Origin of the sequence: Exiguobacterium sp. U13-1 (assembly GCF_001750115.1) — a bacterium.
Classification (GTDB): Bacteria; Bacillota; Bacilli; order Exiguobacteriales; family Exiguobacteriaceae; genus Exiguobacterium_A; species Exiguobacterium_A acetylicum.
The window spans coordinates 180,001-410,686 of record NZ_CP015731.1; the positions used below are offsets into that span (position 1 = coordinate 180,001).

The 230,686-nt window shown below is 46.9% G+C and carries 230 protein-coding genes, 1 pseudogene, 5 riboswitches and 1 other annotated feature (2 of these 237 running past the window's edge); of the genes and pseudogenes, 110 read left to right on the top strand and 121 right to left on the bottom strand.

Annotation, left to right across the window (positions count from 1 at the left end):
* The 9 genes from ESP131_RS00965 to acpS form a co-directional block, all read right to left on the bottom strand.
* Nucleotides 1–56, bottom strand: partial view of a SprT family protein gene (locus ESP131_RS00965; protein ID WP_069940066.1) — the start only. The gene continues 385 nt to the left of window position 1, outside the view; only the first 56 of its 441 coding nucleotides appear in the window; it begins with the start codon at nucleotides 54–56; its stop codon lies beyond the left edge, outside the window.
* Entirely contained in the window at nucleotides 53–2,173 is a 2,121-nt protein-coding gene (locus ESP131_RS00970) for a Tex family protein (protein ID WP_069940067.1), read from the bottom strand. The genes ESP131_RS00965 and ESP131_RS00970 overlap by 4 nt, the downstream gene beginning before the upstream one ends.
* Nucleotides 2,174–2,236: 63 nt before the next feature.
* A complete protein-coding gene (sigB, locus tag ESP131_RS00975) occupies nucleotides 2,237–3,034 on the bottom strand; it encodes an RNA polymerase sigma factor SigB (RefSeq protein WP_023469620.1) in 798 nt (265 codons plus the stop codon).
* Nucleotides 3,000–3,482, bottom strand: a complete 483-nt coding sequence (gene rsbW, locus ESP131_RS00980) for an anti-sigma B factor RsbW (RefSeq protein WP_029342840.1) — start codon at nucleotides 3,480–3,482, stop codon at nucleotides 3,000–3,002. The genes sigB and rsbW overlap by 35 nt, the downstream gene beginning before the upstream one ends.
* Nucleotides 3,479–3,805 carry an STAS domain-containing protein gene (locus ESP131_RS00985; RefSeq protein WP_029342841.1) on the bottom strand — a complete coding sequence of 109 codons (327 nt, stop codon included), beginning with the start codon at nucleotides 3,803–3,805 and terminating at the stop codon, nucleotides 3,479–3,481. The genes rsbW and ESP131_RS00985 overlap by 4 nt, the downstream gene beginning before the upstream one ends.
* Before the next feature lie 194 nt (nucleotides 3,806–3,999).
* A complete protein-coding gene (locus ESP131_RS00990; protein WP_023469623.1) occupies nucleotides 4,000–4,350 on the bottom strand; it encodes a type II toxin-antitoxin system PemK/MazF family toxin in 351 nt (116 codons plus the stop codon).
* Between the two features lie 3 nt (nucleotides 4,351–4,353).
* Nucleotides 4,354–4,578 (bottom strand): hypothetical protein, encoded by a 225-nt coding sequence (locus ESP131_RS00995; RefSeq protein WP_023469624.1) that lies wholly within the window; start codon nucleotides 4,576–4,578, stop codon nucleotides 4,354–4,356.
* A 139-nt stretch (nucleotides 4,579–4,717) separates the two neighbouring features.
* Nucleotides 4,718–5,791, bottom strand: coding sequence for an alanine racemase (gene alr, locus ESP131_RS01000; protein ID WP_029342842.1), 1,074 nt, complete (start codon nucleotides 5,789–5,791; stop codon nucleotides 4,718–4,720).
* Nucleotides 5,769–6,149: a holo-ACP synthase gene (acpS, locus tag ESP131_RS01005; RefSeq protein ID WP_029342843.1), complete on the bottom strand. Its 381-nt coding sequence runs from the start codon at nucleotides 6,147–6,149 to the stop codon at nucleotides 5,769–5,771. The genes alr and acpS overlap by 23 nt, the downstream gene beginning before the upstream one ends.
* A 68-nt stretch (nucleotides 6,150–6,217) precedes the next feature.
* Here acpS and ESP131_RS01010 point away from each other — a divergent pair, with 68 nt between their 5' ends.
* Nucleotides 6,218–6,958: a rhomboid family intramembrane serine protease gene (locus ESP131_RS01010; RefSeq protein WP_029342844.1), complete on the top strand. Its 741-nt coding sequence runs from the start codon at nucleotides 6,218–6,220 to the stop codon at nucleotides 6,956–6,958.
* A gap of 50 nt (nucleotides 6,959–7,008) precedes the next feature.
* On the opposite strand, the gene ESP131_RS01015 is transcribed toward ESP131_RS01010, so the two are convergent.
* The 3 genes from ESP131_RS01015 to ESP131_RS01025 are packed head-to-tail and all read right to left on the bottom strand — an operon-like array spanning nucleotide 7,009 to nucleotide 8,057.
* A complete protein-coding gene (locus ESP131_RS01015; protein WP_023469628.1) occupies nucleotides 7,009–7,272 on the bottom strand; it encodes a hypothetical protein in 264 nt (87 codons plus the stop codon).
* A gap of 19 nt (nucleotides 7,273–7,291) precedes the next feature.
* Entirely contained in the window at nucleotides 7,292–7,792 is a 501-nt protein-coding gene (locus tag ESP131_RS01020) for a hypothetical protein (protein ID WP_069940068.1), read from the bottom strand.
* Nucleotides 7,782–8,057, bottom strand: coding sequence for a 4a-hydroxytetrahydrobiopterin dehydratase (locus ESP131_RS01025; protein ID WP_023469630.1), 276 nt, complete (start codon nucleotides 8,055–8,057; stop codon nucleotides 7,782–7,784). The genes ESP131_RS01020 and ESP131_RS01025 overlap by 11 nt, the downstream gene beginning before the upstream one ends.
* Nucleotides 8,058–8,220: 163 nt before the next feature.
* Between ESP131_RS01025 and ESP131_RS01030 the strand changes: the two genes are divergently transcribed.
* Nucleotides 8,221–8,754, top strand: a complete 534-nt coding sequence (locus tag ESP131_RS01030; RefSeq protein ID WP_029342846.1) for a cysteine hydrolase family protein — start codon at nucleotides 8,221–8,223, stop codon at nucleotides 8,752–8,754.
* Nucleotides 8,755–8,771: 17 nt separating this feature from the next.
* Nucleotides 8,772–10,223 carry a nicotinate phosphoribosyltransferase gene (locus ESP131_RS01035; RefSeq protein ID WP_029342847.1) on the top strand — a complete coding sequence of 484 codons (1,452 nt, stop codon included), beginning with the start codon at nucleotides 8,772–8,774 and terminating at the stop codon, nucleotides 10,221–10,223.
* A 46-nt stretch (nucleotides 10,224–10,269) separates the two neighbouring features.
* Here the strand turns inward: ESP131_RS01035 and ESP131_RS01040 are convergent, their stop codons facing one another.
* Nucleotides 10,270–10,596 (bottom strand): hypothetical protein, encoded by a 327-nt coding sequence (locus ESP131_RS01040; protein ID WP_029342848.1) that lies wholly within the window; start codon nucleotides 10,594–10,596, stop codon nucleotides 10,270–10,272.
* Nucleotides 10,597–10,738: 142 nt separating this feature from the next.
* Between ESP131_RS01040 and ESP131_RS01045 the strand changes: the two genes are divergently transcribed.
* Nucleotides 10,739–11,230, top strand: coding sequence for a YwpF family protein (locus tag ESP131_RS01045; protein WP_029342849.1), 492 nt, complete (start codon nucleotides 10,739–10,741; stop codon nucleotides 11,228–11,230).
* Here ESP131_RS01045 and ESP131_RS01050 read toward each other — a convergent pair.
* Together ESP131_RS01050 and ESP131_RS01055 are read right to left on the bottom strand one after the other, a co-directional pair.
* Nucleotides 11,227–11,817, bottom strand: a complete 591-nt coding sequence (locus ESP131_RS01050; protein ID WP_047390754.1) for a histidine phosphatase family protein — start codon at nucleotides 11,815–11,817, stop codon at nucleotides 11,227–11,229. The genes ESP131_RS01045 and ESP131_RS01050 overlap by 4 nt on opposite strands.
* Before the next feature lie 17 nt (nucleotides 11,818–11,834).
* Entirely contained in the window at nucleotides 11,835–12,824 is a 990-nt protein-coding gene (locus ESP131_RS01055; RefSeq protein WP_051656363.1) for an alpha/beta hydrolase, read from the bottom strand.
* A 170-nt stretch (nucleotides 12,825–12,994) separates the two neighbouring features.
* On the opposite strand from ESP131_RS01055, the gene ESP131_RS01060 reads away from it, so the two are divergent.
* Both ESP131_RS01060 and ESP131_RS01065 read left to right on the top strand, forming a co-directional pair.
* Entirely contained in the window at nucleotides 12,995–14,008 is a 1,014-nt protein-coding gene (locus ESP131_RS01060) for a metal ABC transporter solute-binding protein, Zn/Mn family (RefSeq protein ID WP_069940069.1), read from the top strand.
* Nucleotides 14,009–14,076: 68 nt separating this feature from the next.
* A riboswitch (SAM riboswitch) is annotated at nucleotides 14,077–14,181 on the top strand.
* An 81-nt stretch (nucleotides 14,182–14,262) separates the two neighbouring features.
* A complete protein-coding gene (locus ESP131_RS01065; protein ID WP_029342853.1) occupies nucleotides 14,263–15,573 on the top strand; it encodes a Na+/H+ antiporter NhaC family protein in 1,311 nt (436 codons plus the stop codon).
* 43 nt (nucleotides 15,574–15,616) lie between these two features.
* Here the strand turns inward: ESP131_RS01065 and ESP131_RS01070 are convergent, their stop codons facing one another.
* Nucleotides 15,617–15,820, bottom strand: a complete 204-nt coding sequence (locus tag ESP131_RS01070; protein ID WP_029342854.1) for a hypothetical protein — start codon at nucleotides 15,818–15,820, stop codon at nucleotides 15,617–15,619.
* Nucleotides 15,821–15,977: 157 nt separating this feature from the next.
* Between ESP131_RS01070 and ESP131_RS01075 the strand changes: the two genes are divergently transcribed.
* Nucleotides 15,978–16,790: an aldo/keto reductase gene (locus ESP131_RS01075; protein WP_050678472.1), complete on the top strand. Its 813-nt coding sequence runs from the start codon at nucleotides 15,978–15,980 to the stop codon at nucleotides 16,788–16,790.
* 123 nt (nucleotides 16,791–16,913) lie between these two features.
* Here ESP131_RS01075 and ESP131_RS01080 read toward each other — a convergent pair whose 3' ends face one another.
* The 3 genes from ESP131_RS01080 to ESP131_RS01090 form a co-directional block, all read right to left on the bottom strand.
* Nucleotides 16,914–17,375: a hypothetical protein gene (locus ESP131_RS01080; protein ID WP_023469641.1), complete on the bottom strand. Its 462-nt coding sequence runs from the start codon at nucleotides 17,373–17,375 to the stop codon at nucleotides 16,914–16,916.
* Between the two features lie 85 nt (nucleotides 17,376–17,460).
* Entirely contained in the window at nucleotides 17,461–18,906 is a 1,446-nt protein-coding gene (locus ESP131_RS01085) for an alanine/glycine:cation symporter family protein (protein ID WP_069940070.1), read from the bottom strand.
* 181 nt (nucleotides 18,907–19,087) lie between these two features.
* A complete protein-coding gene (locus ESP131_RS01090; RefSeq protein WP_069940071.1) occupies nucleotides 19,088–21,541 on the bottom strand; it encodes a CoA-disulfide reductase in 2,454 nt (817 codons plus the stop codon).
* Between the two features lie 200 nt (nucleotides 21,542–21,741).
* Between ESP131_RS01090 and ESP131_RS01095 the strand changes: the two genes are divergently transcribed.
* From ESP131_RS01095 to ESP131_RS01135, 9 genes are all read left to right on the top strand, one after another.
* Nucleotides 21,742–22,269 (top strand): type III secretion system chaperone family protein, encoded by a 528-nt coding sequence (locus tag ESP131_RS01095; protein WP_023469644.1) that lies wholly within the window; start codon nucleotides 21,742–21,744, stop codon nucleotides 22,267–22,269.
* A 155-nt stretch (nucleotides 22,270–22,424) separates the two neighbouring features.
* A complete protein-coding gene (locus tag ESP131_RS01100) occupies nucleotides 22,425–23,609 on the top strand; it encodes a hypothetical protein (RefSeq protein ID WP_029342859.1) in 1,185 nt (394 codons plus the stop codon).
* 26 nt (nucleotides 23,610–23,635) lie between these two features.
* Nucleotides 23,636–24,547, top strand: coding sequence for an NAD-dependent epimerase/dehydratase family protein (locus ESP131_RS01105; RefSeq protein WP_069940072.1), 912 nt, complete (start codon nucleotides 23,636–23,638; stop codon nucleotides 24,545–24,547).
* Nucleotides 24,529–25,383 carry a lysylphosphatidylglycerol synthase domain-containing protein gene (locus tag ESP131_RS01110; protein WP_069940073.1) on the top strand — a complete coding sequence of 285 codons (855 nt, stop codon included), beginning with the start codon at nucleotides 24,529–24,531 and terminating at the stop codon, nucleotides 25,381–25,383. Before ESP131_RS01105 ends, ESP131_RS01110 begins: the two co-directional genes overlap by 19 nt.
* The gene (locus ESP131_RS01115) at nucleotides 25,380–26,816 is read left to right on the top strand and encodes an alkaline phosphatase family protein (RefSeq protein WP_069940074.1); all 1,437 of its coding nucleotides are present in this window, start codon (nucleotides 25,380–25,382) and stop codon (nucleotides 26,814–26,816) included. Before ESP131_RS01110 ends, ESP131_RS01115 begins: the two co-directional genes overlap by 4 nt.
* A complete protein-coding gene (locus ESP131_RS01120) occupies nucleotides 26,813–27,541 on the top strand; it encodes a glycosyltransferase family 2 protein (protein ID WP_029342863.1) in 729 nt (242 codons plus the stop codon). Before ESP131_RS01115 ends, ESP131_RS01120 begins: the two co-directional genes overlap by 4 nt.
* On the top strand, nucleotides 27,538–28,272 hold the full coding sequence (locus ESP131_RS01125) for a hypothetical protein (protein WP_231925665.1): 735 nt from the start codon (nucleotides 27,538–27,540) through the stop codon (nucleotides 28,270–28,272). Before ESP131_RS01120 ends, ESP131_RS01125 begins: the two co-directional genes overlap by 4 nt.
* Before the next feature lie 12 nt (nucleotides 28,273–28,284).
* On the top strand, nucleotides 28,285–29,202 hold the full coding sequence (locus ESP131_RS01130) for an FTR1 family iron permease (protein WP_029342865.1): 918 nt from the start codon (nucleotides 28,285–28,287) through the stop codon (nucleotides 29,200–29,202).
* Nucleotides 29,199–30,575: a glycosyltransferase family protein gene (locus ESP131_RS01135; protein WP_029342866.1), complete on the top strand. Its 1,377-nt coding sequence runs from the start codon at nucleotides 29,199–29,201 to the stop codon at nucleotides 30,573–30,575. Before ESP131_RS01130 ends, ESP131_RS01135 begins: the two co-directional genes overlap by 4 nt.
* A gap of 72 nt (nucleotides 30,576–30,647) precedes the next feature.
* Here the strand turns inward: ESP131_RS01135 and ESP131_RS01140 are convergent, their stop codons facing one another.
* Together ESP131_RS01140 and ESP131_RS01145 are read right to left on the bottom strand one after the other, a co-directional pair.
* Nucleotides 30,648–31,214 carry a GNAT family N-acetyltransferase gene (locus ESP131_RS01140; protein ID WP_029342867.1) on the bottom strand — a complete coding sequence of 189 codons (567 nt, stop codon included), beginning with the start codon at nucleotides 31,212–31,214 and terminating at the stop codon, nucleotides 30,648–30,650.
* Nucleotides 31,215–31,313: 99 nt separating this feature from the next.
* The gene (locus tag ESP131_RS01145; RefSeq protein WP_029342868.1) at nucleotides 31,314–31,931 is read right to left on the bottom strand and encodes a YitT family protein; all 618 of its coding nucleotides are present in this window, start codon (nucleotides 31,929–31,931) and stop codon (nucleotides 31,314–31,316) included.
* Nucleotides 31,932–32,341: 410 nt separating this feature from the next.
* Here ESP131_RS01145 and ESP131_RS01150 point away from each other — a divergent pair, with 410 nt between their 5' ends.
* Nucleotides 32,342–33,691 (top strand): FAD-dependent oxidoreductase, encoded by a 1,350-nt coding sequence (locus tag ESP131_RS01150; protein ID WP_029342869.1) that lies wholly within the window; start codon nucleotides 32,342–32,344, stop codon nucleotides 33,689–33,691.
* 63 nt (nucleotides 33,692–33,754) lie between these two features.
* On the opposite strand, the gene ESP131_RS01155 is transcribed toward ESP131_RS01150, so the two are convergent.
* On the bottom strand, nucleotides 33,755–34,216 hold the full coding sequence (locus ESP131_RS01155) for a VOC family protein (protein ID WP_069940075.1): 462 nt from the start codon (nucleotides 34,214–34,216) through the stop codon (nucleotides 33,755–33,757).
* 131 nt (nucleotides 34,217–34,347) lie between these two features.
* On the opposite strand from ESP131_RS01155, the gene ESP131_RS01160 reads away from it, so the two are divergent.
* The 8 genes from ESP131_RS01160 to ESP131_RS01195 all read left to right on the top strand — a co-directional run bounded on the left by ESP131_RS01160 (nucleotide 34,348) and on the right by ESP131_RS01195 (nucleotide 42,214).
* Nucleotides 34,348–35,232: an SDR family oxidoreductase gene (locus ESP131_RS01160; RefSeq protein ID WP_047390731.1), complete on the top strand. Its 885-nt coding sequence runs from the start codon at nucleotides 34,348–34,350 to the stop codon at nucleotides 35,230–35,232.
* A gap of 122 nt (nucleotides 35,233–35,354) precedes the next feature.
* The gene (locus ESP131_RS01165; RefSeq protein ID WP_047390725.1) at nucleotides 35,355–35,906 is read left to right on the top strand and encodes a maltose acetyltransferase domain-containing protein; all 552 of its coding nucleotides are present in this window, start codon (nucleotides 35,355–35,357) and stop codon (nucleotides 35,904–35,906) included.
* 97 nt (nucleotides 35,907–36,003) lie between these two features.
* The gene (locus tag ESP131_RS01170; RefSeq protein WP_029342873.1) at nucleotides 36,004–36,888 is read left to right on the top strand and encodes a hypothetical protein; all 885 of its coding nucleotides are present in this window, start codon (nucleotides 36,004–36,006) and stop codon (nucleotides 36,886–36,888) included.
* A gap of 19 nt (nucleotides 36,889–36,907) precedes the next feature.
* A complete protein-coding gene (locus tag ESP131_RS01175; RefSeq protein ID WP_029342874.1) occupies nucleotides 36,908–37,591 on the top strand; it encodes a response regulator transcription factor in 684 nt (227 codons plus the stop codon).
* On the top strand, nucleotides 37,588–38,859 hold the full coding sequence (locus ESP131_RS01180) for a sensor histidine kinase (RefSeq protein ID WP_029342875.1): 1,272 nt from the start codon (nucleotides 37,588–37,590) through the stop codon (nucleotides 38,857–38,859). Before ESP131_RS01175 ends, ESP131_RS01180 begins: the two co-directional genes overlap by 4 nt.
* A 67-nt stretch (nucleotides 38,860–38,926) precedes the next feature.
* Entirely contained in the window at nucleotides 38,927–40,000 is a 1,074-nt protein-coding gene (locus ESP131_RS01185) for a site-2 protease family protein (RefSeq protein WP_029342876.1), read from the top strand.
* A gap of 150 nt (nucleotides 40,001–40,150) precedes the next feature.
* Nucleotides 40,151–41,539 carry an MATE family efflux transporter gene (locus ESP131_RS01190; protein ID WP_029342877.1) on the top strand — a complete coding sequence of 463 codons (1,389 nt, stop codon included), beginning with the start codon at nucleotides 40,151–40,153 and terminating at the stop codon, nucleotides 41,537–41,539.
* Between the two features lie 108 nt (nucleotides 41,540–41,647).
* Nucleotides 41,648–42,214 carry a 3'-5' exonuclease gene (locus ESP131_RS01195; RefSeq protein ID WP_053452136.1) on the top strand — a complete coding sequence of 189 codons (567 nt, stop codon included), beginning with the start codon at nucleotides 41,648–41,650 and terminating at the stop codon, nucleotides 42,212–42,214.
* Between the two features lie 434 nt (nucleotides 42,215–42,648).
* Here ESP131_RS01195 and ESP131_RS01200 read toward each other — a convergent pair whose 3' ends face one another.
* The 3 genes from ESP131_RS01200 to ESP131_RS01210 all read right to left on the bottom strand — a co-directional run bounded on the left by ESP131_RS01200 (nucleotide 42,649) and on the right by ESP131_RS01210 (nucleotide 46,812).
* A complete protein-coding gene (locus ESP131_RS01200) occupies nucleotides 42,649–43,764 on the bottom strand; it encodes an NADH-dependent flavin oxidoreductase (RefSeq protein WP_069940076.1) in 1,116 nt (371 codons plus the stop codon).
* 92 nt (nucleotides 43,765–43,856) lie between these two features.
* The gene (locus ESP131_RS01205) at nucleotides 43,857–45,947 is read right to left on the bottom strand and encodes an MMPL family transporter (protein ID WP_047390715.1); all 2,091 of its coding nucleotides are present in this window, start codon (nucleotides 45,945–45,947) and stop codon (nucleotides 43,857–43,859) included.
* Nucleotides 45,948–46,017: 70 nt separating this feature from the next.
* Nucleotides 46,018–46,812, bottom strand: coding sequence for a hypothetical protein (locus ESP131_RS01210; protein ID WP_081834749.1), 795 nt, complete (start codon nucleotides 46,810–46,812; stop codon nucleotides 46,018–46,020).
* Between the two features lie 115 nt (nucleotides 46,813–46,927).
* Between ESP131_RS01210 and ESP131_RS01215 the strand changes: the two genes are divergently transcribed.
* Nucleotides 46,928–47,101 (top strand): YycC family protein, encoded by a 174-nt coding sequence (locus tag ESP131_RS01215; RefSeq protein ID WP_069940077.1) that lies wholly within the window; start codon nucleotides 46,928–46,930, stop codon nucleotides 47,099–47,101.
* A gap of 47 nt (nucleotides 47,102–47,148) precedes the next feature.
* On the opposite strand, the gene ESP131_RS01220 is transcribed toward ESP131_RS01215, so the two are convergent.
* Nucleotides 47,149–47,631, bottom strand: coding sequence for a site-2 protease family protein (locus ESP131_RS01220; protein ID WP_029342882.1), 483 nt, complete (start codon nucleotides 47,629–47,631; stop codon nucleotides 47,149–47,151).
* A 182-nt stretch (nucleotides 47,632–47,813) separates the two neighbouring features.
* Entirely contained in the window at nucleotides 47,814–49,820 is a 2,007-nt protein-coding gene (gene pulA / locus ESP131_RS01225; RefSeq protein WP_231925666.1) for a type I pullulanase, read from the bottom strand.
* A 111-nt stretch (nucleotides 49,821–49,931) separates the two neighbouring features.
* Between pulA and ESP131_RS01230 the strand changes: the two genes are divergently transcribed.
* Nucleotides 49,932–50,426, top strand: a complete 495-nt coding sequence (locus ESP131_RS01230) for a YajQ family cyclic di-GMP-binding protein (RefSeq protein ID WP_023469671.1) — start codon at nucleotides 49,932–49,934, stop codon at nucleotides 50,424–50,426.
* 113 nt (nucleotides 50,427–50,539) lie between these two features.
* On the opposite strand, the gene ESP131_RS01235 is transcribed toward ESP131_RS01230, so the two are convergent.
* Complete coding sequence (locus ESP131_RS01235) at nucleotides 50,540–51,325, bottom strand: 3-hydroxybutyrate dehydrogenase (RefSeq protein WP_029342884.1); 786 nt, start codon at nucleotides 51,323–51,325, stop codon at nucleotides 50,540–50,542.
* A gap of 121 nt (nucleotides 51,326–51,446) precedes the next feature.
* Between ESP131_RS01235 and ESP131_RS01240 the strand changes: the two genes are divergently transcribed.
* The 3 genes from ESP131_RS01240 to ESP131_RS01250 all read left to right on the top strand — a co-directional run bounded on the left by ESP131_RS01240 (nucleotide 51,447) and on the right by ESP131_RS01250 (nucleotide 53,500).
* Entirely contained in the window at nucleotides 51,447–52,325 is an 879-nt protein-coding gene (locus tag ESP131_RS01240) for a LysR family transcriptional regulator (protein WP_069940078.1), read from the top strand.
* A gap of 91 nt (nucleotides 52,326–52,416) precedes the next feature.
* On the top strand, nucleotides 52,417–52,830 hold the full coding sequence (locus ESP131_RS01245; RefSeq protein ID WP_023469674.1) for a carboxymuconolactone decarboxylase family protein: 414 nt from the start codon (nucleotides 52,417–52,419) through the stop codon (nucleotides 52,828–52,830).
* Nucleotides 52,831–52,906: 76 nt separating this feature from the next.
* A complete protein-coding gene (locus tag ESP131_RS01250) occupies nucleotides 52,907–53,500 on the top strand; it encodes a metallophosphoesterase family protein (protein WP_029342886.1) in 594 nt (197 codons plus the stop codon).
* A gap of 62 nt (nucleotides 53,501–53,562) precedes the next feature.
* On the opposite strand, the gene ESP131_RS01255 is transcribed toward ESP131_RS01250, so the two are convergent.
* Nucleotides 53,563–54,168: a hypothetical protein gene (locus ESP131_RS01255; protein WP_069940079.1), complete on the bottom strand. Its 606-nt coding sequence runs from the start codon at nucleotides 54,166–54,168 to the stop codon at nucleotides 53,563–53,565.
* Between the two features lie 30 nt (nucleotides 54,169–54,198).
* The gene (gene argS, locus ESP131_RS01260; protein WP_069940080.1) at nucleotides 54,199–55,881 is read right to left on the bottom strand and encodes an arginine--tRNA ligase; all 1,683 of its coding nucleotides are present in this window, start codon (nucleotides 55,879–55,881) and stop codon (nucleotides 54,199–54,201) included.
* Between the two features lie 60 nt (nucleotides 55,882–55,941).
* Nucleotides 55,942–56,160, bottom strand: a binding site (T-box leader).
* Between the two features lie 129 nt (nucleotides 56,161–56,289).
* Between argS and ESP131_RS01265 the strand changes: the two genes are divergently transcribed.
* Together ESP131_RS01265 and ESP131_RS01270 are read left to right on the top strand one after the other, a co-directional pair.
* Nucleotides 56,290–57,966, top strand: coding sequence for a GGDEF domain-containing protein (locus ESP131_RS01265; RefSeq protein WP_069940081.1), 1,677 nt, complete (start codon nucleotides 56,290–56,292; stop codon nucleotides 57,964–57,966).
* A 15-nt stretch (nucleotides 57,967–57,981) separates the two neighbouring features.
* Nucleotides 57,982–58,764 carry an alpha/beta hydrolase gene (locus tag ESP131_RS01270; protein WP_069940082.1) on the top strand — a complete coding sequence of 261 codons (783 nt, stop codon included), beginning with the start codon at nucleotides 57,982–57,984 and terminating at the stop codon, nucleotides 58,762–58,764.
* Between the two features lie 60 nt (nucleotides 58,765–58,824).
* Here the strand turns inward: ESP131_RS01270 and trhO are convergent, their stop codons facing one another.
* Nucleotides 58,825–59,739, bottom strand: coding sequence for an oxygen-dependent tRNA uridine(34) hydroxylase TrhO (gene trhO, locus ESP131_RS01275; RefSeq protein WP_083254757.1), 915 nt, complete (start codon nucleotides 59,737–59,739; stop codon nucleotides 58,825–58,827).
* Nucleotides 59,740–59,977: 238 nt separating this feature from the next.
* On the opposite strand from trhO, the gene ESP131_RS01280 reads away from it, so the two are divergent.
* The 4 genes from ESP131_RS01280 (at nucleotide 59,978) to ESP131_RS01295 (ending at nucleotide 63,743) form a co-directional block, all read left to right on the top strand.
* Nucleotides 59,978–60,625, top strand: a complete 648-nt coding sequence (locus ESP131_RS01280) for a TVP38/TMEM64 family protein (protein WP_029342892.1) — start codon at nucleotides 59,978–59,980, stop codon at nucleotides 60,623–60,625.
* A 265-nt stretch (nucleotides 60,626–60,890) separates the two neighbouring features.
* Nucleotides 60,891–61,217: a DUF485 domain-containing protein gene (locus ESP131_RS01285; protein ID WP_023469682.1), complete on the top strand. Its 327-nt coding sequence runs from the start codon at nucleotides 60,891–60,893 to the stop codon at nucleotides 61,215–61,217.
* Nucleotides 61,214–62,770, top strand: coding sequence for a solute symporter family protein (locus ESP131_RS01290; protein WP_029342893.1), 1,557 nt, complete (start codon nucleotides 61,214–61,216; stop codon nucleotides 62,768–62,770). The genes ESP131_RS01285 and ESP131_RS01290 overlap by 4 nt, the downstream gene beginning before the upstream one ends.
* 115 nt (nucleotides 62,771–62,885) lie before the next feature.
* A complete protein-coding gene (locus ESP131_RS01295) occupies nucleotides 62,886–63,743 on the top strand; it encodes a sulfite exporter TauE/SafE family protein (protein WP_029342894.1) in 858 nt (285 codons plus the stop codon).
* A 56-nt stretch (nucleotides 63,744–63,799) separates the two neighbouring features.
* On the opposite strand, the gene ESP131_RS01300 is transcribed toward ESP131_RS01295, so the two are convergent.
* On the bottom strand, nucleotides 63,800–65,176 hold the full coding sequence (locus ESP131_RS01300) for an alanine/glycine:cation symporter family protein (protein WP_069940084.1): 1,377 nt from the start codon (nucleotides 65,174–65,176) through the stop codon (nucleotides 63,800–63,802).
* A 144-nt stretch (nucleotides 65,177–65,320) separates the two neighbouring features.
* On the opposite strand from ESP131_RS01300, the gene ESP131_RS01305 reads away from it, so the two are divergent.
* From ESP131_RS01305 to ESP131_RS01315, 3 genes are all read left to right on the top strand, one after another.
* On the top strand, nucleotides 65,321–66,538 hold the full coding sequence (locus ESP131_RS01305) for a PucR family transcriptional regulator (protein ID WP_029342896.1): 1,218 nt from the start codon (nucleotides 65,321–65,323) through the stop codon (nucleotides 66,536–66,538).
* 121 nt (nucleotides 66,539–66,659) lie between these two features.
* Complete coding sequence (gene ald / locus ESP131_RS01310; RefSeq protein WP_029342897.1) at nucleotides 66,660–67,784, top strand: alanine dehydrogenase; 1,125 nt, start codon at nucleotides 66,660–66,662, stop codon at nucleotides 67,782–67,784.
* Between the two features lie 141 nt (nucleotides 67,785–67,925).
* Nucleotides 67,926–68,786, top strand: coding sequence for a tetratricopeptide repeat protein (locus ESP131_RS01315; protein ID WP_047390708.1), 861 nt, complete (start codon nucleotides 67,926–67,928; stop codon nucleotides 68,784–68,786).
* Between the two features lie 3 nt (nucleotides 68,787–68,789).
* Here ESP131_RS01315 and ESP131_RS01320 read toward each other — a convergent pair whose 3' ends face one another.
* A complete protein-coding gene (locus tag ESP131_RS01320) occupies nucleotides 68,790–69,437 on the bottom strand; it encodes a diacylglycerol/polyprenol kinase family protein (protein WP_047390706.1) in 648 nt (215 codons plus the stop codon).
* A 119-nt stretch (nucleotides 69,438–69,556) separates the two neighbouring features.
* On the opposite strand from ESP131_RS01320, the gene ESP131_RS01325 reads away from it, so the two are divergent.
* The gene (locus ESP131_RS01325) at nucleotides 69,557–70,180 is read left to right on the top strand and encodes a DUF1836 domain-containing protein (RefSeq protein WP_023469690.1); all 624 of its coding nucleotides are present in this window, start codon (nucleotides 69,557–69,559) and stop codon (nucleotides 70,178–70,180) included.
* 45 nt (nucleotides 70,181–70,225) lie between these two features.
* Here the strand turns inward: ESP131_RS01325 and ESP131_RS01330 are convergent, their stop codons facing one another.
* Nucleotides 70,226–70,702 carry an LURP-one-related family protein gene (locus tag ESP131_RS01330; protein WP_023469691.1) on the bottom strand — a complete coding sequence of 159 codons (477 nt, stop codon included), beginning with the start codon at nucleotides 70,700–70,702 and terminating at the stop codon, nucleotides 70,226–70,228.
* Nucleotides 70,703–70,873: 171 nt separating this feature from the next.
* Nucleotides 70,874–71,260: a restriction endonuclease gene (locus ESP131_RS01335; protein ID WP_230088865.1), complete on the bottom strand. Its 387-nt coding sequence runs from the start codon at nucleotides 71,258–71,260 to the stop codon at nucleotides 70,874–70,876.
* 303 nt (nucleotides 71,261–71,563) lie between these two features.
* Between ESP131_RS01335 and ESP131_RS01340 the strand changes: the two genes are divergently transcribed.
* Both ESP131_RS01340 and ESP131_RS01345 read left to right on the top strand, forming a co-directional pair.
* Nucleotides 71,564–73,699, top strand: coding sequence for an ATP-binding protein (locus tag ESP131_RS01340; protein ID WP_069940085.1), 2,136 nt, complete (start codon nucleotides 71,564–71,566; stop codon nucleotides 73,697–73,699).
* Entirely contained in the window at nucleotides 73,699–74,763 is a 1,065-nt protein-coding gene (locus ESP131_RS01345; RefSeq protein WP_047390702.1) for an SDR family oxidoreductase, read from the top strand. Before ESP131_RS01340 ends, ESP131_RS01345 begins: the two co-directional genes overlap by 1 nt.
* A 52-nt stretch (nucleotides 74,764–74,815) precedes the next feature.
* On the opposite strand, the gene ESP131_RS01350 is transcribed toward ESP131_RS01345, so the two are convergent.
* Nucleotides 74,816–76,207: a TrkH family potassium uptake protein gene (locus ESP131_RS01350; RefSeq protein WP_047390699.1), complete on the bottom strand. Its 1,392-nt coding sequence runs from the start codon at nucleotides 76,205–76,207 to the stop codon at nucleotides 74,816–74,818.
* 160 nt (nucleotides 76,208–76,367) lie between these two features.
* Here ESP131_RS01350 and ESP131_RS01355 point away from each other — a divergent pair, with 160 nt between their 5' ends.
* From ESP131_RS01355 to motB, 3 genes are all read left to right on the top strand, one after another.
* Nucleotides 76,368–76,607 carry a hypothetical protein gene (locus ESP131_RS01355; RefSeq protein ID WP_023469697.1) on the top strand — a complete coding sequence of 80 codons (240 nt, stop codon included), beginning with the start codon at nucleotides 76,368–76,370 and terminating at the stop codon, nucleotides 76,605–76,607.
* A gap of 98 nt (nucleotides 76,608–76,705) precedes the next feature.
* Entirely contained in the window at nucleotides 76,706–77,491 is a 786-nt protein-coding gene (gene motA / locus ESP131_RS01360; protein WP_029342903.1) for a flagellar motor stator protein MotA, read from the top strand.
* Entirely contained in the window at nucleotides 77,466–78,233 is a 768-nt protein-coding gene (motB, locus tag ESP131_RS01365; RefSeq protein WP_029342904.1) for a flagellar motor protein MotB, read from the top strand. The genes motA and motB overlap by 26 nt, the downstream gene beginning before the upstream one ends.
* 42 nt (nucleotides 78,234–78,275) lie before the next feature.
* Here motB and ESP131_RS01370 read toward each other — a convergent pair whose 3' ends face one another.
* The 6 genes from ESP131_RS01370 to ESP131_RS01395 all read right to left on the bottom strand — a co-directional run bounded on the left by ESP131_RS01370 (nucleotide 78,276) and on the right by ESP131_RS01395 (nucleotide 84,062).
* Nucleotides 78,276–78,809, bottom strand: coding sequence for a DUF420 domain-containing protein (locus ESP131_RS01370; protein WP_029342905.1), 534 nt, complete (start codon nucleotides 78,807–78,809; stop codon nucleotides 78,276–78,278).
* A 3-nt stretch (nucleotides 78,810–78,812) separates the two neighbouring features.
* Nucleotides 78,813–80,240, bottom strand: coding sequence for a dihydrolipoyl dehydrogenase family protein (locus tag ESP131_RS01375; RefSeq protein ID WP_029342906.1), 1,428 nt, complete (start codon nucleotides 80,238–80,240; stop codon nucleotides 78,813–78,815).
* Nucleotides 80,237–80,614, bottom strand: coding sequence for a DUF1499 domain-containing protein (locus ESP131_RS01380; protein WP_029342907.1), 378 nt, complete (start codon nucleotides 80,612–80,614; stop codon nucleotides 80,237–80,239). The genes ESP131_RS01375 and ESP131_RS01380 overlap by 4 nt, the downstream gene beginning before the upstream one ends.
* Nucleotides 80,615–80,707: 93 nt before the next feature.
* Nucleotides 80,708–82,066, bottom strand: a complete 1,359-nt coding sequence (locus ESP131_RS01385) for a sensor histidine kinase (RefSeq protein WP_231925667.1) — start codon at nucleotides 82,064–82,066, stop codon at nucleotides 80,708–80,710.
* Between the two features lie 23 nt (nucleotides 82,067–82,089).
* Complete coding sequence (locus ESP131_RS01390; protein ID WP_023469704.1) at nucleotides 82,090–82,782, bottom strand: response regulator transcription factor; 693 nt, start codon at nucleotides 82,780–82,782, stop codon at nucleotides 82,090–82,092.
* A 20-nt stretch (nucleotides 82,783–82,802) separates the two neighbouring features.
* The gene (locus tag ESP131_RS01395) at nucleotides 82,803–84,062 is read right to left on the bottom strand and encodes a hypothetical protein (protein ID WP_231925668.1); all 1,260 of its coding nucleotides are present in this window, start codon (nucleotides 84,060–84,062) and stop codon (nucleotides 82,803–82,805) included.
* Between the two features lie 124 nt (nucleotides 84,063–84,186).
* On the opposite strand from ESP131_RS01395, the gene ESP131_RS01400 reads away from it, so the two are divergent.
* Nucleotides 84,187–85,017, top strand: coding sequence for a Cof-type HAD-IIB family hydrolase (locus ESP131_RS01400; RefSeq protein WP_069940086.1), 831 nt, complete (start codon nucleotides 84,187–84,189; stop codon nucleotides 85,015–85,017).
* A 50-nt stretch (nucleotides 85,018–85,067) separates the two neighbouring features.
* On the opposite strand, the gene ESP131_RS01405 is transcribed toward ESP131_RS01400, so the two are convergent.
* The gene (locus ESP131_RS01405; protein WP_029342911.1) at nucleotides 85,068–85,727 is read right to left on the bottom strand and encodes a uracil-DNA glycosylase; all 660 of its coding nucleotides are present in this window, start codon (nucleotides 85,725–85,727) and stop codon (nucleotides 85,068–85,070) included.
* Between the two features lie 80 nt (nucleotides 85,728–85,807).
* Here ESP131_RS01405 and ESP131_RS01410 point away from each other — a divergent pair, with 80 nt between their 5' ends.
* A complete protein-coding gene (locus tag ESP131_RS01410) occupies nucleotides 85,808–86,533 on the top strand; it encodes a WecB/TagA/CpsF family glycosyltransferase (RefSeq protein ID WP_069940087.1) in 726 nt (241 codons plus the stop codon).
* A gap of 50 nt (nucleotides 86,534–86,583) precedes the next feature.
* Here the strand turns inward: ESP131_RS01410 and ESP131_RS01415 are convergent, their stop codons facing one another.
* Nucleotides 86,584–87,216 (bottom strand): NAD(P)H-dependent oxidoreductase, encoded by a 633-nt coding sequence (locus ESP131_RS01415; RefSeq protein ID WP_023469709.1) that lies wholly within the window; start codon nucleotides 87,214–87,216, stop codon nucleotides 86,584–86,586.
* Between the two features lie 146 nt (nucleotides 87,217–87,362).
* Nucleotides 87,363–87,821 carry a MarR family winged helix-turn-helix transcriptional regulator gene (locus tag ESP131_RS01420; RefSeq protein WP_029342913.1) on the bottom strand — a complete coding sequence of 153 codons (459 nt, stop codon included), beginning with the start codon at nucleotides 87,819–87,821 and terminating at the stop codon, nucleotides 87,363–87,365.
* Nucleotides 87,822–87,991: 170 nt separating this feature from the next.
* On the opposite strand from ESP131_RS01420, the gene ESP131_RS01425 reads away from it, so the two are divergent.
* Both ESP131_RS01425 and ESP131_RS01430 read left to right on the top strand, forming a co-directional pair.
* Nucleotides 87,992–88,252 carry a hypothetical protein gene (locus tag ESP131_RS01425; RefSeq protein ID WP_029342914.1) on the top strand — a complete coding sequence of 87 codons (261 nt, stop codon included), beginning with the start codon at nucleotides 87,992–87,994 and terminating at the stop codon, nucleotides 88,250–88,252.
* A gap of 17 nt (nucleotides 88,253–88,269) precedes the next feature.
* Entirely contained in the window at nucleotides 88,270–89,223 is a 954-nt protein-coding gene (locus tag ESP131_RS01430) for a LacI family DNA-binding transcriptional regulator (RefSeq protein ID WP_029342915.1), read from the top strand.
* 55 nt (nucleotides 89,224–89,278) lie between these two features.
* On the opposite strand, the gene ESP131_RS01435 is transcribed toward ESP131_RS01430, so the two are convergent.
* From ESP131_RS01435 to cbpA, 5 genes are all read right to left on the bottom strand, one after another.
* A complete protein-coding gene (locus ESP131_RS01435) occupies nucleotides 89,279–89,932 on the bottom strand; it encodes a C40 family peptidase (RefSeq protein WP_050678422.1) in 654 nt (217 codons plus the stop codon).
* Between the two features lie 219 nt (nucleotides 89,933–90,151).
* Complete coding sequence (locus ESP131_RS01440) at nucleotides 90,152–93,358, bottom strand: efflux RND transporter permease subunit (RefSeq protein ID WP_069940088.1); 3,207 nt, start codon at nucleotides 93,356–93,358, stop codon at nucleotides 90,152–90,154.
* Nucleotides 93,359–93,372: 14 nt separating this feature from the next.
* The gene (locus ESP131_RS01445) at nucleotides 93,373–93,930 is read right to left on the bottom strand and encodes a TetR/AcrR family transcriptional regulator (RefSeq protein ID WP_069940089.1); all 558 of its coding nucleotides are present in this window, start codon (nucleotides 93,928–93,930) and stop codon (nucleotides 93,373–93,375) included.
* Between the two features lie 165 nt (nucleotides 93,931–94,095).
* Nucleotides 94,096–94,866, bottom strand: a complete 771-nt coding sequence (locus ESP131_RS01450) for a pyrroline-5-carboxylate reductase family protein (protein ID WP_069940090.1) — start codon at nucleotides 94,864–94,866, stop codon at nucleotides 94,096–94,098.
* Nucleotides 94,867–94,925: 59 nt separating this feature from the next.
* Nucleotides 94,926–95,564, bottom strand: a complete 639-nt coding sequence (cbpA, locus tag ESP131_RS01455) for a cyclic di-AMP binding protein CbpA (protein ID WP_023469717.1) — start codon at nucleotides 95,562–95,564, stop codon at nucleotides 94,926–94,928.
* Between the two features lie 341 nt (nucleotides 95,565–95,905).
* Here cbpA and ESP131_RS01460 point away from each other — a divergent pair, with 341 nt between their 5' ends.
* The 9 genes from ESP131_RS01460 (at nucleotide 95,906) to queF (ending at nucleotide 102,063) form a co-directional block, all read left to right on the top strand.
* A complete protein-coding gene (locus ESP131_RS01460) occupies nucleotides 95,906–96,523 on the top strand; it encodes a DUF47 domain-containing protein (RefSeq protein ID WP_029342919.1) in 618 nt (205 codons plus the stop codon).
* 16 nt (nucleotides 96,524–96,539) lie between these two features.
* Nucleotides 96,540–97,544 (top strand): inorganic phosphate transporter, encoded by a 1,005-nt coding sequence (locus ESP131_RS01465; RefSeq protein WP_023469719.1) that lies wholly within the window; start codon nucleotides 96,540–96,542, stop codon nucleotides 97,542–97,544.
* Nucleotides 97,545–97,675: 131 nt separating this feature from the next.
* Nucleotides 97,676–98,491 (top strand): pyridoxine/pyridoxal/pyridoxamine kinase, encoded by an 816-nt coding sequence (gene pdxK, locus ESP131_RS01470; RefSeq protein WP_023469720.1) that lies wholly within the window; start codon nucleotides 97,676–97,678, stop codon nucleotides 98,489–98,491.
* 61 nt (nucleotides 98,492–98,552) lie between these two features.
* Nucleotides 98,553–98,921 (top strand): YojF family protein, encoded by a 369-nt coding sequence (locus ESP131_RS01475; RefSeq protein ID WP_029342921.1) that lies wholly within the window; start codon nucleotides 98,553–98,555, stop codon nucleotides 98,919–98,921.
* Nucleotides 98,918–99,568, top strand: a complete 651-nt coding sequence (bshB2, locus tag ESP131_RS01480; protein WP_023469722.1) for a bacillithiol biosynthesis deacetylase BshB2 — start codon at nucleotides 98,918–98,920, stop codon at nucleotides 99,566–99,568. Before ESP131_RS01475 ends, bshB2 begins: the two co-directional genes overlap by 4 nt.
* Nucleotides 99,569–99,739: 171 nt before the next feature.
* A complete protein-coding gene (queC, locus tag ESP131_RS01485; protein ID WP_023469723.1) occupies nucleotides 99,740–100,396 on the top strand; it encodes a 7-cyano-7-deazaguanine synthase QueC in 657 nt (218 codons plus the stop codon).
* Nucleotides 100,393–100,848 carry a 6-carboxytetrahydropterin synthase QueD gene (queD, locus tag ESP131_RS01490; RefSeq protein ID WP_023469724.1) on the top strand — a complete coding sequence of 152 codons (456 nt, stop codon included), beginning with the start codon at nucleotides 100,393–100,395 and terminating at the stop codon, nucleotides 100,846–100,848. The genes queC and queD overlap by 4 nt, the downstream gene beginning before the upstream one ends.
* Nucleotides 100,845–101,561 (top strand): 7-carboxy-7-deazaguanine synthase QueE, encoded by a 717-nt coding sequence (gene queE, locus ESP131_RS01495; protein ID WP_069940091.1) that lies wholly within the window; start codon nucleotides 100,845–100,847, stop codon nucleotides 101,559–101,561. Before queD ends, queE begins: the two co-directional genes overlap by 4 nt.
* A gap of 13 nt (nucleotides 101,562–101,574) precedes the next feature.
* Nucleotides 101,575–102,063: a preQ(1) synthase gene (gene queF, locus ESP131_RS01500; RefSeq protein WP_023469726.1), complete on the top strand. Its 489-nt coding sequence runs from the start codon at nucleotides 101,575–101,577 to the stop codon at nucleotides 102,061–102,063.
* 55 nt (nucleotides 102,064–102,118) lie between these two features.
* Here queF and ESP131_RS01505 read toward each other — a convergent pair whose 3' ends face one another.
* Nucleotides 102,119–102,400, bottom strand: a complete 282-nt coding sequence (locus ESP131_RS01505; RefSeq protein WP_029342924.1) for a helix-turn-helix domain-containing protein — start codon at nucleotides 102,398–102,400, stop codon at nucleotides 102,119–102,121.
* Nucleotides 102,401–102,655: 255 nt separating this feature from the next.
* On the opposite strand from ESP131_RS01505, the gene ESP131_RS01510 reads away from it, so the two are divergent.
* The 5 genes from ESP131_RS01510 (at nucleotide 102,656) to ESP131_RS01530 (ending at nucleotide 108,687) form a co-directional block, all read left to right on the top strand.
* Entirely contained in the window at nucleotides 102,656–104,323 is a 1,668-nt protein-coding gene (locus tag ESP131_RS01510) for a PTS transporter subunit IIBC (RefSeq protein ID WP_197499334.1), read from the top strand.
* Between the two features lie 86 nt (nucleotides 104,324–104,409).
* Nucleotides 104,410–105,213, top strand: a complete 804-nt coding sequence (locus tag ESP131_RS01515) for an endonuclease/exonuclease/phosphatase family protein (protein WP_029342925.1) — start codon at nucleotides 104,410–104,412, stop codon at nucleotides 105,211–105,213.
* A 169-nt stretch (nucleotides 105,214–105,382) separates the two neighbouring features.
* Complete coding sequence (locus tag ESP131_RS01520) at nucleotides 105,383–106,795, top strand: sucrose-specific PTS transporter subunit IIBC (protein WP_023469730.1); 1,413 nt, start codon at nucleotides 105,383–105,385, stop codon at nucleotides 106,793–106,795.
* 34 nt (nucleotides 106,796–106,829) lie between these two features.
* Nucleotides 106,830–107,765, top strand: coding sequence for a PRD domain-containing protein (locus ESP131_RS01525; protein ID WP_231925669.1), 936 nt, complete (start codon nucleotides 106,830–106,832; stop codon nucleotides 107,763–107,765).
* Nucleotides 107,752–108,687 carry a carbohydrate kinase family protein gene (locus ESP131_RS01530; protein ID WP_047390675.1) on the top strand — a complete coding sequence of 312 codons (936 nt, stop codon included), beginning with the start codon at nucleotides 107,752–107,754 and terminating at the stop codon, nucleotides 108,685–108,687. The genes ESP131_RS01525 and ESP131_RS01530 overlap by 14 nt, the downstream gene beginning before the upstream one ends.
* 107 nt (nucleotides 108,688–108,794) lie before the next feature.
* Here the strand turns inward: ESP131_RS01530 and ESP131_RS01535 are convergent, their stop codons facing one another.
* Nucleotides 108,795–109,490 (bottom strand): alpha/beta hydrolase, encoded by a 696-nt coding sequence (locus ESP131_RS01535; protein WP_069940092.1) that lies wholly within the window; start codon nucleotides 109,488–109,490, stop codon nucleotides 108,795–108,797.
* A gap of 173 nt (nucleotides 109,491–109,663) precedes the next feature.
* Here ESP131_RS01535 and ESP131_RS01540 point away from each other — a divergent pair, with 173 nt between their 5' ends.
* Nucleotides 109,664–110,920, top strand: a complete 1,257-nt coding sequence (locus tag ESP131_RS01540) for a purine/pyrimidine permease (RefSeq protein ID WP_231681714.1) — start codon at nucleotides 109,664–109,666, stop codon at nucleotides 110,918–110,920.
* Nucleotides 110,921–110,963: 43 nt separating this feature from the next.
* Here the strand turns inward: ESP131_RS01540 and ESP131_RS01545 are convergent, their stop codons facing one another.
* From ESP131_RS01545 to ESP131_RS01560, 4 genes are all read right to left on the bottom strand, one after another.
* Entirely contained in the window at nucleotides 110,964–112,457 is a 1,494-nt protein-coding gene (locus tag ESP131_RS01545) for a peptide MFS transporter (RefSeq protein WP_023469735.1), read from the bottom strand.
* Between the two features lie 239 nt (nucleotides 112,458–112,696).
* The gene (locus ESP131_RS01550; protein ID WP_029342929.1) at nucleotides 112,697–113,332 is read right to left on the bottom strand and encodes a Rossmann-fold NAD(P)-binding domain-containing protein; all 636 of its coding nucleotides are present in this window, start codon (nucleotides 113,330–113,332) and stop codon (nucleotides 112,697–112,699) included.
* Nucleotides 113,329–114,552 (bottom strand): glutathionylspermidine synthase family protein, encoded by a 1,224-nt coding sequence (locus ESP131_RS01555; RefSeq protein WP_069940093.1) that lies wholly within the window; start codon nucleotides 114,550–114,552, stop codon nucleotides 113,329–113,331. Before ESP131_RS01555 ends, ESP131_RS01550 begins: the two co-directional genes overlap by 4 nt.
* Entirely contained in the window at nucleotides 114,549–114,878 is a 330-nt protein-coding gene (locus ESP131_RS01560; protein WP_029342931.1) for a hypothetical protein, read from the bottom strand. The genes ESP131_RS01555 and ESP131_RS01560 overlap by 4 nt, the downstream gene beginning before the upstream one ends.
* Before the next feature lie 147 nt (nucleotides 114,879–115,025).
* On the opposite strand from ESP131_RS01560, the gene ESP131_RS01565 reads away from it, so the two are divergent.
* From ESP131_RS01565 to ESP131_RS01575, 4 genes are all read left to right on the top strand, one after another.
* Nucleotides 115,026–115,469, top strand: coding sequence for a hypothetical protein (locus tag ESP131_RS01565; protein WP_069940094.1), 444 nt, complete (start codon nucleotides 115,026–115,028; stop codon nucleotides 115,467–115,469).
* Between the two features lie 86 nt (nucleotides 115,470–115,555).
* Nucleotides 115,556–115,729 carry a hypothetical protein gene (locus tag ESP131_RS16730; protein WP_197499335.1) on the top strand — a complete coding sequence of 58 codons (174 nt, stop codon included), beginning with the start codon at nucleotides 115,556–115,558 and terminating at the stop codon, nucleotides 115,727–115,729.
* A 31-nt stretch (nucleotides 115,730–115,760) separates the two neighbouring features.
* Nucleotides 115,761–117,317 (top strand): ABC-F family ATP-binding cassette domain-containing protein, encoded by a 1,557-nt coding sequence (locus ESP131_RS01570; RefSeq protein ID WP_029342933.1) that lies wholly within the window; start codon nucleotides 115,761–115,763, stop codon nucleotides 117,315–117,317.
* 132 nt (nucleotides 117,318–117,449) lie between these two features.
* Nucleotides 117,450–118,235, top strand: coding sequence for an alpha/beta hydrolase family protein (locus ESP131_RS01575; protein ID WP_029342934.1), 786 nt, complete (start codon nucleotides 117,450–117,452; stop codon nucleotides 118,233–118,235).
* Between the two features lie 9 nt (nucleotides 118,236–118,244).
* Here the strand turns inward: ESP131_RS01575 and ESP131_RS01580 are convergent, their stop codons facing one another.
* The gene (locus tag ESP131_RS01580; protein WP_069940095.1) at nucleotides 118,245–118,823 is read right to left on the bottom strand and encodes a ferric reductase-like transmembrane domain-containing protein; all 579 of its coding nucleotides are present in this window, start codon (nucleotides 118,821–118,823) and stop codon (nucleotides 118,245–118,247) included.
* Nucleotides 118,811–119,125 (bottom strand): FAD:protein FMN transferase, encoded by a 315-nt coding sequence (locus tag ESP131_RS01585; protein WP_051656316.1) that lies wholly within the window; start codon nucleotides 119,123–119,125, stop codon nucleotides 118,811–118,813. The genes ESP131_RS01580 and ESP131_RS01585 overlap by 13 nt, the downstream gene beginning before the upstream one ends.
* Between ESP131_RS01585 and ESP131_RS01590 the strand changes: the two genes are divergently transcribed.
* Nucleotides 119,120–119,302: a hypothetical protein gene (locus ESP131_RS01590; RefSeq protein ID WP_051656317.1), complete on the top strand. Its 183-nt coding sequence runs from the start codon at nucleotides 119,120–119,122 to the stop codon at nucleotides 119,300–119,302. The two genes, ESP131_RS01585 and ESP131_RS01590, sit on opposite strands and share 6 nt — an antisense overlap.
* A gap of 67 nt (nucleotides 119,303–119,369) precedes the next feature.
* Here ESP131_RS01590 and ESP131_RS01595 read toward each other — a convergent pair whose 3' ends face one another.
* From ESP131_RS01595 to ESP131_RS01615, 5 genes are all read right to left on the bottom strand, one after another.
* Complete coding sequence (locus tag ESP131_RS01595; protein ID WP_029342937.1) at nucleotides 119,370–120,602, bottom strand: DEAD/DEAH box helicase; 1,233 nt, start codon at nucleotides 120,600–120,602, stop codon at nucleotides 119,370–119,372.
* Nucleotides 120,603–120,706: 104 nt separating this feature from the next.
* Nucleotides 120,707–121,006, bottom strand: coding sequence for a DUF3817 domain-containing protein (locus ESP131_RS01600; RefSeq protein ID WP_023469750.1), 300 nt, complete (start codon nucleotides 121,004–121,006; stop codon nucleotides 120,707–120,709).
* Between the two features lie 78 nt (nucleotides 121,007–121,084).
* Nucleotides 121,085–122,050 carry a ring-cleaving dioxygenase gene (locus ESP131_RS01605; RefSeq protein WP_029342938.1) on the bottom strand — a complete coding sequence of 322 codons (966 nt, stop codon included), beginning with the start codon at nucleotides 122,048–122,050 and terminating at the stop codon, nucleotides 121,085–121,087.
* Between the two features lie 119 nt (nucleotides 122,051–122,169).
* Nucleotides 122,170–122,370 carry a cold-shock protein gene (locus ESP131_RS01610; protein WP_023469752.1) on the bottom strand — a complete coding sequence of 67 codons (201 nt, stop codon included), beginning with the start codon at nucleotides 122,368–122,370 and terminating at the stop codon, nucleotides 122,170–122,172.
* Nucleotides 122,371–122,645: 275 nt separating this feature from the next.
* Nucleotides 122,646–125,036 carry an immune inhibitor A domain-containing protein gene (locus ESP131_RS01615; RefSeq protein ID WP_047390658.1) on the bottom strand — a complete coding sequence of 797 codons (2,391 nt, stop codon included), beginning with the start codon at nucleotides 125,034–125,036 and terminating at the stop codon, nucleotides 122,646–122,648.
* Nucleotides 125,037–125,290: 254 nt separating this feature from the next.
* Between ESP131_RS01615 and ESP131_RS01620 the strand changes: the two genes are divergently transcribed.
* The 3 genes from ESP131_RS01620 to ESP131_RS01630 all read left to right on the top strand — a co-directional run bounded on the left by ESP131_RS01620 (nucleotide 125,291) and on the right by ESP131_RS01630 (nucleotide 128,899).
* Nucleotides 125,291–126,778 carry an HD domain-containing phosphohydrolase gene (locus tag ESP131_RS01620; protein WP_029342940.1) on the top strand — a complete coding sequence of 496 codons (1,488 nt, stop codon included), beginning with the start codon at nucleotides 125,291–125,293 and terminating at the stop codon, nucleotides 126,776–126,778.
* Between the two features lie 19 nt (nucleotides 126,779–126,797).
* A complete protein-coding gene (locus tag ESP131_RS01625; protein ID WP_029342941.1) occupies nucleotides 126,798–127,229 on the top strand; it encodes a GyrI-like domain-containing protein in 432 nt (143 codons plus the stop codon).
* A gap of 173 nt (nucleotides 127,230–127,402) precedes the next feature.
* Nucleotides 127,403–128,899, top strand: a complete 1,497-nt coding sequence (locus ESP131_RS01630; protein WP_029342942.1) for a M4 family metallopeptidase — start codon at nucleotides 127,403–127,405, stop codon at nucleotides 128,897–128,899.
* Between the two features lie 106 nt (nucleotides 128,900–129,005).
* On the opposite strand, the gene ESP131_RS01635 is transcribed toward ESP131_RS01630, so the two are convergent.
* From ESP131_RS01635 to ESP131_RS01650, 4 genes are all read right to left on the bottom strand, one after another.
* Nucleotides 129,006–129,872, bottom strand: coding sequence for a hypothetical protein (locus ESP131_RS01635; protein ID WP_029342943.1), 867 nt, complete (start codon nucleotides 129,870–129,872; stop codon nucleotides 129,006–129,008).
* 68 nt (nucleotides 129,873–129,940) lie between these two features.
* On the bottom strand, nucleotides 129,941–130,924 hold the full coding sequence (locus ESP131_RS01640) for a YhdH/YhfP family quinone oxidoreductase (protein WP_069940096.1): 984 nt from the start codon (nucleotides 130,922–130,924) through the stop codon (nucleotides 129,941–129,943).
* A gap of 254 nt (nucleotides 130,925–131,178) precedes the next feature.
* On the bottom strand, nucleotides 131,179–131,685 hold the full coding sequence (locus ESP131_RS01645; RefSeq protein WP_069940097.1) for a hypothetical protein: 507 nt from the start codon (nucleotides 131,683–131,685) through the stop codon (nucleotides 131,179–131,181).
* A 49-nt stretch (nucleotides 131,686–131,734) separates the two neighbouring features.
* Entirely contained in the window at nucleotides 131,735–132,508 is a 774-nt protein-coding gene (locus tag ESP131_RS01650) for a hypothetical protein (RefSeq protein ID WP_069940098.1), read from the bottom strand.
* A gap of 139 nt (nucleotides 132,509–132,647) precedes the next feature.
* On the opposite strand from ESP131_RS01650, the gene ESP131_RS01655 reads away from it, so the two are divergent.
* Nucleotides 132,648–134,285, top strand: a complete 1,638-nt coding sequence (locus tag ESP131_RS01655) for a glycosyl hydrolase family 28-related protein (RefSeq protein ID WP_069940099.1) — start codon at nucleotides 132,648–132,650, stop codon at nucleotides 134,283–134,285.
* A 41-nt stretch (nucleotides 134,286–134,326) separates the two neighbouring features.
* Here ESP131_RS01655 and ESP131_RS01660 read toward each other — a convergent pair whose 3' ends face one another.
* From ESP131_RS01660 to ESP131_RS01670, 3 genes are all read right to left on the bottom strand, one after another.
* Nucleotides 134,327–135,148 carry a DUF1028 domain-containing protein gene (locus ESP131_RS01660; RefSeq protein WP_069940100.1) on the bottom strand — a complete coding sequence of 274 codons (822 nt, stop codon included), beginning with the start codon at nucleotides 135,146–135,148 and terminating at the stop codon, nucleotides 134,327–134,329.
* A 99-nt stretch (nucleotides 135,149–135,247) separates the two neighbouring features.
* Complete coding sequence (locus ESP131_RS01665) at nucleotides 135,248–136,651, bottom strand: YfcC family protein (protein WP_069940101.1); 1,404 nt, start codon at nucleotides 136,649–136,651, stop codon at nucleotides 135,248–135,250.
* Nucleotides 136,652–136,882: 231 nt separating this feature from the next.
* Entirely contained in the window at nucleotides 136,883–137,164 is a 282-nt protein-coding gene (locus ESP131_RS01670; RefSeq protein WP_029342949.1) for a putative quinol monooxygenase, read from the bottom strand.
* A gap of 156 nt (nucleotides 137,165–137,320) precedes the next feature.
* Here ESP131_RS01670 and ESP131_RS01675 point away from each other — a divergent pair, with 156 nt between their 5' ends.
* The 4 genes from ESP131_RS01675 to ESP131_RS01690 all read left to right on the top strand — a co-directional run bounded on the left by ESP131_RS01675 (nucleotide 137,321) and on the right by ESP131_RS01690 (nucleotide 140,256).
* A complete protein-coding gene (locus tag ESP131_RS01675) occupies nucleotides 137,321–137,806 on the top strand; it encodes a cupin domain-containing protein (RefSeq protein ID WP_029342950.1) in 486 nt (161 codons plus the stop codon).
* A gap of 86 nt (nucleotides 137,807–137,892) precedes the next feature.
* The gene (locus ESP131_RS01680; protein WP_047390645.1) at nucleotides 137,893–138,783 is read left to right on the top strand and encodes an aldo/keto reductase; all 891 of its coding nucleotides are present in this window, start codon (nucleotides 137,893–137,895) and stop codon (nucleotides 138,781–138,783) included.
* Nucleotides 138,784–138,796: 13 nt separating this feature from the next.
* Nucleotides 138,797–139,729: an aldo/keto reductase gene (locus tag ESP131_RS01685; RefSeq protein ID WP_029342952.1), complete on the top strand. Its 933-nt coding sequence runs from the start codon at nucleotides 138,797–138,799 to the stop codon at nucleotides 139,727–139,729.
* Nucleotides 139,730–139,809: 80 nt separating this feature from the next.
* Nucleotides 139,810–140,256, top strand: a complete 447-nt coding sequence (locus tag ESP131_RS01690) for an OsmC family protein (RefSeq protein ID WP_047390777.1) — start codon at nucleotides 139,810–139,812, stop codon at nucleotides 140,254–140,256.
* Nucleotides 140,257–140,337: 81 nt separating this feature from the next.
* Here the strand turns inward: ESP131_RS01690 and ESP131_RS01695 are convergent, their stop codons facing one another.
* The gene (locus ESP131_RS01695) at nucleotides 140,338–141,156 is read right to left on the bottom strand and encodes an HNH endonuclease (RefSeq protein WP_052169373.1); all 819 of its coding nucleotides are present in this window, start codon (nucleotides 141,154–141,156) and stop codon (nucleotides 140,338–140,340) included.
* Nucleotides 141,157–141,196: 40 nt separating this feature from the next.
* Between ESP131_RS01695 and ESP131_RS01700 the strand changes: the two genes are divergently transcribed.
* The gene (locus ESP131_RS01700; protein WP_047390642.1) at nucleotides 141,197–142,915 is read left to right on the top strand and encodes a hypothetical protein; all 1,719 of its coding nucleotides are present in this window, start codon (nucleotides 141,197–141,199) and stop codon (nucleotides 142,913–142,915) included.
* Between the two features lie 47 nt (nucleotides 142,916–142,962).
* Here the strand turns inward: ESP131_RS01700 and ESP131_RS01705 are convergent, their stop codons facing one another.
* Nucleotides 142,963–144,216, bottom strand: a complete 1,254-nt coding sequence (locus tag ESP131_RS01705; protein WP_047390639.1) for a DNA cytosine methyltransferase — start codon at nucleotides 144,214–144,216, stop codon at nucleotides 142,963–142,965.
* A 196-nt stretch (nucleotides 144,217–144,412) separates the two neighbouring features.
* Here ESP131_RS01705 and ESP131_RS01710 point away from each other — a divergent pair, with 196 nt between their 5' ends.
* Nucleotides 144,413–145,597 (top strand): class I SAM-dependent rRNA methyltransferase, encoded by a 1,185-nt coding sequence (locus ESP131_RS01710; RefSeq protein ID WP_047390637.1) that lies wholly within the window; start codon nucleotides 144,413–144,415, stop codon nucleotides 145,595–145,597.
* An 85-nt stretch (nucleotides 145,598–145,682) separates the two neighbouring features.
* Here ESP131_RS01710 and ESP131_RS01715 read toward each other — a convergent pair whose 3' ends face one another.
* Nucleotides 145,683–146,681: a zinc-binding dehydrogenase gene (locus tag ESP131_RS01715; RefSeq protein WP_029342956.1), complete on the bottom strand. Its 999-nt coding sequence runs from the start codon at nucleotides 146,679–146,681 to the stop codon at nucleotides 145,683–145,685.
* Nucleotides 146,682–146,790: 109 nt separating this feature from the next.
* Here ESP131_RS01715 and pepT point away from each other — a divergent pair, with 109 nt between their 5' ends.
* Nucleotides 146,791–148,026, top strand: a complete 1,236-nt coding sequence (gene pepT / locus ESP131_RS01720; protein WP_069940102.1) for a peptidase T — start codon at nucleotides 146,791–146,793, stop codon at nucleotides 148,024–148,026.
* 39 nt (nucleotides 148,027–148,065) lie between these two features.
* Here pepT and ESP131_RS01725 read toward each other — a convergent pair whose 3' ends face one another.
* The 4 genes from ESP131_RS01725 to ESP131_RS01740 form a co-directional block, all read right to left on the bottom strand.
* On the bottom strand, nucleotides 148,066–149,085 hold the full coding sequence (locus ESP131_RS01725) for a WxLIP family cell surface protein (RefSeq protein ID WP_047390631.1): 1,020 nt from the start codon (nucleotides 149,083–149,085) through the stop codon (nucleotides 148,066–148,068).
* Nucleotides 149,086–149,108: 23 nt separating this feature from the next.
* Nucleotides 149,109–149,801 (bottom strand): WxL domain-containing protein, encoded by a 693-nt coding sequence (locus ESP131_RS01730; RefSeq protein WP_029342959.1) that lies wholly within the window; start codon nucleotides 149,799–149,801, stop codon nucleotides 149,109–149,111.
* A gap of 16 nt (nucleotides 149,802–149,817) precedes the next feature.
* Nucleotides 149,818–151,419, bottom strand: a complete 1,602-nt coding sequence (locus ESP131_RS16735) for a hypothetical protein (protein ID WP_069940103.1) — start codon at nucleotides 151,417–151,419, stop codon at nucleotides 149,818–149,820.
* Nucleotides 151,420–151,632: 213 nt separating this feature from the next.
* Complete coding sequence (locus ESP131_RS01740) at nucleotides 151,633–152,502, bottom strand: prohibitin family protein (RefSeq protein ID WP_047394168.1); 870 nt, start codon at nucleotides 152,500–152,502, stop codon at nucleotides 151,633–151,635.
* A gap of 299 nt (nucleotides 152,503–152,801) precedes the next feature.
* Here ESP131_RS01740 and ESP131_RS01745 point away from each other — a divergent pair, with 299 nt between their 5' ends.
* A complete protein-coding gene (locus ESP131_RS01745; RefSeq protein ID WP_023469778.1) occupies nucleotides 152,802–154,424 on the top strand; it encodes an ABC-F family ATP-binding cassette domain-containing protein in 1,623 nt (540 codons plus the stop codon).
* A gap of 66 nt (nucleotides 154,425–154,490) precedes the next feature.
* Entirely contained in the window at nucleotides 154,491–154,871 is a 381-nt protein-coding gene (locus ESP131_RS01750) for an NUDIX domain-containing protein (RefSeq protein ID WP_051656320.1), read from the top strand.
* A gap of 222 nt (nucleotides 154,872–155,093) precedes the next feature.
* Here ESP131_RS01750 and ESP131_RS01755 read toward each other — a convergent pair whose 3' ends face one another.
* The 6 genes from ESP131_RS01755 to ESP131_RS01780 all read right to left on the bottom strand — a co-directional run bounded on the left by ESP131_RS01755 (nucleotide 155,094) and on the right by ESP131_RS01780 (nucleotide 160,772).
* Nucleotides 155,094–155,561, bottom strand: coding sequence for an SRPBCC family protein (locus ESP131_RS01755; protein WP_029342963.1), 468 nt, complete (start codon nucleotides 155,559–155,561; stop codon nucleotides 155,094–155,096).
* 76 nt (nucleotides 155,562–155,637) lie between these two features.
* On the bottom strand, nucleotides 155,638–156,585 hold the full coding sequence (locus ESP131_RS01760) for an ATP-grasp domain-containing protein (RefSeq protein WP_029342964.1): 948 nt from the start codon (nucleotides 156,583–156,585) through the stop codon (nucleotides 155,638–155,640).
* Nucleotides 156,582–157,640, bottom strand: a complete 1,059-nt coding sequence (locus ESP131_RS01765) for an LLM class flavin-dependent oxidoreductase (RefSeq protein ID WP_029342965.1) — start codon at nucleotides 157,638–157,640, stop codon at nucleotides 156,582–156,584. Before ESP131_RS01765 ends, ESP131_RS01760 begins: the two co-directional genes overlap by 4 nt.
* Before the next feature lie 75 nt (nucleotides 157,641–157,715).
* Nucleotides 157,716–157,818, bottom strand: a riboswitch (SAM riboswitch).
* 113 nt (nucleotides 157,819–157,931) lie between these two features.
* Entirely contained in the window at nucleotides 157,932–158,570 is a 639-nt protein-coding gene (locus ESP131_RS01770; RefSeq protein ID WP_047394162.1) for a DUF975 family protein, read from the bottom strand.
* Between the two features lie 63 nt (nucleotides 158,571–158,633).
* Nucleotides 158,634–159,899 (bottom strand): DUF2325 domain-containing protein, encoded by a 1,266-nt coding sequence (locus tag ESP131_RS01775; RefSeq protein WP_047394157.1) that lies wholly within the window; start codon nucleotides 159,897–159,899, stop codon nucleotides 158,634–158,636.
* Between the two features lie 87 nt (nucleotides 159,900–159,986).
* Entirely contained in the window at nucleotides 159,987–160,772 is a 786-nt protein-coding gene (locus ESP131_RS01780) for a DUF817 domain-containing protein (protein WP_047394154.1), read from the bottom strand.
* 151 nt (nucleotides 160,773–160,923) lie between these two features.
* On the opposite strand from ESP131_RS01780, the gene ESP131_RS01785 reads away from it, so the two are divergent.
* From ESP131_RS01785 to ESP131_RS01805, 5 genes are all read left to right on the top strand, one after another.
* Complete coding sequence (locus ESP131_RS01785; RefSeq protein WP_047394141.1) at nucleotides 160,924–161,589, top strand: YczE/YyaS/YitT family protein; 666 nt, start codon at nucleotides 160,924–160,926, stop codon at nucleotides 161,587–161,589.
* Between the two features lie 154 nt (nucleotides 161,590–161,743).
* Entirely contained in the window at nucleotides 161,744–162,199 is a 456-nt protein-coding gene (locus tag ESP131_RS01790) for a MarR family winged helix-turn-helix transcriptional regulator (RefSeq protein ID WP_029342970.1), read from the top strand.
* A 1-nt stretch (nucleotide 162,200) separates the two neighbouring features.
* Nucleotides 162,201–162,836, top strand: coding sequence for a nitroreductase family protein (locus tag ESP131_RS01795; RefSeq protein WP_029342971.1), 636 nt, complete (start codon nucleotides 162,201–162,203; stop codon nucleotides 162,834–162,836).
* Nucleotides 162,837–162,886: 50 nt separating this feature from the next.
* On the top strand, nucleotides 162,887–163,522 hold the full coding sequence (locus ESP131_RS01800) for a nitroreductase family protein (RefSeq protein WP_029342972.1): 636 nt from the start codon (nucleotides 162,887–162,889) through the stop codon (nucleotides 163,520–163,522).
* A gap of 76 nt (nucleotides 163,523–163,598) precedes the next feature.
* Nucleotides 163,599–164,915 carry an NAD(P)/FAD-dependent oxidoreductase gene (locus ESP131_RS01805; RefSeq protein WP_029342973.1) on the top strand — a complete coding sequence of 439 codons (1,317 nt, stop codon included), beginning with the start codon at nucleotides 163,599–163,601 and terminating at the stop codon, nucleotides 164,913–164,915.
* Between the two features lie 21 nt (nucleotides 164,916–164,936).
* On the opposite strand, the gene ESP131_RS01810 is transcribed toward ESP131_RS01805, so the two are convergent.
* The 5 genes from ESP131_RS01810 to ESP131_RS01830 all read right to left on the bottom strand — a co-directional run bounded on the left by ESP131_RS01810 (nucleotide 164,937) and on the right by ESP131_RS01830 (nucleotide 169,991).
* The gene (locus ESP131_RS01810; protein WP_047394137.1) at nucleotides 164,937–166,373 is read right to left on the bottom strand and encodes a DEAD/DEAH box helicase; all 1,437 of its coding nucleotides are present in this window, start codon (nucleotides 166,371–166,373) and stop codon (nucleotides 164,937–164,939) included.
* 63 nt (nucleotides 166,374–166,436) lie between these two features.
* Nucleotides 166,437–167,510 (bottom strand): dual-specificity RNA methyltransferase RlmN, encoded by a 1,074-nt coding sequence (gene rlmN, locus ESP131_RS01815; RefSeq protein ID WP_023469793.1) that lies wholly within the window; start codon nucleotides 167,508–167,510, stop codon nucleotides 166,437–166,439.
* 124 nt (nucleotides 167,511–167,634) lie between these two features.
* A complete protein-coding gene (locus ESP131_RS01820; RefSeq protein ID WP_029342975.1) occupies nucleotides 167,635–168,441 on the bottom strand; it encodes an ABC transporter permease subunit in 807 nt (268 codons plus the stop codon).
* Complete coding sequence (locus tag ESP131_RS01825) at nucleotides 168,438–169,322, bottom strand: ABC transporter ATP-binding protein (RefSeq protein ID WP_231925670.1); 885 nt, start codon at nucleotides 169,320–169,322, stop codon at nucleotides 168,438–168,440. Before ESP131_RS01825 ends, ESP131_RS01820 begins: the two co-directional genes overlap by 4 nt.
* Nucleotides 169,323–169,331: 9 nt before the next feature.
* Complete coding sequence (locus ESP131_RS01830) at nucleotides 169,332–169,991, bottom strand: methyltransferase (RefSeq protein ID WP_069940104.1); 660 nt, start codon at nucleotides 169,989–169,991, stop codon at nucleotides 169,332–169,334.
* Nucleotides 169,992–170,080: 89 nt separating this feature from the next.
* Here ESP131_RS01830 and ESP131_RS01835 point away from each other — a divergent pair, with 89 nt between their 5' ends.
* The 3 genes from ESP131_RS01835 to ESP131_RS01845 all read left to right on the top strand — a co-directional run bounded on the left by ESP131_RS01835 (nucleotide 170,081) and on the right by ESP131_RS01845 (nucleotide 173,229).
* A complete protein-coding gene (locus ESP131_RS01835; protein WP_023469797.1) occupies nucleotides 170,081–170,401 on the top strand; it encodes a heme oxygenase in 321 nt (106 codons plus the stop codon).
* A 124-nt stretch (nucleotides 170,402–170,525) separates the two neighbouring features.
* Nucleotides 170,526–171,263, top strand: a complete 738-nt coding sequence (locus tag ESP131_RS01840; protein WP_047394122.1) for a uracil-DNA glycosylase family protein — start codon at nucleotides 170,526–170,528, stop codon at nucleotides 171,261–171,263.
* 92 nt (nucleotides 171,264–171,355) lie between these two features.
* Nucleotides 171,356–171,534, top strand: a riboswitch (Lysine riboswitch).
* Nucleotides 171,535–171,645: 111 nt separating this feature from the next.
* Nucleotides 171,646–173,229, top strand: coding sequence for a Na+/H+ antiporter NhaC family protein (locus ESP131_RS01845; RefSeq protein ID WP_069940105.1), 1,584 nt, complete (start codon nucleotides 171,646–171,648; stop codon nucleotides 173,227–173,229).
* 65 nt (nucleotides 173,230–173,294) lie between these two features.
* On the opposite strand, the gene htpG is transcribed toward ESP131_RS01845, so the two are convergent.
* Nucleotides 173,295–175,157, bottom strand: coding sequence for a molecular chaperone HtpG (gene htpG / locus ESP131_RS01850; RefSeq protein WP_029342980.1), 1,863 nt, complete (start codon nucleotides 175,155–175,157; stop codon nucleotides 173,295–173,297).
* Between the two features lie 82 nt (nucleotides 175,158–175,239).
* Nucleotides 175,240–176,109 carry a hypothetical protein gene (locus tag ESP131_RS01855; protein ID WP_069940106.1) on the bottom strand — a complete coding sequence of 290 codons (870 nt, stop codon included), beginning with the start codon at nucleotides 176,107–176,109 and terminating at the stop codon, nucleotides 175,240–175,242.
* A 135-nt stretch (nucleotides 176,110–176,244) separates the two neighbouring features.
* Here ESP131_RS01855 and ESP131_RS01860 point away from each other — a divergent pair, with 135 nt between their 5' ends.
* Nucleotides 176,245–177,075, top strand: a complete 831-nt coding sequence (locus ESP131_RS01860) for an SDR family oxidoreductase (RefSeq protein ID WP_069940107.1) — start codon at nucleotides 176,245–176,247, stop codon at nucleotides 177,073–177,075.
* Nucleotides 177,076–177,214: 139 nt separating this feature from the next.
* Nucleotides 177,215–178,387, top strand: coding sequence for a M20 family metallopeptidase (locus ESP131_RS01865; RefSeq protein ID WP_069940108.1), 1,173 nt, complete (start codon nucleotides 177,215–177,217; stop codon nucleotides 178,385–178,387).
* A gap of 66 nt (nucleotides 178,388–178,453) precedes the next feature.
* Here the strand turns inward: ESP131_RS01865 and ESP131_RS01870 are convergent, their stop codons facing one another.
* The gene (locus ESP131_RS01870; RefSeq protein WP_047394116.1) at nucleotides 178,454–178,801 is read right to left on the bottom strand and encodes a WapI family immunity protein; all 348 of its coding nucleotides are present in this window, start codon (nucleotides 178,799–178,801) and stop codon (nucleotides 178,454–178,456) included.
* 91 nt (nucleotides 178,802–178,892) lie between these two features.
* Here ESP131_RS01870 and ESP131_RS01875 point away from each other — a divergent pair, with 91 nt between their 5' ends.
* The gene (locus tag ESP131_RS01875; protein WP_047394110.1) at nucleotides 178,893–179,318 is read left to right on the top strand and encodes a DUF1801 domain-containing protein; all 426 of its coding nucleotides are present in this window, start codon (nucleotides 178,893–178,895) and stop codon (nucleotides 179,316–179,318) included.
* Between the two features lie 50 nt (nucleotides 179,319–179,368).
* Here the strand turns inward: ESP131_RS01875 and ESP131_RS01880 are convergent, their stop codons facing one another.
* Both ESP131_RS01880 and ESP131_RS01885 read right to left on the bottom strand, forming a co-directional pair.
* Nucleotides 179,369–180,607 carry an MFS transporter gene (locus ESP131_RS01880; protein WP_069940109.1) on the bottom strand — a complete coding sequence of 413 codons (1,239 nt, stop codon included), beginning with the start codon at nucleotides 180,605–180,607 and terminating at the stop codon, nucleotides 179,369–179,371.
* Between the two features lie 26 nt (nucleotides 180,608–180,633).
* Nucleotides 180,634–181,089 (bottom strand): CBS domain-containing protein, encoded by a 456-nt coding sequence (locus ESP131_RS01885; RefSeq protein WP_047394102.1) that lies wholly within the window; start codon nucleotides 181,087–181,089, stop codon nucleotides 180,634–180,636.
* Nucleotides 181,090–181,270: 181 nt separating this feature from the next.
* Here ESP131_RS01885 and ESP131_RS01890 point away from each other — a divergent pair, with 181 nt between their 5' ends.
* Nucleotides 181,271–181,693, top strand: coding sequence for a MarR family winged helix-turn-helix transcriptional regulator (locus tag ESP131_RS01890; protein WP_029342988.1), 423 nt, complete (start codon nucleotides 181,271–181,273; stop codon nucleotides 181,691–181,693).
* Between the two features lie 67 nt (nucleotides 181,694–181,760).
* Here the strand turns inward: ESP131_RS01890 and mmuM are convergent, their stop codons facing one another.
* The 4 genes from mmuM to ESP131_RS01910 all read right to left on the bottom strand — a co-directional run bounded on the left by mmuM (nucleotide 181,761) and on the right by ESP131_RS01910 (nucleotide 186,950).
* On the bottom strand, nucleotides 181,761–182,696 hold the full coding sequence (gene mmuM / locus ESP131_RS01895; RefSeq protein ID WP_029342989.1) for a homocysteine S-methyltransferase: 936 nt from the start codon (nucleotides 182,694–182,696) through the stop codon (nucleotides 181,761–181,763).
* On the bottom strand, nucleotides 182,671–184,074 hold the full coding sequence (locus ESP131_RS01900; RefSeq protein WP_029342990.1) for an amino acid permease: 1,404 nt from the start codon (nucleotides 184,072–184,074) through the stop codon (nucleotides 182,671–182,673). Before ESP131_RS01900 ends, mmuM begins: the two co-directional genes overlap by 26 nt.
* 77 nt (nucleotides 184,075–184,151) lie before the next feature.
* Nucleotides 184,152–184,253: riboswitch (SAM riboswitch) on the bottom strand.
* Nucleotides 184,254–184,362: 109 nt separating this feature from the next.
* Complete coding sequence (locus tag ESP131_RS01905; RefSeq protein ID WP_029342991.1) at nucleotides 184,363–185,829, bottom strand: polysaccharide pyruvyl transferase family protein; 1,467 nt, start codon at nucleotides 185,827–185,829, stop codon at nucleotides 184,363–184,365.
* A gap of 206 nt (nucleotides 185,830–186,035) precedes the next feature.
* Entirely contained in the window at nucleotides 186,036–186,950 is a 915-nt protein-coding gene (locus tag ESP131_RS01910; RefSeq protein WP_069940110.1) for a ketopantoate reductase family protein, read from the bottom strand.
* 182 nt (nucleotides 186,951–187,132) lie between these two features.
* Between ESP131_RS01910 and ESP131_RS01915 the strand changes: the two genes are divergently transcribed.
* The 6 genes from ESP131_RS01915 to ahpF all read left to right on the top strand — a co-directional run bounded on the left by ESP131_RS01915 (nucleotide 187,133) and on the right by ahpF (nucleotide 194,505).
* Complete coding sequence (locus tag ESP131_RS01915; protein WP_029342993.1) at nucleotides 187,133–187,849, top strand: GntR family transcriptional regulator; 717 nt, start codon at nucleotides 187,133–187,135, stop codon at nucleotides 187,847–187,849.
* Entirely contained in the window at nucleotides 187,842–189,383 is a 1,542-nt protein-coding gene (gene gntK, locus ESP131_RS01920) for a gluconokinase (RefSeq protein WP_069940111.1), read from the top strand. The genes ESP131_RS01915 and gntK overlap by 8 nt, the downstream gene beginning before the upstream one ends.
* A gap of 24 nt (nucleotides 189,384–189,407) precedes the next feature.
* Nucleotides 189,408–190,754, top strand: a complete 1,347-nt coding sequence (locus ESP131_RS01925) for a GntP family permease (RefSeq protein WP_029342995.1) — start codon at nucleotides 189,408–189,410, stop codon at nucleotides 190,752–190,754.
* Between the two features lie 20 nt (nucleotides 190,755–190,774).
* Nucleotides 190,775–192,175 (top strand): decarboxylating NADP(+)-dependent phosphogluconate dehydrogenase, encoded by a 1,401-nt coding sequence (gene gnd / locus ESP131_RS01930; protein ID WP_069940112.1) that lies wholly within the window; start codon nucleotides 190,775–190,777, stop codon nucleotides 192,173–192,175.
* Nucleotides 192,176–192,397: 222 nt separating this feature from the next.
* A complete protein-coding gene (gene ahpC, locus ESP131_RS01935; RefSeq protein ID WP_012371860.1) occupies nucleotides 192,398–192,961 on the top strand; it encodes an alkyl hydroperoxide reductase subunit C in 564 nt (187 codons plus the stop codon).
* A gap of 14 nt (nucleotides 192,962–192,975) precedes the next feature.
* A complete protein-coding gene (gene ahpF / locus ESP131_RS01940) occupies nucleotides 192,976–194,505 on the top strand; it encodes an alkyl hydroperoxide reductase subunit F (protein ID WP_029342997.1) in 1,530 nt (509 codons plus the stop codon).
* Between the two features lie 43 nt (nucleotides 194,506–194,548).
* Here the strand turns inward: ahpF and ESP131_RS01945 are convergent, their stop codons facing one another.
* Nucleotides 194,549–195,118, bottom strand: coding sequence for a hypothetical protein (locus tag ESP131_RS01945; protein WP_047394071.1), 570 nt, complete (start codon nucleotides 195,116–195,118; stop codon nucleotides 194,549–194,551).
* A 250-nt stretch (nucleotides 195,119–195,368) separates the two neighbouring features.
* On the opposite strand from ESP131_RS01945, the gene ESP131_RS01950 reads away from it, so the two are divergent.
* A complete protein-coding gene (locus ESP131_RS01950; RefSeq protein WP_069940113.1) occupies nucleotides 195,369–195,911 on the top strand; it encodes an ECF transporter S component in 543 nt (180 codons plus the stop codon).
* Between the two features lie 45 nt (nucleotides 195,912–195,956).
* On the opposite strand, the gene ESP131_RS01955 is transcribed toward ESP131_RS01950, so the two are convergent.
* A complete protein-coding gene (locus ESP131_RS01955; RefSeq protein WP_069940114.1) occupies nucleotides 195,957–197,450 on the bottom strand; it encodes a malate:quinone oxidoreductase in 1,494 nt (497 codons plus the stop codon).
* A gap of 244 nt (nucleotides 197,451–197,694) precedes the next feature.
* Here ESP131_RS01955 and ESP131_RS01960 point away from each other — a divergent pair, with 244 nt between their 5' ends.
* The gene (locus tag ESP131_RS01960) at nucleotides 197,695–199,224 is read left to right on the top strand and encodes a cryptochrome/photolyase family protein (RefSeq protein WP_069940115.1); all 1,530 of its coding nucleotides are present in this window, start codon (nucleotides 197,695–197,697) and stop codon (nucleotides 199,222–199,224) included.
* Between the two features lie 41 nt (nucleotides 199,225–199,265).
* Here the strand turns inward: ESP131_RS01960 and ESP131_RS01965 are convergent, their stop codons facing one another.
* Nucleotides 199,266–200,633: an amino acid permease gene (locus ESP131_RS01965; RefSeq protein WP_029343002.1), complete on the bottom strand. Its 1,368-nt coding sequence runs from the start codon at nucleotides 200,631–200,633 to the stop codon at nucleotides 199,266–199,268.
* Nucleotides 200,634–200,793: 160 nt separating this feature from the next.
* Nucleotides 200,794–200,871: riboswitch (glycine riboswitch) on the bottom strand.
* 209 nt (nucleotides 200,872–201,080) lie between these two features.
* Between ESP131_RS01965 and ESP131_RS01970 the strand changes: the two genes are divergently transcribed.
* Entirely contained in the window at nucleotides 201,081–201,620 is a 540-nt protein-coding gene (locus ESP131_RS01970) for a histidine phosphatase family protein (RefSeq protein WP_047394056.1), read from the top strand.
* On the opposite strand, the gene ESP131_RS01975 is transcribed toward ESP131_RS01970, so the two are convergent.
* Nucleotides 201,612–202,586, bottom strand: a complete 975-nt coding sequence (locus tag ESP131_RS01975; protein WP_052169463.1) for a PD-(D/E)XK nuclease family protein — start codon at nucleotides 202,584–202,586, stop codon at nucleotides 201,612–201,614. The genes ESP131_RS01970 and ESP131_RS01975 overlap by 9 nt on opposite strands.
* Nucleotides 202,587–202,807: 221 nt before the next feature.
* Here ESP131_RS01975 and ESP131_RS01980 point away from each other — a divergent pair, with 221 nt between their 5' ends.
* Nucleotides 202,808–204,031 (top strand): MFS transporter, encoded by a 1,224-nt coding sequence (locus ESP131_RS01980; protein WP_050678565.1) that lies wholly within the window; start codon nucleotides 202,808–202,810, stop codon nucleotides 204,029–204,031.
* A gap of 42 nt (nucleotides 204,032–204,073) precedes the next feature.
* Here the strand turns inward: ESP131_RS01980 and ESP131_RS01985 are convergent, their stop codons facing one another.
* Nucleotides 204,074–204,595 (bottom strand): NUDIX hydrolase, encoded by a 522-nt coding sequence (locus tag ESP131_RS01985; RefSeq protein WP_047394902.1) that lies wholly within the window; start codon nucleotides 204,593–204,595, stop codon nucleotides 204,074–204,076.
* A gap of 18 nt (nucleotides 204,596–204,613) precedes the next feature.
* Nucleotides 204,614–205,108, bottom strand: coding sequence for an LURP-one-related/scramblase family protein (locus ESP131_RS01990; RefSeq protein ID WP_047394907.1), 495 nt, complete (start codon nucleotides 205,106–205,108; stop codon nucleotides 204,614–204,616).
* Nucleotides 205,109–205,250: 142 nt separating this feature from the next.
* Between ESP131_RS01990 and ESP131_RS01995 the strand changes: the two are divergent.
* Both ESP131_RS01995 and ESP131_RS02000 read left to right on the top strand, forming a co-directional pair.
* A pseudogene (locus tag ESP131_RS01995) lies at nucleotides 205,251–206,857 on the top strand (FMN-binding glutamate synthase family protein).
* A gap of 107 nt (nucleotides 206,858–206,964) precedes the next feature.
* On the top strand, nucleotides 206,965–207,960 hold the full coding sequence (locus ESP131_RS02000) for a tRNA dihydrouridine synthase (RefSeq protein ID WP_029343007.1): 996 nt from the start codon (nucleotides 206,965–206,967) through the stop codon (nucleotides 207,958–207,960).
* A gap of 45 nt (nucleotides 207,961–208,005) precedes the next feature.
* Here the strand turns inward: ESP131_RS02000 and ESP131_RS02005 are convergent, their stop codons facing one another.
* From ESP131_RS02005 to ESP131_RS02025, 5 genes are all read right to left on the bottom strand, one after another.
* Nucleotides 208,006–208,518, bottom strand: a complete 513-nt coding sequence (locus ESP131_RS02005) for an SF0329 family protein (protein ID WP_069940116.1) — start codon at nucleotides 208,516–208,518, stop codon at nucleotides 208,006–208,008.
* Between the two features lie 31 nt (nucleotides 208,519–208,549).
* The gene (locus ESP131_RS02010; protein WP_069940117.1) at nucleotides 208,550–211,309 is read right to left on the bottom strand and encodes a glycoside hydrolase family 3 protein; all 2,760 of its coding nucleotides are present in this window, start codon (nucleotides 211,307–211,309) and stop codon (nucleotides 208,550–208,552) included.
* A 16-nt stretch (nucleotides 211,310–211,325) separates the two neighbouring features.
* Entirely contained in the window at nucleotides 211,326–212,390 is a 1,065-nt protein-coding gene (locus ESP131_RS02015; protein WP_069941009.1) for an alpha/beta hydrolase, read from the bottom strand.
* Nucleotides 212,391–212,581: 191 nt separating this feature from the next.
* Nucleotides 212,582–213,769: a DUF4317 domain-containing protein gene (locus ESP131_RS02020; protein WP_069940118.1), complete on the bottom strand. Its 1,188-nt coding sequence runs from the start codon at nucleotides 213,767–213,769 to the stop codon at nucleotides 212,582–212,584.
* Between the two features lie 82 nt (nucleotides 213,770–213,851).
* Nucleotides 213,852–214,049, bottom strand: coding sequence for a hypothetical protein (locus ESP131_RS02025; RefSeq protein WP_069940119.1), 198 nt, complete (start codon nucleotides 214,047–214,049; stop codon nucleotides 213,852–213,854).
* A 192-nt stretch (nucleotides 214,050–214,241) separates the two neighbouring features.
* Between ESP131_RS02025 and ESP131_RS02030 the strand changes: the two genes are divergently transcribed.
* The 4 genes from ESP131_RS02030 (at nucleotide 214,242) to ESP131_RS02040 (ending at nucleotide 215,827) form a co-directional block, all read left to right on the top strand.
* On the top strand, nucleotides 214,242–214,862 hold the full coding sequence (locus ESP131_RS02030; protein ID WP_029343013.1) for an HNH endonuclease family protein: 621 nt from the start codon (nucleotides 214,242–214,244) through the stop codon (nucleotides 214,860–214,862).
* A gap of 15 nt (nucleotides 214,863–214,877) precedes the next feature.
* Complete coding sequence (locus ESP131_RS02035; protein ID WP_047394930.1) at nucleotides 214,878–215,117, top strand: hypothetical protein; 240 nt, start codon at nucleotides 214,878–214,880, stop codon at nucleotides 215,115–215,117.
* 155 nt (nucleotides 215,118–215,272) lie between these two features.
* Entirely contained in the window at nucleotides 215,273–215,425 is a 153-nt protein-coding gene (locus ESP131_RS16600; RefSeq protein WP_156772477.1) for a hypothetical protein, read from the top strand.
* A 27-nt stretch (nucleotides 215,426–215,452) separates the two neighbouring features.
* Nucleotides 215,453–215,827, top strand: coding sequence for a hypothetical protein (locus ESP131_RS02040; RefSeq protein ID WP_069940120.1), 375 nt, complete (start codon nucleotides 215,453–215,455; stop codon nucleotides 215,825–215,827).
* Nucleotide 215,828: 1 nt separating this feature from the next.
* Here the strand turns inward: ESP131_RS02040 and ESP131_RS02045 are convergent, their stop codons facing one another.
* The 13 genes from ESP131_RS02045 to ESP131_RS02105 form a co-directional block, all read right to left on the bottom strand.
* Nucleotides 215,829–216,305 (bottom strand): GNAT family N-acetyltransferase, encoded by a 477-nt coding sequence (locus tag ESP131_RS02045; protein WP_069940121.1) that lies wholly within the window; start codon nucleotides 216,303–216,305, stop codon nucleotides 215,829–215,831.
* 25 nt (nucleotides 216,306–216,330) lie between these two features.
* Nucleotides 216,331–217,089 (bottom strand): hypothetical protein, encoded by a 759-nt coding sequence (locus ESP131_RS02050; protein ID WP_069940122.1) that lies wholly within the window; start codon nucleotides 217,087–217,089, stop codon nucleotides 216,331–216,333.
* Between the two features lie 174 nt (nucleotides 217,090–217,263).
* A complete protein-coding gene (locus ESP131_RS02055; RefSeq protein ID WP_069940123.1) occupies nucleotides 217,264–220,455 on the bottom strand; it encodes a DEAD/DEAH box helicase in 3,192 nt (1,063 codons plus the stop codon).
* Nucleotides 220,448–221,284 (bottom strand): hypothetical protein, encoded by an 837-nt coding sequence (locus tag ESP131_RS02060; protein WP_069940124.1) that lies wholly within the window; start codon nucleotides 221,282–221,284, stop codon nucleotides 220,448–220,450. Before ESP131_RS02060 ends, ESP131_RS02055 begins: the two co-directional genes overlap by 8 nt.
* Nucleotides 221,285–221,424: 140 nt before the next feature.
* Nucleotides 221,425–221,904: a 23S rRNA (pseudouridine(1915)-N(3))-methyltransferase RlmH gene (gene rlmH, locus ESP131_RS02065; protein ID WP_023469837.1), complete on the bottom strand. Its 480-nt coding sequence runs from the start codon at nucleotides 221,902–221,904 to the stop codon at nucleotides 221,425–221,427.
* Between the two features lie 72 nt (nucleotides 221,905–221,976).
* Nucleotides 221,977–222,138, bottom strand: a complete 162-nt coding sequence (locus ESP131_RS02070; RefSeq protein ID WP_023469838.1) for a CxxH/CxxC protein — start codon at nucleotides 222,136–222,138, stop codon at nucleotides 221,977–221,979.
* Between the two features lie 145 nt (nucleotides 222,139–222,283).
* Entirely contained in the window at nucleotides 222,284–223,573 is a 1,290-nt protein-coding gene (locus tag ESP131_RS02075; protein WP_023469839.1) for a S1C family serine protease, read from the bottom strand.
* A gap of 106 nt (nucleotides 223,574–223,679) precedes the next feature.
* Entirely contained in the window at nucleotides 223,680–224,471 is a 792-nt protein-coding gene (locus tag ESP131_RS02080) for an MBL fold metallo-hydrolase (RefSeq protein ID WP_023469840.1), read from the bottom strand.
* Nucleotides 224,472–224,481: 10 nt separating this feature from the next.
* Nucleotides 224,482–225,318 carry a two-component system regulatory protein YycI gene (locus ESP131_RS02085; RefSeq protein WP_058265606.1) on the bottom strand — a complete coding sequence of 279 codons (837 nt, stop codon included), beginning with the start codon at nucleotides 225,316–225,318 and terminating at the stop codon, nucleotides 224,482–224,484.
* A 6-nt stretch (nucleotides 225,319–225,324) separates the two neighbouring features.
* On the bottom strand, nucleotides 225,325–226,641 hold the full coding sequence (gene yycH, locus ESP131_RS02090) for a two-component system activity regulator YycH (protein WP_069940125.1): 1,317 nt from the start codon (nucleotides 226,639–226,641) through the stop codon (nucleotides 225,325–225,327).
* Nucleotides 226,638–228,488 carry a cell wall metabolism sensor histidine kinase WalK gene (gene walK, locus ESP131_RS02095; RefSeq protein ID WP_029343019.1) on the bottom strand — a complete coding sequence of 617 codons (1,851 nt, stop codon included), beginning with the start codon at nucleotides 228,486–228,488 and terminating at the stop codon, nucleotides 226,638–226,640. The genes yycH and walK overlap by 4 nt, the downstream gene beginning before the upstream one ends.
* A gap of 2 nt (nucleotides 228,489–228,490) precedes the next feature.
* Entirely contained in the window at nucleotides 228,491–229,198 is a 708-nt protein-coding gene (gene yycF / locus ESP131_RS02100; RefSeq protein ID WP_069940126.1) for a response regulator YycF, read from the bottom strand.
* 225 nt (nucleotides 229,199–229,423) lie between these two features.
* A protein-coding gene (locus ESP131_RS02105) for an adenylosuccinate synthase (RefSeq protein ID WP_029343020.1) crosses the window boundary here: on the bottom strand, nucleotides 229,424–230,686 show its 3' portion. The gene runs 30 nt beyond the window's last position; the window shows 1,263 of its 1,293 coding nt (coding positions 31–1,293); its start codon lies beyond the right edge, outside the window; it ends in the stop codon at nucleotides 229,424–229,426.

Here is a 230,686-nt window from a genome sequence, read left to right on the forward strand (position 1 = left end):
GAAAATACGTCGAGCGAAAGTTGCTCGACGTATCGTTGTAATTGTTCATTCGTCATTTCGGCGGAACCAGTGTCAAACCAATCCGTCCCCGCTCTGGTTCAACATTCGTCACCCAGACCGTCACGATATCCCCAACAGCGACGACATCAAGTGGATGTTTGACACGCTTACGACTGAGCTTCGAGATATGAATCAAGCCATTCTCTTTCACTCCGATATCAACGAACGCACCAAAATCAAGAACATTGCGGACCGTTCCTTGGAACTCCATCCCGACTTGGATCATATCCATCGATAGAACATCTTGACGAAGTAACGGTTTATCGAGCGCTTCCCGTGGGTCACGCCCTGGACGTTGTAACGCTTCGATGATGTCACGTAGTGTCGGTTCTCCGATCTCGAGCGTCTGTGCCATCTCCGGTAATGACAATGTAGACAATTGTTCCCGCACCGCATCCGTTCCGACTTGTTCCAGCGTTAAGCCTAATGTCTTAAATAACTTCTCAACAGTTTTGTACTGTTCCGGATGGATCGGCGTCCGATCGAGCGGATGCGTCCCTTCTAAGATACGGAGGAATCCTGCTGCCTGTTCATAGGCCTTTGCACCAAGACGAGGGACTTTCAATAATTCCTGACGCGTCTTGAACGTTCCAAGTTCCGAGCGGCGTTCAACGATTTTTTTCGCTGTCGCCTTCGTGATTCCTGCGACGTAACTCAAAAGCGGTTCTGACGCTGTATTAACATCAACTCCGACTTGGTTGACGACCGTTTCAACGACAAAATCAAGTGTCTCCTTCAGTTTCGTTTGCGAGACATCATGTTGATACTGACCGACTCCGACAGACTGTGGATCGACTTTAACGAGTTCAGCCAACGGATCTTGCAGGCGACGCGCAATCGAAATCGCGGATCGTTGTTCGACCTGAAGCTCTGGGAACTCGGTCCGGGCAATCTCTGAAGCGGAATAAATACTTGCTCCTGCCTCGTCGACGATCGTAAAGGCGATATCTTTTTGTCCCTTCATCCAGTCCGCAACGAATGCTTCTGTTTCCCGTGAAGCTGTTCCGTTCCCGATCGCAATCAATTCGATCCCGTATGTATCGACGAGCTGTGAAAGGGTTTGACGTGCTTCTTTCGCTTTTTGCTCTGACATCGTCACGTAGATGACGCCGACTTCCTTCATCTCACCTGTCGGATCGATGACCGCCCACTTACACCCTGTCCGGTAAGCCGGATCAAGACCTATCATGACTTTCCCTTTCATCGGTGGCTGCATGTAGAGTTGGCGGAGATTCTTACCAAAGACGTCAATCGCTTGGAGCTCTGCCTTTTCCGTCAGTTCATTTCGAATTTCGCGTTCGATGGCAGGAAAGACGGATTTTTTATAGCCCGTCGTGATCGCCGCTTCGATGATATCACGTTTCTTTGGCGCCAGTTGTGCGTATGAACGAAGCAATGTGGGTAAAACCTGTTGTTCCTCTAACACCACTTTCACAGAGACGATTTTCAATGCTTCCGCACGGTTGATCGCCAGAATCCGGTGCGGAACGATCTGTTGAATCCGCTCACTGTAGGCATAATACTGTGCAAAGACACCTTTTTCATCAACTGCATCCTTTTTCTGTTTCGTGACGATTTCTGCTGAACGGCGCATTTGCTTACGAATGAACTCACGCACCGTCGCTTGTTCGCCCCATTCCTCGGCAATGATCGATTGTGCTCCAGCAAGTGCTTCTTCCGGATCCAGCCCATTGCTTAAGCGTTGGAATGTCGCTTCATCATAGGCGGACTTGTTGCGGAACCAGTCAGCAAGCGGTGCAAGTCCTGATTCCCGTGCGATTTCTGCCTTCGTCCGACGTTTTGGTCGAAATGGTAAGTAGATATCTTCGACTTGCTGTAACGTCGTCGCTTCTTCAAGTGTTCGACGAAGTTCCGGAGTCAGTGCACCTTGTTCCTTAATCTTTTCAAGGACGTCGCTCCGTCTGCTTTCAAGTTGCGTTAATTGTTTATGTCGATCGAGAATCGCTTTGATCGCGACCTCATCGAGTTCACCTGTCTGTTCTTTTCGGTAGCGGGCGATGAACGGAATTGTACCGCCTTCTTCCGTCAATTGTAAGACTGCCTTCACTTGCGCAGGACGTACATTCAATTCACTTGCGATTCTCTTTTCCATCTGCTTCACCTCTCATTCATTATACCGAAGAACGCATGGAAAAGAAAAAAGACTGACACGAGGTCAGTCTTTTGAGAATACTTCATTTGGTTCAACTTTGATCGCTTCACGCAACTTCTGCAAAGCGCGTCGTTGAAGACGGGAAACGTGCATTTGTGAAATGCCGAGTAGTTCGCCCGTTTCTTTTTGACTCATATTGCGGTAGTAGGCACATTCGAGAATCGAACGCTCGCGGTCCGTTAAGACAGCAAATGCCTTTTCAAGAATCAGACGTTGATCGACGGAGTCGTAGCCGTTTTCTTGATTCCCGACGAGGTCGAGTAACGTAACGGTACTACCTTCCTGATCTGCCTCAATCGAACTATCGACGGATAATGCTTGATAGCTTTTACCCATTTCAAGTGTTTCGAGGACTTCCTCTTCCGATACTTCAAGACGCGCAGCAATCTCATCGATACGCGGAGAGCGTTGTAACTCCGTCGTCAATTCTTCCACTGCTTTCTTGATTTTCGGCCCGAGTTCCTTGATGCGACGTGGAACATGGACGCTCCATGTCTTATCGCGGATGAAACGTTTGATTTCACCGATGATCGTCGGAACAGCAAATGACTCAAAACTGCGACCGAATTCTTTATCGAAGCGGCGAAGCGCTGCGAGCAACCCAATCATGCCGACCTGAACGAGATCGTCATGAATCGGTCGACCACGCGAGAACTTCCGGGCCAAAGCTTCTACCAAGTCTGAATAACGCTCGAGTAATGCCGCATGCACTTCCTCATCTTGGTCGTCCTGCTGATACAAATCAATCAGTCGAAGTACTTCATCATCACTGTGATGGCGTTGTTGAGACTTTGCTGGCACTTTGACCCACCTCATCTCTATTCATATATTTTGTCATATGGACAGTGACGCCGTTCGCTTTCTCGATCGTTACTTGATCCATCAATGCTTCGATCATCAAGATACCGAGTCCTCCTTCATGCAAGGAGTCGAGATCGTGTGAATCTGTAATCGGTTCACTCTGGCGTTTGACCTCATCTTTATCGAACGTAATGCCGTTATCTTTGACGACAATCTCAAGACGATCGTCAGGGTAGACGTTGCATGTCAAGGCGATGTTACCATCTTCTTTTCCTTCATACGCATGTTGAACGGCGTTCGCACATGCTTCTGAGACAGCAATCTTGATATCTTCGATGTCATCATACGTATATCCCATCCGATTTGCGACGCCTGAAACCGTCAAACGGGCGATGGCTACATATTCCGGTTTTGCCGGTAATGTCATGTTTAGTTGTTCGTTGTTCATTGCGTTCCACCTCGTACACCACTATCAATAGTAATGATGCTTGAAAGACCTGTGATCTCAAATAGACGACGGATGCGTTCAGAAACGCCAACGAGCGTGAACGATGTACCGTTCTTTTTCGCTGCTTTGAGTGCACCGACGAACACGCCGAGACCTGTTGAATCCATGTAGTGTACTTCATCCAAATGGACGATGACGTCGTTCGTTTCAACTGCCGGGACTAATTCTTGGCGGAGTTTTGGTGCTGTATACGTATCAATCTCACCTGCGATATAAAGATGCGTCTGACCGTCTAGCTGCTCTGTTTTAATTGTTAAATCCATCTTCAAGTTCCTCCTCAAGGAAAATCTGTCTATGTGGTCTTTCTATTTATCCTACCTCATCCTTTTATAAAAAGGTCACTTGGGTATGTTTCCCCATATAGAAAACTTTGAAACCTATTTTATAAAAAAAGAGGTCAAAAAAAGTCGCATACGCTAGTATCGACTCTTCTTGTGTTGCGCCTCTATGTAAGTGCCTAAAAATCAACCAAGCCTAAGCTGATTGCGACGGCACTATTTACTTTCATCATCGTGTCTGGATCTAGATGTGTGACTTTATCCGTTAGACGGCGTTTATCAATTGTCCGGATTTGCTCAAGTAAGATGACCGAATCACGTTCTAATCCGTGTCGCTCTCGATATACTTCCACATGGGTCGGTAGTTTGGCTTTGTCGATCTGTGCCGTGATCGCAGCCACGATGACTGTCGGGCTGAATCGGTTACCAATATCATTTTGTAGAACAAGCACGGGACGAACTCCCCCTTGTTCCGATCCGACCACAGGTGACAAATTTGCATAAAACACGTCGCCACGTTTGACTATCAAAGCTTACACCCCGCTTACTTGACGTAGGAGTGAGAACTCCGCCTCCGTTTCAATCTGGAACATTTCGCCAACGATCGATAAATTGATTGCTGCCATTTCTTCGTAACCACGCTTCAATTCCTCACGTAGCTGACGCTTGCGTTCTTCGGTCGTATGGTTCGACTTCATCCCAATCGTCTCCTTCGCTACATTTCGCTCAACAAACTGCATTTCCCGTTGTTGGACCAAGATAATGGCACCTCCAGATTCACTGAAACCTTAACGAACGACTCACTTTCTACTTCAATATATCAGTCGAATTCAGAAAATACAATCAAAATTCAAACAAATAACATATTTTTGCCATCTTATTGATGTCTTGTACGAATCATTGACGCGGAACACGCTTCGAGAATTGACAGAGAACTTCATAGTTGATCGTCCCGAGCCAATGTGCCGCTTCCTCGATTGGTGCCCCTTCTCCAATCAAGATGACTTCCGTTCCGATCGGATATTCCCGCGGTAAACGAATCATGAGCCGATCCATGCAGACACGACCGACGATTTCGCACGGCAGACCGTCTACGATCAACGAATAACCTTGGAACTTGCGTGACCAACCATCCGCGTAACCGATCGGAACGGTACCGATCCATTCATCCGTCGGCGCGGTATAGGTCGCTCCGTAACTGATCGTTTGACCCGGTTCGACTTGTTTGACTTGCATCAGACGACTTTTCAGTGAAAACGCTGGTTTTAAGAATTCGTAATGTCCTGCCATCTCGTCGGACGGCATTGCACCGTATAACGCGATACCGACTCGAACGACGTTAAACGGCGCTTGACCTGCTAAGCGAATCGCAGCCGCCGAATTGGCACAGTGGACGTAACGGATATCCGGTACTAGTGCGACATACGATAAAAACGTTTCGAGCTGGCGTTCGAATAACTGACTACTCAGCTCGTCAGCAGTCGCAAAATGCGTATAGATGCCTTCTAGCTCGACGAGATCATCATCACATTCAGCAAGAATTCGCTTCAACTCATCGACGTGTTGCAGTCCGAGTCGTCCCATTCCCGTATCGATCTTGATATGCAAGCGGAGATGATCGATTTCCGTCAAATGACGTTTCGCTTCCTGAAGCCAATCGGCTGAAAAGACAGGCACGGCGACATCATAATTCGAAGCGACTGGTGCATGTTCTGGTAGTAAGGCTTCAAGCATCAGGATTGGTGCTTGGATCCCCGCTTCTCGTAACTCGATCGCCTCCTCGAGGAGTGCGACAGCGAGTAAGTCGGCTCCGTTCTCAAGAGCGATCTCAGCGACTGTCACTGCCCCGTGACCATAGCCGTCCGCCTTGACGACCGCCATCACCTGTTGTTCGCCCATCCGTGTTTTGATTTCGCGTATATTATGTGCGATCGCTTCCCGATCGATTTCAATCCAAGTTGGTCGGTACATCCCATTCCCTCTTCTCTAATAAGACTTGCGCAGATGCATAATGTTCTGAATGTGTGATCGAGACGTGGATGACGCCATCGAATGGTCCACTCATGATCGGTCGCCCCGTCTCATCGTTTAAGATTTCAACGTCTTGCCAAGAGACTTCTTTTCCGACGCCGGTTCCGAATGCTTTGACGAACGCTTCCTTTGCGGCGAAACGTCCAGCGAGATACTCGATACGACGGTGTCCCGAGAGCGATTGAAATCGTTCCTGCTCTGCCTGCGTCAAGATTCTTCCTACAAAACGTGGCTGGCGCTCAAGCGTTTGCTCGATTCGATCCAGTTCCACTAAATCGATTCCAATTCCATAAATCATCCAAGGCGCCTCCACAGTACTATTCTTCGCCATCTTCATATAGAATGAAGATGAAGCGAGGTGTTGTCATGTTTAGTCGAACGGAAAACCTACAAACGTTCACACGTTCTTATCCGGTCGTTTCGTTGTTCATTTTAATCCAAGTCGCCCTGTTTGTCATCGAACAGTTGGGCCCACTCCTTAATCTGACATTCTCTCCTCTAAATGCAGGGGCATCCATCAATCTCTTAATCGAACAAGGTGAATGGTGGCGTGTCGTCACAGCAACGTTCTTGCATTACGATTTTTGGCACATTGCGTTCAATACGTTTGCTCTCGTCATCTTCGCTCCACCGCTTGAGCGGATGATCGGTCATGGTCGATTTGCTGCCTTTTATTTGCTCGTTGGTACGCTTGCGAACATCTTGACGTACTTCACGAAAATCAATGAACCGTTTTATGGGCAAGCTGGAGCATCTGGTGCCATTCTTGGTTTGCTTGGTTTTTATGTCTACTTGAGTCGCTTCAAGCGGACGGTCATCATGGCAGACGATACACGTCTTGTGTATATTTTCACTGCGGTCACGGCAGTCTTTACGTTGCTTGGATCGAACGTCGCTGTTTTTGGTCACTTGTACGGTTTCGTCCTCGGATTCCTCTTCGGATTCGTCTTCGGTAATCGTGCCGTTCCATTCACACGTCCGTTCCAAACCGGTCGTCGTACGAGCGGTGGTCCTGTCTTCGTCAGCGGTTCTGGTCAACTCGGCCGTGTATTCTTCTACATCATCATCGCGTTTGCTGTACTCGGATTATTCTTCCGCTACTTGTAAACCGGCATAAAAAAGGGACTCACGCTTTTAGCGCGAGTCCCTTTTTTAGCTTATTTGCGAAGAACTTCTGCCAAGTCCTTCACATCATCAATCAGGTTATGGATCGTTTCCTGATTGTCCGTATAGAGTGCTTTTAATTCTTCAAAACGTCCTTTTGGATCTTGTTTGACAGCAGACAATTGTGTTCCTGCACCGCTGAATGTCCGTTTCACTGCTGCGAACTGCGCTTGACGCGTATCTTTATGCAGTAGTGATAAAGTAGCGCCGACGAGTGCGCCACCAAGTGTTGCTACGACAAAATAGTTCTTCTTCATCTGTTAGTCCCCCTGCATCTCACTCATTTGTTGGTGGTACGATTTGATACCGTTTCATGACGGGAGAAGGCGCGAACGACTTCCCTGCCTCTTCAGCATACTGGTCTACTGTGAGACGTTCAACTGATTTTGCATAACGAGCCCCGTCCCCTGTCTCATGGAACTGAATCAATAAGGCAAGATCCGTTCCCTTCTCGACACGTCCAATCCGAAAGGCCTGGAAGCCGCCATATTCTGCTCCGACAACTTTCGGATTCGACATCACTTGATGTACGAATAGATCCCCGCTATTTTGATCTGCCGGAATCGACCAGTAGAAGAGACTGCCTTCATCCGAAAAATTGCCACGTGATTCGAGCAACGTGTAGGTATTGCCACTTTGAAAAGGTGATTTCGAGTCCGTCTCCATCCAGAGGATGGCATCACCGCTTCCGCTAGCGACACGAATATGCGCATCACGGGGACGAATTTGTTCAACAAACGAACCGCTACCGAATGTAATCGAAAGTTTAGATGGCATCACAGGCCTCCGCAAGTTGAAAGTCTTTTTCCGTCAATCCGTTTTCATCATGAGTCGTCGCCGCAAGTGTAACGTTTTTATAGTCGATCACGATCCGTGGATGATGATTCAAGTTTTCAGCGATACTCCCGACTTCCTGTACGAAATCCAGTGCTGCAGGAAACGATGCAAGTGTATAGGTCCGGACGATTTCATCATCCACGACACTCCAATCCTGCAACCGCTCAAGACGCTCTTCCACTTCATACTCATTCAACCTAGCCATCCCTTTCTCCTCCTCTACTATCATTTTCGTCCTATACCTTATACCCCATTCTTTTACTTCTCTATACCTGTTTGTATCCGATTTCTTCCTTTTGCCTTCTGTGTGAGATAGAGTACAATGTGAAAGAGAACACTAATTCAAAATCGGAAAGGGGCTTACGCATATGCGCGCTCTGATTGTCATTGATTACACGATCGATTTCGTTGCTGACGAAGGAAAGCTGACTTGTGGAAAACCAGGACAAGCGATTGAAGATCGAATTGCTACGTTGATGGAGGAGTTTTCAACGGAAGATTACGTCGTCATCGCCAACGATATTCACGAAGAAGGCGATACGTTCCACCCGGAAACCGTCCTCTTCCCGCCACACAATATCCGCGGAACACACGGACGCGATTTGTTTGGAAAAGTCGCAGACATGGCCCGGGTCGCCGATCACGTCATCGACAAGACGCGTTATAGTGCGTTTGCCGGGACGGACCTCGATTTACGCTTTCGTGAACGCGGTATCCGCGAAGTCCACCTCGTCGGTGTCTGTACGGACATTTGTGTCCTTCATACAGCTGTCGATGCCTACAATCTCGGGTATCGTATCGTCGTCCATGCTGATGCGGTCGCAAGCTTTAACGCGACGGGTCACGACTGGGCGCTTACACACTTTAAACAATCGATCGGCGCAGAAGTCGTCGGCGAATAAGAAGGGATCTGTCCGTCATGTTACAACGTAATCTTGCACTCCATACCGATCTGTACTTACCACGGTGGATGTATATCTATTGGAAAGAAGGACGTCATAATGAACGCGCCGTTTTTGATGTTTACTACCGTTCGAATCCGTTCGCAGGAGGCTATGTCGTCTTTGCGGGTCTCGAAAATATCATCGAGTATATTCAAACACTCCGTTTCACGGAAGAAGATATCACGTACTTGCAAGAGATGATCGGCTTCCCGGATGAGTTCAAGGATGAACTGCGTCAGTTCAAGTTCAATGGCTCAATCTCAAGTGTCAAAGAAGGCGAAATCGTCTTCCCGAACGAACCACTGATTCGGATCGAAGCACGAATCTTTGAAGCAAAACTCTTACAGACTGCGATTCTGAACATTGCGAACCACGAATCGCTCATCGCGACGAAATACGCACGTATTCGTCAATCGGCTCCCCGTGCGAAGTTCCTCGAAGCTGGTGCTCGTCGCGCGCAAGGAATCGATGCCGCTTACTTCGGAACGCGTGCTTCATACCTGGCTGGTTTTGACGTCACAAGCCTTGCTTCAGCAGGACGCGACTTCGGTATCCCGTGTGGTGGAACGATGGAGCACGCCGACATTCAATTCCACGATGACGAATTGACGGCATTTCGGACATTCGCTTCTCATTATCCGGATCAGGCGACATTACTCGTCGATACGTACGATACGCTCAAGAGTGGTCTTCCGAATGCGATCACGGTTGCGAAAGAACTCCAAGCTAAAGGACATAAACTACGCGGCATCCGAATCGATTCCGGTGACTTATCCTACTTGTCAAAACGTGCCCGCAACATGCTTGACGAAGCCGGATTCCCGGAAGTCGATATCGTTTTATCGGGTGACCTCGATGAATACGTTATCCAAGACTTGCGCATCCAAGGTGCCCAAGCCAATACGTTCCTCGTCGGAACACGTGGCATCACGGCCTACGAACAACCGGCTCTTGGGATGGTCTATAAACTAGTCGCGCGTGAAGTAGATGGCGAGCTCGCACCCGTCATTAAAGTATCCTCGTCAAAAGCCAAGACGACGACGCCTCACATCAAGGAAGTCTATCGCATCATCGATCCGGTGACGGATAAGTTCAAAGGGGACTACGTGACGTTGATGGACGAAGATCCGTCGACACTTGAAGCTGTCGACCTCATCGACGTCCGGGACCCATCGTTCCGAAATCGCATCGAACAGTTCAAGGTCGAGCGGTTACTTGAACCAATTTTCAAAGATGGAGAACTGGTCTATACGGTCCCAACGATTGAAGAAAGTCGCCACTTCCACGAAACACAGATCGGTCGTCTCTGGGAAGAGTACAAACGGCTGCGTTTGCCAGAGATTTATGCTGTCACATTCAGCGATCGTCTCTGGAAGCTCAAACTCGACATGATTCGGGATACCCGCCTGGCGAGTGGTTTAAAATAAGACACCAAAAAGCGCCGTTCCTCCTCAGGAAGAACGGCGCTTTTTCTCATGTTAATCCTGCTTCGTTTCCGACAGGTGTCATTTCTGTTGGCGCTTGTTCCATCTTCTTACGAAAGTACCACGCGAAGCCGAGTGCACCTCCGATGAAGACGATATACGTGATGCGTTGACCGAATTCAGCTAAGGAATCCGCGTAGAAAATACTGATTAAATGATCACTTCCACTAATGAGTAGCAAACAGGCAATCAGGAGCGCAATGCGATATGCAAGCGTCGGGCGGTCTGTCGGTTCAGCATGCCAATACATGATGATATGGTGGGCAAGTAGAACGATACCCAGGATTCCTAATATTCCAATGAGTACTTGCGGCATAATGAACGATCCTCCTGTTTAGTAGTATCTAGTCTTATTTAAACATAGTTCATACGAATTTCGTCAGGAAAAGTTTCCCGTCCCCCATTCCTCACGGTATACTGTAGGAAAATCGTAATCGATCAAGGGAGGGCATTTTTTCATGAAAACCTTTAAGTTATGCACGTTACGCATTTTAATGGACGAATCAGGACGTGATACGACGATTCCCGTCGCCATTCAGGACGGATTGACGGTCAGTACCGAACAGACGGCACAGTGGGTTGCAGAAATCGTCGTTCCTCCGATGGATCAGCCGATCGTCGATGAATTGTTCACAAAACATTTACGTGCTTTGATTGAAATCACGATCTCACGACCTGATAATGATCCTGCCGCGATGATCGTCACGCCCCTTGAACGGACTGCCTTAAGCGAACACGTCTCGTATGTCTTCACGGGTAAGATGGTCATGATGAAGAATGATTTATCTGAATCAATCCTACGCGAAGTCGTCGAAGATGGATTCGCTGGCGAAGAACTCGTCCAAGAATATAAGGATCGTCGTTCGAAGCGCGGCGCGCATATTACGAGCATTGCAAAGGAAACGTTCAAGCAGTATCTAGCAGAACACCCGAAAGCGCCAGTCTCTTAAGGTTTTTCGACCTCGTCCGTGATGTGATCCGCTACGTTGATTCGATCAATCGTATAGTGATCCGTATATTGGACATAATTCGCACACGCATTTTTCAAAGGTGTCCGGTAACTGAACGTTGCATCAATCGATGATAAAGCTGCCTTAATCGTATGCGAGTGACAGACGATCAAGATCCGTTTGCCCGCATGCATGCGTGTCACTTCCTGTAGCGCCTCGAACACGCGATCCTGGATGTCTTGTTCCGTTTCGAGACCTGGCACAAGTGTCGTATCGTTCGCTTGAACGGCCTCGTAAATCGCTGCGACCGGTTCACCAGAGGCGGCACCGAATTCGCGTTCGACAAGTCGCTCGTCTGTCGCCGTAATCGTCAAACCAACAGCACGCCCGATGATTTCCGCTGTCTCAACAGCACGGGACAACGGACTTGCTAATAAGATATCCCATTTTTCATTCGCTAGATAAGCGGCGCTGAGTTCCGCTTGTCTTCTTCCTGTTGCATTCAACGGTATATCTTCTCTTCCTTGAATCCGTTCGTTTAAGTTCCAATCCGTCTGACCATGCCGCACTAAACAAATTTCAGTCATGTCTCTGTCTCCCTCATTTAAGAAATATGACTGATTGTATCATGTTTTCCATTCGGAAGTTGTCGCGGTGGCAACAGTAGCACCTGACAGGTGAAACGTTCAATTCGTTCGAGCAATCGCTCGATCTTCAATGGATTTTCCGTCTGAGCAAAACTGGCAAGCGAATGGGTACCGTTCGGAAAAGAAAATAAACGGACATCAGCTCCGACATCGGCTCCTTTTTCGACGAAATGGAGTGCTTGCGAAAAGGGAACGATTGGATCTTTTTTGCCATGCAAGAGCATGATCGGTGGGGCATCCGAAGATAGGTGTGTGACCGGTGAGACGTGTGTCATCAGCTTGCGCCATTCTTCCCGTCCACCCTTATAGAACTTAATGTGGGCGATCCAAGTCTGAATGAAATTAAACAATAAAAAATTCGTCGGCGGATATAAAGCGATGACACCACTGATCAATGGCATGTGGCGTTCATCACGCTCTCCGACAAAAGCAGTTGGGGCAAGTGCCGTTGTCAACATGAGTGCGGCTCCGGCAGAGTCTCCCCATACCATCATCCGTCCTCTTAAGATACGAAGGTCCTCTGCTTCCTTGTTCAAAAAACATAACGCATCCCGTACATCCTCGAGGTTATCCGGAAAATAACTGCCCTCTTCGAACAAACGATAATCGATGCTACAGACGGCAACTCCGAGTTCAAGTAGGCGGTCGACGATTGGACTAAAGCAGAACATATCGTCCCGTTCTCCACGAACGAATGCACCACCGTGTGCGTAGATGGCAATTGGAAATGGTCCTTCCCCCAGCGGATAATAGAGATCGAGCTGTAAGGTGCGGTCCCCCACCTGTTTATAGATGAGTGTCCGCGGTGCAAGTTGTTTTTCTGTGAGTGGCAAGGCGGGTTCGGTCCACCGAAGTAATGCACCGTAATTGTTCCAGATGCTCGCTCCCGCTGCTGCTGTCGTCAATAATGCAGCTCCCCCCATTAGCCATGCAGTTTCACGTTTCACTTGATCACCTCCAAAAAGACGTGCCAGTTTCTTCACTTTATTATCCTTCTACCCCGTTTTAAAAGATGTCGAACGTCTCGGTATTCCTACTTGACGCTTCACCAGCGTTCCGCTATAGTGAGAAAGTCCAAATCGGAATAGTTACGTTTTAATAATGGAGGTATCATATAATGAAAAAAATCATTCCTGCTTTAACGGTCGCCTTCGCAAGTGCAAGTATCCTCGCCGCTTGCGGTTCGAATACCGATTCATCGACTTCAGATAAAACCCAGACAGAAGTCTATACATCGACGTTCGCGACGGCTGCTATTGCCCGCGAAATCGGTGGTGATCAAGTCGACGTCAAGATGATCGTCCCACCTGGAGCCGATCCTCACTCTTACGAACCAACGTCAAAACAACTCACTGAGATTGCTAAGGGAGACTTGTTCCTTTTGACAGGTACGACACTCGAGCCGTATTCGAAAAAAATCCAGGAGAGCCTAAAAGGCACGGATGTCCGCTTCGTCGAGACGAGTAAGGACGTCAACTTACTGGAATCGGATGCTACACTCCATGCACATGAAGAAGAAGGGCATAGTGAAGACGAACACGCTCACGAAGAAGAAAAGCATGATGATCATGCAACGGATGAACATGCGCATGAAGAAGAAGGTCATGAACACGGAAAATACGATCCACACGTCTGGCTCGATCCTGTCAACGCAAAAGCAATGGCACGCTCGATTACAACTGCCTTATCAAAAGAAGTACCAAAAGACAAAGCAACATTCGAGAAAAACTTAAAAGCGTTCGATCAGCAAGCTGATGAATTGGACGAACAATTCAAACAAGCGGTCGCTGACGGATCGAAAAAAGAACTTCTCGTCACACATGCCGCATACGGTTACCTCGCAGAACGATATGGTTTCACGCAACTACCGATTGCGGGTATCTCGCTGTCAGATGAACCGTCACAAAAGCAACTGGCTGCTTTAGTGAAAGAAGCACGGATGCATGATTTGAAATACGTCGCGTTCGAAGAGACGGTCTCACCAAAGGTCGCACGTGTCATCCAAAAAGAAATTGGAGCTGAATCCGTGACGATCCATAATCTAGAGTCAGTCACGAAGACGCAACAAAACAGCTCTTATTTTAAATTGATGGAAGAAAACGTCCAGACGTTAAAACAAGCACTTCAGTAAAGTACAGTTGACACGCGTTACTCAATGCGGTACGGTAAGAAACGTGTTTTAGACAATTGAATGACTTCTTTTTATCGCGAGAAACGGAGGGACTGGCCCAATGATGTTTCGGCAGCGGACGATTTAATTCGTACTGTGCCAAATCCAGCAAGCGAAAGCTTGAGAGATAAGAAGAGCGTCTTTATTTCATAAAGACCTCCTTCTTTCTTGCGAAGGGGTCTTTTTTTGTATCTTTGAGAAACGAGGTGTCAACAATGAATGAAACGATCACGCCTAACAAATGGGCATTGCTTCCTCTCGTCGTATTCCTGGTCCTCTTCATCGGAGCCGGGATCTTCTATGACGACTTTTACAAATTTCCGATCCTTATCGCCGCATTGATCGCTTTGATTTTTGCTGCAATCACGACGAAAGGATCCATCAATCAAACGGTCGAACGAATCGCAACGGGTGCCGGAAATCCCGATATCATGATCATGGTCTTCATCTTCTTATTAGCCGGTACGTTTTCTGGAACGGCAGAAGCAATCGGTGCCATCGATGCGACCGTCAATGCTGCTTTGACGTTCCTACCTCCGTCATTACTGATGAGTGGTCTGTTCATCATCGCTGCCTTCATCTCGATGGCAATGGGAACATCGACTGGAACGATTGCTGCACTCGCGCCGATCGCCTTCGGTATTCATGAAGCGACAGGCATCAACGTTGCGATCGCAGCGGCTGCTGTCGTTGGTGGATCGATGTTCGGCGATAACTTGTCGTTCATCTCAGATACGACGATTGCTGCCGTCCGTACCCAAAAAACGAACATGCGCGATAAATTCCGGACGAACTTCATGATCGTCCTACCGGCTGCTATTTTGACGGTCATCCTACTCGCATTCGTTTCTGGTTCTGGTGACGTCGTCGAAGCAAAAGCATTTGAATTCTACAAGTTGATTCCATATCTTGCTGTCATCGTCCTTGCACTATTTGGCGTCAATGTCATCCTTGTCTTAATTGGTGGTACGTTACTCACCGGCATCATCGGTATGATTGATGGTAGTTTCGGCTTGAGTGGCTTCGTCCTCTCGATGTCTGAAGGAATGATGGGCATGGCGGAAATCTCCATTTTGACGCTCCTCATGGGTGGTCTCGTCAGCTTGATCACGTTCAACGGTGGAATTGCTTACTTGAAAGAGACGCTGACACGCAAGATTTCACAGCGTCGCGGTGCCGAATTCAGTATGGCGGCACTCGTCAGTGCAACGAATCTTGCGACAGCAAACAATACGATCTCGATTCTCGTCGCTGGACCACTGGCAGCTGAAATCGCCGATACGTATGAAGTCGATCGCAAGAAATCAGCGAGTATCCTTGATATCTTCTCTTGTGGGATTCAAGGCATCATTCCGTATGGAGCACAACTATTGATTGCAGCAGAATTGACGAAAACGGCTTCTCCTGAACTGATTCCGTATCTGTTCTATCCATTCCTCCTCTTCGTCTGTGGATCAATCGCCATCTTCTTCGGCTTGCCACGCATGAAGAAGACAGCGACGAAGCAAGAAAAAATTTCTTCGTAACCATAAAACAGGTCCAATCGCGTCGACGATTGGACCTGTTTTATTATTTTTTCTGCTTCGCTTGTCGTTCTAAGATGAAGTAAGCAATTGCCGGAAGCGGGAATTGAACAAGTCCAGCGCCTCCCCAAACCCATGGATTACGTCCTGATTTTCGCGCACTAAGAAATAGACCCACTGCCTGCGTTACTAACAAGGCGCCAATACTAAGCCAAGTACATTTGGATAACTTTTTATTCTTTTGAGCCATCTTTTCTCCCCCTCTTTTAACACACGATTAAATCTCATGGTTCTTTTCTATTTTACCGTATTTTATTCCTCCATGAGCATGGAAACGGACGTCTTCGTTCGTTCATGCTAAACTAAACGAGCAAATCTAAACTACGTTTTATGAGGAGGAGTAACACATGCAATACGCAAAACTTTCAAACGGTATTACGATTCCCCAAATCGGATTCGGTGTCTGGCAAGTAGACGAAGAAACAGAAGCACCAGCTGCTGTCGCTGAAGCACTACGTGTCGGCTATCGTCATATCGATACGGCTGCTGTCTATAAAAACGAGCGCGGTGTCGCAAAAGGAATCAAGGAAAGCGGCGTGAAACGTGAGGATCTCTTCTTAACGTCAAAAGTCTGGAACGATGATATTCGTGCCGGTCGGACGAAGGAAGCATTCGCAGAATCGCTCGAACGTCTCGAAACAGATTATCTTGACCTTTATCTCATCCACTGGCCGGTCGAAGGCTATATCGAAGCGTGGAAAGCAATGGTTGAACTGTATGAAGCAGGCAAGATCAAAGCGATCGGTGTCTCGAACTTCAAAGAACATCACCTCGATACATTGGCAGAAGAGGGCTTGATGGCACCAATGATCAACCAAGTCGAGTTGCATCCACAATTACCACAACATGAACTGCATGAATACTTGCAAGATCACAACATCCAAGTCGAAGCATGGAGCCCACTCATGCAAGGGAAATTCCTCGAAATCAACGACTTCAAGGAAATCGCAGAGAAGCACGGCAAGACACCTTCACAAGTCGTCTTACGTTGGCATCTCGACAACGGCATCGTCGCTCTTCCAAAATCCGTTACACCAGAACGCATTGCGGAAAACTTCGACGTCTTTGATTTCCAACTCGATGCCGATGATCTTGAGAAAATTGACCGTCTGGCAACGGATGTCCGCCTCGGACCGGATCCGGACGAAATCGATTTTTAATCTGACGATTCACGTAAAAGAGAACGTCTTCCATATGAAGTCGTCTTGATTCATCTGAACGACGAGAGACCCGTTTCCAGTCTACGACTTGGAAGCGGGTCTCTTTTTTATGATTTTAGCTGATCAGACATAATAAATTAAAATCGTATCTTCCGCTTCTTCTGCCTTTTGAAAATAGGCGCGTAAATCGGCGAACTGTTCCCAGACATCCTCGAATTCGCCCGGTGTTCCGGCTTCATCATGAATCGAAGCGAGTGCCCGTTGATCAAAATTCCGCATCACCTCAGCCGAGATGATGAGGAGTGGCAAGGGAAGAATGCCGACGATCGCCGCTTTCTCCTCATTGACAATCAACTCTTCGCCAACGATGGCTCGTCCCAGGTTGTAATGTGTGTCTTGATCAATATAGATATCGATTTGATTCATCAAATGATAGATGGCATTCGTCTGTTCGAGAGCAAATAATTGTTCATGATCGGGTTGTGTCTCATGAATGAATAAAATCCAGTCCATGATGATGTGGGGATCGTTTCCGAACGACTCCCAGACCGCATCCGTGACGCGGACGAAATGTACGTTTTCCATTCTCCCCCTCCCTTCTGTACTCTGTATTCCCTTTTTAAATTCGTTCTATACAAAAAAAGAGCCAGATTTCTCTGACTCCCTTTCCTTAGATCGCTTTTTCGTCTTTTTCTGATTCTTGCCATGCTTCAAGCGTATCTTTCCCTGGCAAGTTCGGAATCGAGTCCGCATAGAATCGTGGCTCTTTTCCAGCTTTTCGTTGCCCGACATAATCTTCGAGCGCCAGTTTCGCGATTTTTGAAAGACGGAAGATCGCGTACAAGTTAACGATCGCCATCAGCCCCATGAAGATATCTGCTAAAGCCCACACGAGGTTCGCCGATTCAACGAGTGAACCGAAGACGATCATGACGAGAACGAGCACACGATATGCCATCAAGACTTGTTTATTTTCACGGATGAAGTTGATATTCGATTCACCGTAGTAGTAGTTTCCGACGACGGAACTAAAAGCAAAGAGGAAAATCGCGACGACCATGAATCCTGTCGCGAGTGATCCAACTTGTGATGCGAGCGCACCTTGTGCTAAGTCGATCCCAGCTACCGGTTGACCACTAGCATCTTTTGTTGCCACTCCACTGACGAGAACGATCATCGCTGTCGCTGAACAGACCATCAATGTATCAACGAAGACCGCAAACGATTGAATCAATCCTTGTTTGACTGGGTGAGAGACTTCCGCTGTTGCCGCTGCGTTCGGCGCTGAACCCATACCGGCTTCGTTCGAGAACAATCCACGGCGAATCCCGTTCAAGAGCGCTGCCCCTACTGCACCACCTGCGAGCGTCTTGAATTCGAATAGACCTTCTTGGAAGATCAATTTAAAAATACTTGGCAGTACTTCAAGATTCGTCGCCATGATGTAGAGCGCGATCAGGATGTAACCACCTGCCATGATTGGTACGAGGAACGACGCGACAGTTGCGATGCTACGGACGCCACCAAAGATGACGAGTGCCGTCAGCACGACCAGTCCGACCGTAATCCATGTCTTATCAAAGCCATATTGATTTTGAAGTGAAAGCGAGATCGTATTCGATTGAACGGAATTGAAAACAAATCCGAATGAGATCGTAATCAAGATACTGAATAAGATCCCTAACCAACGTTGACCGAGTGCTTTCTCCATATAATAGGCAGGACCCCCACGCCACGCCTTATCATCACGTACCTTATAAATTTGAGCGAGTGTACTCTCGACGAATGCCGATGCCGATCCGATCAAAGCAATCAACCACATCCAGAAGACCGCTCCTGGTCCACCGAGTGCGATTGCTGTCGCGACACCTGCGATATTACCAGTACCGACACGTGCTGCCGTACTGATCGCAAATGCTTGGAATGGCGACACGCCATCTTTCCCTTTATCCGTTCCTTGGAACAGTAAGCGTAACATCTCCGGTATCATCCGGAATTGAACGAACCGCATCCGGAATGTAAAATAAACGCCTAATCCGACGAGTAAGATGATCAGTACGTTTGTCCATAACATGTCACTGATTCTACTGACTACATCCATTACCTGCTTCTCCATCCGATTCCCTCCACTTCCACCACATAGTTTCTCTTTTTAGATGTAAACTTTTTTCACATGTGAATTATCATACGCAATTTTTTTTGAAAAATCAAACTCATCTATACCGCAGACTACAAAAAACGTGTTAAACCTCACATCAGATGTCAGGTTTAACACGTTTTTATCAAGCATTTTTGAATTAGATGAACAAGTTCAGGTTAGCACCATCCGTTGCACCAAGGTAACTAGCGACACCACCGTAATCGATATCATCCAGTAATTCCTCTTTCTTGATGCCCATGATATCCATCGACATCGTGCAGGCGATCATGCGGACACCCGCTGCTTGCGCTTTTGCCATCATCGTCTCGAGTGCATCAACTTGTTTATCCTTCATGACCTTTTTCATCATCTTTTGACCAGCGCCTGCCATGTTCATGTTCGAGAGCGGTAATTCTCCGGCATGCTTTGGCATCATCATGCCCATCATCCGTTCAATGCCGGCTTTCTCGACTGCCGGTGCGTCTGGTTTTCGAATGACGTTCAAGCCCCAGAACGTAAAGAACATCGTCACTTGTTTCCCCATCGCTTGTGCACCTTGCGCGATGACGAAAGACGCAAGTGCTTTATCGAGATCACCACTGAAAACGACCATCGTCGCATCATCCGCTGGATTGACTTGAACCGGAGTTGTAGCTGATGTCTCTCCTTGTCCTTTTTCAAGCAAGACCTCGACGACCCCTTGATTCATCTTAGCTGAATGGACCGTGTGTCCTAGTTTTTTCGCCCATGCTTGAACGTCTGGCAAGAATCCTGGATCCGATGCCTTGACGAAAATTTGCTCGCCGTCCGTCATCTGATCGATTTTTGTTTTCAGCTCTAAGATTGGACCTGGGCACTGTAAGCCGCACGTATCGAGCAGTGTCACTTGTTCCGGTGCAGTTTTCGTTTTTGGCTCACGTTTCGTTACCGTCACAGCTGTCTCCTCCTTCGCCTGGCTTCGCGCTTCTTGATCGCGATGCACGACCGACCATGTTTTGTAGCCGCCGCTTAAGTTTTTCACATCATAACCGTGTTGTTGCAATAGTTGGCTCGCAACATATCCACGTAATCCGACTTGGCACGTCACATAGATCGTTTGATTTTTCGGCAGATCATCCAACTTCTCACGTAACGTTGGTAACGAGATATTGACCGATCCCGGAATCGAGCCTAACTCGTTTTCCGATGGTTCACGGACATCGAGTAACAAACCGCCATTTGCGACAATTTCATCGATTTCGTGCCAATGAACGTTTTCACTGTCACCAAGCACGATGTTCGACGCAATATACCCTGCCATGTTGACCGGATCCTTCGCTGAACTATACGGTGGTGCATATGATAGTTCAAGATCTGGTAAATCAAGCACTGTCAATCCACCTTTGATCGCTGTCGCGAGGACATCGATCCGTTTCTCAACACCTGTCATACCGATTGCCTGTGCACCGTAAATCGTTCCTTCGATTGGATCAAACAATAGCTTCATCGAAATCGGACTCGCCCCTGGGTAATACCCTGCATGCGATCCCGGGTGGAGATGAACGGCTTCATAACGTAGACCAAGCTGACGTAATCGTTTTTCATTGTTACCGGTCGAAGCGACCGTCAAATCAAAGACTTTTGCGACTGCTGTTCCGAGCGTGCCGCTGTACCGAACGTCGCGCCCAGCGATGATGTCAGCAACGAGGCGTCCTTGACGGTTTGCTGGCCATGCGAGCGGGACGTGTGTCGCTTCCTTCGTGATATAATCTTTGACTTCAATCGCGTCGCCAATCGCAAAGATTGATAGATCGGATGTCCGCAGTTGATCGTCGACTTGAATCGTCTGTTTGATGCCAAGCGTTAAACCAGCATCTGCTGCGAGCGTGCTCTCCGGTGCAACACCAATCGATAGGATGTTCATCTCGGTTTCGATCACGCGTCCACTTGTCAGGACGATGCGGCGACCTGCCTCTTCAAAACGAGCGACGCCATCTTCTAGAATCAACTCGACGCCTTTCGCACGAAGATGTTCATGAACGATTGCTGCCATTTCTGGGTCGACCGGAGCCATGACTTGATCTGCCATCTCGACGAGGGTGACGTGCGCCCCACGTTCGACGAGGTTTTCTGCCATTTCAAGACCGATGAATCCTCCACCGATGACGACTGCTCGCTCTGGACGCGTCGTATCAACGTATTCCCGCATCCGGTCCGTATCTGGAATGTTCCGTAATGTAAAGACGTTCGTTGCTTCTTCAAGTCCTGGAATGTTTGGACGAATCGGTTTTGCGCCTGGAGAAAGAATCAGATGGTCGTACGATTCATCGTATTCTTCACCCGTTTCGACGTTGCGGATCGTGACCGTCTTCGCTTCACGGTTAATCCGAATCGCTTCCGACAAATTACGGACATCTAAATTAAACCGTGCGTGCATGCCTTCCGGCGTTTGGACGAGTAATTTATTGCGATCCTTGATAACGTCTCCGATGTAGTAAGGCAGTCCACAGTTCGCGAACGAAATCTCTTTTCCCCGTTCAAGCAAAATGATTTCTGCCGTTTCGTCAATCCGCCGCAGTCGTGCTGCTGCCGTAGCGCCACCTGCGACGCCACCTACGATGATCGTTTTCATCTGATGATTCCTCCTTGAGTTTCTATCTGTCACCTAATATACCCTGTTAGGTATGTCATTTCAAGTCAATTGCTCGCAAATTCACAAACAAGACATATCTCTGCTCTTTTGTATTTTCTTCCTATATTAACGGACATTAGTTGCAATTCCTTCTGAAATGCTTGAAACTGAATTTATAGTATATAAAGGGGGATTTTGCAATGGACCAGGAACGTAACTCGAACGAATCAAACGAGAACAATAAAGTGACACCGATTCACCAAGATCGTCAACCCGAAACAAACGAGCAAGGAATCGCGCCACAACAGCAACAACACTTGGAAGCTTTCCAAGCTTTCCTCGTTGAAAAAGGGATTCCAATGGAAGCGCGTGAAAATGAGACACACGTCTTCTTCATGACACAAGAAAAAACACCTGCTGGAGCAGAACCGATGATGATGATCGTCTTCAGTAAAACGACGACAGATGTCGAATTGTTCGCTCGTACGGTGACACACGTACCAGACGGTGTCGAGGATCTCCCGATCCTTAACGCCATCAACGACTTCAACCAAGAGTTCAAATACTTCCGCGTCGTTCTCGACAGCGACCGTGATGTCACGATCGCATCAACGATCGATCTCGATCATGGCTTCAACCCAGCTGCGATCTTCGGACATTCTGTCATGATGTTCCAAGCATCAGACGAAGTCTACACGTATTTGACAAAACTGTACGAACAGTTCTAATTTCTCATTTAAAACGGCTTTGGAGCCCTGCTCCGAAGCCGTTTTTTTCTTTAAAGTTCAATTGACAATGAGAATTATTCTCGCTATAGTTAGATTTGTGAAAACGACTACATGACGGAAAACGTCTTATTAATTCTTCTGGGGGAATCACGATTATGAAAAAACGTTTAAAAGTAGCTTCTATCTTCATGGTAGCTGGTATCTTGGCTGCCTGCGGTTCGAATGAAACGGATACGACTGCACCGAAAAAAGAGAAAACGGAACAGTCGACCGAAACAAAATCAGCAGATGCGGGGATTGCTGCAACGACACTGACAGATGAATTGACGATCTTCAGCTCAATCAAAACAGAACTCGACAAAGCAAAAGAAGGACAAACAATCGATTGGAAGATGGTCACGACAAGTTATGAATCGAAACTAAAAGGTGGTGTCGAGACGACAGCACCAGAAATCGAACAAGTCATCCAGTCTGCTTTAGCAGGTGTGGAAGCAAAGGATCTCGATGAGAACATCGCTCGTCAACTCGTTGATAAAGGTCTACAATCGTATTTCTATAAATTACAAAAAGCAACACAAGCAAAAGCCGAAGAAGCACTCGTCGCCGGTAAACCAGAAGCTGCAACAGAAGCACTTAAGGATATCGAAGCAATGGCGAAGACTGTCTTCATCCCGACTGCAGAAAAACGCGACGCGAGTTACGGCTTCAAAAACGAAGACGCCATCGCTCAAGCGATCACATCAGGTCTTGCAGCGCAGCAAGAAGCCATCGATGCGAAAGAAATCGGTGACTTCAACGTCGCCAAACAAGTGACAGATAAATCAATTTATCGTTCCTTCTATTTAGCTGCACTCGGCTACGCACAAAAAATCGAGGATGGAGCAAAAGCAGGTACGGATGAAAAAGAATTACAAATGGAGCAAGCAGAAGGATATGGTTTCCTCCTTGCGATCGAAGAATCATTAGCAGGCGGAGACGAAGAAGCTGTCAAAACGCTGAAAGAGCGCTATGATTTCTCAAAAACAAAGCCAGCTGACGTCTCTTACAAAGAAATCGAAGGATTGTTCGCAAAAGCGTTGACGGAAAAAGTCGACGGTTATCATGAAGAGGCACAAGAAGCGATCGAGAAGAAAGACGTCGATACAGCACGTGTAGAAGCAATGGAAGCGAACATGTTCGTCGTTGCGATGAAACCGACGCTTGAGAACCGTCTCGGTAAAGAAAAAGCAGCACAAGTCGCAAAAGACGCAAACGAATGGTTCGCACTCGTCGAAAAAGGTGATGTCAAGGCTGAAACGACAGGCGAACGGATCACAGACGCACTCGAACCACTTAACTAAGAAAGAAATGGAAACGGAGGGATAAGATGAATATCGGAATCACAGGAGGTGCCGGCTTCATTGGCGCCGCCCTCGCCCTCCGGCTCCAGCAGCATCATACCGTCCATGTCCTTGATGCCTTTACGGACTACTATGATGTCCAATTGAAAGAAGAACGGGCAGTTGCATTAAGACGTGCCGGCGTTACCGTGACGATAGGTGACGTTCATCACGATCTCGACACCTGGATGGAGACATCGTTCGACGCTGTCTTCCATCTCGCAGCTCTTCCAGGTGTTCCGCGTTCGCTCGAAGAACCGCATCACTATATTCGTGAGGACATCGATATGACGGTGACCTTGTTAGAAGCCGCAAAAAGACATGGCATGCCGCATGTCTTTTTCGCGTCTTCTTCTTCCGTTTATGGGGAACAGACCGGGCCGCTGAAAGAGGAACAGGCAACGGGACACGTCGCCAGTCCTTACGCGGCAGCCAAGTATAGTGCCGAAAGCTTTTGCCATGCTTATGCTCATTTATATGATGTAAACGTGACATTATTTCGCTTCTTTACGGTCTATGGTCCATCGGGGCGTCCCGATATGGCGCTGTTTCGATTCATCGAACAGGCATTGCGCGGAGAGGCACTCACCGTCTTCGGTGATCCGATCCGTGACTTCACGTATATCGATGACATCACCCGTGGAATGGAACAGGCGTTGCTGGCTCGTGCAGTCGGGACGTATAACCTCGGCGCGAATCAGCCGGTCTCCGTCCGCACGCTAGCTGAACGGATCGGTCAACGGTTTGATGTGCCCGTGCAAACTCAAACTGCACGACGTGGGGACGTGACGATGACATGGAGTGATACGACGGCTGCAAAAGAAGCATTCGGTTACCAACCGTCAATCGAGATTGATGTTGGACTGGAGCAGGTGATCGCGTGGCATCAAAACCGCTGATTCGAACGTTTCTGTATCTGACGCTTACCGGGCTTGTCATCTTTTTACTGCTCCGTTTTTTCTTGGAGTTACCGGTCTCGTATCGGTACATTGAAGCTTTATTCAAGAGTCCCTGGACGATCCTTGCGACCTTGACGTATGCGATCGCCTTTTATTTACGCGCGGTCGCCTGGCGCCGCGCCGATGCCAAACGTGCACCGACTGCTGTATACCTGTCGAGCCTGTATCTCGGACTGACGATCAATCATCTCTCACCGGTCAAACTGGGAGAGATGATCCGACTCGTGACGGCGAGAGCCGTCGGAAGTCCATGGAAACAGACGAGCGCGATCTTCGTCTTACAACGAAGTATTGACTTGATCGTTCTGTGTACCTTCATTCTGATCGGTTGGTTGTTTCACCCAATCGTCTTGCTCGTCGCGCTCCTTGCGACCGCGTTATTGCTCGTGTTACGCCGACATGTCCCGCATCTCCCATCGCTCGTTCTGTTCGGAACGCTCGCTTGGGCCGTCGAGGCACTCGCCGTCTTCCTCCTCTTGCACGGAGCAGGTATCGATGTGTCCTTCCCGACGACATTGATCGCCATGAGTGCCGGTGTCCTGTCCGGTGTGATCCAGTTCACGCTGGGTGGACTCGGTACGTACGAACTCGCGATGGGTACAGTGTTACGGCAAGCCGGTGTTGCCCATGCGTACGACGTTGCCTTGATGACGCACTTCTTTAAATATGCCTTTGCTTTTCTTATTCCGCTGTACGTTTTAACGCGGCATCCGGCTACGCTTCGGTTGTTGGTTCGTCAGCTCAAATACACTGATTGGAAAGGAGGGAGACGATGAAAAGTGCTTCTCGCTTTGAAAAAGTCGCAGCACGCGCCTGGAACTTACTCAATGAAGGAAAACCCTTCACACCGATTTTTACGGTCGGCGTCTTCTTGACGTACGCCTTATGGACGCAGATGCCACTCGCAGAAGCTGGTCTTGGTTTCATCGTGACGCTTCCTTTATTTATCTTGCTTTGGCGTTATGACTTTCCGTTATTTTTACGAAATTACCTTTGGATCCCGGTGATCGTTTGGCTGTTCCTTCGGGGTACGAATGCAGATTACTTACCTTTGTTCGCCTATGGCGCAGGTCTCTATTTCTTCTTTACGATTTTTTTCTGGGGAACGATCTATTATCATCTCCGGATCGGAACGCGCTGGACGAACTTCACGCGTTTTTGGAAACTCGTTCTGAAGAATAGTGATTCGACAAGTGGTAACGCGCAGGAGCAACTGCCTAAGGTTGCTCTGTTGCTCATGTACTGGTGGACGGCAAGTGACGCATCGACACTCGACATGACGTTCGTCTGGTTCCCAATTGGTCTATTCGTCTTTGCATGGATCCTACATCACTACCTGTTCGACTGGAAACCGAAGTTGCCAGAAGCATTAACGACGGACGCGACACTTCCGACTTCAGAAAAAGTCTATGTTCTGATTGTCGACGGGATGCGTAAAGATCGCTACATGGCAGCAAACACGCCGTTTCTCGAACGATTGCGTCAGGAAGGAACGGAATATACGAATATGGAGACTGTCTACCCTGCCCGGACTGTCGTCTGCTTCAGTTCGATGTTCACGGGTGCTCGCCCGGAAGATCACGGCATTCATTCGAACATGGTCTGGAACACGACCGGCGTTAAAACAGATACCGTCTTCGACCGTCTCCGTGCCGTCGATAAATCAGGAAAAATCCTTGGCATCGCACACCTTGTCGATGCGTTCGGTTCAACCGACGTACGGACCGTCACGGCGGTCATGCATAACGATGTCGCGGATCGAAATATCGTAGAACGTGCCAAACAAATCGTCCATGAAGAGGATCCGGATCTGCTCGCGATTCAGTTGATCGGAACGGATCAAACGGGACACAGTCGGGGCACCCTCTATTCCGAGTATGTCGAAAAAATCGAGGAAGCAGATGCATTACTCGCTGAATTTTGTGAGGAGCTCGATCGTCTCGGTAAACTCGAGGATGCGACACTCATCGTCATGGCAGATCACGGTCAAGCGGACGGAATCGGTGGACACGGTCACTTGGATGAAGGCGAACGGTTCGTTCCGTTCTGGATGTATGGTAAGAACGTTCATGCTGGTCTGAAAGTGGATACGCACCGCCATATCTTGTCACTCGGACCGACGATCACAAAAGTCCTAGGGGCAGACATCCCGCACGATAGCCGTGGTGTGCTGTTGACAGAAGCGTTCAAGGAGGCGAAGTCTAAATGAAGATCATCGTCTTTTTACCGGCCCACAATGAGGAAGTGTCGCTCCCGCTCGTCTTAAAACGAATTCCGGACATGATTGACGGCATTCCCGTCGAGATCCTCGTCATCGACGATGGCTCAGTGGATACGACGAGTACGATCGCGCGTCAACACGGCGCACATGTCTATCGGTTCGAGCAGAATCAAGGACTCGGCGCTGCAGTCCGGGAAGGACTCCGCCAGTCCTACGAACTCGGCGCTGATGTTGCTGTCATGATTGATGCCGATAACGAATATCCGGCCGATCAAATTCCGGATATCGTCCGACCGATCTTACACGATCAAGCCGACTACGTATTCGGTTCCCGCTTCCTCGGTACCGTAGACGGGATGCGGCTCTATCGCTATATCGGTAATCATGTCTTCACGTGGTTGCAATGCCTTTTATTGAAACGTAAAATCCATGATGGTCAAAGTGGAATGCGTGCTTTTTCACGCGCAGCGTGTCACCATGCTGAGATCATTCACGATTATAACTATGCCCAAGTCTTAACTCTCAATCTCGTCCGAAAAGGCTTCCGCCTTCACGAAGTCCCGATCCGTTATCGGGTCCGGGAAGCAGGAAAGTCTTTTATCCGTCTGAATTATGTCCAACGTGTCCTCCCAGCGATTTACCGGGAGTGGCGACGACCGATCACACAGCTTAGCGTTGAAGAACGCATGGAACGAAAGGAGCACCTCGGATGAAACGCCTTCTCTTGCTACCGCTCCTCCTACTCTCACTGTTCGTGAGCACTTCCACGGTTTCTGCTTATAGTTACGGAGACCCAGGAAAGGAAGCTTTTGCGGAAGCGTATAAACAATTTGAAGAACAACTCGATGCCAAGGATTATGCGCTTGCGAAAGAGACGCTTGCCGCCTATGATAAAGAATTCAAACTGTATTTCCCTGAAGCGAAAGCGAAGATCGACACGGCTCTCGAACAAGAAGATGCCGAGGCTGCAAAGCAAGCGTATCGTGTCGCTCTCCGTCAAAATATCGAACGTCGCCTGCACTTTGCTGAAGAGCAGTTCGAGGACTTCGGTCAAGCGAAACTCTTACTCGCGAAAGCCCGTGGCACGTATGATGTGCTCGCACCTTACGTAAAGGAAAGCAAGGATGCACAAACATCCGATGACGTGTATACTGCATTTGATGAATCATTAAAGGCACTCGGAAATCCTGGTCTGTTTGGGGTCGGGAAAAAAGCGAGTGATGAAGAATCCTTCAAGAAAAACATTACGATGATCGAAGATACGTTGACGCCTCTTTTCGTCCTGCCGGGTGAAGAAAAAACAGGCGTCTTCACGGAAGAAGACTCCTTCCTCGGTCAAACGTTCGGAACGGACGCGATTTGGAAATTGATTGCGCTCGGACTCGTCGTTGTACTCATCGTCATCGTCGTCATTGGTCAATGGAAGAAGAAACGCCGCTCATAAGGAGGAAGACAGATGGATTTTCAAGCGTTTTTGATTACACTTCGGGAGTGTCTCGAGGCTGTTCTCATCGTTGGGTTGATCTTAGGTTATCTCGATCGATTGAACGCTCCACAATATAAAAAGTGGGTCTACGCAGGTGTCGGGTTGGCACTTCTCGCTAGCCTTGGTGTCGCGTTCCTGTTCCAAGTCGTCTTTACGAGTTTTGCGAGCTTCGGAAGCGATACGTATCTCCGTCTCGGCATCATGATGGTCTCCGTCCTGCTCTTGACACACATGGTCCTCTGGATGGGGAAGGAAGCGAAAGAGAATCAAAAAGCCTCCCAAGCGAAGGTCGCCGCTGCCGTCTCGACGGGTAGTGCCATCACGATGATCATCCACTCCTTCCTCGTCATCGTTCGAGAAGGAATTGAGACAGTCTTCTTCTTCGCTGCCATCTCAGGTGGGGAAATCGAAAAAGTCCTGACGAGTTACGGTGCGGTTTCCGGTCTGTTACTCGCCTTGATCTTCGGATACTTATTCGTTTCCGGCTCAATGAAGATTCCCGTCAAACGCTTCTTCCAAGTAACGGGCGTATTGATTCTCTTCATCGCAGCCGGCATGCTCGTCCAAACGATCGGACGCTTCCAAGATCTTGGTTTGCTCGGTAGTCTCTTGATGAATGCTGACGGCACACCAGCTGCTGTGTATAACATCGTCGGCTTCATGCCGGAGCACTACATCGATCAGGTGCAATACTTGCGCGATACCGGGAATTCGACGTTGATCAGTGGACAGATCGGAACGTTCATGGGCGCGATGTTCGGATACAGCCATAACCCATCGCTCGAACAAGTCGTCGCTTGGTGGGGCTATTTCGCCTTTGCTGGTTGGATGTTGCTCCGTCAAAACAAACCATCGAAGTCATCGAAGTCCTTACAGGAGGTTTCTTGACCGTCCGAAGCGATCGTTCACGTCCGCGTGGACGATCGCTTTTTTGGATCACGTTGCTATTCATCGGTGGCTGGATCAGTTTGCGGATTGCCTACGTCAGTCCATTCATCGCGAGCTACGATATCGCGAACTTCACGCTCGCTGTGACTGATTATGATTTGGCTGATTTACGCCCGCATTTTCCGGGTTATCCTTTTTTCATCTTATTTGCCAATCTGTTTCTGCCACTGATGATACCTGTCAAAGCACTTGGACTCGTCTCCACATTAGGACTGGCAAGTGCCCTCTTGCCACTCTATTGGCTGTTCCGCCGTCATGCGTATGATACGACGCGGCTGATCGCTACCTTTACCGTTCTCTCCACTGCCTCACTCGTGACGTTCGCTGCAACCGGGATGTCAGATGGACTCGCCCTCGGACTACTCGTCTGGTACGGCTGGAGCATCGAACGCGCCCGACATCAGATTCGTCGCTGGCTTCCGTATCTTCTGTTCGGTTTACTGATGGCGACTCGACTGTCCTATGCGCCGTTTGGTTTTATGTTGCTTGTCTTGCTGTGGCAAGTACGAAAGGATTACTGGCAACTCTTATCCGAATGTGCGCTCCTTGTTCTGGCGCAACTGGCTTGGTTGCTCCCGGTCGCCTTTTCCGTCGGTGGACCCTATTCGTTTCTTCAACTGTCACTCCGTTTCGTCAGCGGTCATTTTTCCGATTGGGGTGGTTCTGCTCAGACCGATGATGCATCCATCCTCCAACGATTCGTTCAAACACTTCAGCAACTCTTCTGGCATGGGATCGGTTATGGCACGTGGATTGGACTAGTGTCTGGACTGCTGCTGTTTTTACGGAAACGTTGGACAGTCGATGTCGCTTGGGGAGCGACGGCTGGACTCTATTTCGTCTGGGTCTGGCTCGGACAAAACATCGATAAACCCCGTCATGTCTTACCGCTTGTCCTATTGCTACTCATCTGGTTGATCCGTCAGCTTCCGTTACAGATGTATCTACCATTTTTAGTCGTTCAGTTGACGATCGGTAGCCTCGCGTTGAACGATCAAGCCACGCGTCCCCCGGCGACGATTGAACTGGCGCGTTACGTAGCGACTCTTCCAATCGGCGCGACAGTCTTTACCGACGAGGAAGCTCGCCAATTCCAGTCCGAACGACCGGATGCCGCGATCGTTCCGATCGGATCAATCAGTAAATGGAACGCAGAACCAAAATCCGATCAGAGTTACGTGACCGGTCGATTGCTCGAGCGCTTCCACGCTCAAGGCGTGCGACCAAACGTCAAACAAATCGTTCGCTTCACGAGTGATGCCCGCTACGAACCGGAAGACGCGCAAGCGATGCTGTATCAACTAACGCCTTGATGACACAACTGCATGCATACGAAAAACCATGTCGATTCCCGAATGACACCGTGGGGATCGACATGGTTTTTTTCATTGCTGCGTATCGTAACGACGTTCCATATAATCAAAGGTACCGCCGCTAATTTCAATCGTCCGAATCGGTTCGAAGCCGAGACGACGATACAGTCGCTGTGCCCCGGCATTCGTTTGATCAGCGTTTAAGGTGAACGCTTGTAGTCCTCGTTTTTCCCCTTCTTCCGCTGCTGCCTGCAATAGTTCTGTTCCAATTCCTTTTCCACCATGACGCGCGTCAACCGATAAAGTATCCAGGTAATAGACTGGACCTTCCGTCTCGACATCAATCTGGACATCGCGACCCGTCCAGCGCTTCAGTTGTGCTTTGATCGGTTCGTCGAGTTGTTCCGCATCCGTCCCGGCATACGCAATGACGATTCCCGCTACTTCACCCTCGATGATTTTCACGAGGATGTTCTCATGGCTCAGTCGGTTTCCTGTTTCAGCGACAAAGTACGCGAGTCTCTCTAAAACTTCCTCCCGCTTTGTCGTTCCCGTCAATGTCTCAGCAATCTCATGAATCGCTTGCTCAATCAACGGGGCAATCTGTTGTGCTTCAGAAGCATATGCTTGTCGAATCATCTAGTCGTTCTCCTTTGAATTTTTCTAATCAATAAACCTGAAAAATCGGACTCGACGATGTCGAATCCGATACATGATTTTTTTAGACATTCATCCGTTTCACTGCGTGACTTTTTGAACGACAGGTACCGGTACGATGACAGGCTCCCGTGTCATGACAGCAACGACACGTCCAGCGATTGCTACAGCCAGTAACGTATATAACGTTAAACTGAGCGGCAGATAGACGAGTGAGATGATTAACACGATGGCATCGAGTCCGAACAAGATTGTTCCGATCGATAGACCTGTCAGTTTGCTGAGTCCCATCGATAGCAAATCGTCTCCACCTGTTGCCGCTCCACTTTTCAAAACAAGTCCGAGACCATATCCGGTCACGATTCCGCTAGCAATCGCTGCGATGAGCGTCGCTGGCCAAGCTTGTTCTGGAAAGTGGAACAAATCAAGTCGGTGCCACATTTCATAAAAGACTGATAACGCACCTGCTGAAAGTAACGCTTCACTGACAAAGCGTTTTCCTTTGAAATACAAAGCACCAATGAAAAATGGAATATCGAGCACGATCATCGAAATTGAAGGATTGATATCAAAAAAGTATCGACCTAGCAACGATAATCCGATGAAGCCGCCTTCTGCTAATCCGAACTGTTCATTCAATGTGTAGTAACCAAACGCCATGATGAGCGTTCCGGTTAAGATGGTTGCGATTCGTTTCATGTTTTATTGTCCTCTCCCGTTTACATCGTGGGAGAGGTTTTATACGTCCCGTTTGGGTATTCATCTATTTTCGCTCTCCCTGATTTTTATAAGCCATTACCGTCTGTTCGTTATGACCGGTACTGCTAAAAATCAGGTAAGCTGAATAGATGATTGGTCCTCTCGGTATCCATCGGTTTCCACCCCTTCATTAAAAATCTACTTTCATTATAACCCGAATTTCAGTAACTAAAACAGTTTTACGCATTCTTCACATAATCCAAACAGTTTTGCTCACTCATTCACAATTTAGACAAGATTATGCTCAATATTGAACAAACTACTTGAAAACGATCTTGTGAAGGATTACACTAAGTATATCAAATGAATGTGATATTTATCACAAACAAAACACAAAGGAGACTTTACCCATGAAAGTAGCAGTCATCGGATGTACACACGCAGGAACAGCAGCAGTCAAAGAACTCGCTTCACAACAAGACGTCGAGATCACCGTTTATGAGCGGAATGACAATGTATCGTTTCTCTCTTGTGGAATCGCGCTTCACGTCGGTGGTGTCGTCAAACATGCGGAATCACTTTTCTACTCATCACCAAGTGAACTCGCTGAACTCGGCGCTAAGATGCGTCTGAAACATGATGTGCTTGAAATCGATAGTGAACGCCAAACGATCGTTGCGAAAAACCTCATGACTGGTGAAGTCGTTCACGATACGTACGATAAACTCATCATGACGACAGGATCATGGCCAATCATTCCGATGCTTCCTGGCATCGAGTTGAATCAAATCGAGCTTTGTAAAAACTATCACCACGCTCAAACAATCATTGAAAAAGCGACAGATGCACAACGGATCACCGTCGTTGGTGCAGGATATATCGGTGCTGAACTCGTCGAAGCGTTTGAAGCATACGGAAAAGACGTCACGTTCATCGACAGTGCGGATCGCATTCTCAACAAATACCTCGACCGCTCATTCACTGACGTCATCGAACGTGAATTGACAGACCGCGGTATTCGCCTCGAACTCGGACAAACCGTCCAAAGCTTCAAAGGAGAAAACGGTGCTGTGACACACGTCGTGACAGACAAAGGAACGTTCGAAACGGATCTCGTCATTCTCTGTGTCGGTTTCCGCCCAAGTACGGAACTCTTAAAAGGTCAAGTCGACATGCTACCGAACGGTGCCATCATCGTTGACGATTACATGCGGACGAGCAACCCGAACATCTTTGCTGCTGGTGACAGCTGTGCTGTCTATTACAATCCAGCTCGGACACATGCCTATATCCCGCTTGCAACAAATGCTGTCCGGATGGGAACATTGATCGGTAAAAACTTACGCGCACCAAAGATTCGTTACCAAGGAACACAAGGCACATCAGGTCTTCGCCTATATGATCTGAACATTGCGTCGACTGGTTTGACAGAAGAAGCGGCACCCTTGTTCGGACTTGAAGTGAGCAGCACGACGGTCACAGATGCGTATCGCCCAGAGTTCATGCCAACAGCAGAAGACGTCCAATTGAAACTCGTCTTCGAGACGGAAACTCATCGTGTCGTCGGTGCACAAATCATCTCGAAAGTGGATTTGACACAAGCGATGAACACACTTTCTGTCGCGATTCAAAATGATATGACACTTGAAGAGCTCGCTTTCGTCGACTTCTTCTTCCAACCGCACTACAACAAACCGTGGAACTTGCTGAACCAAGCAGCTCTACAAGCGATGAACGAGCGCCAATCTGCTCGTGTCTAAGCGCATTACACGATAAATCAAACAAGCAACGGATCACCGTTGCTTGTTTTCGTTTATTCTCATTCATTTTTCATATACTTCTTGCCAGTCATGATACGGCATCGTGCCATTCACTGTTTCCATGTCAAAGCGTAACGGTGCGATCAATTCGAGCGAATTGCCATCTGGATCCTCGAAGTAGATTGCTGCGTGCGCATGTGGATGGTTATCAAGAACAAGCGGTTGATCAGCTGCCGTTACACCAAAGGCGGATCGAACGGTAATGCCTCTCTCCTTTAACCAGTCCTGTGCTTTATCGATATTTTCTTGCTCCATTCGAAACGCTACATGTCGAATCGACGGATGATACGGTAACTCGACTTGACCGGCTTTCCATAGTCCTAACCAACTCTTACCGTGTTCGATCCAAAAGAAAGCGACGCGTTCATTTCGGAACGCACATGCAAGACCCAATTTTTCGTAAAAGACAATCGATCGTTCGAGTTCTTTGACCGGTAAATGGGCTTCATACAGTCCAGCAATCATCTTCTTCACACTCCTCTTTTTCTAGTGTAAACCATCAATTTCCAAATTTACTACCATCAGAAACGTTTAATCCGACCTGTTGAGGGAACATACAACCTATACCAAAACCAACTTTCAGGAGGAATGTTTACATGGCTGCATCGAAAAATCCGTTAACACAATACTTCAATGACGATTTTCCAAAACAATATCAGGACGCACCAGCGGTTCAAGCAAAAATGGAACCTGTTCCCGATTGTGGAGAAGAGAGTTACAAAGGCTCCGGCAAATTGATCGGCAAAAAAGCACTGATTACGGGTGGCGACTCCGGCATCGGCCGAGCAGCAGCAATCGCCTACGCTCGTGAAGGAGCCGATATCGTGCTCAACTACTTACCGGAAGAACAACAGGATGCGGAAGAGGTCAGAGCACTCGTTGAAGCAGCGGGACAAAAAGCATATCTCTTACCTGGTGATTTAAGTGATGAAGCGTTCTGTGGACAACTCGTCAAAGAAGCACACGAATCGCTCGGTGGACTCGATATTTTGGCACTTGTCGCAGGTAAACAACAAGCTGTCGAAGACATTCTCGACCTGTCGACGGAGCAATTACGAAAAACATACGAAATCAATGTCTTCTCCCTCTTCTGGGTCGTCAAAGCAGCCTTGCCACTCTTGAAGGAAGGGGCTTCGATCATCACGACGACATCCGTTCAAGGATACAACCCAAGCGCGAACCTCTTGGATTATGCATCGACGAAGTTTGCCATCAACGGGTTCACGCGTGGACTCGCTAAACAAGTCGCGCCAAAAGGAATCCGTGTCAACTCCGTCGCACCTGGTCCGATTTGGACACCGCTTCAAATCTCGGGTGGTCAACCGAGCGAGAATATTCCAGAGTTCGGACAGGAAACACCACTGAAACGCAGTGGTCAACCGGTCGAACTGTCGGATGTGTATGTCTTCCTCGCTTCAGACGCTGCGAGCTATGTCACGGCGCAAATCTATGGTGTCACAGGCGGAATCGAATTGGCATAAGGATTGAATCTCGACAGGGTAGCTTCGGCTATCCTGTTTTTGCGTGTCTTAACGGGATATCAGTTGCATCACGAGGTACCATTTAGTCTAATGAGAGTAATAACGATGAAGGAGTGAATCAGATGACTGAAAAAGAAAAAATGATTCAAGGGGAACTCTACTTAGCACAAGATCCGGAACTCGTGGCTGACCGCATCCGGGCACAATCACTCTGCTATGAGTTCAATCAATTGAGTGTCCATGATAGGGCTAAACGGAAGGCACTTCTTCAGCAATTATTCCGGACAGAGCAAGCCGACTTTTACATTGAACCGACGTTTAAATGTGATTATGGCTACAACATTACGTTAGGGGCTCGCTTTTATGCCAATTATGACTGTGTCTTGCTCGATATTTGCCCGATTACGATTGGTGACAACTGCATGTTTGCTCCAGGAGTACATATCTATACTGCGACCCATCCACTCGATCCTGTCGAGCGCAACAGCGGTTATGAATTCGGAAAACCGGTCGTCATCGGAAATAACGTCTGGATCGGTGGACGCGCGGTCATCAATCCCGGTGTGACGATCGGAGATAATGCTGTCATCGCCTCAGGAAGTGTCGTTGTCAAGGATGTACCGGCAAACAGCGTCGTCGGTGGAAATCCCGCCCGAATCATTAAAACAATCTAATTCTCATCAAATTCTAATCTGTTCCTCAGCTTCCTTTCACGTGGTCTGGTTATTCTATGTATAAGAACAACAGCCACTACTAAAGGAGGACATCATCATGACTGAAAAACGAACAGATAAAGGGAATAAACGCTTCAAAAAAGGAATCGCTACACTTGCCGTAACGGGTACAGTATTAACAGGAGCCGGCGCGTTCCTACTCTTCACAGGTCCGGGACACTCTCTCGTCAACTCGACGGTCACCACTTCACAGCAGGCAGAGCAAAAAGTCGAAGCTGCTTCGCGCCAAGTCGAACAAAAACTTCCTGCTTCCATGCGTGACGATCAGGAAATCGAAGGTACATTACAGAAACTATCGGATCGTTCGATGACGATCGATGTCAACGGTGACACTCAGACGTATGATTTTGCTTCGTCAGTCGAACGCGAAGCCGTACAAGAAGGCGATTGGGTCAAAATCGATTTGAATGCAAATCAGCAAATCACGGAACTTGAGCGAGAAGATCAAGATGATCGGAATGACCGAGAGGACGATGGCAATCGCTCAGATGATTCATCGGATGATGCGAATGAACGGTACGGCATCCTTCGTGCCCTATCACAAAGTGAATTGACACTCGAACAAGATGGACAAGAGACAGTCTACGCGATTGCGGATCGTGCGGAACGCGACGCTGCGAAATCGGGGGATATCGTGAAAATCGAATTGAATGCAGACGGTCAAGTTCGTGAGCTTGATCGGGAAGATGACAACGAAGATCGTAATGCTACACGCGACGAAGACCGTGACGATGCACGGGAACAAGAAGTCCGCGGCACGCTCGCTAAAATAACGAATCAAGAGATCGTCATCGAACAGAATGGTGCGCAAAAATCGTACTCTCGTGCATCGAACATGGAGCAAGATGATGACGTCCGAGTCGGTGGTTCCGTTAAACTTGAGTTAAACGCGTCAGACGAAGTGACAGAAATCGATGAATGATCATTAAAGGAGGATGTTTATGCCAACCACCATCTTAATCGTTGAGGACGATGCGAAAATTGCACGTCTCCTTGAACTCGAACTCCAATATGCCGGGTACGCGACACGTGTCGCCCCCAACGGAAAAGATGGTCTCGCTGCCGCTGAGCATTCGGTTGATCTCGTCTTACTCGACGTGATGATGCCGGAGCTGAGCGGCTTCGAGGTGTTGCGCAGGCTCCGTGGGAAAGGCATTCACGTCCCCGTCATTATGCTCACAGCACGTGGGGAAGTCTACGATAAGGTCGCAGGACTCGATCTTGGTGCGAATGATTATGTGACGAAACCGTTTGAGATGGAGGAACTCCTTGCCCGGATCCGGGCGTTACTACGTACTCCGACTTCAACGAATAACGCATCGCGCACATTACAGTTCGCCGATCTTATACTCGACCTTGATCGACACGAAGCATTTCGCGATGAATTACGACTCGATTTGACACCACGTGAGTTCGAACTTTTGACGTATTTACTGGAAAACAAGGAACATGTCCTGACACGCGAACAAATCTTAAATCGCGTCTGGGGATACGATTACTTCGGTGAGACGAATATCGTCGACGTCTACATCCGTTATCTTCGAAAAAAAGTCGATGCCCATCCTCCTGCTTTGATCCAGACCGTTCGTGGAGTTGGGTATGTGCTACGGGAGGCGACTCCATGAAGCTTCGAACGAAACTTGCTTTATCCGTCACCGCCTTTACGACACTCTTGTTACTCCTTTCGTTCATCGTCGTCACCCTTGTCGTTCGAAGTCACCTGATTGAATCCCGCTATACTCAGCTTGAACAGGCAGAGGAATTGATGGAGGATGATTCATCGGTCCGGGCATTGCTGACGCTTCATGAAGATTCCGTCGTCTTATCGAACGAAGATGGACGATGGGTCATTTCAAACGATGAAGATGGTGATGACTCTTCTACCGTTAACGGAGACGTACAAGCGAGTGACCTCCCCGGTATTCCGCGTTCGAATGATCCATTCAAGTCTGGCGATTGGTTCGGTATCGTCCATCAGGATCAAGCTTATTTGTTCGAAGATGAGAGCGTCGATGATACGGTCTCGACACTCGTCTTGACCTTCACCATCGTGTTGGTCGTTGGCATCGTCATCGCGTTCATCAGTAGCTTCTGGATTGCGTATCAGACGCTCCGCCCGCTCAGGCAACTGAATGATACGATGCAACGGATTTCGTCTTCCGGTACGCTTGAGACCGTGCAGACCGAACGCGATGATGAGATCGGTCGCCTCGGTCGCGTCTTCAACCAGATGATTGGTCGTGTCGATCAGACGATGGAACAACAACGGCAGTTCGTCGCCGATGTCTCACATGAGATGAAGACACCATTGACGGTCATCGAGGGCTATACCCAATTGTTAAAACGATGGGGCAAAACGAAGCCGGACGTCCTCGATGAATCGATTGAACACATCTTGCAGGAGACGCACGCGATGCGGACGACATTGATTGAACCCATGCTCGAATTGTCGCGTCTCGGTTATGAGGAAACGTCTGTCGAAGCGATCGACTTAGCGGAACTTGGTAGCGAACTCGCTGATCGGATGTATCATGCGACAGGAACGATCATCCCTGTTGATGCCTCTGGGACGATCCGGGCGAATCGCGAAGCGGTGTTACGCATCTTGACGATTTATATCGATAATGCCCTGAAGTATGCCACTTCACCCGAATTGCATCTTCGTCAAGAACGTCTGACTGTTCTTGACCGTGGAACATCTCTAACGGACGAAGAACGTGCCCGGTTATTCGATCGGTTTTACCGACTCGATACAGCACGCGACCGTTCAGGAAGTGGACTCGGATTGTCGATTGCTGCTGCGCTTGCAACGACACATCATTTTCAGGTCGGTAGTGAAGCGCGTCAGCCAGATGGTAGTTGTTTCTATCTAATTCCCGAGCAGTCTAAATGAAACTTTTTCTACATTTGTGTCGTACACTTAAGGATGAACGTCACATGATGAAAGAAGGAATTTCACGATGGCTAAAAAACGTTGGGGTGGGCTTGCTGTTGCCGGCGCCTTTCTCTTAACAAAAGGAAAGGTCATCCTTGCCTTATTGAAATTTTCGAAGTTTGGAGGCACTCTGATTTCGTTTGGAGTTTCGCTTCTCTTTTACGCTCAAGTATTTGGTGTCTGGTTCGGGGTCGGATTGCTTTATCTCCTATTCATTCATGAGATGGGACATCTACTCGCCGCTAAACGACTCGGTTTTAAAACGGGTCCTGCGATTTTCGTACCCTTCATGGGAGCTGTCATCGGGATCAAAGATACGTTCCGGACACCAAAACAAGAAGCGATTCTTGCGTACGGTGGACCACTCGCGGGTCTCTTGTCCCTGATTCCGCTTGCGATTGGATATGCCGTGACCGGAAATGACTTCTGGCTCGTCATCTTCCACCTCGGGGCTCTGTTGAATCTCTTCAACCTACTTCCTGTCAGTCCGCTTGACGGTGGACGGATTCTTGCGGGACTTCCGATCATCGTTTGGGTTGCGGGACTTGCTGCCTTAATTGCTTACGGTATCACGAACTTCAGCTTGATTCTGCTCTTGATCGCTTTCTTCGGCGGCAGTGCTGTCTGGAAACGGTATAAGTTCGCAAAACAATACGAAGAGAACCGGTCGACCTTGATGCTTTACCGTGCTGCACGCGAACGCGTCTTGCGCGCAAAAGCGGAGCAAGAACGTGCAAACGCTGAAGTCGCTCTTGCACCGGAAGTGGAGGAAGAACAAACGGTCGAAAGTACGTACGATCCGATTGCTTGGTCGCTTCGTCTCGATTTACAGGATTTGCGACAAGCGAGTCCGGAAGAGGCACGTCAGGAAGCCGACGATTTGTTACGGTATCAATATGATGCTGCGAACGACTACGATGCGTTGTTGCGTCGAATCGATCAGCGGATCGAACCGCTCCGACTCGCTGAAGAGTCAGTCCAGTATCACCAGATGCCGAAAAAACAACAAACGATCACGCTTCTCGCTTACTTGGCGCTCGGTGCCATTTTATTCATTGCTTTTGAGTACTCGAAAGGGTACTTGCCTACACCATCTTAAATTTAGTTCTATCGGATGTGCTTCATGGCGCATCCTTTTTTCATGGAACAAACACATTGACTAGAGTGATTTCTTGCATCTCGTCAAAGAAGCGACTACTCTGAGTAAAACCCTACTTACCACTTGTCTAAAAAAGGAGGCTCTCCTTCCATGAATAAAAACACTGCCCGCCTGGGTGAAGCACCTGTCAATCAGCTCTTACTTAGTCTCTCCTTACCGGCAATGGTCGGGATGCTCGTCACGGCACTCTACAATATCGTCGATACGATTTTTGTCGCCCAAGGCATCGGTACGGCTGCCGTCGCCGCCGTCGGAATCGCTTTCCCCGTCCAGCTCGTATTGATGGCAATCGCCAACTCGATCGGGATCGGGGGTGCTGCAATTGCATCACAACGGCTCGGTCAAAAACAAACGGATGGTGCTAGTCGTGCTTATGCAAACGTCTTGATCGCGGTTTTCTTCATCAGTATGCTCGCTATCATCAGTGCTTTCATCTTCGTCGAACCGTTACTTCGTCTCTTTGGAGCGACAGATGAGATCATGCCGTATAGTATCGATTTCTTACGCGTCCTCTTGATCGGATCACCTTTCTTCATGTTGACGATGGCGTCAAGTGCGATGCTCCGCGCAGAAGGACGTGCGAACTATCAGATGCGCGTCATGCTGACGACGGTTGCGATCAACATCGTCTTGACCCCCCTGTTCATCTTTGGTCTTGATTGGGGCATTCAAGGTGCTGCACTCGGAACAGTTGTTGCGCAAATCGTCGGTGCTGCACTTGTTTTCCGATTCTTCTTTACGAAACGTCGGCAAACGGGGTTAACACTCGATCGAAATGCTTTCAAACCCGATTTCCGTTTAACGTTTCGGATGATGCAAATCGGATCATCGTCGTTCATCATGCAGGTCTCCCAATCGATTCTGTTCATTACCGTCAACCATATGCTCGTCCGGTACGGGGGTACGACAGAACTAGCGACGTTTGCGGTCATCAATAAGTTCATGGCGCTCGTCGGTATGCCGATCATGGGGATCGTGCAAGGGATGCAACCAATCGTCGGGTATAATTTCGGTTCTCGGCAATTTAGCCGGATGTCTCTTGCCATCAAGTTGGCAATCCGTTATGGCTTATCGTTATCGATTAGCTTGTGGTTACTGATTCAATTGTTCCCTCGTTTTTGGGTCGGCTTGTTCACGGAAGAAGCGACACTTCTACAGGAAGGCTCGAGTGCGATGCGTATCTTATTCGCTCTATCGTTCGTCTACGGAATTCAAATGATTATCAACGGGATGTATCAATCGCTCGCTAAAGCAAAAGTCGCTTTATTCTTGTCCTTGTCACGCCAAACGTTATATACGATTCCACTCGTTCTGATCTTGCCCCTGTTCTTCGGTGTCAAGGGTGTCTGGTTCGCTTTCCCGATCGCTGATGCGATGGCTGTCTTGACAGCCCTTGTCTTCGCTTATAAAGATCGCGTTCTGTTATTTAAACCGGAGGAATACGTCGCAGAGGAACAAAAAGTCGCCACCGCGAAGTGACTGGAATGGATTTAAGATCGTCTGCCTTGCAGATGGTCTTTTTTGATGGACTTCTATAATACGAACATGTATTCTGTTACTAGTGAATGACAGAAAGGAGCCTGTTGCATGTATACATTAGCGATTGACTTTGAAACGGCAAATCGGAATAGCCGAAGCATTTGTGCGTTTGGTTGGTCCGTTCTCTCCAACGGTCGCGTCACGGAGAGTAAACAGGTCTTAATCAATCCAGAAGAGAACTTCGATGCCGGAAACATCCGGGTTCATGGAATTCGTCCGAGTGATGTCTTCGATGCACCGACGTTACCTGAAGCGATGGAAGCACATGGCTTATACGATTTAATCGCAGGTGCTCAACTGGTCGTTGCCCATAATGCATCATTTGATATGGGGGCGCTTCAGAAAGCGATTCAAAAATACGATATGTACCAGATGCCCGCTTTCACGTACGGCTGCACGGTCAAATTATCCCGCAAACTGTATCCATGGTTGCCGAACCATCGATTGAATACGATGGCAGAATTCCTCAACGTCTCTTTTCAACATCATGACGCGAAAGAAGATGCCTACGTCTGCGCCCTACTCTTAAACGATATGTTGGAACGAACGAATCTACAGGATCCGGTCACCTTGCATACGTTCTGTGGCGTTCGGATGGGACAGGTTGCCTATTAAACAAAAAAGCACTCTAGACACGGGATCTAAAGTGTTTTCAGATTGTAGCTTCAAAAAATGACGCGTCTTTTCACGCCCTTTCCTCAGGCGAGACACAAGCCAGTTTTCCCGCTCCATTCGAGCAGGAAAACGGGTCTCGTTTGTCTCTGACAGCGCAAAATTGCGCTTTTTCCTGTAGGAGTGGCGTGTAACGCGTCATTCTTTTGATACCTGGAAGAAAGATCAGAGAAGCGTTTTGTTCACTCGACATCGCTTCCTAGTGAAAAACAAGCAAGAGCGACCCTGCAGCGAAGCGGTGCGATGCTTGTCCCAGGAAAACGATTCGAGACGAACAAAAAAAGTGCAATCCTTCTCGTTAGAGAACAATTGCACTTTGTCTTCAGTCTCAAAGCACTCTAGACATGAGATCTAGAGTGCTTTTTGATGGTGTTCAATTATTTGCTTGTTTGTTTGATCGGGAACCAGCCTGGACGACTTGTGATGCCTGCCCATAATGCATCTGGAACGACGAGTTCTGCTTGTGCCTCTGGATCAAGTTCTGTCCGGATTGACGCAAGGTCACCTGCTTCAACTTTCTCAACCCATTTCGGTTCCATGATCAGTTCACGACCGAGGGCGATCATTGGAACGACAGCCAAACCTTGTTCGACTTCGTCCGCTGTGTGAAGCGATCCGACACCGATGACAGGTACTTGTTCGCCAACCCGTTCTTGAACGAGTGTGATTGGTGATGTCGTTTCATTTTCGTCACGAATCGAACCTGCGAAGAAGTCCATCACTGAAACGTGCAAGTAATCGAGATCTTTTTTCGCCAGCTCATCGACGAGACGCATCGTGTCATCGAGTGTGATTCCTGGATTTTCGATCTCTTCTGGAGAGAAACGGTATCCGACGATGAACGAAGGATCCTGTTTCGCGACAGCTTCGACTGCATCTACGACTGCTAATGGGAAGGCGAGACGTTTTTCTAAGCTACCGCCCCATTTATCATCGCGGCGGTTTGAGTGTGGTGAGAAGAATTGTTGGATCAAGTACGTGTTCGCACCGTGAATCTCAACACCATCAAATCCAGCTTCCATCGCACGACGTGTCGCTTGACCGAATGCTTCAATGATTGCTTCAACTTCTTCCGCCTCTAGTGCACGAGGTGTCATTGCCCCTTCACGTACAGGTGCGACAGCACTTGCACTAACTGTTTGTCCACCGACGAGTTCTGGTGGTGCCATACGACCAGCGTGGAAGATTTGTAAGATCGCTTTTGCGCCTTTATCTTGAATCGTTTTTGCGAGTCGCTTCAGACTTGGAACGAGATCGTCACGATGCGCACCGAATTCATTCGGGAATCCTTGACCGTCTGCTGTGACATTCGCACACGATGTAATGACCGCACTGACGCCACCTGAACGTTCTGCGTAGTACGCGAGTTCCGCATCCGATACTTCGCCGTTCTCTTGTGCTGCATAGTTTGTCATTGGTGCCATCAAGACGCGGTTTTTCAGCGTCACACCGTTTGGTAATGTAAATGGTTCAAACATTGCTTGAGTTGCCATGAGTGAAGTGCCTCCTCTAATTTCTTGAACTGAATATCGACAGTATACGCTCGTCTTCCTTCGAATAGCTACTGATGTGCTTACGCGATGTGTCACTTGCGAATTGCTTTACGACGTCCACCCGGCCACCACCAGTTCCAGTGACCAAATAGCTTCATCAATGCGGGAACGAGCAGCATCCGGACAATCGTGGCATCAATAAAAATCGCAAGTGCGATACCGACGCCCAGTTGTTTGATTGGACTGACGCCCGTGAAGGCAAACGCCCCAGTGACGACGATCATGATCAAGGCTGCAGACGTAATGATCTTACTCGTTTTCGCAAGACCCATCTCGGTCGCGTAATCGTTATCGCCTGTCTCGTCATAATATTCTTCCATTCGCGAGACGAGGAACACTTCATAATCCATCGATAAACCAAAGACGAGTGAGAAGATGAAGACCGGTGTCAGAATACCAATCGTCTCCTGCGGAAGAACTGCGCCGGACTCGAACAAGATGACTAGTAATCCGAATGTTGCCCCTAGGCTAAGCAAATTCATCAGAATTGCCTTGATGGGAATCAAGATGGATCGGAACGCAATCAGCAGGATGATGAACGTTGCCAAAACGACGACACCGACTGCCAGTGGGAGTTTTGATTCGATGGCGTCATAAATTTCTTGATTGAAGGCTGCCGGTCCCCCGACAAGATAACCGTCCGCTTGCATGTTTCGCACCCAGTCTTGCGAAGCAGCATCCCCCGGATCCCCTTTTAAATTGACGCCGATCCGTGCTTGATCGTTCTCTGACAGAAACGGCTTCAGTGCATCGCGTCCGGCGGGAACCGCGAGTAACTGTTCGAGCGGAATCTGTTGCTGTTCGGCAATCGTTGCGGCGGATACGACGGAACGCACCTTCGGATCTGACTCGAGTCGAATCGTCACGTCTTCGATTTTTTCTCGTCCCACCTCTGACGCAGGATCGGCAGACAAGATGAGGACGGCATCTGTTCCATCGTTTCCAAATGTTTTTTCCCACGACTCAAAAGCGAGACGCGATGGATACGACTCTGGTAAAGCAGTCGCTTGCGGAATGTTCAACGTCAAGTCACGTAACGGCAATAAACAAGGCAAAAGAAGTAATAAAGATAGAATCGTGACTGCGACCGGCCGATTCATGACGAAACGAGCGAGGCGCCGCCAACGATCTTCACTACGACCGGCTCGTTGCCGGAAGAGTCGCCCTTTCTCTAGCACCGTCCCGAAGACGATCAATAGTGCCGGCAGCAGTGTCAACGCACTGATGACTGCCCCGAGGACCGAGACGAGCGTCCCGATCGCAACAGCACGGAAGACATCCACATCAATCAATAACAATCCAGCGAGTCCGACGAAGACACAGATTCCGGAAAATAAAATCGAACGTCCTGCCGTCTCGACCGAACGGATTGCTGCTTTCCGAATATCTTGTCCGTCCTGCCGTTCTTCGCGAAATCGATTGACGTATAACAACGAAAAATCAATTCCGAGCGCAAGCGAAATCATCGCGACCGCATTCAAGACGAAGATTGATAACTCTTGTTGTCCGGCAACGAAATACAGAACACCGGCACCAAAGATAAAAGTAACGAGACCCATGATCAACGGCAAAATCGCCGCAACCGGTGTACCAAAAACGAGTAGCAAGACGATCAATGCTGCCGGAATTCCAATCAACTCAGCCCGGATGAGGTCATTTTTGGACGCTGTATTCAAATCATCGACGACGACCGGTTCACCGGTCAGTCGAATTGTTCCAGTGTCATCCAGTTGACGCGTGACCGCAGCTGCCCATTTCGCATCAAGTGTCGGTACACCGACCGTCACGTATCCTTTATCGTCACGAATTGCTCGCGGATTTTCGACGGGACCAATGACGTTTCCGACGCCATTAATATCACGGAAGCGCTCGACATGTTGCACCATCGTTTGTTGTAGATTCTCTTGATTTTCAAATAGGACGATGATCGTATGCGGATCCTGACCGAAGTCTTGATCGAGTACGGTCTCGACGCGTTGAAAGTCCCCGTCACGTGTAAATCCGTTTCCTTCAAGCCGATCGGGTAATTGATAGGCGAAATACCCAAGCACGACGAGCAGGATCGCCCAAACGATCAACACTCCTCGAAAATACGTACTCATCAGATGACCAAGCCGTTCCATGATGCGTCCCCTTTCTGTATAAAACGTACAAAAAACATCCTTCTTGCTGAAAAGCGAAAAGGATGTTTCATTACGTCTTTTGGAAAATTTGAACCCATGTGTTGCCGAATGTCGCCGATGTCGATACGATCGCAAGACGTCGCGCCTCTTCATCGAGCAACACACTTTTGAGTAAAACAGAGGAATGACATCCCTCGAACTTATATTTCAGCTGACTCTTCTCATACAAGTAAAAGCGAGATGAATCGGTGATCGAAAACAATTGGTGACGGTGGTCAACGAGCGAGTACTCCGCATAATCCGAAAAAGGAATGATCGATTCCTGGTTCGTCGCGGCATCCCAAATCACATACCGTTCTTGTAGATCATCATAGGAGATGATCGTCGTAGGTGCGATGAATCGTTCGAACGTCAATCGTGTATCATATCCTCGCTCAACTAAGCGTCCGAACAGCGGTGCTTCTCCATAGTTTGAGTACCGCCAGTCCCCTGTTTGAACGTTCACACAGATGACGTCTGTTTCTGCCGTGTACAGGAAAATCTCATCGTCTTGCCACAAGAATAAATTACTGAACCATGCTTCGGAAAAAGCAGCGGGTCGCGCGATATAATCTAAATGCCCTTGCTCTAAATCCAATAAACCAAAATAAGCTGACTCTTCAAATACGATGAACAATCGTCCACCGCCTGGCTCAATGTACCAGGAGAATGGAACATACGCACATGCTGTTTCCCATAGTGGTCTTAAATCCGCATCACATTTCATAAATCCGTGGCGATCTCGAAAAAGAAGCAAATCCTCCCCGATTCGATCGAACAGTGAGACGGATTCATGGAGTAACAGCTCTGCAGCAGGTTTATACATATGCATCACTTCCTACTTCATACGGTATCAACCTTCTCGGTTTCTCGCTACTATTGATGCGCTCGGCTTGCACCTCCTGTTATACTAACTTCATGGAAAAAGGAGGACGAACACGATGAAACCTTTACAATTATCAGCAGAGACGGCTGTCGAACTCGCAAAACGTCTGAACGTACCACTTGAGCAGTTAATGCATATGCCACGCCATATCCTGATTCAAAAGCTCGTTGAACTCGAGCAGGAACAAGCGAAAACGGAATCTGATTCGTCTAGCGAATCAGATTCTTAAGTAAAAAGCCTCTCTTCTATATGATGGAAGGAGGCTTTAATCTTCGTTTAGGATTGTGGATGATAATCTGATTTCCCGTAGCGGAAGACATTGATGATCGCTTTCCCATCGCTCGGATAACCATTAGGGTGATCGATCGGGAAGAGTGAGAAAAAGACGAAATAAAATGAGAAATATGCAAATTGGTAGGTAAAGATCGATGCCTCGAATACACCGGCATAAATGAGACCGTTCACGACTAAGATACTCACCAAGTTTGCGATCGATCCGCCAGCATAAACGAGTATGTTAGCGAATTTCGACTCATTGCGTAATGCCTCATATTGACACCAGCCATCCCAGAAATAGATACGATTCAAGCGGATTGGACCGACACGAAGCAACGATTTTCCTGACCCAATATTGATTTCCATGTTTCCACCGAATAATCGGGCAAAAAAGTAATGCCCCATCTCATGAATCAATGTCACGATAGGCAAAAGTAAAAAGAACGATAAAAAGAATTTCCATAAATCACCGAAACCGAACATACTACGTACACCCTCTCACTTTAAAACAACATCTTAGATACTACATATAGATTTTTCCCGAAAGATGCCTCTTCAAACAATCTTTTGATGATTTTTCGCAAGTCAATTGCATGACAGGGTGACATCGGTTTGTCATCCACGAAAAAAAGGACGAAGCCATCCTGCGCTTCGTCCTTTTCTAGTTAATCGGTTTTCTTTCGACGTTTGTTCGCTGCATACAACAATCCAATGATCGTCAGTGCTGCACCACCTGCTACCGCATATTTCTTGTAGTCCGCTTTTCGTTCGGCGATGACCGTCGTCGTCAATGCTTGGACGACCAACTGTTTCTCTTCATGCAGTCGTGGTGCGTGCAACTTAACAGCACCTGACTCCACCAATACCTCGAATTCACCGTTTGGCAATTCAATCGTGATATCCTCTTCCGTCGCATTGTGATAGACACGCTGTCGTTCGACGTATCCTTCATAGGTGCGCTTCAGTTCAAAGGCGATGACACCCTCCCCTTCTTCAAGGAAGCGCAGATGTTTTTTGATCAGCGCTGCGTTTGCGAGACGGAACATCGGATACTGACGACGGAGGGCAATCAATCCTTTGACGTATTCGACTGCCGGACGCTCTGTTTCCGCCCGTTCATAGTCAAGACGATTGACGACTTCACCGGCATTGAAGCTGTCACGAATTCCGTCCTTCGTCCGGAAGAACTCTTGTCCGGCATGGAGGAAAGGAATGCCTTGTCCCGTCAAGATGATGGCATTCGCGAGCATTTGTCGTTTCCGACGAATCTCCTCCGTGTCCTCTGAACGAGATACCGTTAATTTATCCCAAATCGTCAAATCATCATGAGCCTCGACGTACGAGACGACCTGATTCGGTTCATCGGCAAACCCTTGCGAAGAGACGTTACCAGCGATTCCCCGTTTGACTTCACTCGTCCGGTCAAATGCACCACTGATGAAGCCACGGTCTTCCGGCGTTTGGACGTCGCCTTTGACCCCGTCCCGTAAGCCGTTATTGAAATGCGCGATTCCTGGCATCTTCGGTGCATTGAAGTAATTCGCTTTTTCTTCCGGATCAAGCGGCGTATCGAGATCCCAGCCTTCACCGATAATCAGAATCGACGGATCAATCCGATCAAGTGCATGACGCACCTGATTCATCGTTTCGACATCATGCAGTCCCATCAAATCAAATCGGAAACCGTCCAGATGGTACTCTTTCGCCCAGTACGTCACACAATCAAGAATGAACTTCCGCATCATCAGACGTTCAGACGCCGTATCATTTCCACAGAAACTACCGTTCGAGAGACTACCATCCGCCTCTTGACGATAAAAGTAGCCAGGAACGAACTGACCGAGCGGAACCGTTGCCGCATCATACGTATGATTGAAGACGACGTCCATGATGACACGGATCCCACGGTCATGTAACGCCTGAACCAATTGTTTTAATTCAAGGATCCGCGTTCTTGGATCATCCGGATTTGACGAGTACGAACCTTCCGGCGCAAAGTAGTTCACCGGGTCATATCCCCAGTTATAGTTATCCGGGTCGTTCGGCGCTGTCTCATTGACTGAGCCAAAATCGTAGATCGGCAATAACTGGACATGCGTCACACCGAGATCCGCTAAATAATCAAGTCCTGTTAATCCACCATTTGGTGTCCGTGTTCCTGCTTCCGTCAGTCCAGCGAATGTACCACGTGCGACGACACCACTAGCCGGATGACTCGTTGCATCGCGTACGTGTAGTTCATAAACAACTGCGTCTTGCGAAGAATGGAACAGTGGGCGTTCTTCAATCCATCGTTCTGGTGTCACACTTGTCGGGTCAATCAGCGCACCGCGTTTTCCGTTCGTTCCGACGGCTTTCGCATACGGATCGACTGCCTCGACCTTTTGTCCGTTGATGCTCGCTTGAAACGTATAGAAATAACCTTCATATGCCGCTCGATCGAGTTCAACGACGTATGTTCCCCGTTCGCCTGCCATCATCTCGACCTCTTCGACTTTTCGTGCGCGTAATGTCTTATAGAGACGAATCACGACACGTTCTGCCGTCGGCGCCCACAAGCGCACGCGAATCGCTGTCTCTGAGAAAGTCGCTCCTAAATCATTTCCACTATAGGCAAATCGCTCATCCAGTTCTTGCGGTGTGAGCGTCAACATGTCTGCTGTTTGTTTCAAAGCTAAGCACCCCTTTCATTTCATGGTTTTTATTATAACAAAATTTCAAAGCAGTGGACGCTTCCGGTATTCCTCTCTAAAATAGAGAGTGGAATGAAAGGGGAGATTAAAATGGCAGCAAAAGATAATTCATTTGATATCGTGTCACAAATCAACATCGAGGAAGTCAAGAACGCCGTCCAGATTGCACTGAAAGAAATCACGAATCGCTTCGACTTCAAAGGTTCAAAGAGCGACATGAAGCTCGAAAAAGAGGATTTGATTCTAATCTCAGATGACGATTTCAAACTCGATCAAGTCAAAGATGTCTTAACAGCAAAATTGATTAAGCGCGAAGTTCCGACCAAAAACCTGCAGTACGAAAAAGTCGAGCAGGCTGCTGGGAATACAGTTCGTCAACGCGTCATTCTGAAAAGTGGAATCGACCGTGACGACGCGAAAAAGATCAACAATGCCGTCAAGGAATCGAAATTAAAAGTGAAGACACAGATTCAAGATGACCAAATCCGTGTCACAGGTAAATCACGTGACGACCTACAACAAGTCATGCAAATCGTTCGTGAGCTTCCGTTATCAGTCGACGTGCAGTTCATTAACTTCCGTTAATCGATTCTCATCAATCGGCTGAACGTTCATGTTCAGTCGATCAAACAAAAAAGGGAGGTGCTTTCTGGATCGTATCCAAAAAGTACCTCCCTTCATTTAATTTAAAGTGTTGCTTATTGCGCTGTGTAACCACCATCGAGAACGACAGCTTGCCCCGTGACACCTGCTGCTTTGTCACTTGCAAGGAAAATAGCGTAATCCGCGATTTCTTTGACTTGGAGTAAACGTTGTTGCGGGACAAGTGGATAGATGACTTCTTCTAATACACGTTCGAGTGGTACATTCCGTGTTTCAGCGAGCGAAGACAATTGGTTTTGGACGAGTGGTGTATCGACATAGCCTGGGCAAATCGCGTTGACCGTGATACCTGAAGTTGCCCCTTCTAATGCTGCGACTTTCGTTAAACCGATGACGCCGTGTTTCGCACTGTTATAAGCAGCTTTCCCTGCAAAACCAATCAATCCGTTGATCGATGACATGTTCAAGATTCGTCCAGAGCCTTGTTTTTTCATGATCGGGAAGACATATTTCGTATAGAGGAATGGTGCACGAAGCATGATGCTTTGAAGCAAGTCGAATTTCTCAGTCGAGAACTCTTCGATTGGTGAGACGTGTTGCATTCCTGCATTGTTGATGACGATATCGATCGTTCCGTAATGCGCGACAGTCTGTTCGATACTTGATTTGATCGCTTCTTCATTCGTCACGTCACCTGCGACGGCAAATGCATCGAAGCCTTTTTCACGAAGTGTTTCAGCAGAGCGTTTTGCGGCTTCTTCTTGAAGATCGACGATGACGACCTTAGCGCCTTCTTGAGCGAATTCTTCAGCGATCTCAAGCCCGATTCCACTTGCTGCTCCTGTAATTAACGCGACTTTTCCTTCAAGTTGTTTCATCATGATTGATTCCTTCTTTCTTTATCTTTACGTGTTCGGTCTCTTTACTGTACGCTGATTGAAAGAATAATAAAAATGAATACTTGTTATGACATCTATAACTCAAAAGAATAGGAGAATACTGATGGATTTCCGCCAATTGGAATACTTTACGGAAGTAGCACGCTTCAAAAGCTTCACTCGTGCCGCTGAACATCTCCATGTCACGCAACCGACACTCAGTAAAATGGTCCGTCATTTAGAAGAAGAACTTGAGATGGAATTGTTCGATCGGAGTAAACGACAAATCGTCTTGACGGATGCCGGTGAGACCTTATTGATCGAAGGTGAAAAGATTCTACGTCAGTTATCTGATTTGCCTTCTCACCTCTATGATGTCATGCATTTGACGAAAGGAACGATCCGTCTCGGTATTCCCCCACTGATCGGTTCGCTGTTTTTCCCAGGTCTATTGCGCCGTTTTGAGGAAATGTATCCGATGATCCAAATCGAATTGATCGAAGCCGGTGGACATGCGTTAGAAAAAGCGGTCGTCGCCGGTGAAGTCGATTTGATCGCAACGGTGCTGCCTTCGGATGAGCATTTAACGACACATCCCTTCATCGAAGAGGAATTGCATTTGTTTTTACCAAATGATCATCCACTCGCCGATCGGTCGATGATTGCGTTAGAAGAAGTCGCCGACATGCCGTTCGTCTTGTTTAATGAAACGTTCTCGCTTCACGATGTCGTCTTGAACGCCTGTCAGGATGCCGGATTTACACCTAACGTGTCTCGGGTGAGCTCACAGTGGGACTTCTTATGTTTACTGGTCGCAGAAGGAAATGCCGTGACCGTCCTTCCACGTTCAATCGCTAATCGTTTTTCGATTCGTGGTGTCAAAACGATCCCGCTTAAAACACGAGTGCCGTGGCACTTAGGAATCGCCGTTCCGACCGGTCGCTATCAATCGTACGTGACGCGGAAATGGATTCAATTCGTCAGTGATATGTATTCCAAATAAGCATACCTTTCATAAAAACCATGTATTTGTAGAATGGTATTTCCTCCTTTACGATAAGAACATCGTTAAAAAAGAAAGGAAGTCCTTTACCATGGCAACTCATTTTGAATCACGTCACGAAACAGGCGTAAAAAAACTCAGCGAATTCACAGACGCAAACGCCGCACAATCTACGCATGATAAAATCTCTGAATCCCTGAAAGATATCGCTCCAGCAGTCGGTGAGTGGATCACGGATTTCGCATACGGTGAAGTTTACAGCCGCGATGGTCTCGTCAACCGTGACCGCGCAATCGTTACGATTGCTTCTCTCGTCACACAAGGTACAGAACCACAGCTCGCTCTCCACATCAATACTGGATTGACAGCTGGTTTGACAGGAAACGAAATCGTCGAAGCTATCATGCACCTTGTTCCTTACACTGGATTCCCACGTGTCTTGAACGCACTCGAAGTCGCGAAAGTCGTCTTCGCAGAACGTGGCGTCACAGTCGAAACAGAATAAGATACGCACGACTTGATTGAAAAAAGATGGGCATGACGTATTTTCGGGTATCTTCTTAACAAAGGAGTGGTCGATCATGCGTTATGCCCTTTTTGCGGATCTTCACAGCTCGGTAGCCGACACAGCGGCTGTCCTAGCTGACATACGGCGGCTCGCTCCCGATGCGCATTTGTTTTGTCTCGGTGATATTCATGAATGCCATGTCGGTAAAAAGCGAGCGAAGCGCTATTCTTTCGAATCGCTCTCCCTCGTCGTGACGCTCGATGATGCTTTTTTAGACCTGATTGATTTTAAGACTTTACTTGGTAATCAAGAAGAACGCATTCTGTCGCTCGTTCCACCACATCTCTCTCCTGTCATCGATGCGTTACGCGATTGCCCGCGAAAACAACGCATCGAGGGGGCATTATTGATTCATGGAGATCAATTGAATTGGTCGCGGAATTTTCTACCCGATCTGTCACAACAACGTGAACCATTACTCTTTTTTGGGCATAGTCACATCAGAGGCTTGTTTCGAAATGGCATCGCCAAACCGAGCCCACTAGGTCAAACTTTATCCATCAAAGGAAAACGGTATGCCGTCAATCTAGGGCCCGTCGTGTTCGAACGAGAATGGTGTCTTTACGATTCAGAGCAACAATCGATCGTGTTCCATCAGGCGAAGTAAGAAGATACGACAAAAGCCGTCGGGCACAGGGCTCGACGGCTTTTGTTCGTGCATCCTATTGATCAGAGATACCGGACAAGTGATGCCTTGACGACATCTACTTGTGTGAAGTTCGTTTCTTCCGCGAATGCTTCGATGACTTGACGGACATCCCCTTGACGACGTACGAAGCTCGTCGGAACCGGTGTCGTACCAACCAGTTGCTCATGCAGACTCGTCAATTGATGATCGTCGATGATCGTCGTCATCAAATCAAGGAACAGCAGAACGTGCAGACGGTTCAAATAATCCCACGGCTTGTCTTCCGAACGGAATTCATTACGTGCGAGCCACTTCTTCAATCCGATCGCATCAATCTGACTCAACGTCTCTGTCGTGCGTGCCGACTTCCAAAGCGTCAACAGTTCCCCAAGTTTTTTCCGCGTCTGTTTCTTGCGCATGAAGAATTCAAAATTGTCTTTCGTCCGTAATGCGTCTCCTTCGATCGGAGCAATCAACTCGGCTTCCGGCGCCGTCACGAAATCGTGAACGAAATCGACAGACTCTCCCGGTAACCAAGCCGCGACTTTCCCGTGAAAATCAGCCATGAAGGTGACCGTTTCTGCCAAAGGTTCCTGCTTCATCTGTGAAGCAGCTTGCTGTAATCGTTCTTTCGTCTCAGTCTTCATAATCTACCTCTTCTTATTCGTGGATTGGTCTTACATTTCTTCTGGAGCGCCTACACCAAGTAAACGAAGACCTTCTGTCAAGACGATCGTGACAGACTTGACGAGTGCAAGACGCGATTGTTTTGCTGCGTCATCTTCGAGAACACGGACATGTCCGTAGTATTTATTGAAGCTTTGTGCAAGATCTAAGACATAACGGCTGATGATTGACGGCTCGCGACGTGTGAACGCGCGATCGATGACCGTCGAGAATTGGTTCAGCATCGAGACGACACCCCATGCATGATCATCGACGCTACCAGCGAATGGTGTGCCATCATAGCCACCTTTACGGAGCAACGAGTGCGCTCGGGCATTCGTGTACTGGACATACGGTCCTGTTTCGCCTTCGAATTTCAACATCTGCTCAAGATCGAACTCGATGTTATTCATCCGTTCGTTTTTCAAGTCGTGGAAGATGACGGCGCCAACACCAACTTGACGAGCCGTTGCTTCGGCATTCGCTAAATTCGGATTTTTTTCCGCGATGTTGTTCTTCGCGACGTCGATCGCTTCTTGTAGTACTTCTTCAAGCAAGACGATCCGACCTTTACGTGTCGACATTTTCTTTCCGTCTTTCATGATCAGACCGAATGGAACATGGTGCATCCCGTCGACGTTCTCAAATCCAAGTTTCTTCAGGACTGCGAACAATTGCTTGAAGTGAAGCGCTTGTTCCCCACCGACGACGTAGAACGCTTGCTCAAAACGGTATGTTTCAAGACGATAGACAGCAGCTGCTAAATCACGTGTCGCATAAAGCGTTGCGCCATCTTTCTTCTTAATCAAAGCAGGCGGCATACCTTCTGCTTCGAGATCGACGACCATTGCCCCTTCAGATTCAACGAGGAGATCTTTTTCTTCGAGCAAATCGATGACGTGTTGCATCTTATCGTTGTAGAAGGCTTCTCCGTTTAAGCTATCGAACTTGACGCCGAGCATCTCATATACACGGTTGAATTCGACGAGTGAGACTTCACGGAACCATGTCCAAAGCGTCGTCGCCTGCTCATCACCTTGTTCGAGTTTTTTGAACCAGAGACGTCCTTCGTCCTCGAGTGATGGATTTGTTTCCGCTTCTTCGTGGAACCGGACGTATAATTTCAACAATTCCTTGATTGGTTCTGCACGGACCGCTTCTTCCTCACCCCACATCGTGTAAGCAACCATCAATTTCCCGAACTGTGTTCCCCAGTCCCCTAAGTGGTTGACACCAACGACGTCATACCCTTTTTTACGTGAGATTTGGTTGAGCGCGTTCCCGATGACTGTCGAACGCAAGTGACCCATTGAGAATGGTTTCGCAATGTTCGGCGATGAGAAATCTGTGACAATCGTCTTCCCATTTGCTTCACTCGAACCAAACGATTCTTGTTCTGTCAGGACTTGATTGACGATTTCTTGCGAGACGACTTCTCGGTTCAAGAAAACGTTGATGTAAGGACCTACAGCTTGAACGTTCGAGAACAGCGGCGCATCGATTTTTTCTGCGAGGTCTGAAGCGATCATGTTCGGTGCTTTACGGAATGCTTTTGCGAGCATGAAACATGGGAATGCCAAATCTCCGTGATCTTCATGTTTCGGTTGCTCGATCAGTTGTTCGATTTGTTCAACCGATAAGGCACCTTCCATGACTTGATGTAATACTTCTGCATACTGCGCTTTATAACTCATCTTTATTTCCTCCTGCTTCATTGATTTTTTGGCAATAAAAAACGCCCCTTGCGCCACGCGCAAAGAGACGGAATGACCGCGGTACCACTCTTCTTGGTGTCATTTTGACACCCACCTTGTTCGGGGATAACGGGGTTCCCCCGGCTACGCCTCTTCCATCAGGAATCGGGCAGCGTCTCAGAAGTGCGTTTCACGATCGGTTCGTCCTCAGGCTTCCACCATTCCCTGATTCGCTAGTTGACGAAAATCAACCGTTACTCTCTTCATCATCGACTGTATTCGATATCTTTCACATTATACGCAATTCTTTCTTTTCTCTCAACCTTATTTTTTTGGTAAATGGCTTATCAAAATTTCCACAATTCGGGTATAGGAATAAAAGATACTTCTCAGGGGGAGGGATGTTTCATGCGCTACTACCAACATGTAGCCCGGACAAGCTGGATCGTCTTCGGTCTCGTCGCCTTGACGTTATTAGTGATCGGCATCGTTCATCCACCAACCTTCCATCCTTCTGTCTCCATCATCAACACGCTTTATTTATTCGGACTCGTTCTCCTGTTTCAGTTCGATAATGTCCGTCGTGGTGGCATTTACTATACATTCCAAGAAGGAATCATCTTATTTTTATTCCTCAATTACGGTTTAACGTACGCCTTGATTTTAAGCCAAATCGGTATTCTCGTCTTTCAATTCATGTCTCACCGAAAAGCGATTCGCTGGAAACGTTTCGTCTACCTCTACCCGATCAACGCCCTATTCGATTTAGTCTATATCTCGCTTCCCGCCTTTGCGTATTATGCGCTCGGTGGTCCGATCGGCTCAAACTTTACGTATACGAAAGCCTTGATTCCTTTCACCGGCTTTTTAATCACCGTTTTCCTTGTCTCTTATTTCCAATGTCTGTTCGTCAATCGCTTCCTCTTCTTGAAATACGATTGGCGCCGTCTCGTGAAGTTGCAATCCCTCGTCTACGGAATCAGCATGTTGAGCGCTTTACTTGGGATCTGGTTTTACGATGAGAGTCCACTCGTCGCGGCTACGGTTTCCGCCTTGATTCTCTTTTTGTTCAAACGTCTGTTGCAAGAGCGTGGTGATTCGCTTGAAGCAAATGATAATGCCAAACGATTTGATGATGCGAAGGAACACTTGTTGATTTCCCGCTTTGAACGCGAGACGATTGATTCGTTACTCCTTGATTTACCGCATCTGCTACCGTTTTCTGAAGGTTGGATCTCAATCCAACAACAGCGAAAACAAGTCATCTATAACATCCGGACGAAACAACCGATTGATGTATTACCACTGTTTCATTCCTTGACAGCCGACGATTTGCATACCCCGATCATCTATGGTCTTCGGTGCGACTGGGGCAACGATATTCAAATCGGATTGCCTGTCGATCGTCACTCGATGCTGGCGATTCCTTCGATTACGAGCGGAGAGGTCGATGTCTCGATCATCCTGTTCCATCAAGTCGCAGATGCCTATGATGCGACGAATGCCGATGAGTTATCTCGTCTGCTCCGTATCTTTTGTCGTGTCTTAGAGCGCTCTCGTGAAACGGTTCAACTCTACACGGAAAGTCGGACCGATGCTTTGACCGAATTACCAAATAGCCGTGCCTTTTATGAACATGGTCGGCAGGAGTTTGCTGCTGACTGCTATCCGCTCTCCGTGATCCTGTTTGATATTGATCATTTTAAACGCGTCAACGATACGTACGGTCATAAAGTAGGCGATCTTGTCCTTCGTGAACTCGGTCGACGTATCCAAGCGATCCAATTGCAACATGATGAGGTCTTTGCTGCTCGTTATGGCGGGGAGGAGTTCGTACTTCTCTTACGAAATGGTAGTCAAGAGGCTGCCATCCAGATTGCCGAGACGGTCCGCCATGCGGTCATGGATCGTCCCTTCCTCGTCGATGGTCACCGACTGTCCTTAACCGTCAGCCTCGGAATTGATACAGTGGAAGAAGGGTATCAACGGACGTTCGAAGAGTCGTTACGTCAAGCCGACCATGCACTCTATGTCGGCGGAAAACACAACGGACGCAACTGTACCGCGCATTATGCAAACCTTTGAAAGGTCGTGACTCTATTGTCGATTACAGAAATTGAAATGACGCTACCGACATCACAAGCCCACCGGACGATTCGGATTCATCGTCCGCCCCATTTAGATCCGAACGAAGCCTTACCGGTGATTTATATGCACGATGGACAAAATGTTTTTAGTGGAGAAACCGCCTCGTTCGGAAAAGGCTGGGAGATTCATCTTGCACTACAACAGACACAAATTCCGGCAATGGTCGTTGCGATTGACAGTCCAGAAGACGGCATGGATCGTTACGATGACTACGCCCCCTGGAGTGACGAAGCTTTACTGATGCGGACTGCCTATCCCTCGCACCGGACGTCAATCGGGGGAAACGGTAAGGTCTACATGGACTGGATTATCCGCGAGTTAAAACCATATATTGACGCCAACTACGCGACACGTCCTGATGATACGACGATGATCGGTAGCTCGATGGGTGGTGTCATCTCGCTCTATGGTTTATTCGCATATCCGGAAGTCATCACGCGTGTCGCTGCTTTGTCGACTGCCGGATGGGCAAACTTTTCCTCACTCCTTGAATTCATCGAGCGTAGTCCGTCTCTATCTGCCGCTCATCGCTGTTATATGGATGTTGGTACTAAAGAAGTGAGCGGTCCGATGACCGAGACAGATTATTTACACACGAATGATGTCTTAGCACGAGCGGTCGAACAGAAACTTACTCAAAGTCGCTATACGATCATCCCGGAAGCGATTCATCATGAAACCGCCTGGGCGAAACGTTTACCGGATATTTTGCGTTACTTATTTCCTTCCTCTTGAGTACACAAAAAGAGTCGGGTGATTTCTTTAAGTAGAAATCATCCGACTTTTAGTCTTGTCTTATACTAATTCTTCTTGTTGCTCTTTTTCATAACGGTTGCGCGGATGCTCCCGGCATTCATCGGAACACGAACGCATGACTTTCGGTTCGCATTCTTCACAGCAGAAGTGCTGTCGATTACATTCCGGGTTTGCACAATTAACATAGCGCGTCTCCGGTTTTCCGCAGTAGTAACATTCTGAGACGACAGACGGATTGACGGCATTGACAGGAACTTGTACACGCTCATCAAAGACGTATAGTTCGCCTTCCCAGTCTTCTCCTTGTGTCTGTTCATCTTTTCCGTACATGACGACTCCGCCTTTCAGGTGGAAGATATCGTCACTCTGTTGCCGTTTACGGAAGTACGCCGTGAATTTCTCACAACGAACGCCACCCGTACAATATGTGAGAACCTTTTTCCCTTCAAACAAATGCTCGTTCTCGTCGAGCCATTCCGGGAATTCCCGTGAAGCATCGACATCGACTTTTACGGCATTCTTGAAGTGTCCGAGGTCATATTCGTAGTTGTTTCGTACATCGAGAATGACGACGTCATCTTGTTTCATCATTTCTTTCCACTCTGCTGGTTCAAGATACGCAGCATGTTCTTCTGGTACATTGAATTCGTCCTCAAAACGCCATGTGACGAGTTCTTTTTTGTAACGGACGAACGTTTTTTTGAAGGCGTGCTCTTCGACTTCATCGATTTTGAATTCGATGTCAGCGAATCGTGGATCCGCCGTCAAGTCCTTCATGTATTGTTCCGTTTGTTCGACCGTTCCAGAGAGTGTGCCGTTGATACCTTCTGGTGCGATCAAGATTCGTCCTTTAATACCGAGCTTTTTACAGTAAGCAAGATGCTCTTTCGTTAGCTGTTCCGCATTTTCGATCGGAACATACTTATAAAATAATAGTACGCGATAAGGTTTCATATTCCTCATTAGCCCCCATGTCAGTTTTTTGCAGTAAAACGAACGTTGGCAAACGAAGCGTCTAGCTATTGACTAGCTGGGAACGCCTGCAAAACGTACCCATTTAAGTATAATACCAACTCCCTTTCGAATGTACAATCCACAATTCCTGAATCCCTTTCAAGGAATTTCATTCCCTTTCTGAATCAGAAAGAGGTAAAATAAAACACAGTAGTACATCTTGCAAGGAGGATTCCGAATGCTCCATACACTTCGTGACTGGATCGAGCAGATGATTTTCTTTCTCCAAGACTTACCTGGAGGAGCTGCCACCGGTTTGATTGCCCCGTTTCTTGAGTCTCTATTTCCTTTCCTGCCACTCGTCCTGATCATTTCCGCGAATGCGGCAACCTATGGTTTTGGTATGGGTGTTCTCGTATCATGGGTCGGGAGCATGCTTGGATCACTCGTCGTCTTCGCTTGTATTCGATATCTATTTCGTCGCCCGGTCACACGTTGGCTTGAAAAACACCATGCCGCGCAACAGTGGATCGAACGTGTTCGTCACATGAGTCCCATCTCACTCGGATTCTTTTTCTCGCTTCCGTTCATGCCTGCGTTCATCATCACGTCCATTTCCGCCATGATTCAGCTATCGCTGCGGACGTATTTGATTGCTGCTGGTGCCGGTCGTTTGATTGTCGTCATCATCTTCTCACTGATCGGAAAGGAATGGTCGACGTTCCTTGAACGTCCGATGCGTCTCGTTCTTCTATTTTTGATTTTACTCGCCATTTGGGGAGTCAGTCGCGGAACGGAAGAGTGGTTAAAGCGTCGCGCCCTTTCAAAACGCGCGGATCATTTACGGGAAATCGAAGACAAAATCGAACGTCCAACTGAAAAATGACTCAAGCCTGTCTATGATTTCATAGACAGGCTTTTTTGAGTTAATTTCGTTTTTTGTCGTACTAGGTCTTTTGAATCATTTTCCAGTGCAATTAATATATAAAAATAACGTTCAAACAATGTTCAATATTGCAAACGCTTACATTAAATTGGTATGACCAATATTAATATAATAATGCGCATTTCTTCTTAAAAATTAGGATAGCTTTTCCAGAAACGACATCCTTATAATGAATTTACATTCATTCTTTAAAGGAGGCGTCCTCATGCATCAAGTGTCCGAAGTTCAAAAAAATGAAGCGACTCAATCCGCTCCAGCAATCGTCGAGAGCGCTACCTTTCAACAATTGATGCGTCAAAAGAATGGCTTCATTCTTCCAGCCATCAGTTTCTGTCTTATTTTTTATTTTACGCTTCCGATTTTAACAAGCTACTTCACGATTTTAAATCAGCCGGTGTTCGGTGATATTACGGGTGCTTGGATCTTCGCTTTTGCTCAGTTCATCATGACGTGGACGTTCTGTATGATGTATAGCAAAAAAGCACGTGCCTTTGATCGACTCGTCGAACAAATCAAGGAGGAGTCGAAATGAATTATACTGCCGTTGCTTTATTTGCTGCGATCGTCGGTTTGACGCTCGTCATTACATACTTTGCTGCTCGTAAAACAAAAACTGCTAACGACTTTTATACAGCGGACGGTGGACTCACTGGTGCACAAAATGGGATGGCGATTGCCGGCGACTATATGTCTGCTGCCTCGTTCCTCGGAATTGCTGGGATGATTGCTTTAGCCGGATTCGACGGATTCTTCTACTCGATCGGCTTCCTCGTTGCCTATCTGGTTGTCTTGTACCTCGTTGCCGAACCACTTCGGAACCTCGGGAAATACACGATGGCGGATATGATTGCCGCTCGGTTCAATGCTTCAAAAGTTCGCGGAGTCGCCGCCATGAACTCAATCGCGATCTCGATTTTCTATATGATTGCACAACTCGTCGGTGCGGGTGCCTTGATTGAACTGTTGTTAGGAATTCCTTACACGACGAGTGTCATCATCGTCGGTATCTTGATGACAGTCTATGTTGTCTTCGGTGGTATGACAGCGACCTCATGGGTTCAAATCATCAAAGCGATCCTCTTGATGGCAGGAACAGCTGTCATCTCATTCATGGTCTTCGCAAAGTTTGATTTCTCGATCTTCAAGATGTTCTCAGAAGTCAAACAAGCGACACCGCTCGGTGATTCATTCTTGAATCCCGGAAACAAGTTCAAGTTACCACTCGATACGATCTCATTAAATCTCGCACTCGTTCTCGGAACGGCTGGATTACCACATATCTTGATTCGTTTCTTTACTGTTAAGGATGCCCCGACAGCTCGTAAATCTGTCGTTTATGCGACATGGATCATCGGTGCCTTTTACATCTTGACGATCTTCCTCGGCTTTGGTGCCGCTGCTTTCGTTGGTTCTGAAGATATCATTGCTGCCAATGCTGCTGGTAACATGGCGGCACCACTTCTCGCCCAAGCACTTGGTGGCGATTTACTCTTTGCGTTCGTTGCCGCGGTCGCCTTTGCGACGATCCTCGCTGTTGTTGCGGGACTCGTCTTATCCGCAGCATCTGCCTTTGCCCATGATTTCTATAGTCATATTTTACGTAAAGGACAAGCGACGGAAAAAGAACAGATGACAGCAGCACGACTCGCTTCTATCGCCGTCGCCATGATTTCGATGGTACTCGCATTATTCGCACAAACGATGAACGTCGCGTTCCTTGTTTCGCTTGCCTTTGCTGTCGCAGCAAGTGCCAACTTGCCAGTTATTCTCTTGACGATCTTCTGGCGCCGTTTCAATACTGGCGGGGCAGTCACAGGTATGGTCGTCGGGTTATTCTCATCACTGATTCTCGTCGCACTCAGTCCAAATCTTTGGGCAGTCGACGGTTCAGCCTTGTTCGTCGGGGAAGCCCTCTTCCCGTTGACGAATCCAGGAATCGTCTCCATCCCACTTGGTTTCCTCGGAGCCATCGTCGGGACATTGTTGACGAAATCGAACGAAGTTGCCGGTAACTTCGAACGAATCATAGTTAAGGCCAATACCGGTATCGATGCAGCCACGGAAGTCGCCGCGTCAAAAGAATAAGTTCCCCTTAACGGCTCCTTCAACCCCCTTGAAGGAGCCGTCCCCTTTTACATTCTTCTCATTCATTGCCATACTAAGTGGATAATAGAGAAGAAAAGGGAAAGGAAGACTGTACATGGATCTCGCTTTTTATTATTTCTTAATCCTCGGATTTTTCATTGGAATCATCTCCGGCTTTTTCGGAATCGGTGGCGGTATCATTTTAACGCCGCTACTGCTCATTTTAGGATATGCCCCAAGTGTTGCGATCGCGACCAGCCTCATGCTAACACTTGGTTCAACCGTTTCAGGTACAATCTCTCACTTACGCCTTAAAAATGTCGTCTGGCGCGATAGTCTCGTCGTCGGTGGCGTCGGAATCATCGGTTCGACGATCGCGACACCACTCGTCCTTCGTTTAGAGGAAGTTAACGGTGCCCATCTCGTGATCTCGATCGTTTATATCGGACTCTTACTCTACTTCGCGAATAAGTTCTTACGTCCAAAATCGACGACCGGTGAACAGACGGGTTGGAAAAATCGATATCTCGCCCTTGCTTTCACTGGTCTGTTCGCTGGATTCATCTCTTCGCTCCTCGGTGTCAGCGGTGGATTCATCATCACACCGTTACTCGTCGGGATCGTTGGCTATGAGTTGAAACGTGCGGTCGGAACGAGTATTGCTTCCGCGTTACTGATTGTCCTATCGGGACTCGTCAACTATACGGTCGCGAGTACGAATATCGATATTCTCGTTGGGATCATGCTGATTGTCGGCGCCTTGCTCGGAGCACCGATTGGCGCGAAGCAGTTGACGCATTTCGAAAGTCCGTTCGTCAAAAAGTACCTCGGGATTTTCTATTTGACGGTTGCGGTCAGTGTCCTCCTCGAAGTCATCGGCTGGAACGTCGCTTCACTCTCCGTTCTCGTTGCGCTTAGTTTGATTTTCTTACTGACACTCCTCATCTACAGTCGTCGTCGAACGAATGGGTGAATCGTCTCATCAGAAAAGCGGTGATGCCCCCTATCAGGCATCACCGCTTTTTTCCGTTAAGCCACTCGTTTGTGACCGGCTCGTTCATAGTCTCTCGTTTGTTCAATGACTAAGTGTGACAAGAACAACATTCCGATCAAGTTCGGAATCATCATCAGTCCATTCGCAATATCTGCGACGAGCCACAGAGGTTCTAATTGCGCGACTGCACCATAACAGGCTGCGAGCGCAAAGAACACGCGGTATCCTTCGTTGAAGCGTGTCGTACCGCTCAAGTACTCCAAGCACTTCTCTCCATAGACATACCAACCAATGATCGTTGAATAACCGAAGAAGAAGACGGAGAAAGCGACCGTCCATTCTCCAAATGATCCAAGGACACTCGCAAAGGCGGTTGCCGTAAGCGCGGCTCCGGAAAGATTCGCATCGTGTGTCATGCCTGAATGTAGTCCGCCTGACGGATCCCAAAAACCTGTCGTCAGAAGGACGAGTGCCGTCATCGTACAGACGATCAAGGTTACGATGAAAGTACTCGTCATCGAAATCAATCCCTGTTCGACTGGACGCTCACTTTTTGCAGATCCAGCAATCAAGGCTGCCGTCCCAAGTCCTGCTTCGTTCGTGAAAATGCCTCGTGCTACACCGACTTGCATCGCCATCATGATCGATACACCGGTGAAGGCTCCCGCTGGCGCAAGCGGCTGGAAGGCATACTCAAAGATTAAACCAAAGGCTGGTAGAATCTGATCTGCCTTCAATACTAAAAGGACACAAGCGGCACCGATATAAAGTAAGCTCATGATCGGAACGAAGATCGTCGAAATCGCACTGACGCGTTCAAGTCCACCACGAATCGATACATAGACCGCAATTGCAAGCAGAATGCCGAACACTAGCAGCGGCACGTGGAACGATTGCTCGAGTACCGTTGCCATCGCATTCGCTTGCACCGTGTTCCCAACACCAAACGATGCGATCAAACCAAATACCGCAAACAAGATGGCGAGTAGTTTAAATTTAGGTCCTAATCCCTTCTCGATATAATACATTGGTCCACTGACAGCTTCGCCGCGTTCGTTTCGACTTCTGAAGAGAATGGCAAGAAGGCTTTCTACATATTTCGTCGCCATTCCGATTAAACCGATGACCCACATCCAAAAGACTGCGCCCGGTCCGCCCATCGTCAAGGCGACTGCAATCCCTGCGATGTTACCGTTTCCGATCGTCGCCGCAAGGGACGTCATCAACATTTGAAAGCTGCTGATTTCTCCTTCACCCTGTCCTGACTTTTGAACAGACAATTGAAACGCTTGTTTTAGACGCCGAAACTGAAGACCGCGTAAGCGGATCGTAAAGTACACTCCTGTTCCTACCAACAACATCATACTCGGAATCCCCCAGACCCAAGCCGATATCAGACGTAATACTTCCATGCCATTTCATCCTCTCTCTCTTTTCCGAGGCTTACCGTAGCATGTAGTTGTGTTTTCTTACAATACAAAAGAATACCTTTTGTGATTTTACACAATAGAAGATATACTAAAACTATCGATTGAAAGAGAAAGAAGGGAAATTCCATGTTAGAAGCTTCATATCATTCCTTAGACGACTTAGCGGAAGCGATCGGTATTGCCTTGAATGCTCCGATTACGATTGAAGATCGCAATCACCGCCTTCTTGCGTACAGTACGCATACGGCTGATACAGACCCTGCCCGTGTCGCGACGATCATCGGTCGTCGGGTACCGGAATCGGTCATCGACCAACTCTGGAAAGATGAAGTCATCCAGAGCCTTGCTACACAGGATGATCCACTCATCATTTCTGCACGCACCGGTGTCGGACTGAATGACCGTGTCGCCATTGCGATCAAACAAGATTCAGAAATTCTCGGCTATATCTGGTCGATTGCGCGAAGCACTCCATTTACTCCTTCGGAACTAGCCGATTTAAAGAAAGGGGCTCTACTTGCTCAACGTCAGTTGCTGGCAATCGACATGCAGAAAAAACGGAAGGAAGAGCAGACGGAACAGTTCTTCTTCGAGTTATTACATGAAGAACTATCCGAGTCGGAAATCCTGAAGATGTTCTCTAAACTACATGTCGCACCACCTGGCATCAGTCGCTTGACGGTCATCCGTTTTTCGGAGGCGATCACACCACGTCTCGCCGATCGTCTGCGCTATTTATTGACGATTCAGCAGACGGTTCGTCCATTACTTTACGCATATGACGAGACGGATTTCATCTTGTGGATCAGCACAAACGATCGCGATGCGGAACAAGAACGCCTGCAGTTCGACGCCTTCATCCAGTCGTTCCGTCAATTGCTCGCGGAGCGATTCGATTATACGGATTTCGTCGCGGCAAGTAGTGAAGTCTTCACCGGCGTCCAAGCGATTCCCGAACGCTATGAAGAAGCGGGCATCGTCTTGCGTTTAAAAGATGCCTTTCCATTTGAGCTGAAGAACGTGACCCGTTACGAACGCCTCGGCTTATTCCAGCTCTTACCGATTTTCTCGGAACGTCTGCGACGACGAACGGTTCGCTTGGAAGAAATCGAACGGCTGCGTGCTTACGATGTGAAGCATGCTTCCTCTTTATGTGAGACGCTAGAATGGTTCCTTCATTATGATGGGAACGTCAAGCAAGTCGCCTCCCATCTCCATGTCCATCCGAATACAATCCTCTATCGGATGCGACGGATCGAGGAGGAAGCGGGCATTCGAATGGAATCTTTACCCGAACGCTCCTTACTTTATTTGTACCTAAAAGCAGACCGATATCCTTTGTGATTTTACACAAAGGATATCGGTTATTTTTGAAAACGCCGATAAAGTAGAACGCTTTCATTTCTCGTATACTGAAGAAGAAGAGAAATTGATTTGTTTATTTGCGAAAGGGGATCGCGTTCACATGATCATTGGAGTATTAAAGGAAATCAAAAACAACGAAAACCGTGTTGCATTAACACCTGCCGGGGTAGCAGCGTTACATGCACAAGGACATCGTGTCATCATTGAATCAATGGCAGGTATGGGGAGTGGCTTCACGAACGAAGAGTACGTCAAAGCCGGTGCTGAAATCATCGCGACTGCTGCTGAAGTCTGGGCAACAGCCGAACTCGCTTTAAAAGTTAAAGAGCCGATCGCTTCAGAGTACCAATACTTCCGTCCGGATCTGACATTGTTCACGTATCTTCACTTAGCGGCTGAGCCAGAATTGACACGTGCACTTGTGGATTCGAACATCACAGCAATCGCTTATGAAACGGTTGAAAAGAACCGCACACTTCCATTGTTAACACCAATGAGTGAAGTCGCAGGACGTATGGCATCCCAAATCGGTGCACAGTTCTTGGAAAAACCACACGGTGGTATGGGCATCTTGCTTGCTGGTGTTCCTGGGGTTCGCCGTGGAAAAGTAACAGTCATCGGCGGCGGTGTCGTCGGAACGAATGCCGCGAAACTCGCTGTCGGTCTCGGTGCAGATGTCACGATCATCGATGTTAGTCCAGAACGCCTTCGCCAGTTGGATGATATCTTCGGTAACTCGATCAACACGTTGATCTCAAATCCGTACACGATTGCTGAAGCTGTCGCTGAGAGTGATCTCGTCATCGGTGCTGTCTTGATTCCAGGTGCAAAAGCACCGAAACTCGTTACTGCCGACATGGTCAAACGCATGAAGCCGGGCGCTGTCATCGTTGACGTTGCCATCGACCAAGGTGGTATCTTCGAAACGGTCGACCGTATCTCGACGCATGATGACCCAACATATGAAAAATTCGGTGTCGTTCATTACGCAGTCGCGAACATGCCGGGTGCCGTTCCACGTACGTCTACACTTGCATTGACGAACGCAACGCTCCCGTATGTCCTTGAACTCGCGAACAAAGGCACACACCGTGCGCTTGCTGAAAACGATGCTCTTGAAAAAGGATTGAATGTCGCACAAGGATTCGTCACGTACGAAGCGGTCGCACGCGATCTCGGATACACGTACAAATCCGTTGAAGATGTGCTTCACCTACACGCATGATCTTGAAAGTACAAATAGTCGATGATTCCTTTTCGAGGAACCATCGACTATTTTTTATTACTTCTTGAGGCACCACTCGGCTTGTCATATGATGAGAAACGAAGACTTATGATTTTGAACTAGTAGAGGGGATCTCATTATATGACACAAACCATAACCGCCCATTCTCATGAACTCCAGAGCCACGTCGCTGAAGTAGCGTTACTCGAAGCACTATCATCCGATACAGAAGAGAGCGTACGTATTGCCGCAACCGAGCGCTTACGTGTTCTTGTCCCATCTCATCCATTGCTCAACATTGCTACAGCCCATTCCCTTTATTTCAAGAACGAACACACTCAAGCGCGCCGGCTGATCGAAGAGACACATCAGCAACTCGGCGAACATGTGCAAGGATATATACTCCTCGGTATCATCAGTGAAGAGGAAGGGTATATGCACGAAGCAGAACAGTTTTTCCTTTCGGCCATCGCACGGTTCCCTGAAGAGCCGGCAGGACATCGTTTCCTTGCCGTCCATTACAATCATCGTCAATTTTATGGGGAATCAGCCGTTCATGCGTTTACATATTTAAAGAAGGTTGGCGCATCTGGAATCGATACACTGATGGCCATTGATTCCATCCAACAACTGGACGGTCATTCGATCGACATGTTGGAAGCACTCTATGCGTTAATCATCGGCGTACCTCATCTCGACAAAACCGCCGTCTTTCATGCGACAGCTTCTGTCAATCAAAGCATTCAATATGAGATGCTGCATGCTACATTGCGCGAAGACAGCGACGAGACCCTCTACGCCAAGCTCGACGAATGCCTTTCTAACATGCTCGAGCACGGCTTGTACGCAGCTGTTTACGACGATTCCGAAGAAAAGATCTATCGCCATGTTTTTCGGGACATGTGTCGGGATATGACCATTCGTCATGCAGGTTGGCGCGCGTACCCAGACTATATTCGACTACGTTTTCTCTATTTCAAACAATTGTTGCTACGCGACTGAACGTTAAAAAGCAAACGCAACGAGTGCCGCGATCGTCCAAGGCAAGATCAAATTGTCGAGATCGCGATATGAGATGGCTTCGATCAAGGCTGCGATGTTCGCAAGCAAGAAGCCATAACTGACAGCGAGCCAAACCGGTTGTCCATAAAATAAGAACGTCACGGTCAAAACGAGGAATGACGCCAAAAACAGGGCGATACTTCCTTCAAAGGATCGTTTCGTCTCACCACGGACGTAAAACGTCTTCCCATAGCGTTTTCCGACGAGAGCAGCGAGACCGTCGCCCCAAGCAAGCACCATGCTTCCCGCAACGAGCGCCATCGGCTGTCGTTCGAAGAAGAACAGGACGAGTCCCGCTAGAGCGAGTGGGTAATAGACCGTTCCGTAAGAAGGACGATCGACGTCGTGCATCTGACCGATTCCTTTTCGTAGCGTCAGTAGATTAACGACTGCAAAGAATAATAACGGTACAATCGCAACGTACCAGTGATCCAGCCATAGTAGCGCAAGAAACACCCAGTGACCAACTGCAATATGAATCCATTTCCGAACCGTCTCGGGAGAAAAGCCGAAACGGCGTCCAATGACTTCCAGGATGACGAGAACTAGCCCGACGATTCCAATCGTGCCAAGAGCAGCTATCCATTCCATCGTCATTCCCCCTTTCTTTCCTATTATTTATTGTACGTTGTTTCAGTTGCCATTTGCCCTATTGAACCTTCATTTGATAACATAAGGTCAAATGACGTCCTAGAGAGGAAGTTTTGGAAATGTATGATGCTCAAGCAGTACAAACATTATCAAGTTGTCTGCAACGCTTGAACGAAGGAAAAGGAATCGAACCCCTCGTCGCAACGGAAGGCACAGAATTGCCGAAGGTCATCAATCGCTTGAAGCAATTCGATCCATTAAAAAATGGTCTATCCATCAATGAAATCGTTCATTTGGCAAATGCCCTGATCGGCGAACATATGTCAGCGACGACGATTCAGAACTGGACGAAACGTGAAGTCCGGGACATCATCGGCGTACCGCATCGCGGAAAGAAGTACTCGATCAATCAGGCTTCGATCATCTATCTGCTAGATGATTTAAAACACCTTTTCTCGTTAGAAGAAACACGGGAACTGCTGACAATCGTCTTCAAGAATCCGAATATCGATGAGGATGATTTAATCAGTCCGCTTAATTTTTATCTCGTCTACACGCAACACGCGGAGACAAGTGGTCCAATCGAATTGACGGAGAAGCGTCTGAGACGCTCACTCGAGCGTATTAACGCTTACCGCCCTGAAACTGTCCACGTCCTGCAACTGTGTCTCTATGCCCGTCGTGTATCGCATTTGACGCACGAAGCGAAACAACGTCTCCATCATGTTCTGCAAACGACATGATGAAAAAAAGATGCCATCCATGTCATGGAAGGCATCTTTTTTTATTTAGACGGCTGTCAGTGATTTATAGTGGACGTTGTTCGTCAGACTTTTCAAGACAGAGAGTAGTTCGTACATCGAGAGTTTGTCTGCATCCTTGACGAGACGGTACTCATCACCGTCTTGCAACAATTCCGCAACGACTTCTCCAGCTGCACTCCGTACGGAGAATTTTCCTTTTGTCAGGTCGAAGGAAATCGTGAACGTACCACGCTCATACACGTTGTACTCACATTTCTTCGAGAAGAGCGAAAACTTCTCACGCATTTGACCTACCTCTTGTCCATCATGGTTCATCACGACCCATTTCTTACACGTCGGAATGAACTTACCAAACGCTACCCCTCTACCTTCACCATTCATTACTTGAACACGACCATTCTCGTCGTGTTGAACCGCACCGATCATTTGGTGCGCTTCATCATAAATCGCGGCATGACCTTGCGAAAAAACGCAACCCTGCACATAGACAACTTTGCGCAACAGAAATTCTCCTCTCACTGCTAAAACGTGCTGGTTTTTCGTCCCCAGTTTATTTAGACATCCTGTATAGTTTAACTTTCTTTATCTGTATGATATTTCGTTAACGAAAATGATTATTGCACCGTTTCTCCAAATTGACAACCCCCTTTTGTCGACAATCATTCGACATGTTCAATGCAGGTTCATCTCCTTTGCAAATGCGAGCAATTCTTCCCGATCAATGAGGCGAACCTGATTTGGTTCCGCTAGCTGATACGCGGCTTCCGTAAAGGTCGAATTCGTAACGACCCATCCCTCATCCATCCCGTAAAATGGAACCGAGGCAGCGACCTGTTGAACCGCTTCGAGCCCTACAGCCGCACTATATCGCTTTGCCTGGATGGCAATCTTATACCCTCGTTCATCCTCTATCAACAAATCTGCTCCGAAGTCGCGTGAAGCAGGTGTCAACTCGACCCGATATCCAGCTGTTTCAAATAAATCGGCAAGCCATTCTTCAAATTCTCGTCCTTCCATTCGATCGAGTCGTTTTTCAAGCGACGGCGTTAAAATGGACAAAAGAAGAAAAAGGATACACCCTACTATACTGATGATTAAGATTAAAGGTTCCCAAGAACTCGAAAAAAAATAAGTTCCGAAAATTCCTATCATTGCAAACAAAGCTGCTAGTAACAATCGTTTTCGTTTCAATCGTTTCATCGTGCTTTTCCCCTCTACTGTATCGTGACCTTTTTTTCACTATACTAAAATTCTTCATCGGTTGCTTCCTTCAACAGGAAACACGACTCGTCTTGCAGAAGTAAACTAACGAGGAAAGACTGTCTTAAAATTCATGGTCGAAGACCAGTCAGGAGGTAGCTCATGGCAGAACATTCATCTCCTTCATCGCTACGAATCATTCACGCGACGTTACGTGCTATGAAAGACCCCGTTCTTCTAGTCGATGCAAATGGAAAAATTCAATTTCATAATGATGCTTTTCAACACCAGTTCATGAACACTCCGAATATCGAAACCGTTCAGGAGCTGTTTCCCATCACGGATGATTTCTTTCCATTACAGAAGGAAGCCGTCGTTTCAACGACACATCAATTAACAGTCACAGCGATTGAAGCGACGGACTATTTTCTTGTCCATGTCGCTCCCTTGAAAATCGAGGACTTATTCAATTCAACACTAGATACTGCTCTATTCATCACCGACTCGGCGTTTCGGATTCAAACTTGTAACGAAGTGGCAAGCACCTTATTCCGTTTCGAGCATGCCGAAGACATCATTGGTCTCCAAGCGACGATTCTACATGATGCGAAGGAAATCGCTACCCGCCGTCAACATCTCGAACAATTGAACTTAAAAGACTTATCGGACGCGCAACTGTTTTTACTGCATGGACGGGAAGCCGAAAATGAATGGACCTATCATCGTTTGGATGGCTCAACGTTCCATGGACGCCTTTATATGACACGGTTGCCAAACGATACGTACTTCCTGCTCATTCAGGACATCACACCGCAAAAACAAATCGAATGGCATCTGACGAAAAGCGAACGCCGCTTCCGACTCTTCTCGGAATCCGTCGTTGAAGCCGTCATCTTTCATGACCACGGCATCATCATCGATGCCAATCGCGCAGCAGAAGTCATTTTCCGGACGAAACTCGAGAAAATGAAAGGCAAGACGACACTTGAATTGATTCATCCGGATCATCACGCGCGTGTCTTACAACGCATCGAGGAGCATCGAGAAGAACCATACGAAGTCCTCGGTCAACGTGCCGACGGAACTTCTGTCGAAATCGAAGTGTTTCCGCGTGAAATCATCTACAACAACATCCGGATGCGTGTCGCCGTCGTTCGTGATATTACAGAACGAAAAAAGATTGAAAAAATGCTTGAACGCGAAAAAAATGCCATCATGCGTCAGCGTGATATCACACAATCGATTCTTCAGGCATCCAATGAAGGTTTCCTACTGACAGAAGAGGATGGGAGTTTCATCTTCATGAACGTCAAAGCACGCAAATTACTCGATGTCCCAGGCATTGCACCAAGTAAGATTCAAGAACGAATCAGTCTGATTCCGAATCTCGATTTGAACACTCGATTCGAGATGCTCCGACAAGTAGAAGAATTACTCGCCGGAAAACATTCTGAACTATCGTTTCGTTTCACGTTACAGCGACCAAATGAGTCCAGCCCACTTTATTTCGAATTTTATGCGACTGCGATCAAAAAGGAGAAGAGCCGCATTTCTCGTCATGGCTTCCTATTTGTTTTCCGTGATCGGACAGAGGAAGCGAAGATGGATCAAGTAAAGGACGAACTCGTCAGTACAGTATCGCATGAGTTGCGCACGCCGCTGTCCTCCATTCTTGGCTATATGGAATTACTACGATATAAAAAACAATCGGCTGATCGAATCGAACGGTATGTTGAGATCGTCCACGAAGAGACGAAACGATTAACGACGCTATTAAATGAGTTTTTAGACATTCAACGTCTAGAAGGTGGAAAACAGGAGTATACCTTCACGTCGTTCTCGTTACGCGATCTTCTCGCATCAACCGTCGATGCCTATGGCGAAACCGTCGAGACGCATCGGATTGATCTAGAACTACCAGAGGATCCTGTTCTGATTTTTGCGGACGAGCACAAAATCAAGCAGGTGATCTTGAACTTGCTTTCGAACGCCATTAAGTATTCTCCACAGGCGGATCATATTCGAGTCATTCTTTCAGCCAATCCGGAACAAGCAACGTTCTCTGTGACAGATCACGGACTCGGTATTCCACAAAATGCTTTTGAAAAGCTCTTTACGAAATTTTACCGGGTTGATAACTCAGACATCCGGAAAATCGGCGGAACCGGACTCGGACTTGCCATCTGTAAGGAAATCATCGAATCGCACGGAGGTGCGATTTCCGTTGAATCAGAAATCAATGATGGTTCGACTTTCACCGTTGTACTCGAACGTGATCCAAGAAAGGAATGGAATTGATGCGGACCTACTTTATGACGGGTTTCCCCGGTTTTTTAGCGACCAAACTGATCGAACAACTGGCACGTGTTCCGGACCAAATCGCTTGTTTTCATTTGCTTCATTTACCGTCAGAGCGAAACGCAGCTGTTAAGCGACGCCAGGATCTTCTAGAACGTACATCCTTACGATCGGAGCAACTTGTATTGCACGAAGGCGATATCACGGTCGAACAGCTTGCTTTATCATCAGAGGCGCGGATGATGTTGCAACAAGACGTCACACACATCTTTCATCTCGCGGCGCTATATGATTTAGCAACAGCATATGAACCCGCCTTTCGAATCAATGTGATCGGTACCGCGAACGTGACACAGTTTGCTCATACGTGTCGGACCTTAGAGCGCTACATTTACTTCAGTACAGCGTATGTCTCGGGTCTTCGTTCCGGAATGGTTCTAGAAGATGAGTTACAAGCAAGTGCCTTTAAAAATGCTTATGAAGAAACGAAATATTTAGCAGAGGTACGTTTCCGTAAAGAAATCGGAACGATTCCCTATACAATCATCCGTCCTGGGATCGTCGTCGGTCATTCCGAAACGGGCGAAATACCGAAGTGGGATGGGGTGTATTTTGTTCTGAACGCGATGCGTCTCCTGCAATCCTTCGCCCCTCTTCCGTACCCAGGTCGAGCAAACGCACTCGTCAATCTCGTGCCCTATGATTACGTCATTGAAGCGACCGCTTATCTCAGTCATGCACCGGTCGGAAGAAATAAGACCTATCATCTGACGGATCCATTCCCACATGGCGCACGCGCGATTTTTGAGATGTTACACGTCGCCTATTATGGACGTTATCCGCGCGGAATCGTTCCGTTTCGACTCGTTAGCACGGCATTGACTCCAGCTGTCGCGAAACGACTTCAGATGCAACGGCAGACACTTGACTACTTCATTCATCCCGTTCAATATGACACGACACATGCCTTACGTGACTTACGGGACACTGGTATTATTTGTCCAGACCTTGCAGAAACGATGCCTCGACTCGTCCAGTATTACCAAACACACGCAACACACTAAAAAAGTCCAATCGTTCTTCCACAAGGGAAGTCGATTGGACTTTTTAAATCGGTTACCCGATCAACATATTTTCTTTTGGATAACGAATCGTCCGGTCTCGTTGCGTCGCGAACGTGAACAGAATCGTCAAGGAGCCGACACGTCCGAGTAGCATCATGAACATGATCAAAAACTTACCAAAGCTATTGAGCTCAGCTGTTACGTTCAAAGAAAGACCAACTGTTCCAAATGCCGAAACGGTCTCAAAGAATAGACCAATAAAGGAAATATTCGGCTGGGTCAATGCCAGGAACGTCGTGATCAAAGCGATGAACAATAAACTGAAGACAGCAATCGCATATGCCTTTTGAATCGCTTGCGTCTGAACAGTCCGTCGCATCAGAACCGTTTCACGCTGTCCGCGTATATACGTCCAGACATTCTTCAAGATGACCGCTGCCGTCGTGACCTTGATCCCGGAACCTGTTGATGCGGAACCTGCCCCGATGTACATCAAAACCATCATCAAACCGATCGAGAGCGGCACCATCGTCGTTAAATCGATCGTCTGGAAACCAGCCGTTCGTGTCGTGACGACTTGAAAGAACACGATATGGAGCGCACTGAAGAACGAGTCATCTTTTAATGAACCCAAGTTCGAAACCCACTCGTAGAGCATCATTGCTAAAACACCTAGTCCATTGATGACGAGTAGTGATAGCACCATCAATTTAGAATGGAGCGAAATTTTCTTGAAGTTTCGTTTACCAGCGATATCCGCGATGACCGTAAAACCAAGACCACCAATCATCAAGAGCGCTGCAATCGTCAGAATGAATGTCGTATCTTGTTGGAAACCGATTAGATTATCACCCCAAAGTGCGAATCCTGCATTGTTGAAGGCAGATACGGCGTGGAACAAACCGTAATAGAGTGCTTTTCCGAAGCTGTATTTGTATTGAATGAACAAATCAAGCGCAATCAAAAACATGCCGACGATCTCAACGAGGACCGTCGTGACGATGATATTACGAACGAGACGAATCGTTCCGCCCGGACTATCGAGATTAAACATCTCTTGGATAATGATCCGCTGACGAATCCCGATTTTTCGTCCCGTGACGCTGAGCAAGACGAGCGCGATCGTCATGAATCCAAGTCCACCGACCTGAATTAAGAGCATCATGATGATTTGACCGAGTAAATTATAGGATTCGGCAATATTAATCGGTGACAGTCCTGTGACGGTTCCTGCCGATGTCGCAACGAATAGGCAATCGATGAATGACACATCTTGCCCCTCTTGCTGCGAGATCGGAAGCCACAATAAAAAACCACCCAGTAAAATCGTCAATGTAAAGCCAGTTGCGATAAAACGTGCCGGTTTATCGAACAGCTGATGATACATCAATTCACCTAAACGCCCGAAGCGTGCGAGTCGTGAACGTCTTTTATGCGAGAACATCTTACTCCCCCTAGATTGTTTTCAGACAGAATTGTCTTTATCATACTCCCTCGAATTAAGAAGTTCTATCGAAATATGCAATCGACTAAACGTTTTCGTATTTTTTTGGTAAACTAGATAAAAGTGGACGTGTAATCATTAAAGGAGGTTGAGGGAAACAGTGGACCCTAAGACGGCTGATCATTCGATTGAGGATGTCTGGCGAAGGCTGGAACGACAATCACAATGGATGCCTGCGCAATTGTATTATCAATTCGAGGAACTCTTATCATTACATTTGGAGCAACCGATTCTAAATGAATTGTATCAAGTGTTAAAAAAATACGACGTACTGACCGATATAGAGCGTGACGAACGAAACGAAAGCATTCAAATGCTAATCGACGAAAACGGCGCTTGATTCTCGGTTTTTGGATTTCCGAGCAGAAGAAGTGTCTTCTGCTCTTTTATTTTTCGTTCCTATACGGATTACATACAGAAAGGTGGCACACATCAATCATGGATATCGTGTCGATCATCGGGATCATTCTTGGTCTCATCACACTAGTCGGAGGTATGATCTTAAAAGGTGCGCCTCCCGTCGCTTTACTTAACCCAGCAGCCCTCGTCATCATCTTCGTCGGGACAGCAGCTGCCATCATGATTTCCTTCCCGAAGGAACGATTGAAAGTCTTACCTGCCTTGTTTAAAGTCATCTTATTCGAACAAAAGCTGATGACAAAACAAGTGTTGCTCGGACAATTTTTGACACTCTCGACACAAGCACGTAAAGAAGGTCTGTTATCTCTCGAGTCAGCACTTGAAGAAGTCGATAATGCCTTCATGAAGCGTGGCGTCATGATGGTCATCGATGGACAACCATCCGAATATGTCGAGGACGTCATGACACGTGATCTCGAAAACATGACGGAACGCCATCATGCAAATGCGAACATTTTCACGCAAGCCGGTACTTACGCACCAACGCTCGGGGTTCTCGGTGCCGTTGTCGGTCTCGTTGCCGCCTTATCCGATTTATCGGATATCGAAAAATTAGGTCACGCCATTTCAGGTGCCTTCATCGCAACACTATTCGGGATTTTCACCGGATACGTCCTGTGGTTCCCGTTCGCAACGAAGCTGAAGCAAAAATCAGCGAACGAGATTCAATTATACGAGATGATGATTGAAGGGATTCTCTCGATTCAAAACGGTGAATCACCGAAAAACTTAGAGGATAAGCTACTTGTGTACTTGACACCGAAGGAGCGTGCGAACTATGAAGCGGAAAAAGAAGCCGCATGACGAACATATCTCCGAAGGCTGGTTAATTCCGTACGCCGACTTATTGACCTTACTTCTGGCACTCTTCATCGTACTTTTTGCTTCGAGTAATGTCGATGCCGTGAAGCTAAAAGCGATGTCCCAATCGTTTAGCTCTGTCTTCAACGGTGGCTCAGGAATGATCACGAACAGCTCACTTTCTACTCAAGAAGAAGAGGATTCGAAAAAACTCGATGCGCGGACGAAGGCACAAAGCTATGAAATCGCAGAACTCGAAAAAATCAAAGAAGAAGCCAATCAATACATTAAGAATGAAAAACTTGAAAAAGACATCAAGGTCGAAATCACGAATGAAGGACTCGTCTTTACGATTCGCGACCGCGCACTGTTCTCACCAGCTCAAGCAGAAGTAAGAGGACGCTCGCTTCAAATCGCAGAGGGGATGAGTGCACTACTCGTCAAAGCCGGGCAACGTCAGATTCAAGTGTCTGGACATACAGATAATATTCCAATCAACACAGCACAGTATCCGTCGAACTGGGAACTGAGTGCGGACCGGGCGATCAGTTTCATGCGTGCCTTACAACGGAATCCAAAGCTTGAACCAAAACGCTTCACCGTCAGCGGTTACGGTGAATTCCAACCAATCGCGTCCAATCAAACCGAAGCAGGTCGCAGTCAGAATCGACGCGTCGAAGTGTTGATTCGACCATTGATCGACTTAAAAGCGAATGTACTCGACGAAACAAAAGTCGAATCCTGAACGTAAAAAAGCTCCTTCGTGGTTGCCTCGAAGGAGCTTTTTTTAATAATACGGACGAATCATGATATAGACGATGACACCGGTCAAACTGACGTATAACCAAAGCGGCATCGTAAAGCGTGTCCACTTTTTATGCTTCTCGAAGTTTTGATTCACAGCGTGCGCGAGTGACATCAAGACAAGTGGAACGATGACTGCAGCTAGGATGATGTGCGTAATCAGGATAAAGAAATAGACAGGGCGAACGAAACCTTCGCCCCCGAATTTCGTCGATTCACTGACGGCGTGATACGTGACGTACGAAATTAAGAATAAAGTCGTCGTCATCATCGCACCACCAATGAAGCGACGATGATTCACCCGATTGCCACGACGAATGGAAATCCAAGCGCCGAGCAACAGCATGAAGGTAAAACTATTGAAGATGGCATTCAAAAAAGGAAGCAACGTCCAATCGAATCCTGAATCAACTTGTACTGGTGGCGCAAAGAATAAAAGGGCCACGAGCAAATTGATGACAAGCGTCAGCAGGATGACGAGCGGAACGAAATTCCGTTTAGTAGCAGGTTGTTGCATGAATCATTCTCCTTGTTTCCAGTCGAAATAACGTTTCAACCATTTTGGGATCGGACCAGCGAATAGACGTTCACGCCAGTAGACATCAGCAGCACGCTGAACAGCAGCACCACGGATCGGATATGGGTGGACGACACGCGACAATTGACCGACCTTATCTTTACGTGCCATCGCATAGACGACTTCTTGCATCCACTCACCCGCTTGTTCTCCGATTGCATGTGCTCCAATCAGTTTTCCACGCTTATCGGCGATGAGCTTGACGCGCCCTTCTGTCTGACCATTGATGACGAAACGATCGACTTCATCGAGACCGGTCTGATAGACCTTGATCTCCCCATGTTTCTTGCGTGCCTCGTCTTCCGTCAATCCGAGATGGAATAATTCAGGCGTCGTGAATGTGACCCATGGAACCGCCCGATAATCCGGCTTCGTCCGTAGACCGAATAAAGCATTCGTGACGACCGTTTTTCCTTCAAGCCCTGCGACATGCGTAAATGGGAGCGAGTTGATCGTATCTCCGACCGCAAAGATGTGTCGTTGACTTGTGCGAAGTGAACCATCGACCTGGACGAATCCTTTTTCGACGTGTACACCAGCTCGATCGAGACGTAGTGCTTCGATGCGTGGCTTACGACCGACCGCGACAAGCACGGCATCCGTTTCGATGACACGTGATTCGCCGTTCGCTTCGACCGTCACTTCGATGCCCCCCGCCGACTTGCGGACGTGCGTGACCTTCGTATCGAGATGTAATGTCAATTCTTGTTCGAGCTGACGTTGAATGACTTCGACCATGTCGCGATCTTCTTTTCCGAGTAACGTCTTCATACCCTCGATGACCGTGACTTCTGTTCCAAGATGCGCATACGCTTGCGATAACTCAAGACCAATCGCACCACCACCGATGACGAGCAGTCGCTCCGGACGCTCCGTCAATTCGAAAATCGTCTCGTTCGTTAAATAATCAATCGTATCGAGTCCGTCAATCGGTGGAATGATTGGTTGCGATCCCGTCGAGATCGCAAACTTCTCACCTACGACAAGCTGTCCCGCCACTTCCACTTCATGAGCACTGAGGAATGTCGCTTCTCCGATATAGACATCGACACCAAGGTCTTCGAACCGTTTCGTTCCATCGTGTGATTGAATGATGTTACGTGCCCGATCGACGCTTGCTTTCGTTTTAGAATAGACCGCGTCTCCGTTCAGCGTCACATTGTACTTTTCAGCCGTCCGCTTCATGACATGAACATCGTGCGCCGCTTCGATCAAAGCCTTTGAAGGAACACAACCGTAGTGAAGACAATCTCCACCTAGATGCGTATGGCGTTCGATCAGGGCGACGTGCGCGCCGAGACTTGCTGCACCGGCAGCAATCGTCATTCCGGCCGCACCACCACCGATAACAACTAATTGATAGGTCTTCATCGTGAGCCCTCCTCATAACGACGTGTGATGTCTTCCATTCGTTTACGGTTGACGCCCCAGTCGGAGTACCCGACACGTGATGCCGAACGGAAGTGAATCACCTGTGCGGCTTCATCGAAGTAAAATTCGACGTCATCCTTGAAGCGAAAGACTTTACTCGTGAAGATAGCGTGAATGTATGTTCCTTCTTCCTTGACGACTTTGACGCGGTCGAGGCTTTGAAGGATGCGTAAGAGTTGAAACTTCGAATCTGCAAGCGTTCCTTTGAACGGGAGCGGTCGCATTTTCATTTCCTGTAGATCGGTTTGAGTAGATACCGCGTTCGGTTTTCCGGAGAGCGGTTGAAGCGTACCATTTGAAACACCAAGTGCCATGACTGATTCCTCCGTTTCCTATCATCTGATCCATTTTGTAATATAATCCACTTAACTTTACCAGTTTCTGTTTCACTCTGCCCGTCTCAGTGTTTACGCTTTCGTGACAGGTAACAGAATCGTCGCAATGACGCCACCTTCCGGCTGATTATCAATGAATAGCTTGCCTTCATGTGCTTCGACGAGTTCTCGACAAATCGATAGTCCGAGCCCTGTTCCGCCCTTTCCTTTTTGCACTTGATAGAACTTTTCTGTGACGTGACGTAAGTGCTCTTTCGGAATGCCGGGACCTTCATCACTGAAGGAGAGGAACAACACACGCTCTGAACGAACGAGTCGAATGGTGATCGTGCCACCGACTGGAGAAAAGCGGATCGCATTATCAAGCAGGTTCAAGAAGACTTGTTTTAATCGGTTTTCATCGTATAAACCAACGACTTGCGCCGGTAACTTCTGTACGATCTGGACATTTTTTTCTTCTAGCTTTTGACGAAGTTGCGCCGTCACGGTCTCGATGATTTCTGTCAAATTGACTTCCTGACGATATAAGACGAGGCGACTCGTCTCGAGTTTTGAGAAATCGAGTAACTGCTCAACGAGCGAAATCAAACGCTCCGTCTCCGAATGAATGATGCCCATCCCAAGCGACGCCTCTTCCGGCAACTGATCCTGTTCGACGAGTAACGTTTCACTCCAGCCTTTGATTGATGTCAGCGGTGTCCGCAATTCATGAGAAATACCAGAAATGAATTCATCTTTCAACGTTTCCTGCTGTTTGATCTGTTGCCCCATATAATTGATCGTCCGCGCTAATTCTCCAAGCTCGAACGAGTATTCCTCGTTCACCTTGACGTCGTAATGCTGTTTCGCGATTTGGTCCGATGCACCGATGACTTCTTGAATCGGTCGGACGATCGACGAGACGAGACGTGAGGAATAGATGAAGGCAAGTCCCCAAATTACTGTACCCAGGAGGACGATCGCTAAACAAATTTCGATCACACGTCGGTCGATTCGCTCAAGCGACGTCGTATAACGAAGCGCTCCCGTCGTCTGACCGAACGACACGACAGGTTCTGTTACTTCCAGTAAATGTTCTCCCGTTGTCTCATCGTCATATCGTTTCGTGACGGTCTGTCCCGCCCTTACTTGATTGACCGCCTCTCGCGTCAACTTCCGTTCTGAGATGAATCCAGTCGAAGAGTAACGCGGAATCCCTGTCGCATCCAACACTTCGATCTCAGCGTCTGGATAAGCGTAAGAGTCGAGTACATCATGGATCGTCGCTTCTGAATCGGCGTAATCATAAGCAAGACCGCTATTCGCAAATAAGACAGCACTCGCATTCGCATGACGTTTCAAGACATCCGTCGCCGTCACGTAGTAATAGTTATAGGTCACGAACGAGAGGATCCCGATGACGAGTAAGACTGTCACCGTGATAATCGTCATGAACCGCATCAATATCTGGCGCTTCATTCTTCGTTACGCCACTTGTATCCATGCCCCCACAATGTTTCGATGAACTTCGGTTCCGCTGGATTCTCTTCGATTTTTTGACGAAGACGGCGAATGTTGACATCAACCGTCTTCCGATCACCAAAGTAATTCTCACCCCATACCGCATCGAGTAACTCATCTCGCGACATGACTTGATCTTCGTTTTTGATGAAGTGGCAAAGTAAATCATATTCAGTTGGCGTCACTTCGACGTCGACACCTTCTTTTTGGACGCGCTTCGCCCCTAAATCAATCCGGAACGGTCCAGAGACGAGTTCACGCGGCTGTTTCCGACGACGTAACGTCTCTACCCGTCGCAGGAGCGACTGGATGCGCGCGAGTAGCTCTGCTGGACTGAATGGCTTCGCGATGTAGTCGTCCGCGCCTACGCTCAGTCCCATGACTTTATCCTCTTCTCGTGTTCGTGCCGTCAGCATGATGATCCCGACGACCTCATCCTTTGCCCGCGCCTGTTCACAGACGGCAAAACCGTCGACTTCCGGCATCATGATATCGAGTAACAGAATATCGAAGGTTTGTTGATCAAACTGCGCAAGCGCTTCTTTCCCATTCTCCGCCTCGATGACATCATAGCCTGCCCGTTTCAAATTAATGACAATGAAACTGCGAATCGCATGTTCATCCTCGGCTACTAGTATTTTGGTCATTCTCTTCTCCCCCTGATTCTTTATTCCACGAGTGTGACACGATTGACGAACACTTCATAATCCTTCGTCGCATCAATCACATAGACATAATCGATACCTTCTTTGATTTTTCGTTTTTGATCATTGGCAATGTATTGATTCTTCGGAATGACCTCTAATTCGAAATCAATCTGCTTCGTTTCCCGATTGATGAACCGAACACGATTTTCGCGTTTTTCGATCGTTTCACGCGTCGCCCAGTTGGCAGGGAACCGCATGACGAAATTGTATTCTTGATCGATGTATTGCTCTTCTCGCAGTTCGAACCCGCTCTCGAGAAATGGCGGATTATCTGACCCATTCCATGTGTAGTATGCCGTGATGCGTGGTTTCGGTTCTCCTTCACGCCCTTTACTACCTTCTGGCGTATATTGATGACCAAACTCGACGATTCCGTCTTGATCGACATCTTTCGGGAAGGTGTACATCGGTTCGACGATCTCGTCGACCTGACCGAAACGGATCTGTTCCAACGTATCGTTCGCTAAGCGGAATAATGCAATGTGCATTTTTGCATCGCGTGTATACGAGACGATCAAGCCTTTATTCCGAGCAGCATTGATCGTATCGACTTCAAATAAATCATGTTCTGCGAATAAATCGCCATCCTGCGTCGAAAGCGTCGTCTCTTGGTGCTCTTTCGACAGGATGTCTTTATAATAGATCAAACGAGACGGACTGCCCTTTTGCAGAAGCACCATATCCCGCTCTCGATCTTGATTCAAATCAGCTACCGACAGACGATCGTATCGATCGACTTTCGTGACGTCTCGTTGCTTCGATAGTAACTGTTCAATGATGTATAACGTATTTTCACCATAACTGGTAATACCGATGACCAGGTGGTTTTGTTTATGTCGTGCGTCAGTTATGACTTCGAGTCGATCGATGGCTCGACCGTCAGCTACCGTCTGTCGCGTCACGAGTCGCCATTTTTCGCCTTGTCGCTCATGGACGAGCAGATGAATCGTGAAGCGCCCGTCCTGCTCGCTACGGTAGAAGGTGATCGCTTCATCTTTACCGTTTCGATCTAAGTCGACGAGTTCGTATAGGCGTGATACCGCTTGATTTCGTGGTGCCACGATTTCTGCCTGTTTCGGCAAATCGCGGTCAATCCGTTCTTTCAACGACTGCTCCCATGCCGGAAGGGACGGATGTTCGAGTAGAGAGGCAGGATGCGGAAACATCGTACTACAACCTGCTAATAATAGACTTGATATGACTATGAAGAGATATTTCATAAAGTTGGAATCCTTTCCGTACGGGCTCTGTTTCCACTTTATCATACTCTCTTCGAGGAGAGTATATTGTCGAACGGGGTACAAGTTGTTACGATATACAGATAATTGAAAGGGGTTTGAATGTATGACATATAAAATGATTGTTCTCGATTTAGATGATACCTTGTTGACAAGTGACCATACGATTTCACCACGTACGAAAGAAGCTTTACTCGCTGCGCAACGTCGCGGGAAGAAGGTTGTGCTCGCTAGCGGTCGTCCGACTTTTGCCATGCTCGACCTCGCAAAAGAACTAGAACTCTCCCGCTACGGAAGTTACATCCTGAGCTTCAATGGCGCGTCCATCATCGATTGTAAAACGAACGAGTCGCTCTTCCTCAGCACGCTTTCCCCGGAGACGGTCCACCGTCTCGACGATTTAAGTAAACGGGAGGGTGTCTACATCCACACGTATGTCGGACATGAGATCCTGACAGAGGAACCGAATGAATATACGACGCTCGAAGGACAATTGACAGGCATGGAGGTCATTCCTGTCGCTGATTTTAAAGCAGCGATTCAAACACCTGTCGTCAAGTGTTTAATGATGGCAGAAGAGACGCACCTTGCGCGCGTCGAACAGACGCTTCAACAGGAACTTGCGGGTGAACTCGCGGTAGCTCGCTCGAAGCCATTTTTCCTTGAATTCACAGAAGATGGTGTGACAAAAGGCACAAGCCTTGCCTTACTGTCTGAAAAACTGGGAATCGCTCAAGAAGAAGTCATTGCTTGTGGAGACGGCAACAACGATCTATCGATGATCGAATGGGCAGGTCTTGGCGTCGCGATGGCGAATGCAGCCGATACCGTCAAAGAAAAAGCACAGTATATGACTGCTTCGAACGATGAAGATGGTGTTGCTCTCGTCGTCGAAAAGTTCATGATGGATGAAGAACCAACCGTTTCAAGCCGTTAATTAACTCAAAAAGCGTGTGTTCCGCATTCAACGGAACACACGCTTTTGATTTACGACAAACACCAGTCGATCGGTTCTCTCCCCTGCTCTTTGAGCCAGGCATTCGTCTGTGAATACGGTTTACTACCGAAAAATCCACGACTCGCTGATAAAGGGCTCGGATGAACGGCTTCAAGAACAAGATGACGATCCGTATCGATCAGCGCTTTTTTACTCTTCGCGTGATTCCCCCAGAGGATGAACACGATCGGTTGTGTCTGTGTTCCTAATACTTCGATGACCCGATCCGTGAACTGTGCCCAACCTTTTTTAGCATGGGATCCTGCTTTCCCCTCCTCAACCGTAAGCGACGTATTGAGTAAGAATACTCCTTGCTGAGACCATGCTTCGAGATTTCCGGATGTCGGTACCGGACAACCGATATCCGCGACGAGTTCTTTATACATGTTTCGAAGGGACGGAGGAATCGGAACTCCGTCATGGACGGAAAAGCTGAGTCCATTCGCCTGTCGCGGACCATGATAAGGATCTTGCCCTAAAATGACGCACCGGACATCTTCTGGCGCGACCGCATCAAACGCATGAAAGATCCGGTCCTTCGGAGGATAGACAGTCGTCGTTTGATAGGCTTCCTTCAAAAAAGCCCACAGTTCTTGAAAGTAGGGTTTTTCCTTTTCTTCTTTTAACACGGTTTGCCAAGATGGATGCATGTGAATCCGCTCCTTTTTCAGCCTCAAGTCGCTGTTCGTCCGTCTTGATTCTGCTATGATGGATGATGAGGTGGAAAACTATGATTCAGACAAAACAATTATTCGGACTACCATTCGTCGATTCGGCACCTTCGCAATGGTATACCCATATTAAAACAATCTTACACGACCACGGAAAAGCCTTTCTTGTCACCGCAAATCCAGAGCTCGTATTGCGTGCATTGCGTGAACCTTCCTACGAAGCCATTTTACGACGGGCGACGTTCATCACACCAGACGGAATCGGTGTGACCGCTGCCAGTAAACGGATGGGAGCACCGCTCACTGCGACATTGCCAGGAATCGAGACCGCACGTGAACTATTGCGGACGGCAGACGCACTCGAGAAGCGTGTCTTTTTACTCGGTGGACGCCCGGAAGTTATGAAATCGCTGATCCGTCAGTTATCGATTCGTTTTCCGAACATCCACTTCGTTGGAACGTTTCATGGTTTTGGAAAGACAGAAGAAGCAACGAAAGCCATTACAGAAGCAGACGCTGATCTTGTTCTCGTCGCGCTAGGTGCGCCAAAACAGGAAGAATGGATTGCTTCCATCTATGATCAAGTCGATCACGGCATCTTCATCGGTGTTGGTGGTGCGTTCGACGTCTGGTCAGGACATAGTAAACGTGCGCCTAAATTATTCCGTCGCTTCAAGCTAGAGTGGCTCTATCGTATCTCGACGCACCCTCGTGGATTCGAGAAACTCAAGGATTTGTTACTTTTCCTGACGCTCGTGCTTCGTAAAAAATCAACGCTCTCTTGAGAGCACACAAAAAGGCTCCCGACACGGCGGGAGCCTTTTCTACGCTTATCTTATGCGTTGACAGTCGAGAATGAACGACCGAGTTCTTTCGCTTTAGCGATTGCTGCTTCTTTGATTTCTTCTGCTTTTTCTGGGTTCATTGCCATACCTTCGATGAAGAGTGCATCGTAGTCTGTTACACCAGTGAAAGCAAGTGCTTGACGGAGGTAGTCATCACCGAAGTTGAGACCAGATCCTGTGTAGACGCCGCCTGTTGCTTGGATGTGGAGTGCTTTTTTGCCTTCCATCAAACCTTTTGGACCTTCTGCAGTGTAAGCGAATGTTTTACCTGCAAGAAGAACGCTGTCGATGTACATTTTGAGACGTGCTGGGAAAGAGAAGTTCCACATTGGTGTGACGAAGACATACTCATCTGCTTCCATGTATTGCTCGAGATGTTTTGTCATCGTACCAACTTTTGCGATCTCCACTTCTGTTAATTCTTCGCCAGTTGCGAATTTGCCCCATGCGCTTAACACGTCTGTGTCGATTTCTTGGACTGTTTCGTTATATAGATCAAGAACTTCTACTTCAGCTGAAGGATTCGCTGCTTTGTAGCTTTCGAGGAATGCTTCGCCGACTTGAAGGCTGAAAGAGTGTTCTGTAGCTTTCGGGTTAACAGTTACATAAAGTAATTTAGTCATTATTATTTCTCCCTTTTATTTAAAGTAAATTCTGTAACTAAACATACCAACCACCTTTTCGTTTGTCAATTAGTTTGACTTCTTAACGAATAAAAAAAAGCCCAAGTCCGTGACTTGAGCTTGCTTGATCTTATAAGTGCTAATTCTTACACATTTTCGAGCGGCGTATAATGTTCGGCTCGTAAACCGATTCGTTTTAACTGATCAATCAATTGTTCCTTTTCAGAAACCGACAAATCCTTGAATAGGTCTGCTAAAAAGGCTTCGTGTTTTGGGAATGTCTCTTCCATTAGTTCGCGCCCAGCTTCGGTTAATGTCCCAAACGTGACACGACGATCCGTCGCACATGATTTTCGCGCAATCAACCCACGCTTTTCAAGTTTATCCACGACATACGTCACACTTCCGCTCGTTAATAGAATTTTATCGCCAATTTGTTGTAGAGGCGTGTCCCCTTTGTGGTACAGCAATTCCAGAACGCCGAATTCCGATAAATTCAACTGATGTGTTTTGATGTCTGCCTTCACTTGCTCCGTCACCGCATGCATCGTCCGAGATAGAACAACGAGCATTTTCAATGCCAGCTTCGAGTCTGTCGATTCCATTTTACGTTCGCCCCTCTTTGTGTTGTATCGTCACAATCATAGACTTCTTTGTCTACCTGGTCAATTCTTGCTGAATTTTTCCAATCGATTCGCTGCGTAAAAATAGTTCTTGCCGTGAAACGCGTTTCATAGCCTATCGTCTTGATATACACTAAAAAGGAGGTAATATCATGTCGATTCATACACGATTAATCCAGCTGTTTAAACGAAATGTTGCTTTTGAGTGGGCCATCGAACAATTGCATACACCAGCAGGCTATTATTTGTGTCAGCACACGTTGGTCGATCAATACCCTGATTTGTCTCCTCAAGAAAAAACGCGACTGCTCTCAAAAATCAATGAACTGGCTGAGCAGACAGCTCCATTTTCGGCTCCCGTCTCTCGACAGGATTGGCGCCGACTTGAACGACGATTATCTCGTAAGATGTAATCCAGGAGGGATGCGCGATGACGAACATCCGAGACTTGGCACGTGAAGCCAACGTGTCCGTTACGACAGTCTCACGTGTACTAAATGATCACCCTTATGTGGCGAACGAGAAACGACAAGCTGTTCGAGAAGCCATCGAAAAACTCGGATATATCCGTAATCAGACTGCCGTTCATCTATCGACAGGTATGACAAAAACGGTCGGAGTCATGCTCCCGTTCGTTGATCATCCGTATCACGCTGCTATTCTTCAAGGCATCGCACAAGCTGCCTTTGACGCGAGTTATCGGTTCTTGACGTGGCAAACGAATTATGTGGAAACGCATGAGCAACTGGCACTGGATGCGCTGGCACAACAGGAAATCGACGCACTCATCGTCGTGTCGCACAGTCTTCCGTTATCAGCGATTTTACCATATGAACGTTATGGACCCATCGTCTTTTGTGAACACCATGAAGATGTCGCTGCCGTCTATATCGATCACTATACGGCCTTTCAACAAGGACTTTCACATCTGCGACAACAAGGACATACGAGCATCGGCATCTGTCTTGGGCGACCGGACAGCACGAATAGCTTGGCACGTAAACATGCGTATCAAGAGGTCGTGCGTGACGAATTCGTCTATGAACAGACCTTGACGATTGAAGATGGCGCGACTATCGCAAGGCGTTGGATGCAACAAAAACAACGACCGACCGCCATCTTGACCGCAAGTGATCACGTCGCAGCGGGTCTGATCTTGGAACTCCGAAAACAAGGCTATCAGGTTCCCGGAGACCTGTCTGTCATTGGTTTTGATGGAAGTGAACTCGCTGAAGTCTTAGCGATGACGACCATCGCGATTCCGTATGCCACGATCGGACGACATGCTTTTCAATTAACCATCCGTGAAGATCTTGTTGCTCGTCCACAAATCGAAGTTCCTTCGGCGTTCATTGATGGAACGACCGTTCTTCCTCATACCTGAATCCATATAAAAAAGCGACGAGTTCATCGATTTGAATTCGTCGCTTCATTTTCGTTTAAAGAGTTCCTGCCGCTACATACCGTGATCCCCAGTAGCCGCCACGGAACGATTCTTTGACGACTCTTCCATAATACGAGTTCGCGTTGATCATCGTACCGCCATCAACAGCGATTCCAACGTGTTGAATCCCACTTCCATGTGTAAAGAAGACGAGATCCCCAGCGCCAGGTGCCGTACGTTTTGTTGCTGAGTATTGAGCCGCTGCCGTACGTGGGAGTGATTTTCCTAGTGCTTGATAGACGTAACGTGTAAATCCAGAGCAATCAAAGCTAACAGGACCTGTCGCACCAAAAACATAAGGACGTCCTTTGAGACCTTCTGCTACCGAAACGATCGTTGATCCTGTTTTACTAAGACCTTTCGTCGCTTTAGCGTTATATGCTTTCGTGTATGTAGAGGCGATGTATGCTGATTTCCCTTGATGACGAATTTGATACCATTCTTTGACCTGACCTACGACGGTTACAGCTTGTCCAAGTTTCAATTGCCCGACTCGTTTACTTGATACAGCAGCTTTTGCACGAATATTCAGCACATCCACTGACACCACTACTTTTTTACTTGTTGCAGCTTGCGTTGATGCTGGGACGAGTGTCCAACTACTGATGAGTAACGTTAAGGTTAACAAAACACGAGTGACAGCTTTCATCGATTCATTCTCCTCTTATGTATGAATGTATTGTACGTCTGAATTGTCAGATAATTTATGTATTTATCCTATCATGTTCCAGATTTTCATCATATTACAGTTCTTTAACGCGCATTCTTTTTCGTAATACTTTTGTAACAAAATAAAAAAACAGGTTGTAGAACGGCTTAGGATAGCCATTTCTACATACCTGTCAGTTTGAGTCACTTAATCGTTTTTTCAAGAATCAATTGACTTCTTTTTACGGAAACGTGCTAAGAATTCATAGACGATCGGCACGATAAGGAGTGTCAACAACGTCGAACTTGTCAGTCCACCGATGACCGTCACACCTAACCCTTTTGAAATCAATGCGCCACCTTCGAGTCCAAGCGCAAGTGGTGCAAGTGCACCAATCGTCGCAAGTGCTGTCATCAAGATTGGACGTAAACGTGTACCTGCTGCATCGAGTAGTGCTTCACGCGTCGATAAACCTTCCGCTTCTTTATGAATGACACGGTCGATCAAGACGATCGCATTCGTCACGACGATTCCGATCAACATCAAAGCACCAATCAAGGATGACACAGAAATCGTCTCTCCTGTAATCAACAGGGCAACCAGTCCACCGATGATTGCGAATGGAAGTGAGAACAAGATGACGAGGGGTGTCAATGCTCCTCCAAACGTAATGACGAGGACGAGATAGACGATCGCTACAGCTGCTGCCATTGCTAGACCAAGCTGTGTAAACGACTCTTGGATTTGTTCTGTGACTCCACCTTGCTCATACGAGACACCTGTCGGACGATCAATGTTTTTAACAGATTTTTCAATCGCTTGAGAAGCCTCTGTTGCTTTATCCGTTTTTAGCTCTGCTGTAACGGTAGCAACGAGCTTTCCATCACGTTCATTGAGCGAATCAGGAGTCGTTCCTTTTTTCACTTCAACGAAATCTGACAGTTTGCGCACGCCAAGCGGTGTCACGACATCCGTCTCTTCCAAGTCTTGAACGGAATCATATGTCGTTTGTTCGTTTGGAACGATGACATCGAGTTCCTTTCCATCTACCTTAATAGTAGAAAGTGGTTTTTCTTCTCCTTGGACATTGGCAATGCCTTGCGCAAGTTGTGCTGTTGAAACGCCGAATTCAGCCGCTTTTTGCTGATCGACTTCGAACGTATATTGCGTATAAGCTTCTTTTAAATCGGTCGTTACTTTTCGAACATACTTCGATTCACCTTCGATGGCGTCGACGAATTTCGGCGTTACTGCTTCTAAGTCTTCAATATTATTCGCAAAGATTGAATACGAGACGCCTGACGAAGCTGCGCCACCACTAAAGTCTTGCTCTTTCCATTCTCCTGTCGGAATGTCAGCATTCAGCTGTTTGATGGCTGTCTGTTTAACATCTGCGAAATCTTCCGTATCTGGATTGTATTGAACGATGAAGACACCTTGTTTCGTGTTCCCTGGATTCAATGGATTTTCTCCACCGACAGTAAACTGAAGATTATCGATATTTTTTTGTTTGTTGAAATAATCTTCTGCTTGATCAGCTGCTTTTAACGAATCATCTAGCGTTTGACCTGGTTTTGGATTGTACGTGACGTAGAGTGTCTTTTCTCCTTCTTGATTCAAGAAGTTGACGCCAATCGTTGGTACGAGAGCAAAACTACCAATCAATAGTAAGACTGAGAGACCAAAGACGATAAGTTTATGGTTGAGAGACCAATTCAGCATACGGCGATATCCATTCGCTAGCTTTCCGCCCTCTTCTTTTTCCGGTTTTGGTGCTTTACCACGCTTAAAGAGCGAATCGGCGAACATCGGAACGACCGTAACCGCAACGATCAAGGACGCGAACAGTGCAAAGACGACTGTCAAAGCAAATGGTAAGAAGAGCTCCCCAACGAATCCCGTAACGAATCCGAGTGGCAAAAAGACCGCGATCGTGACAACTGTCGACGATGCGATTGGAATGAAGACCTCTCGTGTTGCACTGATGATCAGTTCTTTTCCTTTTAACTTTTCCGTCGGATCCGTTAAACGACGATAAATATTTTCGATAACGACGATAGAATCATCAACGACTCGACCAATCGCGACTGTCATGGCTCCGAGTGTCATGATGTTCAAGGAAATATCCATCTGCTTCAGCACAAGGATCGCCATCAGAAGTGATAACGGAATCGAAATAACAGCGATGATCGTTGATTTGATGTTTCGTAAGAACAGCAAGATGATGACGATCGCAAATAATGCACCAATCAATGCTTTACTGATCATCGTCGAAACGGATTCCTCAATTGGTTTTCCTTGATCAAGTGTCACAGATGCATTGACCGAACCGTTTTCTTTTTCAAAGTCTTTGATCGTTTGCTTCACTGCATTGACGACATCGACTGTATTCGCATCTTGCGACTTCGTTACTTGAACACCGATTGATCGTTCACCATTCGAACGCGAGATCGATTCTTCGATCCCTTTATCTTCGATCGTCGCGACTTGCGACAAGGTGATAGTTGGTACTTGCGTAGGCGCCGTCTGTGTTGCTTGACCTGATGCTGCACCTGTCGATGGTGTCGTTTGAGATGACGCAGGAGCTGACGATGGTGCTTGTCCTGCTTGTCCTGCTTGTCCTGCTTGTCCTGCTTGTCCTGCTTGTCCTGCTTGTCCTGCTTCAGGAGTATTCGATGCTGGTGGTGTATAGGGAAGACGAAGATCTTTTAATTCCTTGACCGTCGTTGCTTTTCCATCTAATACGACTGCTTGTTCTTTATCTCCTAACTCGTACAAGCCAAGCGCTAAACGGGAATCATTAGCTTGGATCAATTGTTTCGCATTCTCTTCGGTTAGACCGTAACGTTCGAGTTTTTTCTCATCGAAGCGAATTTCGATCCGGCGAATCTCTTGACCCGCGACTTGAACCGTCTGCGCCCCTTCGATTCCTTCAAGCTTCGGTTGAAGTTCGTTTTCAACGAGTTTCGTCAACTCAGACAGGGAACGTTCCTTATCCGAAACGGCAAAACCGATGACCGGGAAGGCATCAAAGGAAATCCGGGATACTTGTGGTTCCTGAACACCTTCTGGCAGTTCGACGTTTGAAAGAGCTTCTTTTACTTTTTGCTCGGCTTCTTCCATATCCGTACTGAAGTTATAGTCGATTTGCAGGTTCGATGCATTTTGGAAGGACGTTGAACGTACTGTATCGACTCCTGATAAATTTTCGACCTTACTTTCAAGTTCTCGACTGACTTCATCTAGAACTTGTTCTGGTGTAGCACCTGGATAAATCGTCGTCACCGACACTGTCGGTGTCGTGATGTCTGGCAATGTCTCGAGCTTCATCGATGTTCCCGCATAAATACCGGCAACCGTAATGATGATCGTCATAAGCCAGAGGGCAAACTTATTGTTCACCGAAAACTGGATGATCTTTTTCATCGTATGGTTCTCCCTCACTCTTCAATTTGTTTATCTAGTCGTCGTGCACGTTCTATTAATTGCTGAATCAATCGTTGTCGCACATCTGGAGACGGCGCACCGAACTGAAAATGCTCGGACAATTTCAAACCATCCAATGTAAAACGAATCGATAATACTTCAACCGAATCCATCTGTTCTGTCAGTTGGCGGAAGAATTGCTCCGCTTGTCGCTTTCGTTCCTCGACGAACGTCGCGTGATCCTTTAACAAGGACAATAAATAAAGAAGCGCATCCATATCGAGATGGAACTCCTCTTGCTGCTGGATTTGCAACGTCACGAACGCTTCCATCGGTCCCATCGTCAACTGATGCTGTTCATATAGTTCAAATTGACGTGCTTCCTGCGCCTCGATGACACCCATTAATAAGGCTTCCTTCGAAGCGAAATGATACAGCAATCCACCTTTTGAGACATTCGCTTGTTTCGCTACTTCTTCAAGCGTCAATTGGGTGAATCCTTGTTGCAAAATGATCGTCGTCGTTGCTTCAAGAATCCGACGCCGTGTCTCTTGCGCTTTTGCACTAGCCAATAGTCTCCCCCTTCCCTCATATTACTGTACCGTCTGGACGGTTTCTTTTTACAGTGTACGAATTTTGATTTCAAGATGCAATCGCTTTGCTTATGTTTCACGTGAAACTTTCGTGAACGAAAAATCGCTTGCGTACGATGATATACGCAAACGATTTTAAATACATTATTCTTCTGTTTCGCGTGCACTCTCTCGCAGTGCCGCTTGCATCGTATCGAACAGCTGACGCTCGCGTAGCACTTGGACGCCACGATCCGTTGGTCCACCAGGTGCCGCAACATTGGCAATAAGACGATCCGTACTTGCGTCGGAGCGCATGAGAATTTCGGCTGAACCTTTCATCGCTTGAGCAACGATTCGACGTGCATTTTCTTCTTCAAAACCAGTATCCGTCAAAACCGGCACCATGCCAGCTACGATTTCATAGAAGAAAGCAGGACTACATCCAGCTGCCGCCATGAATGCAGGCATCGTCGATTCATTTGCTTCCGCAATTTCTCCGACGCGTCCAAATAATGCCTCGACTACACTTCGGATCTCTTCATTCACGCGTGAGCCGAACCATAGTCCAGTCATTCCTAAACAATGTGCGACGGGAGTATTCGGCATGGCAGCGACTGTCGGACGTTTTGCCAACCGTTCGATTTCATGTGGTGTAATGTGTGCGGCAATCGAAACAATAGTCTGATTCGTCCATTCTTGATTCGCTATATAGTCGAGTACACCATCGGGTTGCATGCCCAGCATGACGATATCGTATAAGGAGACGTCCTCCTGCTCGACCGTCTGAACACCATGTCGCGCTGCGACTTCTGTCAAACGTGCCCCGCCACTCCGATTCGTCATCGTGATATCTTCTCGTGCAAATCCAGAAGCGACCCACCCTTGAACGAGTGCCTCACTCATCGCACCGGCTCCTACTACTAACAATTTCATCGTCTATCCTTCCTTTCCCTCAAAAAAAGACCAGTCATGACTGGTCTTGTGCGGGTCCATTATACACGAACGGCTAAATCTTCGACAGCAACGACACGAAGTCCCTTGTCGTCAAGTTTCTTGACGATTTTTTTCTTCGTCTTCTCGTCACAATCCGTCGGTAATGTAATCAATACACGACGCATGACGCTACTCTTCGCATCGAGCGTCATCAGACTCGCGACCGTCGAATATTTGTTGACGATCTTCGAAATTTTCTCAAGTGCCCCTTTTTGTTCACTTAAAGCAACTGTCAGGACGTAACTTCCAGAATCACGGTTCCACGCTTCTTCAAGCATTCCGAGCATTTTTCCGTGAGGCAGGATGCCGAAGAAATGACCGTCGTCATTTAGTACAGCGATATACGGCAATTCCTTGATCGAGAAGAAAACTTCAAAGAAATTACTTCCTGTATAGATGTATTTGGATGTATTCTTAATCAGCGACATGACGTTGTCGTCTAAGCTGCCACCATTCATCCCATGCCGATAGATGTGCATCTTATAGATGTTGCCCTTGAAGTCCTGTCCTGATTGATCAAGGACTGGAACACAGCGGTATCCTGTTTTTTCAAGTGTGTCGAGTGCTTCACGAATCGTCGCTGTCTCGGAAATCGTGACACATTGATGCTTCGGAATACATAAACTTTGTACGAGCATAATAAAATCCTCCTCTTTTACCTGATTACGCAGACTTAATCATATCATTCGATTTTCATGCGCCATATCCTCTTTTCCCACTTCTGATGCGCTTTTATTCTTACAATCACAAGACAATCTCTTGAAATCACAACGTAATCCAACTCATTTCAATCAAGTACACTTCATTTTTCCCATTGTCAGACAATTTATTAAATCTACAATCAGCTTCATATTAAGATTTATTAAGATTTCGTAAAGACGCTTCATAAATGTATTCTTTTACAATACCGTCTGCTACAATCGAACTCGTGAAGTTACTTCACTATTCTATTCTTGTTCTTAATATGGAGGCAGAAGAAATGTTTAGTAAAAAACAAGATCCATTTGCAGTGAAATTATCAGAAATCGCAGGACACTTAAAAACGACTTCGCAATTCTTCGTTGACTTTAAAATCAACGGCATCGCGGATGTAAAAGAATTTGCCCATAAAGTAAAAGACTTCGAAACAGCTGGGGACGATTTGATGCACCAGTTGATCATCGACTTGAACAACGCGTTCATCACACCAATCGATCGTGAAGACTTACTCGCACTTGCTAACGCACTTGATGACGTCTTAGATGGCTTTGAAGAATGTTCAGCGATCTTCGAAATCTACAATATCGTTCAAGCAGACGAGCACATGATCAAGTTCGTCGATGAAATCAACATCGCTGTCACAGAACTCGCGATGGCAATGGATCTTCTTGTTGCCCGTAAATTACAACCGATGCGTGAACACGTCATTAAAATCAAAGAGCAAGAGACGATTTGTGACAACCTACGCCGTAAATCGATCAAAGCATTGTTCGCAACAGAAACAGATCCAATTAAAATCATTCAATACAAAGAAATCTATGAATCGCTCGAATCAATCGCGGACTACTGCCAAGATGCAGCTAACGTCATTGAAACGATCATCATGAAAAACGCTTAAGTGAGGAGCTAACGAGATGGATAGCCTGTTTATCATCACCGCCATAATCGTGATTCTCGCACTTAGCTTCGACTTCATCAACGGTTTCCACGATACAGCGAACTCGATCGCGACTTCGGTGTCGACTCGTGCTTTGAAACCACGTCATGCCATCATCTTGGCTGCATCGATGAACTTCCTAGGTGCAATCACGTTCACTGGAGTCGCAAAAACGATCTCTGGTGACATCGTTGACCCGTCAACACTTGAACATGGTAGCTACGTCGTTATCGCTGCCTTGATTTCAGCCATTGCTTGGAACCTTTTGACTTGGTACTTCGGTATTCCGTCAAGTTCTTCGCATACACTGATCGGTTCGATTGCTGGTGCTGCTGTTGCCTCTGTCGGATTCGGAGGAATCGAAGCAAAAGGCTTCTTGAAAATCGTTCAAGCCTTGCTGATTTCACCAGTGCTTGCATTCACACTCGGTTTCATCGTTTATGCAATCTTTAAAGTCATCTTCAAAAAAGGAAACTTGGCGAAGACGAATCGTCGCTTCCGTCATGTTCAAATTGCAACCGCTGCTTTGCAGTCGTATACACACGGTACGAACGACGCACAAAAAGCGATGGGTATCATCACGCTTGCTTTGATCTCATCTGGTTATCAAACAGATCACGAAGTTGCGACTTGGGTTAAACTCTCATGTGCGATTGCGATGGGTCTCGGAACATCTGTCGGTGGATGGCGGATCATCAAGACCGTTGGTGGTCAAATCATGAAAATCCGTCCGGTCAACGGGGTTGCAGCTGACTTAACATCAGCAGCGATCATCTTTGGTGCAACGGCGATTCATCTTCCGGTTTCAACGACACACGTCATCTCTTCTGCCATCTTGGGTGTAGGTACATCACACCGTAAGAAAGGTGTAAAATGGGGAACTGCACAACGTATGCTCATTACATGGGTCATCACATTGCCGATTTCGATGGCTTTCGCTGCCTTGATCTACTATATTCTCGACTTCTTATTCATTAAATAAGTACTTGCCCCGCCTACTCAAAAGAGGTGGGGTTTTGTGTACGTTAGAAGCGTCGACAGTTGTTGTTTTTCCCATAATTCGCTATGATGAAGAACAAGAAGGATTGTCTATTTCTTTAGGAGGAATGCCCCATGACAAAACGTAAAGCCTTAACGATTGCTGGTTCCGACACGAGTGGTGGAGCTGGTATTCAAGCTGATTTGAAAACATTCCAAGAACTTGGTGTCTATGGAATGAATGCTTTGACGGTCATCGTCGCACAAGACCCTGATCACTCTTGGCACCATGCGGTTTACCCAATCGACACAGAACTCGTCCGGACACAAATCCACACGGTCCTTGGAGGTATTGGTGTTGATGCGATGAAGACGGGTATGCTCCCGACTGTCGAAATCATTGAAGCCGTTGCTGAGAAAATTAAATCATCCGGCGTTCAAAACGTCGTGATCGATCCTGTCATGGTCTGTAAAGGCGAAGACGAAGTGCTGAACCCTGATACGGCAAACGCACTCCGTGATGTCTTGACGCCACTTGCAACGGTCGTCACACCGAACGTCTTCGAAGCCGGACAACTGTCGGGTCTTGGCAAGACACCAGCAACGATCGACGAGATGAAACTTGCAGCAGCACGGATTCACGAAAAAGGTGCGCAATACGTTCTTGTCAAAGGCGGCAGCAAGATTGACCATCCACAAGCAGTTGACGTGCTTTATGACGGAAAAGAGTTTATCCTGATTGAGGACGAACGAATCGAGACACCGTACACGCACGGTGCCGGCTGCACGTACTCTGCAGCAATCACGGCCGAACTCGCAAAAGGTGCATCGGTAGAAGCTGCTGTCCGTACAGCAAAATCTTTCATCACTTCTGCGATTCGTCATTCATTCCGTTTGAATGAATACGTCGGACCAACTGATCACGCTGCACATCGTACAGTCCAGTCTTGATCCGCTTAAGAAGTCCGCGATATCCGCGGACTTCTTTCTGTATAGGAGAGGAGAAAAGTTTATGCAAGCCATTGATTTACAAGAAATACAGCGTTATATCGACGAACATGCGAATACACCTCTGTATGTTCACGTCGAGACGACGAACGGTGCCTACGCGACGCACCAAGATCCAACTTTCCATAGTGCAGGGATGTTTTTCCGTAATGCGGAAATCACTTATGAACGTGGTCTGATCACAGGAAACGGACCTTACCGGATCGGTTTGAAACTCGCACACGGCTGGTTATACGGTGAAGGATTGACTGACTTCGAATTTGCTGGGGATCAATTATTGATTGCCGGTCACGATATCGAAGGACGTCTTGCAATTGCTTTTGAACTTAGCCCGACACCGTTCGCTCAAGGTGCAGAGGAGGTAGACGCATGACACACGAAGATCATTTACTCGTCGTCTTCCCTCACCCGGATGACGAAGCCTTCAGTTCTGCTGGTACGATCATCGAGCACGCTGAAAATCGTGGTCCTGTCACATACGCTTGTCTGACGCTTGGTGAGATGGGACGTAACATGGGACGCCCTGTCTTTACGAACCGGGAACAGCTCGCAACGATTCGTAAACGTGAGTTGATCGATGCTGCTGCGAAAATGAAGATTTCGGATCTTCAAATGTGGGGACTTCGTGATAAAACTGTTGAATTTGAGGATGAAGCAGCACTTGCTGACCGTATTCTTGCCTTGATTCAACAAACACGACCAACTCGTTTGATTTCGTTCTATCCGGGTTACGCGGTCCATCCCGATCATGAAGCGACAGCTCGCGCCGTCGTTCGTGCCCTTCGGATGATGGATCCTGCTGATCGTCCAGAGTTTCTTGCGGTCGCTTTCGCGAACAATACGAAAGAAGAGCTCGGCGAAGGAACGTTCATTCATGATGTCAGTGCCTATACGGATCAAAAGATCAAGGCACTCGAAGCTCACGCTTCACAAACAGGTGGTCTGATGAAAGTCATCTCGGAAGACTCGAATATCCGTGACTTGCTCGTCAAAGAACGCTACTACCACTATCCACTTTAATCTTCTTGCAAGAGATGCATACCGTCCGAACGACGATATGCATCTCTTTTTTTGTCTTCATCAGAAAACGTCGACTTTTTCAATAGCTTCTGCTAGTGTGAATAGTTGAGACTAAGTCTCCGGAGTTCGTAACCTCCTCCGTTACAAAAACTAGGAATGGAAGTGTACATTATGAAAAACGAACGTGCTCTTGTCGTCTTTAGTGGCGGCCAAGACTCAACGACTTGTTTGTTTCAGGCACTGAAACAATACGAAGAAGTCGAAGTCGTGACGTTTAATTACGGACAGCGTCACGCACAAGAACTTGAAGTCGCACGCGACATCGCCTCTGAGCTCGGTGTCAAACACCATGAGCTTGATCTCTCTCTTCTCAGTCAACTGACGAGTAACGCCTTGACTGACCACAGCCAAACCATCACGACGAACGAAGATGGTCTTCCTTCTACTTTCGTAGATGGACGGAACCACCTGTTTCTTTCGTTCGCAGCCGTCCTTGCGAAAGGACGCGGAATCCGTCATATCGTCACTGGCGTATGTGAAACGGACTTTTCCGGTTACCCTGACTGCCGTGATGCCTTCATCAAGTCACTCAACGTGACATTGAACCTTGCGATGGACTATCCATTCGTACTTCACACGCCACTCATGTGGCTCGACAAAAAAGAGACGTGGGCGCTTGCCGATTCGCTCGGTGCGTTTGATTTCGTTCGAAATCGCACGTTGACGTGTTACAACGGCGTCATTGGAGATGGTTGCGGCGAATGCCCAGCTTGTGAATTACGTAAAAATGGCTTAGATGCATACATCAAGGAGGTTCAACACACATGACATTCAATTACGAAGCACCTGAAACGGTCGAGCGCCCGACTGGCGACTCGCTTATCTATACGAAATCCCGCGTCATGATCGTTAAAAAATTAACGTTCGATGCAGCGCATCATTTATATGATTACGATGGAAAATGCCGTGCCCTTCACGGTCATACGTACCATGTCGATATGGGAATCAGCGGTTTTCTGGATCACCGCGGTATGACACTCGATTTTGGTGATCTTAAGAAAATCTTTAAAACACATCTCGAACCACTTCTCGATCACCGTTATTTAAATGAATCATTACCATACATGAATACGACAGCTGAAAACATGGCAGCTTGGATTTTCGAGACGCTCGGACAACACCTTCCAGACGAACGTGGACTCCGTGTCGAATTCGTTAAACTCTATGAGACACCGACTGCTTTTGCTGAAGTTCGTCGTGAGTGGATGAACGAAGCATGAGTGCCTTAACGAAAACACTAAAAATTCCGGTTCTCGAGATTTTCGGACCAACATTTCAAGGAGAAGGACGATCGATTGGTCAAAAGACGGTGTTCGTCCGGACCGGCGGATGCGACTACTCCTGTTCGTGGTGTGACTCCGCCTTCACATGGGATGGCTCTGAAAAACCAGAACTCTTGACGGCAGAGACGATCGTGGAACGCCTTGATGCACTCGGCTCTTACGGACATGTCACGATTTCTGGTGGGAATCCGTTACTTCATGCATCAATCGGCACACTGGTTACGGCATTAAAAGAACGAAACATCACGATGTCCGTTGAGACCCAAGGTTCTTACTGGCAAAATTGGTTGCTTGATATCGATGATGTCACCCTTAGCCCTAAACCACCTTCAAGCGGGATGAAGATTGACTTCGATCGGTTGGATGTCTTTTTCAAACGTTTACCGGAACAACAACGTGCTGTTAAAATCGTCATCTTTAATGAGGAAGACCTTGACTTCGCGGCGATGATTTCAGAACGATATGCGCTAAAGACGCTTTATCTATCGCTCGGTAATCCTGATCCGCACGAAGAAGGAACGATCGCTCCGCGCATGCTACATGATTTAAAAACACTATGGGAACGCGTTGCTCGTGATGAACGCTTTAATCATGCGCGCGTCCTACCACAACTACATGCCCTCGTTTTCGCGAACGATCGTGGCGTCTAAGGAGAAATGATTCATGCGACCTGAAGATTTAAACGACTTATCGTTACTCGGCCAAAAAGCCGTACCATATATTTTTGAATACCAACCAGAAGTTCTCGAAGCGTTTCCGAATCGTCACCCTGAGAATGATTACTTCGTGAAATTCAATGCACCAGAGTTTACGAGTCTTTGTCCGATCACGAATCAACCGGACTTCGCGACAATCTACATCTCGTACATCCCAGACGAAAAACTTGTCGAATCAAAATCACTGAAGTTGTACTTATTCAGTTTCCGTAACCATGGTGATTTTCATGAGAACTGCATCAACGTCATCGGAAAGGATCTCGTGAAATTGATGGAACCTCGCTACCTTGAAGTATGGGGCAAATTCACGCCACGCGGTGGAATCTCAATTGATCCGTACTACAATTATGGGAAGCCTGGTACAAAATACGAACAAATGGCAGAGCACCGTCTATTCAATCACGATCTCTATCCTGAAACGATCGATAATCGTTAAGACGACTAAAAGAGGAACAAGGGGAAATCCCTTTGTTCCTCTTTTTTAATACTCATCAACTAGATGGAAGGTCGATCAAGGACGTGCTATCATGCTGACGGATGACCTCAGGTGGCCAGATATGCCGAATTAAGTGATCCGAAGGGACATGTAAGACACGGGCCAGTCGCTCAATCATTGAAAATGAGGGATGGGCAATGCTACTTTCAATACGCTGGATCATCTCAGGTGTCGTCTCAGTTAACTCTGCTAATGTATGCTGATCTAACTGATGACGTTCTCGTAATGTACGAATTCGCTGTCCGTACTGTCCGATCGGTTGAATCCCTTCTTTCATCCGCTTCAAACATCCTTTCTTCTTTTAAAACTAGACAACGTTCACTGTAGTCTTATTCCCACTTTTTTTAAATCTGAATACCTTTCCGAACTACCAATTTTTAATCTAAATAAAATTTCAAATATTTTTCTTGTAAAACACTAGCTTTTTAAAAAGTTATCGCTTACAATTCTATATGCAAACGGTTGCATTAATCGCTTACATTATTGCACTGTTCTTACACATATTAGAGAAAAAGAGATACAAAAGGAGTGAATGATCTTGAAAAATGCTATTTCGTTCGATTTTTGGCAAAAACTCGGTAAAGCGTTGATGGTCGTCATCGCTGTTATGCCTGCTGCAGGAATCATGATCTCGGTCGGGAAACTGATCAGCATGTACGGAGGCGATATCGCGTTAATGCAAACGATTGCTCGAATCGTTGAAGATTTAGGTTGGGCCATCATTACGAACCTTCACGTCTTGTTCGCCGTAGCGATTGGTGGATCATGGGCAAAAGAACGTGCTGGTGGTGCGTTCGCAGCGTTACTCGCCTTCATTTTGATCAACCGCGTCACAGGAGCTATCTTCGGCGTCAACGCTGACATGATCGCGGATCCAAAAGCAACGGTCGATTCATTGCTTGGTTCTGAGCTCATCGTAAAAGATTATTTCACTTCAGTTTTAGGGGCACCTGCTCTCAACATGGGGGTATTCGTCGGAATCATCTCTGGTTTCCTTGGTGCTGTTCTCTTTAATAAATTTTATAACTTCAGTAAATTGCCAGATGCGCTTGCATTCTTCAACGGAAAACGTTTTGTTCCATTCGTCGTTATCGGTGGATCAGTCGTGGCAGCATTCGCCTTATCACTCGTTTGGCCGTTCGTTCAAGGCTTATTAAATGACTTCGGTCGCTGGATTGCCTCTTCACGTGATTCTGCACCGATCATTGCACCGTTCGTATACGGTACACTCGAGCGTCTATTACTTCCGTTCGGTCTTCATCACATGTTGACTGTCCCGATGAACTACACGGAACTCGGTGGAACGTACAAAATCCTGACAGGTGCTGCTCAAGGATCGACGGTTGCGGGTCAAGATCCGCTTTGGTTAGCTTGGATCACTGACCTTGTTAACTTAAAACAAGCCGGTAACACACAAGGATACAATGACTTAATCAACAGTGTCGTTCCTGCTCGTTTTAAAGAAGGACAAGTCGTCACATCACTTGCTTCATTGATCGGTATTGCTGTTGCAATGTACATGTCAGTTGATGAAGATAAGAAGAAAGCATACAAACCTGTCTTCTTATCTGCTGGACTTGCAGTCTTCTTGACAGGTGTCACGGAGCCAATCGAATTCATGTTCATGTTCATCGCTCCTGTTCTTTACGTCATCTACGCTGTATTGACGGGTGTTGCCTTCGCACTAGCAGATGTCATGCATCTTCGGATTCACGCATTCGGTGCGATCGAACTCTTGACGCGGATTCCATTGATCGCAAAAGCTGGTTTAATTGGTGATTTAATTCGTTTCATCGGTGTCTGTGTGTTCTTCTTCTTCTTGAACTTCTTCACGTTCCGTTTCGTCATCAAGAAGTTCAACTATGCGACACCAGGTCGTAACGGGAACTATCTGGACGATATCAACGTATCTACAACTGAAGCTTCAGGTGAGGCTGCTGCGACATCAGCTCCTGCCGACGGTTCGCAAGCTTCACAAATCATCGATTTGCTTGGTGGACAGCAAAACATCGAGGACGTCGATGCCTGCATGACGCGTCTTCGTGTCACTGTCAAAGATCCAGCGCTTGTTGCAAAAGAAGCAGACTGGAAAGCAAACGGTGCACTTGGTCTGATCCTTAAGAACAATGGCGTGCAAGCCATCTACGGTCCAAAAGCCGATATCTTAAAATCAGATATCCAAGACCGGATCGGCGCATAAACCTGCGAGATTAGGGAACTACCTAAAGGTGAAGCTCTTTTATAAGAGTTTCACCTTTCTTATTTGAAAAACCAGGAGGACCACTCATGCGTCTACTCACATTAAACTGTCATTCGTGGCAAGAAGAACAACCACTTGAAAAATTAAACCAGATCGTCCAACAAATTCTCGCTCAAGATTATGATGTCATCGCACTACAAGAAGTGAGTCAATTGATGGATACACCCATCGTCTATGACGATGTGCGCAACGATAACTTTGCCTATTTGATCCAGCAAGCGTTAAAAGACCAAGGTCAAACCTACTCCCTCGTCTGGGATTTTGCTCATATCGGCTATGATAAGTACGAAGAAGGACTCGCTCTTTTGACGAAACATCCAATCTTAAAATCGGACAGTTATTATGTCAGCCGCAGTCAAGATACATTCGATTGGAAATCGCGAAAAATCGTTCGTGCGACGATCCAAGTCGACGGAATACCGATTACGTTCAATACATGCCATCTTGGCTGGTGGGCAGATGAAGTCGAACCGTTCCAGGAACAATTCAATCATTTGATGGCTCGGATGGATCCACTCGAATGGACATTCTTCCTCGGTGATTTCAACAACGATGCCTTAGAACGAAATACAGGTTATGACTATATGATGCAACGGGGATTGCACGACGTCTTCCTGCTAGCTAAGGAAACGGTTGGAATTGAGACGATCAATGGCAACATCGATGGATGGGAAGACAATCAACAAGGATTGCGGATCGATCTCGTCTTATCGAATCGGAAAATTGACGTCGAACGCGTCGGTGTCGTGTTTGATGGGGTTCACGGACCGGTCGTTTCCGATCACTACGGGGTTGAGGTCGATATTCAAATTCAAAAAAATGAAAATTGATTGTTGACAACGCTTTCTTTTCTCCTTTATGATGAAATCAAATCAATAGTGCGGATTGTGACAGTACGGCTGGCAAGACCGAAATGATGCCTCCTTAGGAGAGGTGTCGTTCGGTCTTGCCTTTTTTTGTCTCATTCAGCACGTTTCATGAAAAAGGAGGATTTTTCCGATGGATTATCAACAAACTGCTAAACGTGTGCTCGAACTCGTCGGTGGACGCGAGAACATCATCACTGCTGCTCATTGTGCGACGCGTTTACGTCTTGTCTTGCATGATGAATCAAAGGTCGATCAAGCAGCACTTGAAGACTTAGATGGTGTCAGCGGCGCCTTCTCAAGTTCTGGTCAATACCAGATCATCTTTGGAACCGGTACCGTCAACAAGGTATTTGCTGCGTTTGCACCACTTGCCGGTGTAAAGGTCGATGGAGAAGAACCACTCGACGTTAAAAAGGCTGCATCGCAAAAATTAAATCCGTTCGCCCGTCTTGCCCGCTCGCTCTCGAACGTCTTCGTTCCACTCATTCCGGCAATCGTCGCAGCCGGTCTTTTGATGGGATTACTCGGTATGATCAAGGCCTTCGGTTGGGTTGACGGTGATTCACCGATCGTCCAACTACTGGATATGTTCTCGTCTTCTGCCTTCATCATCTTACCGATTCTGATCGGTTTCTCGGCAGCTCGTGAATTCGGTGCGAACCCGTACCTCGGTGCCGTCATCGGGGGAATCATGACACACCCGTCCCTCTTAAACCCTTGGACGCTCGGTAATAGTGATCCGGAAGTCATGAAGTTCCTCGGAATGAACATCGAGTTGATCGGTTATCAAGGAACGGTCTTCCCGGTTCTCTTAACGGTTTGGGTCATGGCAAAGATTGAACAACAAGTTCGTAAGCGGACGCCAGAAACACTCGATCTACTTGTCACACCATTCGTCACTGTCCTCGTCACTGGATTCTTGGCATTGATCGTTATTGGTCCGATTGGAACGTTACTCGGAAAAGGCATTTCATTCGTACTCGTCTTCTTCTATGAGCAGTTCTCAGTCGTCGCCGGTCTTCTCTTCGGTGGACTTTATTCGACAATCGTCATCACGGGGATGCACCACAGTTTCCATGCCATTGAGGCAGGATTACTTGCCGACAAGAGTATCGGAAAGAACTTCCTCTTACCGATTTGGTCAATGGCGAATGTCGCTCAAGGTGGTGCCGGACTTGCCGTTTACTTCTTAACGAAGAACGTCAAACTCAAAGCACTCGCCCTACCGTCTGCGTTCTCGGCCTTTCTCGGAATCACGGAACCCGTCATTTATGGCGTCAACTTACGTCTTGGAAAACCATTCATCGGTGGTGCCATTGGTGGTGCGATCGGTGGCGGTTATGTCGTCTTGACACAAGTCGCTGCGAACGCTTATGGATTAACTGGAATTCCAATGATTGCGATCGTCGCGCCACTCGGTGCATCAAACTTGATTAACTATCTCGTTGGGTTCGCCATTGCAGTCGTCACTGCTTTCATCTCGACTGTCGTCTTGATGCGTCTCGATGCACGAAAACAAAAAGAAACGGACGTTGCTGCTTAATCCTTCATGCGACCAAACCGAGTCCTCGGGCTCGGTGGTCGCATTTGTCGGTTCGCAAAGCGCCGGAGTTCGCTTTATAATAGAAGAAAAGACCGGAAAGGAGGACGTCAGGCTGATTATTCATAAAATCCTCAATAACAACGCTGTTGTCGTCAAAGAAAATGGACAGGAACGCATCGTCATGGGACCAGGCATTGCTTTTGGAAAAAAGAAAAAAGATCCGATTCAAGCGACGAAAATCGAAAAAATGTTCATCCCTTCATTTGAAAATGCAGAACAGTTTAAAGAGATTCTGACAACGACACCACTCGAGATCATTGATTTATCGGAACGGATCATCTCGCATGCAGAAGGTGAGCTTCAGACACCGTTTCATGACTATATTCATGTCAGTCTGACGGACCACCTTGCTCACGCCGTACGATTAGCACGTGAACAACTCGTCGTGCATAATCGATTGGCAGAAGAGATTCGCCTTTTGTATGGACCGGAGTATGCAATCGGAGAATGGGCAGTTCTTGAAATCGAGCGTGCTTTACAGGTCACACTACCGAAAGAAGAAGCGGCGAACATCGCGCTCCACTTATATAATGCACGTCAAACGCATCCGAACATGGCTACTGCATTACAAACGGTCACGTTACTCAATGAACTACGTGAACAGATCGAAGTCTTTTTTGGACAAACGATCGAGACCTCATCGATGACGTATTATCGTTTCTTTACGCATATGAAACTGGTCCTCGCCCGGATTGAACAAGGAGAAACCTTACACGACATGGATGATGTGATTTTATCTGCCGTCAAAACACGTTATGCCGAGGCTTATGCCTGTGCGAGTCAAATGGGCAATTGGTTGACTGTCGAACTCGATACACGTGTACCTGAATCAGAAATCGGCTATATGGCTTTACACATCGAACGGATTCGTCCGGATCTTGAAAGGAGTTCTACGTATGAAAATCTTTAGTTTAGGGGAAGCATTGATTGATTTGATTCCTCTCGATGCTGATAACATGACGTTTCAAAAAAATCCTGGAGGTGCTCCTGCCAATGTCTCTGTCGGACTCGCTCGATTAGGTGCTGATAGTTATTTTCTTGGAGCTGTCGGTGATGATTCGATGGGGCACTTCTTGAAAGATACGTTACATCATTATGGTGTTCGTACCGATCATCTCGTCCACGATTCGACGCAAAAAACAGGACTTGTGCTCGTTACGAACGGTCAGGATGGAGAGCGATCGTTCGAGTTCATCAACGCGGAGCGCGCTGATATGCAATTCCACGAAACGCATGTCCCAGAGGATTTCACGTCCGTCGATTTATTACACATCGGTTCGATCTCTTTGATTACTGGAGAATCCGTCAACGCGACACGAAAAGCCATCGCACGTGCAAAAGCACACGAAGTACCCGTCTCTTACGATCCGAACTTACGAGAGTCGTTATGGCCGAATCTTGACGAAGCGCGGACGACGATTCGGTCTGTCCTACCGGATGCACAAATTGTCAAACTTGCTGAGGAAGAATTGACGTTTCTAACTGGACAAACGAATCTTGATGACGGGGCTGCTGAATTGTTAGCTGAATATCCGATTCGTCTTCTTGCCATCACGCGAGGAAGTGAAGGATCGATTCTCTATACGGATCGTGCGATGGCTGTCATCGATGCGATTACGGTCGACGCAATCGATACGACAGGTGCTGGAGATGCCTTCATGTCCGGTTTACTCTACCAGTGTGCGTTACGCGATTTTTCATTTGATTGGTCTGAAGATGAACTTCGCGACATCGGTCGATTCGCAGCAATTTCAGGCGGACTTGCTGCTTCTGTCAAAGGAGCGATGGCTGCTTTGCCAACGCTTGACGAAGTCGCTCATCGCTTGAGTTAAATCGATGACTCATTAGAAATAAGGATGGAGAGATTCCGGACTCAGTGCCGAAATCTCTCCATCCTTTTCGTTTGATTGATGAATCGTTTATTCACTAAGAGCATCGATTAAGGTGTATCGATAAATCGTTTGATTTCATCTAATGACTCGTCCTGTTGTTCTTTTGGCGTTAATGGGCTACTATTGTCTCCCTTTTGTCGACCGTACATACCAAAGTTTGCATGATTCCCTTGCTTGATTTCATGGAATACCGCATCTTTTCGAACGTCCTGTTTACTTTTTTCGATATCAGCGACGGGTAAGACACCATCTCGTCCACCATAAATCGTCAATGAGGGTATATCAATCGAATCAATCGGATAGGACGCGAGAAAAACGATCCCCTTAATTTTCGGATGTTGTTCGACGATCGTCGAAGCCGCGCTTCCGCCGAGCGAATGCCCGATCAAATACCACTTTTTGACCTGCGGATATTCCTCGATGATAGCGAGTCCTTCGTTTGAGTCAAGCAACGCAATTCGAAACGGTAGCTTCGGGATGACGACAAAGTGCCCTTCTTTCGCTAGTTGTTTGCCGTAATAACTGTAAGCCGCTGCATCGACTTTTGCTCCTTGATAAAAAATGAATCCGACGTCACTCGCCTCTTTCCCGAACGTCACTTCACGGGGTGTCTCTGTTTCCACGTAAGATATCGCTTGCGAGGAAGCATCATAATCGAACTGTGCCCAGATCATGAAGGCACATACAAGCAGTGCCAAGAGCGCAGCAATCGTTCCGATGATTCGTATAATCCACTTTTTCATGTCATTCCCTCCCGTTACCGTTATACCCAATATTATGTGTTAAATCACATATGAAAACAAATATTAGAATTTTCAGTCATTGTAAGCATGCCTATCTCTTTTTCATGAATTGGTTTAAGATGAAACCAATATTGTTTTTTCGAAAGGAGATTCACGTTTTGCCGCGTACCCTTGTGTCTACGATTCAATGGTTTTTATTCATCATTTGTACCAACATTGCCCCGCCCCTTGCCATCGCAGCATCGTTTGAACTCTCGGGTGCCGAGACGCTTTCCTTCTTATCTCGTTGTCTATTCGTATTTGCCATCTTAAGTCTCTTTCAAGTCCTGCTCGGACATCGTCTACCGATCATGGAAGGTCCTGCTGGAATTTGGTGGGGTGTATTTGCTCTCTATTCGTCGATTGGTGTCACATTGTACGGCAGTTACTCAAACACGTTACAGTCGCTTGGATTCTTACTCCTACTCAGCGGTATCATCTGTATCGTCTTGACGATGACGGGTGTCTTACGGCGCTTAGTCCCTCTTTTTACACCGCAAGTCATCGGTGTCTATATGCTGTTGCTGTCGGCACAACTGTCCGGATCCGTCATGAAAGGATTGCTCAATATCGAGGATGGACGAATTCAAGTATTACCTGCCGTCATCTCGATTCTGACGGTCTTGATCTCGCTTTATTTAGAACGCAGTGATCGCTTACGCCAGTATGCTTTATTAATCACGCTACTCGTCGGTTGGAGCATGTTTGCATTAATCGGTCGTGCCGAGATGCCAAGCTTTGATGGTCCACTGTTCACTTTACCGAGCTTGTTGCCGTTTGGCGGTATTCATGTCGACTGGAGCTTATTACCGACAGCTCTCATCATCTCGTTATTATTAATGACGAACGTCTTAGCGAACATCAAGGTCATCGAACGGATCATCAGTGCCAAGCGTGGTGAGACCGTCAAAGGACAAGTCGGAACAGCTGGTATCACGGCTGGTATCGGACAACTCTTCGCTGGTCTGTTCGGTACGGTAGGTCCTGTCGCCATTTCCGGAACGGCTGGATTCATCGCCTCAACGGATAACACGGACCGGAAAGCGTTCGTCTATGCGAACATCACGTGTCTCTTCCTTAGTATCGTGACACCATTCGTCGGATTGATCGCTAAAATCCCCGTCGCTGTCGGTTATGCGATGGTCGCACCAATCGTTGCCGGCATGGCAATCATCGGCGTCACGGAAGCAGCCCGTGACTTGAATCGTCAAACGGCGATGATCACGGTTGGTCTCCCGGTCCTCGTCGGTATCGGTGCGTTGTTACTACCGAAAGGAGCAACGGCCGATTTACCACCACTTGTGACGACCCTGATGTCGAACGGTCTCGTCCTCGGAACATTGGTCGCCTTGCTTGCAGAAGGGTTACGCCATATTCGGACGAACGATTAATAAAAAGACGCTTTCTCAATCGAGAAAGCGTCTTTTTCATGCATCAGCGAATGCCGCGCATGTATTTTTGAAGTTTTGGTGCGAAAGCGAACAAGAGTAATCCGAAGATGACGGCAACGATACCCGTGATACCGAAGTACAAAATCTCCGTGTCATTCGTGTAGTATTTAACGATTTGTGCGTTGACTGCTTGACCCGTTGCGTTCGTCAAGAACCACAAACTCATCGTTTGCGCTGAGAAGGCTGCCGGCGCCAGTTTTGTTGTTGCCGATAGACCGACTGGTGACAAGAAGAGCTCACCGATGACGACGAGGAAGAAGCTCAGTGCAAGCCAGAGTGGACTAACTGATGTCTCAACACCGAACAGGATCCCTGGTAGTGTCATGACGATGAACGAAAGTCCTGCGAACAGAAGACCAAACGAGAACTTTTGCATCGTCGTTGGTTGACGGTCACCGAGTTTGACCCAGAAGCTCGCGAACACAGGTGCTAATACGATGATGAAGAGCGGATTCAACGATTGGAAGAACGCTGGTTGAATCTCGAATCCTAAGAATGAAAGGTTCGTCCGTTCACTTGCGAAGATGGAGAGGACGTATGAACCTTGTTCTTGGATTGCCCAGAAAATCGCTGCTGCGATGAAAAGCGGAATATACGCAATCAAACGTGAGCGCTCATCATCCGTGATCTTTGGACTACGAAGCATGACTGTGAAGTAAGCGATCGGAATCAAAATCCCGAGAATCGTGACCATTAAAGTAAAACGAGAAATCGTCAACAGTCCTGTCATCGATGCAACGACACCGAGTACCGCAACGACGACGACAACGATTGATGCGATCGTGATGAAACGTTTTTTCTCGTCCCCTTTTAATGGGTTCAAGACATACGTACCCGCTTGACCGAGGTTTTTCTTTTTCGTCAAGACGAAGACGACAAGTCCTGCGAACATCCCGATGGCAGCGAGTGCGAAACCAGCGTGATATCCACCGCGGTCAGCCACTTCACCGACGACGAGTGGTGAGAGGAATGCCCCAGCGTTGATCCCCATGTAGAAGATACTAAAACCAGCATCGCGACGGTTATCCGTCTTGCTGTACAAATCACCGACGATATTCGATACGTTCGGTTTCAAGAAACCAGTACCGATGACGATGAGTCCCATCGAGATGAAGAGGGCTGTAATGCCTGCTGGTAAAGCAAGGACGATATGCCCTAGCATGATCAAGATACCACCATAGAAGACGGTCCGTGACGTACCGAGTAAACGGTCAGCTACCCATCCCCCAATGATCCCTGACATGTAGACGAGCGAACCATAAACGGCCATGATTGACGCAGCTGTCGTCTTATCAATACCTAGCCCACCATTGGCAACTGAATCGTACATGTAGAAGATAAGGATGGCACGCATGCCATAGTAGGAGAAACGCTCCCAAAACTCAGTGAAGAAGAGGGTGAACAACCCTTTTGGATTCCCGAAGAATCCTTTTTGCGGAACGGTCTTATAGACCTGATCGCGATCAAACTCTGCCATATGATCGGCTCCTTTCATCAATCCTAAATAAGTGCATAATCCATCATCTTTTCCCGCTTTCCCCAAACGATAAGCGTGACGAAACAGATAGGATACGAATACACTGTTTTGCCTGAATTGTCTCACTTCTTTTTTTATATATGAGACAGCACTTTACCATTCAACCGCAAATCATTTGATGAGTCAAATATTATTTACGTTACAAGAATAACAAAAAGAGCAGTCGACTACTCGACTGCTCAGGATTGCATCTGTTTCGATTCGATGATTGTAATTCCAGGCGGTGCATGTAACGTTTCACGGATCATCGCTGCAGCGACTTGACCAGCTTCGATCGGAGCAATGGCGCTCCGCTTCAACAAGGGGCGTAAGACCGTTGAAATTTTCGCAGCCGCTTGTTCGCCGAAGCGGAATTCATCTCGATCCCCTAGTAACAATGATGGTCTAAAAATCAATAACGCGTCATACCCCAGTACACGTAATCCGTTTTCCGTGTCCCCTTTTACGCGATTGTAGAAGGTTTTGGCATTCGGATGGGCACCGAGCGCCGAAATCAAGGCAAATCGTGTCGCCCCGAGGTCTAACAATTCACGACCAAGTTCAATCGGATATGTGTAGTCAACCAGACGAAATGCCTCTTGCGATCCTGCTTGTTTGATCGTCGTGCCCAGTGCACAATAGACATGGTCAACGACAGGTAATTCAATTTCTGTCACACGATCAAAATCAATCACCCATTCTTCCAATTTCGGATGAAAACGGCGCATCGGGCGGCGAACGAGAACATGTACCTCGCTGTATGCATCTTCTGCCAACAAACGATCGACGAGTTCTTGTCCGACTAGACCAGATGCTCCTAAAATTGCTGCTCTCATACGTTTCTCCCTCCTTCATGCTGTCGACCAATTGGTACGAAATAGGAACGGTTTCCAGTGATCCGTTCTCCGGCACGTACACCGATCGCACTTGGTCTTCCTCCTAAAATAAAGACACCGTACATATACGCGACTTCTCCCTCTTCCCGAAGTGAGTACGTCGGTAATTCTTGATATGCTTGATAAACAGCCGGTTGATCACGAAACGTATGCTGTTCGTTTTTTAGCATGATATTTCCGCGTTCATCATGGACCGTCACAGTATCTCCCTCACGGCCGAAGATCGGTTTTTTAACGAATGATCGCTGACTTGAAATGAATGGATCAGCGGATAAGTATGTCGGTAAAAAATAACGCGCAATCATCATGTGGTCCGTTTCGCTCAAGTACGGATGATTGGTTTCATGCAACATCCAGATTAATGCAAGAACCGACTTGGCTTGCATTAAAAAGGCAGACGGCGGGTTGATGATTTCCAGTCGCCCCGTCTCAACGAGTTGCAGGAGTAATTGTCCTAAATTTCTTCCGTCCTCATCCCGGTCAAGTAAGGCCATCTCGATCGGAAAGGTTTGACGATATAAGATATCGATTCTTTTACCTGCCTCATCGTACAAACCTTCTTCCGGACGAATCTCTAAAGCATGAAGTGGACAGTAGGTCGCATCACTCCAAAACGACTGCAAATACTCAGCCGTCAACCGATCCTCGATATGGTCACCATGTGAGGTGAAGACGACGTGCGGATGCTGTTTCGTCCGATATTTCGCGGCTTCGATCGCACGACGGACCGTTGCCTTCAGCCATTTGTTTTCCCCATCGTTGACCCGTTCAAAACCTTGTTTTTCCGCTACGACATCATTGACTTCAAATACTTCCTTAATGAAAGTCGGCGTATCCGAGTTCCATTCCATGAGTGAAATACGATTTGCCGTCGCAATGAAATCAAAGCGTCCGATGACGGTCAACGGTCGCATCGTCTCGAGTCGTAAAAAAGCGAGACTTTCAACTGGAAAGCCAAGCTCGAGCAGCGCCTCATCATCCATCGACCGAAGAATCGGAAGCACTTTCTCAAATATCTGGTAAACTTCTTGCGCTGCGATATGCAGTTGATCGATTCGTTCGTCCGAGATGGGCATGATTTCCGTCACAGCGTACGGTTCCCCGTCCAACACATCCCAAAAACGATCAATGTCTCCATAAAACGTTTGCCGCTTGTTCATCCGCCGAAAAAGCCGGAAGACGAGCCTGTTCCGAATCCTTTTGTCTTCGTGTTATAGCTTTTCACTGCTTTTGATTTCGGCGTATATCCTTTTGTTCGCATCGCACTATGCATCAAGGCACGGGATGCGAAATAACTACCACCCCAGTAATAGAATCCTGAATGGGTCGACGAGCTATCATCACAGTACCAAACGCCTTCATCATTATCGTATTCATAGTCATCACAATCCGGATCGTCTGGTCGTTCCGCTCGTGCATCATCCGATCCGCAACCACTCAGTGTCGTTCCAATCAACAGTGTTGCAGCTAATGTCGCTTGTTTCATCCAATTCACCGTCTCAGTCCCCTTTCCATTTACTCTCGTTATGGATAGTATACGCTTTTTCAGAGAGAAAAGTTTCTTTGTTCTACCGGAACTTTTTTTCTCCGAACGTGGTAATAGTATCTATAGAACAAAAAGGAGGATTTACGCATGTCACTTGCCTATTATGTTGAAGAAAATGATGAATTCCATCCGATTTATCAATACGATCGCTATGCAATTGAGCCAGAAGAGATCATCGCCCATCAACTCTGTGAATTCCATATCATCGAAGGACATCAATATGAGCTTCGTTCCAATGAAATGGCAGGCGAATACGATCAATTGATCGTCGACCATATCAAAGCATCGCCCCGTGTAACGGAAGAGCGCGTGTATCCACCTCATCAAATCCACATTGAATTCAGAAAGTATCTATCAGATAGTGCCCAACCGCTTTTAAAAACATCAACGGTTCCGAACCATGTTCAAGCGATGCGTTTCTTGATCAAGGACAAGATCGAAGTCGAAGGTCACGGCATTTTCGAGCGTGATAGCTGTGAAATCGATATCGATCGCAATTGTTACGTCGTTTATCTCGCAGATACACTTTAAGAAGTAAAATCAAGTCTCTTCATTTCCAAGAGACGTTTTTTTTGGCATACTAGAAGGTAAGAACGAATCAATCGAGGTGAACGAACATGAGTGAACAACCAAAAAAACTATCATTGCAAGAGGCAATGGTCGAGCGCTTGAAGGCAAAAAAACAAGCGCAAACAAAACGTCCGACCGGCTTACAAGGGACACAAACGAAACAATTGACGAGCCAACAGACGAAAAAAGCGAACAACCAGAAAAAACGGACAGGCGTCTAAGTCACAGGAATTCATGAAATAAGGAGCAATTATGAGTATTTTAACGGTATCTAACTTAAGTCACGGATTCGGTGACCGCGCCATTTTCGAAAATGTCTCCTTCCGCCTGTTAAAAGGCGAGCACATCGGTCTCGTCGGTGCGAACGGTGAAGGAAAATCGACGTTCATGAACATCATTACGTCTCAACTTGAGCCGGATGATGGAAAAGTCGAATGGGCAAAGCATGTACGCGTCGGTTATTTGGATCAGCACGCTGTCCTTGAAAAAGGATTAACAATTCGCGATGCCCTTAAAGGCGCATTCCAGTACATGTTCGACATCGAACAGGAAATCAATGATTTGTACGGTAAAATGGGCGAAGTCGAGCCAGAAGAACTTGAAAAGATGCTCGAAGAAGTCGGCGTCTTACAAGATATTTTGACGAATAACGACTTCTATACGATCGATGCAAAAGTTGAAGAAATCGCGCGCGGTCTTGGTCTCGATGAGATCGGACTCGATCGGGATGTACAGGAGCTCAGTGGTGGACAGCGGACGAAAATCCTGCTTGCTAAACTTCTCCTTGAAAAACCAGACATTCTCTTACTCGATGAGCCGACCAACTATCTCGATGTCCAGCATATCGAATGGTTGAAACGCTACTTGAATGAATATGAGAATGCGTTCATCTTGATTTCGCACGATATCCCATTCCTTAACAGTGTCATCAACTTGATTTATCATATGGAAAATCAAGAATTGAATCGTTATGTCGGTGACTATGACAACTTCGTCACGATCCATGAAGCGAAGAAAAAACAACTCGAGTCTGCGTTTAAGCGTCAACAGCAGGAAATCTCTGAGTTGAAGGATTTTGTTGCTCGGAACAAAGCACGTGTCTCGACACGGAACATGGCGATGTCACGTCAGAAGAAGCTCGATAAGATGGATGTTATTGAACTTGCGCAAGAACGTCCAAAACCAGAGTTCCATTTCCTCCAAGCACGGACACCAAGTAAATTGATGTTCGAAGCAAAAGGTCTCGTCATCGGATACGATGAGCCACTTTCTCGTCCTCTCGATCTGACGATCGAACGTGGGCAGAAGATTGCCTTGCACGGTGCGAACGGAATTGGTAAATCGACGTTGCTCAAGAGTTTGCTCGGTGAAATTCCAGCTGTCTCTGGTGTCGTTGAGCGAGGAGAAAACCTGCATATCGGGTACTTCGAACAAGAAGTTAAAGAGAAGAACTCGAATACGTGTATCGAAGAGATTTGGAATACGTTCCCGTCTCTGACACAACAACAAGTCCGCGCCATGCTCGCGAAGTGTGGTTTGATGACGAAACACATCGAATCGAAAATCGAAGTGCTCAGCGGTGGGGAAAAAGCGAAAGTCCGTCTTTGTAAATTGATGAATACGGAATCGAACATCCTCGTACTCGATGAGCCGACGAACCACTTGGACGTCGAAGCCAAAGAAGAATTAAAACGTGCGTTACAAGAGTACAAAGGAACAGTCTTGTTGATCTCACACGAACCAGAATTCTATGAAGCTGTTGCGACAGACTTATGGAACTGTGAATCATGGACGACAAAAGTATTCTAAGCGATGCTTTACAAAAGATGGGATGCCCAAAAGGGTATCCCATCTTTTTAGTTCACACACTTAATCATTGCATGATTGTGCATCTTCACGCACACTAAGACTTAGAAAATGATTATGAAGGAGCGTGTTTTTTTGGAAACGATCACGAAAAAAGCAACACTATCCTATCTCCATGTTCCAAGCGGTGGTTCAGAACAGTTGATTGTCCGTCTCTATTCACCTGAACACACAGAGGATGCTCCACTGATTGTCCTCTTCCACGGATTTCCCGGGAAACAGTTGAATATGGACTGGGCAGTTCAACTTCAAAGCGCAGGATACCATGTACTCGTCACGTCATATCGTGGAACGATTGGAAGTCCCGGAACATTCCGATTCCAGCATGTTTTGGAAGACGCAACTGCCACATTACAGTACGTCTGCTCAGAGTCTTTCACTACCGAACATGGCATCAAGGCAGATCAGATTACCGTCGTTGGTCATAGCATGGGCGGCTTCGCCGGTCTGCATGCTTTTGCTGAGACACCAGAGGCTGCACATTATGTCGGGATCTCTCCGTTTAATTTCGGTCTCGTCGGTCAGCTCGTCCTTGAACATCCAGAATACGAAGCTGCGCTACACGGTGTACTCGAGCGTGGAGCTGCTTTCCTAAATGGTGCCGTTGCTGACGCGTTACTAGACGAGTTGAAGCACCATCATACGACTTGGAACTTACTGACGCTAAAAGAACGTCTAGCCGATCGCTCGATGTTACTTATGACGTCAGAACGGGACGAAACGTCGATCAAAGCACTCCATCATGACTTACTACTATCAGACAGCCCGTTTGAGGAAGCGATCGTCGATAGTGATCACAACTATATCGAGAATCGGGATGCTGCCTTTAACGAATGGACGTCTTGGCTCGCACGACAATGAAAAGAGCGCTCAGCGTACGACTGAGCGCTCTTTTGCTGAAGTTCGAGTCCGTTGAACAGGACGGATCCGCATCCGGTATAGGACGAGCGTAAACATCGTCAGTGTTGAGACAGCGTACCAAATCGTCGTAAACAGAGTTCCCGTATCCGTACCGATGAATAGACCGTGTACCGTCATTAATAGCCAAGCAGGTAAGACGAGCCAGTGTGTCAATTTCCAAAGCGTCTTGCCTAGCGTCTCCTTTAAGAAATCCGAAGTCACGAGAACGAACCCGAATAAGTAGAGACTGATCGTTCCTAGCGCATTCCAGAGTGGTTCATAAGAAGCTTGCCCCGGAATCAGGACCTCAAAAATCGTCAGTGGTGCGTATGAATCGACGATGATGAGCGTCGCATGTAAGACGATTGCGAGTAAACCTGCCCAGCCACTATATAAATGCACGTGATGCAGTCGTGCTTTTTGTTTTTTGAGTGCCGGGTAGGAACCGAGCAATCCAGCTAAGACAGAAATCGTCATGAAGAAGTGTCCACTTAATCCACTCAATCGAATCATCGTCCATGTCGAGAACAACCATTTCATCCAGTCCATATCTCACTCACTCCCTTCTGTTCACTTCGCCATTCCCCAGCAGTATCCAAAATCAGTAATCGTCCTTTTGGAAACCAACGAAACAGCTTTTCTTGACGTTCTGCCTCTGTCATCTGAAAGGCAAGCTTCGTCATGACTTCCGCTTCATAGAGTTGTGGTGCAGATGCAGTCACTTGGAGGATCGGGCTTTTCGTCGGGCGTCCTGTTCGTCCATCTAACAAATGATGATGCGTCTGTCCGTCCGTCTTCCACGATCGATAGACACGGTTCGATGTCGCGACCGCGCCTTGTCGTAGTTGCACATCAGTGACGCGTTGTTCGGTCTGATTGCCTTTAGTGTCTCGCTGTTATTTCTGTTATTGGGTTACCGCTCAAACAAAAAAATGTTTTTATTACTCAGTTTCGTTGCTGCCATCGTCGGTAGCGGATTACTTGCTTATACCGGACATCTCGGTGGTCAGATGGTGTATGCCAAATAAAACAAGAGCCGATCTATTTTCTCTTTTGATGAGAGAAGTAGACCGGCTCTTTTATGTTGTTTCTATATTACTTACGATGTGCACGTCCTGGGCGACGGTTGTTCGAACGACGTGTGTTTCCACGTCCTTCCGTCACTTTTCGAGTTCCTTTGCTTTGGTCGTGCTGTGCGCGAATCGCTTCTTCAGACAATTCGACGACGATTGGTGTGACCGAGATGTTCAATTCCCGCTCCATATCACGGAACGTCCGACCATCTTTTGGTGTCACGATCGAAACGGCAATCCCGTCGTTCCCAGCACGTCCTGTCCGACCAATCCGGTGAACGTAACTTTCCGCATCATCTGGTAAATCATAGTTAAAGACGTGTGTCACACCTGTCACATCAAGTCCACGCGAAGCGACATCTGTTGCGATCAGGAATTGTGTTTTTCCTTGATAGAACTTCGCCATCGCTTTTTCCCGTTTCCCTTGCGTTAGTCCACCGTGCAATTCATCCGTCGGATACCCTTGCATCTGCATTTCTTCGTTCAATTTACTAACGCGACGTTGTGTACGGCAGAAAATGATGGCTGCGTACGGACGCATCTCGTCAAGCATCGTCCGCAGTGTCGCTTGTTTGCGGCGATCCGTCGTCTCAACGACGAACTGCTCGATCGCTTCTACGGTGATGCTTTCCGCTTCTACTTGCACTTCGACCGGGTTACGCAAATACGTTTTCGCCAGTTCCTCTACTTTCGGTGGCATCGTTGCAGATAACATGACGAATTGACGATCAACCGGTGCCGCCTCGATGATGTCTTCGATTTCTGGCAAGAAACCGATTTGCAGCATTTGATCTGCTTCATCCAAAACAAGCGTCCGTAATTCACTTAAATCAAGTGTGCCACGACCGACATGATCGAGTATCCGTCCTGGCGTTCCGATGATAATTTGTGGCATCCGACCGAGACGTTGAATCTGTTTAAAGACGTCTTGTCCGCCGTATACAGCAAGCGCACGATACTGCTCTGTATTCCGAATCAGTTTATGCGTCTCGTCGGCAATTTGACGCGCAAGTTCACGTGTCGGTGCGACGATCAATGCTTGAACCGTTTGTGATTCGACATCAATTTGCTCAAGGATGGGTAAGAGAAACGCCAACGTCTTCCCTGTTCCCGTTTGCGCCTGTCCAATCAAGTCGCGTCCTTCGAGTAATGACGGAATCGCTTGTTCTTGAATCGGTGTCGGCTCCTTGATGCCTTGTTTTTGTAATTTTTTTATCCACAGGTCACTGATGTGTAATGTTTCAAATGTTGACATGATATATCCTCCTAAAAATTATCCACAGAAAAAAGCTGTGGATAACCTGCTTCGCATAGACAAAAACAGTTATCCACAGCCGTGCTCTATTCAGTATACACAATTTACGCGTTTGTTGCTTCCTGTTTTAGCTTCCAGTCGAGCACAAATGTACCAAACGGGATGAATGATGCGATGAACGCAATCCCTGCCTTGACGATCGACCAATCGTATTTGAATTTCACGACTGCGAGCCAGAGTGCATACATGACGAACAAGACACCGTGAAGTGCACCCACGACTGAAACGGCTTGCGGAATATCCGCCATATACTTCAACGGCATCGCAATCAACAGTAAGACTAAAAACGAGATTCCTTCTAGTATCGCAATCATTCGGAATTGCCCAAGCGTAGTTCTTAACATCCCGTCACTCCTTTTTCTTAATTCCTGTTCTTAGTATACGGGATGGACGATCCTTCTGTGACCTGTGTCACAGGATTGTCAGATTTCGAGTGGACGTAACCGTGCTTCGATAGCAGCTCGCTTTGGTTCAAGAAACGGTGGTAATGCAAGCGTCTCCCCTAACGTTTCAACCGACTCATCCGTCGCGAATCCCGGTGTATCAGTCGAGAGTTCAAACAAAATATGGTTCGGTTCCCGGAAGTAAAGAGCTTGGAAATAGTGACGATCGACTTTACCGGAGTTCGGTAAGTGATAGGCATTCAAGCGTTCGACCCACTTTTCATATTCATCACTGTTCGGCACTCGGAACGCGACGTGATGCACACCACCACGACCTAGACGTTCTCGGTCGAGATCTGGACGTGCCTCAATATGAATCTCTGCTCCGATACCACCTTCTCCGGTTGCATAGACTTCAATCGGTGCAAAGTCACCTGCTAAAGATGGATAAGAACCTACTTTTCGGAATCCCATGACTTCCGTCAGTACACGGATCGTCAACGTCGGATCGTTGACCGTCAATGTGACGGCTCCCAGTCCAACGATGGCATAATCCGATGGAATCTCTTTTTGCGGCCACGGTACACCACCTGCGACACCTACCTCACCATCTTCCGCAACAAGAATCAAACGTGTTCCTTCCTGATCGCGAAAGGCGAGTGTTCGACGCCCTGCTCGTTCGACGATTTCATCGTGATCCACATTTTTCGCTTCAAAACGTTGTTTCCAAAAATGAAGTGCAGCCGTTGTTTTGACACGAAGCGATGTCGAAGAGATACTCGATGCCCCCGGTACGCCCGTTCCAAGATGCGGAATATCAAAAAACGTCAAGTCTGTTCCTGGATTCCCTTCCGCATCTCCATAAAACAAATGATACGATGTCGTGTCATCTTGATTGACAGTCTTTTTGATCAGACGCATGCCAAGTATTTGTGTGTAGAATTGATAATTGCGTTCCGCCATGCCTGTTAAGATCGATACATGATGAATTCCGAGTAATTCCATTTTCCTCACTCCTTGTCAATGATTTGGTAATTGGAGTATATCTCATATTTATCTTGAATTCAAGATATTAGTCTAATAAAAAACCGTCCCTCCGAAAAGGGACGATTGAATAGTTGAAATTAAAGTTTTACGACGTTAGCAGCTTGTGCTCCACGTGCGCCTTCAGTGATTTCGAACTCAACTTCTTGACCTTCGTCAAGAGTTTTGAAGCCTTCACCAGTGATTGCTGAGAAATGTACGAATACGTCTTCTCCGCCTTCAACTTCGATGAAACCGAAACCTTTTTCTGCGTTAAACCATTTTACTTTACCTGTGTTCATGGGAACAACCTCCAAAAATAAATTACTTAATACATATGCTGGGCATATGAAAAGAATTCATTATTGTCCCGAAATACATGGAGCAACGAAAAGATTGTTCGTGACACGATGTGAATCCGTAATGACAATAACAATATTAAGCTAACGTAAGTATAGAATGGATGCGCTTTAAAAGTCAAGTTGTCAGACCAATGTTTTTTCCAATTGATTCCACTTCTTATACATAATCAAAATAAAAAACAGGTTCAGCCGAAACTGAACCTGTTCTTCTGTTTTTAACGGTGGATCCAGACTGCTCCAGCAGAGTTATCTTTCGCTTCACCGATGACTTGAATCTTCAGCCCGTTGTTCGGAAGCAATTTCCCTGCGTCCGGAATCAACTGGTTGATGTACGATTTCGAATCATCAAACTTCGTCACACCAGGGAGACCTTTGTAGTCATAGAGTCCACGTGATGGCGAATCGATGAGCCATGCAGGTGCTTTATCATAACTGAAAGCAGCATCTGCGATCTGGTAACGTGTGCTTCCTGTCGTGACCGGCTTACCGTTGAGTGTTCCAACGATTGCTTCAGGATGTGAGTCGACGACTCCGAGGAATCCTTCACCTGGGTGTACGCCAACCCAGTTATCGTTGAAGCTTGAATCGCCATACCAGACGACAAGACCTGTGTTGTACTTAACGCCTCGTGCATGCTCGAGTGCTTTATCCGAGCCTGCATAGTTACGCCATTCGAGGTAGTACGCGTTATCTGCATAAGAGAAACCGTCTGAAGCAACGAAACCATCTAGAGTGAACTTAGGAGTACCCTCTGCATCATCTTCAAAGACGACTTTACCGTCAACTGTCAACTTCGCGTTATCAAGTGCAAATCCGTCTAGTGCAAGTCCACCATCTGTCACATATTCAAATTTCAACGTGACTTTTTTACCCGCAAATTCGCTCAGGTCATATGATTTATCGACCCATGCTCCTTTTGTTGATTCGGCACGCTGATCGCCATCTGTATCTTGATCACCAATTTTATCGATGACTTTCGATTGACCGTCAGCAGTAGCTGTGACTGTCAAGTAATCGTAATCAAATTCAACATCATAGTAAGCTTTGAAGTCGAACTTCGCTTCTTTTGCATTCGTCAAATCAAACTCTGGTGATGTCATCGACGTATGAAGATCGTCACCTTTCGTACTGTAGTAATACTTTTTACCGTAAGCCGGTGTGATGCCTTTTACCGGCTTTTTCGGTAAGTTGACTTTAATGATTCCTGGATTTTTTGATTTCGTAACACTTTGGTCGAGGTATGATGCCGTTCCTGCCTTAGTGAGTGAATCAAAATCAATCTGTTGGATGTTCGCCCAGTTTCCACCCATCACATTTTGGAAGAACTCTTTGTTTTGTGGCGAGAAACTTGTCGGCTCTGTTCCGGCGATGTTACCATTCCAGCTACCACCACTCATGATCGACCATGAAGCGACCGGTTCACCTTGACCTGTATACTGTGTATCGTACTCATCAGGAAGTCCTAGATCATGACCAAATTCGTGCGCGAAGACACCGACCGCGCCATCTTCTGGTTGAACTGTGTAATCATAAGCAGCCATTTTTCCGCCCCAGTAATTGACGCTTGCCGTCGTATCCGCTACAGGATACACGCTACCAAGTGTCCAGCGGTGTGACCAGATCGCGTCGTCACCGAGCTTACCGCCGCCTGCTTCTTGTCCTGTACCAGCATGAATGATCATCAAGTGATCGACGAGACCATCTGGCTCATTCAAGTCGCCATCGCCGTCCATATCGTACTGGTCGAACTTATCGTAATCGGCTAAGTTAATGCCGGCTTTAACAGCTGCATTCAAGGAATCCTTGACGAGACCGCGTGGGCCTTTTGCGCCAGGAAGGTTATCATTTCCACTCACAGGACTGTCAGCACCATAATCTTTAGCTGTTCCAGGAACAGTCAACCAATTGGACACCGTACCATCTACCGAATAACTACCACCTGATTGTTCTTCATAATATTGCTTGAACGTCTTTACTTTGTCTCCGTTGAAGAGTTCGAACTCTTGATCACCAAACATTAAATCTTGATAATGTTTTTGGTTGAAGTCATCCGAATACATATATCCAGGCTCTTGAACGACATTATTGTGCTTGAAGTCGCTGTACTCGACGAGGAGGACGAGGACTTTATCCGTTCGTGTAGCACCGTTATAGGCTGCCTGTTTTGCTTTATCAACTTTGACGAAGCCATTCGGATTGCCTTTTTTGTAGTTGTCGTGTTTTTTCTTCAATTGTTTAGCAAGTTGTTCCTTTTGTTTTGTTAAGAAGTCTTTTGTTTTCTTATCAAACGCTGCTTCTTTATTTGATTCATGATCGTGGTCATGATCGACGGCCGGTTTTCCATTCGCCTTTTTATCTAGATACTTTTGAACGGCTTTTTGTTTTGCTTCTGCTGAAGCTGCTTTTGAGATGACCCCACGTTTTTCAAGCACTTTTGCTAATCGATCCTGATCGACCGTGTTCAAGTCCATCGGTGCACCAGGTGCTACTTTTTCTGCTGCTTGTACGGACGTTACCTGCCCACCAGGTAAGACCGGACCAACAGCAAAAGCAGCTGCCGTAATTCCAGATAGAACGGCTAGGCTAAGCTTTTTCTTTTTTCCCACGTGAATTGACCCCCTATGTAGTAGTGAAAAGCATGTGATTACTATACTTTTCTGAATATTCAAATCATAGATTATTTTATTTCGTTAATCAATTGCTTTTAAGACAATTAGTGCTTTGTAACCATACCTATTTTTAGGTAGTAATTTTAAATGATTTTCAAAGGATTCTTTCACCTCTTTTTCAAAAAAATACGCTTCTCTCATTTTAGAAAACGTTACGCTGAAGGCACTCTGATTACCATAAGGAGGATCCAATGAGCCCTTTACAACATTTTGAACGTCATTTACTTAGAAACTATCTGATTGGTTCATTCGTCGCTGTCTTCGGCGTCGGTTGCCTATTTATTTTCGAGACGCTTACCTTCACCGGAATAGAACAATTGATTTTAATCGGTATCATGGCTGCATCCGTCAGCCTGATGTTTTCACTGGAATACATGCTCTACTCCCGACATGTCGCTTCCTTACGCCGCTTTTTCAAAAACGATATTCCTTCTCTCGTCTCGTTTCAAGAGGCCTATCAAACGACACATCGTTTTCCGATACTGACTGTAAAGCGCATCATGGGACCACACTTTTTAGGTCTTTCCGTTCCTGCTTCACTTCTGACAGCCCTGGCGATCTCTCAAGGGTGGTTACAGATGCCGTACTATTTAATTGGTCTTGCTTGTTTTGGTGCGGTCCTCGTCGCCATCCTTCATGCTTTAATTGAGTTTTTTCTTACTTATCGTGTTACCGAACGCATGCTACTTACGTTAGAAAAATACGCGTTCGAACACGAATTTGATTTTCCTGAAAAAACGACGGTCGTCACGCTAAAGCAAAAAATGCTGATCAGTACACTGATCATCGGTGTTTTTCCCGTCATGCTGTTCGTTCTCGCCTCTGCTGTCCAGTTAACGGAAAATGAAAGTCTTCGCTCTTACTGGAGTTGGGCGACACTCATTTTAATCGTCATCTTATCCGTTGCGACGTTTTGTAGTCTTCTTCTGTATGAAAATATTCGCAAACCGATCGTCACCCTGCAACAAGGGATTCAAGATGTCGAAAGCAATCGACTCGTCTCGTTACCGAATCCCTATTCGGACGAGTTCTCCCACCTCGTTTCTGGTTTTAACTTGATGATGGAAGGTATCAAAAAGCGTGATGCGGAAAACGAACAGTTACTAGATAGTTTGTTCACCTTGTTTGCCGCGACATTAGATGCCCGCGATCCTTACACAGCCGGTCATTCCGTTCGTGTCGCTGCCTATTCAGTCGAAATCGCTACCGCTGCCAATCTATCGAACGAACAAATCGAACTATTACGTAAATCAGCGCTGTTGCATGACATCGGGAAAATTGGGATTCGAGACGATGTGTTATTGAAAGAAGGACGCCTCACCGATGAAGAATTTCATGCCATTCAGCAACATCCAGTGATCGGCGTGCACATTCTATCGCAAGTTCAGCTTCCAAAGACGTTACAACCGATTCTTCCTGGGGTAAAGTACCATCACGAACGCTACGACGGAAAGGGGTATCCGGAAGGTCTTATAGGAGAGGACATCCCACTCTTTGGTCGAATCATGGCGATTGCCGATGCCTATGATGCGATGACATCCGATCGTCCTTATCGAAAAGGAATGCCAGTGGAAAAAGCTTTATCCATCTTGGAAGAGGGCATGGGTACACAGTGGGACGCCACCTTTACGCGTCTTTTTCTAGACTTGAAACGTTCGCCGATCGAAGACGTGTCATAAGTACGGAAAGGAGTTTCTCATGCATCCTAAAATCGTGGAACGTCATGAATTTTATTTTGTCGGTCTTGGACTGACATGTGAAGAAAACGAACTGCATACGTTGATGCCGGAACTCTGGCGTGAATTTTCAAGACGTTCGCATGAGATTCCTGCGAAACCAGATAGCTATCCGCTCGATATCTCACTCGAACGAAACGGAACCAAATACTCGCAATGTGTCGGGTATCCTGTTGCATCACTCGACGGTATTCCAAAAGGAATGAAAGGTCACCGGATCCCTGCTGCGCGTTATGTCTTCTGGAAACATGAAGGACCCGATATCGAAATTTGGAAGTCATTCGAAAAGATTCAACGCTTTGCCTCAAAACAAGGGATTGAACTTGATCCTCATGACTTTAAGATTGATGAGACACGAGACGATGTCCATCATCTCTACCAAAGGATTCGATGAACCATTCTCTTGAATGGTTCTTTTTTTGCGTTGAAATATCTTTCACACTTAATAATTCAGTACAGGTACTACGGACTATATTCAGAAAATTCGATTTAATTCGAATGACTTATTCTCGCTTCTCTAATTCTTTGGCATAGTTAGACTCAACCCAAACAAGGAGGCGATTTATTTTGAAAAAGTTTCTCGCTACATCGCTTGTCGCAAGTGTACTTGTTGTTCCTACGGTCGTAGGTGCAGAAGGTCTTCAAGCTGGTAAACTCACGAAAGCTTCGTCAGAACCAGCTGCAACGATCGTTAAAGATTTCGTGAACAAAAAAGGTGACTTTGCTGTTCAGAACGTCGAAAAAGACGGATCTTCACAGATCGTACGTCTCCAACAAGAAGTGGATGGCGTCCCTGTCTTTGGTAGTGTCGTCGTCGGGAACGTCGCGAAAGACGGTACTTTGAAAGCAGTCGTAAACGATGCGATCAACGTCAAAGGAAAACCAGGTCTCGCGAAAAAAGCAACGCTCTCTGAAAAGAAAGCGATCAAACTTTATCAAAAAGCAATCAAGGCTTCTAAATTCGAAGTCGCTCCAAAAGCAGAACTCGTCATCTATCCAGTAAAAGATGATGCTGTCTATGCATACAAAGTCACATCGACTGTCCTCGCTGGCAAAGAGCCATCACGTTGGACATACTTCATCGATGCGAACTCAGGTAAAGTACTTAACAAGTTCGACCAACTCGCTCACGCAACAGGTACGACAGTACTTGGCACAAGCGCAACATTCAACACGACGTTGAGTGCTGGGAAATACTATCTTCAAGATACGACGCGCGGAAAAGGTGTCTACACATACGACGCGAAAAACCGGACATCACTTCCGGGAACACTCTGGGCAGATGCAGATAACGTCTTCAACGCAACATATGACCGCGCTGCTGTCAGTGCACACGTCAACGCTGCAAAAACATATGACTTCTATAAAAACACATATGGTCGTAACAGTTACGACAACGCTGGTGCACGCTTGAACTCAACGGTCCACTATTCAACGAACTACAACAACGCATTCTGGGATGGCACGAAGATGGTCTATGGTGACGGAGATGGCACGACATTCGTCGCACTCTCAGGCGCACTTGACGTCGTCGCTCACGAATTGACGCACGCTGTCACAGAATACACAGCTGGTCTCGTGTATCAAAACGAATCTGGTGCGATCAACGAAGCCGTTTCAGATATCATGGGTACAGTAGCTGAATATACAGTTGGATCGAACTTCGACTGGCTCGTAGGAGAAGACATCTACACACCTGGAGTCAGCGGTGACGCCCTCCGTTCGATGTCTAACCCAGCTGCTTACGGCGATCCAGATCACTACTCTAAACGTTACACAGGTACACAAGATAACGGTGGTGTCCACATCAACTCTGGTATCATCAATAAAGCGGCTTACCTCCTCGGTAACGGTGGAACGTTCTACAACGTATCTGTCACAGGAATCGGCGTACCGAAACTCGGTGCGATCTACTACCGTGCTCTCAACGTGTACTTGACTCCGAACTCGAACTTCAGCTCACTCCGTGCAGCAGTCGTTCAATCGGCGAAAGACCTTTATGGTTCAACAAGTGCAGAAGCAACAGCTGCAGCAAAATCATTTGATGCAGTAGGCGTCTACTAAGAAAATCTCCTCCCAAAGGATTTTCATATTTCCTCCCGAGTGTCGGACTCGGGAGGTTTTTTGCGCAAAAAAGGACGGATTCGCTTCAAGCGAATCCGCCGTTCATTCATTCTTGTCCAGGATCACGCGCAAGACGTAAACGCATCTTTCCGTTATCCGGGAACACTTTTAGTTGTAAGGATTCTCCTTCGTACCACGTACCGTAGCTCGTATCGACGACGGGTTCACCCAGTGTCGATAATCCACCAGTCGAAGCATTCGTCCAGTCGATCGCTTCAATGATTCCATCCGAAACGACGAGCAGATATCCAGCATTCGAGAAGTAATACGTATTGACAGCATCCTGTTGTGTATTCCCGACAGCACCATACTTCGCTTCGAATTCAGCGATCGGTTTTCCGAGATATTGCTCCGGCTTGTCGATCGGTTGGTTGGCGACTGCTTGCGAGAGCGCCGCAAGAACGGCTTCGTCTGACGTCCCTTTTGGTGCTTCCAAACGAACATCACTTTCCGGTAAGTATCCTTCGATGCTGTCATTGAGTTTGAGATGGACCATGCCGTCCTTCGCATCCAGTACCTCATAGACATCACCTAAATCTGCTTTGTAGATGACACTACTACGACTCGCATCGCCGTAGACGTTCGCAAACGGACGCGTTACCCAAGCCGCTTGCGCATACTCTGCTGCTTTTTTCTTTGATTTCTTCTTTTCTTTTTTCGCTTCTTTTTTATCATCCGTTGTTGCTGTTTCTTTTTTCGACTCATCGTTTTTCGTTGCTTGATCCGTCGTTTTCGGCTTCTCGAGTGTTGATGTTGCTTGAGAAGCATCGTTATTCGTCAACATATACAACCAACCACCGACGATGAATAATGTCGCGAGAATACCACCAAAGGCAATCCCTCGACGATTTCGTTTTTGTTTCCGTCTTTCTTGTCGAGACTGTCGTTCTTGTTCTTGTTGGTGTTCACTCATGTATGGCTCCTCCTGAAAAAGTCGACACAGTTTTTCCCCACTATACCACCAATGTTTACTCGAAAGATTTAAATTTCGATGACAGTTCGACCACGATGACGTGAAGTCAGCAAGGCTTCTGCGATTTCAGGTAAATCGTTTAGTGTTTTGACATCGACTTCTGACGCAAGATCGACCTGCCAGTCACTCGCTAAACGTTGCCATAGCTCTTCGCGATAGGCGATTGGTGTTTGTACCGCATCGATTCCAATCAAGCGGACGCCACGTAGGATGAACGGATAGACTGTCAACGTCATTTCTGCCCCACCGACGTTCCCACACGTCGTGACGACACCACTATATTGTACGAAGCGAATGACGGACGCGAGAAATGGTCCTCCTACCGTATCTATGACACCAGCATATGTTCCTTTTTTTAATGGACGGACCGTTTCGTCTAAGAACGTAGTGCGGTCTAACACCTCAGCCACACCCTTTTTTAGCAGCCGTTCTTGTTCTGCGCGTTTACCGGTCACGGCGTGTACCGTATAGCCTAAGCGAATGAGTAAGGCGATCGTAATCGTACCAACACCGCCCGTCGCACCTGTTACAAGAATCGGTCCTGCATCCTTCGAGACGATTCGTGACAATTCATCAACCGATTGCGCCGCCGTCAATCCTGCCGTTCCGTATTGCATCGCTTCTAACGGACGGATTGTTTCCGGGAGTGGCGTTACCCAATCGGCCGGCACACGTATGTATTCTTGAAATCCGCCTGAAGTGTTCATCCCGAAATCAAAGCCATTGACAACGACGGCTTGACCCGTTTGAAAACGTTCATCTGTCGTCTGCTCGATGTATCCTGCTGCATCAACGCCTGGTGTATGCGGATAGGATTTTGTCACCCCTCGATTACCCGACATCGATAAAGCATCCTTATAGTTGACACATGAGTGCGTGACACGAATCAGGACGTCTCCCTCCGGTAAATCGTCGACACGTTTCGTCTCGATTGTTCCCTTATACGATCCGTCCACTTCTCGTACGACGAAGGCTGAAAAAGTGTGTTCCATGATTTCTCTCCTTTCTCTTGTGCTTCTCTATACCCTGTTGTTTCCATCGACACACTAAAAATCCCTGCCGTTTCTCAAAGAAACGGCAGGGATCGGGGACGGAAAAAGCATCAGGGTTCCATAGGTGGTCAAAGGTAACAGGTCAATCTGTCAATGGTTCGTGGTCAGCGGTTTGCCGTCGCCATTTCTTCTCCACAGAGGAAAATTGAGGTCCGTCCCCTCCCCTTGACGTGGAGTCTCACCACGCCAAGGAGCTACATGTAACGTCCACCATCAAAATCGATCGTCGTCTGGTAGTTCGCGGCATTAATCGCATTTGATACTTTGTGCGCTTGTCGCTCCACTTCCTCCGCTTTTAGGCGATAAGTATCGGGATCGAATAAGGCATGGCGAATGACCGTCGTCCCTTCGAATCCATATTGGAACTCGCGTTTCGGTCGACTTGCAAGCATCTGGTAATTTTGTGCTTTCGCTCGTAATTGGGTAGCCCATTCGATTGCTTCGACGAGCGGCATTTCTCCTTCATCTGTCACGATCACAGTGTTTAGATTCGCTGCATAAACGAGACGATCCAAGACTCGCATATCGTGACGCACGATGTCCATCGCGGCTTCGACGTCGATTAAGGTCCGTCCTTGTTGCGCGGGGAGTGCTTCTCCCTTTTCTAAATCAATGAACGCGACGCGATCCATTTCTTCGATTAGCTGATCGAGTTGCTTCCTCAAAATACTCTTTAGTTTCACGGCATCTGCTAGGTACATCATCATCTCCCCTTTCCTGTTCCATTTACGTCATTCCTTTCAAAAGGTTTCAATCAAATTGATGGACGAAGGCACCAAATTCTCCCTGAATCGTTTGCTTGTCCATCTCCGATATCGTAGCAGTTCGTTCTGTGTAGCGTTCTAAGAGGTAGGCTTTTATTAGGATATGTGACGGTTTGAATCCGATCCGCAGGCACCATTCCTGAAGTGTTTCTGTATCATGTCGTCGTGAGCGGGTCGGGAGTATGTGATTGAACTGAATGAGTTGTTTGCGAATCCAGGCATCTGGTAGCTCGACCGGATTCTCAGTTAAAACAAAGTCGTTGGATAAGGGCTGTAACGGGATGTCGGCTCTTATCGATTCCTCGTCCTGCTTCTTGGTCTTTCGACGTTTTCGCCAAACGATATAACCTATTATGACTAGAGGTAAAACAAGCAGGCTCATCAGTAACATCGATGAGGACGATCCCCCTTTTTCGTTCGTACCTCGCTTAGCATTTTCAACCCCTACAACGATGAGCTTATTCTTTTTCTTTTTCGGTTTGAGGTCTTTCTGTTTCTTTGGCTTTTCATTCGTGTCCCAAACACGTAGATCTTCATCGTTCTTCATTTGCTTTTTAGGCAACCACGAAAGAAACGGAATATTTAACAGCTTGCCGTTTCTATTGCAGTTCGGTTTACACGATCCATTCGTTTCGACCACAGACGTCTGAACCGCTTTTGGCTTCAGTGCTTGAACAGCCGCTTCTGTCAGTGGCTTACCAATCCCTAAGATTAGCAAAATCAGTCCGATACCCGTTATGAGTCGTTTGCGAAGTGACATCAGAAGACCCCCTTTTAACATCCATTATAATCCATTTAAGAATTTTACATGTATTTTTATGGATGTATCGAAACGAGGAATGATTGTGTAAGGAGAGGGGAAAAGGTAGACAGACCTATTCAGAGAGGGGAACCATTTCATGTTAAAACTCGATCACACGCATGATCCGTATCAAAATGCGGCGTTGATTCAGGAATATGTTGAAACGTCAACCAACGAACAAGCAGTTCGACAAGCGGAACAACTGCTACATGATAGTCCATTCATCGCACCACGACGTGATCCTAATCTTAGTCGGACACTTCGTTCGATGATCTCACCATTATTTTTGACGAATCGTGATAAACATATTCTACCGCTGACACCGGCTTTTGTAACGCCACGCGATGAGATTCGACCAAGTTGGTTCGGCCGGCTCAATCATGAGTTCGAACATTTGATCAGCGATGTCGAAACCGTCGATGTCACTGACTTTGGAGCAGTCGGTGATGGACAAACGGATGATACACAAGCATTCATCGACGCACTCGGTGATGGACATCGACAAGTCCATGTCCCAGCCGGTACGTACATCGTTCGGGGAATTCGTTTGCCTAGTTATACGATCTTAACAGGAGCCGGCAAAGGAAAAACGATTTTAAAGATGCACGATGACGCACCCAAAGGTCGTCGTCTCGTGACGAACCAAAATTATCTTCTCGGCAATCATCACCTACTCGTCGAGAAAATGACACTTGACTGGAACATTAAGCGCATCGGTGACGCGAAAAAAAGTAGCACATGGGGCAATCACTCCAGTTGTCTTACGTATGCGCATGTCACCTATGGCTGGGTCTTTGATGTCGAGGCCGTCAACCCGGGACTTCACTGTTTTGATATCTCGACACCGTATTACAATTACAATGGAGACGGAGCTCGAGCAAATTTAAGTAGTTCATTCATCTGGTTCGATGGATTGACCGGTTCTGGATTCGGAGATGACGGGATTACGACGCATCATAGTGATCACCTCTTCATCTCGAACTGTTTCATGCATGATCCAAGTGGACGTGCCCATGCAGAAGGCTTCTCCAATTCAAATGGAATCGAGATCGATGATGGATCACGCGACATCTGGTTGTTCAACAACGCAACAAGTCGTTGTTTCGGTGGACTTGAGATTAAGGCACATGCGACCTCTTCTGCTGCCTCGACCGTCAAAATCGTCGGACACCTATCGATTGATGATCATCGCGCCTTTAACTTCCGACACATCGGACATCATCAAGTAACTGATCCGACGTCTCAGACGGCTTATAATATCATCGCAACGCGTTTGATTGCTCAGACACCTCAATATACGGAGCTATATGCGAATTCAAAACCACGCGCACTCGTCGTTTCTGCTTATCGTAATGTCGTCATTCATGATTTCACGGTGCTCGGTGATCCGTATTATGACTATCAAGAACAACCGATGATTGGGATTCAATATAAGGCACGGAACGTCACGATCAGTCAGTTGAAGATGAGCGGATTCCGTCAAGCGAAAACAGACATCCAAATCTTTGGTGGAGAAAACGGGGCTGAAGACGTGCGCCTTCGTGATATCCGCATTGAAGATTCCGCCAAACATGGGATTACGATCGGTCCAGACATCACTCACGTCAAGCTGACGAACGTAGCACTAAAAGGAGACGGAACAGTCGGTTTGAACGCTAAATCGGAACCGGAAATGGAACGATTCATCGCGACCGGATTCAAAGTACCGATTCGCGCCCAGTCGACACAAGTATGAACAAAATGACAGGATGGACCGCGGTCCATCCTGTCATTTTTTCATTGAGATCGAATATATGCGAGAACACGTGTATCAATCGCACGATCCGCTTGTTCGCGCATCTCGAAGTTTTCCGTATGCAGATACGTTCGGAACGCGTCTTCGAAATCACCGCGGTAACCAAGCGATAACAACTTATCCATCAACTCTGACTCTAAGGCGTCATCAATCGGCTTGATTTCTTCTGGCTTACTCGGTTGTAGATAAAGGGTATGCAGTTGATAGATGCGTTCGAGTTCTTCAATCGGACTCGGATGATCGTCAACGCGTAAATCAATATAGCGGTCGTTGAATCCACCGTATCCGCCACCCTCCTTGACGACGAGAAGTGCCGCTGACTGCATTCCGCGTGAGTCCCCACCTGCTGCTTGACCTGCTGCTAACGCACGCAATAAACGTTCTGCAAGCGGACCTTGCGTTGATTCAAAGACACGTGCCATCTCTTTCACCGTATTACCGTCTACAAGAATATTCCCTTGCGCTGCAAAATGTTTCCCGGCAATACCACCTGCCCAGTCATTACATCCTTCTCCCGTGAATGTCGCACTCTTTCCAGTAGCATCGATGATCCCGACCTGACGATCCGCTCGTCCTTCATCTGCTTCCGTCAATCGACGCAGTACTTCGTCTGCTGAAGCCCCTTGTTCGATCATCCGTAATCCTTCAGGACCATACGTCGTATTTGCAAACGATTGTGTCGCTACAGCACCTACTCCCGCCTTCGCAAACGGAACAGCGCTCCCGACGGCTAAAAACTTCGACTGAACGGCAACGCCCCATGCTTGTTCTTTTTCACAATACCCAACGATTGAATATGTCACTTCAGTTCCCCCTTTAGTCATTACCTATTCCGTTCGTGATAACGCTTCCCGATTCCTGCAACTGAAAAACCTTCCGAACATCTGTCCGGAAGGTAGACTTCATTGAATGCCAAGTGTCACGGCAAGTAGTAAGGCGGCACATGCCAAGGCAATCCAGATCGCGAAAAGCTTCCAGACGAAACGAAGCCATTTTTCGTACGGAATGCCTGCGATTGCGAGAAATGCCATCAAATGAGCACTCGTCGGGAAAATCATGTTCGTCAGTCCATCTCCATATTGGAATGCTAAGACAGCCACTTGACGCTCGATTCCCAGTAAATCCGACAATGGTGCCATGATGGGCATCGTCGTCGCCGCTTGTCCACTTCCCGATGGAATGAAGAAATTCGTAATCAATTGCACGGCGTACATCCCGATGACGGCAAAGAACGTCGGTAAATGTCCTACGGCATTCGATAAGCCGTAAATGACCGTATCGATAACACGTCCTTCTTCGAGAATGACGACAATCGCACGAGCAAATCCAACAATCAACGCGCCGAACGTTACGGCTTTTGCGCCGTCAATCAAACTCTCGAACGTACCGTTCACACCAAGCGTAACGATTCCCGCAATCATCCCGATGATCAAGAAGGATGCGGTTAATTCCGTCAAATACCAGCCCCACTCAAAGATTCCGATCACATTGAGCGTGATCCCACCGATTAAAACCAGTAAGACGAAAGCATGACGTTTCGAAAAGCGCGAAATCGTCGTCGCTGCTTCTTCCGAACGACGTTGTTCTAGATCATAAACAAGACTGCGCGCCGGATCATGTTTGACTTTCCGTGCGTAGTTCATGACATAAAGAATTGTCACCGCTAAAAATACGATATACACAGCCGTTCGATACCCAAGACCACTAAAGAGCGGTACTTCCGCAATTGATTGAGCGACACCTACCGTAAACGGATTCAACATCCCGCCGGCAAAACCAACCGCCGCCCCTAGACTGACAATCGCGGCTCCTGTCATCGCATCATATCCAAGGGCACGCGCTAACATGATCCCAATCGGCACGAAGATGATCGTTTCCTCTGCCATACCAATCGTTGCTCCGGCAATCGAAAAGACGAACATCGTCATCGGAATCATGATGTGCCCTTTTTGACCAAATCGACGGATTAATTGATTGATTCCCGCTTCAATAGCACCGGTTTGACGAATGATACCGAAGACACCGCCAACTAAGAAAATGTAAAAAATGATCGCAGCACCCGCTTCCATGCCTTGCGGAATTGCTTCAAATAAACCAAAGAGATTGACAGGCGCAGACTCTACCGCGCGATATGTACCATCGATGACGACAGTCTGTCCATCTTGCTTTTCACGATCGAATTGTCCTGCTGGAAGTGTATACGTCAAGATGACTGAGATGATGAGAATTGCCATGATAATGGCGTATGTATGAGGCATCTTGAAGAATGATCGCTTCGACCCTGGTGCATTCGTTCGTTCATTCATGATAAAAGCCTCCTTTTTGTGTCTTTATAAGAATAATGCCCTAATCAGGGAAAAACTAACAGTTTCAATGAAATGTCATATGATTGTAAAAGAAAAGTGGAATACTGCTAACTTAAAGTTTCATTAAAAGTAGAGGCTTTGATCAACCGTGTCGCATGAAATAAAAAAGGAAGGTATTCTAGGCCATGAACCCCGAATACCTTCCTTATGTGTTACGTCAATCTCTTATGATTATGCTTGGAACGATTGAACGTCTAATGGTTTAGCAAGAGCCGTTTGAGCAAACGCAACGAATTGTCCGAAATGGGCACTCGTGTTGTGTGCTTCAATTGCAGCTTGGTCTTCCCATTTTTCAATCATCATGAAGACATTTTCGTCTTCTGTGCTTTGGAACAAGTCATAGCTGATGTTACCTGCTTCAGCACGTGATCCTGCCACTAGTGTTTTAGTTGCTTCTAAAAATTCTTCTCGTTTTGCGGGTTGTACTTCTAATTTTGCTTCGATGGCGATCATCGGAAAGCCTCCTTTGTAATTTCGTTAACTTAAGCATCTTAGCACCTCCGAATTCGTTACGCCATAAAGATGCTCGGACGATTGATGATATTTAATTACGGGTAATTACAGATGTAATTATTACTTTGTGCCACATCAGAGAAAGGAGCAACGAAGATGCGCGTTGAGGTATTTTATTTTGAGGATGACGGTCACATTCCGAACAACCCGACATTCCCGGTGTTGATTTATCGGCATGCATTTGAAGAGCCATCACACATCAAACAGACCTTCCATGCACATGACTGGCGTAACAGCTGGGTGGATGGCATTTTTGACTTTCATCATTATCATAGTATCGCCCATGAAGTGATCGGTATTCTCGAAGGGCATGCAACCGTTCAGCTGGGTGGTCCGCTCGGTAAGACCTTCACTTTGACGAGTGGCGATGTTCTCTTACTTCCTGCCGGTACGGGCCATAAAGCACTTGATACAAGTCGACACTTTCGAGTAATCGGTGCCTATCCGGATGGTCAAGATTACGACACCCTGACAGGTCAAACAAGTGAACGCCCGGAAAATCTTCAACGTATTCGTCAGGTGAGGCGTCCTACTCAAGATCCTGTATTCGGTGATCACGGTCCCTTGTTTGAACATTGGTGACGTCTCCTTCTCTTGAAGAAGACGTTTTTGTTCCGAGTTCGCGTGGTAAACCCTACTATTGTCTCTCTACTAAAGGAGGAAGAACGATGAACGAAACAGAAAAGACGTTGATACTCGCTGCATTAAAGCAAAAAACGGTGACGCTTCCCGATCAGACGCACGTTCGGGCACTCGGACAAGGTACATGGCGCATGGGGGAAGAGTCGGAGAAGCATGAGGCTGAAATCGAAGCGCTCCGTGTCGGTCTCGACAGTGGGATGGAACTCATCGATACGGCAGAGATGTATGGAGAAGGTGCTTCTGAAGAATTGATTCGTGACGCGATCGCTGATCGACGAGAAGAAGTCTTTCTCGTCTCGAAAGTCTACCCGCATCACGCTGGTGGGGAAGCGTTAAAAAAAGCTTGTTCCGAATCGCTTGAACGCCTCGGTACGGATTATCTTGATCTCTATCTTCTTCATTGGCGTGGTGACATTCCACTTGAAGAAACCGTCGAAGGACTGGAAGCTTTAAAACAGGAAGGCAAGATTCGCCGTTGGGGTGTATCAAACTTTGACGTATCAGACATGAAAGAACTGTTGGCACTGCCAAACGGTGATCAATGCGCTGTCAATCAGGTACTCTATCATCTCGGATCACGCGGAATCGAGTATGAATTGCTACCGTTACTACGCGAACATGGTATTCCAGTAATGGCGTATTGCCCACTAGCTGAAGGTGGTTCACTACGCGATCAACTCCTGAATCATCCAACCGTTGAGGAACTCGCTGAGACACATGGTGTTGAACCGGCACAGATTTTACTTGCTTGGGCGATGCGTGAAGGTGACGTCATCGCAATTCCTAAAGCAGGACAAGCACATCATGTCGAAGCCAACGGTCGCGCCGCGCTCCTGAATTTGACAGAGGAAGAGCTGGTTGCACTTGATCAAGCATTCCCAGCACCAACAAAAAAAGAACCACTCGATATCGTTTAAGGAGGTCATTTTCATGACAAAACATGTTCAACTCGGTCAATCTAAATTATTCGTTCACCCCATCGGTCTCGGTACGAATGCTGTCGGTGGACACAACTTGTATCCAAATCTCGATGAGCAAGCCGGACGCGATCTCGTCCGTGTCGCTTTGAAGCAAGGAATCAATTTCCTCGATACAGCTTTCATCTACGGACCAGAACGTTCGGAGGAACTCGTCGGTGAGGTCTGGAACGACACAGTCGCTCGAGAAGATGTCGTGCTCGCGACGAAAGGTGCGCATCAGTTCGTTGACGGAAACGTCGTCATGAACAATTCACCAGACTTTCTCCGTCAATCGGTCGAAGAGAGTTTAAAACGTCTTCAGACAGACTATATCGATTTGTATTACATTCATTTTCCGGATGAATCGACACCAAAGGACGAAGCCGTCGCAGCACTTGCTGAACTGAAAAAAGAAGGAAAGATTCGCGCAATCGGTGTCTCGAATTTCTCACTCGAACAACTGAAGGAAGCGAATAAAGACGGACACGTCGACGTCTATCAAGGAGAATACAACCTATTCAAACGGGATGCGGAAAAAGAGTTACTCCCGTACATCGTTGAGAACGGTATGTCCTTCGTCCCGTACTTCCCACTCGCTGCTGGATTATTGGCAGGGAAATATACGAAAGAGACGACATTTGACGATTTACGAAAAAACGATCCCTTGTTCCAAAAAGATGTCTTCGAACAAAACCTCGCAAAAGTCGATCAACTGCGCCCGATTGCAGAAGCACACGATGCAGAAGTCGCACACATCGTACTCGCGTGGTATCTGGCACAGGACGGTATCGATGCCATCATTCCTGGTGCAAAACGACCAGATCAGGTGACGGATACGTTGCGTACATTAGACGTTCAGTTGTCGCAAGAAGATATCGAAAAGATCGACCAAATTTTTAGCTGATCGTTCTCTTTTTATGAACATGAGCAGAATAGGCGAAAAATCATGCTGAACTTCGTATGATGGAGGCATGGAGGCGATTGATCATGAAGCACCATTTTCATTTAACCGCAGACTGGCCGGGCAATCGCAATGATGTTGGTCAGATCGAGACGGGTGAACTAAAAACAAAAATCTCAATTCCAGACGCCATGGATGGTCCAGGAGTTGGTACGAATCCAGATGAGATGTTACTTGGGGCAGCTGCTACGTGCTACATCATCACGCTTGCCGCGATGCTTGAGCGTAGTCACATTCCAAAGGTTTCGTTAACGATGGAATCTGAAGGTATCGTCGATGTTACGAACGGTGTCTTCACTTACGACGCGATTATTCATCGCCCTACTCTCTTATTACCAGCCGATCTGTCGGATCGTGATGTAGAGAAGGCACAACGTCTCGCTGAAAAAGCGGAAGGTTCGTGTATGATTACGCGGGCATTAGCAGGTAACGTCAAAGTATCGCTTGAGGCTGTTGTAGAACGCGTGTAAGTTAATTTTCAATTAGAAATCAAATACTCCTTTAACTATGTATTTTCTAAATCACAGTTAAAGGAGTATTTTTTACTGAACTTAATAACGATAAGGAGTTTTCAAAGAGCATTGTATCTCCTCTTTTAGCATCTCGTAAGAGGCATTCTCATCTTGTCTCATTAATTTATGAATTATTCGATGGCAACTTGCACATAATAAAGCTAAGTCTTCAGTCTGAGTATCTGTTATGCCACTTATACTTAATTGATTTTTATGATGCGCTTCAATATAACCTTTCCCGATAACTCCATAAACTTCCTCATAATTCATCTCACAAATATCACAGAATAATTGCCCAGCATGTTTAATTGCAAACTGTTCTTTTGCTTTTTTAACCACTTTTGCATTTCGTTCTGTTATGTAATGCGTGGCGAGTCGCTTTTCGCCTTCTGTATAACGCTCATCTTCCAGTAAACTTTCAGCAATGTGCGAGTTAAGTACTTCACTTTCGTCGGTATAGTAGTCTACTTGAAAAGCAAAATATTCTTTAAATTTACTCTCGAAAGTATCAAAAGTCATAAAGGGATGAAATTTTTCTAGTTTGAATGATTTATCTGATCCATTCAGATCTTTTTTTAAGTTGATTACTTCATTTTGATTCAGCAATACAAATCGTACATCATTTATTCTGACTAATTCTTCCTCATTGGTAATACAAAAAATAAAGTAATCATATTCGGTTACTTTCGTATCTCGAATGCCATACATTCCACCCGTTGCACCTCTTATTCCGATACGTTTACCATCTAAAATTTGCTTATTCTTTTCTGATTTAAATGATACATTATATTGATCAGACAACGATTTTAACCACTCTTTTGTTAACTTTTTCATTACACTTACAATGTCTTTTTGCACGATCTATCCCTACTCTCGCTTCATTTGGAGGATTGTATTCATGATAAGAAAACAAAAATTTTCAGGAAACCAACATACGAAAGATGTTGCGATGTATCTAGAACAACTAATTCAAGAAAAATTATTTCTTCCACAAGAAAAACTTCCAGCAGTAGTCGTTGCTCAATTTTTATTCACCCAATTTCCGAGAACGAGTGAAGTCAAAACTAAATTTGATTTTGAACGTGCTGATCATCATGCTGACTTGTATATCTATCAAGACGAACATGTTTATCCGATTCATCTATTTTCTCTTAAGAAAAATACAACGATTCAACCTAAAAATCCTGGTGCTAAATCCTTCTTAAGCAAGTATTTTGGTTTAATGGGGGCTCAACATACATTCAACACATTACTGGATCAGGCGCGTTCTAATCTTTTCAAAGATATTGCGATACACCACGGAATAACTGATTTATATGTGTCAGAAGTAGCATTAAAAAAATCAATTCATGAATTGCAGTTAGATGAGAACATACTTAAAAGCTATCGTAGACGATTCTTAGAAAGTATTCGAGATCATTGTTATTCGCTCCTTCTTGATAGCCTGAATGAGCAGCAATCTGATTTTTTTAGAGGTTTCAAGCATCTATCGATGATTGAAGAATATAAAGTCATATTCATCGAAGAAACCTCTGAAATCAAACTAGAACAACAGACGATTCAAACATTCGAATCCGTACATCTGTTGAAAAAGAATAATTCATCGATTCATATCTTAGTGGACGACTATGAACTCGAGCTTCGATTCAAGTTCGAGTCTTCTTTGACATCTTCCATTAAATTAGCGACGAAACTATCGCATACTCATGAACTAACAGATCAATTCCAACAAAAAACGAGGCAACTCAATACAAAATGGTTAAGCTCCTTTGAAGATTCTCTACATACTCATACATTACTTACTCATTCGAATAAAAGTAATGCAATCGGTCGCTGTCATGAAGTTCTTACGTTATATCAATTCATCAAACACAATCCAACGATTCATTTAGTCGATCCCAACCAAGTTCATCACACATTAACGGCTTACTATGCGTATCTTGAATCAGACATGTTACAACAGCTTATTGAAAGTGCTCACGTTACAACTTCCGTATTACTTCGATACTTAAAAGAAATGTATGGTCAGTCTCAAATTGAACAAGTTCAACTAGTATCAGATAGCTATGTCGCGAATAAATTAGAAACAGCAGACATCTTACTCACTCTTCGATACGAACAAAACTTGATTGAGCTTCCCTTGTCCTTAAAAGCACTAAAAGCTCATAATTCTGTCATGACAATTAAAAATCCAGGTGCTGGTACGATTCTTTCCTATCAATATTTTGATGTTTTCGACGAAATGCAGGAGTTCATTGCAAGGATAAAAGAAAAATATTTGATTGGTTTGATTTCACGTCAGGAAGTACTCTCTGAAGTATCAAACGAAATCACAAAACACCTTTCCATCGCTTCACAAACGTCTCTTGTTTCTGGATTGAAAAAAATGATTGGAACGAACTTATCGATTGTCTCTTTTTATCAAAATTTAACGTGCTCCATTCATCCACCGATTGAAGTCGGAGGGCATATTCGTGTATCTCAACATTCATCGACTACGACACGCTTGACTTGGTCTAACGGTAACGAATACTTAAACTTTCGAGTCAAGTTCAGTGCTGGTGCCTCTCATGGATGGTCGTCCCTTAAATTATCGTGCGAACGCTCCGTCACATAATACTAAAAAAACGGACCTACTCATCAAAGAGCAGGTCCGTTTCACGTTTAAAAAAGTTTCAATTGTTGTTCTGATTGCTCTGCAACTAACTCCTCTGATTTCAACCAGTCTGTGATGGGTTGCAGAATACGCAACGCTAAGAGTACAGGCACAGCATTTCCAATTTGCTTATACTGCTTATCTAACCGGTTATTTAATTGCGTTTTCATATTACCACCATCATAAAATTCGAACCAATCCGGAAACGTCTGGATACGGGCCGATTCCCGAACACTCATACGACGATTAGAACCCACTAAGCTCCATTCATCTTTTCCTATTTTTTGCATTGCTTCTCCGCCTGGCCACAATTGTGCTTGTCTACCAGATGCTTGAATCGTAAAGGCTTGTTCTGTCCATTTCTTTTTACGATTGCGAGATAAATACATCGGAGAAAAGCCACCACTATACACATCAGCTGGTTCCTTCGGTAAATCTGAAATCGTCTCTTCTAAAGTCACGTAAGGATATTTTCCTAAAGGGCCATGCGTAGGCTCTGGAAATGTATATCTGAATGAGACATCTTTTCGTACACCGATGATAAAGACACGTTCCCGAAGTTGCGGCACCCCGTAGTCTCGAGCATTGACCAGTTGGTAATTCACTTCATATCCTGCTGCAGCAAAGTCTTCAATGATTTGGCGCGCTACTTCCCCTTTTCCTAAAGTCAATAATCCTTTTACGTTTTCAGCGACGAATACTTTAGGTCGTGCTTGCATGATCGCTCGAATGAAATGGATATATAAAAAATTTCGCTCATCATCAATCAAGCGTGGACCCGCTGAACTGAATCCAGGACAAGGAAATCCACCAAGTATGACATCACATTCAGGAAAGTGTTTGATTTTCCGTATGTCTCGACCGTCTTGAAAGACGTCTGTCGAAAAGTTCATCTTGTATGTGACTGCGGATTCTCGAAACATATCATTCGAAAAGATTGTCTCTGTCACGTTCCCTTTTGATACCAACTCATCAAAAGTCTCTTTTGATCGAAAGACTCGTTTGATGACATCTTCTCCGTGAAGACTGACAAAACCAGCAAGTTCTAGTCCTAAGTCTAATCCTCCTGCTCCAGAAAATAGGCTAATCACGCTATGCGCTTTTGTTGAGCGTTTAATATCAGAAAACAATGCTGTATCATCTGTCTCAAAAATACGATTCGTTTCCTCTTGGATTTTTTCAAACAACACATTTTTCACGTCTATTTCTTCATATTCAGTTAAAGGACGGTACTTTGCTCGTCCTCGTTCGTTTAGTTTCATGAGTTTACCTCCTGGCAACATCCTCTTGCCTTTATTATAAGCGAGCATCTGTTAAAAGGCCAGCGTTCTAATTAAATCGTAGAATAATTGATTTTGAGACACCCTATTTTTTTGAATACCAGTTATCCACATGTGGATAACCCCATTTATGGTATACTTATGGTACTTATCCACAAGTAGAAATGAGGAAACTAACATGTCTCGTGAACTTTATCCAATCGTCGTCAAATCAGAATGGATTGAATCGATTCGAAGCGGTTATCCCGCTTTACGCAAAGAAATGTTCGAAGCTTTGCACCATGTCAAAGAGGCAGGCGGACTGCTTCATCTGATGACAGAACATAAAGAATACCTCGCGACTGGTTATTTTGGCAAGCAGGAAAAAGGTGTCGGTTGGACCCTCTCGATGGACGAGCAAGAAGCGATCGATGTCGCCTTCTTCAAGCAACTTTTTGAAAAAGCGTTAGACAAACGAAATGAATTTTTTGAAGAGTACTCAGAAGCCTTCCGTATTTTTAACGGCGCTGGGGATGGTATCGGTGGATTGACGATTGATTGTTATGATCATCATTACCTCATTACATTCGAAAATGAAGGCATCTATACATTCCGTCCACTGATTCTTGAAGCTCTTGAATCACTACTAAATTATAGAAGCATTTATGAAAAACGAGACTTCCTAGTCGATCTTCAACCGGTCAAAGGTGACGACTTTTTGAAGGGGGAACGAGGCGATTTTCCTGAAGTCGCGCAAGAATATGGTGTGTTGTATGAATATGACTTGGACGCTGGTATGCGGACTGGTTTTGACATCGCCCAACGTGAACTTCGCCGAATCCTTCTCGATTCCGTCGAACGAAAGACCGTACTTAACCTCTTTTCCGATACAGGAACGCTGACAGTAACTGCCCTTTATGGTGAAGCTGCTCGAACGACAAGCGTTGATTTCTCGACACGTAGTCGAAATAAGACAAAAGATAATCTGATGTTGAATAGTTTTACTCCTGAGAAACAGAAGATTTTAGTTCAGGATGCGTTCGACTACATCGAACAAGCGGATAAAAAGACTCGTTTTGACGTTGTCTTGTTCCATCCGCCTGTACAAGTCAATACACGGACACGTCAGTTTCGGACCGAACAGGATCTCGCCCTTTGGATCCAAAAAGTCATTCATCTGACGAATCGCGGAGGACTGCTTGCGATTACGACAGATAGTCCTACTCTTGATGCGTCACAATTGAAAAAAGCTGTGGAGCAGGCTTTCAACAAATTGCGTCAAAAATTCGAAGTCGTGTGGGAGCAACCGGAGCAGAAAGATTTCCCGACTCCTCCTTCCATGCCACAACTCGCTCCAAAAAGCATTCTTGTTCGCCGTAAATGATCTGTTATCTAAAAAATCCGCTACTGAATTTTTCAGTAACGGATTTTTTTATAATTTTAACAGGAAATGTAAAATGAATGGAGAATCATTTTTTATGAGTTGGATAGACACTTACCTTACCAAAATGTGATGTTTGATCAAATCGTTGATAGAGATCGTTTAACGCATCGCGTTCATAAGGAATCTGCTCTTCAATCCGAATCTCGATGACACCCTCTTCCACTAAATGAACGAGTTCTGATAAGTGACGTTGCTGTTGTTTCATCTCCTCTACTTTTCCTTTCAGTAACGGAAGCGCGACGAACACAGCTTCAAGGGACAAGGCTTTACTATGCATCATCGTTAAATCTTGTGTCGTCCGTGTCGCGATCGAAATGATGCGTCCCCGCTCTTTTGCGAGTATGAACGATTCTTGTAAATGGTCACCGCCGACTGTATCAATGATGACGTCGAATCCGTCCAGATCCAGTCGGTTTAGCAACGCTTCAGCCGATTCTTCCTTGTACCGATGAACGCGGATCCCTTTTGCTTCTAGCCAAGCTGCCTTCTCGTCAGAAGAGGCGCTCGCTGTGACGTCACATCCATAATGACGAGCAAGTTGTACGGTAAGATGTCCTACTCCACCCGTTCCACCTGCTACATAAACACGGATGCCTGGGGTAATCGCGATCCGCTCTTTTAAAATTTCCATCGCCGTCAACCCAATCACCGGTAAACAACCAGCAACCTCAGCCGAGACCCCTTCCGGTCGTAAGACTGCCATCTGTTCAGGTACAAGCATTTCTTCCGCTAGCGCACCGGCACGTGTTCCAAGTCCGCCACCGAATGCGACGATGCGATCGCCGATAGAAAAAGACGTCACACCCTCGCCGATCTCAATGACTTTCCCCGTTACATCGCCCTGGAGGATTCCAGTCGTCGAAGCCGCCGCCACATGTCCGAAGAACATCTTCGTATCAAGTGGATTGATGCTCGACCCCTCGATTTGAACCCGTAATTCGTGTTTCCCCGCTTTTTCAGGTGTGACGTCTTTTTCTGTAAGTGATGCGTCTTTTCCATACCGATCGACTACGAATGCTCTCATGAAGAATTCCCCCTTTTTCATTATTAGTCTATCATGATTCAGAATTCTCTCACATTAGTCGTTCATGCTATGATGAAGGTATCTTATGACGAGAAGGGACGTTTTTGATTTGAAACAAGAATTGATTGATCGTCTAACTACATACGTGAAAGTCGATACACAGTCGAACTATGAGAGTACAACTGTTCCAACAACTGAAGGGCAATGGACACTGGCTCGTTTGCTCGTAGAAGAATTAAAGACAATTGGCATGGAAGAGGTCACGGTCGATGACAATGGTTATGTCATGGCGACGTTACCCGCTAATACAGATGCAGACATTCCGACAATTGGTTTCCTTGCTCACCTGGATACGGCAACGGACTTTACAGGTACGAATGTCCGTCCGCAACTCGTGGAAGCATATGACGGAAATCCAATCACGTTAAGTGAAGTACCTTCCGTCATCCTGTCGCCAACTGATTTTCCGGCACTACACAACTATGTTGGTCATACCTTAATAACAACGGATGGTACGACATTACTCGGTGCCGATAATAAAGCCGGAATCGCAGAAATCATGACAGCAATGCATCATTTGATTTCACATCCAGAAATCAAACATGGTCGTATTCGTGTTGCCTTTACGCCAGATGAAGAAATCGGTCGTGGACCGCATCAATTCAATGTCGAAGCATTCGATGCCACGTATGCTTATACGGTCGACGGCGGTCCGCTAGGTGAACTCGAATACGAAAGCTTTAATGCGGCGGCGGCAAAAATCGTCTTCCACGGAACGAATGTTCATCCAGGAACAGCAAAAGATAAGATGGTTAATTCGCAGAAACATGCGATGGCATTCCACGATCGTCTTCCTGGAGAAGAGTCTCCTGAATTCACGGATGGTTTTGAAGGATTCTTCCACCTGATTTCCTTTGACGGTTCTGTCGAAAAAACGACGCTCGACTACATCATTCGTGATTTCGATCGTGAGGCGTTCGAAGGACGGAAACATTTCTTGTCTGCCCTTGTCGATGAGTGGAACAAAAAGTATGGCGCCGGCAGTGTCGAAATCGATTTACACGATCAGTACTACAACATGCGCGAAAAAATCGAACCCCATATGCACATCGTCGATATCGCTCATGCAGCGATGGAGTCGCTTGACATCACACCAATTATTAAGCCAATTCGTGGTGGAACGGATGGATCACAACTTTCATACATGGGTCTTCCGACACCGAACATCTTTACCGGTGGCGAGAACTACCATGGCAAGTTTGAATTCATTTCGGTCGATAATATGGTCAAAGCAACACAAGTGATCATTACCATCGTTCAAGGATTTGAACAAGCTTCGCGCTAATTAAAAAGCAGATTCTCAGCGCTGAGAATCTGCTTTTTCTCATGTCTGGCGTTGTTGTTTTTTCAAGCGATAGATGTAACCAATCAGCAAAAAGATAATCAACGTCGAGGCAATCATGAGTTCCTTCGACCATTCACCGACGAAGGAGTTGGAATTTTCCTCAATCTCTCGCTCAGGCATCTGTTCTTTCATCTGGTCTGCTTGGCGCTTCGTGATTTTAAAGCTGTCTTTCCACTTCCACGTCTTTTCTTTTCCTTCAACACGGATATTAATTTGATACGTACCTGGTTCTAAGATTCCTGTCGTTTCAATCGGTGTTCTCATATAAATCGACGGAGCAAATCGAACTTCCGTCGCTTTCCGAACGACGACTTTTTTGCCTTGCGTGACGACGGCTTCGAACTTCATAGGCTGACTGATCGTCGGTACCTGATTGGCTAGCTTAACAAAGACAGTCGGTCTAGAAAAAGACGACTTTGCCTCTACCCCTTCGTACGTAATCTCGGGCGCCAGATCTTTAATCGAAGATCGGACTTTCAAACCGATGATGTAAGAGTGACGATTTTGAATACCGATTGTATTTTTTTCAGCTGTTTCTTTTTCTGGTTTCTTCTCGACCCGAACACCAGCTAACAAGGTACCGTCTAAATCGTTCACGATCTCAAGTGGTAAAGAAACGACTTTCGATTCGCCGCCCTTGATGAACGTCGATGTCGCGTTCGGTTGAATGAGATCCGTCAACGAAGTCGGAGCTAACGGGACCGGTTTCTTTTGATCGTAAACGATCAAACCATTATCGTTCGTCGTTGCATTCCGGATTGATGTCAAAAACGTATGATCATCAGGTCCGTGATTGAAAATCCGAACTTGAATGTTCGTCTTTTGTTTTGCCGTCATACGTAAATCAAAGTACGAGACACCAGAATCCACTTGGTAGGCATTCGGAACGGCTTCAATCGAAAAATTGACGCGATCTTCTGCAAAACTAGTCGAAGGTATGACGCAGAATAACAATCCATAAAGTAGTATAGCAAGACAACTGGCTCCCCATCGTTTCATCTTTGTCTTCACCTGCTTTCAAGTCAATTCACGACATCCGTAAGCGTCCAGTCGAGTGTTGCGGTGTGTGTGCCTTGCACTTGAGAATTGATTGGTACATTGAGTTTGATGTAATCGTTATCGGTTCCGTTACCCTTCCAGTAAATTTGCCAAGTTGAGAACGTTCCTTCTGGGGATGTTAATATCGTTTGCGCATCTCCTGCATTTCCTGGTGTCAATGTTATATCTCCTGTCGTAGGTGCCGCGAATCCTGATACATTCACTAATGTTTGAACAGTACCGGCATCAATGGATAACGTCGAACCTATTAACGAGGGTGTTCCACCTCCATCTATAAAGTCTCCCAACTTCACGGTTACTTCCCATTCTGTCCGATTAACCCGTCGATCCGTTACTTGGAGAAATGGTTTTTGATCGGTCGCCTTAAACTCAGCTTTATTGGAAAGCAATTCGTTTGATCCAAAATCAAAGTTAGGTGCATAGTCGAGTGTCAATGCTCCAGTATTTCCTGTAGGTGTATTTCCGCCGTTTTTGTCTGGTTCATATGGATTGTTCGGATCCCGATCATCTGGATCCACGATGACCGGTGCTTCATTCGACGTGAACGTAATTTTTGCCGTCGACTCGCCAGTAGAAGTCGCCGCCCATGCAGTGGTTGTTCCTAAAACCAAAGCCGTACTCATCAATACCGTCGAAACAGCGAAACGTTTCTTCATCTCTGTTCTCTCCTTTTCATGGTGCATTGATTAAACTCCATTGGATGTCCGCGCTATACGATGAAGGTTTTGGATATTTGCCAGTTAAGTCGAGAATAATCCCTTCGTTTTCTGCGTAGGTTAACGGTGTCTGATTCGAGCTTACCGACATCGTTTCTGTTGCGATTTCAATAGCAGTCGCTTGTAACAATTGAGTTTTGGAAGTTGTCTTAAAATAAAGAACATCATTTAACACATGATTTTCTTTACTCGTCAAAGGACGACTGAGACTTGCTTGTAACTTCCAGTTGTAACCTTCTGCATTTTCATGCGAAATAGAAATCGTCATTGGAGACAAGCGAGGAATAATTTTCTCACGTCCTGTCAACTCATGACTTCCGAAGTCTAACGAATCCGGTACGATTAAGTTGAATGTTGGTCCGATTCCAAGTGTTGCTGTTGCCGTACCACCACTTAAAACATTTAAATCGACTAACCCCTCTGCTAAAACACTCCGAAATGTGTAGACTTTATCGACTCCGACTGGTAAATTTCCAACTTTGAAAGATAAGGTGAATCGATCGCTACTTAGAAGAGATAGCTTTAATAAAGAGCTAACATCAGCATAGATTTGGTTATTTGTTCGATCGATTATTGCTGTCACATCTCTCGTTTGCGTTCCAATCCCAAGTAATCCACTATAGCGATATTGCAGTTGGACGGAACTCGTTTCAATACTTCGCATCACTTCTGGTGGTAGTCGAAAAATAATATATCCACTTGATAAATTTAAGCTCAACAATCCAGAAACAGTATTTTCTAATGTAATCGTTTGAGTCGTTCCATTATAGGAAGCATCTAAGCTTGATGTTCCGAGCAGTGCTACTCCAGCAAGTGTCGGTGCAACCGCTTGTTGCTTCTCTTGTCTTGGTTTAATTGGATTTAAGACAGGTGCTGTAATTTCGCTCGATGATTCTTCTTCAGAATCAGGCTGCTCGGGAACTTCATTGTCCTCTTCATCTGGAGCTATCTCAGGTGTTGATGGATCTTCATTCTCGGTTGGGGGTGTCTCAGGTGTTGGTAGGTCTTCGCTCTCGGTTGGAGGTGTCTCGGGTGTCGGTGGGTCTTCACTCTCGGTTGGAGGTGTCTCGGGTGTCGGTGGGTCTTCACTCTCGGTTGGAGGTGTCTCAGGTGTTGGTGGATCTTCATTTTCGGTTGGAGGTGTCTCAGGTGTTGGTGGATCTTCATTTTCGGTTGGAGGTGTCTCAGGTGTTGGTGGATCTTCATTTTCGGTTGGAGGTGTCTCAGGTGTTGGTGGATCTTCATTTTCGCTTGGAGGTGTCTCAGGTGTTGGTGGATCTTCATTTTCGGTTGGAGGTGTCTCAGGTGTTGATGGGTCTTCACTCTCGGTTGATGGCGTCTTCTCTACTTCTACAAGCTCTTCGCATTGTTCAATTTCCTCTTTTTCCAACAAGTCCTTTTTCTTTGGATCACTCAACGTCTCTTCACAAAACGATGACGTCAAAGGGTCTGGAATCTCGAATTCCTCAGTCGTCGCATGACTGTGCGGAATCGGAAAGCTTGTTGCCAGTAGAATCATTAAGATGATAAAAAGATTCGGCGATCGATTTCGATACAAATGCACCCCTCCCATCCTTATGACCTATTTCTATTGACCTATATCTCTATCTACCTTCTGAATAAGGTAAATAAACCATTAAAATGGAATTTAAAAGATAAAAAATGTATCGTTATTTATTAATATAATAAAATTTAGTACCAATAAAGGTTTAGTCAGTTGATTTATTATAATGAAATAAAAAGATGTGCTTGTCTCCAAGCACATCGAGTTTTAATTCTTTTCTTCTGTTGTAGCATCTGGAATCGGTAGTTGGACCATACTCCCCGATCCACTGACGAGTGGTGACTTCCCGTCCCATTTCTTGACAGCTTCGTATTGAATCATTTCTTCTGTCAGTGTCTTCTGTAGTTCTTTTTGAGCTTTTGCTAAACCTTGGGCTTCGATCAAACGGGCATCTGCTGCTCCTTTCGCTTCTACGCGAAGACGCTCTGCTTCTGCTTTAGCGATTTCAAGATCCGTTTTCTTTTTATCGAGTTCCTGCGACGCTTTGACACGCGCATCGATTGCTTCCTGTGTCTTTTCATCTGGTTTCGGCGCACCGAGTGCGACATCTTCGATGATAAAACCGATGTCCTTGACGTCTTCTGCAAACTGCGTCTGAATGCTCGTCGAGACATTCCCTGATTTTTCACCGAACAGTTCAAGGACAGTAACTTTCGAGATTTGCTCACGCGATGCATCATAGAGACGTTGTTTCAGATACCCTTTTGCAATCTCATCGATTTCAATCGGTCCGAACTTATTGAAGACTTTCGTCACCTTATCCGGTGAGACGGAGAAGCTGTATGTAAAGTCAACGACGATGTTCTTTCCGTCCTTGGTCGCAAGCGTCATGTTCTCAAGTGCTTTTGTCTGTGTCCGAATCGGATACTCCGTCACTCGTGTGATCGGTGAAACAACATGCCAGCCTTGCGATAACGTCTCATCTTTGACACCGCTTGACGGTGTATAGACGACACCAACTTGTCCAGGTTCGATTTGTTCAACGATGAACGGCGTTGTTGCAAGCAACGCTAGTACGAGCACACCAGCGATGATCATCGATGGGCGAATTTTTTTCTTCGGTTTGATTTCTCTCATTCTGAATCTCCTTTATCGATCTTTTCTTGGATATAGCGGTAGAGTTCCATGCCAAGCAAAACGATGAGGGCGAAAAACAATAATGTGAAAAAGATGGCCATCTAACCCCTCCTCTAACGAATTCCTTATCTTGTTCTACGCATTCATCTGGAAAATGTTTCATTTTTTAAAATGTCTGGTTGCTTATTTTTAATTTCTGTCCTAATATGGAGGGAACTTTGCCTGCTCTACGACAGATCACGATTTGTGGTACACTCGAATGAGCACATCACTTACTAGAAACGAGGGTTCATCTCTATATGATTACAGTACAAAACGTCGGTCTTCGCTTTGCAGACCGAAAATTATTCGAAGACGTCAACATCAAATTCACACCAGGTAACTGTTATGGTCTAATCGGCGCGAATGGTGCCGGTAAATCGACATTCCTGAAAATTCTCGCTGGTGATATCGAAGCACAACAAGGCGATGTCATCATCACACCAGGCGAACGGTTAGGCGTTCTCCGTCAGAACCATTACGAATACGAAGAATTCCAAGTCATCGAAACGGTTATGATGGGACACAAACGTCTCTACGAAGTCATGAAAGAAAAAGATGCGATCTATATGAAAGAAGACTTCTCAGACGAGGACGGCATGCGTGCTGCTGAACTCGAAGGTGAATTCGCTGAAATGAACGGTTGGGAAGCGGAGTCGGAAGCAGCAATGCTTCTTCAAGGACTTGGCATTAAAGAAGACCTTCATTCGAAAACGATGGCTGAGCTGACAGGATCGGAAAAGGTCAAAGTCTTGCTTGCCCAAGCGTTGTTCGGTAAACCAGACATTCTCTTACTCGATGAGCCGACGAACGGACTTGATTTGAAAGCCGTCAAATGGCTCGAGGAATTCCTAATCGGATTTGAGAATACGGTCATCGTCATTTCCCACGACCGTCACTTCTTGAACAACGTCTGTACGCACATGGCGGATCTAGATTACGGTAAGATTCAACTATATATCGGAAACTACGATTTCTGGTATGAATCAAGTCAGCTTGCTTCACGTATGGCAAGTGACCAAAACAAGAAAAAAGAAGAGAAGATCAAAGAACTTCAAGCCTTCATCGCGCGTTTCAGCTCAAACGCTTCGAAAGCGAAACAAGCGACGTCACGGAAGAAATTGCTTGATAAAATCACACTCGATGACATTCGTCCGTCGTCACGCCGTTATCCGTTCGTCGGTTTCACACCGGAACGTGAAATCGGAAATGATCTCTTGATGGTCGACGGTATCTCGAAGACGATCGATGGTGTCAAAGTCCTTGATAACGTTCGTTTCTCATTGAACAAAACGGATAAGGTCGCGTTCATCAGCCAGAGTGATATCGCAATCACAACACTGTTCAAAATCCTTATGGGTGAGATGGAACCGGACAGCGGTACGTTCAAATGGGGCGTTACGACTTCGCAGTCGTACTTGCCAAAAGACAACTCGGAATTCTTTGAAGGCTCGGATAAAACGATTCTCGATTGGCTCCGTCAGTATTCGCCGGCAGATGAGAGCGATACGTTCCTCCGTGGATTCCTCGGTCGGATGCTCTTCTCAGGAGAAGAAGTCATGAAGAAAGCTTCTGTCTTATCTGGGGGCGAAAAAGTCCGTTGTATGCTTTCAAAAGCAATGCTCAGCGGTGCTAACGTCCTCGTACTCGACGATCCAACGAACCACTTGGATCTCGAATCAATTACGGCACTCAACGATGGCTTGATCGCTTATAAAGGCGCAATGCTCTTCAGCTCGCATGACCATCAGTTCGTCGAAACAATCGCGAACCGGATCATCGAGTTGACGCCAAACGGTATCGTCGATAAAGAAACGACATACGATGAGTACTTGAACAATGATACGATCCAACAGCAACTAACAGCGTTATACGCGCAATGATTTTAAAAGAGACCGGAACTGTCGTTTCGGTCTCTTTTTTTGAACACATTAAAGGAGGAATGCGATATGCGGCATCGCGTATGCGCGGCGTTGATTGAAGAGCAACAGATCCTAATGGTCGAGTTACACACGCCTTCCCGGACATTTTGGACGTTACCGGGCGGAGGTGTCGAGAGCAATGAAACAAAAGAAGAAGCTATCGTACGTGAAGTATTAGAAGAGACACATCTTCACGTCACGGTCGAACGACAACTCTACGAGATTTCGATCGATCAAGGAACGGAGACGTGTTTTCTCGTCCGACGTGTCACGAATAGTTCTGTACTTCAACTCGGGATTGATCCTGAACTACCACTTGATCAACAAGAATTACGAGCTGTTCGATTTCGACCACTGAATGAGATGCAAAATGATCCTCAGATTTCCCGTTTGCGCCTACTATCGTAACGATATAATCATTTGATGAAACGAAAGTTTAATCACAATACTTATATTTAAAATTAGCAGTCGGTAACTGATCTTTTAGTTGATCCAAAAGTACGTGAACAGTTGATGAAAGATGGAATCGGTATGCGTATTGGTCATCTATCCGGCTTAACGAGCGGTCAAAAATCATATACGAATCGATAAGATGCTAAAACGGATTCCCAGGCACGGGAATCCGTTTTTTCATGCGTTGTTCTTCTTTTGTTTCGCCGCTTCTTCTTCGACACGTTGCAACAGCCCATGAACGATTTTCTCATTCTCTCGCTCGCCTCCAAGCGACAACAGACTCTTTCCAACAAAATTGGCTCCTTCGTTCTTCCCTGTATAAATCAACAGACATCGATCAGGTCCGAGTGGTTTGAGTGTAAAGGTCATCTCGATCTTGAATATTTTAGCCAACGTAAATCCGATCGTATTTTGTTTGAAGTCGGGTTCGTTCGTATAAGCCAAATCGGTCACGATATAGGTTTCAAGTCGGTTACCCTGCATGTACGTTTGACGATACGTCGAACCGACCACACCCGGTTTTCGTTCGATTACCTCGTGCTGGACGACGTTTGGAATCAAACGCTGCAATCGCGTGTGATCAAACAAGTGCCATGCTTCCTCAATCGGAATATCGAGCTGTCGTTCTTCTCTCCACGTAATCATAGATCCGCCCCCTTTTCTATAGAAATACCCTGTCATCCGGTCTTGTAACGTCCGGTGACAGGGCGGGAGCAGATTCTTATTTTACTGTGCTTGTTTCAAGGGCTGCACCGAGGAACTTGGCCAGTTCGAGCATACCGTAGCGTCCTGCAGCTGCCTCAGCATCCGAATTATAGTTCGTATTCGTATTGACGTCATACGTATAGATCGTACCTGACGCATCCTTGATGAACTCGATGCCTGCGACCGCAATCTGGTTCGCTTGGAGGAAGGCTTCATACTTTTGGATGATCGGATCATCGAAGCCTTCAACAATTTGGAACTTCATCGGCGTTTGCGGTGCTTCTTCACCAACTGGGCAAAACAGGTCGTCAATCACACACGCATCCGCTGGGCAAAGTTCGAATCCTTCCGACGTATCGACTTGGACCGCGTAGACGAATTTTCCACCCACGAACTCACAGCGCGTGATATACGGTTCTGGTGCTTGGATGTACTCTTGAATCAACGTGATGCCATCGACTGGTTCGTCAAATGTCGGACCATCGAGGTAGGCTTCAAGTGCTTCAATTGAGTGGAATAACTGGACGCCGAGACCTTTCCCGGCACGGTTGTGTTTCGTGATGAATGACGAAACGCCGATCTCTTTTGCCGCTTGCACGATTTGATCACGTCCGACTGCAGCCGTCGTCTTTGGTACACGGATGCCTGCTTTACGTAGTGCTGTATACTGATTGACTTTGCTGACTTCAAGGCGGAGCGCACGCGTTCCGTTGAAGACGGTCCGGTCGTGTTCTTCTAACCAAGCAAGGACCCCTTCCGTCAACTCCGGCGCGTAACGGTGCCCGCGTGTATGCGAAGAGGCACTCATCCGGCTGTAAAAGACGCCTTCTGGCGGTAGTTCATCGAGTGGAACGATTCCTTCATTTAGATGCCACTCTTCATACGGTAACTCAAGTTCTTCGAGACGTTTGATGAGATGGTCCGTCCATTCTTGGTTTTCGTGGAGAATATGAATTTTTGTCATGATTGTTGACCTACCTTTCGTTTCGCTTCGACCAGTGGCATTACGTCACGAGCAAAGCGTTCCATTTCTTCGAGTTGTGGTGAGAATTGTAACAAGAGTAACGTGACACCGACGGCTTCGAACGCTAGAATGCGTTCCGCAATTTGTTCTGGTGTTCCGATCAAGTTCGGTCTTAGACCACGGTTCGAGACGGAATAATCGTTTCGCTCGACCTGTTGCTCCAGTTGCGATTTACTGATGAAATCCTGATAACCGGCATAACCGGCGCTGTCTTCCTTGACGTCCGTAATGCGTTGCCACTCAAGAAGCGCTTCTTCTTCCGTATCCCGACAAATGATGTAGGCAGCAAGACCGAAACTCTCGAGCGGTGCGTGTCCCGTCGATTCCCGGCGTACTTTCATATCGTTGATTTTATGGGCTACTTCTTCGACCGTGCCCCCGTGCATGACATAAGCGTCACAGTGTTCGACGATTGTCCGCTTTCCAGCTTCACTCTCTCCACCAGCGTAGAGCTTGATGCCTGGACGCTGGACGGGCTTCGGATGAAGTTCCGCCTGCTCGATCGTGTAGTGATTACCGGAGAAGCTATACGGTGACGCATCTGCCCATAATCCTTTCATGACCGTGACGAATTCTTCCGTCCGAGCATAGCGTTCATCGTGTGCTGTGAAGATACCGTTGTATTGTTTGGCTTCCTCTGCCCACCACGCCGAAACGACGTTGAGCGTAAAGCGTCCACCACTCAACTGATCGATGTTTGCCGCCATCTTCGCCGTCGTCGCTGGATTATGGAACCCAGGACGAACCGCTGTCATGATTTCTAAGCGTTCTGTCGTTGCAGCAATCGCAGCTGCCGTCGTCCATGCCTCAAGACTCGGTTCCTTGATGCCTTTGATGTCGTTCAAGTTCAATTCCGCGATCAACGTCGTCGAGAAGCCGATCCGTTCTGCTGTTTGTGCGACTTGTTTTGCATAATCGAATGTCGGTGGCATCTGTTCATCCTCGACGTTACGTAACCATCCCCCAAAAATCGGTAACCAAAAACCATACTCCACTCCATCGTCCCCCTTATCATAAAAAAAACGCTCTTTTCGAAGTTCGAAAAGAGCGACGGTATCTTGTCCTGTCCGCTCTTATCTTCAGAAGGTATCCCTTCCTGGAAGTAGCACCTTCCGCCACAGCGGGGTTGCTGAAGTGTCTTCGGGCCAGTCCCTCGACTTCTCTAGATAAGATGTGTTGCATTCATCGTACAAAATTCACTGAACTAAAGCAACCATTAAACCGTCTTTTCCAATCGGAATTATTTCGAGCATAAAAAAATCCCGACGTAGTGTCGGGATCCGGTATTAATATGGTGCGACGAAATCTGATGTCTGCTCTGGTGCTTGTTCACCACGAACACGATCATAGAACTTGGCTAGTGTGACGCTGAAGTATGGTCCGACCCACAGGATAGCAAGACCAAGAGTAACGATCACGAGTAATGCCCAACCAATGAATGATAGGAAGAGTAAGAATGCTTCCATCTTATGACCGTCCATGAGTTGACGCGAGCGTGTGATTGCCTCGAGGATACCAATCGACGGTTCATCCCGAAGGATGTAGAACGTCAACAAGTAAGAGAACGATTTGATGATCCCTGGAATGATCAAGAGCAACGTCCAAAGTGCGATGAAAATGAATTGAACGATTGCGAGCCCGACCACTTTCAGGAACATCCCGTATGGCTCAAATAGACCTGTCACTTTCGCTTCTTCTCCACGAGCAATCGACATGGCAATCCATGTCCAACCGACTCCTAATGGAATCAGTAAAATCGATACTAACATTACGACGAGATCCATGCTATTTGACGGCTCATCGATATCCGATCCAAATAAGTTAGGAACACCCTGAATGATACTAAACAGCAGGAATGCTAGGACTGCAAATCCCCAACGACCGCTGAGCGACTCCTTCGCTGCTTTTTTTAATTGAGATGACATGAGTAAGGTCCTCCTTGAAAAATAAGTTCTCACCTTACTTTACGGTCGAATTCTTCTAATGTTTCACTCTTTTTTCAATAATTTCCCGTCTCGTTGCTGGTTGAGCCAAGCACGCTCAAGTTGTCGTTCACACGCTGTATATAGCGATCGTCGACCGTCGAGGCGTTCCATCGCGAACGGAATACCATGTTTTTTCGCCTGTGCAATGACATGTGCACTCGCCGCATGAGAGACACGGCTCGTCACGACGACGATGGCATCCGTCTTTTTGGAGAGACAAGCAATCTTTTTCGCAGACTGTGCGTCTCCTGCGAGATGAATCAATTCGATTCCTGTTGGCGCAAAGAACTCACGATAAACAGCCGTTTGTTGTTCGTTTCCAACGATGACGAGGCGCATACCTGTGAAGCGCGTGAAATCAAGCGGTGTCTTATCGACGAAATCCATCAATTGTCCAGGTACAGCTGTCGTCACGATTGGTTCGATCTTTCGCTCTTTTTGAACACGAATGCGCTGCTGCACTTTTTTAGCCTTCGGAACCGTTTGTCGTTTCATTTTTCGTGCATACCGATTTGACTTTTTCGTTGTCACAGGCGTCTTCACTACCGGTTGCTTGACCTCAGATGGACGGTTTGATGATGTGTTGACGATCGGCTCTTCATACGTGAACGGATGTTTCCAAGCAATCGTTAGTGTATCTTTCCGTCCGCGCCACATGGCGAGATCGACGAGTTGTCCTGCTTCTAGTCGGAAATAGCGCATGTCTTCTACTGGTACGACATAATAAAACGGTCTGTCCGACTCATCTTGCAGTGGACCATTCACCGTTTCCTCAATGATTCCATGTGCCTTGACGATGGCTTGTTCAAACACGACACGTTCCGGATTTTCTCTCATTCGCTCCGTCGAGACGACGGCTTCAACACGGCACATCGTTTTTTGATCATCCTGATGATCGACACGGATCCGAACTTCCATGCCGTGCTCGAGATTCCAATCGCGGACGTCTCGTTCTGAAATATGACTGCCGGACCACTCTAGTAAAGTACCGCCTTTTAATCCCCGCTGAAACGTATAGGCATAACGTTGCTTGCGTACTGGCTCGATCGGTACTTGTGGTGGCATTACGACGGTCTGCTTCTCTCGTTTCACTTCGTCGATGACTAGTGTTTCTTGAACATCGCGCGGTGCATAATACGCTGACATCTTGACCCATTCGTCGATTCCGTTCACTTCGTCGAGCCAGAGTTGCCAATCTTCATACCGCTCCACGACTGCTAATTTCATCTGTACCAATTCAGTTGCTCGTTCCAACACCTGTTGCATCATCCGTAACCACTTCCTTTGCGTTTTTTTCACTATAGCAACGAAAAAACGTGGAAGTAGTTCAAAAAAATAACCGGGTTGTTTTTTTATTTAGGTACGTTGCTGAATTTCCACAGCCGGATCCTGACGCTTATATTTTGCAACGATGACAATTAAAACCGTGATGATCACAAGCAGGAACCAAGAAGACAATTTTCCAAGATCAACGACTGCCCAGCCTCCTTCTTGATGCGGATAGACCCAGCCTTTAAAGAACGTCACGATATTCTCTGCAATCCAAATGAAAAAGGCGATCAGTAAAAAGGACAGGACGAGCGGCATCCGGTAGATCGTCTGCTCGATCGTAAAATGAACCCAAGACTTATAGAAGACAAGGACGACGAGGACCATCAATAGCCAGCGTGCATCGAAGATCCAGTGGTGGGTGAAGAAGTTGAGATAGACGAGACTGCCGACGCTAATCGCAAGCCACGGGGGAGGAAATGCTATGAATCGTAATTGAAATCGCCGAAACGCCTGGCAGACATAGCTCGCGACGCTTGCATACATGAATCCTGCATATAAGGGAACACCAGCCACTTTCGTCAAAGCGTCTTCCGGATAACTCCAAGACCCGACGTTCACCTTGAACAGTTCAAGTGCTAGACCGATGACGTGAAACAATAAGATCAGTTTGAATTCTTCCATCGTTTCATAACGCGTGACGAGTAAGACGATTTGGATGAGAATACACCAGAGCAACAGGAGATCGTATCGAGCAACCGGTTCAGTAGGAAGATAACGTGAAAGAGCAAGCGCTGCGAAAATCATCACGGGAAAGACGCAACAGACGGCTTCTATATATGTAAAACGAATCAGGTGCCGGATCGCTTTCATTCTATCCCTCCTTTTTCTTCAGTATACGTTTCTCTTTTGACCTTCCCCTCCTTCTTAAGATGGAAAAAACGGAAAATTTCGTCTTTCTTCTTCCACTTTCCTCATGATACAGTTAACGAATCAATTATTTTTAAGAAATGAGGTGCCAGACATGACGCGTCATCGCGCTTCCTGGTTGTTACGCGCTACGTTAAAGTGGGGACTCTTCCTACTCGGTTTATTTTTACTCGCTCTTGGCTCATCGATGATGATCACGGCTGAACTCGGTGTCTCGACGTGGGACGTGTTGCATCTCGGTCTTCAAAAGAAGACACCACTATCCGTCGGAACGATCATCTTGCTTGTTGGTCTCTTACTCGTGTTCGTTAAATACGCGTTAGACCGTGTCACACCGCAAATCGGAACGCTCGTCAACGCGATTTTCGTCGGTGTCTTCATGAATCTTGTTCTTGGTTCTCATCTCTTACCGTCTTTTGAATCGATCTGGTTGAATACACTCTGGCTGATTTTCGGCATCTTTATCATTGGAATGGGCGCTGGTCTGTATGTCGCTGTCGGATACGGGGCCGGTCCACGCGATGGGTTGACATTGACACTTGCAGAGCGCTTTGGAACGTCGATTCGTCTGATGCGGACGATCATGGAAGTTACGGCATGCGGCATTGGCTGGTTGCTTGGGGGACCTGTTTTCTTCGGTACGATCCTCTCGATTTTCTTAATCGGACCGTTCCTGCAATTTTGGTTGTTCTATTTCCGCCGGATCATTGCAGCGATTGATGCAAAAGGACTTTCAGCGTCTGAACGCCATATTAGTTAAGTCGCCTGACTCGATATCATTCTGCGTGAATGATATCTTTTTTTATGTCAGAAGCAGATAAGTTGCGTCACCAAAATAAACACGTTATATTCGTTTACATATCAATCTTTGATACGTCAAAGGTTTCTTCGAACGAAGGGAAGGATGTGATGGATTGAGTATTTCCTGCAACGAAAAAGGACGTTTGATCTATGCACTCGTCTCCGTCAATAAGACGATTGCTCAAAAATTCGATCTCTGTACGGATGGTTTCAGTCAGACGCGAATGGATCTACTTGCTCAACTACAAGTCGATCAAACGATCAGTCAAAAAGAATTGCAAAAACGCGTCAATGTCGATCACGCGGCGGTGACCCGTCACCTCAAACACCTAGAATCGACCGGGATGATTGCTCGTGAGCGTTCAGCCGCTGACAATCGGGTGATTCTTGTTTCCTTAACGGAACAAGGGGCGACGCGCATCGCACGATTACGCGAACAAAAAGATGAGTTCCTCGAGAACTTACTCGAAGGATTCTCCGCTGAAGAACAACGGACGTTAGCTGAGATGATTCAACGCATCGAAGCGAACGCCGACACATTACCTAAATTAAAAGAGGAGTCGATTTAATATGGCAACGCAAACTCAAACAGACTTCATGGAAATCGTCAAAGGACGCCGTTCGATTCGTAACTACGATACAGACGTGAAGATCTCAAAAGAAGAAATGACACAAATCCTTGAAGAAGCAACACTCGCACCTTCTTCCGTCAACATGCAACCATGGCGTTTCCTCGTCATCGATAGCGAAGAAGGTAAAGCAACACTTGCACCACTCGCGAAATTCAACCAAGTTCAAGTCGAGACATCTTCTGCTGTCATCGCCGTCTTCGGCGACATGAACGCTGTTGATCAACTCGAGAACATCTACGATACAGCTGTTGCAAAAGGACTCATGCCACAAGAAGTACGCGATCGCCAAGTACCAGCGATCCAAGGGATGTACAGCAGTGTATCGGCGAACGATTTGAAAGACAGCATCTTGATCGACTCGGGTCTCGTCTCGATGCAATTGATGCTAGTCGCTCGTGCACACGGTTATGATACAAACCCAATCGGTGGTTACGAGAAAGATCAAATCGCGGAAGCATTCGGTCTTGAAAAAGAACGCTATGTACCGGTCATGTTGCTATCGATCGGTAAAGCAGTCGACGCTGGATATCCATCGGTTCGCCTACCAATCAACGATATCGCAGACTGGAAATAAGTTTTTTACACTATAAAAAAGAGAAAACACACAAGGGAGATTGAATAATTATGACTACTCAAACAACAACGGACTTCATGGAAATCGTCAAAGGACGCCGCTCGATTCGCAACTACGACACAAACGTAAAAATTTCAAAAGAAGAAATGACACAAATCCTTGAAGAAGCAACACTTGCTCCATCTTCAGTTAACATGCAACCATGGCGTTTCCTCGTCATCGATAGCGAAGAAGGTAAAGCGAAACTCGCACCACTCGCGAAATTCAACCAAGTTCAAGTCGAGACATCTTCTGCTGTCATCGCCGTCTTCGGTGACATGAACGCGGTCGACAGCATCGAGACAATCTACGACATGGCTGTTGAAAAAGGGCTTATGCCACAAGAAGTACGTGATCGCCAAGTACCAGCTATCAAAGGTTTCTACCGTCCAGAAGACGTTGAAACATTACGTGATAGCATCTTGATCGACTCAGGTCTCGTTTCGATGCAATTGATGCTCGTTGCTCGTGCACACGGTTACGATACAAACCCAATCGGTGGTTACGAGAAAGACCAAATCGCAGAAGCATTCGGTCTTGAAAAAGAGCGTTATCTCCCAGTCATGTTGCTTTCAATCGGTAAAGCAGTGGACGCAGGATACCCATCGGTTCGTCTACCAATCGCTGACATCGCAGAGTGGAAATAAGCGATATCACCTAGTCCGGATTCCTTTCATAGGAATCCGGCTTTTTTGTATACTCAAAGAAAAGGAGCTGTCAGTGATGTATGATGTGACGATTATCGGAGCCGGTGTGGCAGGAATTTTCCTCGCCCATCAGCTTGTTGAAGATGGGCAACGCGTCTTATTGATTGACGCCGGAAAACCAATCCGTGAACGAACGACAGAAGATGCGTATCTTGGATTCGCAGGGCTTGGCAAATCAGAAGGAAAGTTCAATTATGCGACGGGATTCGGCGGCGAACTCGTCTCAAAAATCGGTGAAGAGACAACACGACGACTGTTCCAAGAAGTCGATGATCTCTTATGTACATATGGTGGAGGTACAGTCGAGACATACTCGACGCATTCCCCTACTGTAGCGTCTCGTGCCCGTCGCGCCGGTCTGCACACGGTCGAGACGACCGTCCGTCATTTAGGCACGGCACGAACCGCTGCCGTCTTCACAGCGTTTGAAGACGCCTTATTACCACGTCTCGATGTCCGGTTCGAAACGACGATCGAGCAAATTACGAAATCGGAGCCGTTTGCGATCAAAACAGCGGACGAGATTTTCGTCAGTCAACGAATCGTGTTCGCGACGGGTCGTTCTGGTGCGGACTTTACGTTGCACCAATTAGCGACGCTTGGTGTCACCCCACAGCGGACTCGACTTGATCTCGGGGTGCGGATTGAGACGGATGAAGTACTATTTCGGACATTGTTACAGGAGACGTTCGAGACGAAGCTCGGTTACGACTCGCCTTACGGTCAAGCCGTCACCTATTGCATGAATCCGCGCGGACGGATCATCCGCAAATATCAAGAAGGACTCGTCATGCCGGATGGTCAAAATGTCCACGAGTCGGCAGACGGTTCGACAAATCTGAACTTTACACTATTTCTCCCGCGTTATTTTTCGACACTAGCGAAAGCGAATGCGTATGCCACGTGCATTATCGGAGGAATCAATCAAGGACAGGATCGCATTCTCGTTCAACGACTCGGTGATTTTCGAAAATCGCAAGCGACGACAACGGATCAATTGCTTCATAACGGAATCATCCCTTCGCTAGTTGCTTCCCCTGGAGATTTACACGTGGAAGTGCCTGCGGAAGACCTGCTCGTCTTAGACGGTTTTTTGGAGCGTCTTGAGCGACTCCTTGAGACGGAACTTCCGGAAGATACGTTACTTTACGGATTAGATGGTAAGTTTTACGCACCTATGCTTGAGACGTCAGAAACGTTTGAGACGACATGTCCCCGTGTCTATGCAATCGGGGATTGTTCCGGTGCAACGCACTCGCTTGCCCAAGCAGCCGCAAGCGGAATTCATCTCGGACATGCCTTGACACAAAACAGCCGGTCCCTCTTCGCCTAAGCGGAGAACGACCGGCTTGTCTTATTTCTTGAATGCTTCGTACACTTTCAATTGTTTCCCTTTGACCTTCGTCGTCTTCATCGCCCGGAGGACAAGCGGACCTTTCCCGTTGAGGATATCGACATACGTCAACGTATCCTGAATCGAGATGATGCCGATGTCGTCTGCTGTGACGCCTTCAATCTTCGCGATCGTTCCAACGAAGTCGACGGCACGGAGTTTTTTCTTTTTCCCGCCGTTAAAGAACAATTTCATGATGTCCGCATCAAGCTGCTCCGTTTTCGAAGAACGCGTATCTTCCGTCGCCATCTTCTCTTCGAACGCATCCGCTGTCCGCATCAAGTCCTTTTCTGTCGGTGCTTGGCGACGAGTCAGCTTCCCGTGATACTGCTCGATTTCCTTGAGACGACGTTCGTCTGCCGGCGTGACGAGACTGATCGCTTGTCCTGCTGCTCCTGCACGTCCCGTCCGACCGGTCCGGTGCACGTAACTTTCCCGTTCGACAGGGAGATCATACTGGATGACATGCGTGATGTTTTCAATATCGATGCCGCGTGCTGCGACGTCTGTTGCGACGAGAATTCGGAACTTCCCGGCACGGAAGGCTTTCATCGCATCAAGTCGATCGTCTTGTTCCATTCCACCGTGAATTGCTTCAACCGGATAGTCATGTGCGCGGAGACCATTCGCGACGAAATCGACGTGTTCTTTCGTCCGACAGAAGATCATGCAGCGATCCGGGTTTTCAGCGACGAGAACATCTTTCAAAATCGCGAATTTCGTCTTTTCCGTTACCGAAATATAACTATGTGTGATCGTCGAGACGACCGTCTCGCCTGCTTCGATTCGTTTCGGCGCGTCCATGTAACGGTCACTTAGCTGTGCGATATCTTCAGGGAAGGTCGCAGAGAACAACAGTGTCATCCGCTCTTTTGGTAACTCGGACAAGATGGCATCGACTTGATCTAAGAAGCCCATATTCAGCATTTCATCCGCTTCATCTAAGACGACGTAACGGACTTTCTCAAGCGATAACGTGCCCCGCTCGATATGATCGCGTACGCGACCCGGTGTACCGACGACGACGTGTGTCTTTTGCTTGAGCTCCGTGACTTGCCCGCGGAACGGTTGCTTGCCGAAGACGGCAGTCGCTTTGATCCGCTTATAACGACCGATGTTCATGATGTCTTCTTTGACCTGCAAAGCAAGCTCACGTGTTGGCGTCAAGACTAAAACTTGTGGTTTATTTTCTTCCCACTCGACGAGTTCACAGAGTGGAATCGCAAACGATGCCGTTTTCCCGCTCCCTGTCCGTGATTTGACGATGACGTCTTTTCCAGACAATACGACGGGAATGACGGATTGTTGAACTTCGGTTGGTGTCGTATAACCGAGTTGCTCGATTGAATCGAGAATCGGTGTGCTTAAGTTAAAATCATTAAATTGTGTACGTGTCATCGGATGTCCTCATTTCTTATCGTAAAAAAAGCTTCCCACCGAAACGATGAGAAGCCCAACGAATTATTTGGATGCTACTTTATCTTTTTTGATTTGCTTACTACGTAATTGACCACACGCAGCATCGATGTCTGTTCCGTGCTCAAGACGAACACCACAGTTTAAGCCGTTCTTTTTCAACGTATCGTAGAACGTTGTGATGTCTTCAGACGTACTGCGCTGATATTGACCGTGCTCATCGACCGGGTTGTACGGAATCAAGTTGACATACGTCAGGTGACGTTTGTCTTCGAACAGTTTCGCGAGTTCGACTGCGTGTTCCTTTTGGTCGTTGACGCCACGAAGCAAGATGTACTCGATCGTGATTTTACGGTTCGTCGTTTGAACGTAATAATCGATCGCTGGCATCAATTTCTCAAGCGGAATCGCCCGGTTGATTTTCATGATTTGCGTACGCAATTCATTGTTTGGTGCGTGAAGTGAGATCGCTAAGTTGACTTGGAGTTTCAAGTCAGCAAACTTGTAGATCTTGTCTGCCAAACCACTTGTTGAAACCGTGATGTGACGCGCGCCGATTGCAAGACCATTGTGGTCCTTGATGACGTTCAAGAAGTCGACCATGTTGTCGAAGTTATCGAACGGTTCACCGATACCCATGACGACGACGTGGCTGACACGTTCTTCGTTACCGACGGCATCGAGGTGATGCTGGACGTTCATGATCTGCTCGACGATTTCGCCTGCTGACAAGTCACGGCTCTTCTTGATGAGACCACTTGCACAGAAGCTACAGCCGATGTTACAGCCAACCTGCGTCGTAACACAGACAGAAAGACCGTACTTATGACGCATCAGAACCGTTTCAATCAAGTTGCCATCATATAATTTGAAAAGGAACTTGATTGTTCCGTCTGCTGATTCTTGCTTGACCGCTTCTGTCATCGAGTCAATCGTAAAACTCTGATCTAACAACTCAAGGCAATCCTTGTTGACATTCGTCATTTCCGCGAAAGTCGTGACACGTTTACGGTAGAGCCAGTCCCATACTTGTTTGGCACGGAATGGTTTGTGCCCTTGATTCGATAACCATTCTGTCATCTGCTCAAGCGTTAATCCATAAATGGATGGTTTATTCATTTCGAAAGACCTCATTTCTTTTTCCAGAACTACAACATTCCTTTATCTTAGTAAAAATCAGCGCGTGACGCAACGTTCAAATCCTAAATGTTCACTTTCTGTAAAGTTTTTGCGCCACTTTCGATCAAATCGACAGACTCCGACGCCCGAATTGAACAAATGCCCCGGTCAAGAACACGAGACAGAGGATGAGTAAAAGAATGGAGTGAAGAAGAAAATGATCGGTTCCTTCTAATAGTTGCGTCGTGTTGAATAAGGAGAAGACGGATAGATAACGGAGCCACTCAGTCTTGTCACTTAGTTCCGACAGAATCGTCAAGACGATCGATAGAACCAGTACACTACCAGCAAGCGAAAAAGCACGACGTTCTTCATCAAATAACGTCGCAACGAATAACGTAAAGGCACCGATCGCCAAGAGTAACAATAGCGCATTGAGTTGAATCCGCCATAAGATGACGTCATTGATTGAAATATCTGTCATCCACCAGTCAGCCACCATCAAGACAAGTCCATTCAGTCCTACGAGAACCATACTTGCGATACCCATGACGATCGCGACAGCAAACGTATACGCATTCCGTGTGATCGGGGCTGCGAGATAGACGATCAGCTCTCCGTTGTCGATCGGTCGCGCAACGAGGCGCGCTGCTAATGAGAGCAGGAATAGACTCGCAATGACTTGAAAAATCAGTCCATAATAGTTCCCACCGAGCAGATCCAGTACATTATCGAATCCTGTCACCTTATCGTATTGAAATGCTTTTAAGACCTCCGGAGGTAACGCTTCTAGCTTCGCTTCTAGCAAACCGGTCTTCATCATCGATGGATAAAGCAACGCAAGCATCAATAAGTAGAGACTCGTTCCAATCGCGTAAGCAAGCACGGGCTTTCTGACCTGCTTGAATAAAGAGCGGATCAGCACTATCACGACGATTCCTCCTCTCCATAATAATGCAAGAAGACCTGTTCTAAATCATCTGCTGACGGACGAATCAGCCGTACATCATACTGGGTCAAATAAGCGATCGCCTGATTTAAGCTCAGTGTCTCGTCCGTTTGAAAACTGACTTCCAGCCGCTTCGATTCAACACCGACTTGCATCGCGAACTGTGCCGCCTCCACCTCCGTTCGGAAGACGATCGTGTATGTCTTTCGACTCGATCGAACCAACTCATGAATATCCGATTCGACGATGATGCGCCCTGCTTTGATTAAAGCCGCTCGATCGCACGATTTTTCCATCTCCGGAAAGTGGTGTGAACTCATCAGAATCGCTTTTCCAGCATGCTTCTCCTGTTCGATCCACTCTAAAAAACACTCCTGCATCAAAGGATCCAGTCCACTGGTCGGCTCATCAAGGAGATAGACGGGTGCGTCCTTCATAAAGCAACCGACAAGTGCCAGTTTTTGTTTCATCCCTTTTGACATCTTACGGATTTTTGTCTTCGTCTCAAAGGGAAAGCGTTTCAACAACAGTTGTCGCCGTGCCAGGTCACTACCATGCAGTCGTTGCATCAAATCGAGCATGTCTGCTCCTGTCATGTCTCCAGGCAAACTAATTTCTCCCGGCAAATAACCGACCAATTGCTTCACTTCTTTACTTTGCTTCCAGCAATCAAAACCACCGATCGTCGCCTTTCCATCGTCCGCAGCCAGTAATCCCATCAAATGTCGGAGTGTCGTTGATTTTCCAGATCCGTTTGGTCCGATGAAACCGAATATCGTACCCGGATCAACTGTAAAACTGACATCGAATATCCCACGCCCCGGTGCAAACTCTTTCGTGACATGCTCCAAACGGATCATCATCCGACCTCCTCATCCCCTATTTTTCTCATCACTGTATTCATACCCGTTTTGAAGCAGTTTGTTCGGATCAAAGCGATAGATGACGAACCGCTCGTCATGATTTTTTTCGTAGAGGTCTCGTAATCGAATCTCATCGACTTGCTCGAATACGGTATGTCGCTCTAAATATTCCCGGTATTCATCGGTCGGGTAATACAAGATGAGATCTACCGAACGCGAGGAACGCTCGACCGAACTTAAAATCTGATCAATCACTTTCATGAAAATTTGGGAAGAGAATGGATTGAAGAAATAAAACTTATTCGCCTCGTCCGGAATGACGTACTGCTCAGCATACGCCTGTTCAAATCGTAAACTTCCCGAACGTCGCTTTCGTCTACTTTCGTAATTCGCCATGTTCCGAAGCGCATCTTCGTAAAATTGTCCATTCATCTCGATTCCGATGACGGAACAATCGAATCGGTCGTGTAAGTAAAAGTTCAAACGCCCTTTCCCACACCCGAAATCAATGACAGTGTCCTGTTTTTGAAACGGATAGGTTTCGCATAATTCGTCTAGTGCCGCATAAGGTGTCGGTTCATATCGATTATAGTGACTAAACACACCATATAGATGTTGCATCTCAATGGTCTCGATTCGTAATCGTTGATCGTATTCCTGTTCATTCATCGTCTTTTGTTCCTTCTTTCCGGCATTCTTACCCTCATCGTACTATACTGAAGAAGTACGTTACTCGTTTTTTGAAAGGGGATTTTATGATGATCGTCGTTACGAACCGGATTAAAGTCAAAAAAGGGATGGCTGCAGCTCTCGCTCCTCGTTTTACGCGTCCAAGTGGACTCGATACGATGGACGGATTCATCCGCGTCGAGGTCTTATTGACGCAAAATATCGAAGAACACGATGAAATGAACGTCAACATGTACTGGGAAGACATGAAGAGTTTTCAAGCGTGGCGGGAAAGTGACGATTTCAAAGCGTCACATAGTCGACCTGCGAGTAGTGAGGCAGGAGAATCGCCAATGCTCGGCAGCGAGATTCTGACATATGAAGTCGCTTCGGTCAAAGAACGCGCATGATGCACGAAAAGGACTCGTCTCGAGTCCTTTTTTAGATACCTATATACAAATAGTGAAAGGGTCGAATTGTCACAAATGGTATTATTTGTTATCATAGTGCCATTACAGAGAGAGAGGGTCCTTCATGAATTCATTAACTATATTTGAACAAGCCATTCGTAGCTTACCTGACGATCGTACGTTACGACGTGATGAATTATGGACGGACGATTTTTTATTGCAACAGGAGAACGAGCTGACCGTCTATTACTCTCCGATTGGCGAATATGTCAATACTGAAGCAAAAGTCGTCATCATCGGGATCACACCAGGTTTTGAACAGATGCGAATCGCTTTCGAAGAAGCGACGGATGCCCTCCATCATGGTGTTTCATTAGAAGAGACGGCACGCCTCGTCAAATATACAGCAAGCTTTGCCGGAACGATGCGACGTAACCTCGTTCAGATGCTTGATACACTCGAACTTCCAGCATTGCTCGGAATTGAGACGACAGCTAGCTTATTTCATCAACATCAAAAATTATTGCAACCGACGTCGCTGTTAAAGCAACCCGTCTTTTATCGCGAAAAGAATTACTCGGGTCATCAACCGAAAATCAGCCGTAGTCCTTTGCTAAAACATTATGCAGAAGAACACTTCGTCGCTGAAATCAATCAGCTACGCGAACCGGCGCTATTGATTCCGCTCGGTCGTGTCGTCGAGACACAAGTCCGTGGGTTGATTCATGACGGACGAATCGAACAGCATCAGCTTCTTTCGGGATTCCCTCATCCCTCTGGTGCGAATGGTCATCGAAAAAAACAATTCGAAGAAAACCAAGCCTATTTGATGAAACAGCTCATTCAACATTTTGCTGAATAAATAACTTTATCTTAAATTATCAGAATATATGGTTGAATCGTTTCTGAATTACATGATAAAGTGTCCATAAGAACAGAATATGACTATTCTATCGATGAGGTAGAGGCGCGATTTCAATCAGTACTTGGTCCGAGGATGACAACGAAGACGACTACAGGAAAGGTGACATCGCCGAAATGACAGTATGTGTCTAACATATCGTCGTTGGTCGATTCGGGAAACACCCGATCGATTGCCATACATAGTACTTGTATGGAGCGCTCCAATTCGGCTAAGAAAGACGCATCCAGCGAGGGTGTCGGCTTTGTTGCCGGTGCCCTTGCTTTTTTTGTGCCGCGGGGTCTCATCTTTAAGCCATTTATTAAAGAGGAGGATATTTTTCATGGTCAACTATTCAGATTCCATCATTGCCCTTGTACCTGCTTTACTAGCTATCTTATTAGCCATCTTTACACGAAAGGTCGTTCTTTCGTTAGGTGTCGGCATTCTCGTCGGTGCCCTGTTACTCCACCGTTTTAATCCGATCGATACGATAACCTATCTCGGCAAGAACATCTTCAGCCTGTTTTGGGCGGACGGTGCCTTGAACGAGTGGAACGTCTTATTACTTGTCTTCTTGTTATTGCTCGGCGTCCTTTCCACGCTCATTCAGACATCAGGTGGCGCTCGTGCCTTCGGTGAATGGGCTTCTACGCACGTCAAAACGGCGCGTGGTGCACGCTTAGTCGCCTTCGGACTCGGTATCTTGATTTTCATCGATGATTACTTCAATAGTCTTGCTGTCGGAAACGTTAGTCGTCCGTTAACGGATCGTCGTGGTGTCTCACGAGCGAAACTTGCCTATTTGATCGACTCAACAGCTGCGCCTGTTTGTGTCATCAGTCCGCTTTCGAGTTGGGGCGCATTCATCATCTCCATCATCGCCGGTATCTTAACGACGCACTCGATTACGGATTACTCAGCGTTTAGTGCCTTCATGATGATCGTTCCAATGAACTTCTATGCGATTTTCGCGTTACTTTTAACACTTTACATCGCTTACTCTGGCGTCTCTGTCGGACCGATGAAACAGCATGAACGTCGTGCCGCGAAAGGTGAACTTTTTGATGCATCAAAAGGAACACCGATGGGGATGGCAAAAGAGGTCAACGAACATACGAATGGAAAAGTACGGGATCTCGTCGTTCCGATCGTCGTTCTCGTCATCGCTACGATCAGTGCGTTGCTCGGAACAGGTGCTCAGGCACTTGCTGCCGACAATCGCCCGTTTACTTTAATTGGAGCATTTGAATCGACAGACGTCACACGTTCACTCGTCGCAGGTGTCGTCATTAGTTTAATCGTCGCTTTCCTGATGCTGATCGGACGGAAAATTCCGGGTCGCGATTACCGGGTAAGCATCGTTGCTGGTATGCGTTCGATGTGGCCAGCAGTCGTGATTCTGTTATTCGCTTGGACGATCATCGCTGTCATCGGTGACATGAAAACCGGTGACTATCTTGCAAGCTTCGTCAGCAACTCGATTTCTGCTTCGTACTTGCCATTCTTGTTATTCTTGATTGCCGGCTTGATGGCATTCTCGACAGGAACAAGTTGGGGCACATTCGGGATCATGTTGCCAATCGGTGCGGATCTCGTCATGGCTGTCGATGCCTCACTCTTGTTACCGACGCTTGCTGCCGTTCTTGCTGGATCTGTCTTCGGTGACCATTGTTCACCGATTTCCGATACGACGATCCTCAGTTCGACAGGGGCTGGATCACATCATATCGACCACGTTACGACACAGTTACCGTATGCGCTAGTCGGTGCCGTCACTGCAGCAGTCGGTTATTTAGTCATCGGTTTCACGGAGTCTTCGGTCTACGGTTTCATCGGAGCTCTTGTCACATTCGTACTCTTCATCGTCGTCTTGAACGTTCTCTCAAAAAAAGGAGAAACCGCTTCGGATTTACAGACGGATTAATGTAGCATTTTACGAAAAAAGGCATTGGATGCGCGCATCCAATGCCTTTTTTATATCTATTCGTTTCACACCATCAGTAAACACACATCATTCGCAAACGCTACTGGATCCTCGAGTGGAAGCCCTTCGACAAGCAATGCTTGTTGGTACATCAGTTTGGTATAGCGCTCGAATTTCGAACGATCGTTTTGATACGCCGTTTCAAGAGAGTGGAATACCGCGTGTGACGGATTCAATTCAAGAATCTTGACCGCTTCTACCCCTTCGTTATTCGGCATCGCCTTCAGGATTTTCTCCATCTCGATCGAGACGGCGCCATCCGTCGCAAAACAGACGGGATGCGATTTGAGACGCGTCGATGCCTTAACTTCCTTGACTTGTCCACTTAGCACTTCCTGCATCGCTTGGAACATCTCTGCTTGTGCGTCCGTCGTCTCCGCTTCTTCTGCTTCAATCCCTAGATCGCTACTCGTGACCGACTTGAACGTCTTCTCGTTGTACGTCACGAGCATCTGGATCGCGAACTCATCGATCTCTTCCGTGAAGTACAAGATGTCGTATCCTTTATCACGGACGAGCTCGGATTGTGGTAACTTATCTAAACGATTCGTACTCTCACCAGCGGCGTAGTAGATATGCGCTTGATCTTCTGGCATCGCTGCGACGTATTCCGCGAGTGTGATCAACTTCTTCTCCTTCGCCGAGTAGAAGAGGATGAGGTCCTGCACCTGTTCCTTGTGCATGCCGTAATCATTGTACATACCGAACTTCAGCTGACGTCCGAACGCTTGATAGAACGTTTCGTACTTCGCGCGATCTTCACGCAAGAGGGCTTCAAGTTGTGTCTTGATCTTACTTTGGATGTTTTTCGCGATCAGCTTCAATTGACGATCGTGTTGTAGAAGTTCACGCGAGATGTTGAGCGATAAGTCCTCCGAGTCGACCATTCCTTTGACGAAACTGAAATGGTCCGGCAGCAAGTCACTGCATTTTTCCATGATCAAGACACCATTCGCATAAAGCTCGAGACCTTTTTCAAATTCCTTCGAATAATAATCGTACGGTGCCTGCTCCGGAATGAATAAGATCGATTGATAACGAACGGCACCATCGACACTGATATGAATGTGTTTTGCCGGTGTGTCAAAACCATACCGCTTCTCTTGGTAGAAGTTCGTATAGTCCTTGTCTGTCAATTCCCGTTTGTTCTTCCGCCAGATCGGCACCATGCTGTTGATCGTCTTGACGACTTCGACCTCTTCCGTCTCATCACTGCCTTCGATTGGCTGACGTTCGAGTTCCTTCATCTCGATCGGATAACGGATGAAGTCCGAGTATTTTTTGATGATACTGCGCAAACGATATGTCTCGAGGTATTCGTCATACGATTCTTCTTCCTCGTTCGCCTTGATGTGGAGCGTAATCTCCGTTCCGACGGTTTCTTTGTCGACCTCCTCGATCGTATAACCTTCGACACCACGAGATTCCCATTTATAAGCGACTGCACTGCCGAACGGTTTCGTAACGACGGTGACGACGTCTGCGACCATGAATGCAGAATAGAATCCGACACCGAATTGACCAATGATATCATGACCATCTTGTGCCTCGTTCTCTGCCTTGAAGGCAAGCGATCCACTCTTCGCGATCGTACCGAGATTCTCTTCTAGTTCTTCTTTCGTCATTCCGATTCCCGTATCACGAATGATCAGTTGACGCGCTTCTTTGTTTGGTTCAATCGTAATTTTGTAGTGTTCCTTCTCGAACGAAATCGTCTCGTCCGTCAATGCTTTATAGTACATCTTATCCATGGCGTCACTTGCATTCGAGATCAATTCGCGCAGGAAAATCTCCTTATGCGTATAGATGGAATGAATCATCATCTCCAGCAATCGTTTTGATTCCGCCTTAAATTGTTTCGTTTCCATGCTCATTCTGCCTCCCTTTTTTAGCACTCAATCATATAGAGTGCTAATTCATCTCCTATTATTAGGGAGTTCGAAATATCTGTCAATCTCCTTTTTCACTGTATGTCGCGACTTTTTCAAAGACAATCTCTCCAATTTGACGTAAGTGCTCTGCTGACCCGTAGGTGCCATGACTGACGCCGTTTTCATCCTTTCGATTACCGAGACCGATGAACTGCTCACTTGGTTTGAAGTGGAGCCCGACAACGGGTACCTGAAATCGTGACGAGACGCCGACTTGAAAAATCGCGTCCGGATAATCCGTCGGTCGATAGATCGTCCAATCGATGTCTGGTTCAAGCTTCGCAAATCGTTCCGTGTGTTCCTTCCCGAGCAGGATGATTCCTTTTATCGAAAACAGTTCGAGCAGGCGTAACAAAAATGTCTGACCGAACGGACTATCTTCCAACACTCTGCGTTCTTTGATTGCTCCCATGTAGTGGTGTGTCGGAAACGGGAAAAAATCCAAGTGAATGACTGGATCAAACGTCTTCTCGTAAAACGACGCACCCAATCCATTCAAGAATCCTTCGAGCTTACCGCCACCTGGTCGACCGAACCAGGTTCGGTACACATTTGGTTGTTTGAAGTAACGATTGAAGCGTCGGATCGATTCCGTCAATGTCTCTTCTTGTAAATACGCATTCCACGTCATGGATTGTGGACGTATGAAAAGTGGACCTTGCTCGTCAAATCGTAATGCACCTGTTCGGTCTAAAAACTGTGATCGGGATGGGTTCGTCGCGATCGTTACCCAACTGCTACGCGTCGCATCACCAAACCAGAGGACAGGTGTCGTTTGGTCGATCAATTCACTTGCAAATGCACTCTTCTCGAGTGTCATTTGGTACTGGACGGCTTCGTGTAATAATTTTTTGGCAAGATGCCATTGATCGGATGTCAGCGTTCTCATCTCCCTTTTTACAGCGATTGTGCTGTTGTAGATGTACCCCCTATCCACCAACACTAGACGCATCGATGGGTTTAATCTCTATTTCTCCGGGAATGTTTCATAAGGTGAACGATATGACTTGGGAGGGATTTAGCAATGGGTAGACTCGATCAAAAAGTAGCTGTCATTACCGGCTCGGCAACAGGGATTGGACAAGCGACCGCCCTTGTCTTCGCAGAACAGGGAGCAACGGTCATCTGTGCCGATGTCTCACTTGAAAAAGCACAACAAACAGTAGAACAGATTACACAACACGGTGGAAAAGCGGAAGCCGTCCATGTTGACGTCTCAGACGTCGAGAGTGTCGAGCAACTTGCGAAGCACATCAAAGAGACATACGGTACGGTCGACGTCCTCTTCAATAATGCCGGAATCGATGAACAAGGCGGGAAAGTCCATGAGTATCCCATCGATCTCTTCGATCGGATCATCGCGGTCGACTTGCGCGGTACATTCCTCGTCAGTAAATTCTTGATTCCACTCATGCTTGATAACGGTGGTTCAATCATCAATACATCATCGATGTCTGGTCGTGCAGCTGACTTGAACCGGTCCGGTTATAACGCAGCGAAAGGCGGGATTGCGAACTTCACACGCGCGATGGCAATCGATTATGCGCGTCATGGCATTCGTGTCAATTCGTTGTCGCCAGGAACAATCGAAACACCACTCATCGATACACTTGTTGGTGAAAAAGAAAAAGAGCAAGGTAAACAGTTCCGCGATGCGAACGCTTGGATCACACCACTCGGACGACTCGGTAAACCACGCGAGATGGCAACGGTCGCCCTCTTCCTTGCTTCTAACGACAGCTCATATGTCACAGGTGAGGACATCACAGCAGACGGCGGTATCATGGCTTATACATGGCCGGGAGAGATGTTAATCGATTCGAAATGGAAAGACGAAGCAGAAAAAAGTGAATGAGCAAGGTACGGTGTAACCCTCTGGTTGCACCGTTTTCTTTTATCTCAAGACGTTCAGCCCCGTAAATTATTTTACGAATTCGTTTACCTCCCTGAAGTATTTTTATCAGGGTACAGGATAGGTAAAGGGGGAAATACTTATGCAAACAGCAATTACTTACTTACAACGGTGTCTTCAAATTCCAAGCGTCAACCCAATGGACGGAGAAGAAGTCGTCGCACGTTATGTGTACGATGTACTGGTTGATCATCAGATCTCGACAGAATGGATTGAAGTCTCACCAAAACGAATCTGTCTCGTCGCGATCGTTCCTGCGAGCGAGGAATTTTCACGTCCTGCTGTACTCGGATTATCTGGTCATCTCGATACGGTTCCTGTCCAAGGAGACGGCTGGACGAAAGATCCATACGGTGGTGAAATCGAAGACGGACGCATTTATGGTCGTGGGGCTTCAGATATGAAATCAGGTGTCATGGCGATGGTGCAAGCGCTCATTCAATACAAGGAACGTCAAAACCGTCCGAACACCGTCAAACTTCTGATTACATCCGATGAAGAGAATGGAATGACAGGAGCTCGTCATTTGACCGAACAAGGGTATGCGGATGATTTAGATGCTCTACTAATCACAGAACCGACGAGTGGGATGATCGGTTATGCACAAAAAGGTGTCGTCGGGATCGAAGTGACATGCCGCGGGAAAAGTGCACACAGTTCTGCCCCGCAACTGGGACGTAATGCGATTGATGACATGTATCGTGTCATTCAGGAAGTGAAATCGGAACGCTTCTCGATCACGACGAATCATCACTCGGCACTCGGTCCGGTCGTAGCGTCAATCACATCGATTTCAGGAGGCGAGGGACCAAACGTCGTTCCGAGTCAGGCTTCGTTTTATATGGATATCCGGACGATTCCTGGATTCGGTCGAGCGGACGTACTTGCTGCCTTTACGGATATTGAGCGTCGACTTGTTGCAGAAGATCCCGACTTTGACATGAGCGTGACCGTCATTAAGGATATTCCTTCTTGTGAAACCGATGAACAAGCACCTTTCTTACAACAGGTCGCAGATACGATGGAACAGGTCAGCGGCGTGACACCACGAAAAATCGCCATCCCAGGTGGAACGGATGGTGCGATGTTCAGCCAAGCGAAAAAAGCATTTCCGATTGCGATTGCTTCTTTCCATGATTTTCGTCTCGCGCATCAAGTCGATGAGTCGATTCCGTTATCCGAGTATGAACAAACGATTGCGTTTTGCTTCAACTTGATCAACACACCATTACATCAATCACTTCCATCGCTTTAAATAAAAAAGGAACGACTTTCGGGTGCAATACCTAAAGTCGTTCCTTTTACTTTTACTGTGTTTAGTTTAGTACACACCAAGCTGTGCCAACGCCTCACTTAAATAACTTTGATCACTACGAAACTCTTGACTTGTTCGTCCGTCAGACCAACTGATGAAAACACGACCAAGCCGGTCATATCGTAAACGGAGACGAATCACGCCCTGCTCGAATACGACTTCACCGTGTAACGACTCATGGACGCGAGCAAAGGCACGGATGAACAGATCATATTCGTCAAATGAAACTGAAATGTTGCGTTCACTATCTTGTTCCTTCATCTGAATCGTTAGTTCTTCTTGTGTTGGATAGACGTGTAAGATGTCCCATGATACACTGCCTTCTTCTCCTCGAAACACGATGCGATGCTTCATTCGATTTCCACCTCTGAGCCACAGGATATTTACTAGCACTTCTCGAAAGTAAAAGTAACTGGTATCGTCTTAATCCGAAAGGAGTCTGCTTATGTCTGATACGCCAAAGACAGGTCCTATCGAACAGTCCGTTGATGTCTTTCTGGCACAAGTCGAACCGCCACTACGTCAAGCAGATGGTATCACATTACGTCAGTTCTTCGAAGATGTCACGAAATACGAAGCCGTCCTTTGGGGTTCATCCTTGATTGGTTTTGGTTCCTACCATTATCGCTATGCCTCTGGTCGCGAGGGCGACAGCTTTTATGTCGGCTTTTCTCCGCGCAAGACGAATCTCGTCCTTTATCTCGCGCTTGGTGAAGACGAAATCTCAGAACGACTACTTGCCCGTCTCGGTACGTATCGACGCGGTAAATCCTGCCTCTACGTAAAACGACTGACTGACATCGATTTAGACGTACTTCGGGAAATGATCGAGCACTCGATCCGCACGTTAAGAGACAGGTACCCTTCTTGATTTCAATCAAAAACAGCCGAAGCAGATTCGCTTCGGCTGTTTTTTTAAAATTAATGTCCGCCTTCCGTCCGATCGATATGGCAAATGTGTTTGAGATTGACCCCGATGATGATGACGGATAAGAGGACAAAGCCACTTCCGACATAAAACGGTAGGTTTGCGTTGAAGATTTCAGCCAATTTACCGGCCATGAATGGCGCGATGGCTGCCCCGAGAAAACGTAGGAAACTGTATGCCGCAGATGCTGTCGAACGTTCGACAGGTGCTGCGTCCATGACAGCTGTCGTGATGAGCGTGTTGTTATTCCCAAGCACGGCTCCCGCTAAGATGACACAGACGATGACGACGGCTGGTGTTTCCGTGAAGATCCCCATTAATAGAAGCAAGATTGCGAATGTGATCAACATCATGACCATCGCTTTGATTGTTCCGAACCATTGTTTCAGTTTCGGAGCCGTTAAGACCGATGTGATCGCAAGCAACATTCCCCAACCGAGGAAAACGAATCCGAGTCCTTGCGCTGGTAGTTTCATGACGAATGGTGCATAGGCCATGATTGTAAAGAACCCAACGTTATAAAGTGCCGCCACGATCCCGAGCGTCAAGAGTGAACGATGCTTCATCGCTTGAAACGGTGCATTTAATGATAACTTCTGTTTCGGTGCGACAGATGCTGCTGGTTTTGGCATCAAGAAGAGCAAGACGAGGAATGCGATGACCATGATTGTCGCAACACCCATGAATGGAGCGCGCCATGTGATTGAACCGAGCGTTCCACCTAACAATGGTCCAATCGAAATCCCGAGACCAACGGCTGCTTCATATAAAATGATCGCTTTTGCTGTTCCGCCTGATGATAGCGAAACGATCGCAGCGAGTGCTGTTGCGACGAACAAAGCGTTCCCAAGTCCCCATCCCCCGCGTAACGCGACGAGCGTCCAAATGCTGTCTGCTTGCGAAGCAAAACCAGCAACGATTGCGATGACGGCAATCCCGAGCATCAATGTTCCTTTTTGACCAATCCGTGATGAGATCGCGCCTGTAATTAACATCGCGAATGCCATGACGGCGTTATAACTTGTAAATAAGAGCGTTACTTCACTTTTTGACGCTTCTAAATTCTCGGCAATCGTCGGTAAGACAGGATTGACGAGCCCCATTCCCATGAATGCTGTAATACTGGCGAAAAAGACTGCCCAGACAGCAACCGGTTGATGGAATAATCCATGTTTGCTTTCTGCTAATACCGTTTCCGGCTCAAGCGTCGTTGTTTTTTCAGCAAGTGCCATAGTGTCCCTTCTTTCTATTGAATGTGTTACATGAACTGTTTAAACGAATGGCGAATGACGTCGCCTCGACTAATAATCCCAACAAGACGTCCTGCTTGAAGGATTGGAAGCTTTTTGATCCGTTTTGCGCCAAGTGTCGCCGCAATCTCTTCCATTTCGGTGTCAGCGTCCGCTGTTACGACTTTCCGGCGTGCCAGTTCCATGACAGGTCGGTTCAAGATATGACGAATCCGGTCTTCATAATCTTCTTCGTCTCCTTTGATGACATCTACATATAAGAATGTATCGACGATGATGTCCTTGTGTTTTCCGATCGCGCGCATGATATCTCCGTCACTGATATATCCGACGACTTCTTGCTCAGCATTGATGACAGGAACGCCGCTAATACCAGACTGAATGAATCGTTCGATGACCGTCCGAATCAGATCTGTATCGTTTACCGTGATGACTTCTTGTTTCATCGACTCATTAGCTTTCATCTGAATTCTCCTTTGTCGTTCGTTTCTCATATAAAAAGTTGTATGATACAATTAAAAGAACAAAAATGATTGTATAATACAACTACAACTCTGTCAAGCCTCCTGCTTTTCGGATTGACAGCTTATCCACATTGGGTAATCATGAGGGACAGAGAGACTTTTTTGAAAGGGGAGATACCCGATGTCTCAACAAGCACTCGAAACCATTGAATTGGAGTTAGCGATCCTGATCCGGCGCTTGACGACAGCGACGGCAGACAATCGTAATTTGGATCGTGCTTCCTACCTGTTACTGCGACAATTAGCGGATTCCGGTAAGGTCGGTGTTAAAACACTTGCCCGTGAACTTCAGCTTGATGTCTCGACCGTCAGTCGCCAAGCTGCGGCACTCGATCAGAAGCAACTTGTTGAAAAAGTAAAAGATCCGACAGATGGACGTGCCTTCTTCTATCACATCACAGATAAAGGACAAGAAGAGCTCACGATTTACCGGACAGCGCGCCTCGCGAGCATCGAACGTCTCCTGACGGACTGGCCATCGGATGATGCCGAAGATTTTGGACGCCTGCTCCAACAATTTAATCGTGCCTTGCGCGAACGATAACGGAATCACACCATTAAAAAAACGGATGCGAAATCAATCGATTTCGCGTCCGTTTTTTCGTCATTATTCATGATGTATGAGTAACCTGACAAACCGAACGAATTTGTGCGATGTGTTCAGGTGACGTTCGGCAACAACCACCGATCAATCGTGCCCCTGCCTCATACCATGTCTTCGCGACGGTTTGGAACGACGTACACTGATTCGTACCCGACCATGTTTTTGCGACCGGATCATAGACCTCACCAGAGTTCGGATAGACGATGATTGGCACGTCCGTCAACGCCTTGACGTGACGGATAAAGTCAGTCGCGTAAGATGCCGGAAAACAATTTGCACCGATTGCTGCCAGTTGCGGGTGTTGTCCAACCGTCTCAATACACGTCGCAAGTGCCGTTCCTTCACTGATATGTGTCGCATCTTGAAGCGAGAACGTCAGCCAAGCAGACACTTCTGGGTACGCTTCAAGTATCCGGAACAACACGACCGCTTCCTCGAGCGACGGAATCGTCTCGAATGCCAGCAGATCCGCTCCTGCTTCAATCAACGCTTCGATACGTGGTCTGTGAAAGGCTTCTAGCACATCTGCTGACACCCCGTAATGACCGCGATACTCAGAGCCATCTGCTAAGTAGGCACCATAAGGACCCACTGATCCCGCGATTAATGCGTCACTCTTTCCGCTACGCGAGCGTGCATTTTGCGCCAAGGTGACTGTTTTTCGAATCAGCGCCTGTGCTTCCTCTGTCTTAATATGACGTTGCTTGAATCCTTCAATACTTGCTTGATAGCTTGAAGTGATGGCAACATCGGCACCTACTTCAAAGTAGTCACGATGGACGTGTTCGATCTGTTCCGGTGCTTCGATTAAGAGACGTGCTGACCAAAGCGGGTCGTTCAGGTCGAATCCCTTCTGTTCAAGTTCGGTTGCAAGGGCACCATCTAAAATGAGAAAGGGAACTTCCTGTAATCGTTGATCAACTGGATTTTTGATTCGGGACATCTTCAACACTCCGTTTCTGAGAAGAATTCGTGAACGCATGAACGACATAACAGATCACGATGAATGGAATACCACAGTACAAGGCAATGCGTTGGGTCGGATCAAATCCGATACCAATCAGGGAAATCAAACAAACGACGAAAGCAACGATCGGGACGAATGGAAAGAGTGGTGTGCGATAGACCAATTCGTCGACCGTATGCCCTTCACGGAGGAATTGTTTCCGGAAGCGATACTGGGCAACGCTGATACTCATCCAAACGACGACGACAGCGAGACCGGAAATCGAGACGAGCGCAATATAGACACTTCCTGCTGCATAGATGCTAGACAGCAAGGCAAGTCCTCCGCCAAGCATGCTGAACAATACGGCTCGTAGTGGCACCCCATTTGGCGTCACCTGGGCGAAGAAGCGTGGAATCATGCGTTCGTTCGCAAGCGACCAGAGCATCCGAGAGGCGGCGTAAAGTCCAGAGTTCGCTGCCGACAAGATCGCTGTCAAAATGACGAAGTTCATCACGTCTGCTGCGTAAGGAATTCCGATTCGTTCAAACACGGCGACGAACGGACTTTCGAGTACGCCTTTCCCTTCCGTTGGCAACAAGACGGCTAACACGATGATCGTACCGACGAAAAAGAGAACCAGTCGTAAAATCGTCGTCCGGATCGCAAGCGGAATCGTCCGTTTCGGATCGACTGCTTCACCTGCTGCTACACCGATCAGTTCCGTTCCCGAGTAAGCAAAGTTCACGGCAAGCATCGTCATGAAGATGACGAAAGCGCCATTTGGGAACAACCCGCCTTCGGTTAACGAAGAAAAGAATGGAGCCGGACTACCATCTTGCAGTGGAATGAAGCCGACGATCGCTCCCGCACCAAGTAAAATGAAAGCAATGATCGTCACGACCTTAATCGCTGAAAACCAAAACTCGACTTCAGCGAACACGCGGACCTTCAAGACGTTGATACCAAGGATCATCGCAGCGAATAAGGCGCTGAACACCCACACCGGAATCGACGGGAACCAACGTTGCATCAAAATACCTGCTGCCGTGAATTCTGAACCAAGGGCGACCGTCCACGTCAGCCAGTAGAGCCAGGCGACTGTGTAACCGGTACCGGGTCCGATGTAATTCGTTGCGTATTTATGAAATGAACCGGTTTCCGGCATGTGCACGGCGAGTTCACCGAGACTTAACATAACTAAGTAGACGACGACTGCCCCAATCAAATACGACAAAATCGTCCCGACCCGTCCTGCTTGTTCTAACGTATAACCTGTACTTAAAAACAATCCTGTTCCAATGACACCACCTAACGACAGCATAATCAGATGACGTGATTCCATCTTGCGTCGAAAAGCCCCACTCGTTTTCATGAATTCGTTTCCTCCTCATTCCACCTATTTCAAACAAAAAACGCATCCTCACGGATGCGTCGGTCGACAATTCGGAAATCTTATCGATCGGGTGCAGCACCCGCAGGAATTAGCACAGTATCTTTCGACCTGTTGCTGAGGTTTCATAGGGCCAGTCCCTCCACCTCTCTGGATAAGTATGTAATTGTTCCTAACCCTATCAAGTCTTTTTCGAATTGTCAACACAATTCAGAATACTTCTACCCAAAAAACATTCCGCATCGTATCGTTCCGGAATGTTTGGAGGTCTTATTTTTTGGCGAATAAATCCGCTGTTTTCAAGGCTGCACGAACCGCTTTCCGGTTCAATGTCCCTTGCTGATGTTTCATTTTCTTCGTTTGGGCAGCCAGTTGCGCTTTGAGCGCCGCAATCTCTTGATCCTTTTGAGCCGTTCCTGTTTGTTTCTGCAATGCTTTGATTTTCTTATCTTTTTCAGCTAATTGTGCTTTTGTTTGTTTTTGCGCATCCGCAATCTTCTTCTCTTGTTCCGGGAAGAACCGTTCGAAACGGGCGACTGCTTCTTCAAGACTTACGCCAGAAATCGGCTGGACTGGTGGGAGCAACTCAGTTTGCGCCATTTGACGGTCAAACGGTACATTCTCAGGATAGTTCGTCTCTTGATAGATATGCTCAAGATCATTCACGTTCAAGAAGTCAACGAAGTTGTCGAAGTTACGCGCTTGAACACGTGCTGGACTTTGGAAGTCAGCGTTGGCTACGATGTCGGATAATTGTGTATCCGCTTTGATGTCGTTCGCCCAAATGTGCGTCAATTGATGGTAATCCGTCAATTCGCGCATCCGTGCATCTTTTGGAATGAGGATACTCGGCGTACCCGCAAGCGTCGCTGTGATGTTTCCGTGCAAGCGCGCACCAAAACTAAGGTCTGCTTGTCCGATGAAATCGAACCATGTCTGTGCGTTCAAGAAGAAACGGACCCGATCATTCATATAAGCAGGATCCGACATCTTCACCGGATAGTTCGTCACTGAAAGATCTGCGATCGGGTGCGTTCCTGTGTACGTTAACTTCAGTTCCTTCATCCACTGGGGAATGAAGTAATGATTCGGGTATTCTTCCATTCCGCGTGTAATGAAATCAAGGACGTTTTGTGGAGCCAAACGTGACGAGTTGACCGTAATCATCGACTCAGGTGTGATGTTCGTTTCACGGATGTGCAAGTCGCGACCAAACGCGTACATCGAAGGACATCCAATGACACGATGATCGATCCCTTCGCGGAAACCAAGACGTGTTAAGTATTTCGATGTGATCTCTCCGCGAAGACCAAGCATGCTTGAGCGCTCGAGAACGGCACTGACGAATGCTTTAACATCTTCATCGAATGGGAATCCACCATCTAAGTCTGGTTCAAACGGTGCACGTAATCCTACACCGATGACGACGACTGGAATCTTTAATTTTTTGATGAGACGTGTATATTTCCGTAACGTCGGTACGAATTCTTTTCGGAATGCGTCCGCTAACGGAATGACATAAAGATCAAAGTTGGCATTGATTTCGTCTGCCCGTTCTTCGTCGTAATAGTAATAGTCAGGTGTAATCGTCGTACCTTCTGTCATCAACGTCCGAAAGATACTGTATTGATAGATAAGATTTCCAACGTTTCCTCCAATGGAATTATGTTTCATCAAATAAGGAGCATCGAACTGTTCGAATGGTGTCATACCTGCACGAATAATAATACGTTTCATAATGGATAAACTTCCCCTCTCGTCTGCTTCATTCGTCCTCGCAAGAAAAAAAATACGGAAAAATATATTATCAGTTTTTTTCAATCTCATTAAGAATAGATGAATTTTATTTCGGAAGTCAACGATTCCTAAGGGAAACAGGTCTTTCGTCATCAAAACGAAACATTTGCATTACTCCATAATTTTTCTAAAATAGAAAAATGTAACTATTTAATCGTTTTGAGATACATGCGCAGATTCGCTTCGACTAATTTCAAGGCATTCATCTGATCAGTCGTAGAAGGCTTCAATAACGCACTGAAAAAATGTTCCACTTCGACGGGCTGACCCTTTTCCATGTCCCGTAACATCGACGATTTCATCGTGTTTTCCATTCCATGCATCTGTTTCAACAGCACCGCTTCTACATCGTCATTAAAGACTGCGCCTTGTTCTTCCATCGCCTGTTTCGCTTCCTTCATGACGTCTAGGATCATTTGACGCCCGACAGCTTCTTGCCGAATCGGACCAATAGCTGAGCGAAATAGCGTCGTCACGCCGGCGAATGTCGAAATGAAGAGATACTTTTGCCACATGTCATCCATGATATGCATCGAGTACATCATTGGTGCCTTCGCTTTCGCAAAACACGCTGCGATCTCCTCTAGACGCGCTGTTGGTTTACCGGTTCGTGAACCAAACAACAGCCGATGGGACGGGCTTGTCTGTAAAATGCGCCCTTCTGCATCAAGCGTCGACTCAATGAAGCAAAGACCTCCTAGTACTCGATCTTCTCCAAAGACTTCTGTTAACCGTCGTATGTGTTGCATGCCGTTCAACAAAGGAATGATGTACGTCTCGCTCGAAACGAATGGCGCAAGGTCCTGTAGGACGTCATCTAAGTGATAGGCTTTCGTCGAAAGCAAGATGACATCAAATGCACGATCCGGTCGCATGTCTCGTGTTATCAACTGAGGTGTAATCGCGATATCACCATGAGGACTAGTGATGTGTAGTCCTGTTTTTTGTAGTTGTTCATATCGATTCGGACGGACAAGGAAGGTCACCTGTTCTCCTTGCTCAGCAAGACGACCTCCGAAATATCCTCCAACTGCCCCTGCACCTACAACTAACATGTTCATATGTACTACCTCCTCCTTACCCGTTCTGTGCGTTGCTTACTCCTTCACCCTAACATATTTGGAACCGATTTCCTGGTTTCTGCGTGGATCGATTCGTTTTAAGTTAAGCGTTTGCATTTTAGAAAAAAACGTATATACTAACTTGTATACAAGTATACTCACTTTAGAAATCAGGTGATTCCATGTCAGAACTGTTATACCCCTTGAAGTGGTTAGCAAAAGCTTCCGCCGGAGATCGTGTCGCACACGAGCTACGGATGCGCATCATTTCAGGAAAGATTGAAAGCGGTACCATTTTATCTGAGAACAAATTAGCCTCTGATTTTTCAGTCAGTCGCTCGCCTGTCCGCGATGCGTTAAAGGTCCTTGCATCCGAACAATTGATTCGTCTCGAGCGAATGGGAGCGGTCGTCGTCGGTTTGTCCGAGCGCGACATTCAGGAAATCTATGATGTCCGGCTACTCATCGAAACGTTCGTCTTCGAACGACTCGTTAAGATCGAACGGTCTGAACTTGTCCGTGAACTCAGTAAGATTCTCGAAATGATGAAGGTTGCCATCAAATATAAGGATGCCGATGAATTCTCCTTCCAGGACGTACTTTTTCATGAAACGATCATCCGCTCGATTGATCATGGATATGTCAGCATGATTTGGCAAAATCTCAAACCGGTCATGGAAAGTTTCATCCTCCTATCGATGCGGGTACGATTCGAGGAAGACATCGAAGACTTCGAACGCATCCTCGCGAACCACGCCTTGTACATTGAAGCGATCGAGACAGGGGATCGTGAACGGATGGTCGCTTCCTTACATCAGAACTTTGATGACGTCCAGGAAGTCGAAGATCTCTGGAAAACGCAACAAATGATGTCGAAAGGAGTCGATTCACATGACTGAATACATGTTAGGCGTCGATATCGGAACGACGAGTACGAAAGCGGTCTTATTTACGACAAAAGGAGAGGTCATCGGACAAACGAACGTCGGTTACCCGCTCCATACACCGAACCGCTCGACGGCGGAGCAGGATCCGGAAGAAATTTTTGATGCTGTACTCGAAGCCATCCGTTTGATCACGAAGCGTTATCCGAGCATGTCACCGAAGTTCGTCGCGTTCAGTAGTGCCATGCACAGTTTGATCGCAATGGACGCACAGCATCAACCATTGACTGCCTGCATCACGTGGGCAGACAGTCGGAGTGAAGCATGGTCGAACAAGATCAAGGAACAATATGGTCTATCGATCTATCACCGGACCGGGACACCGATCCACCCGATGTCACCGCTCAGCAAAATCAGTTGGCTCGTCGAAGATCGTCCGGAGCTCCACGCTCAAACGAAAAAATATGTCGGGATCAAGGAGTTCGTGTTCCAAAGACTGTTCGGCAGATATGTCATTGACCACTCTCTTGCTTCAGCAACCGGTCTCTTCAATATTCATGAATTAGGCTGGGATACGGGCGCGTTACACGTTGCTGGCATCGATGCGAGCTACTTATCAGAGCCGGTACCGACGACGACGTCATGTACTGGACTGAATGCCGATTACGCACGACAAATGGGACTTTCCATCGATACGCCGTTCCTAGTCGGTGCCAGTGATGGTGTCCTTTCTAACTTAGGTGTTAACGCGATTCGTAAAGGGGAAATTGCGATCACGATCGGGACAAGCGGCGCCATCCGAACGATTATTGATCGTCCACAGACCGATGAAAAAGGACGAACGTTCTGTTACGCCCTGACCGAGGACCACTGGGTCATCGGTGGTCCTGTCAACAATGGCGGAATGGTCTTACGGTGGATCCGAGATGAACTCGCTTCAGCAGAAGTCGAGACAGCAAAACGCCTCGGCATCGATCCGTACGCCGTCCTGACGAAGATTGCCGAACGCGTCCGTCCAGGATCCGACGGGCTATTGTTCCATCCTTACTTGTCCGGCGAACGAGCACCACTGTGGAATCCGGATGTCAGCGGTTCGTTCTTCGGTCTGACTCTCTCACACAAAAAAGAGCATATGATCCGGGCAGCACTAGAGGGTGTCATCTACAATCTGTATACCGTCTTCCTCGCCCTCGTCGAGTGCATGGATGGTCCCGTGACACGGATTCAGGCAACAGGTGGCTTTGCCCGGTCTGAAGTCTGGCGCCAAATGATGGCGGACATCTTCGAGTCGGAAGTCGTCATTCCGGAAAGTTTCGAAAGTTCATGTCTCGGTGCTTGTATTCTCGGACTGTATGCGACTGGGGAAGTCGATTCGTTCGAAGTCGTCTCCGAGATGATCGGGGAAACACATCGCCATGTACCAAATGAAGAAGCGATGCATGAATACCGTCAGCTCTTACCAATTTTCATTAGTCTGGCCCGGACATTGTCCGAGGATCACAAACGAATCGCTTCGTATCAACGGAGTTTGATTCAAGAAGAAAACTAACATAATCTTTTGGGGGAAGTCATCATGCCATTAGTCATCGTAGGAATTGGGATCGTTGCGTTGCTCGTTCTCATCATGGGGTTGAAATTAAATACGTTTGTCTCACTCATCATCGTTTCCTTTGGCGTTGCATTACTGCTCGGCATGCCGCTCGATCAGATCGTCAAGACGATTGAAGCCGGTATCGGCGGAACGCTTGGTCACCTCGCACTAATCTTTGGTCTTGGTGCGATGCTTGGAAAGCTGATCGCTGACGCCGGGGGGGCGCAGCGAATCGCGATGACGCTTGTCGCCCGATTCGGGGAAAAGAACATCCAATGGGCGGTCGTCGTCGCTTCATTCATCATCGGGATCGCACTCTTCTTCGAAGTCGGACTCGTTCTTTTGATTCCAATCGTCTTTGCGATTTCACGTCAGCTCCGCGTCTCGATCCTATATCTCGGGATCCCGATGGTCGCAGCGCTGTCCGTCACGCACGGATTCTTACCGCCACACCCGGGTCCGACTGTCATCGCCGGGGAGTATAAAGCAAATATCGGGGAAGTCTTACTGTATGGTTTCATCGTTGCTGTTCCGACGGTCATCATCGCCGGTCCTATCTTTACAAAAATCGCCAAACGACTCGTTCCTGAATCGTTTACACGGACAGGAAACATCGCGTCACTCGGGGAACAAAAAGAATTTGATTTAGACGAGACACCAGGCTTCGGCATCAGTGTCTTCACGGCGATGCTACCGGTTCTTTTGATGTCGGTCGCAACAATCTTCACGCTTTTACAAGAAACACTCGGCTGGGGTGAAAACAGCGTCATCTCGGCAATCGAGTTCATCGGGAACGCCTCGACGGCGATGTTGATTTCATTACTCGTCGCGGTCTACACGATGGGGATCGCGCGTCAGATTCCGATGCAAACGGTCATGGAGTCTTGTACGACGGCGATCGCCCAAATCGGGATGATGCTATTGATCATCGGCGGTGGCGGTGCCTTCAAGCAAGTCTTGATCGACGGCGGTGTTGGGAAATACGTCGCACAATTATTTGAGGGATCAGCGTTATCTCCGATTCTACTCGCTTGGTTGATCGCTGCGATTCTCCGGATCTCACTTGGTTCCGCGACAGTCGCTGCCCTATCAACGGCAGGTCTCGTCATTCCGTTACTAGAGCAATCCGACGTCAACTTAGCGCTCGTCGTTCTCGCGACTGGTGCAGGTAGTCTGATCGCTTCACACGTCAATGATGCGGGCTTCTGGATGTTTAAAGAGTATTTCGGATTATCATTAAAAGAAACGTTTGCGACATGGACTGTGCTTGAGACGATCATTTCCGTTTGTGGACTTGGGTTCGTTCTTCTCCTCAGCCTCGTCGTCTAAAAAAAGGAGTCGTTCTACTTATGCAACATTCTATCGGAGTCATCGGTCTTGGTGTCATGGGCCGCAACTTAGCACTGAACATGGCGAGTCATCAAGAAGAAGTCGCCATCTATAACTACACACGTGATCTAACAGACGATCTCGTCGCACACGATGAAGGACTACCCCTTCATCCGTATTACGACATTGAAGCATTCGTTCAATCACTCGCTCGCCCACGTAAGATCTTCATGATGGTCACGGCTGGTAGCGCGATTGATTCAGTTATCGAATCGTTACTTCCGCATCTCGAAACAGGCGATATCATCATGGATGGTGGGAACTCTCACTTCCTCGATACAGAGCGTCGTTTCGACGAGTTACAACGCCACGGGATTGAATACATCGGTGTCGGTGTATCGGGTGGTGAAGTCGGTGCGCGGACCGGTCCTGCGATCATGCCGGGTGGATCGAAAGAAGCCTACGACCATGTCGCACCGATCTTGACGAAGATCGCTGCTCACGTCGAAGGAGATCCATGTTGTGTCTATATCGGTCCGAAGGGCGCTGGTCACTTCGTTAAAATGGTCCACAACGGGATTGAGTATGCTGACATGCAACTGATCGCGGAAGCATATAGCTTCCTCCGTTTCCGTCTCGGACTCGACGTCACGGAAGTTGCGGACATATTCGCCGAGTGGAATGCAGGCGAACTGAAGAGTTATCTGATTGAAATCACAGCGGACATCCTCCGGAAAACGGATGACGAGACAGGTCAACCGTTGATTGATGTCATTCTCGATCAGGCCGGTCAAAAAGGAACCGGAAAATGGACGAGCCTGCAAGCAATTGATAATGGCATCGCCTCTTCGATTATCACGGAAGCCTTGTTCGCGCGTTACCTCTCGGCTGTCAAAGAAGAACGCGTCGCAGCGTCTGCTGTCCTAAAGGGACCAGAAGACTTGTCAACGCTTGAGCGAGACGCGTGGGTCGAACGGATTCGTCAAGCGCTTTATATGGGGAAAGTTGCCGCATACGCGCAAGGCTTCACTCAGTACCGGACGTCGTCTGAGTTGTATGACTGGAACTTACGCCTCGAGGAGATCGCCTTGATCTTCCGTGGTGGATGTATCATCCGGGCCGACTTCTTGAACGTCATCAGTGAAGCGTTCAAAAATGATGCGAACCTCTCGAACTTGATGCTCGCCCCGTTCTTCGCTGAGAAAGTACAGGCGTATCAAGAATCGTTACGTCATGTTGTTGCTGAGGGTGCTTTGTCTGGTTTCGCTCTACCGTGTCTCTCGACATCGTTGACGTATTATGATAGCTACCGGACAGCGAATTCGAATGCCAACATGTTGCAAGCGCAACGCGATTATTTCGGAGCTCACACGTATGCTCGGACAGACCGCGAAGGCGTCTTCCATACAGACTGGCAATAAGAAATACAGATCCCGACTCCTGTTTCATTTAGGCGTCGGGATTTCTTTTTTTTGTTCACACAATCTTTCCTGAAATAAGAAATTGCCGATTATACCTTGACAAAAGTGTTGGTCTATATGAAATTAGTATTAGATTAGAATTATTCTAGTGTGATAAATACAGATTCCTTGTATGCACTAGAACAGATTCTAAATATAGAACCCTTGAGGAGGATTTTTATCATGTCTTTAATCGGAAGTGAAGTAAAACCATTCAGCGCATCAGCATTCCACAACGGAGAATTCGTTGACCTAACGGATGCCAACCTTCGCGGTAAATGGAGTGTCGTATGTTTCTACCCTGCAGACTTTACATTCGTTTGCCCGACAGAACTCGAAGATCTCCAAAACCAATACGCAACACTCAAAGCGCTTGACGTTGAAGTTTACTCTGTCTCAACAGATACGCATTTCACACATAAAGCATGGCACGAAACATCAGAAACAATCGGTAAAATCGAGTACGTCATGATCGGCGACCCATCACACGTCATCTCACGTAACTTCGAAGTCTTGAACGAACAAGATGGTCTTGCTGACCGCGGTACGTTCATCATCGATCCAGACGGCGTCATCCAAACGGTTGAGATCAACGCAGGCGGCATTGGTCGTGATGCGAGCACGCTCGTCAACAAAATCAAAGCGGCACAATACGTACGTAACAATCCAGGCGAAGTCTGCCCAGCGAAATGGGAAGAAGGCTCTGCAACACTCACACCAAGCCTTGACCTCGTCGGAAAAATTTAAGGAGCTGATTCGCGATGGCTTTAGCACCAGACATTAAAGCACAACTCGCGCAATACCTCGAGCTTCTCGAAGGCGATCTCGTCCTAGCGGTTAGCGCTGGGACAGACGCCGTCTCGCTTGAGATGAGCGCACTCGTCGAAGAGATTGCAAGCATGACACCACGCATCTCCGTCGAGCAGGCAAGCCTTCCCCGGACACCAAGTTTCACAGTCAACCGTGTCGGTGAGACAAGCGGCATCACGTTCGCGGGAATCCCACTCGGTCATGAGTTCACGTCCCTCGTTCTCGCTCTGCTACAAGTCAGCGGTCGAGCACCGAAGGTCGATGCGGACGTCATCAAGCAGATTCAAGGCATTCAAGAAACGTACCACTTCGAGTCGTACATCAGCTTGAGCTGCCACAACTGCCCGGATGTCGTACAAGCATTGAACGTCATGAGCATCCTCAACCCGAACATCAGTCACACGATGATTGATGGCGCGGCATTTAAGGCAGAAGTCGAACAAAAAGAGATCATGGCTGTTCCGACGGTCTTCGTCAACGGCGAAGCGTTCGGTAACGGACGGATGTCACTTGAAGAAATCTTGGCGAAGCTTGGCACAGGTGCCGATGCTTCTGATTTCGCTGATAAAGATCCATACGATGTCCTCGTCGTCGGTGGTGGTCCAGCTGGATCGAGTGCTGCCATCTATGCAGCCCGTAAAGGCATCCGGACAGGAATCGTCGCAGAACGCTTCGGTGGACAAGTCATGGATACGATGAGCATCGAAAACTTCATCAGCATGAAGTACACAGAAGGACCAAAACTCGTCGCAAGTCTTGAGGAGCACGTCAAGGAATATGGCATCGATGTCATGAACCTGCAACGGGCAACTCGCCTTGAGAAGAAGGACCTCCTTGAGCTCGAGCTTGAGAACGGTGCTGTCTTGAAGACGAAGAGTTTGATCCTTTCGACAGGTGCACGCTGGCGTAACGTCGGCGTCCCAGGCGAACTCGAATTCAAGAACAAAGGTGTCGCATACTGCCCACACTGTGATGGTCCATTGTTCGAAGGAAAACGTGTCGCAGTCATCGGTGGTGGAAACTCAGGGATCGAAGCAGCTATCGATCTCGCAGGAATCGTCAAGCATGTCACGGTCCTTGAATTCGCACCGGAACTAAAAGCAGACGCTGTTCTTCAAGAACGCCTCGCTTCACTTCCGAACGTCACGGTCGTCGTCAACGCACAGACGAAGGAAATCACAGGAACGGACAAAGTGAACGGCATCACGTACATCGAGCGCGAAACGAACGTCGAACGTCACGTCGAGCTCGAAGGTGTCTTCGTCCAGATCGGTCTCGTACCAAACACGGACTGGCTCGGTGAAACGGTGAGCCGTAACAAGTTCGGTGAAGTCCAAGTCGATCGCCACGGCGCAACGAACGTACCAGGCGTTTTCGCAGCAGGAGACTGCACGGATAGCGCGTATAAACAGATCATCATCTCGATGGGATCTGGTGCAACAGCTGCACTCGGTGCTTTCGATCACTTGATCCGAAATTAAATGAAAAGAGCGGAACTCAGACGAGTTTCGCTCTTTTTCTATTTCAATAGTAGATTTCACCAACGGATGAACAATGAAATTCTTTTGTGATGTGGTGCTTTGTTAAGATGCCTTGCTTCGCGTATGTACCACTGACTGTTACGACCATCGTTTGTCCTGCATCAATTCGGGTACCATCGAATCCTTTCTGTGTCCAAATGCCATCATTGATGGCTTGAGATGTCATCGAAAAGACATCAGAGAACCATTGTCGCTCACTTCGCTCCAAAAGTTCGGTTTCGAAATTCCCTGTGATCCGAACTTCTTTTCCACCTTGTGTTCGTTCAAGTGCTCGTTGACCATCTCCATAAATACTTAATTGAACACGCAACGGTTTTAACCGTTTGATTGTCCGTTCCTGAAAACGTTCCGGTGAAACCCAATCCTCATCTGCGAATTGATTTGCTGCAAGCAATGTGACGTCCGCATTTTCATGTGTCCGATTCAGTTCTCGCACGATTTTTTCATATGCTGCGTAATAGCGTTGATGTTGTGTCGTCTGATCCTTTGCCTCCGATGTGACTGGTGATAATGAAGCAAGTATGAGAACGGCTGTCGCGATCTGATATTTCATTGATTTCCCCTTCCTTTCGCTGTTCATTGTACGAAAAAAATGAGGAATAGATTCGAAAACGACAACCGTTTTAGAGATTTTTTCATTCAATACGATATCAATAGATTGTACGCTTCTAGAATTAAGAACAAATGAGGATTGTTCAGTCAATCTGACCCCTATAAATAATTCAAAGTTGACACTTTTGACTAGTCCAGTCATCTGATAGATTGAAGATATCTTAAAATCTATCATAAAGAAGGTTAGTCACATGCAAAAAGCAGCACCGTATTCTAGCACTCGTACCCGCCAGCTCGTCATCACTGCGATGTCAATCGCACTTGTTCTTGTTGCGACACTATTCATCAATATCAAACTGCCAATCGCTTCAAGCGGTGGTCTCGTTCATATGGGAACAGCGATGCTCTTTCTTATCGCGATTTTATTCGGTCCACGAACAGCACTGATTGCCGGAGCAATCGGTATGGGATTATTTGATCTTATCAGTGGATGGACACTCTGGGCTCCATTTACAATCGTAGCTCGAGGACTCCAAGGATATATTGTCGGGCGTATCGCCTGGTCTTCGCGATACAAAGGAGACAACCCTGGCTTAAATATTTTCGCAATGATTGTTTCTGCTCCTGTCATGCTTGCTGTTTACTATGTTTGTGAAGGTATTCTTTACAGCAACTGGGTCGCACCAGTCGCTTCAATTCCAGGAAACATCACACAAAACGTCGTCGGAATCCTCGTTGCGATTCCAGTCGGGATTGCACTGAAGAAAACGCGTTTCTTCCGTAACTTCCGCTAAATCCAAAAAACCGTCCGGCTCCTCGTAGAGTCGGACGGTTTTCGTTTAGCGAATCGGTTGACCTTGTTCAAGCTCAAGCGTTTTAGCTGTTTCGGCATGGATCTGTTCGAACAGCTCCGGATGTTCAACGAGTGAGATCCCGTAAGACGGAATCATCTCCTTGATTTTTGCTTCCCACGCCGGTAATTCGGACGGGAAACATTTCGCGAGTACTTCGAGCATGACGGGAACCGCTGTGGAGGCACCTGGAGACGCCCCGAGTAAGGCAGCGACAGATCCGTCGGCCGCACTAACGACTTCTGTTCCGAACTGGAGTGTTCCTTTTCCTTGTGGTGTATCCTTGATGACTTGGACACGTTGACCAGCGACGACGACGTCCCAGTCTTCCGTCTTCGCATTCGGGATGAACTCTCGTAATTCGTTCATCCGTTGTTCCGTCGACAAGAGGACTTGTTCGATCAGATACTTCGTCAATCCCATCTCTTTGGCTCCCGCAGCAAGCATCGTCAAGACGTTGTTCGGTTTGACGGACGCGATCAAATCAAGATTTGATCCTGTCTTAAGGAACTTCGGTGAGAAACCAGCAAACGGTCCGAAGAGGAGTGATTTCTTCCCATCGATGTATCGTGTATCCAAGTGCGGTACTGACATCGGCGGTGCTCCGACTTTCGCTTTTCCGTAGACTTTCGCATGGTGCTGTTCGATGATCTCAGGATTTTTACAGACGAGGAATAAACCACTGACCGGGAAACCACCGATCTGCTTCGATTCCTCGATGCCTGTTTTTTGGAGCAACGGTAGACTACCGCCGCCACCCCCGATGAAGACGAACTGCGCCATATGATGCTCGATTCGGTGATCGCGCTCATTCTTCACTTTGACTTCCCAACCACCGTCAACACGCTTCAAATCCTCGACGCCATGCTGGTAGTTGATTGTAACATCGTGCTGTGCGAGATATTCAAACAGGATTCGTGTCAACGCACCAAAGTTGACGTCCGTTCCTGAATCGATTTTTGTCGCAGCGATCGGCTCTGGTGACGTCCGACCGTTCATGATGAGTGGAATCCACTCGGCTAATTTCGCTGGATCCTCTGAATATTCCATTCCCGCAAACAACGGATTTGCTGATAGCGCTTCCAATCGTTTTTTCAGAAATTCGACGTTTTCTGTTCCTTCAACTATGCTCATATGTGGAATCGGCATGATGAATTCTTTCGGATTCGGCAAGACACCTTCCTTGACGAGATGCGACCAGAATTGACGTGACAGTTGGAACTGTTCATTTACTTTGACCGCTTTACCGATATCGATCGAACCATCGGCGTTTTCCGTCGTATAGTTTAGTTCGCATAGTGCGGCGTGACCTGTTCCTGCATTGTTCCACTCATTCGAGCTCTCTTCCCCGGCACTCGCGAGTTTCTCGAATACCTTGATGTTCATCTCAGGCGCGAGTTCTTTTAACAAGACCCCTAACGTCGCGCTCATGACTCCGGCACCAATTAAAATAACGTCTGTTTTTTTAGGCATACTGCTCATGATATCCTTCCTATCCCCGTTGATATTATGGACTACCTGTCATGAAAAACTTCCCCCTCATGACGACAACTTACCTTTCCATTATAACCCTATCATAGCTTGCACAGAAAGGAACTTCTTTTACATTCAGAAATGTGTAAAAGCGATGATTCAGGTAAGTTGATTTTCGTCAGCCGGCACACAATCAGGCATGACTTTGACGAAAAACGGTAATCATATAACGAAAGTAAAAGGAGGAACGCTCATGGCGACACGCTGGATATTCGGCAATCAATTGAATCACGATCTCCCCTTATTGCAGGAAGCAAACAAACAAAACGACGTCATCCTGATGGTCGAAGCGACTTCGCGCTCCAAGTGGAAGACGTACCATAAACAAAAGCTCGTCCTCGTCTTCTCAGCGATGCGACATTTTGCGGAAGAACTGCGCGAAAAAGGCTTCACCGTCGATTACCGGGAAGCCGATTCGTTTGATCAGGCATTCAAGGCACACCAGAAAGATCATGATCCGGATCATGTATTCTATACGGCAATCACGGACGAACCGATGCGCAAGGCGATGCAGAAATGGCAGGACGCTTTACCGAAGAAGATCACGGTCGAAGTCTGTTCCGACGTACCATTGTTTTTACTGACACAAGAAGAAGCGGTCGAAGCAATCGGCGACAAGCCATACAAGATGGATCGTTTTTATCGCAAACTGCGCAAGGAACGAAACGTTCTTATGAACGGCTCCAAACCGATCGGTGGAAAGTGGTCGTTTGACGCCGAGAATCGAAAACCAGCGAAGTCCGGGACGACGTTTCCGGATCCCGTTCAGTTTCGTCCCGATCGCATCACAAAGGATGTCATCGACAAGGTCGAGCGTGATTTTTCCGATCATCCGGGAGCACTCGATTCCTTCCATTGGCCAGTCACGCGAAAGGAAGCGACGCGGGCTCTCCATCGTTTCATCGAAGAACGACTCGAGACGTTCGGGACGTATCAAGACGCCATGTTAACCGGTGAAGATACGTTGTCGCATTCGCTCTTGTCTGCAGCAATCAATCTAGGTCTATTGACACCGGAAGAGGTCATTCGTCAAGTCGAGGCAGCCCTTGAAGATCAAGATGCTCCGCTCAATGCGGTCGAAGGTTTCATTCGGCAAATTCTCGGCTGGCGTGAATACATGCGTGCCGTTTACTTAGCCGAGATGCCGGACTATGCTTCCGTTAATGTGCTGCGTCATGAAGCGGATTTACCGGACTTTTTCTGGACCGGGAAGACGAACATGAACTGTGTCGCTGAATCGTTACGTCCCGTCGTCGAGCATGCCCATAATCACCATATCCAGCGCTTGATGGTGCTCGGGAACTTCGCTAATCTGTTTGCGATCTCGCCGCAACAGACGGCAGACTGGTTCAATGAGATGTACATCGATGCTTATGACTGGGTCGTCTTACCGAACGTCCTTGGAATGGCGCTTCATGCCGATGGGGGAACGTTATCGACCAAACCGTACATCGCTTCGGCGAATTACATCCATAAGATGAGTGATTACTGCAAGGGATGCCCGTTCCATCAAAAGGACATGTTCGGAGAGAATGCCTGTCCGTTCAACGCCTTGTACTGGGACTTCATCGACCGGCATGAAGAACGGTTCGCTGATAATCAGCGGATGTCGATGATGTATCGGCAATGGGGAAAGCGTGATGCAGACAGCAAACGTGACATTCGAAAGAAAGCGAAAGCACTTCGGAAACAACTACAGGATGGCGCCTTCGATACACCATAAAAACAAGCCGCTCGGATTAGATCCGACCGGCTTGTTTTGAATTACGCACTTTTTTGGTCAACTGCTTGTTGTTTCTTTTTTCGGAGATGATACAGTCCGAATAGTCCGAGGAACCAAACCGGTGTCAGCAATAAGGCTGGACGTGTATCGTCAGCAAACAGCATGACGACGAGAATGACTGCAAACAATCCGAGCACGAGGTAATTGACGAATGGTGTCAATGGTGCTTTAAATGTCGACGCCGCATGCAATTCCGGATTTTGTTTCTTGTACCGGAGATGACAGACGAGGATGACACCCCAAACCCAGATGAAGCAGATTGCACTGATCGTCGTGACGATACTAAATGCTTGTCCTGGTAACAGTTTACTGAGCAAAGCACCAACTGAGACGACGATCGTCGAGACGAACAAGGCGTTTGCTGGGACATGGTTTTTGTTCAACTTCGAGAACTTGTTCGACGCTTGCTGTTGATTTCCCAGGTTATACAGAATCCGGCTCGTCGAGAACATTCCGCTATTACACGCAGAAGCAGCAGACGTCAGTACGACGAAGTTGATGATTCCTGCTGCGAGTGGAATCCCGATCAGACTGAACGTCTTGACGAACGGACTTTCTGTCGCACTCAGTCCTGTCCATGGGTTGATCATCAAGAGGACGAGTAAAGCACCGACATAGAAGAATAAGATCCGAAGCGGAATCTTATTGATCGCGGACGGAATGTTCTTTTTTGGATCCGCTGTTTCTGCTGCTGACACCCCAACGAGCTCGACGCCGACATAGGCGAAGACGACCATTTGGAACGATAGCAAGAATCCAGTAATTCCGTTTGGCATCCAGCCACCATGTGACCAGAGGTTCGACACCGTCACAGGACCAGCGTCCGTTTTAAAACCGATGATGAGCAGGACGATTCCGACACCAATCAAGGCGAGGATCGTCACGACCTTGATCAAGGCGAACCAAAACTCGAGTTCTCCGAACAATTTAACGGTCAATAAGTTAAAACCAAGTAAAATCAAGAGCGCAAGAACGGCTGGAATCCATTGCGGGATATCAAACCAATACTTGACGTACAGACCGACGGCGATGATGTCCGCCATTGCCGTCATGATCCAACAGAACCAGTACGTCCAACCGGTCACGAACGCGGCACGTGGTCCGAGATAATCTTCTGCGATATCCGTGAGTGACTGATAGCCTGCTTTTGACAATAACAATTCCCCAAGTGCGCGCATGACGAAGAAGATTGCGATCCCGACGAGTAAGTAAGCAAAAATGATCGATGGGCCGGCGAGTTGGATCGCTTTTCCTGATCCTAAAAACAAGCCCGTTCCGATCGTTCCACCAATGGCAATCAACTGTACATGACGATTCGATAAATCCCGCTTTAATCCTTGCTGTTCCAAACCTGAACTCCTCCTTATGATGGCTTCTCTACGCTTCAGACCGTTCTGTCGGTCCTGAAAAAGAAAAAAAGAGACTGGACGAATGTCCAATCTCAACAAAATCAAAGGAATAACCCATACACGCCACTACGACATTCCATGAATGCCCGTCGCTGCATGTGATTACTCTTCTGTCCGTTTGCCTGAGATTGTGAACCCTTCGGCGCCGTGTCAACACGGTCTCTCCAGAAGCTGCTCCTGCCATAGTGTGACCCATGACAATCATAGCTTTCTCTTTATTTGATTATCCGATGCGTCGCTGCATCGATGAATTGTTTCTAATTCTAGTAATCTCGACAGCGTTTGTCAACGCCTTTTTCAAAATGATTTTTCAATTCATGAAAAGGACTTTACCATCTTTTCCAGAAATCATACAGCACGACTTGATCACGAAAGGAAAGATGAGACATGTTGACAATTTACTTGATTCGCCACTGCGAAACGACTGGTCAAGCACCTGATGCCCCATTAACACCTCGTGGAGAAGAACAGGCGCAACGACTGTGTATGCAGCTACTTGAGCTTCCGATCACGCATCTTATTTCGAGTCCGTATCGTCGTGCGCTCGACTCGATTCAACCCCTTGCGACTGCTCTGAAACTGTCCGTTGCACAAGAAGAGGACTTAAAAGAACGACGGTTAAGTGCTGTTCCACTTGACGATTGGCAGGACCATCTTCGTCGAACGTTCAGCGATCCAGACTATACGTGTCCTGGTGGTGAATCTAGCCGGATAGCAACTAAGCGCATCACGCGTGTCGTTGAGGAAGCGTTGCAACAGCATGATGGATCGATTCTTGTGACACATGGGAATTTATTATCTTTATATCTGCATTCAATTGATCCAACGTTTGGATTCGAAGAAAGTTTACAGCTGAAGAATCCGGATATTTTTAAGGTGACACAAGTAGATGATGTAATATCTTTTCAACGAATCGATCTACACTAACGGAGCCTGACTAAAATACGCATAACGCTTCAACTCTAATACGGTTTGTTCAAAATTAATTTTTTGATCATCAAAGACTTGTATGTAATCGGGGCGTTGTGCAATCGTCATCGTTTTTCCACTACGAACACTTTTTGGTCGACTTAAATTCAACTTATTTTTTTGAGAATACTCTAGTAATGCTTGCATACAGTGATCTCGATACTCTCTTATATTTTGACTATCAGCAGCTTCTACCTTTGCTTTTAACACTGATTCTTCTAACTGCCAATAGTGCGGTTGACTATCGTCTCCTTTCCACCAGAATGCCCAAAATCCTCCACGTGCATTTGCAACGCGTCCCCATTTTCCGTTCTTCAATTCTTTTTGCAGATCTCTATAGAATCCTTGCCAAGAGAAAGAATTCCATTCGGTGATTGGTAGTGATTTATACGATTCGATCGAGGTGTCGATCTGCTTGAGATACTTAAGATAATCGTTCAAAATATCATTGGTCGTCGAAACATGAAGACCGCTCAGTACTTCGATCATCTTCGTTCGCGTAAATATTTTATATTCTGCCTCTGTCACGCCGGAGTAGTCGCCTTGTTCTACGATTTTGTAATAAATCGGTATCGGCTTCAAATACCATGTTTCGGGGTGAGTTTTGACAATTTCTAGATATCGACGTAATTGATCTGAATGATGACTCGTAAATACTTTGTCCTCAATCATAATGGCATATTTCTCATTGATGATCGCTAATATATCTAGACTATTGAACTGTCTTTTAATACACACACTTTGAATCGATTCGTTTAATTGACAGTTATGAAGATCAAAAATTTCTTTAATAAATACATTTGCAATCGTATGGAGTTGTGCATCGTCACTTCGTGCTTCTTCTTCTGCCCACTTCAATAACCAACATAGAAAAGCATCTTGCGATAACTCACTTGTGGCATAATCAAAAATATTAGGTTTCAAATGAACGCCTCCTTTTATTACAATTATAACCATTTAATTCCCTTTTATTATTCATTTGAAGAATAATAACTAACCCTACTCATTCAATTTGCTTATATATTTCATAAGAACTATCTATTTTACTTCCCTTCGGAACGGCTTTATATTGAATGAATTGATAATAAAGTTAAGTAGTTTTCGATTCATGTATGAAGCGGAACTTCAGAAAAGAAGGGATTTTTATGTCTACCACAAAAAAAGGCTATTTCATGATGATCGTTCTCTGGTTCGCCTATGCGACCTTCGCCATGAACTGGGTCGCGGGTTCGTCGTTGACACCACAAATCACGGCGCATTTCTTCGGCAATCAGACCGTTGACCCCCTCATCTCACAACTCGTCAACTATTCGATCACGACGGCACGTGTTTTCGCGAACATTCTCGCTGCGCTCATCTTGATGAAGCTCGGTCCGAAAAAAGCACCGTTACTCGCATTGTTGTTCCTGATGATGTCGATCGTCGCCATCTATCTACCGAACTACTGGGCGTATACAGTCGCTCGCATGGTCATGGGACTCGGTGGTTCGATGGTCATCGTCTATATGAATCCGGTAGTGACACGTTACGTCCAGGATCCGGCTGAAAAATTACGGATCAACGCTTTCAATACCGTCTCGTATAACGTAGGTGCATTCGTCGTGTCACTCTTGTTCACCTTGTTCGCTGATCAATTCGTCAGTGACTGGAAACTGACGTTGACGATTTTCGCGAGTCTGACAGCAATCCTCTTCTTCGCATGGTGGATTGGTAGTGAGTCGTTCGAGTTGAACGATGCTGCGGACGCAGACGAAACGCCTTACGGTTATGGAGATGCTGTCCGCGATCCATTCCTTTGGAAATATGCGGTTGCCTTCGGCGGTTTCTTGACGCTCTATATCTTATCGCTCGTCGGCTTGAAACCCGTTTTCGATACGTATACGCAGTTGAACGGTTCGCTCGTCAACCTGTTGGTCTCAGGTGCTGGAATCGTCGGTACGTTCGTTGGTCTACGCATCGGTAACAAAGGAACACCTCGTAAACCGATTCTGTTGATCAGCGGGACGGTCATGATCGCGAGTTTCCTCGTCACCGTCTTGTTCGGAAACATCTCGCCACTCGTTTCATATGTCTTTGCGTTCATTTCCGGATTTGCGATGTACATCCAGTATCCGATCTTCATGAACTTGGCACACGAACGAAAAGGCATGACACCGCAAAAGATCACTGTCTTGTTTGGTCTATTCTGGGCGATCGCTTATGCGACGCAGACGATCTTTACGATCATTTGGAGTTACGCACTCGGACATGCGGGGTATACGGTCTCGATGATCGTTTTCTTCCTCTGCTGTTCCGTGTATCTGTTCTTCACGTTCTTCTTACCAGAAACAAAACCAAAACGGACGGATGCACTTCGAAAATCCGCTTAATCCACCAACAAGCCCTTCCGAAATCACCGGAAGGGCTTGTTTTTATACTTCATTATGGGCGCCGTAGCTATGACGAAGAGCAAATAACAGTCGAATCAATGATTCATGATACCCGATGAACCATCCTTCTTCGATCCCGTTGACAATGGCTTCTTCTGTCATCCAGGCGACGCGCTGGACTTCTTCTTCCTGTAGCGTCAACGTCGACAGATCCACTTCCTGCTCGACGAGATAATAATCATCAAAACCGATTTCAAACGGAATCGTCAGATGGGGACGAATGCCCGTGAAATCGATGTCGAGTCCAAGCTCTTCCGCCAATTCACGTTGCGCCGCCATCTGACTCGTATCCCCACTAATCGCACTGCCGCCGACCGTCACATCCCACATGTTCGGCCAACCAGATTTGAACGGTTGCCGTTGTTGGACGAGCATCTCTCCTTTGGCGTTAAAGACACAGACGTGGATCGTCATGTGATAATCCCCGGCTGTATGTGGCGTTCCCCGTGTCCAGAGTCGTCCTGTTTTCTTGCGATCTGCTGTATATACGTCCCACTGTTCCATCCTAAATCATTCCCCTTTTTAATCAATGAAAGATGTAGAGTTCGAACTTTCCTCCGCCTTGACGCAATCAATCGCGACGACGAGGGCGATCAACAATTCTTCCATCGCTTCATCTTCGACTTCAATGATGTACTGATCGGTCCAAGAAATCCATTTTTTTTGAACGCGACCAATCCGTTGCCCTTGTTGTAGGACTTCAAAATCAACATCCCACCAGTCACCCGTTACTTCGAATTGATCCGAGTTGATCGTATAGCGGTCCTTGAAGAACGTGAACTCTTTAATGATTTCAAACGATTGCCCTGCTGCTTCGACATAAAAGACCGGTCGGAAACTGAACGTCTTCTTCGTGATTTCCGCGACTTCCTCTCCATCTCGGTTCGTCACGCTGAACGACTTCGGAAGTTTCATAAAACTGCCCTCGATGTGATAGGCGTCGTGCCCTGCCTCGTCTTGAATCGAGAATCGTCCACGTAAACTGAACGCTTTTTCTTTCATATAGAGTGTATGCATTCCGGTCTCCTCCTTTAACGTATAATTTCATCTACGCGATCATCGACGGAAAAGATTCAATATCTGGAAATTCTCGTTTGTGACCTTTCTTTCAGTGGTATCAACTTACATACCACGAATCTACGGGAAAGAAGGAATTGTCATGCCCATTAACACGATCGTCCTCTTCATCCTACTCGCCATCGCTCTGTTGATCATCCTTGTTCCACTACTCCTCTTTTGGCACGTCTGGCGCGCTGATCGTCGTCAGCAAGAACACGCGGTCCTGCGTAACTTCCCTGTCCTCGGAAAGATGCGTTACATCCTCGAAAACATGGGACCGGAACTCCGCCAATACTTATTTCTCAACAATAACGAAGGGACACCCTTCTCCCGTAATGAATACAAGACGGCCGTCCTTTCCGGCAAATACCAAAGTCGGATTCTCGGTTTCGGATCGGAACGTGATTTTGAAGAAGCTGGTTTTTATGTACAAAACGCACTCTTTCCAACGAATCGAAATGAATTACGCATCGATCAATCAGAACATGTTGATACACACATCTATCAGATTGACCGCGATGAATTATTTACACGTAAAGAACACCTCGTGGAAAAGCAAATCTCACCTTACCTCTTGAAAGTGGAAGATGCACCGATCATTGGCGCAACGACTTGTCGGCACCCTTATCAAGTTCAAGGACTAATCGGTCAATCGGCGATGAGCTTCGGAGCACTCGGTGACCGGCCATCACTGCGCTCTCGATTGGACTCGGTCGCGCTAAAGGCAGCTGGATGAACACCGGTGAAGGTGAGTTGTCCGATTTTCATCTCAAAGGTGACGTCGACATCATCTGTCAGATTGGTCCCGGTCTATTCGGTGTCCGGACGGAAGACGGTGACTTTTCGATCGACGAGTTTCAGAAAAAAAGTGCGTTACCGCAAGTCAAAGCCTTCGAACTCAAGCTCGCCCAAGGGGCTAAGACGCGCGGTGGACATCTTGAGGGTGCGAAGGTCACGGAAGAGATCGCCGCTGTCCGGAAGGTCAAAGTCGGTGTCGGCATCGATAGTCCGAACCGCTTTAACGAATTCACGACACCAGAGACGATGCTCGACTGGGGCGAACGGCTGAGAGAAGTCGGCGGGAAACCGGTTGGAATCAAAGTCGTCGTCGGTAATCTCGAAGATATGCGGCAGTTGATTGCTTATATGAAAGAATCCGGACGTCACCCCGATTTCATGACGGTCGACGGGGGCGAAGGAGGGACAGGCGCTACGTTTCAGGAACTCGCGGATGCTGTTGGTCTACCACTCTTTTCCGCTTTACCGTTCGTCCATCAACTCCTGACGGAAGCCGGTTTACGCGACAAGGTCAAAGTGTTTGCGTCGGGTAAGTTGATTAGTGCCGATAAGATTGCGATCGCTCTCGCCCTCGGTGCCGATTTCGTCAATATCGCGCGTGGGCTGATGTTTAATGTCGGCTGTATCCAAGCGCAAGTCTGTCATACGAATCATTGTCCGGTCGGTGTCGCGACGACCGATCCGAAGCTGCAAAAGGCGCTGATCGTCGACGAAAAAAGTTTCCGCGTGACGAACTACATCATCTCGTTACGCGAAGGTCTCTATAACCTGACGGCGGCAGCAGGACTTGTCTCACCAACGGAACTTCGCCCAGAACACGTCATCTATAAAGACGAAGCCGGACACCTGATTCCGGGACCGGACTGGATGGCACGGCATATGATGAATCGCTCTCTTTCCTCACGGTAACGAATAGCACTCACTTGCACTTTTTAGCCAGAGCGCTTAAAGTGTATAGTTGATGAAATTCTTTAACCACACATGTGCATTACCTTAAGGAAAGGGTTTAATATACTATGAAAAAGAACTTTTGGCAGGACTTACCACGACCATTTTTCGTCTTGGCACCGATGGAAGACGTCACCGACGTCGTCTTCCGCCACGTCGTCGCAAAAGCGGCGCGTCCGGACGTCTTCTTCACTGAATTTACGAATACAGAAAGCTATTGTCATCCGAAAGGCAAGCAGAGCGTCCGCGGACGTCTTGAGTTCACGGAAGACGAACAACCAATGGTCGCTCACATTTGGGGTGACAAACCAGAATATTTCCGCGAAATGAGTATCGGCATGGCAGAGATGGGCTTTAGCGGGATCGACATCAACATGGGCTGTCCCGTCCATAACGTCGCTGTGAACGGAAAAGGCTCCGGCTTGATCAATCGTCCGGAAGTCGCAGCTGAATTGATCCAAGCGGCAAAAGCGGGCGGTCTACCGGTCAGCGTCAAAACGCGTCTCGGCTACACGAAGGTCGAAGAGTGGCACGATTGGTTGCGCCACATCCTCGAGCAAGATATTGCGAACCTCTCGATTCACCTCCGGACACGTAAAGAGATGAGCGCCGTTCCAGCGCACTTCGAATTGATTCCGGAAATCAAGAAGTTACGCGATGAAATCGCACCACAGACGTTACTGACGATCAATGGGGACATCAACGATCGCCAACACGGTCTTGAACTCGTCGAGAAATACGGTGTCGATGGTGTCATGATCGGTCGCGGGATCTTCCACAACCCGTTTGCATTCGAAGTCGAGAAAAAAGAACATTCGAGCCAAGAACTCCTCGATTTGTTACGTCTACAGCTCGATCTGCACGATCATTACTCGGCTCAATTCGAACCCCGTCTCTTCAAACCATTACGCCGGTTCTTCAAGATTTACGTCCGCGGGTTCCGCGGTGCGAGTGAACTGCGGGTCAAATTGATGGAGACGAACTCAACGGACGAAGTGCGTGCTTTACTCGACGCTTTCGTTGAAGAAGAAGGGATTCACGAGGTCAACTCGTTTTCAATCTAACAACAAAGCACGCCTCCTCGTATTGAGGAAGCGTGCTTTTTCGTGTCACCAGTGTTCGACGGTTTGCCGCGTATCTGCGCACCACTGTTCAAAGTCAGACTGATGCGTCAGCGACAGGAAACGTCGTTTGCCGAGTCGCCGATCGAGCCGTGCGATACCACGGATGAAAGGATGTGGATGAACAAGCGCTTGTTCGAATGCGAGGTTCGGGTACTGCAACAAGTCCTGTTGGATCTCGTAGTTTTCCAAGTATCCGTCTTGTTTGACTTGTCGTTCGATCTCAGCGGATAACGCATGCGACTGCTTTAACCAGTCGGACTGCCATAGCAATCCGGCTGGTTTTTCCGGTAACTGTGCAGCTTGTAATGCATAACGCCGCTCGACTTCTCGCTCGAAGTGAAAGTCGTCTGCTCCGAGAATCTCTTCTCCGTCAAACGTCACCCAGACGCGACTAGGACTATCTTGAATCCGGTAGACAGCTGCATGAAAAGCAATCCGTCCCTGTAACGACGGGGCGAGCAGTTGCTCGACCCGTTTTTTGATGATGGAAAACTGCAAGCGATCCGTCCTTTCCGTCCGACTAATGTGATTAGCCGTTCTTCATATGAAACGATTCCGCAAGCGTGAACGTCAACTCTTTTAACTCGAGACCACCGAGTGCAAAGTAGAGCTTCAAATAGTTGTGGGGGTTGAAGACGAAGACATCCTTCGTCTGACTGACCCACTCGCCATTCGTTCCGTTGAAGGTGAATGTTGCGACCGGCATATTGTTCGCAAACAACGTCACCGGCATCTGCGCCAGTTCGCCGGCATTCGAACGTGCCGTCAACGTGACCTGGTACATTCCTGTCTCTTCCGCCGTGACAGCGAAGACGTGACTGCTGCCCGTCGTCGTCGCGACATCCGTTAACGGGAAGGCATCTCCACTGACGAGACGTTGGTGTGAGACGGCTTGATCTTCGAGTGCCTCTTCTTCGACCGGTGCCCCGAGGACTTCAATCGATGTTGCTGTTCCCATCACACGGTCCATAATCGGTGACCGGAGTAAGAACTGACAGATGTTCGCGGCACTCCGCAGTAACTCGGAGCGTCGCAGTGTTCCGTCGGCGAGAGCCGTCAACGTATCATCCTCGAATGGATTCGTTCCTGGTTCACCGACGACCATGTAGAGATCGTTTTGCGAACGGACCATCGTCGCCGTTTGTTGGCGGTTTGCTTCCGTTCCCTCCGCGTTAATCTTCGCCCACCAGTCGGTCATGACGATTCCGTCAAAGCCCCACTCATCGCGCAAGATGCGTGTGTTCTGATCGTACAAGCCAGCAGTCCAGATCCCATTGACGGCACCATACGTCGTCATGATCGAGTAAGCTTTCCCGTCCTTGACGGCCATCTCGAATCCTTTCAGGTACAACTCACGTAACGCCCGTTCTGATACGATCGAATCCAGATCGTGTCGGTGGAACTCTTGGTTGTTGGCACTGAAGTGCTTCAACGTTCCCGTCACACCAACACGGTGCATCCCGTCAAGCTGCGCCACGGCCATTTTTCCGGTCAGATACGAATCTTCCGAGAAATACTCAAAGTTCCGTCCGTTGAGTGGATGACGGTGGAGGTTCATCCCGGGTCCAAGCAACGTATCGATCTCGTTCTTCCGTAACTCAAGACCTGTCATCTCAAATAGATCGGCAATCAATGTTGTGTTGAACGTCGAGGCAAGCAATGTTCCGTTCGGTAACGAGAAGGCTTTCGTCCCGATGTCCATCCGGATTCCGGACGGACCATCCGCACAGCAACCTGCTGGAATGCCAAGTGCTTCGAGTTCTGCCGTCACGCCACCGAAGGCGCCCGCCGTTCCCGGTGTGACGCGCGGTGAGTTCATCCCTTCCCCTCGGACGATCGCTGCGAGATCCGCATCCGTCAATTGATCGAGGAACGTCTCGAGCGTGACCTGTTCTTCTTTAACGTCGCGTAACTTCCAACCAGCGTCTTCCGTCTGCGTCCGTTCAACAGGACGCTCCTGTTGACGACGTTGTTCCGGATCGATCGTCCGCAATGGTGTCGCTTCATACGTCACCGTATATCCCGTTTCGGTCGCTTGCGGTTTGATGCGTTCAAACGCCGTCACCGGTGCCATGTTCTCCGTTAAGACGTCCGTGACGTCAAGCGTCTCGACGGAATGGCTTGCGACTGGAACCGCCGACCGGACGTCCGTTCCGAGATAGAGCTGATACGTGCCAGGTTCTATGACATAAGACGATTTATGCCCGGTGACGCCACTATCGTCATAACTCGCAAATGAGGCGAACGGTACGACGAGTGTGAGAGATTCTTGCTCACCTGGTGCGAGTTCTTCTGTCTTTCCGAACGTAACAAGTTGACGCGTCGGGTTCCCGAGTTGTCCTTGTGGTTTCTCGAGGTATCCTTGTACGACTTCCTTCCCACTCGTCTGCCCGGTATTCGTCACCGTCGCTGTAACAGTCCAAGCATCAGCTGACGTCGTCACGTCTGTCGTCAGGTCAAACGACGTATACGATAATCCATACCCGAACGGATACAAGACCGCTTCCGGTGCGAACGTCTCGAAATAACGGTACCCGACATAGATGTCTTCTTGATACAACGCGCGATCGGCATGACCGAAGTGTGGTGTTGACGGATAATCATCGAGTGAACGGACGATCGTATCCGGTAATTTTCCGGACGGTGAGACGCGGCCGAGCAAAAGATCACTCAGTCCGGTTCCCCCTTCCATTCCTCCTTGCCACGCGTAGAGGACAGCACTTGGCGCCGTTTCTTCAACCCAGCGCATATCGATGATGTTCCCGACGTTCAAGACGACGACGGTCTGTTTGAAGTGTGTCGTCACGAGTCCGAGCATCTCCTGTTCTGTCTCCGTTAAAAAATAACTCCCTGGATCCGCCGTATTGTCGCGGTCTTCCCCAGCCGTACGACCGATCATGATCAAGGCAACATCGGAGTCAAGCGCTGCTTGCTGAACGAGTGTCGCGTCAAGCGGCATCTCTTCTTGCGACCACGGCTCGGCTGCCCAGCCTTCCCCTTGGTCAAACGGATGGTCTTCAAGCCAGTTCTCGTACGCCTTGAGGACGTCTGCATTCAGCGTTACGTCTTCGCGTAGCATGTCGAGCGGACTGACGACGTTCGTAACGTTGACCATCCCGCCTGATCCTGTTCCACTTTTATAGTAGTTGAACTGATTACGTCCGAAGACAGCGACCGTCGATGCGGGTTGCAACGGGAGCACACCATCATTTTGTAAGAGGACCGCCCCTTCCGCGACGGTTTTTCGTGCAAGTTTTGTATAGGCTTGCCAATCGAGTGTGTATGTCATACGTCATCCACCTTTATTAGTTAGTTTGAGAAAAGAGTCGTTTTAAGTCCTTCGCGATTTCGTCTAAGCTGTCTTCGGCTTGCGGATACAGACCGAGTTTATCAAGAAAGGCATGTTCCATCCCGCGGTAGTGGAGATAACGAGTCTTGACGCCAGCGCGTGCGAGCTTTTTCGCATACGCTTCCCCTTCAAGACGTAAGTAATCAAACTCTCCCGTAATGACGAGTGCCTCTGGTAGATCGTCGAGCGTCGCGAACAACGGTGAAATCCGTCGATCCTTCGAATCACTCGCTTGGACATACCATTGCTCGAGGACACCTTCTTCATCTTGAAGCGACAAAATGATCCGTTCGAGTAACTGCGGTTCCGTTTGTCGGTCATACGCTTCAAGCGTCCAGTCATATTCCGAATTCGGATGTTCCCCGACATTGACGACCGGATAATACAAGACTTGATAGCGGATATACGGCGTCGGACGCTCGCGGTCGAGCAAACAACAGACCGTCGCTAAGTTTCCACCGGCACTATCGCCGGCGACCGCGATTGCGCCTGGATCAATCCCAAGTCGGTCAGCGTGTTCGACTGCCCAATCGATCGATGCATGACAATCCTCAAGTCCTGTCGGAAACGGATGCTCCGGAGCCAATCGATAGCCGACCGACAAGACAGCGACGTTCCCTTTATCGGCTAATGCCTTACATGGATTCTCGACCGTCTCGAGCGTGCCCCCGAAAAAACCACCGCCATGGAAATAGACGACGAGCGGGAGCGGACGCGCCGCTTCCGGACGATACAGCCGTGCTTCGATCGTGGTACCGGGTCTTGGGATCGCGAGGATATCCGTCGCAATCTGTCGGGTCGTCACGTCTTCGTTGTCCCAGCCCATGCCGGCACGTGCCAGTTCAACTGGCGACGCCTCTTCTGGAATCGAGACCGATGGACGCTGCGTGAGGACGACCTCACGGACACGCGGATCGAGTGTTCCCGGAGTCGAGACGTCAGGAATTGGCTTATCGACGATTTCGAGTCCATCTTGATGAATGGATGAACGATTTCGTAACGTCCGCAGTAAATCTTGCATCGATGCAGTAGACAATTGGATCGCTTCCTTTCTAGTCAAACCGCTATCGAAAGCGCTTTCGATAGCGGTTAAAAAAATTTCGAATGCCTCTTTTTAAAAAAAGAGACCGCTTACATCACAATATACCTGTCTTTAACAGCAGAAGCAAATGTTTCACCTAAAAAAATCAGCGCAGTCGCCTGCGCTGATCCTCATCGTAATTGTTCTTGGGAAACGATCGTAAAGCCATCGATGACCGTGTCTTCCTCGACCTCGATCAATAGGCATCGTTTCCCTTGATAGTTGACTTGTTTGACGTACTTCAAGTCTTGCGGACTAATCGCGATATTTGCGACCTTCGTATTGATTTTAATCGATTTCGCTTCATAGTTCGGGACGATGTTACTTGCCTTCATCTCGTATGTTGGATCGTCAACGACCGTCTTGAATGCCCGTTCGACTTGTTCCGTGCTGACATCTTCGACACCACTTGCCTTGAGCACACGCTCGACCTCCTGAACGTCGAGCATTGGCACTTCTTCCTCATCCTGATCCTCTTCGACGACGATCAACTGATTGATGTTTTCATAGACACCGGCTAACGTCTTCGTATCCATTGATTCACCGACGACCGATTTGACGATTTCCTCGAAGATCGCTTTATCCTCATCTGCCGTGACGATCGGTTGACCGTTCAAGACATTTTCAAGGAACCCGAAATCCGGTTTATTCGGCTTACCTGCCGCATACAAGACATGATTGACGTCTGCTGCATTGTCGGTGAAGGTCGGGAAGAGGAATCCAGCAATCGGCGACGCCAGTTTGATGACCGGATTGATGAATAAGTTCGACTTGAATTCGCGTTCGACAAAATCAAAGACGAGTGATTGTTTCGGTAACTCCGTCAAGTTAAGGCTGCCGAGGATAAACGGTGTCGTATAGACATCGTCATTCGGATCGATCTCTGTCTCGTCCGCTTGGCGCTTCGTCGTTTTATAGTATTGTCCGCGAATGAACGTGACGACGAGGTCATTCTCGTACTGAACGTCTTGGACCATCTTCAACGCCATCGTCTGCATCTGTTCGACCCAGTCCTCCGGCTCTTCCGCATACAGTCCTTCATAAAGGAGCTGTTGTGTATGACCCGTCTCTCCTTCTTCCGGATGCGTGAACTTGACCTCGAACAGCTTGACGTCGAGTTTTCCACCTAATACTTTCTTGAAGTTCGCGAGGAACAGCTCCTGTTGTTCCGGATCAAGCAATGGAAACGGTCGGGCTTCCTCATGATAGATTTCGCTCGTCTCTTTTCGGATATAGACGTTGTAGATTTCATGGATTTTTAGTAAATCGGCATCCATCTTGAAGTGACGACGGATGTCGGCGATGTCTTTTTTATTCATGCATACCAGCTCCTCGAATCATTAAAATCCTGCTTCCTGAAAAGCGTACCATATGCGAGATGACCCGACATCTTTTAGAAAATCAATGCGCACGGAACGAATACGCGCGTGTAACAGGATTAACGATCTCATATTCATATTCCTGGTGGGCAGCGCGAGCTTGCGCGATACAATTTTCTAGTTCTTTTGTGTTGAAATAACGTTGTGCTTCCGTCAACGTGCCACTTACCACTAAAAAGATACCGCACACGATTAACCATCCCCTAATTCGTTCGTTCATTATGTAGTCCCCTTTCTTCTCCACCTAAATCCTAACATCAGACCCTTCAATATAATGACAAAAGTTTAATTTTAATAACATTTACACGATATTCATTTTCTCCTAAATAAGTGATGCCATACTAAAAATTGTGAAGGGTGTCTTCACATCATCTCGTCTCATACATAGGAGGAATGACACGTGTTCAAAGCCATCAAGTCCATCGTCATCACTACGCTCGTCTGCCTGACCGCTTTCCAATTCGATACGACGTCTGTTTCCGCATTACCGTCGGGTATCTCGTCGAAAGCGACGGCCCAGTCTCAACTCGATGCCTTAACTGTTAAAACAGAAGGCAGCATGACCGGTTATTCGCGTGATTTGTTCCCGCACTGGAGCAGTCAAGGAGGCGGCTGTGATACACGACAAGTCGTCTTAAAACGTGACGCTGATTCATATGTCGGATCGTGCCCCGTTACATCTGGTTCTTGGTATAGTTACTATGACGGACTGACATTCACGAATCCGTCTGACCTCGACATCGATCATGTCGTACCGCTTGCGGAAGCATGGCGCTCAGGAGCAAGCAGCTGGACGACAACGACTCGTCAAGCATTCGCAAACGATTTAACAGGTCCGCAATTGATCGCTGTCTCTGCAAGCTCGAACCGTTCAAAAGGGGATCAGGATCCGTCGACATGGAAGCCGACACGTGCAGGGGCGAGTTGTGCCTACTCGAAGATGTGGATCAATACGAAGAGTCGTTGGAACCTCAGCTTACAGTCGAGTGAGAAAACAGCTCTACAAACGATGTTGAATACATGTACATACTAAAAAGGAGTCGATTCGATGGAAACGAAAACCTCTACCTTTACCGCCACACATGGTGTCATGACGCAAGAAGTCGGTGTCATCAGCGGTGAACTCGAACTCCGGACGACCTGTCAGGAGGATGGAACGTTGGAACTGAAGATTGCTTATGTCGGGGCGATAGACGTCTATACGTTACCTGGCAGTTATCGTGTCCACGACGTCCGGGATCATGACGTCATCCATCAGATGCTCGTCAATATACTAGAGCGAACATAATGAAAAACAGACGCTGTCCAAGTTAATGGACGGCGTCTGTTTTCGTTCTGCATATTCAAAATCAGATTATCATTATTTACTAAAGATGTGTTTTATCTGACGTTCTATCCAGTATAGTGAAAACAACGTCATTATCCTTTCGGGAGGAATACTTCATGCGAAACGTTTTGATCCCAACCGGCGTCATCTTAAGTGGTGCAGGTCTCTATATGGCACTAGAAAGTCACGTGCCTGCGTTACTCGTTACGGGTATCATCATGCTGTTTGGTTTCGGTATTGGTATCATCACAAAAGAAAAGTCGGAGTAATCTATAGGTACAGTCAGGGGGATAACTATGATTCAACAATTCATCAAGGAACAACAGTCACACGCTACTATTGGCGGGTTTATCGCTAAGTCTGTCAATCCGATCTTCGCCCACGTCAATCCATCGCGTTTACAAGACAACGATCTTGTACTATTGATTCAAGCTGATCAATCGATTGTTGTCTCTTTTGCTAATTCACAAGATCAATCAGATTGGACGCCACTATCACGAGAGCAGATTCATCAATCGAAAAGTCTACTCGCACCTAAGACATGCTACTTTAAGATTACGCACGGTGAATATGGCGGAACCTATTTGATTTCACCAGATTTGATTGTGAATGATCAATTCAAGAGTGAGAAAGATTATTTAGAAGTTCTAACATCAACAACGAATAAGTGACTCATAAATGTTTTATCAAGACGATTTCGTCTTTAATCGGAACTCCCTTTTCATTGTACATCGGGATTTCAGGTTTTATTTTGCGTGCAAGTTCTACAGCATTCGGAATCACCTGCGATACTGTATATCCTCGATGTTGATAGAAACGTATCGCATGCTCATTGTCATTCGTCGTAACGAGTGTCAGCAAGTCGTATTTTTGCTGTGCTGCTTTTTCCTCTACGACTTGCATCAATCGTGAGCCGATTCCTTTGCCTTCTTCAAGACTATCCAGCGAAATGATTTCGCACGTCTGTGAAGTCATATGATAGGTGATCAGTCCAATAATTTCATGATCATCGTTCGTGGTATAAAATCCGTCTAAGAGACTACAATCATGAACGCCTGTCGACGTTATCATTTGCGAACTACCCCAGTGCTTGGTAAAAAAGGCTTTAACCTGACTACGTGTTTCCTCTTCAATGACCTGAATAATCATTATGTCCTCCATTCATTTTTAATGTTTATTCTATGTAACGATTCCAAGTTAAATATTCATCTAAGTCTTTCCACGTTAATAGCGTATATGGTGTGCCCACCTCTAATTTTATAGAGACATTTTCTGCTATCACTTTTATACGTTTAGCTGGATCGTCTCTTTTTCCTGCAGGATAAACAGCTACTTTATCAAATAATAACTCTCCATCTGCTTGCATTTCTGTCCTGAAATCTAACTGATCGATTTGATCTTTTGAAGGAATTTCTTTCCCTATCCAATCACATATTTCAAAAAGAGGATATCGATCCTTCGTCCATTGTTCAATGATTTCGATAACCTTAAGAATCATGAAATCACCTGATGGTAACTGATAACTGATCGCATCACCGGTCTTTAAATTTGTTTCAGCTATGAATCTCTTTGGTATTTTTTTAGCTTGTGGCTGCGGAGAGTTAAGTTTCTCCTTCAGTTTATAAAGGATGACTTCCCGTTTCTTTTTCAATTTAGGATCTTCTTCCCAACGATCAAGGTCAACACCACTATCAATGATACGCAATGCCTCAGTTTTCACTTCATTTTGAAGTCTTCCTAACTTCCATTGTATTAAGGCAAATGATAACCAAAAAGCTGTAATTTCTTCATCGTCTATCTCATCTAGGTATTCTTCAATAACAACTTTCGTTGCTTCTCCATTCGTAAAGTTGTCGCCTAATAAATCCTTATATCTAAAACTAATATCTTCTGCTATGTCATCAGAAAATATCGCTACTCTCCAAGCTCCCATATATTTTGTACTTACATGATTTCTAATATCCGTGCTACTAGTTCTCATTTATAAAAGTATAGGTTCACAAAAAGAAGCGTCAAAGACACTGAATGTGTTTTGGCGCTTCAAAAAAATCACATCTATATTTTCACTTATAATATAGCTCTCTATACCAAATTGAAATGAAGCCTTTTATTTATCACGATAAATTATATGAGTTTCTACACGTCCTCGTATATGTTTATTGTTATTAGAAAACTCCAGTTTATCTACAGTGTCAAATCCTCTTCTCACTGCACTCGACAGACTAGCCACTAAAGTTTTATCTAAATTCTCTTGTAAACTGTATAAATTGAGTTCGTCTATCATTCGAGTGATAATCATTAAAATAAAAGAAATACCCCTAGGAATAAATACTGAAGTTAATTCTCTTGAACGTGGACAAAATCTTTCTCTAGCGGAACCGTCTGGATTGCCGCCTAGTGTTACTTCAATCACGTTTAATGGTTCTCCTTCTATCCACCCATGTATAGCTTTAAGAATCGATTTTAAATCACTCTCATTTAACAAATTATCTCTAGTTTTTCCAACTGAAGTTAAGGCAGACTTATAACCTTTTTGTAATAACTCGTCAAGTGATTCAAAATCTTCAATTAACCAAGAAAATGTCCAATCAATCCAATCTTTGATTGAAATTGGTAGATTACCTACTTGATTAGTTAATCTTAAATGCAAACGTTCTAATAAGCTCAATGAGAGACCACTTTGAGCTGAAATTTTAACACTTGCTTTGTGATATTCATTTTTAATCACATTTTGAATTTCTCTTTTCAATCCCTGAACTTTTTGTTCGTAATCTTTTTCATAATGATGTTTCATTGCTAAAAATTTCCCATAAGATTCTGAAAAAAACTCTTTCTCTATCGATTTTTCAACTTCAAGATCCAATGAAACAAATCTGTTTACAACATATTTGACATCTCTATTATTTAGCTCACCCTCAGAAATCCGATCAAGTATAATTTCTAATGGATCGCTTATCGTAACACATTGATCATTTTCAGGTAGAATCGACAATAATTTTTTCTGCAGTTCTCCACTGACACTATCATTAGTTGAGAAAGTCATAACAGGTTCAGATATTAATAACACTACACCATTTGCTAAGTGACCTGCTCGTCCTGCTCTTGCTGCTGCATTTAAAAGTTCATGCGTTTCAAGATTTTCACGCCTTTGATCATTTCCAATACGTTTATCACCAGCTAATATCGCAAAATTAGCTGGAAGATTTAAACCTTGAGCTAGCGTCGGTGTAGCCACTATAACACTTGAACCATTTTCTCTACGAAAAAGACTTTCAGCTAACATTCGTTCTATTCGAAGCATAGATGCGTGATGCGGAACTGCACTTATTTTTTCTTTTTTAAAAATAGCATGTTTCTGATCGCCTAGTTCCAAAGCTAAACTGTTCCATAATTTATTTTCTTGATCATTAAACTCAATTGGATTTTCAAATAGTTCAGAAATTTTTTTCGAAGTACTTACTGCATCATCTCTTCTATTAACAAATACAATTGTTTTTAAATTTGCTTTTGTTGCCCTTAAGGCAATATGTGCTGCTACTTGATTAACATTCGGATTTATCCAAATCTTATTCCAGGAATTATGAGTTAGTCTCCCACTAAGTTGAATGGGTTCATTTAATATTTTTGTAATCGCGAATGAGTTATTATGCAACCAATTATTCTGTAAACCCCAAATTGCATATGGAACAGCTTTTAATTCTTTAGATGCAAGCGTTCGTAACGATTTGGCTTTTTTACGAACTTGAATATCAATCTTATTTTGTATTTTAAAAGATTGTTCCTGAATCGCTTTGATTTCTTGTTCACGATAAACTACCACGCCTCTAGCTTGACGACTTGGTTTCCAAAGTAAATTTATAGATATACAAGGTCTTTTGGTTAAATTTTCAATCCATTCCGCGAACTCTTCTCCGTTTTTTAACATTGCTGACAAAAACAACATATCAGCTTCAGGTACTACCTTATGAAAAGTTAATATGCATAACATTCCGTCTAATGATCTTCCAATTTCACTTGACTGAGGACTCAGGAGATGACATTCGTCAAAAACTAATAATCCAACTTGTGAAAAAGACTCTGGATTAAAAGACAACATTGCAAGGCACCTTTCGGGTGTCATTACTTCTATTTCTTTAAAATAGGAATCATCAACAAATAAAGAATCGTAATCATCGGATATATTCAATCCAAATTCATGTTTCGGGAATATTTCTTGTAAATCTTCTGTTACTTGTTCCACTAAAGCATGAGTTGGAACTAAAAAAATCACTTTTTTACCTTCAGCTAACGTAGCCGCTATTTTTAATGTACTGACAGTTGTTTTACCTGCACCAGTCGGTAAAACCAATACTGAAGAATATCCTATTTGATAAAACTGCTTATTTATAGCCTCGCGGTGATTTGGCCAAAGAAAAGGCGTACTATTAGCTCTCCAACTAATCCATTTTTCCCAGAAAGATTCATCTATTCCATCAGGCGGAGGAATTTTGGTTAAAGCAGCATACTCTAAAGAATCTGACACAAGTAATAACAACGAAGCTAAGTGGCTCGGACCAGCATATGTCGTCAAAATTGAAATACTTTGATGATTTGTTTTTTTTGACGAAAGAGTTATTACATGCTGAAAAGCTTCTTTTGAAGTTTTATATTTTCCTGATAATGCATCGGACGGAGATAATGACATTATTTCACAACTAAGTAATTCAATTCCTTCTACAATAATAGCCGATAATGCCCGAAGCGCATTATCTTGAATGTCGCCATATTCTGTTGACTCGCTCCTCCATTCATTAGAGCGATTGATTATATGATTTAATCTTCCAGTAACTAAATCTTTTATATGCAAACCAAGGATTTTTATTTCTTTTGGTCCTTTAGGATCCAATATAAATTTTTCAGCTTCAAAAGCATCAGCATATTGTTCTGCTGCTAAAAATAAAATAGCAGCAGATACAGATGGATAAACTTTATCTCGACTAAGCGGATAATATTCCTCAAATTCTGAGATTGTTTTTTTACTTCTTGCTAAAATAAGTCTTGCTGTTCCTGATACAAAAGCAGAAGACTTTCTAAGCTTGGAATCTTCATGTATCGATGCAACAGTCTCATAGACGTCTGCTATACGCTCAAGTGGCCACTCCTTACTCAATACTACACTTTCCACTATTTCTTGACCTTGTAATCGTAAAGAAACAAGTTCGGCGTAATGCTGAGTTAATAATTTTGGAAGTAAAGAAGAATCTAAGTTATCTAGGCTTGGTGCTTCTTGTAACAATTTTGACGTTTGTGCATCAAACATGATCTTTTTCACCTGCCTCAAAATCATTTAAATTATTAATTACTAATTCGCTTAACTCGTGAAACCATGCTCTTAACTCACCATTCACAACAAACGTTGCTCCAATTCTTTGATTTTGCTCAATATTTTCTAACTTTTCGTACCCTTTAAACAATTTTGTCCGATTTTCAATTGTACATAAACTAGAATCAACAGTTAAAGCTGCTCTATAGCTTCTAAATTCCTTATCATGTACTTTTTCAGCTGCTAAAACTGCTTTAGTTCCTCTCAAACCGCTTAATTTAATTAATGCAACTGCATTCGCTAATAAATCGGAAGCACGTCTATTTTCATGATGCTCAGAGAAAGCTTCCAAAACTTTATCTCTAAATGTATCTCTTGGATTTTGTGTACATTTATCCTCACAAATTACTGTTTGTACTACAACATTTTTTTCAGGATCCATGCGTATAATCAATCCATCAAGACCTTGAGTAGTAGAACTAATATGAGGATCTTTCAAATAGGTGTATTCATCTGCTTCTTGGTTCGATACAATCCATGAAATACACTCAAAGAGAAATCCATCACGATGATATCTTGACACTTCTCTTTTTTTTTCAGTTTCTCCATTAATCATCAATTGATTTCGAGCTTCCTCATAGTAATGAGCTCTAGATTGAACTGGTACTATTACACCTGCTTCTTTTAAAATTTCTGATGCATGTTCAACTTGTCCCATAGTAATTAATGCAATTGCTTTAGATAATTCATTAATATTATCTACTAACCACTGATTGCCTGTAATATTATCATCAACTTCTACTATCTGTGATTCAATTATCGACATTTAATAACCACCTATTAAAATTTTTTAGATAATTAATAGTGCCTAATTATAATTAAAAAGATATATTTACTTTATAAAATAATTTATTTTAAATAAAATAAACGAATAATAAAAAATTAACAATATAATATTTAAATTCATTACTTATGATACGGTTCATTCCGATTAATCCGGTACGCCCGATAAATCTGTTCACAGAGAATCATCTTCATCAATTGATGCGGGAATGTCATCTTTGAAAACGAAATCGTATCGTTCGCACGCTGCATTACTTCTGGTGCAAGACCGAGTGATCCGCCGATGACGAAAGCAATCTTGCTCTTGCCGTATGTCGCAAGTTGATCGAGTTCTTTTGCGAACTGTTCGCTCGTCCGTTGTTTTCCTTCGATAGCAAGTGCGAGGACATGAACGTCCGGTCCAATCTTCGCTAAAATCCGCTCGCCCTCTTTTTTCTTCACTTGCGCCATCTCCGCTTCACTCAATTGCTCCGGTGCCTTTTCGTCGGCGACCTCGATTTCTTGGATCGAACAGTAGGCGCCGAGACGCTTCGTATATTCGGCGATACCTTGCTTCAAATACTTCTCTTTTAGCTTTCCGACCGTAATGATGGTAATTTGCATCTTATTTCTCGCTTTCTGACAGAAAATTCAGGAGTTATCCACAGAGTTATCCACAAATCCACATGTTGATATTTATTTTTTGCTTGACACAAGATATGTTGCCGGTGCGTCACAGTATTCACAAGTGATGTTTTTTTCTGGATTTAGCTGATCGAGAATCGGGTATTGTTCTGTTTCATCCACGATTTCGTCAAGCGCGAGCTCGACATGTTCTAAACAAACGTACTTATCCACAGGTAGTCTCCTCCTTTCACTTATCCACATTTATCCGCTTCCAGTATAACAAATATCGACCTTCCTGACCGGAAAAGCCGCAGGTTTCCTCACTCAAAAAAACCATCCACAGGTCGGACCTGTGGATGGTTTTTCAGATTATGCTTTACTGAACAGTTGGTGACTGAGCCGACAATTTCACATCTGCTGTCTGTTTTTCACCGCCACGGTAGAACGTGACTTTGACCGTTTCGCCAACTTTTGCATCCCGGTAGAGAACACTTTTTAAATCAGCGAACGATGCAATCGCTTTTCCGTTGATTTCGACGATGACATCGTTTGCCTTCATACCCGCTTTTTCGGCTCCGCTGTTACGTGTCAGACCGACGACGACGATTCCTTTCGTGACATCATTCGGTAATTTCAGACGATCTTCGCGGTATCCGCTTGGGAATTCCTGCACGTCGCGAATCTGAATCCCGAGCTGTGGACGAACGACTTCGCCGTTTTGCTCAAGATCACGCATGATTGGTAACGCTTCGTTGATTGGAATCGCAAATCCGACTCCTTCAACACTTGCTTCTGCAATCTTCATCGAGTTAATCCCGATCAATTGACCAGCTGTGTTGATGAGCGCTCCACCGGAGTTCCCCGGGTTGATCGCTGCATCGGTTTGAATGACTTCTGTATTAAAGTCTTGCTGTCCATCCTTATTCGTATCGACTGGAACCGTCCGTTCCTGCGCACTGATGACACCGCGTGTGACAGAGTTCGCAAAGATCCCGAGCGGGTTCCCGATCGCAAGCACCGTTTCACCGGCACGTAACGTATCCGAATCCCCCAGTTTTGCGACTTGTGTCACTTTCGATGAATCAATCGAGAGGACCGCTAAATCGTACGTCGGATCTTCTCCGAGGACTTTTGCCTCGAGTGCTGTTCCGTCGGATAACGTCACAGACAAGCGGCTCGCGCCTTCAACGACGTGGTAGTTCGTAACGACGTAGGCTTTATTGCCGTCTTTTTTATAGATGACGCCGGACCCTGCACCCGTTTCCTGATCGGTTCCTTGGAACGAGCTCTGAAGGTTCGTCACGCTCACGACGGCTTCCTTCGTCTTACCGACCGCACCGACGATGTCGGCTTCATCCTCTGTCGTCTGTGTCGCAGTCTGTTCCGCTGTCGTCGACGAAACCGGAGTCGGACTCGTCATCTCATCGCGGACGAACGGCCACGCGACGAGGGCGATCAACAAGGCTCCGACGATTCCGCCGATCAGACCGACGAAAAAGGCTTTTCCGGCACCACGACGACGCGGTGGTTCTGGTTGTTCTTCATATGGTTCACGATAAGGGCTGACCGGTTCGCTCGTTGCCGGTTGACGGGGCGGGAAGCCGCTCTCATCGGATGACTGTTCGTATCGTTCGGATTCGTTCCGTGGTTCTTCGGGTCGATCCATCGACATACGCCTCCTTTATGACTCTCTTTACACAAGTATACCCCCATCACGTGGCAAGTGAGCCAAATGTGGGGGTCTTTTGAGCATATTCAGTAATTTCCCATAATCAAAGCTTCAGGAGCGGTGTCGGAATGACCGGATCCGTGTCGAGAAGCTGAATCTTACTCAGATCGACGTCACGGCTCGCGAGCGTCTGGGAGACGCTCATCCGGGCGAGTTCCTTCATGTTGTTGTCCTTGCTCAAGTGGGCCATGTGGATCCGTTTCGTCCGGTCATCAAGGACCTCGCTCATCGCGATCGCGGCGTCCTCGTTCGAGACGTGTCCGTAATCCCCGAGGATCCGTCGTTTGACGCTCCACGGATAATGTCCCATCTGGAGCATGCCGATATCATGGTTCGCTTCGAAGATATAAGCATCAGCGCCCCGAATGACACCTTTCATTCGGTCCGAGACGTATCCGGTATCCGTGATGTGCGCCAATCGTTTTCCTTCGTGTGCGAACTGGAAGAACATCGGATCGGCTGCATCGTGACTGACGTTGAATGATTCGACTTCGATGTCACCGAACTGCTTGACCTCTCCGACTTCCCAGAGGAACTTCAGCGCCGGATCAATCTTACCGATCTTCGCTTCCATCGCTGCCCACGTCTTTTCATTCGCATAGAGCGGGATATTGTACTTCCGTGCCATGATGCCGACGCCTTTGATATGGTCGGAGTGTTCATGGGTGACGAACAGACCATCGATGCCATGCGGCGACCGATCGATCTGGTCGAACAAGGCGAGCATCGCCTTGCCGGTCAGTCCCGCGTCGACGAGCAAGCGGGTCTGTTCACTTTCGATATAGAGGGCGTTCCCCGTCGAGCCACTGGCCATGACGCTGTAGTGTAGGCTCATCGTGCATTCCTCATTTCTCTGAGACTGTATCCAATCGTTCGACGGTCTGGACACCGCCGTCAATCGCATTGACGAAGTAGACTTCCTCGTTGTCGAGCTCGATTTGCCACGTCGGCGGCAGAATTTGGACGGATTCCGTGCCTTCCGTGACGAGACAGAAATAACCGAGCTTGTGACTCGTCAACCGCTTCGATGCCGGGAACAAGCCTTGCTCCGACAACTGGACGATTGCTTCACTTGCCGATAACAACGTCACGTCCTGTGCTTGCCGGACGACCTTGTTCAAGTGGCGTTGTTTGTAGCTGACGATTTCCTTCGCATCGTTGAGCTGCAAGACGAGCAGGGACGGTCCGATCATCGCATCGTCCTCACGCGACTGCTGTGGTGTCGAATAGAGCGGCTGTCCCTTATACGTCTGAACGAATGTCATCTCCTGATACTTACTATCATACTTCCAAAATGTATATTCGGCACCATACCGAACGGACGCTTGAACGAACGATGAAGCGGAATCCCGCATCGTCTTCGTTTCGAGTCGATACGGTTTCGTCAACCGGACCGACCACTCGACATCGTTCTTGACGGAAGCGACCGCATCACGAATCGGTGAACTCGCGAGTGGCGCTAGCGTTCGCGCATCGACTTCGGCTGTCAAATAGCCGATGTCCCGCGTGACCGGTTGCAGTTTCTTCTCGTCGATTTGACGATCCTTCAAGATCGATTTCCCGGTCGCACTCGTCGCGACGATCCGCGGTTCGACCATCCGGTCCATCAATTGAATGGCAAGGTAGACGTTAAGGATCAGAAAGGTCAGCATCAATAAGGTCTTCGCTTTACTCCAGTCCATTCATCCTCACCCCTCATTCCCGACAGCTTGATTGATCGATTGCCAGACACCGTCGATTTTAATGAACCACGTCGGCTCAAAGACGGCATAGCGGCTCGTTGAAATCTTATACGTCATCTCATATCCAATCCGGATTCCACTGATCTCTTTTAAGAGATCAGCACGGCTCAGACGTTCGAGAACCGTTTCAACGGCTGGCACCGTCTCTTCCCGAAGGATCAGTTTCCGCTTCGCTCGGAGCATGCTACGGCTGAGCGACCGGACTTGATTTTCCTCATACATGATCTTCAGTGTCGCGAGATCGAACTTCGTCTGTTCGAGTAGCGGACCACTCTCTCCGAACACCGGATACCGGTTCAAGTACAATCGGAACGTCGCCGTCTGTTCCTCACTCTTTTTACTCATCTGATCAAAGTAATACCGGAAGCCACTGCGTTGGGTATCTTGATCGAGCCAGCCCCCATGAATGTTGACATAGCTGACGAGCGTGCTGTAATCGACAGTTGAGCTTTGGGTGTTCGGAGATAATGTATTGAAACGATAGACATTGTAGTTTCGATCATACGTCGAAACGCTGACACCGTCCGTCAAGACGTCGAGATCATCCCGACTCTTGATTTGCTGGACGTTCGAGTTCTCGGCAAAAAAGGCACTCCGGATGCGGTCGAGTGGTTTCGGCGATTGTCCGACCTCGTCATAGACGAAGACTTGCTCTAGTCGCGTCGTACCGCTCGCGACATACGTGTAATCGCCACCTTTGAGTTCGACGCGTGTCATCGGTTTTTTCTTATCATGCGCGAACAGTCGCTTCAGAACCGTCTCATCGCCGACGAGCTTGAAGTCCTTCAGGCGACCGGTCGCCGACTCGAGACGGAGGATCGGTCCATCATAATCGAGTAAATAGAGCCGTTTGATCGGTTCCGAGAAGGCGATTTGTTTTTCTCCGAGTAACTCTTCAAGAATCGTCGCACTGATCGGTGTCGGGAAAATCATCTCGACACTCCGGTCACCGACCGGGATGTTATTCGCTTTATCCGTCAAGACGAGGACACCGATGTTAAACGACGCACCGATTCGGTTAAGGAAGGTCCGACCGATGATTTGTGTCTGATAGATCCCTTCCTGATCCGAATAGACGAGTAGTTCCGGGTTAATCAGTTGGTTGCTTTCAATCGTCTTTGAGGCATCGATCTCGTTGAACGAGACCTGTTCCCGCTCGATTGATTCACTGCTTGGATGATAGGTCCAGAGCATCGCTGTCTGAGCGATCGAACCGGCGACGAGCAGGACGAGTAACAGCGAACTCCAGTGTTGTTTGTTCATCCGGCATCCACCTCTTCGATCACCTCATACGGAAGCGTGAAGTAAATCGTCGTGCCGCGTCCCCATTCACTTTCTGCCCAGATGTCGCCACCATGTGCTGAAACGACGTCTTTTGCGATCGACAGACCAAGACCGGTGCCACCGATTTTACGGGCACGGGCTTTATCGACACGGTAGAAGCGTTCAAAGATTTTTTGGAGATTTGCTTTCGGGATTCCGACACCTTCATCCTTGATGCTGATGACGATTCGTTTTGCCCGGAGCATCGTCCGGACGGTGATCGTGCCGCCTTCCGGTGAGTACTTGATCGCGTTCGTCAGGATGTTGTCTGCGACCTGGATCAGTTTATCCTGATCCCCACGGATGTAGACTTTCCGCTTCATGATCTTACGACGGAAACGAATCCGTTCTGGTTTCGTCATGTCATGGCGATCGAGAATCTCATTCAAGAATTGAATGTAATCGAAGCGGACCTTATTCATTTTGTATTCCTTACTGTCCATCTTCGACAGTTGTAAGAGATCGGTGACGAGGCGGATCATCCGCTCCGTCTCGTTTTGTGTCGTCTCAAGGAAACGCGGGGCGAGTTCCTCGTCCTGATACGCGCCTTCTGCTAAGGCTTCAAGATAGCTGCGCATCGTCGTCAGCGGTGTCCGGAGCTCATGACTAACGTTTGCGACGAATTCGCGACGATCCTGTTCGACTTGCTCCTGTTCCGTGACGTCATGCAGGACGACGATCATCCCGGTAATCGGACCACTGTGTTTCTTGACGGGCGAGAAGAATGCCCGGACGAGGAATAGTTCGTCCTCACTACTGAAATCAAGCAGACGCGGTGGCATCGTGCCGTCTTCCGGAATCATGAAATCGTCACCGAGCGCTAATAAGTCCTTCAAGTTCGTTCCGACGACGCTCGCATCGTCCGCACCGACGATATCCTTCGCTTGATCGTTCATCAAGATGACGCGCAGCGTCCGGTCCGTCGCGATGACACCGTCGGTCATATTCTCAAGGACACTCGTCAACTTCCGCCGTTCAGCTTCCGTCGTCGCGTTCGCTTCGAGTAACTCATCCGTCAGTTCGTTGAATGACCGAGCGAGCTGACCGATCTCATCGTCCGAATAGACCTTAACCTTCCGCGAGAAATTCCCGCGTCGCATCTCGATCGCTTGACGCCGCATATCGGAAATCGGGCGCGTGATCGTCCGCGACAGCAAGACACCAAGAATCGATGTGATGACGAGAGCGATGACCGTTCCAGTTGCAAGAATCCGTGTGACCTGTTGCATTTGCGAATAGATTGACTCCATCGAGGCGCGAACATAGATCATGCCTGTCGTGACGCCGTCTCGTTCCGAGGTGACCGGTACCGCAAAGATCCGGATCTTATCCTCTGATTCCGGATCAAGCACGGTGTCTGTCCGGGTCGAGCTTGTTGCCTGTGCTTTTTTAATCAATGAATTCGTCGCCCGTTGTCCGACCGCCGACTGGTTCTCGTTATCCGATGTCGCCTGGATGATCGAGTCCTGGTCAATGATTTGAACTTCGAGGATGTCGTTCCTTGAGGTGGAGCCATTACTAAACTCAGACAGCAGTTGCCCTAGTGATTGGGACAACTGCCGCTTGGAGGCGTCATCATCGCCTGTTTTATCGAATTCCTTCCCGACGTTATAGGCGACAAGGCCTGCTCGGTCCTCGACCGACTTCGAGAAGTTCGTAATGTACTGCTTTTCAAGGGAACGAACGAAATAGACGCCAATGACCTGCATCGCCACTAAAATCAATAAGGCATAGATGACGACGAGTTTCCATTGGATGGATTTAAAGAAGTTCGTTCCTTTTAACATCGTTATTCATTCTCCCCGTCTTGGAGATAATAGCCGACACCACGACGCGTCATGATGTAAACCGGCGTACTTGGGTTGTCTTCGACTTTTTCACGGAGACGACGTACTGTCACGTCGACCGTCCGGACGTCACCAAAGTAGTCATAGCCCCAGACCGTTTGCAACAAATGCTCACGTGTCATGACTTGACCGATGTTTTTCGCGAGGTAGTGCAACAATTCGAACTCACGCTGCGTCAACTCGATCTTTTGATCCTTACGTGTCACGGTATGTGAATTCGTATCGATATACAGTTCTCCAACTTTGAGTGGACCTGGTCCAATCGGTTGTGGTGTAGCTTCTGGACTCGTGTTGCGGAGGTGGACTTTCACGCGGGCAAGTAACTCGCGCGAGCTGAATGGCTTCGTCACGTAATCGTTCGCGCCAAGCTCAAGACCAAGCACCGTATCAATCTCAGAATCCTTCGCTGTCAACATGATGATCGGAATCTTCGACGTCTTCCGGACTTCCCGGCAGACTTCCATCCCGTCCATTAATGGGAGCATGATGTCGAGTAACATCAAATCCGGTTTGAACTCCTCGAATTTTTCTAATGCCTCCACGCCGTCGTTTGCGATCGCGACCTGGTAGCCTTCTTTTTCTAATTTAAACTTGAGTATATCTGCAATCGGTAACTCGTCATCGACGACTAGAATTTTGCGTTCCGTCACTGGGTGTGCCCCCTTAAAAATTTCTATTCAATCTATTTTACCTGTTTTTTCGGCATATAGAAAGGTGGCGACGGAAACTCCCGGCGCCACTCTCTCTGCTGTTCGTTGTCTCACGGGAGAGGTTCCACGTGAAACACTGTATTTAGTATACCTGTTTTTGCTTCCGTTTGTGAACCATTTCGCACAAAAAACAGCCTCTTGCGGGAGGCAAGAGGCTGTTTAGACTTATGCTTCTTCGTAAAGATCACGCAAGACGACTGTCTGTTCACGACCCGGTCCGACCGAGAACGTGACGAGCGAGATCCCTGTGAGATCCGCAATCCGCTTAACGTAGTTCTGTGCGTTCAACGGTAGATCTTCAAAGCGACGGACCCCTGTGATATCCTCTTTCCAGCCTGGAAGTTCTTCGTAAACTGGAACACATGCTTCGAGATCACGGAAGCTTGCTGGATACTCATCGATCTGTTTACCGTTGAATTCGTACGATGTACAGATCTTCAACGTGTCGAGGCCTGTCAAAACGTCGATCGAGTTGAGCGAAAGATCCGTCAACCCACTTGTACGGCGCGAGTGGCGAACGACGACAGAGTCGAACCAACCAACACGACGCGGACGTCCTGTTGTCGTCCCGTATTCACGACCGACTTCACGGATCTGATGACCGATGTCATCGAACAATTCCGTTGGGAACGGACCATCACCGACACGTGACGTGTACGCTTTACAAACACCGACGACGTGGTCAATCCGAGCTGGACCGACACCGACACCTGATGCGACACCGCCAGCAGATGCGTTCGACGATGTAACGAACGGGTACGTTCCGTGGTCAAGGTCGAGTAAGACACCTTGTGCGCCTTCGAACAACACTTTTTCGCCGTGGTCGAGGCTATCGTTGACGACGACGGATGTATCGCAGACGTATTTCGCAAATTCTTGTCCATACGCATAGTACTCTTCGAAGATATCGTCGAACGCGATTGGTTCAGCGTCATACATCTTCGTGAACATGCGGTTCTTTTGATCGAGAACGATCTTCAACTTCTCAGCGAACGTTTCTTTGTCGAGTAGGTCTGCCATCCGGATACCGATGCGAGCGGCTTTATCCATGTAGCACGGTCCGATTCCTTTTAGCGTCGTTCCGACTTTTGCGTCGCCCTTCGCTTCTTCTTCTAACTGATCCTGCAACTGATGATACGGCAAGATGACATGCGCCCGATTCGAAATTAACAAGTTATCCGTTGAAACACCACGATCGTGTAGATACTTCAATTCCTTGACGAGTGATTTCGGGTTAACGACGAGACCGTTCCCGATGACACATTTCTTATCCGAGTAAAAAATACCTGATGGGATCAAGTGCAATTTGTACGTCTCATTATTGAATACGATCGTATGTCCTGCATTGTCTCCACCTTGATAACGTGCCACGACATCGGCTTGTTTCGAAAGAAAATCGGTAATTTTCCCTTTTCCTTCGTCGCCCCA

Excerpts from the sequence above, each read along its gene's own strand:
- ESP131_RS00970 (WP_069940067.1), bottom strand. The coding sequence starts at position 2,173 with ATGGAAAAGAGAATCGCAAGTGAATTGAATGTACGTCCTGCGCAAGTG.
- rsbW (WP_029342840.1), bottom strand. The coding sequence starts at position 3,482 with ATGAACAACGAACAACTAAACATGACATTACCGGCAAAACCGGAATAT.
- ESP131_RS00985 (WP_029342841.1), bottom strand. The coding sequence starts at position 3,805 with ATGGATTTAACAATTAAAACAGAGCAGCTAGACGGTCAGACGCATCTT.
- alr (WP_029342842.1), bottom strand. The coding sequence starts at position 5,791 with ATGTACCGACCAACTTGGATTGAAATCGATCGGGAAGCGATCGCACAT.
- acpS (WP_029342843.1), bottom strand. The coding sequence starts at position 6,149 with ATGATTTATGGAATTGGAATCGATTTAGTGGAACTGGATCGAATCGAG.
- ESP131_RS01010 (WP_029342844.1), top strand. The coding sequence starts at position 6,218 with ATGTTTAGTCGAACGGAAAACCTACAAACGTTCACACGTTCTTATCCG.
- ESP131_RS01015 (WP_023469628.1), bottom strand. The coding sequence starts at position 7,272 with ATGAAGAAGAACTATTTTGTCGTAGCAACACTTGGTGGCGCACTCGTC.
- ESP131_RS01020 (WP_069940068.1), bottom strand. The coding sequence starts at position 7,792 with ATGCCATCTAAACTTTCGATTACATTCGGTAGCGGTTCGTTTGTTGAA.
- ESP131_RS01025 (WP_023469630.1), bottom strand. The coding sequence starts at position 8,057 with ATGGCTAGGTTGAATGAGTATGAAGTGGAAGAGCGTCTTGAGCGGTTG.
- ESP131_RS01030 (WP_029342846.1), top strand. The coding sequence starts at position 8,221 with ATGCGCGCTCTGATTGTCATTGATTACACGATCGATTTCGTTGCTGAC.
- ESP131_RS01035 (WP_029342847.1), top strand. The coding sequence starts at position 8,772 with ATGTTACAACGTAATCTTGCACTCCATACCGATCTGTACTTACCACGG.
- ESP131_RS01040 (WP_029342848.1), bottom strand. The coding sequence starts at position 10,596 with ATGCCGCAAGTACTCATTGGAATATTAGGAATCCTGGGTATCGTTCTA.
- ESP131_RS01045 (WP_029342849.1), top strand. The coding sequence starts at position 10,739 with ATGAAAACCTTTAAGTTATGCACGTTACGCATTTTAATGGACGAATCA.
- ESP131_RS01050 (WP_047390754.1), bottom strand. The coding sequence starts at position 11,817 with ATGACTGAAATTTGTTTAGTGCGGCATGGTCAGACGGATTGGAACTTA.
- ESP131_RS01060 (WP_069940069.1), top strand. The coding sequence starts at position 12,995 with ATGAAAAAAATCATTCCTGCTTTAACGGTCGCCTTCGCAAGTGCAAGT.
- ESP131_RS01065 (WP_029342853.1), top strand. The coding sequence starts at position 14,263 with ATGAATGAAACGATCACGCCTAACAAATGGGCATTGCTTCCTCTCGTC.
- ESP131_RS01070 (WP_029342854.1), bottom strand. The coding sequence starts at position 15,820 with ATGGCTCAAAAGAATAAAAAGTTATCCAAATGTACTTGGCTTAGTATT.
- ESP131_RS01075 (WP_050678472.1), top strand. The coding sequence starts at position 15,978 with ATGCAATACGCAAAACTTTCAAACGGTATTACGATTCCCCAAATCGGA.
- ESP131_RS01080 (WP_023469641.1), bottom strand. The coding sequence starts at position 17,375 with ATGGAAAACGTACATTTCGTCCGCGTCACGGATGCGGTCTGGGAGTCG.
- ESP131_RS01085 (WP_069940070.1), bottom strand. The coding sequence starts at position 18,906 with ATGGAGAAGCAGGTAATGGATGTAGTCAGTAGAATCAGTGACATGTTA.
- ESP131_RS01090 (WP_069940071.1), bottom strand. The coding sequence starts at position 21,541 with ATGAAAACGATCATCGTAGGTGGCGTCGCAGGTGGCGCTACGGCAGCA.
- ESP131_RS01095 (WP_023469644.1), top strand. The coding sequence starts at position 21,742 with ATGGACCAGGAACGTAACTCGAACGAATCAAACGAGAACAATAAAGTG.
- ESP131_RS01100 (WP_029342859.1), top strand. The coding sequence starts at position 22,425 with ATGAAAAAACGTTTAAAAGTAGCTTCTATCTTCATGGTAGCTGGTATC.
- ESP131_RS01105 (WP_069940072.1), top strand. The coding sequence starts at position 23,636 with ATGAATATCGGAATCACAGGAGGTGCCGGCTTCATTGGCGCCGCCCTC.
- ESP131_RS01115 (WP_069940074.1), top strand. The coding sequence starts at position 25,380 with ATGAAAAGTGCTTCTCGCTTTGAAAAAGTCGCAGCACGCGCCTGGAAC.
- ESP131_RS01120 (WP_029342863.1), top strand. The coding sequence starts at position 26,813 with ATGAAGATCATCGTCTTTTTACCGGCCCACAATGAGGAAGTGTCGCTC.
- ESP131_RS01125 (WP_231925665.1), top strand. The coding sequence starts at position 27,538 with ATGAAACGCCTTCTCTTGCTACCGCTCCTCCTACTCTCACTGTTCGTG.
- ESP131_RS01130 (WP_029342865.1), top strand. The coding sequence starts at position 28,285 with ATGGATTTTCAAGCGTTTTTGATTACACTTCGGGAGTGTCTCGAGGCT.
- ESP131_RS01140 (WP_029342867.1), bottom strand. The coding sequence starts at position 31,214 with ATGATTCGACAAGCATATGCTTCTGAAGCACAACAGATTGCCCCGTTG.
- ESP131_RS01145 (WP_029342868.1), bottom strand. The coding sequence starts at position 31,931 with ATGAAACGAATCGCAACCATCTTAACCGGAACGCTCATCATGGCGTTT.
- ESP131_RS01150 (WP_029342869.1), top strand. The coding sequence starts at position 32,342 with ATGAAAGTAGCAGTCATCGGATGTACACACGCAGGAACAGCAGCAGTC.
- ESP131_RS01155 (WP_069940075.1), bottom strand. The coding sequence starts at position 34,216 with ATGATTGCTGGACTGTATGAAGCCCATTTACCGGTCAAAGAACTCGAA.
- ESP131_RS01160 (WP_047390731.1), top strand. The coding sequence starts at position 34,348 with ATGGCTGCATCGAAAAATCCGTTAACACAATACTTCAATGACGATTTT.
- ESP131_RS01165 (WP_047390725.1), top strand. The coding sequence starts at position 35,355 with ATGACTGAAAAAGAAAAAATGATTCAAGGGGAACTCTACTTAGCACAA.
- ESP131_RS01170 (WP_029342873.1), top strand. The coding sequence starts at position 36,004 with ATGACTGAAAAACGAACAGATAAAGGGAATAAACGCTTCAAAAAAGGA.
- ESP131_RS01175 (WP_029342874.1), top strand. The coding sequence starts at position 36,908 with ATGCCAACCACCATCTTAATCGTTGAGGACGATGCGAAAATTGCACGT.
- ESP131_RS01180 (WP_029342875.1), top strand. The coding sequence starts at position 37,588 with ATGAAGCTTCGAACGAAACTTGCTTTATCCGTCACCGCCTTTACGACA.
- ESP131_RS01185 (WP_029342876.1), top strand. The coding sequence starts at position 38,927 with ATGGCTAAAAAACGTTGGGGTGGGCTTGCTGTTGCCGGCGCCTTTCTC.
- ESP131_RS01190 (WP_029342877.1), top strand. The coding sequence starts at position 40,151 with ATGAATAAAAACACTGCCCGCCTGGGTGAAGCACCTGTCAATCAGCTC.
- ESP131_RS01195 (WP_053452136.1), top strand. The coding sequence starts at position 41,648 with ATGTATACATTAGCGATTGACTTTGAAACGGCAAATCGGAATAGCCGA.
- ESP131_RS01200 (WP_069940076.1), bottom strand. The coding sequence starts at position 43,764 with ATGGCAACTCAAGCAATGTTTGAACCATTTACATTACCAAACGGTGTG.
- ESP131_RS01205 (WP_047390715.1), bottom strand. The coding sequence starts at position 45,947 with ATGGAACGGCTTGGTCATCTGATGAGTACGTATTTTCGAGGAGTGTTG.
- ESP131_RS01210 (WP_081834749.1), bottom strand. The coding sequence starts at position 46,812 with ATGTATAAACCTGCTGCAGAGCTGTTACTCCATGAATCCGTCTCACTG.
- ESP131_RS01215 (WP_069940077.1), top strand. The coding sequence starts at position 46,928 with ATGAAACCTTTACAATTATCAGCAGAGACGGCTGTCGAACTCGCAAAA.
- ESP131_RS01220 (WP_029342882.1), bottom strand. The coding sequence starts at position 47,631 with ATGTTCGGTTTCGGTGATTTATGGAAATTCTTTTTATCGTTCTTTTTA.
- ESP131_RS01230 (WP_023469671.1), top strand. The coding sequence starts at position 49,932 with ATGGCAGCAAAAGATAATTCATTTGATATCGTGTCACAAATCAACATC.
- ESP131_RS01235 (WP_029342884.1), bottom strand. The coding sequence starts at position 51,325 with ATGATGAAACAACTTGAAGGAAAAGTCGCGTTAATTACAGGAGCAGCA.
- ESP131_RS01240 (WP_069940078.1), top strand. The coding sequence starts at position 51,447 with ATGGATTTCCGCCAATTGGAATACTTTACGGAAGTAGCACGCTTCAAA.
- ESP131_RS01245 (WP_023469674.1), top strand. The coding sequence starts at position 52,417 with ATGGCAACTCATTTTGAATCACGTCACGAAACAGGCGTAAAAAAACTC.
- ESP131_RS01250 (WP_029342886.1), top strand. The coding sequence starts at position 52,907 with ATGCGTTATGCCCTTTTTGCGGATCTTCACAGCTCGGTAGCCGACACA.
- ESP131_RS01255 (WP_069940079.1), bottom strand. The coding sequence starts at position 54,168 with ATGAAGACTGAGACGAAAGAACGATTACAGCAAGCTGCTTCACAGATG.
- argS (WP_069940080.1), bottom strand. The coding sequence starts at position 55,881 with ATGAGTTATAAAGCGCAGTATGCAGAAGTATTACATCAAGTCATGGAA.
- ESP131_RS01265 (WP_069940081.1), top strand. The coding sequence starts at position 56,290 with ATGCGCTACTACCAACATGTAGCCCGGACAAGCTGGATCGTCTTCGGT.
- trhO (WP_083254757.1), bottom strand. The coding sequence starts at position 59,739 with ATGAAACCTTATCGCGTACTATTATTTTATAAGTATGTTCCGATCGAA.
- ESP131_RS01280 (WP_029342892.1), top strand. The coding sequence starts at position 59,978 with ATGCTCCATACACTTCGTGACTGGATCGAGCAGATGATTTTCTTTCTC.
- ESP131_RS01285 (WP_023469682.1), top strand. The coding sequence starts at position 60,891 with ATGCATCAAGTGTCCGAAGTTCAAAAAAATGAAGCGACTCAATCCGCT.
- ESP131_RS01290 (WP_029342893.1), top strand. The coding sequence starts at position 61,214 with ATGAATTATACTGCCGTTGCTTTATTTGCTGCGATCGTCGGTTTGACG.
- ESP131_RS01295 (WP_029342894.1), top strand. The coding sequence starts at position 62,886 with ATGGATCTCGCTTTTTATTATTTCTTAATCCTCGGATTTTTCATTGGA.
- ESP131_RS01300 (WP_069940084.1), bottom strand. The coding sequence starts at position 65,176 with ATGGAAGTATTACGTCTGATATCGGCTTGGGTCTGGGGGATTCCGAGT.
- ESP131_RS01305 (WP_029342896.1), top strand. The coding sequence starts at position 65,321 with ATGTTAGAAGCTTCATATCATTCCTTAGACGACTTAGCGGAAGCGATC.
- ald (WP_029342897.1), top strand. The coding sequence starts at position 66,660 with ATGATCATTGGAGTATTAAAGGAAATCAAAAACAACGAAAACCGTGTT.
- ESP131_RS01315 (WP_047390708.1), top strand. The coding sequence starts at position 67,926 with ATGACACAAACCATAACCGCCCATTCTCATGAACTCCAGAGCCACGTC.
- ESP131_RS01320 (WP_047390706.1), bottom strand. The coding sequence starts at position 69,437 with ATGGAATGGATAGCTGCTCTTGGCACGATTGGAATCGTCGGGCTAGTT.
- ESP131_RS01325 (WP_023469690.1), top strand. The coding sequence starts at position 69,557 with ATGTATGATGCTCAAGCAGTACAAACATTATCAAGTTGTCTGCAACGC.
- ESP131_RS01340 (WP_069940085.1), top strand. The coding sequence starts at position 71,564 with ATGGCAGAACATTCATCTCCTTCATCGCTACGAATCATTCACGCGACG.
- ESP131_RS01345 (WP_047390702.1), top strand. The coding sequence starts at position 73,699 with ATGCGGACCTACTTTATGACGGGTTTCCCCGGTTTTTTAGCGACCAAA.
- ESP131_RS01350 (WP_047390699.1), bottom strand. The coding sequence starts at position 76,207 with ATGTTCTCGCATAAAAGACGTTCACGACTCGCACGCTTCGGGCGTTTA.
- motA (WP_029342903.1), top strand. The coding sequence starts at position 76,706 with ATGGATATCGTGTCGATCATCGGGATCATTCTTGGTCTCATCACACTA.
- motB (WP_029342904.1), top strand. The coding sequence starts at position 77,466 with ATGAAGCGGAAAAAGAAGCCGCATGACGAACATATCTCCGAAGGCTGG.
- ESP131_RS01370 (WP_029342905.1), bottom strand. The coding sequence starts at position 78,809 with ATGCAACAACCTGCTACTAAACGGAATTTCGTTCCGCTCGTCATCCTG.
- ESP131_RS01375 (WP_029342906.1), bottom strand. The coding sequence starts at position 80,240 with ATGAAGACCTATCAATTAGTTGTTATCGGTGGTGGTGCGGCCGGAATG.
- ESP131_RS01380 (WP_029342907.1), bottom strand. The coding sequence starts at position 80,614 with ATGGCACTTGGTGTTTCAAATGGTACGCTTCAACCGCTCTCCGGAAAA.
- ESP131_RS01385 (WP_231925667.1), bottom strand. The coding sequence starts at position 82,066 with ATGACGATTATCACGGTGACAGTCTTACTCGTCATCGGGATCCTCTCG.
- ESP131_RS01390 (WP_023469704.1), bottom strand. The coding sequence starts at position 82,782 with ATGACCAAAATACTAGTAGCCGAGGATGAACATGCGATTCGCAGTTTC.
- ESP131_RS01395 (WP_231925668.1), bottom strand. The coding sequence starts at position 84,062 with ATGAAATATCTCTTCATAGTCATATCAAGTCTATTATTAGCAGGTTGT.
- ESP131_RS01400 (WP_069940086.1), top strand. The coding sequence starts at position 84,187 with ATGACATATAAAATGATTGTTCTCGATTTAGATGATACCTTGTTGACA.
- ESP131_RS01405 (WP_029342911.1), bottom strand. The coding sequence starts at position 85,727 with ATGCATCCATCTTGGCAAACCGTGTTAAAAGAAGAAAAGGAAAAACCC.
- ESP131_RS01410 (WP_069940087.1), top strand. The coding sequence starts at position 85,808 with ATGATTCAGACAAAACAATTATTCGGACTACCATTCGTCGATTCGGCA.
- ESP131_RS01415 (WP_023469709.1), bottom strand. The coding sequence starts at position 87,216 with ATGACTAAATTACTTTATGTAACTGTTAACCCGAAAGCTACAGAACAC.
- ESP131_RS01420 (WP_029342913.1), bottom strand. The coding sequence starts at position 87,821 with ATGGAATCGACAGACTCGAAGCTGGCATTGAAAATGCTCGTTGTTCTA.
- ESP131_RS01425 (WP_029342914.1), top strand. The coding sequence starts at position 87,992 with ATGTCGATTCATACACGATTAATCCAGCTGTTTAAACGAAATGTTGCT.
- ESP131_RS01430 (WP_029342915.1), top strand. The coding sequence starts at position 88,270 with ATGACGAACATCCGAGACTTGGCACGTGAAGCCAACGTGTCCGTTACG.
- ESP131_RS01435 (WP_050678422.1), bottom strand. The coding sequence starts at position 89,932 with ATGAAAGCTGTCACTCGTGTTTTGTTAACCTTAACGTTACTCATCAGT.
- ESP131_RS01440 (WP_069940088.1), bottom strand. The coding sequence starts at position 93,358 with ATGAAAAAGATCATCCAGTTTTCGGTGAACAATAAGTTTGCCCTCTGG.
- ESP131_RS01450 (WP_069940090.1), bottom strand. The coding sequence starts at position 94,866 with ATGAAATTGTTAGTAGTAGGAGCCGGTGCGATGAGTGAGGCACTCGTT.
- cbpA (WP_023469717.1), bottom strand. The coding sequence starts at position 95,564 with ATGCTCGTACAAAGTTTATGTATTCCGAAGCATCAATGTGTCACGATT.
- ESP131_RS01460 (WP_029342919.1), top strand. The coding sequence starts at position 95,906 with ATGTTTAGTAAAAAACAAGATCCATTTGCAGTGAAATTATCAGAAATC.
- ESP131_RS01465 (WP_023469719.1), top strand. The coding sequence starts at position 96,540 with ATGGATAGCCTGTTTATCATCACCGCCATAATCGTGATTCTCGCACTT.
- pdxK (WP_023469720.1), top strand. The coding sequence starts at position 97,676 with ATGACAAAACGTAAAGCCTTAACGATTGCTGGTTCCGACACGAGTGGT.
- ESP131_RS01475 (WP_029342921.1), top strand. The coding sequence starts at position 98,553 with ATGCAAGCCATTGATTTACAAGAAATACAGCGTTATATCGACGAACAT.
- bshB2 (WP_023469722.1), top strand. The coding sequence starts at position 98,918 with ATGACACACGAAGATCATTTACTCGTCGTCTTCCCTCACCCGGATGAC.
- queC (WP_023469723.1), top strand. The coding sequence starts at position 99,740 with ATGAAAAACGAACGTGCTCTTGTCGTCTTTAGTGGCGGCCAAGACTCA.
- queD (WP_023469724.1), top strand. The coding sequence starts at position 100,393 with ATGACATTCAATTACGAAGCACCTGAAACGGTCGAGCGCCCGACTGGC.
- queE (WP_069940091.1), top strand. The coding sequence starts at position 100,845 with ATGAGTGCCTTAACGAAAACACTAAAAATTCCGGTTCTCGAGATTTTC.
- queF (WP_023469726.1), top strand. The coding sequence starts at position 101,575 with ATGCGACCTGAAGATTTAAACGACTTATCGTTACTCGGCCAAAAAGCC.
- ESP131_RS01505 (WP_029342924.1), bottom strand. The coding sequence starts at position 102,400 with ATGAAAGAAGGGATTCAACCGATCGGACAGTACGGACAGCGAATTCGT.
- ESP131_RS01510 (WP_197499334.1), top strand. The coding sequence starts at position 102,656 with ATGATCTTGAAAAATGCTATTTCGTTCGATTTTTGGCAAAAACTCGGT.
- ESP131_RS01515 (WP_029342925.1), top strand. The coding sequence starts at position 104,410 with ATGCGTCTACTCACATTAAACTGTCATTCGTGGCAAGAAGAACAACCA.
- ESP131_RS01520 (WP_023469730.1), top strand. The coding sequence starts at position 105,383 with ATGGATTATCAACAAACTGCTAAACGTGTGCTCGAACTCGTCGGTGGA.
- ESP131_RS01530 (WP_047390675.1), top strand. The coding sequence starts at position 107,752 with ATGAAAATCTTTAGTTTAGGGGAAGCATTGATTGATTTGATTCCTCTC.
- ESP131_RS01535 (WP_069940092.1), bottom strand. The coding sequence starts at position 109,490 with ATGAAAAAGTGGATTATACGAATCATCGGAACGATTGCTGCGCTCTTG.
- ESP131_RS01545 (WP_023469735.1), bottom strand. The coding sequence starts at position 112,457 with ATGGCAGAGTTTGATCGCGATCAGGTCTATAAGACCGTTCCGCAAAAA.
- ESP131_RS01550 (WP_029342929.1), bottom strand. The coding sequence starts at position 113,332 with ATGAGAGCAGCAATTTTAGGAGCATCTGGTCTAGTCGGACAAGAACTC.
- ESP131_RS01555 (WP_069940093.1), bottom strand. The coding sequence starts at position 114,552 with ATGAACAAGCGGCAAACGTTTTATGGAGACATTGATCGTTTTTGGGAT.
- ESP131_RS01560 (WP_029342931.1), bottom strand. The coding sequence starts at position 114,878 with ATGAAACAAGCGACATTAGCTGCAACACTGTTGATTGGAACGACACTG.
- ESP131_RS01565 (WP_069940094.1), top strand. The coding sequence starts at position 115,026 with ATGTCACTTGCCTATTATGTTGAAGAAAATGATGAATTCCATCCGATT.
- ESP131_RS16730 (WP_197499335.1), top strand. The coding sequence starts at position 115,556 with ATGAGTGAACAACCAAAAAAACTATCATTGCAAGAGGCAATGGTCGAG.
- ESP131_RS01570 (WP_029342933.1), top strand. The coding sequence starts at position 115,761 with ATGAGTATTTTAACGGTATCTAACTTAAGTCACGGATTCGGTGACCGC.
- ESP131_RS01580 (WP_069940095.1), bottom strand. The coding sequence starts at position 118,823 with ATGGACTGGATGAAATGGTTGTTCTCGACATGGACGATGATTCGATTG.
- ESP131_RS01595 (WP_029342937.1), bottom strand. The coding sequence starts at position 120,602 with ATGTCAACATTTGAAACATTACACATCAGTGACCTGTGGATAAAAAAA.
- ESP131_RS01600 (WP_023469750.1), bottom strand. The coding sequence starts at position 121,006 with ATGTTAAGAACTACGCTTGGGCAATTCCGAATGATTGCGATACTAGAA.
- ESP131_RS01605 (WP_029342938.1), bottom strand. The coding sequence starts at position 122,050 with ATGGAATTACTCGGAATTCATCATGTATCGATCTTAACAGGCATGGCG.
- ESP131_RS01610 (WP_023469752.1), bottom strand. The coding sequence starts at position 122,370 with ATGAACACAGGTAAAGTAAAATGGTTTAACGCAGAAAAAGGTTTCGGT.
- ESP131_RS01620 (WP_029342940.1), top strand. The coding sequence starts at position 125,291 with ATGAGCCCTTTACAACATTTTGAACGTCATTTACTTAGAAACTATCTG.
- ESP131_RS01625 (WP_029342941.1), top strand. The coding sequence starts at position 126,798 with ATGCATCCTAAAATCGTGGAACGTCATGAATTTTATTTTGTCGGTCTT.
- ESP131_RS01635 (WP_029342943.1), bottom strand. The coding sequence starts at position 129,872 with ATGAGTGAACACCAACAAGAACAAGAACGACAGTCTCGACAAGAAAGA.
- ESP131_RS01640 (WP_069940096.1), bottom strand. The coding sequence starts at position 130,924 with ATGGAACACACTTTTTCAGCCTTCGTCGTACGAGAAGTGGACGGATCG.
- ESP131_RS01645 (WP_069940097.1), bottom strand. The coding sequence starts at position 131,685 with ATGTACCTAGCAGATGCCGTGAAACTAAAGAGTATTTTGAGGAAGCAA.
- ESP131_RS01650 (WP_069940098.1), bottom strand. The coding sequence starts at position 132,508 with ATGTCACTTCGCAAACGACTCATAACGGGTATCGGACTGATTTTGCTA.
- ESP131_RS01655 (WP_069940099.1), top strand. The coding sequence starts at position 132,648 with ATGTTAAAACTCGATCACACGCATGATCCGTATCAAAATGCGGCGTTG.
- ESP131_RS01665 (WP_069940101.1), bottom strand. The coding sequence starts at position 136,651 with ATGAATGAACGAACGAATGCACCAGGGTCGAAGCGATCATTCTTCAAG.
- ESP131_RS01670 (WP_029342949.1), bottom strand. The coding sequence starts at position 137,164 with ATGATCGCCATCGAAGCAAAATTAGAAGTACAACCCGCAAAACGAGAA.
- ESP131_RS01675 (WP_029342950.1), top strand. The coding sequence starts at position 137,321 with ATGCGCGTTGAGGTATTTTATTTTGAGGATGACGGTCACATTCCGAAC.
- ESP131_RS01680 (WP_047390645.1), top strand. The coding sequence starts at position 137,893 with ATGAACGAAACAGAAAAGACGTTGATACTCGCTGCATTAAAGCAAAAA.
- ESP131_RS01685 (WP_029342952.1), top strand. The coding sequence starts at position 138,797 with ATGACAAAACATGTTCAACTCGGTCAATCTAAATTATTCGTTCACCCC.
- ESP131_RS01700 (WP_047390642.1), top strand. The coding sequence starts at position 141,197 with ATGATAAGAAAACAAAAATTTTCAGGAAACCAACATACGAAAGATGTT.
- ESP131_RS01705 (WP_047390639.1), bottom strand. The coding sequence starts at position 144,216 with ATGAAACTAAACGAACGAGGACGAGCAAAGTACCGTCCTTTAACTGAA.
- ESP131_RS01710 (WP_047390637.1), top strand. The coding sequence starts at position 144,413 with ATGTCTCGTGAACTTTATCCAATCGTCGTCAAATCAGAATGGATTGAA.
- ESP131_RS01715 (WP_029342956.1), bottom strand. The coding sequence starts at position 146,681 with ATGAGAGCATTCGTAGTCGATCGGTATGGAAAAGACGCATCACTTACA.
- ESP131_RS01725 (WP_047390631.1), bottom strand. The coding sequence starts at position 149,085 with ATGAAACGATGGGGAGCCAGTTGTCTTGCTATACTACTTTATGGATTG.
- ESP131_RS01730 (WP_029342959.1), bottom strand. The coding sequence starts at position 149,801 with ATGAAGAAACGTTTCGCTGTTTCGACGGTATTGATGAGTACGGCTTTG.
- ESP131_RS01740 (WP_047394168.1), bottom strand. The coding sequence starts at position 152,502 with ATGAGAGAAATCAAACCGAAGAAAAAAATTCGCCCATCGATGATCATC.
- ESP131_RS01745 (WP_023469778.1), top strand. The coding sequence starts at position 152,802 with ATGATTACAGTACAAAACGTCGGTCTTCGCTTTGCAGACCGAAAATTA.
- ESP131_RS01750 (WP_051656320.1), top strand. The coding sequence starts at position 154,491 with ATGCGGCATCGCGTATGCGCGGCGTTGATTGAAGAGCAACAGATCCTA.
- ESP131_RS01755 (WP_029342963.1), bottom strand. The coding sequence starts at position 155,561 with ATGATTACGTGGAGAGAAGAACGACAGCTCGATATTCCGATTGAGGAA.
- ESP131_RS01760 (WP_029342964.1), bottom strand. The coding sequence starts at position 156,585 with ATGACAAAAATTCATATTCTCCACGAAAACCAAGAATGGACGGACCAT.
- ESP131_RS01770 (WP_047394162.1), bottom strand. The coding sequence starts at position 158,570 with ATGTCATCTCAATTAAAAAAAGCAGCGAAGGAGTCGCTCAGCGGTCGT.
- ESP131_RS01775 (WP_047394157.1), bottom strand. The coding sequence starts at position 159,899 with ATGATGCAACAGGTGTTGGAACGAGCAACTGAATTGGTACAGATGAAA.
- ESP131_RS01780 (WP_047394154.1), bottom strand. The coding sequence starts at position 160,772 with ATGAAAGCGATCCGGCACCTGATTCGTTTTACATATATAGAAGCCGTC.
- ESP131_RS01785 (WP_047394141.1), top strand. The coding sequence starts at position 160,924 with ATGACGCGTCATCGCGCTTCCTGGTTGTTACGCGCTACGTTAAAGTGG.
- ESP131_RS01795 (WP_029342971.1), top strand. The coding sequence starts at position 162,201 with ATGGCAACGCAAACTCAAACAGACTTCATGGAAATCGTCAAAGGACGC.
- ESP131_RS01800 (WP_029342972.1), top strand. The coding sequence starts at position 162,887 with ATGACTACTCAAACAACAACGGACTTCATGGAAATCGTCAAAGGACGC.
- ESP131_RS01805 (WP_029342973.1), top strand. The coding sequence starts at position 163,599 with ATGTATGATGTGACGATTATCGGAGCCGGTGTGGCAGGAATTTTCCTC.
- ESP131_RS01810 (WP_047394137.1), bottom strand. The coding sequence starts at position 166,373 with ATGACACGTACACAATTTAATGATTTTAACTTAAGCACACCGATTCTC.
- rlmN (WP_023469793.1), bottom strand. The coding sequence starts at position 167,510 with ATGAATAAACCATCCATTTATGGATTAACGCTTGAGCAGATGACAGAA.
- ESP131_RS01825 (WP_231925670.1), bottom strand. The coding sequence starts at position 169,322 with ATGATGATCCGTTTGGAGCATGTCACGAAAGAGTTTGCACCGGGGCGT.
- ESP131_RS01830 (WP_069940104.1), bottom strand. The coding sequence starts at position 169,991 with ATGAATGAACAGGAATACGATCAACGATTACGAATCGAGACCATTGAG.
- ESP131_RS01835 (WP_023469797.1), top strand. The coding sequence starts at position 170,081 with ATGATCGTCGTTACGAACCGGATTAAAGTCAAAAAAGGGATGGCTGCA.
- ESP131_RS01840 (WP_047394122.1), top strand. The coding sequence starts at position 170,526 with ATGAATTCATTAACTATATTTGAACAAGCCATTCGTAGCTTACCTGAC.
- ESP131_RS01845 (WP_069940105.1), top strand. The coding sequence starts at position 171,646 with ATGGTCAACTATTCAGATTCCATCATTGCCCTTGTACCTGCTTTACTA.
- htpG (WP_029342980.1), bottom strand. The coding sequence starts at position 175,157 with ATGGAAACGAAACAATTTAAGGCGGAATCAAAACGATTGCTGGAGATG.
- ESP131_RS01855 (WP_069940106.1), bottom strand. The coding sequence starts at position 176,109 with ATGAGAACGCTGACATCCGATCAATGGCATCTTGCCAAAAAATTATTA.
- ESP131_RS01860 (WP_069940107.1), top strand. The coding sequence starts at position 176,245 with ATGGGTAGACTCGATCAAAAAGTAGCTGTCATTACCGGCTCGGCAACA.
- ESP131_RS01865 (WP_069940108.1), top strand. The coding sequence starts at position 177,215 with ATGCAAACAGCAATTACTTACTTACAACGGTGTCTTCAAATTCCAAGC.
- ESP131_RS01870 (WP_047394116.1), bottom strand. The coding sequence starts at position 178,801 with ATGAAGCATCGCATCGTGTTTCGAGGAGAAGAAGGCAGTGTATCATGG.
- ESP131_RS01875 (WP_047394110.1), top strand. The coding sequence starts at position 178,893 with ATGTCTGATACGCCAAAGACAGGTCCTATCGAACAGTCCGTTGATGTC.
- ESP131_RS01880 (WP_069940109.1), bottom strand. The coding sequence starts at position 180,607 with ATGGCACTTGCTGAAAAAACAACGACGCTTGAGCCGGAAACGGTATTA.
- ESP131_RS01885 (WP_047394102.1), bottom strand. The coding sequence starts at position 181,089 with ATGAAAGCTAATGAGTCGATGAAACAAGAAGTCATCACGGTAAACGAT.
- ESP131_RS01890 (WP_029342988.1), top strand. The coding sequence starts at position 181,271 with ATGTCTCAACAAGCACTCGAAACCATTGAATTGGAGTTAGCGATCCTG.
- mmuM (WP_029342989.1), bottom strand. The coding sequence starts at position 182,696 with ATGTCCCGAATCAAAAATCCAGTTGATCAACGATTACAGGAAGTTCCC.
- ESP131_RS01900 (WP_029342990.1), bottom strand. The coding sequence starts at position 184,074 with ATGAAAACGAGTGGGGCTTTTCGACGCAAGATGGAATCACGTCATCTG.
- ESP131_RS01905 (WP_029342991.1), bottom strand. The coding sequence starts at position 185,829 with ATGAAACGTATTATTATTCGTGCAGGTATGACACCATTCGAACAGTTC.
- ESP131_RS01910 (WP_069940110.1), bottom strand. The coding sequence starts at position 186,950 with ATGAACATGTTAGTTGTAGGTGCAGGGGCAGTTGGAGGATATTTCGGA.
- ESP131_RS01915 (WP_029342993.1), top strand. The coding sequence starts at position 187,133 with ATGTCAGAACTGTTATACCCCTTGAAGTGGTTAGCAAAAGCTTCCGCC.
- gntK (WP_069940111.1), top strand. The coding sequence starts at position 187,842 with ATGACTGAATACATGTTAGGCGTCGATATCGGAACGACGAGTACGAAA.
- ESP131_RS01925 (WP_029342995.1), top strand. The coding sequence starts at position 189,408 with ATGCCATTAGTCATCGTAGGAATTGGGATCGTTGCGTTGCTCGTTCTC.
- gnd (WP_069940112.1), top strand. The coding sequence starts at position 190,775 with ATGCAACATTCTATCGGAGTCATCGGTCTTGGTGTCATGGGCCGCAAC.
- ahpC (WP_012371860.1), top strand. The coding sequence starts at position 192,398 with ATGTCTTTAATCGGAAGTGAAGTAAAACCATTCAGCGCATCAGCATTC.
- ahpF (WP_029342997.1), top strand. The coding sequence starts at position 192,976 with ATGGCTTTAGCACCAGACATTAAAGCACAACTCGCGCAATACCTCGAG.
- ESP131_RS01945 (WP_047394071.1), bottom strand. The coding sequence starts at position 195,118 with ATGAAATATCAGATCGCGACAGCCGTTCTCATACTTGCTTCATTATCA.
- ESP131_RS01950 (WP_069940113.1), top strand. The coding sequence starts at position 195,369 with ATGCAAAAAGCAGCACCGTATTCTAGCACTCGTACCCGCCAGCTCGTC.
- ESP131_RS01955 (WP_069940114.1), bottom strand. The coding sequence starts at position 197,450 with ATGAGCAGTATGCCTAAAAAAACAGACGTTATTTTAATTGGTGCCGGA.
- ESP131_RS01960 (WP_069940115.1), top strand. The coding sequence starts at position 197,695 with ATGGCGACACGCTGGATATTCGGCAATCAATTGAATCACGATCTCCCC.
- ESP131_RS01970 (WP_047394056.1), top strand. The coding sequence starts at position 201,081 with ATGTTGACAATTTACTTGATTCGCCACTGCGAAACGACTGGTCAAGCA.
- ESP131_RS01980 (WP_050678565.1), top strand. The coding sequence starts at position 202,808 with ATGTCTACCACAAAAAAAGGCTATTTCATGATGATCGTTCTCTGGTTC.
- ESP131_RS01985 (WP_047394902.1), bottom strand. The coding sequence starts at position 204,595 with ATGGAACAGTGGGACGTATATACAGCAGATCGCAAGAAAACAGGACGA.
- ESP131_RS01990 (WP_047394907.1), bottom strand. The coding sequence starts at position 205,108 with ATGCATACACTCTATATGAAAGAAAAAGCGTTCAGTTTACGTGGACGA.
- ESP131_RS02000 (WP_029343007.1), top strand. The coding sequence starts at position 206,965 with ATGAAAAAGAACTTTTGGCAGGACTTACCACGACCATTTTTCGTCTTG.
- ESP131_RS02010 (WP_069940117.1), bottom strand. The coding sequence starts at position 211,309 with ATGACATACACACTCGATTGGCAAGCCTATACAAAACTTGCACGAAAA.
- ESP131_RS02015 (WP_069941009.1), bottom strand. The coding sequence starts at position 212,390 with ATGCAAGATTTACTGCGGACGTTACGAAATCGTTCATCCATTCATCAA.
- ESP131_RS02020 (WP_069940118.1), bottom strand. The coding sequence starts at position 213,769 with ATGAATAAAAAAGACATCGCCGACATCCGTCGTCACTTCAAGATGGAT.
- ESP131_RS02025 (WP_069940119.1), bottom strand. The coding sequence starts at position 214,049 with ATGAACGAACGAATTAGGGGATGGTTAATCGTGTGCGGTATCTTTTTA.
- ESP131_RS02035 (WP_047394930.1), top strand. The coding sequence starts at position 214,878 with ATGGAAACGAAAACCTCTACCTTTACCGCCACACATGGTGTCATGACG.
- ESP131_RS16600 (WP_156772477.1), top strand. The coding sequence starts at position 215,273 with ATGCGAAACGTTTTGATCCCAACCGGCGTCATCTTAAGTGGTGCAGGT.
- ESP131_RS02040 (WP_069940120.1), top strand. The coding sequence starts at position 215,453 with ATGATTCAACAATTCATCAAGGAACAACAGTCACACGCTACTATTGGC.
- ESP131_RS02045 (WP_069940121.1), bottom strand. The coding sequence starts at position 216,305 with ATGATTATTCAGGTCATTGAAGAGGAAACACGTAGTCAGGTTAAAGCC.
- ESP131_RS02050 (WP_069940122.1), bottom strand. The coding sequence starts at position 217,089 with ATGGGAGCTTGGAGAGTAGCGATATTTTCTGATGACATAGCAGAAGAT.
- ESP131_RS02055 (WP_069940123.1), bottom strand. The coding sequence starts at position 220,455 with ATGTTTGATGCACAAACGTCAAAATTGTTACAAGAAGCACCAAGCCTA.
- ESP131_RS02060 (WP_069940124.1), bottom strand. The coding sequence starts at position 221,284 with ATGTCGATAATTGAATCACAGATAGTAGAAGTTGATGATAATATTACA.
- rlmH (WP_023469837.1), bottom strand. The coding sequence starts at position 221,904 with ATGCAAATTACCATCATTACGGTCGGAAAGCTAAAAGAGAAGTATTTG.
- ESP131_RS02075 (WP_023469839.1), bottom strand. The coding sequence starts at position 223,573 with ATGGATCGACCCGAAGAACCACGGAACGAATCCGAACGATACGAACAG.
- ESP131_RS02080 (WP_023469840.1), bottom strand. The coding sequence starts at position 224,471 with ATGAGCCTACACTACAGCGTCATGGCCAGTGGCTCGACGGGGAACGCC.
- ESP131_RS02085 (WP_058265606.1), bottom strand. The coding sequence starts at position 225,318 with ATGGACTGGAGTAAAGCGAAGACCTTATTGATGCTGACCTTTCTGATC.
- yycH (WP_069940125.1), bottom strand. The coding sequence starts at position 226,641 with ATGAACAAACAACACTGGAGTTCGCTGTTACTCGTCCTGCTCGTCGCC.
- walK (WP_029343019.1), bottom strand. The coding sequence starts at position 228,488 with ATGTTAAAAGGAACGAACTTCTTTAAATCCATCCAATGGAAACTCGTC.